At 71.9% G+C, this 224,078-nt stretch carries 212 protein-coding genes, 3 tRNA genes, 3 pseudogenes and 1 riboswitch (2 of these 219 only partly in view); of the genes and pseudogenes, 110 read left to right on the top strand and 108 right to left on the bottom strand.

What is annotated here, in order from left to right:
• Both ACFFXY_RS04265 and ACFFXY_RS04260 read left to right on the top strand, forming a co-directional pair.
• Positions 1–415 carry the end of a Glu/Leu/Phe/Val dehydrogenase dimerization domain-containing protein gene (locus tag ACFFXY_RS04265; RefSeq protein WP_382346169.1) on the top strand. 656 nt of this gene lie to the left of the window's left edge, so 415 of the gene's 1,071 nt are visible here — the last part of the coding sequence; its start codon lies beyond the left edge, outside the window; it ends in the stop codon at positions 413–415.
• A 298-nt stretch (positions 416–713) separates the two neighbouring features.
• Complete coding sequence (locus ACFFXY_RS04260) at positions 714–1,013, top strand: DUF3073 domain-containing protein (RefSeq protein ID WP_359950089.1); 300 nt, start codon at positions 714–716, stop codon at positions 1,011–1,013.
• 253 nt (positions 1,014–1,266) lie between these two features.
• Here the strand turns inward: ACFFXY_RS04260 and ACFFXY_RS04255 are convergent, their stop codons facing one another.
• On the bottom strand, positions 1,267–1,929 hold the full coding sequence (locus tag ACFFXY_RS04255) for a hypothetical protein (RefSeq protein WP_382346167.1): 663 nt from the start codon (positions 1,927–1,929) through the stop codon (positions 1,267–1,269).
• Between the two features lie 141 nt (positions 1,930–2,070).
• On the opposite strand from ACFFXY_RS04255, the gene ACFFXY_RS04250 reads away from it, so the two are divergent.
• On the top strand, positions 2,071–3,516 hold the full coding sequence (locus tag ACFFXY_RS04250) for an aldehyde dehydrogenase family protein (protein WP_382346165.1): 1,446 nt from the start codon (positions 2,071–2,073) through the stop codon (positions 3,514–3,516).
• Positions 3,517–3,675: 159 nt separating this feature from the next.
• A complete protein-coding gene (locus ACFFXY_RS04245) occupies positions 3,676–4,671 on the top strand; it encodes a hypothetical protein (RefSeq protein WP_382346163.1) in 996 nt (331 codons plus the stop codon).
• A 161-nt stretch (positions 4,672–4,832) separates the two neighbouring features.
• Here the strand turns inward: ACFFXY_RS04245 and pstB are convergent, their stop codons facing one another.
• From pstB to ACFFXY_RS04205, 8 genes are all read right to left on the bottom strand, one after another.
• Positions 4,833–5,693, bottom strand: a complete 861-nt coding sequence (pstB, locus tag ACFFXY_RS04240) for a phosphate ABC transporter ATP-binding protein PstB (RefSeq protein WP_382346161.1) — start codon at positions 5,691–5,693, stop codon at positions 4,833–4,835.
• 151 nt (positions 5,694–5,844) lie between these two features.
• Entirely contained in the window at positions 5,845–6,696 is an 852-nt protein-coding gene (locus tag ACFFXY_RS04235) for a DUF6042 family protein (RefSeq protein WP_382346159.1), read from the bottom strand.
• A gap of 330 nt (positions 6,697–7,026) precedes the next feature.
• Positions 7,027–7,218 carry a hypothetical protein gene (locus ACFFXY_RS04230; protein WP_382346157.1) on the bottom strand — a complete coding sequence of 64 codons (192 nt, stop codon included), beginning with the start codon at positions 7,216–7,218 and terminating at the stop codon, positions 7,027–7,029.
• A gap of 124 nt (positions 7,219–7,342) precedes the next feature.
• Positions 7,343–9,256, bottom strand: a complete 1,914-nt coding sequence (locus ACFFXY_RS04225; protein WP_382346155.1) for an NHL domain-containing thioredoxin family protein — start codon at positions 9,254–9,256, stop codon at positions 7,343–7,345.
• A gap of 207 nt (positions 9,257–9,463) precedes the next feature.
• Positions 9,464–10,819, bottom strand: coding sequence for a hypothetical protein (locus ACFFXY_RS04220; protein ID WP_382346153.1), 1,356 nt, complete (start codon positions 10,817–10,819; stop codon positions 9,464–9,466).
• A 447-nt stretch (positions 10,820–11,266) separates the two neighbouring features.
• Positions 11,267–12,625 carry a dihydrolipoamide acetyltransferase family protein gene (locus ACFFXY_RS04215; RefSeq protein ID WP_382346151.1) on the bottom strand — a complete coding sequence of 453 codons (1,359 nt, stop codon included), beginning with the start codon at positions 12,623–12,625 and terminating at the stop codon, positions 11,267–11,269.
• Positions 12,626–12,635: 10 nt separating this feature from the next.
• The gene (locus ACFFXY_RS04210) at positions 12,636–13,610 is read right to left on the bottom strand and encodes an alpha-ketoacid dehydrogenase subunit beta (RefSeq protein ID WP_382346149.1); all 975 of its coding nucleotides are present in this window, start codon (positions 13,608–13,610) and stop codon (positions 12,636–12,638) included.
• Positions 13,607–14,761 carry a thiamine pyrophosphate-dependent dehydrogenase E1 component subunit alpha gene (locus tag ACFFXY_RS04205; protein WP_382346147.1) on the bottom strand — a complete coding sequence of 385 codons (1,155 nt, stop codon included), beginning with the start codon at positions 14,759–14,761 and terminating at the stop codon, positions 13,607–13,609. Before ACFFXY_RS04205 ends, ACFFXY_RS04210 begins: the two co-directional genes overlap by 4 nt.
• Positions 14,762–14,953: 192 nt before the next feature.
• Here ACFFXY_RS04205 and ACFFXY_RS04200 point away from each other — a divergent pair, with 192 nt between their 5' ends.
• Together ACFFXY_RS04200 and ACFFXY_RS04195 are read left to right on the top strand one after the other, a co-directional pair.
• Entirely contained in the window at positions 14,954–15,622 is a 669-nt protein-coding gene (locus ACFFXY_RS04200) for a hypothetical protein (protein ID WP_382346145.1), read from the top strand.
• 195 nt (positions 15,623–15,817) lie between these two features.
• Positions 15,818–16,687 carry a hypothetical protein gene (locus ACFFXY_RS04195; RefSeq protein WP_382346143.1) on the top strand — a complete coding sequence of 290 codons (870 nt, stop codon included), beginning with the start codon at positions 15,818–15,820 and terminating at the stop codon, positions 16,685–16,687.
• 91 nt (positions 16,688–16,778) lie between these two features.
• Here the strand turns inward: ACFFXY_RS04195 and ddaH are convergent, their stop codons facing one another.
• The 9 genes from ddaH to ACFFXY_RS04150 all read right to left on the bottom strand — a co-directional run bounded on the left by ddaH (position 16,779) and on the right by ACFFXY_RS04150 (position 24,121).
• The gene (gene ddaH / locus ACFFXY_RS04190; RefSeq protein ID WP_382346141.1) at positions 16,779–17,627 is read right to left on the bottom strand and encodes a dimethylargininase; all 849 of its coding nucleotides are present in this window, start codon (positions 17,625–17,627) and stop codon (positions 16,779–16,781) included.
• Between the two features lie 456 nt (positions 17,628–18,083).
• Complete coding sequence (locus ACFFXY_RS04185) at positions 18,084–18,479, bottom strand: Rv3654c family TadE-like protein (protein WP_382346139.1); 396 nt, start codon at positions 18,477–18,479, stop codon at positions 18,084–18,086.
• On the bottom strand, positions 18,476–18,880 hold the full coding sequence (locus tag ACFFXY_RS04180) for a TadE family type IV pilus minor pilin (protein WP_382346137.1): 405 nt from the start codon (positions 18,878–18,880) through the stop codon (positions 18,476–18,478). The genes ACFFXY_RS04185 and ACFFXY_RS04180 overlap by 4 nt, the downstream gene beginning before the upstream one ends.
• On the bottom strand, positions 18,877–19,401 hold the full coding sequence (locus ACFFXY_RS04175) for a DUF4244 domain-containing protein (RefSeq protein WP_382346135.1): 525 nt from the start codon (positions 19,399–19,401) through the stop codon (positions 18,877–18,879). The genes ACFFXY_RS04180 and ACFFXY_RS04175 overlap by 4 nt, the downstream gene beginning before the upstream one ends.
• 29 nt (positions 19,402–19,430) lie before the next feature.
• Positions 19,431–20,030: a type II secretion system F family protein gene (locus tag ACFFXY_RS04170; protein WP_382346133.1), complete on the bottom strand. Its 600-nt coding sequence runs from the start codon at positions 20,028–20,030 to the stop codon at positions 19,431–19,433.
• Positions 20,027–20,707, bottom strand: coding sequence for a type II secretion system F family protein (locus ACFFXY_RS04165; protein WP_382346131.1), 681 nt, complete (start codon positions 20,705–20,707; stop codon positions 20,027–20,029). Before ACFFXY_RS04165 ends, ACFFXY_RS04170 begins: the two co-directional genes overlap by 4 nt.
• Positions 20,704–21,852 (bottom strand): TadA family conjugal transfer-associated ATPase, encoded by a 1,149-nt coding sequence (locus tag ACFFXY_RS04160; protein ID WP_382346129.1) that lies wholly within the window; start codon positions 21,850–21,852, stop codon positions 20,704–20,706. Before ACFFXY_RS04160 ends, ACFFXY_RS04165 begins: the two co-directional genes overlap by 4 nt.
• A complete protein-coding gene (gene ssd, locus ACFFXY_RS04155; RefSeq protein WP_382346127.1) occupies positions 21,849–23,000 on the bottom strand; it encodes a septum site-determining protein Ssd in 1,152 nt (383 codons plus the stop codon). The genes ACFFXY_RS04160 and ssd overlap by 4 nt, the downstream gene beginning before the upstream one ends.
• A gap of 209 nt (positions 23,001–23,209) precedes the next feature.
• On the bottom strand, positions 23,210–24,121 hold the full coding sequence (locus ACFFXY_RS04150) for an aldose 1-epimerase family protein (protein WP_382346125.1): 912 nt from the start codon (positions 24,119–24,121) through the stop codon (positions 23,210–23,212).
• A 341-nt stretch (positions 24,122–24,462) separates the two neighbouring features.
• On the opposite strand from ACFFXY_RS04150, the gene ACFFXY_RS04145 reads away from it, so the two are divergent.
• From ACFFXY_RS04145 to ACFFXY_RS04110, 8 genes and pseudogenes are all read left to right on the top strand, one after another.
• The gene (locus tag ACFFXY_RS04145; RefSeq protein ID WP_382346123.1) at positions 24,463–25,551 is read left to right on the top strand and encodes a citrate synthase 2; all 1,089 of its coding nucleotides are present in this window, start codon (positions 24,463–24,465) and stop codon (positions 25,549–25,551) included.
• A gap of 131 nt (positions 25,552–25,682) precedes the next feature.
• Positions 25,683–27,710 (top strand): PIG-L family deacetylase, encoded by a 2,028-nt coding sequence (locus ACFFXY_RS04140; protein WP_382346121.1) that lies wholly within the window; start codon positions 25,683–25,685, stop codon positions 27,708–27,710.
• Between the two features lie 110 nt (positions 27,711–27,820).
• Positions 27,821–28,936 (top strand): phosphoserine transaminase, encoded by a 1,116-nt coding sequence (gene serC, locus ACFFXY_RS04135; protein WP_382346119.1) that lies wholly within the window; start codon positions 27,821–27,823, stop codon positions 28,934–28,936.
• Positions 28,937–29,339: 403 nt separating this feature from the next.
• Positions 29,340–30,248: a fructosamine kinase family protein gene (locus ACFFXY_RS04130; RefSeq protein ID WP_382346117.1), complete on the top strand. Its 909-nt coding sequence runs from the start codon at positions 29,340–29,342 to the stop codon at positions 30,246–30,248.
• 20 nt (positions 30,249–30,268) lie between these two features.
• Positions 30,269–31,315, top strand: a complete 1,047-nt coding sequence (moaA, locus tag ACFFXY_RS04125; RefSeq protein ID WP_382346115.1) for a GTP 3',8-cyclase MoaA — start codon at positions 30,269–30,271, stop codon at positions 31,313–31,315.
• Between the two features lie 2 nt (positions 31,316–31,317).
• Entirely contained in the window at positions 31,318–31,557 is a 240-nt protein-coding gene (locus ACFFXY_RS04120; protein ID WP_382346113.1) for a MoaD/ThiS family protein, read from the top strand.
• Between the two features lie 297 nt (positions 31,558–31,854).
• Positions 31,855–33,051 (top strand): UvrD-helicase domain-containing protein, encoded by a 1,197-nt coding sequence (locus ACFFXY_RS04115; RefSeq protein ID WP_382346111.1) that lies wholly within the window; start codon positions 31,855–31,857, stop codon positions 33,049–33,051.
• A 77-nt stretch (positions 33,052–33,128) separates the two neighbouring features.
• A pseudogene (locus ACFFXY_RS04110) lies at positions 33,129–34,394 on the top strand (MinD/ParA family ATP-binding protein); the annotation flags it as partial.
• Here the strand turns inward: ACFFXY_RS04110 and ACFFXY_RS04105 are convergent.
• Positions 34,322–34,990, bottom strand: coding sequence for a TetR/AcrR family transcriptional regulator (locus ACFFXY_RS04105; RefSeq protein ID WP_382346109.1), 669 nt, complete (start codon positions 34,988–34,990; stop codon positions 34,322–34,324). The pseudogene ACFFXY_RS04110 and the gene ACFFXY_RS04105 sit on opposite strands and share 73 nt — an antisense overlap.
• A gap of 373 nt (positions 34,991–35,363) precedes the next feature.
• On the opposite strand from ACFFXY_RS04105, the gene ACFFXY_RS04100 reads away from it, so the two are divergent.
• The 5 genes from ACFFXY_RS04100 (at position 35,364) to ACFFXY_RS04080 (ending at position 41,169) form a co-directional block, all read left to right on the top strand.
• The gene (locus ACFFXY_RS04100) at positions 35,364–36,644 is read left to right on the top strand and encodes a prenyltransferase/squalene oxidase repeat-containing protein (protein WP_382346107.1); all 1,281 of its coding nucleotides are present in this window, start codon (positions 35,364–35,366) and stop codon (positions 36,642–36,644) included.
• A gap of 302 nt (positions 36,645–36,946) precedes the next feature.
• The gene (locus ACFFXY_RS04095; protein WP_382346105.1) at positions 36,947–37,462 is read left to right on the top strand and encodes a hypothetical protein; all 516 of its coding nucleotides are present in this window, start codon (positions 36,947–36,949) and stop codon (positions 37,460–37,462) included.
• 2 nt (positions 37,463–37,464) lie between these two features.
• Entirely contained in the window at positions 37,465–38,727 is a 1,263-nt protein-coding gene (locus ACFFXY_RS04090; protein ID WP_382346103.1) for a CbiQ family ECF transporter T component, read from the top strand.
• The gene (locus ACFFXY_RS04085; RefSeq protein ID WP_382346101.1) at positions 38,724–40,391 is read left to right on the top strand and encodes an ABC transporter ATP-binding protein; all 1,668 of its coding nucleotides are present in this window, start codon (positions 38,724–38,726) and stop codon (positions 40,389–40,391) included. The genes ACFFXY_RS04090 and ACFFXY_RS04085 overlap by 4 nt, the downstream gene beginning before the upstream one ends.
• A 73-nt stretch (positions 40,392–40,464) precedes the next feature.
• Entirely contained in the window at positions 40,465–41,169 is a 705-nt protein-coding gene (locus tag ACFFXY_RS04080; RefSeq protein WP_382347382.1) for an ECF transporter S component, read from the top strand.
• Positions 41,170–41,239: 70 nt separating this feature from the next.
• Here the strand turns inward: ACFFXY_RS04080 and ACFFXY_RS04075 are convergent, their stop codons facing one another.
• Positions 41,240–41,887: a formylglycine-generating enzyme family protein gene (locus ACFFXY_RS04075; protein ID WP_382347379.1), complete on the bottom strand. Its 648-nt coding sequence runs from the start codon at positions 41,885–41,887 to the stop codon at positions 41,240–41,242.
• A 125-nt stretch (positions 41,888–42,012) separates the two neighbouring features.
• Here ACFFXY_RS04075 and ACFFXY_RS04070 point away from each other — a divergent pair, with 125 nt between their 5' ends.
• Complete coding sequence (locus ACFFXY_RS04070; protein WP_382346099.1) at positions 42,013–42,360, top strand: DoxX family protein; 348 nt, start codon at positions 42,013–42,015, stop codon at positions 42,358–42,360.
• A gap of 68 nt (positions 42,361–42,428) precedes the next feature.
• Here the strand turns inward: ACFFXY_RS04070 and ACFFXY_RS04065 are convergent, their stop codons facing one another.
• The 4 genes from ACFFXY_RS04065 to ACFFXY_RS04050 form a co-directional block, all read right to left on the bottom strand.
• On the bottom strand, positions 42,429–42,899 hold the full coding sequence (locus ACFFXY_RS04065) for a carboxymuconolactone decarboxylase family protein (RefSeq protein ID WP_382346097.1): 471 nt from the start codon (positions 42,897–42,899) through the stop codon (positions 42,429–42,431).
• A gap of 89 nt (positions 42,900–42,988) precedes the next feature.
• Positions 42,989–43,369, bottom strand: a complete 381-nt coding sequence (locus ACFFXY_RS04060; protein WP_382346095.1) for a hypothetical protein — start codon at positions 43,367–43,369, stop codon at positions 42,989–42,991.
• A gap of 94 nt (positions 43,370–43,463) precedes the next feature.
• On the bottom strand, positions 43,464–47,006 hold the full coding sequence (gene dnaE, locus ACFFXY_RS04055; protein WP_382346093.1) for a DNA polymerase III subunit alpha: 3,543 nt from the start codon (positions 47,004–47,006) through the stop codon (positions 43,464–43,466).
• 149 nt (positions 47,007–47,155) lie between these two features.
• The gene (locus tag ACFFXY_RS04050) at positions 47,156–47,950 is read right to left on the bottom strand and encodes a helix-turn-helix domain-containing protein (RefSeq protein WP_382346091.1); all 795 of its coding nucleotides are present in this window, start codon (positions 47,948–47,950) and stop codon (positions 47,156–47,158) included.
• A gap of 130 nt (positions 47,951–48,080) precedes the next feature.
• Here ACFFXY_RS04050 and ACFFXY_RS04045 point away from each other — a divergent pair, with 130 nt between their 5' ends.
• From ACFFXY_RS04045 to mobA, 3 genes are all read left to right on the top strand, one after another.
• Positions 48,081–48,479, top strand: a complete 399-nt coding sequence (locus ACFFXY_RS04045) for a hypothetical protein (protein ID WP_382346089.1) — start codon at positions 48,081–48,083, stop codon at positions 48,477–48,479.
• Positions 48,480–48,639: 160 nt separating this feature from the next.
• Positions 48,640–49,620, top strand: a complete 981-nt coding sequence (locus ACFFXY_RS04040; protein WP_382346087.1) for a DUF4192 domain-containing protein — start codon at positions 48,640–48,642, stop codon at positions 49,618–49,620.
• A gap of 158 nt (positions 49,621–49,778) precedes the next feature.
• Positions 49,779–50,393 (top strand): molybdenum cofactor guanylyltransferase, encoded by a 615-nt coding sequence (mobA, locus tag ACFFXY_RS04035; protein ID WP_382346085.1) that lies wholly within the window; start codon positions 49,779–49,781, stop codon positions 50,391–50,393.
• A 359-nt stretch (positions 50,394–50,752) separates the two neighbouring features.
• Here the strand turns inward: mobA and ACFFXY_RS04030 are convergent, their stop codons facing one another.
• Both ACFFXY_RS04030 and ACFFXY_RS04025 read right to left on the bottom strand, forming a co-directional pair.
• Positions 50,753–51,679, bottom strand: coding sequence for a rhomboid family intramembrane serine protease (locus ACFFXY_RS04030; protein WP_382346083.1), 927 nt, complete (start codon positions 51,677–51,679; stop codon positions 50,753–50,755).
• A gap of 10 nt (positions 51,680–51,689) precedes the next feature.
• Complete coding sequence (locus ACFFXY_RS04025; RefSeq protein ID WP_359947033.1) at positions 51,690–52,202, bottom strand: peptidylprolyl isomerase; 513 nt, start codon at positions 52,200–52,202, stop codon at positions 51,690–51,692.
• 179 nt (positions 52,203–52,381) lie between these two features.
• Between ACFFXY_RS04025 and ACFFXY_RS04020 the strand changes: the two genes are divergently transcribed.
• Positions 52,382–52,681 (top strand): hypothetical protein, encoded by a 300-nt coding sequence (locus ACFFXY_RS04020; RefSeq protein ID WP_359947031.1) that lies wholly within the window; start codon positions 52,382–52,384, stop codon positions 52,679–52,681.
• Positions 52,682–53,076: 395 nt separating this feature from the next.
• Here ACFFXY_RS04020 and ACFFXY_RS04015 read toward each other — a convergent pair whose 3' ends face one another.
• Positions 53,077–54,234, bottom strand: coding sequence for an aminotransferase-like domain-containing protein (locus ACFFXY_RS04015; protein WP_382347376.1), 1,158 nt, complete (start codon positions 54,232–54,234; stop codon positions 53,077–53,079).
• A gap of 210 nt (positions 54,235–54,444) precedes the next feature.
• Between ACFFXY_RS04015 and ACFFXY_RS04010 the strand changes: the two genes are divergently transcribed.
• The gene (locus ACFFXY_RS04010; RefSeq protein WP_382346077.1) at positions 54,445–54,963 is read left to right on the top strand and encodes a YbhB/YbcL family Raf kinase inhibitor-like protein; all 519 of its coding nucleotides are present in this window, start codon (positions 54,445–54,447) and stop codon (positions 54,961–54,963) included.
• Positions 54,956–56,113 (top strand): thiolase family protein, encoded by a 1,158-nt coding sequence (locus tag ACFFXY_RS04005; protein ID WP_382346075.1) that lies wholly within the window; start codon positions 54,956–54,958, stop codon positions 56,111–56,113. Before ACFFXY_RS04010 ends, ACFFXY_RS04005 begins: the two co-directional genes overlap by 8 nt.
• 170 nt (positions 56,114–56,283) lie before the next feature.
• Here the strand turns inward: ACFFXY_RS04005 and ACFFXY_RS04000 are convergent, their stop codons facing one another.
• Entirely contained in the window at positions 56,284–56,544 is a 261-nt protein-coding gene (locus tag ACFFXY_RS04000) for a cell division protein CrgA (protein WP_359947023.1), read from the bottom strand.
• Between the two features lie 683 nt (positions 56,545–57,227).
• Here ACFFXY_RS04000 and ACFFXY_RS03995 point away from each other — a divergent pair.
• The 5 genes from ACFFXY_RS03995 (at position 57,228) to ACFFXY_RS03975 (ending at position 60,511) form a co-directional block, all read left to right on the top strand.
• Entirely contained in the window at positions 57,228–58,097 is an 870-nt protein-coding gene (locus tag ACFFXY_RS03995; RefSeq protein WP_382346073.1) for a class E sortase, read from the top strand.
• 1 nt (position 58,098) lies between these two features.
• On the top strand, positions 58,099–58,404 hold the full coding sequence (locus tag ACFFXY_RS03990) for a hypothetical protein (protein WP_382346071.1): 306 nt from the start codon (positions 58,099–58,101) through the stop codon (positions 58,402–58,404).
• A gap of 16 nt (positions 58,405–58,420) precedes the next feature.
• On the top strand, positions 58,421–59,023 hold the full coding sequence (locus ACFFXY_RS03985; RefSeq protein WP_382346069.1) for an anthranilate synthase component II: 603 nt from the start codon (positions 58,421–58,423) through the stop codon (positions 59,021–59,023).
• Positions 59,024–59,162: 139 nt separating this feature from the next.
• The gene (locus tag ACFFXY_RS03980; RefSeq protein ID WP_382346067.1) at positions 59,163–59,588 is read left to right on the top strand and encodes a DUF7144 family membrane protein; all 426 of its coding nucleotides are present in this window, start codon (positions 59,163–59,165) and stop codon (positions 59,586–59,588) included.
• Between the two features lie 59 nt (positions 59,589–59,647).
• A complete protein-coding gene (locus tag ACFFXY_RS03975) occupies positions 59,648–60,511 on the top strand; it encodes a YihY/virulence factor BrkB family protein (protein ID WP_382346065.1) in 864 nt (287 codons plus the stop codon).
• Here ACFFXY_RS03975 and ACFFXY_RS03970 read toward each other — a convergent pair.
• Both ACFFXY_RS03970 and ACFFXY_RS03965 read right to left on the bottom strand, forming a co-directional pair.
• The gene (locus ACFFXY_RS03970; RefSeq protein WP_382346063.1) at positions 60,508–61,170 is read right to left on the bottom strand and encodes a response regulator; all 663 of its coding nucleotides are present in this window, start codon (positions 61,168–61,170) and stop codon (positions 60,508–60,510) included. The genes ACFFXY_RS03975 and ACFFXY_RS03970 overlap by 4 nt on opposite strands.
• Positions 61,167–62,360 (bottom strand): sensor histidine kinase, encoded by a 1,194-nt coding sequence (locus ACFFXY_RS03965; RefSeq protein ID WP_382346061.1) that lies wholly within the window; start codon positions 62,358–62,360, stop codon positions 61,167–61,169. Before ACFFXY_RS03965 ends, ACFFXY_RS03970 begins: the two co-directional genes overlap by 4 nt.
• 215 nt (positions 62,361–62,575) lie before the next feature.
• Between ACFFXY_RS03965 and ACFFXY_RS03960 the strand changes: the two genes are divergently transcribed.
• From ACFFXY_RS03960 to ACFFXY_RS03940, 5 genes are all read left to right on the top strand, one after another.
• Positions 62,576–63,580 (top strand): carboxymuconolactone decarboxylase family protein, encoded by a 1,005-nt coding sequence (locus ACFFXY_RS03960; RefSeq protein WP_382346059.1) that lies wholly within the window; start codon positions 62,576–62,578, stop codon positions 63,578–63,580.
• Positions 63,573–63,998 (top strand): DUF6220 domain-containing protein, encoded by a 426-nt coding sequence (locus tag ACFFXY_RS03955; RefSeq protein ID WP_382346057.1) that lies wholly within the window; start codon positions 63,573–63,575, stop codon positions 63,996–63,998. Before ACFFXY_RS03960 ends, ACFFXY_RS03955 begins: the two co-directional genes overlap by 8 nt.
• 90 nt (positions 63,999–64,088) lie before the next feature.
• Positions 64,089–64,643 carry an NUDIX hydrolase gene (locus ACFFXY_RS03950; RefSeq protein WP_382346055.1) on the top strand — a complete coding sequence of 185 codons (555 nt, stop codon included), beginning with the start codon at positions 64,089–64,091 and terminating at the stop codon, positions 64,641–64,643.
• Entirely contained in the window at positions 64,640–65,167 is a 528-nt protein-coding gene (locus ACFFXY_RS03945; RefSeq protein ID WP_382346054.1) for an NUDIX domain-containing protein, read from the top strand. Before ACFFXY_RS03950 ends, ACFFXY_RS03945 begins: the two co-directional genes overlap by 4 nt.
• On the top strand, positions 65,167–65,688 hold the full coding sequence (locus ACFFXY_RS03940) for an NUDIX domain-containing protein (RefSeq protein ID WP_382346053.1): 522 nt from the start codon (positions 65,167–65,169) through the stop codon (positions 65,686–65,688). The genes ACFFXY_RS03945 and ACFFXY_RS03940 overlap by 1 nt, the downstream gene beginning before the upstream one ends.
• Before the next feature lie 49 nt (positions 65,689–65,737).
• Here the strand turns inward: ACFFXY_RS03940 and gnd (ACFFXY_RS03935) are convergent, their stop codons facing one another.
• Positions 65,738–67,168: an NADP-dependent phosphogluconate dehydrogenase gene (gene gnd, locus ACFFXY_RS03935; protein WP_382346051.1), complete on the bottom strand. Its 1,431-nt coding sequence runs from the start codon at positions 67,166–67,168 to the stop codon at positions 65,738–65,740.
• A 154-nt stretch (positions 67,169–67,322) separates the two neighbouring features.
• Between gnd (ACFFXY_RS03935) and ACFFXY_RS03930 the strand changes: the two genes are divergently transcribed.
• The 4 genes from ACFFXY_RS03930 to ACFFXY_RS03915 all read left to right on the top strand — a co-directional run bounded on the left by ACFFXY_RS03930 (position 67,323) and on the right by ACFFXY_RS03915 (position 71,201).
• A complete protein-coding gene (locus ACFFXY_RS03930; RefSeq protein ID WP_382346049.1) occupies positions 67,323–68,687 on the top strand; it encodes a cystathionine beta-synthase in 1,365 nt (454 codons plus the stop codon).
• 88 nt (positions 68,688–68,775) lie between these two features.
• The gene (locus tag ACFFXY_RS03925) at positions 68,776–69,423 is read left to right on the top strand and encodes an SRPBCC family protein (protein ID WP_382346047.1); all 648 of its coding nucleotides are present in this window, start codon (positions 68,776–68,778) and stop codon (positions 69,421–69,423) included.
• 44 nt (positions 69,424–69,467) lie between these two features.
• Positions 69,468–69,848 carry an ArsR/SmtB family transcription factor gene (locus ACFFXY_RS03920; protein WP_382346045.1) on the top strand — a complete coding sequence of 127 codons (381 nt, stop codon included), beginning with the start codon at positions 69,468–69,470 and terminating at the stop codon, positions 69,846–69,848.
• 165 nt (positions 69,849–70,013) lie between these two features.
• Positions 70,014–71,201 carry a glycosyl hydrolase family 18 protein gene (locus ACFFXY_RS03915; protein ID WP_382346043.1) on the top strand — a complete coding sequence of 396 codons (1,188 nt, stop codon included), beginning with the start codon at positions 70,014–70,016 and terminating at the stop codon, positions 71,199–71,201.
• Positions 71,202–71,273: 72 nt separating this feature from the next.
• Here the strand turns inward: ACFFXY_RS03915 and ACFFXY_RS03910 are convergent, their stop codons facing one another.
• The 3 genes from ACFFXY_RS03910 to ACFFXY_RS03900 form a co-directional block, all read right to left on the bottom strand.
• On the bottom strand, positions 71,274–71,672 hold the full coding sequence (locus ACFFXY_RS03910) for a hypothetical protein (RefSeq protein ID WP_382346041.1): 399 nt from the start codon (positions 71,670–71,672) through the stop codon (positions 71,274–71,276).
• Between the two features lie 67 nt (positions 71,673–71,739).
• The gene (locus ACFFXY_RS03905) at positions 71,740–72,543 is read right to left on the bottom strand and encodes an MHYT domain-containing protein (protein WP_382346039.1); all 804 of its coding nucleotides are present in this window, start codon (positions 72,541–72,543) and stop codon (positions 71,740–71,742) included.
• A 311-nt stretch (positions 72,544–72,854) separates the two neighbouring features.
• Positions 72,855–74,516 (bottom strand): fumarate hydratase, encoded by a 1,662-nt coding sequence (locus ACFFXY_RS03900; protein WP_382346037.1) that lies wholly within the window; start codon positions 74,514–74,516, stop codon positions 72,855–72,857.
• A gap of 268 nt (positions 74,517–74,784) precedes the next feature.
• Here ACFFXY_RS03900 and rpsF point away from each other — a divergent pair, with 268 nt between their 5' ends.
• Genes rpsF through rplI form a run of 4 tightly spaced genes read left to right on the top strand, consistent with a single transcriptional unit; the run spans position 74,785 to position 76,405 of the window.
• The gene (gene rpsF / locus ACFFXY_RS03895; protein ID WP_106362735.1) at positions 74,785–75,075 is read left to right on the top strand and encodes a 30S ribosomal protein S6; all 291 of its coding nucleotides are present in this window, start codon (positions 74,785–74,787) and stop codon (positions 75,073–75,075) included.
• Positions 75,076–75,114: 39 nt separating this feature from the next.
• Complete coding sequence (locus tag ACFFXY_RS03890) at positions 75,115–75,627, top strand: single-stranded DNA-binding protein (RefSeq protein WP_382346035.1); 513 nt, start codon at positions 75,115–75,117, stop codon at positions 75,625–75,627.
• Positions 75,628–75,675: 48 nt separating this feature from the next.
• The gene (gene rpsR / locus ACFFXY_RS03885; protein WP_106362737.1) at positions 75,676–75,921 is read left to right on the top strand and encodes a 30S ribosomal protein S18; all 246 of its coding nucleotides are present in this window, start codon (positions 75,676–75,678) and stop codon (positions 75,919–75,921) included.
• A gap of 22 nt (positions 75,922–75,943) precedes the next feature.
• On the top strand, positions 75,944–76,405 hold the full coding sequence (gene rplI / locus ACFFXY_RS03880; protein WP_382347373.1) for a 50S ribosomal protein L9: 462 nt from the start codon (positions 75,944–75,946) through the stop codon (positions 76,403–76,405).
• Positions 76,406–76,457: 52 nt separating this feature from the next.
• Here the strand turns inward: rplI and ACFFXY_RS03875 are convergent, their stop codons facing one another.
• A complete protein-coding gene (locus ACFFXY_RS03875; protein WP_382346032.1) occupies positions 76,458–76,847 on the bottom strand; it encodes a hypothetical protein in 390 nt (129 codons plus the stop codon).
• Positions 76,848–77,148: 301 nt separating this feature from the next.
• Here ACFFXY_RS03875 and dnaB point away from each other — a divergent pair, with 301 nt between their 5' ends.
• On the top strand, positions 77,149–78,630 hold the full coding sequence (gene dnaB, locus ACFFXY_RS03870; RefSeq protein ID WP_382346030.1) for a replicative DNA helicase: 1,482 nt from the start codon (positions 77,149–77,151) through the stop codon (positions 78,628–78,630).
• 4 nt (positions 78,631–78,634) lie between these two features.
• Here dnaB and ACFFXY_RS03865 read toward each other — a convergent pair whose 3' ends face one another.
• From ACFFXY_RS03865 to ACFFXY_RS03855, 3 genes are all read right to left on the bottom strand, one after another.
• On the bottom strand, positions 78,635–79,942 hold the full coding sequence (locus ACFFXY_RS03865) for a glycosyltransferase 87 family protein (protein ID WP_382346028.1): 1,308 nt from the start codon (positions 79,940–79,942) through the stop codon (positions 78,635–78,637).
• Positions 79,943–80,189: 247 nt separating this feature from the next.
• A complete protein-coding gene (locus ACFFXY_RS03860) occupies positions 80,190–80,591 on the bottom strand; it encodes an ATP-binding protein (protein WP_360053833.1) in 402 nt (133 codons plus the stop codon).
• Between the two features lie 112 nt (positions 80,592–80,703).
• Positions 80,704–81,435 (bottom strand): glycerophosphodiester phosphodiesterase, encoded by a 732-nt coding sequence (locus ACFFXY_RS03855; RefSeq protein WP_382346026.1) that lies wholly within the window; start codon positions 81,433–81,435, stop codon positions 80,704–80,706.
• A 195-nt stretch (positions 81,436–81,630) separates the two neighbouring features.
• Between ACFFXY_RS03855 and larB the strand changes: the two genes are divergently transcribed.
• The 3 genes from larB to ACFFXY_RS03840 are packed head-to-tail and all read left to right on the top strand — an operon-like array spanning position 81,631 to position 84,105.
• The gene (larB, locus tag ACFFXY_RS03850) at positions 81,631–82,320 is read left to right on the top strand and encodes a nickel pincer cofactor biosynthesis protein LarB (RefSeq protein WP_382346024.1); all 690 of its coding nucleotides are present in this window, start codon (positions 81,631–81,633) and stop codon (positions 82,318–82,320) included.
• Complete coding sequence (gene larC, locus ACFFXY_RS03845) at positions 82,317–83,696, top strand: nickel pincer cofactor biosynthesis protein LarC (protein WP_382346022.1); 1,380 nt, start codon at positions 82,317–82,319, stop codon at positions 83,694–83,696. The genes larB and larC overlap by 4 nt, the downstream gene beginning before the upstream one ends.
• A 34-nt stretch (positions 83,697–83,730) precedes the next feature.
• Positions 83,731–84,105, top strand: a complete 375-nt coding sequence (locus ACFFXY_RS03840; RefSeq protein ID WP_382346020.1) for a PH domain-containing protein — start codon at positions 83,731–83,733, stop codon at positions 84,103–84,105.
• Between the two features lie 124 nt (positions 84,106–84,229).
• On the opposite strand, the gene ACFFXY_RS03835 is transcribed toward ACFFXY_RS03840, so the two are convergent.
• The 4 genes from ACFFXY_RS03835 to ACFFXY_RS03820 all read right to left on the bottom strand — a co-directional run bounded on the left by ACFFXY_RS03835 (position 84,230) and on the right by ACFFXY_RS03820 (position 91,633).
• Entirely contained in the window at positions 84,230–85,759 is a 1,530-nt protein-coding gene (locus ACFFXY_RS03835) for a multicopper oxidase family protein (protein WP_382346018.1), read from the bottom strand.
• Positions 85,760–86,009: 250 nt separating this feature from the next.
• Complete coding sequence (locus ACFFXY_RS03830) at positions 86,010–89,138, bottom strand: AAA family ATPase (RefSeq protein WP_382346016.1); 3,129 nt, start codon at positions 89,136–89,138, stop codon at positions 86,010–86,012.
• 21 nt (positions 89,139–89,159) lie between these two features.
• Complete coding sequence (locus ACFFXY_RS03825) at positions 89,160–89,405, bottom strand: hypothetical protein (RefSeq protein ID WP_382346014.1); 246 nt, start codon at positions 89,403–89,405, stop codon at positions 89,160–89,162.
• A 140-nt stretch (positions 89,406–89,545) separates the two neighbouring features.
• Entirely contained in the window at positions 89,546–91,633 is a 2,088-nt protein-coding gene (locus tag ACFFXY_RS03820; RefSeq protein WP_382346012.1) for an MMPL family transporter, read from the bottom strand.
• Between the two features lie 108 nt (positions 91,634–91,741).
• Here ACFFXY_RS03820 and ACFFXY_RS03815 point away from each other — a divergent pair, with 108 nt between their 5' ends.
• A complete protein-coding gene (locus ACFFXY_RS03815; protein WP_382346010.1) occupies positions 91,742–92,245 on the top strand; it encodes a MarR family winged helix-turn-helix transcriptional regulator in 504 nt (167 codons plus the stop codon).
• Here the strand turns inward: ACFFXY_RS03815 and ACFFXY_RS03810 are convergent.
• Both ACFFXY_RS03810 and msrA read right to left on the bottom strand, forming a co-directional pair.
• Complete coding sequence (locus ACFFXY_RS03810) at positions 92,218–93,390, bottom strand: cryptochrome/photolyase family protein (RefSeq protein ID WP_382346008.1); 1,173 nt, start codon at positions 93,388–93,390, stop codon at positions 92,218–92,220. The two genes, ACFFXY_RS03815 and ACFFXY_RS03810, sit on opposite strands and share 28 nt — an antisense overlap.
• Positions 93,391–93,472: 82 nt before the next feature.
• Positions 93,473–94,078 carry a peptide-methionine (S)-S-oxide reductase MsrA gene (gene msrA / locus ACFFXY_RS03805; RefSeq protein WP_382346006.1) on the bottom strand — a complete coding sequence of 202 codons (606 nt, stop codon included), beginning with the start codon at positions 94,076–94,078 and terminating at the stop codon, positions 93,473–93,475.
• Positions 94,079–94,143: 65 nt separating this feature from the next.
• Here msrA and ACFFXY_RS03800 point away from each other — a divergent pair, with 65 nt between their 5' ends.
• Positions 94,144–94,527 (top strand): VOC family protein, encoded by a 384-nt coding sequence (locus ACFFXY_RS03800; protein ID WP_382346004.1) that lies wholly within the window; start codon positions 94,144–94,146, stop codon positions 94,525–94,527.
• A 100-nt stretch (positions 94,528–94,627) separates the two neighbouring features.
• Here the strand turns inward: ACFFXY_RS03800 and ACFFXY_RS03795 are convergent, their stop codons facing one another.
• The gene (locus ACFFXY_RS03795) at positions 94,628–94,891 is read right to left on the bottom strand and encodes a hypothetical protein (protein WP_359946909.1); all 264 of its coding nucleotides are present in this window, start codon (positions 94,889–94,891) and stop codon (positions 94,628–94,630) included.
• 94 nt (positions 94,892–94,985) lie between these two features.
• On the opposite strand from ACFFXY_RS03795, the gene ACFFXY_RS03790 reads away from it, so the two are divergent.
• The 3 genes from ACFFXY_RS03790 to ACFFXY_RS03780 all read left to right on the top strand — a co-directional run bounded on the left by ACFFXY_RS03790 (position 94,986) and on the right by ACFFXY_RS03780 (position 98,989).
• On the top strand, positions 94,986–96,131 hold the full coding sequence (locus ACFFXY_RS03790; RefSeq protein ID WP_382346002.1) for a cystathionine gamma-synthase: 1,146 nt from the start codon (positions 94,986–94,988) through the stop codon (positions 96,129–96,131).
• Between the two features lie 51 nt (positions 96,132–96,182).
• Positions 96,183–97,550, top strand: coding sequence for an amidase family protein (locus tag ACFFXY_RS03785; RefSeq protein WP_382346000.1), 1,368 nt, complete (start codon positions 96,183–96,185; stop codon positions 97,548–97,550).
• 266 nt (positions 97,551–97,816) lie between these two features.
• Positions 97,817–98,989 carry a thiolase family protein gene (locus ACFFXY_RS03780; RefSeq protein ID WP_382345998.1) on the top strand — a complete coding sequence of 391 codons (1,173 nt, stop codon included), beginning with the start codon at positions 97,817–97,819 and terminating at the stop codon, positions 98,987–98,989.
• A gap of 72 nt (positions 98,990–99,061) precedes the next feature.
• On the opposite strand, the gene ACFFXY_RS03775 is transcribed toward ACFFXY_RS03780, so the two are convergent.
• From ACFFXY_RS03775 to ACFFXY_RS03735, 9 genes are all read right to left on the bottom strand, one after another.
• Positions 99,062–100,315 (bottom strand): serine hydrolase domain-containing protein, encoded by a 1,254-nt coding sequence (locus ACFFXY_RS03775; RefSeq protein WP_382345996.1) that lies wholly within the window; start codon positions 100,313–100,315, stop codon positions 99,062–99,064.
• 143 nt (positions 100,316–100,458) lie between these two features.
• Positions 100,459–101,268 carry an IclR family transcriptional regulator domain-containing protein gene (locus ACFFXY_RS03770; protein WP_382345994.1) on the bottom strand — a complete coding sequence of 270 codons (810 nt, stop codon included), beginning with the start codon at positions 101,266–101,268 and terminating at the stop codon, positions 100,459–100,461.
• A 35-nt stretch (positions 101,269–101,303) separates the two neighbouring features.
• Entirely contained in the window at positions 101,304–101,819 is a 516-nt protein-coding gene (pcaC, locus tag ACFFXY_RS03765) for a 4-carboxymuconolactone decarboxylase (RefSeq protein ID WP_382345992.1), read from the bottom strand.
• Positions 101,816–102,673 carry an alpha/beta fold hydrolase gene (locus ACFFXY_RS03760; RefSeq protein WP_382345990.1) on the bottom strand — a complete coding sequence of 286 codons (858 nt, stop codon included), beginning with the start codon at positions 102,671–102,673 and terminating at the stop codon, positions 101,816–101,818. The genes pcaC and ACFFXY_RS03760 overlap by 4 nt, the downstream gene beginning before the upstream one ends.
• Positions 102,670–103,746, bottom strand: a complete 1,077-nt coding sequence (locus tag ACFFXY_RS03755) for a lyase family protein (protein ID WP_382345988.1) — start codon at positions 103,744–103,746, stop codon at positions 102,670–102,672. The genes ACFFXY_RS03760 and ACFFXY_RS03755 overlap by 4 nt, the downstream gene beginning before the upstream one ends.
• Positions 103,747–103,836: 90 nt before the next feature.
• A complete protein-coding gene (gene pcaG / locus ACFFXY_RS03750; RefSeq protein WP_382345986.1) occupies positions 103,837–104,493 on the bottom strand; it encodes a protocatechuate 3,4-dioxygenase subunit alpha in 657 nt (218 codons plus the stop codon).
• Positions 104,493–105,215: a protocatechuate 3,4-dioxygenase subunit beta gene (pcaH, locus tag ACFFXY_RS03745; RefSeq protein ID WP_382345984.1), complete on the bottom strand. Its 723-nt coding sequence runs from the start codon at positions 105,213–105,215 to the stop codon at positions 104,493–104,495. Before pcaH ends, pcaG begins: the two co-directional genes overlap by 1 nt.
• Positions 105,216–105,236: 21 nt before the next feature.
• Positions 105,237–105,956, bottom strand: coding sequence for a CoA-transferase subunit beta (locus ACFFXY_RS03740; protein WP_382347370.1), 720 nt, complete (start codon positions 105,954–105,956; stop codon positions 105,237–105,239).
• 29 nt (positions 105,957–105,985) lie between these two features.
• Positions 105,986–106,795: a CoA transferase subunit A gene (locus ACFFXY_RS03735; protein ID WP_382345982.1), complete on the bottom strand. Its 810-nt coding sequence runs from the start codon at positions 106,793–106,795 to the stop codon at positions 105,986–105,988.
• Between the two features lie 213 nt (positions 106,796–107,008).
• Here ACFFXY_RS03735 and ACFFXY_RS03730 point away from each other — a divergent pair, with 213 nt between their 5' ends.
• Complete coding sequence (locus ACFFXY_RS03730) at positions 107,009–108,478, top strand: aldehyde dehydrogenase family protein (RefSeq protein WP_382345980.1); 1,470 nt, start codon at positions 107,009–107,011, stop codon at positions 108,476–108,478.
• 113 nt (positions 108,479–108,591) lie between these two features.
• A tRNA-Ala gene (locus ACFFXY_RS03725) sits at positions 108,592–108,664 on the top strand.
• Between the two features lie 26 nt (positions 108,665–108,690).
• Here the strand turns inward: ACFFXY_RS03725 and ACFFXY_RS03720 are convergent.
• The gene (locus ACFFXY_RS03720) at positions 108,691–109,374 is read right to left on the bottom strand and encodes a response regulator (RefSeq protein ID WP_382345978.1); all 684 of its coding nucleotides are present in this window, start codon (positions 109,372–109,374) and stop codon (positions 108,691–108,693) included.
• The gene (locus ACFFXY_RS03715; RefSeq protein WP_382345976.1) at positions 109,365–110,516 is read right to left on the bottom strand and encodes a sensor histidine kinase; all 1,152 of its coding nucleotides are present in this window, start codon (positions 110,514–110,516) and stop codon (positions 109,365–109,367) included. Before ACFFXY_RS03715 ends, ACFFXY_RS03720 begins: the two co-directional genes overlap by 10 nt.
• A gap of 151 nt (positions 110,517–110,667) precedes the next feature.
• On the opposite strand from ACFFXY_RS03715, the gene ACFFXY_RS03710 reads away from it, so the two are divergent.
• The gene (locus ACFFXY_RS03710; RefSeq protein ID WP_382345974.1) at positions 110,668–111,912 is read left to right on the top strand and encodes a serine hydrolase domain-containing protein; all 1,245 of its coding nucleotides are present in this window, start codon (positions 110,668–110,670) and stop codon (positions 111,910–111,912) included.
• Between the two features lie 143 nt (positions 111,913–112,055).
• On the opposite strand, the gene ACFFXY_RS03705 is transcribed toward ACFFXY_RS03710, so the two are convergent.
• Together ACFFXY_RS03705 and ACFFXY_RS03700 are read right to left on the bottom strand one after the other, a co-directional pair.
• Complete coding sequence (locus ACFFXY_RS03705; protein WP_382345972.1) at positions 112,056–113,534, bottom strand: non-reducing end alpha-L-arabinofuranosidase family hydrolase; 1,479 nt, start codon at positions 113,532–113,534, stop codon at positions 112,056–112,058.
• A 119-nt stretch (positions 113,535–113,653) separates the two neighbouring features.
• Entirely contained in the window at positions 113,654–114,754 is a 1,101-nt protein-coding gene (locus ACFFXY_RS03700; RefSeq protein ID WP_382345970.1) for a ricin-type beta-trefoil lectin domain protein, read from the bottom strand.
• A gap of 295 nt (positions 114,755–115,049) precedes the next feature.
• Here ACFFXY_RS03700 and ACFFXY_RS03695 point away from each other — a divergent pair, with 295 nt between their 5' ends.
• Positions 115,050–115,493 carry a WD40 repeat domain-containing protein gene (locus ACFFXY_RS03695; RefSeq protein WP_382345968.1) on the top strand — a complete coding sequence of 148 codons (444 nt, stop codon included), beginning with the start codon at positions 115,050–115,052 and terminating at the stop codon, positions 115,491–115,493.
• Between the two features lie 208 nt (positions 115,494–115,701).
• On the opposite strand, the gene ACFFXY_RS03690 is transcribed toward ACFFXY_RS03695, so the two are convergent.
• Positions 115,702–115,929 (bottom strand): hypothetical protein, encoded by a 228-nt coding sequence (locus ACFFXY_RS03690; protein ID WP_382345966.1) that lies wholly within the window; start codon positions 115,927–115,929, stop codon positions 115,702–115,704.
• Positions 115,930–116,421: 492 nt separating this feature from the next.
• On the opposite strand from ACFFXY_RS03690, the gene ACFFXY_RS03685 reads away from it, so the two are divergent.
• Together ACFFXY_RS03685 and ACFFXY_RS03680 are read left to right on the top strand one after the other, a co-directional pair.
• Entirely contained in the window at positions 116,422–116,760 is a 339-nt protein-coding gene (locus ACFFXY_RS03685; RefSeq protein WP_382345964.1) for an effector-associated constant component EACC1, read from the top strand.
• Positions 116,753–121,900 carry a caspase, EACC1-associated type gene (locus tag ACFFXY_RS03680; protein ID WP_382345962.1) on the top strand — a complete coding sequence of 1,716 codons (5,148 nt, stop codon included), beginning with the start codon at positions 116,753–116,755 and terminating at the stop codon, positions 121,898–121,900. The genes ACFFXY_RS03685 and ACFFXY_RS03680 overlap by 8 nt, the downstream gene beginning before the upstream one ends.
• On the opposite strand, the gene ACFFXY_RS03675 is transcribed toward ACFFXY_RS03680, so the two are convergent.
• Both ACFFXY_RS03675 and ACFFXY_RS03670 read right to left on the bottom strand, forming a co-directional pair.
• Complete coding sequence (locus ACFFXY_RS03675) at positions 121,890–122,126, bottom strand: hypothetical protein (protein ID WP_382345960.1); 237 nt, start codon at positions 122,124–122,126, stop codon at positions 121,890–121,892. The two genes, ACFFXY_RS03680 and ACFFXY_RS03675, sit on opposite strands and share 11 nt — an antisense overlap.
• Positions 122,123–122,512: a TetR/AcrR family transcriptional regulator gene (locus ACFFXY_RS03670; protein ID WP_382345958.1), complete on the bottom strand. Its 390-nt coding sequence runs from the start codon at positions 122,510–122,512 to the stop codon at positions 122,123–122,125. The genes ACFFXY_RS03675 and ACFFXY_RS03670 overlap by 4 nt, the downstream gene beginning before the upstream one ends.
• A gap of 262 nt (positions 122,513–122,774) precedes the next feature.
• Here ACFFXY_RS03670 and ACFFXY_RS03665 point away from each other — a divergent pair, with 262 nt between their 5' ends.
• The 3 genes from ACFFXY_RS03665 to ACFFXY_RS03655 all read left to right on the top strand — a co-directional run bounded on the left by ACFFXY_RS03665 (position 122,775) and on the right by ACFFXY_RS03655 (position 124,698).
• Positions 122,775–123,008: an FAD-dependent oxidoreductase gene (locus tag ACFFXY_RS03665; protein WP_382345956.1), complete on the top strand. Its 234-nt coding sequence runs from the start codon at positions 122,775–122,777 to the stop codon at positions 123,006–123,008.
• Between the two features lie 90 nt (positions 123,009–123,098).
• Positions 123,099–123,767, top strand: coding sequence for an FAD-dependent oxidoreductase (locus ACFFXY_RS03660; RefSeq protein WP_382345954.1), 669 nt, complete (start codon positions 123,099–123,101; stop codon positions 123,765–123,767).
• 4 nt (positions 123,768–123,771) lie between these two features.
• Positions 123,772–124,698 (top strand): phosphotransferase, encoded by a 927-nt coding sequence (locus ACFFXY_RS03655; RefSeq protein ID WP_382345952.1) that lies wholly within the window; start codon positions 123,772–123,774, stop codon positions 124,696–124,698.
• On the opposite strand, the gene ACFFXY_RS03650 is transcribed toward ACFFXY_RS03655, so the two are convergent.
• Together ACFFXY_RS03650 and ACFFXY_RS03645 are read right to left on the bottom strand one after the other, a co-directional pair.
• Complete coding sequence (locus ACFFXY_RS03650; RefSeq protein ID WP_382345950.1) at positions 124,683–125,342, bottom strand: response regulator; 660 nt, start codon at positions 125,340–125,342, stop codon at positions 124,683–124,685. The two genes, ACFFXY_RS03655 and ACFFXY_RS03650, sit on opposite strands and share 16 nt — an antisense overlap.
• On the bottom strand, positions 125,339–126,997 hold the full coding sequence (locus ACFFXY_RS03645; protein WP_382345948.1) for a sensor histidine kinase: 1,659 nt from the start codon (positions 126,995–126,997) through the stop codon (positions 125,339–125,341). Before ACFFXY_RS03645 ends, ACFFXY_RS03650 begins: the two co-directional genes overlap by 4 nt.
• Before the next feature lie 100 nt (positions 126,998–127,097).
• On the opposite strand from ACFFXY_RS03645, the gene ACFFXY_RS03640 reads away from it, so the two are divergent.
• Genes ACFFXY_RS03640 through ACFFXY_RS03630 form a run of 3 tightly spaced genes read left to right on the top strand, consistent with a single transcriptional unit; the run spans position 127,098 to position 130,256 of the window.
• Positions 127,098–128,093 carry a Bug family tripartite tricarboxylate transporter substrate binding protein gene (locus ACFFXY_RS03640; RefSeq protein WP_382345946.1) on the top strand — a complete coding sequence of 332 codons (996 nt, stop codon included), beginning with the start codon at positions 127,098–127,100 and terminating at the stop codon, positions 128,091–128,093.
• Entirely contained in the window at positions 128,090–128,722 is a 633-nt protein-coding gene (locus ACFFXY_RS03635; protein ID WP_382345944.1) for a tripartite tricarboxylate transporter TctB family protein, read from the top strand. Before ACFFXY_RS03640 ends, ACFFXY_RS03635 begins: the two co-directional genes overlap by 4 nt.
• A 13-nt stretch (positions 128,723–128,735) precedes the next feature.
• The gene (locus tag ACFFXY_RS03630) at positions 128,736–130,256 is read left to right on the top strand and encodes a tripartite tricarboxylate transporter permease (RefSeq protein WP_382345942.1); all 1,521 of its coding nucleotides are present in this window, start codon (positions 128,736–128,738) and stop codon (positions 130,254–130,256) included.
• Between the two features lie 66 nt (positions 130,257–130,322).
• Here the strand turns inward: ACFFXY_RS03630 and ACFFXY_RS03625 are convergent, their stop codons facing one another.
• Together ACFFXY_RS03625 and ACFFXY_RS03620 are read right to left on the bottom strand one after the other, a co-directional pair.
• A complete protein-coding gene (locus ACFFXY_RS03625; protein ID WP_382345940.1) occupies positions 130,323–131,474 on the bottom strand; it encodes a DUF418 domain-containing protein in 1,152 nt (383 codons plus the stop codon).
• A gap of 113 nt (positions 131,475–131,587) precedes the next feature.
• A complete protein-coding gene (locus tag ACFFXY_RS03620; RefSeq protein WP_382345938.1) occupies positions 131,588–132,328 on the bottom strand; it encodes a DUF2306 domain-containing protein in 741 nt (246 codons plus the stop codon).
• Positions 132,329–132,468: 140 nt separating this feature from the next.
• On the opposite strand from ACFFXY_RS03620, the gene ACFFXY_RS03615 reads away from it, so the two are divergent.
• Positions 132,469–133,146 carry a TetR/AcrR family transcriptional regulator gene (locus ACFFXY_RS03615; protein ID WP_382345936.1) on the top strand — a complete coding sequence of 226 codons (678 nt, stop codon included), beginning with the start codon at positions 132,469–132,471 and terminating at the stop codon, positions 133,144–133,146.
• Between the two features lie 56 nt (positions 133,147–133,202).
• Here the strand turns inward: ACFFXY_RS03615 and ACFFXY_RS03610 are convergent, their stop codons facing one another.
• On the bottom strand, positions 133,203–134,567 hold the full coding sequence (locus ACFFXY_RS03610; RefSeq protein WP_382345934.1) for a dicarboxylate/amino acid:cation symporter: 1,365 nt from the start codon (positions 134,565–134,567) through the stop codon (positions 133,203–133,205).
• 437 nt (positions 134,568–135,004) lie between these two features.
• Between ACFFXY_RS03610 and ACFFXY_RS03605 the strand changes: the two genes are divergently transcribed.
• The 3 genes from ACFFXY_RS03605 to ACFFXY_RS03595 all read left to right on the top strand — a co-directional run bounded on the left by ACFFXY_RS03605 (position 135,005) and on the right by ACFFXY_RS03595 (position 138,509).
• Entirely contained in the window at positions 135,005–135,484 is a 480-nt protein-coding gene (locus ACFFXY_RS03605; RefSeq protein ID WP_382345932.1) for a FluC/FEX family fluoride channel, read from the top strand.
• A complete protein-coding gene (locus ACFFXY_RS03600; protein ID WP_382345930.1) occupies positions 135,481–135,843 on the top strand; it encodes a fluoride efflux transporter FluC in 363 nt (120 codons plus the stop codon). Before ACFFXY_RS03605 ends, ACFFXY_RS03600 begins: the two co-directional genes overlap by 4 nt.
• A gap of 161 nt (positions 135,844–136,004) precedes the next feature.
• Entirely contained in the window at positions 136,005–138,509 is a 2,505-nt protein-coding gene (locus ACFFXY_RS03595; protein ID WP_382345928.1) for a S8 family serine peptidase, read from the top strand.
• On the opposite strand, the gene ACFFXY_RS03590 is transcribed toward ACFFXY_RS03595, so the two are convergent.
• Positions 138,510–139,244 (bottom strand): SDR family NAD(P)-dependent oxidoreductase, encoded by a 735-nt coding sequence (locus tag ACFFXY_RS03590; protein ID WP_382345926.1) that lies wholly within the window; start codon positions 139,242–139,244, stop codon positions 138,510–138,512.
• Positions 139,245–139,369: 125 nt separating this feature from the next.
• Positions 139,370–139,579: riboswitch (cobalamin riboswitch) on the top strand.
• Positions 139,580–139,620: 41 nt separating this feature from the next.
• On the opposite strand from ACFFXY_RS03590, the gene metE reads away from it, so the two are divergent.
• From metE to ACFFXY_RS03535, 11 genes are all read left to right on the top strand, one after another.
• Positions 139,621–141,852: a 5-methyltetrahydropteroyltriglutamate--homocysteine S-methyltransferase gene (metE, locus tag ACFFXY_RS03585; RefSeq protein ID WP_382345924.1), complete on the top strand. Its 2,232-nt coding sequence runs from the start codon at positions 139,621–139,623 to the stop codon at positions 141,850–141,852.
• A 102-nt stretch (positions 141,853–141,954) separates the two neighbouring features.
• Positions 141,955–143,121: an alanine racemase gene (gene alr, locus ACFFXY_RS03580; RefSeq protein WP_382347367.1), complete on the top strand. Its 1,167-nt coding sequence runs from the start codon at positions 141,955–141,957 to the stop codon at positions 143,119–143,121.
• Positions 143,122–143,185: 64 nt separating this feature from the next.
• On the top strand, positions 143,186–144,379 hold the full coding sequence (locus tag ACFFXY_RS03575) for an alpha/beta fold hydrolase (protein WP_382345922.1): 1,194 nt from the start codon (positions 143,186–143,188) through the stop codon (positions 144,377–144,379).
• A gap of 48 nt (positions 144,380–144,427) precedes the next feature.
• Positions 144,428–144,904 (top strand): tRNA (adenosine(37)-N6)-threonylcarbamoyltransferase complex ATPase subunit type 1 TsaE, encoded by a 477-nt coding sequence (gene tsaE, locus ACFFXY_RS03570; RefSeq protein WP_382345920.1) that lies wholly within the window; start codon positions 144,428–144,430, stop codon positions 144,902–144,904.
• Positions 144,901–145,581, top strand: coding sequence for a tRNA (adenosine(37)-N6)-threonylcarbamoyltransferase complex dimerization subunit type 1 TsaB (gene tsaB / locus ACFFXY_RS03565; protein ID WP_382345918.1), 681 nt, complete (start codon positions 144,901–144,903; stop codon positions 145,579–145,581). The genes tsaE and tsaB overlap by 4 nt, the downstream gene beginning before the upstream one ends.
• 33 nt (positions 145,582–145,614) lie before the next feature.
• Positions 145,615–146,070 carry a ribosomal protein S18-alanine N-acetyltransferase gene (rimI, locus tag ACFFXY_RS03560; RefSeq protein ID WP_382345916.1) on the top strand — a complete coding sequence of 152 codons (456 nt, stop codon included), beginning with the start codon at positions 145,615–145,617 and terminating at the stop codon, positions 146,068–146,070.
• Positions 146,067–147,125, top strand: a complete 1,059-nt coding sequence (tsaD, locus tag ACFFXY_RS03555; RefSeq protein ID WP_382345914.1) for a tRNA (adenosine(37)-N6)-threonylcarbamoyltransferase complex transferase subunit TsaD — start codon at positions 146,067–146,069, stop codon at positions 147,123–147,125. Before rimI ends, tsaD begins: the two co-directional genes overlap by 4 nt.
• Before the next feature lie 38 nt (positions 147,126–147,163).
• Positions 147,164–147,727, top strand: a complete 564-nt coding sequence (locus tag ACFFXY_RS03550; protein WP_382345912.1) for a mycothiol transferase — start codon at positions 147,164–147,166, stop codon at positions 147,725–147,727.
• 36 nt (positions 147,728–147,763) lie between these two features.
• Entirely contained in the window at positions 147,764–148,540 is a 777-nt protein-coding gene (locus ACFFXY_RS03545; protein WP_382345910.1) for a hypothetical protein, read from the top strand.
• Positions 148,541–148,551: 11 nt separating this feature from the next.
• Positions 148,552–149,574 (top strand): endonuclease/exonuclease/phosphatase family protein, encoded by a 1,023-nt coding sequence (locus tag ACFFXY_RS03540; protein WP_382345908.1) that lies wholly within the window; start codon positions 148,552–148,554, stop codon positions 149,572–149,574.
• 112 nt (positions 149,575–149,686) lie between these two features.
• Entirely contained in the window at positions 149,687–150,253 is a 567-nt protein-coding gene (locus ACFFXY_RS03535; RefSeq protein WP_382345906.1) for a dihydrofolate reductase family protein, read from the top strand.
• Positions 150,254–150,330: 77 nt separating this feature from the next.
• On the opposite strand, the gene ACFFXY_RS03530 is transcribed toward ACFFXY_RS03535, so the two are convergent.
• The 3 genes from ACFFXY_RS03530 to ACFFXY_RS03520 form a co-directional block, all read right to left on the bottom strand.
• A complete protein-coding gene (locus ACFFXY_RS03530) occupies positions 150,331–150,861 on the bottom strand; it encodes a GNAT family N-acetyltransferase (protein WP_382345904.1) in 531 nt (176 codons plus the stop codon).
• A gap of 87 nt (positions 150,862–150,948) precedes the next feature.
• Positions 150,949–151,929, bottom strand: coding sequence for a S66 peptidase family protein (locus tag ACFFXY_RS03525; RefSeq protein ID WP_382345902.1), 981 nt, complete (start codon positions 151,927–151,929; stop codon positions 150,949–150,951).
• 83 nt (positions 151,930–152,012) lie between these two features.
• Entirely contained in the window at positions 152,013–153,074 is a 1,062-nt protein-coding gene (locus ACFFXY_RS03520; protein ID WP_382345900.1) for a hypothetical protein, read from the bottom strand.
• A gap of 364 nt (positions 153,075–153,438) precedes the next feature.
• On the opposite strand from ACFFXY_RS03520, the gene ACFFXY_RS03515 reads away from it, so the two are divergent.
• The 4 genes from ACFFXY_RS03515 (at position 153,439) to ACFFXY_RS03500 (ending at position 158,666) form a co-directional block, all read left to right on the top strand.
• Entirely contained in the window at positions 153,439–155,712 is a 2,274-nt protein-coding gene (locus ACFFXY_RS03515) for a glycoside hydrolase domain-containing protein (RefSeq protein WP_382345898.1), read from the top strand.
• The gene (locus ACFFXY_RS03510) at positions 155,709–157,007 is read left to right on the top strand and encodes a glycosyltransferase (protein ID WP_382345896.1); all 1,299 of its coding nucleotides are present in this window, start codon (positions 155,709–155,711) and stop codon (positions 157,005–157,007) included. The genes ACFFXY_RS03515 and ACFFXY_RS03510 overlap by 4 nt, the downstream gene beginning before the upstream one ends.
• A 340-nt stretch (positions 157,008–157,347) precedes the next feature.
• Positions 157,348–157,890 (top strand): SigE family RNA polymerase sigma factor, encoded by a 543-nt coding sequence (locus ACFFXY_RS03505; protein ID WP_382345894.1) that lies wholly within the window; start codon positions 157,348–157,350, stop codon positions 157,888–157,890.
• Positions 157,890–158,666 carry a hypothetical protein gene (locus ACFFXY_RS03500; RefSeq protein ID WP_382345892.1) on the top strand — a complete coding sequence of 259 codons (777 nt, stop codon included), beginning with the start codon at positions 157,890–157,892 and terminating at the stop codon, positions 158,664–158,666. Before ACFFXY_RS03505 ends, ACFFXY_RS03500 begins: the two co-directional genes overlap by 1 nt.
• A gap of 71 nt (positions 158,667–158,737) precedes the next feature.
• On the opposite strand, the gene ACFFXY_RS03495 is transcribed toward ACFFXY_RS03500, so the two are convergent.
• Positions 158,738–159,205: a rhodanese-like domain-containing protein gene (locus ACFFXY_RS03495; protein WP_382345890.1), complete on the bottom strand. Its 468-nt coding sequence runs from the start codon at positions 159,203–159,205 to the stop codon at positions 158,738–158,740.
• Positions 159,206–159,367: 162 nt separating this feature from the next.
• Here ACFFXY_RS03495 and ACFFXY_RS03490 point away from each other — a divergent pair, with 162 nt between their 5' ends.
• The gene (locus ACFFXY_RS03490) at positions 159,368–160,159 is read left to right on the top strand and encodes an aldo/keto reductase (RefSeq protein ID WP_382347364.1); all 792 of its coding nucleotides are present in this window, start codon (positions 159,368–159,370) and stop codon (positions 160,157–160,159) included.
• A gap of 50 nt (positions 160,160–160,209) precedes the next feature.
• Here ACFFXY_RS03490 and ACFFXY_RS03485 read toward each other — a convergent pair whose 3' ends face one another.
• The 5 genes from ACFFXY_RS03485 to ACFFXY_RS03465 form a co-directional block, all read right to left on the bottom strand.
• Complete coding sequence (locus ACFFXY_RS03485; protein ID WP_382345888.1) at positions 160,210–160,422, bottom strand: helix-turn-helix domain-containing protein; 213 nt, start codon at positions 160,420–160,422, stop codon at positions 160,210–160,212.
• Positions 160,422–160,910, bottom strand: a complete 489-nt coding sequence (locus ACFFXY_RS03480) for a DUF2975 domain-containing protein (protein WP_382345886.1) — start codon at positions 160,908–160,910, stop codon at positions 160,422–160,424. Before ACFFXY_RS03480 ends, ACFFXY_RS03485 begins: the two co-directional genes overlap by 1 nt.
• Before the next feature lie 79 nt (positions 160,911–160,989).
• On the bottom strand, positions 160,990–161,871 hold the full coding sequence (locus ACFFXY_RS03475) for a sigma-70 family RNA polymerase sigma factor (RefSeq protein ID WP_382345884.1): 882 nt from the start codon (positions 161,869–161,871) through the stop codon (positions 160,990–160,992).
• 101 nt (positions 161,872–161,972) lie between these two features.
• Positions 161,973–163,214, bottom strand: a complete 1,242-nt coding sequence (locus ACFFXY_RS03470; RefSeq protein WP_382345882.1) for an arginine deiminase — start codon at positions 163,212–163,214, stop codon at positions 161,973–161,975.
• 10 nt (positions 163,215–163,224) lie between these two features.
• Positions 163,225–164,607 (bottom strand): basic amino acid/polyamine antiporter, encoded by a 1,383-nt coding sequence (locus tag ACFFXY_RS03465; protein WP_382347361.1) that lies wholly within the window; start codon positions 164,605–164,607, stop codon positions 163,225–163,227.
• A 227-nt stretch (positions 164,608–164,834) separates the two neighbouring features.
• Between ACFFXY_RS03465 and ACFFXY_RS03460 the strand changes: the two genes are divergently transcribed.
• A complete protein-coding gene (locus ACFFXY_RS03460; protein WP_382345880.1) occupies positions 164,835–165,299 on the top strand; it encodes a universal stress protein in 465 nt (154 codons plus the stop codon).
• A 44-nt stretch (positions 165,300–165,343) separates the two neighbouring features.
• Here the strand turns inward: ACFFXY_RS03460 and ACFFXY_RS03455 are convergent, their stop codons facing one another.
• Complete coding sequence (locus ACFFXY_RS03455; protein ID WP_382345878.1) at positions 165,344–166,819, bottom strand: glycoside hydrolase family 43 protein; 1,476 nt, start codon at positions 166,817–166,819, stop codon at positions 165,344–165,346.
• Between the two features lie 125 nt (positions 166,820–166,944).
• Positions 166,945–168,696 (bottom strand): ABC transporter ATP-binding protein, encoded by a 1,752-nt coding sequence (locus ACFFXY_RS03450; RefSeq protein WP_382345876.1) that lies wholly within the window; start codon positions 168,694–168,696, stop codon positions 166,945–166,947.
• Positions 168,697–169,066: 370 nt separating this feature from the next.
• On the opposite strand from ACFFXY_RS03450, the gene ACFFXY_RS03445 reads away from it, so the two are divergent.
• The 3 genes from ACFFXY_RS03445 (at position 169,067) to ACFFXY_RS03435 (ending at position 173,233) form a co-directional block, all read left to right on the top strand.
• Positions 169,067–171,031, top strand: a complete 1,965-nt coding sequence (locus tag ACFFXY_RS03445; RefSeq protein WP_382345874.1) for a potassium transporter Kup — start codon at positions 169,067–169,069, stop codon at positions 171,029–171,031.
• Between the two features lie 89 nt (positions 171,032–171,120).
• Complete coding sequence (locus tag ACFFXY_RS03440) at positions 171,121–171,705, top strand: TetR/AcrR family transcriptional regulator (RefSeq protein WP_382345872.1); 585 nt, start codon at positions 171,121–171,123, stop codon at positions 171,703–171,705.
• Positions 171,695–173,233 (top strand): MDR family MFS transporter, encoded by a 1,539-nt coding sequence (locus tag ACFFXY_RS03435; protein WP_382345870.1) that lies wholly within the window; start codon positions 171,695–171,697, stop codon positions 173,231–173,233. Before ACFFXY_RS03440 ends, ACFFXY_RS03435 begins: the two co-directional genes overlap by 11 nt.
• On the opposite strand, the gene ACFFXY_RS03430 is transcribed toward ACFFXY_RS03435, so the two are convergent.
• Complete coding sequence (locus ACFFXY_RS03430) at positions 173,230–174,630, bottom strand: short-chain fatty acyl-CoA regulator family protein (RefSeq protein ID WP_382347358.1); 1,401 nt, start codon at positions 174,628–174,630, stop codon at positions 173,230–173,232. The genes ACFFXY_RS03435 and ACFFXY_RS03430 overlap by 4 nt on opposite strands.
• Positions 174,631–174,773: 143 nt before the next feature.
• Between ACFFXY_RS03430 and ACFFXY_RS03425 the strand changes: the two genes are divergently transcribed.
• From ACFFXY_RS03425 to ACFFXY_RS03415, 3 genes are read left to right on the top strand one after another with little or no spacing between them, the layout of a single operon-like run.
• Positions 174,774–176,273, top strand: coding sequence for an MmgE/PrpD family protein (locus ACFFXY_RS03425; protein WP_382345868.1), 1,500 nt, complete (start codon positions 174,774–174,776; stop codon positions 176,271–176,273).
• Complete coding sequence (gene prpB, locus ACFFXY_RS03420; protein ID WP_382345866.1) at positions 176,273–177,169, top strand: methylisocitrate lyase; 897 nt, start codon at positions 176,273–176,275, stop codon at positions 177,167–177,169. The genes ACFFXY_RS03425 and prpB overlap by 1 nt, the downstream gene beginning before the upstream one ends.
• Positions 177,166–178,284, top strand: a complete 1,119-nt coding sequence (locus ACFFXY_RS03415; RefSeq protein WP_382345864.1) for a bifunctional 2-methylcitrate synthase/citrate synthase — start codon at positions 177,166–177,168, stop codon at positions 178,282–178,284. Before prpB ends, ACFFXY_RS03415 begins: the two co-directional genes overlap by 4 nt.
• Positions 178,285–178,332: 48 nt before the next feature.
• On the opposite strand, the gene ACFFXY_RS03410 is transcribed toward ACFFXY_RS03415, so the two are convergent.
• The 4 genes from ACFFXY_RS03410 to ACFFXY_RS03395 are packed head-to-tail and all read right to left on the bottom strand — an operon-like array spanning position 178,333 to position 183,360.
• Positions 178,333–180,201 carry a glycogen debranching N-terminal domain-containing protein gene (locus ACFFXY_RS03410; protein ID WP_382345862.1) on the bottom strand — a complete coding sequence of 623 codons (1,869 nt, stop codon included), beginning with the start codon at positions 180,199–180,201 and terminating at the stop codon, positions 178,333–178,335.
• Positions 180,198–181,049, bottom strand: coding sequence for a carbohydrate ABC transporter permease (locus ACFFXY_RS03405; protein WP_382345860.1), 852 nt, complete (start codon positions 181,047–181,049; stop codon positions 180,198–180,200). The genes ACFFXY_RS03410 and ACFFXY_RS03405 overlap by 4 nt, the downstream gene beginning before the upstream one ends.
• Positions 181,046–182,107: a carbohydrate ABC transporter permease gene (locus tag ACFFXY_RS03400; RefSeq protein WP_382345858.1), complete on the bottom strand. Its 1,062-nt coding sequence runs from the start codon at positions 182,105–182,107 to the stop codon at positions 181,046–181,048. Before ACFFXY_RS03400 ends, ACFFXY_RS03405 begins: the two co-directional genes overlap by 4 nt.
• Positions 182,108–182,109: 2 nt before the next feature.
• Positions 182,110–183,360: a sugar ABC transporter substrate-binding protein gene (locus ACFFXY_RS03395; protein ID WP_382345856.1), complete on the bottom strand. Its 1,251-nt coding sequence runs from the start codon at positions 183,358–183,360 to the stop codon at positions 182,110–182,112.
• Positions 183,361–183,483: 123 nt separating this feature from the next.
• On the opposite strand from ACFFXY_RS03395, the gene ACFFXY_RS03390 reads away from it, so the two are divergent.
• From ACFFXY_RS03390 to ACFFXY_RS03370, 5 genes are all read left to right on the top strand, one after another.
• Positions 183,484–184,467, top strand: coding sequence for a LacI family DNA-binding transcriptional regulator (locus ACFFXY_RS03390; protein ID WP_382345854.1), 984 nt, complete (start codon positions 183,484–183,486; stop codon positions 184,465–184,467).
• Between the two features lie 53 nt (positions 184,468–184,520).
• Complete coding sequence (locus ACFFXY_RS03385) at positions 184,521–184,874, top strand: ArsR/SmtB family transcription factor (protein WP_382345852.1); 354 nt, start codon at positions 184,521–184,523, stop codon at positions 184,872–184,874.
• Positions 184,871–185,341 (top strand): SRPBCC domain-containing protein, encoded by a 471-nt coding sequence (locus ACFFXY_RS03380; protein WP_382345850.1) that lies wholly within the window; start codon positions 184,871–184,873, stop codon positions 185,339–185,341. The genes ACFFXY_RS03385 and ACFFXY_RS03380 overlap by 4 nt, the downstream gene beginning before the upstream one ends.
• Before the next feature lie 58 nt (positions 185,342–185,399).
• Positions 185,400–186,296 carry a non-homologous end-joining DNA ligase gene (ligD, locus tag ACFFXY_RS03375; protein ID WP_382345848.1) on the top strand — a complete coding sequence of 299 codons (897 nt, stop codon included), beginning with the start codon at positions 185,400–185,402 and terminating at the stop codon, positions 186,294–186,296.
• A gap of 133 nt (positions 186,297–186,429) precedes the next feature.
• Positions 186,430–187,965, top strand: coding sequence for a pectate lyase family protein (locus ACFFXY_RS03370; protein ID WP_382345846.1), 1,536 nt, complete (start codon positions 186,430–186,432; stop codon positions 187,963–187,965).
• Between the two features lie 63 nt (positions 187,966–188,028).
• Here the strand turns inward: ACFFXY_RS03370 and ACFFXY_RS03365 are convergent, their stop codons facing one another.
• Entirely contained in the window at positions 188,029–188,889 is an 861-nt protein-coding gene (locus ACFFXY_RS03365; RefSeq protein WP_382345844.1) for an alpha/beta fold hydrolase, read from the bottom strand.
• A gap of 12 nt (positions 188,890–188,901) precedes the next feature.
• On the bottom strand, positions 188,902–189,471 hold the full coding sequence (locus ACFFXY_RS03360; protein ID WP_382345842.1) for a GNAT family N-acetyltransferase: 570 nt from the start codon (positions 189,469–189,471) through the stop codon (positions 188,902–188,904).
• Positions 189,472–189,566: 95 nt separating this feature from the next.
• Between ACFFXY_RS03360 and ACFFXY_RS03355 the strand changes: the two genes are divergently transcribed.
• Entirely contained in the window at positions 189,567–190,496 is a 930-nt protein-coding gene (locus tag ACFFXY_RS03355) for a GntR family transcriptional regulator (protein WP_382345840.1), read from the top strand.
• Positions 190,497–190,502: 6 nt separating this feature from the next.
• On the opposite strand, the gene ACFFXY_RS03350 is transcribed toward ACFFXY_RS03355, so the two are convergent.
• Positions 190,503–190,919, bottom strand: a complete 417-nt coding sequence (locus tag ACFFXY_RS03350; protein WP_382345838.1) for an arsenate reductase ArsC — start codon at positions 190,917–190,919, stop codon at positions 190,503–190,505.
• Positions 190,920–190,984: 65 nt separating this feature from the next.
• Positions 190,985–192,439 (bottom strand): FAD-dependent oxidoreductase, encoded by a 1,455-nt coding sequence (locus ACFFXY_RS03345; RefSeq protein ID WP_382345836.1) that lies wholly within the window; start codon positions 192,437–192,439, stop codon positions 190,985–190,987.
• Between the two features lie 108 nt (positions 192,440–192,547).
• Between ACFFXY_RS03345 and ACFFXY_RS03340 the strand changes: the two genes are divergently transcribed.
• On the top strand, positions 192,548–192,910 hold the full coding sequence (locus ACFFXY_RS03340) for an ArsR/SmtB family transcription factor (protein WP_382345834.1): 363 nt from the start codon (positions 192,548–192,550) through the stop codon (positions 192,908–192,910).
• A 49-nt stretch (positions 192,911–192,959) separates the two neighbouring features.
• On the opposite strand, the gene ACFFXY_RS03335 is transcribed toward ACFFXY_RS03340, so the two are convergent.
• From ACFFXY_RS03335 to dnaA, 12 genes are all read right to left on the bottom strand, one after another.
• Positions 192,960–193,032: transfer RNA gene (locus ACFFXY_RS03335), tRNA-Ala, on the bottom strand.
• Between the two features lie 100 nt (positions 193,033–193,132).
• Positions 193,133–193,264 carry a DLW-39 family protein gene (locus ACFFXY_RS03330; RefSeq protein ID WP_218125197.1) on the bottom strand — a complete coding sequence of 44 codons (132 nt, stop codon included), beginning with the start codon at positions 193,262–193,264 and terminating at the stop codon, positions 193,133–193,135.
• Positions 193,265–193,383: 119 nt separating this feature from the next.
• Positions 193,384–193,971, bottom strand: a complete 588-nt coding sequence (locus tag ACFFXY_RS03325) for a flavodoxin family protein (protein ID WP_382345831.1) — start codon at positions 193,969–193,971, stop codon at positions 193,384–193,386.
• 103 nt (positions 193,972–194,074) lie between these two features.
• Positions 194,075–194,151: transfer RNA gene (locus tag ACFFXY_RS03320), tRNA-Ile, on the bottom strand.
• 157 nt (positions 194,152–194,308) lie between these two features.
• Positions 194,309–195,016: a DUF3566 domain-containing protein gene (locus tag ACFFXY_RS03315; protein WP_382345829.1), complete on the bottom strand. Its 708-nt coding sequence runs from the start codon at positions 195,014–195,016 to the stop codon at positions 194,309–194,311.
• Positions 195,017–197,443 carry a DNA gyrase subunit A gene (gyrA, locus tag ACFFXY_RS03310; RefSeq protein ID WP_382347355.1) on the bottom strand — a complete coding sequence of 809 codons (2,427 nt, stop codon included), beginning with the start codon at positions 197,441–197,443 and terminating at the stop codon, positions 195,017–195,019. It abuts the gene before it with no gap.
• Between the two features lie 123 nt (positions 197,444–197,566).
• Positions 197,567–199,531: a DNA topoisomerase (ATP-hydrolyzing) subunit B gene (gene gyrB, locus ACFFXY_RS03305; protein WP_382345827.1), complete on the bottom strand. Its 1,965-nt coding sequence runs from the start codon at positions 199,529–199,531 to the stop codon at positions 197,567–197,569.
• 305 nt (positions 199,532–199,836) lie between these two features.
• Positions 199,837–200,289, bottom strand: a complete 453-nt coding sequence (locus tag ACFFXY_RS03300) for a DciA family protein (protein ID WP_382345825.1) — start codon at positions 200,287–200,289, stop codon at positions 199,837–199,839.
• Positions 200,279–201,415, bottom strand: coding sequence for a DNA replication/repair protein RecF (gene recF, locus ACFFXY_RS03295; RefSeq protein WP_382345823.1), 1,137 nt, complete (start codon positions 201,413–201,415; stop codon positions 200,279–200,281). Before recF ends, ACFFXY_RS03300 begins: the two co-directional genes overlap by 11 nt.
• Positions 201,416–201,436: 21 nt before the next feature.
• A complete protein-coding gene (gene gnd / locus ACFFXY_RS03290; protein ID WP_382345821.1) occupies positions 201,437–202,333 on the bottom strand; it encodes a phosphogluconate dehydrogenase (NAD(+)-dependent, decarboxylating) in 897 nt (298 codons plus the stop codon).
• Between the two features lie 49 nt (positions 202,334–202,382).
• Positions 202,383–203,531: a DNA polymerase III subunit beta gene (gene dnaN / locus ACFFXY_RS03285; protein ID WP_382345819.1), complete on the bottom strand. Its 1,149-nt coding sequence runs from the start codon at positions 203,529–203,531 to the stop codon at positions 202,383–202,385.
• 391 nt (positions 203,532–203,922) lie between these two features.
• A complete protein-coding gene (gene dnaA, locus ACFFXY_RS03280; RefSeq protein WP_382345817.1) occupies positions 203,923–205,752 on the bottom strand; it encodes a chromosomal replication initiator protein DnaA in 1,830 nt (609 codons plus the stop codon).
• 648 nt (positions 205,753–206,400) lie between these two features.
• Between dnaA and rpmH the strand changes: the two genes are divergently transcribed.
• The 8 genes from rpmH to ACFFXY_RS03240 all read left to right on the top strand — a co-directional run bounded on the left by rpmH (position 206,401) and on the right by ACFFXY_RS03240 (position 212,339).
• On the top strand, positions 206,401–206,538 hold the full coding sequence (gene rpmH, locus ACFFXY_RS03275; RefSeq protein ID WP_091053947.1) for a 50S ribosomal protein L34: 138 nt from the start codon (positions 206,401–206,403) through the stop codon (positions 206,536–206,538).
• A 71-nt stretch (positions 206,539–206,609) separates the two neighbouring features.
• Positions 206,610–207,017: a ribonuclease P protein component gene (gene rnpA, locus ACFFXY_RS03270; protein ID WP_382347352.1), complete on the top strand. Its 408-nt coding sequence runs from the start codon at positions 206,610–206,612 to the stop codon at positions 207,015–207,017.
• Positions 207,018–207,097: 80 nt separating this feature from the next.
• Positions 207,098–207,310: a membrane protein insertion efficiency factor YidD gene (gene yidD, locus ACFFXY_RS03265; RefSeq protein ID WP_342761196.1), complete on the top strand. Its 213-nt coding sequence runs from the start codon at positions 207,098–207,100 to the stop codon at positions 207,308–207,310.
• Between the two features lie 42 nt (positions 207,311–207,352).
• Positions 207,353–208,474, top strand: a complete 1,122-nt coding sequence (yidC, locus tag ACFFXY_RS03260) for a membrane protein insertase YidC (RefSeq protein WP_382347349.1) — start codon at positions 207,353–207,355, stop codon at positions 208,472–208,474.
• Positions 208,475–208,563: 89 nt separating this feature from the next.
• On the top strand, positions 208,564–209,064 hold the full coding sequence (locus ACFFXY_RS03255) for a Jag family protein (RefSeq protein WP_359946641.1): 501 nt from the start codon (positions 208,564–208,566) through the stop codon (positions 209,062–209,064).
• 39 nt (positions 209,065–209,103) lie between these two features.
• Entirely contained in the window at positions 209,104–209,787 is a 684-nt protein-coding gene (gene rsmG / locus ACFFXY_RS03250) for a 16S rRNA (guanine(527)-N(7))-methyltransferase RsmG (protein ID WP_382345814.1), read from the top strand.
• 467 nt (positions 209,788–210,254) lie between these two features.
• On the top strand, positions 210,255–211,259 hold the full coding sequence (locus ACFFXY_RS03245) for a ParA family protein (RefSeq protein WP_382345813.1): 1,005 nt from the start codon (positions 210,255–210,257) through the stop codon (positions 211,257–211,259).
• 3 nt (positions 211,260–211,262) lie between these two features.
• Positions 211,263–212,339 carry a ParB/RepB/Spo0J family partition protein gene (locus ACFFXY_RS03240; protein ID WP_382345812.1) on the top strand — a complete coding sequence of 359 codons (1,077 nt, stop codon included), beginning with the start codon at positions 211,263–211,265 and terminating at the stop codon, positions 212,337–212,339.
• 77 nt (positions 212,340–212,416) lie between these two features.
• On the opposite strand, the gene ACFFXY_RS03235 is transcribed toward ACFFXY_RS03240, so the two are convergent.
• The gene (locus ACFFXY_RS03235) at positions 212,417–212,980 is read right to left on the bottom strand and encodes a GNAT family N-acetyltransferase (protein ID WP_382345810.1); all 564 of its coding nucleotides are present in this window, start codon (positions 212,978–212,980) and stop codon (positions 212,417–212,419) included.
• 345 nt (positions 212,981–213,325) lie between these two features.
• On the opposite strand from ACFFXY_RS03235, the pseudogene ACFFXY_RS03230 reads away from it, so the two are divergent.
• Positions 213,326–213,838 (top strand): annotated as a pseudogene (locus tag ACFFXY_RS03230) (hypothetical protein); the annotation flags it as partial.
• Between the two features lie 119 nt (positions 213,839–213,957).
• Here ACFFXY_RS03230 and ACFFXY_RS03225 read toward each other — a convergent pair.
• Positions 213,958–214,923, bottom strand: coding sequence for a D-alanine--D-alanine ligase family protein (locus ACFFXY_RS03225; protein WP_382345808.1), 966 nt, complete (start codon positions 214,921–214,923; stop codon positions 213,958–213,960).
• Positions 214,880–216,167: pseudogene (locus ACFFXY_RS03220) on the bottom strand (aminotransferase-like domain-containing protein); the annotation flags it as partial. The pseudogene ACFFXY_RS03220 and the gene ACFFXY_RS03225, both read right to left, overlap by 44 nt.
• A gap of 118 nt (positions 216,168–216,285) precedes the next feature.
• Here ACFFXY_RS03220 and ACFFXY_RS03215 point away from each other — a divergent pair.
• A complete protein-coding gene (locus ACFFXY_RS03215; RefSeq protein ID WP_382345806.1) occupies positions 216,286–216,978 on the top strand; it encodes a GNAT family N-acetyltransferase in 693 nt (230 codons plus the stop codon).
• A gap of 51 nt (positions 216,979–217,029) precedes the next feature.
• Here ACFFXY_RS03215 and trxA read toward each other — a convergent pair whose 3' ends face one another.
• The 6 genes from trxA to murJ form a co-directional block, all read right to left on the bottom strand.
• The gene (trxA, locus tag ACFFXY_RS03210) at positions 217,030–217,344 is read right to left on the bottom strand and encodes a thioredoxin (RefSeq protein ID WP_106362859.1); all 315 of its coding nucleotides are present in this window, start codon (positions 217,342–217,344) and stop codon (positions 217,030–217,032) included.
• A gap of 41 nt (positions 217,345–217,385) precedes the next feature.
• Entirely contained in the window at positions 217,386–218,333 is a 948-nt protein-coding gene (trxB, locus tag ACFFXY_RS03205; protein WP_382345803.1) for a thioredoxin-disulfide reductase, read from the bottom strand.
• Positions 218,334–218,487: 154 nt separating this feature from the next.
• Complete coding sequence (locus ACFFXY_RS03200; RefSeq protein ID WP_382345801.1) at positions 218,488–219,300, bottom strand: hypothetical protein; 813 nt, start codon at positions 219,298–219,300, stop codon at positions 218,488–218,490.
• Positions 219,297–219,992: an RNA polymerase sigma factor SigM gene (gene sigM / locus ACFFXY_RS03195; RefSeq protein ID WP_382345799.1), complete on the bottom strand. Its 696-nt coding sequence runs from the start codon at positions 219,990–219,992 to the stop codon at positions 219,297–219,299. The genes ACFFXY_RS03200 and sigM overlap by 4 nt, the downstream gene beginning before the upstream one ends.
• A gap of 5 nt (positions 219,993–219,997) precedes the next feature.
• Entirely contained in the window at positions 219,998–221,491 is a 1,494-nt protein-coding gene (locus ACFFXY_RS03190) for a protein kinase domain-containing protein (RefSeq protein ID WP_382345797.1), read from the bottom strand.
• Positions 221,492–221,645: 154 nt separating this feature from the next.
• Positions 221,646–223,457, bottom strand: coding sequence for a murein biosynthesis integral membrane protein MurJ (murJ, locus tag ACFFXY_RS03185; protein WP_382345795.1), 1,812 nt, complete (start codon positions 223,455–223,457; stop codon positions 221,646–221,648).
• 30 nt (positions 223,458–223,487) lie between these two features.
• Here murJ and ACFFXY_RS03180 point away from each other — a divergent pair, with 30 nt between their 5' ends.
• Positions 223,488–224,078 carry the beginning of a CCA tRNA nucleotidyltransferase gene (locus ACFFXY_RS03180; protein WP_382345793.1) on the top strand. 843 nt of this gene lie beyond the right edge of the window, so 591 of the gene's 1,434 nt are visible here — the first part of the coding sequence; the start codon lies at positions 223,488–223,490; the stop codon falls past the right edge of the window.

Here is a 224,078-nt window from a genome sequence, read left to right as displayed (position 1 = left end):
CGCCGACAACGACGAGCTCATCGCCTCGGGCATCCACGTGTACGCGCCGTGCGCGCTCGGCGGGGTCCTCGACGAGGACGCGCTGAAGACCCTCGACGCCGAGATCGTCTGCGGCGCCGCGAACAACCAGCTGGCCGCGCCGCACATCGCCGACGAGCTGGAGCGCGCCGGCATCCTCTACTGCCCCGACTACGTCGTCAACTCCGGCGGCGTCATCCAGGTCGCCGACGAGTACGACGGCGCGTTCGACTTCAAGCGGGCCGAGCGGCGCACCGCGGGGATCTTCGCGACCACCGGCCGCATCCTCGACCGCGCCAAGGGCGAGGGCACCACCCCCGTGGCCGCGGCGAACGCCCTGGCCGAGGAGCGCATGGCCGCCGTCGGGCGGCTCCAGCGCCTGCGCCTGTTCCGCTGACCCGCACCCCCGCCGCACGGATCCTATAGGATATATCCGATATCCTATAGGATCCGTCGATACGGTACGCGCGCAGTGTGATCGCTCGAATCCGGACGGTGAGAACGAAACTCGCGATTCGGGCGGATGTTCGTCCCCGTCTGGTGGTCATCGCCGGTAATCTGTGGCATCCAACTCATGGGCCGGGATGCAGCCGGGCGCCGAGAGCCTGTACCGTAGGTACCACGAAGAGATTGCAAGCATTCCGGGGCGCCGCAATGGCTGCCCCGATGATTTCTGTGCGAGGGGGTCGAGCCATATGGGGCGCGGCCGAGCTAAGGCAAAGCAGACCAAAGTGGCCCGGAAGCTCAAGTACCATGCTCCGAACACCGACCTGCGCGCGCTGGAACGCGAGCTGGGGACCGGTCGTGAGGACGAGGTCGACATTGAGCCTCCTCCTGAAGAGGAGGAGCCGGACCCGTACGCCGCTTATGCCGACGATCGGTACGACGGAGACGAAGACGATCTCCGCGAGGATGACTGGCTCCCGCCGAAGAAGCAGTTAGCGCTGCGGCCCACGGGGACGCCGCCGGGTCGTGTTCGCACGACCGGGCGATGACCGTGAGCATGGCGGGCCCGCCCGACCGATCTCCGCAATCTCCATATCCAGAACGGGCAGGCGCCTCCACTGCGCCCGCCCGTCCCCGCACCCGCCGAAGGCCCCGCAGGGCCAGGGCAGGGGGCGGTCCTGGAGCAAAGACTCGGATGTCGGCGCGGACGACGCGATATCCAATATGCACGAAGAGAGGCGGCGCGGCCGCGATCTCACCTGAGATCCGGCCGCGCCGCCTCTTCGGCTGCCCGAGTGCGGCTTACTGCTGCGGCGCCTGCGGCCACTGGTTCTGCTGGGTCTGCGGGGCGGCGGCCGGCGGGACCGCGGGCTGCTGCCCGGTCGGGTACGCCGGGGCGGCGGGGGCCGCGGGTGCGGCGGCCTTCCCCCCGGGGACCAGGAGCGCGCCCGCGGTGAACAGGGCGTACGCGCCGACCAGGAGGAGCGCGCCGATCCAGGCGGACGCGTCCGAACCGGACGAGCCGTCGGGCAGCGACAGCAGGTCGTACAGGAACCCGGCGAGGAACACGCCCGTGCCCGCCACCGTCAGGGACTTCCACAGGGAGCGCAGCTGCTCGCCGGCGAACAGGGCCAGGGCGAACATGACGATCACGGCGGTCAGCACCGACGGGAGCCCGAACAGGGCCGCGGCGACGTCCACCTGGAGGTCGGTGCCGTCGCTGGTGCCGGTGATGAGGCCGGACAGGGCCAGGGCGCCGAGGCCGGAGAGGCCCAGGATCGCCGGGACCGAGGGCACGCCGAGCTTGTCGAACAGCGACGGGGCCGGCGGGGCGTAGGCCGCGTACTGCTGCTGCGCCTGGTACTGCGCCTGGGGCGAGGCGTAGGGGGCCTGGGGGTAGGGCTGCCCGGGCTGGCCCGAGACCGGCTGCTGCGGGTACCCCGCACCTGATTGCTGTTCACTCATGCCCTCATCATGCCCTGAGCGGGCAAATGGGCGCACTCGGGTTGCGGAGCCCGCCGGACCCGGCGCGGGCGGGGCGCGGCGGCGCGGATTCGCGGGCCCCAACGGCAGCACCGGGGTCGGCCGAACCCGTAGGCTGGAGCCATGTCGCAGCGTCTCCGTCCCGTTTCGCCCATCTGGGTGGCGGGTCGTCCCCAGCACGGCGAGGAGGAGTTCTTCGTCACCCACCCCTTCGACGACTCACCGGTGGGCGCCACCTCGTGGGCGACGGCCGGGCAGGTGGAGGCCGCCGTCGCCGCCGCCGCGGGGGCCGCCGCGGAGTGCGCGGCGCTGCCCGCGCACGTGCGGGCCGAGGCCCTCGACCACGTGCGGCGGCGCCTCGACGAGGAGTCCGAGACGTGCGCGGAGCTCATCACCGCCGAGTCGGGCAAGCCGATCGCGTGGGCGCGCATCGAGGTGCGCCGCGCCGTGTCGGTGTTCCGGTGGGCCGCAGAAGAAGCGCGGCGGTTCGGCGGCGAGGTGCAGCGCCTCGACACGGACGCGACCGCGGAGGGCCGCCTCGCCCTGGTGCGGCGCTTCCCGCGGGGCCCGGTCCTGGGGATCACCCCGTTCAACTTCCCGCTCAACCTGGTGGCGCACAAGGTCGCCCCGGCGGTGGCCGCGGGCTGCCCGATCATCCTCAAGCCCGCCCCGGCGACGCCGCTGTCCTCCCTCCACCTCGGGGCGCTGTTCTCCGAGACGGACCTGCCCCCGGCGATGCTCTCGGTCCTGCCGGTCCCCAACCACCGCGCCGACCAGCTCGTGGAGGACCCGCGCCTGCCGGTCGTCTCGTTCACCGGGTCGGGCCCGGTGGGCCGCCAGATCCGGCAGCGGGTCCCCGGCAAGCACGTGACGCTCGAACTGGGCGGCAACGGCGCGGCCCTCGTGGCCGCCGACTACCCCAAGCGCGACTGGGCCGCCGAGCGGATCGCCGTGTTCGGGAACTACCAGGCGGGCCAGTCGTGTATCGCGGTGCAGCGGGTGTTCATCGAGGCGCCCGCCTACGCGGACATGGCGAACCGGATCGTCGAGCAGGTCAAGGCCCTCCCCTCGGGCGACCCGAACGACCCGTCCTGCAAGGTGGGGCCCCTCATCTCCGCGGACGCGGCCGAGCGGGTCCAGTCGTGGATCGAGGAGGCCGTGGACGAGGGCGCGAAGGTCCTGTGCGGCGGCGGGCCCCGGCAGGGCGCCCTCGTGGAGCCGACGGTCCTCGCCGACGTGCGCGCGGACGCGAAGGTCCTGCGCGAGGAGGTGTTCGGGCCGGTCCTGGTCCTCGCCAGCGTCGACAGCTTCGAGGCGGGCCTGGCCGCGGTGAACGACTCGCGGTACGGACTCCAGGCGGGCGTGTTCACCGACCGGCTCCCGCAGGCGATGCTCGCGCACCGCACCCTCGACGTGGGCGGCGTCGTCATCGGCGACGTCCCCTCGTTCCGGGCCGACCAGATGCCGTACGGGGGCGCGAAGGCCTCCGGCATCGGACGCGAGGGCGTGCGGTCGGCGATGGAGGACTACACGGTCGAGCGGGTGCTGGTCCTCCCGGACGTGCTCTGACCCGCCCGCCCGGGCCGCGGGCCCCCGCGAGGTGCGTCACCTCGCACCGGTGACGGACCGGCCCGTCCGGGGCGGTTCCCCCTTCCGGCCTGCGAGTTTCCTTCACAGGTTTGGCCCTCCGCGCGACGGCTGTTGACAAAGCGCTATAGCGTGGCTTGCATGACGGTCCCTCCCAATTACGGCCCACCGCCTGAGCAGCCGCAGACCCCCGGGTACGGCTACCAGTCGCCGTACAACGGCGGCCAGAACCCGTACGGGGGCCAGCCGCAGCAGCCCCAGCAACCGCAGTACGGCAGCGCGCCGCAGTTCAGCGCCGGCCAGGCGGGCGGCGGGCAGCCGCCGTACGAGCCGCCGCCCACGTCGTTCGGGCCGCCGCTCCCGCCGCCCGAGCCGCCCAAGCGCAACTACGGGCTCATCGGCGGCGTCATCGTCGGGGCGCTCGTGCTGGTCCTCGGCGGGGCGCTCCTGGTCGTCATGAACCTGAACAAGGACGACAAGGACGAGGCCGCCGACCCGACGACCTCCGAGGAGGCCTCGCCCTCCGACGACGCGAGCCCCAGCGACGAGGCCACGACCGAGGAGGAGCAGACCGACACCGAGGTCGGCATGTGCCTGCCGTACGAGCCGATCATCGCCGACGGCGGGTACGGCGACGGCCTGGAGCTCGTCGAGTGCGGCGACGCGACCGCGTTCTGGGAGATCACCGCCCAGTCCTACGACGTGGCCGACGTGCCCGTCGACGACGAGGGGAACCTGACGGACTTCACCGCCGCGAAGGCCCTGTGCGGCGACGACTGGGCCGTCCTCCACCCCGGCGAGCTGTGGACCAACTGGCACTACGTGTACTCGTCGGGGACGCTCGACTCCCTGTACTGCATCAAGGCGACCGGCGCGGCCGACCCGAGCGAGCCCGCGAACACGCCGTACGTGCCCGCCGAGGGCGACTGCTTCTACGACGCCGACTCCTGGTGGACCGTGGAGTGCTCCTCCTCGCTCGCCCAGTACGTGGTCGTCGGGGTCGTCAACATCGACACGCCCGTCGCCATGTCCAAGGAGGAGGCCGGCGAGCAGGCCACCTGCGGCGGCTCCTGGTACTGGCAGGTCACCGACCCGGAGGGCCGCACGTCCGCGATCCTCTGCGGCGACGACGTCTAGACACCGGCAAGATGATCTAGTCACTGGCAAGACGGACGGGGGCGGCCTGCGGGCCGCCCCCGTCCGCGTCCCCGGGGCGCTTCCCTGCCGTGCCGCCCGGAGAACGCGGAACGGCGGCGCGACCCCGCTGGGCCGCGCCGCCGTGAAGCGTGGAGGACCGCCTAGCCGAAGCGGCCGGTAATGTAGTCCTCGGTGCGGGAGTCGGACGGGTTGGAGAACAGCCGCTGCGTCTCGTCGAACTCGACGAGGAAGCCGAACCGCTCGCCCGCGTCGTCCACGTCCGCGGAGTAGAACGCCGTCGCGTCCGAGACGCGCGCCGCCTGCTGCATGTTGTGCGTGACGATGACGATCGTGTAGTCCTTGACGAGCTCGTTCATGAGCTCCTCGATGCGGGCCGTCGCGATCGGGTCGAGCGCCGAGCACGGCTCGTCCATGAGCAGGACCTCCGGCTGCACGGCGATCGCGCGCGCGATGCACAGGCGCTGCTGCTGGCCGCCCGAGAGCGCCAGGGCGCTCTTCTTCAGGTTGTCCTTGACCTCGTCCCACAGGGCCGCGCCGCGCAGGGCCTGCTCGACCCGGTCGGCGAGGTTGTCCTTCATGCCGTTGATCCGCAGGCCGTACGCGACGTTGTCGAAGATCGACTTCGGGAACGGGTTGGCCTTCTGGAACACCATGCCGATGTGGCGGCGCACGGCGATCGGGTCGACCCCGGAGCCGTAGATGTCCTTGCCGTGGAAGGTGATCCCGCCGGTGACCTTCGCGCCCGGGATGAGGTCGTTCATGCGGTTGATCGACCGCAGGACCGTGGACTTGCCGCAGCCCGAGGGGCCGATCATCGCGGTGATCTGGTTCCGGGCCACCGGCAGGGAGACGTCGCGGACCGCGTGCGCCTTCCCGTAGTGCACGCCCACGCCCTTGAGCTCGATGACGGTCTCGGTGGCGACGGGTGAGGCCGTCCGGCCCTGCGGGGCCAGGCCCGCGATGGGCGCCTTGGCCCTCGTACCAGTCTCGTTCACGGTCACGCGTGCTCCTATCACCGATCGTCAACCGCCGTTAACGTGTCCTGCCCTCATGGTTCGCCATGGAGGTGCACGACGGGCGGCGAACAGGTGAACTGGCAGTGAACGAGACTGCGTCGGCGATCACCTCCCGCGGGAGGCCCGGGAGCCCGCCTCAGGCGTGCTCGGGCGGCAGCAGCTCGTCGTTCGGGTACCCGCCGAGCAGGTCGTCGGAGGCGGTGAGCGTGAACTGGTCCCCGACCGGGACGGCGCCCAGGTCGACCGAGCCCGCGACGTCCCCGTCCTCGGCGAGCTCCATGAGCATCCCGCGGATCACCGGCGCCGGGACGCCCGCGTCCTCGGCGAGCGCCGCGAGCGAGACCTCCACCGTGGCGGACTTCGCGTTCCCCGGCAGCACGAACCGGCCCTCGTCGTCGAACTCGTAGTCGACGCCGCCGACGCGGCGGATCGCGATCGCCGTGAGCTCTTCGAGGTCCCCGCGCTGGTCGGCGGCCTCCTCGATCGCTTCGAGCTTGTCGAAGGAGAGCACGTCGAACGGGTTGATGTAGAGCTGCGGGGCGACGTACATGGCGCCCTCGCGCTGCTCGGAGCGGTACAGGCCCAGGGCGAGGAGGAATTCGAGGAGGTCGCGCACGGTGTGGGGGACGGGCAGTCCGGCGCGGCGGCAGTGGGTGGTGAACGTGTCGATGCGCTCGGAGCGCTCGGCGGTGGCCCGGTCGTACTCCTCGCGGGCCTCCTTCTCGACGACCTCGGGGGATGCGCCCAGGTGGTGCTCGGAGGCCTCGGCGATCCAGTCGTCGACGTCGCCCGGGTCGCACCAGACGGGCTCGTTCCAGATGTCGTCCTCGGGGAAGGCGTCGGCCCACCATCCCGCGGGGAACGGGTTGAGGGAGGGGACGGTGCGGAACAGCTCGATGCTGCACGGCATGATGCGGATCCATGCGGGGTGCATCGGGGCTTGGACCGGGCCGGACTCGTCGCCGAAGGGCCGCTCGAAAGATTCCACGCATCGACCGTATCAGCGCGGGGCGACGGCGCTAAGCCGCCGGGACGCGACTTCGCTTTCAGCGTAGCGGCGGTTTCCGGGGCCGTCCCGGCGCGGTGATGCCAGGTATTGCTCAGTGCCCGTTGAGTGCCCGTTCGACGGCCCGCCCCAGGGGTTCCCGCCCTCGCGGGCGGCCCGGGGGCGCGCCGGCGCCGGGACGGCCCTCGCGCGTCGGGGGCGCCGGCTCCGGTGCGGGACCTGCCCGCGGTCCGGAGGGACGCCGCCTGCCGCGTCCGGGCCGACGTTACTCCGATCGATACAGGTGAATATCGACCGAACGGTCTGGTTTGACTACCCGTTCGACCGAATACCGGAAAGGTCCGGTTCGAAGGCGGCGAGCGAGGCGACGTGGTCGGGGGTGAGGTATTCGAGGGTGCGGACCTGCTGCTCCAGCATGCGGCCCACGGTGACGATCTGGTCGGCGGCGTTCAGCACCAGCCAGTTCTCGTATTCGGCGTAGCGCTCCTCGACGTCGGCGATCACTGCGGCTTCCTCCCTGATGTGCCCTGCGGATGGTCCGATCCGGAACAACCTATTGCGCCGCGAGCCGCGCACGGATTCATGACACACCCGCGGCGGCGGAAATAGCGGCTCCCCCCGCACGCATTCAGGATCGCAGCACGAGCTGGAGCGCCGACACCCCGTCCCCGGCGACCTCCACCGGCACGCCCCAGTCCTGGCGGGTGAGGTGGCACGCGGGGTGCTCGGCCTCGGCGTCGCAGGTCGCGGCCTGCGCCACGACCTGGAGGACGCCCTTCTCGATGCCTTCGGCGAGGACGAGCTCGCGGGTGAGGTCCTCAGTGCGGCCCGCGCCCTCGGCGAGGAGCTGCGGCGGGTCGGCGGACACGGTCACCTGGACGGGCGACCCGTACGTGTAGTCGAGCTTCTGCCCCTCGGCGGGCGCGAAGAGCACGTCGAGGCGGAGCCTGCCGGGCGCGACCCTCGTGCGCTTGCGGGTGACGCGGTGGTGGCGGCCGGAGACGGCGGCCTCGCCGAGGTCGGGGACGGCGAGGCGGTGCGCGGCGGACTCGACGACGACCACCCTGTCCCCCAGGGCGAGGACGTCGCTGGGTTCGGCGAGCCCGGACGCGAGGGTCGCGACCTCGCCGGTGCGCGGGTCGTAGGCGCGCAGGGCCCCGTTGTAGGTGTCGGCGACGGCGACGCGGCCGTCGGGGAGGACGGCGACGCCGAGGGGGTGCTGCATGAGCGCGTCTGCGGCGGGGCCATCCACGTGCCCGAAGTCGAACAGGCCCTGGCCGACGACGGTGCGCATCGCGCCGTCCTCGACGTACCGGAGCGCGGAGGTCTCGGAGTCGGCGATCCACAGGCGCTCGCGGCCGTCCGGCCCGGGGCCGACGGCGAGGCCGGAGGGCTGCGCCATCCACACCTGGTCGAGGGGGCCGTCCTTGAGGGACTCGACGGTGGTCCCGGCGTACGCGCCGACAGTGCGGGCGGCGGGGTCGAAGGCCCAGAGCTGGTGGATCCCGGCCATCGCGACGACCACCTTGCCGTCGTACCAGGCGAGGTCCCACGGGGAGGACAGGTCGGCGTCGAGGGCGGCGTCGCTCCCGGTGTCCATGCGCCACTGGCGGCCGGTCCCGGCGACGGTGGTCGCGGTGCCGGAGGCGAGGTCGACGCCGCGCAGGAGGTGGTTGACGGTGTCGGCGACGACGAGGTCGTACCCGACTGCGGCGGCCACGTCCTCGGGGAGGAGCAGGAGGCCCTGCGGCTCGTTGAACTCGGGAGCGGGGCCGTCGGCGCGACCGCGCACGCCCGTCCCGATCACCGTCTTGACAGTGGAAAGATCGGGTGCGAGGCGCACGAGGCGGTGGCGGGCGGAGTCGCTGACGAGGACGTCGCCGCCGGGGAGCGCGATGGCCTTGCCGGGGAAGCGGAGCGCGGTCTCGGCGGGCGCGGCGGCCACGTAGGGGCTGCCCTCGGGGTCGAGGGTCCCCTTGGCGGTGTGGGTCTCGACGAGGCCGCCGATGATGCGGTCGAGGGCTTCGGCGTGGCCTTCGCCGGCCATGGTGGAGACGACGTAGCCCTCGGGGTCGAGGACGACGAGGGTCGGCCAGGCGCGAGCGGCGTAGGCGTCCCAGGTCCTCAGGTCGGGGTCGTCGAGCACGGGGTGCTCGACGCCGTAGCGCTCGACGGCGGCGGCGAGGGCCTGCGGGTCGCGCTCGTGCTCGAACTTCGGGGAGTGGACGCCGATGACGACGACGGCGTCGCCGTACTTCGCTTCGAGGGGGCGCAGCTCGTCGAGGACGTGGAGGCAGTTGATGCAGCAGAACGTCCAGAAGTCGAGCACGACGATCTTGCCCTTGAGGCTGTCGAGGTCGAGCCGCGCGCCGCCGGTGTTGAGCCAGCCGCGGCCTTCGAGCCGGGCCGCGCGGACGCGCGACTGCGCCTTCGGGGCGGGCTTCGCGGCGGCGGAGGTCCGCGCGTCGGAGGGCCGTGCGCCGGACGACGGTGCGTCGGAAGACCCTGCGGAAGAGGACGAGGCGCTGGAGGACGTGGTCACGGCCCGAGCCTAGCTCGCGCGGGCGTCCCCGATCCCCTGCTCGGCCCCGACGTGAACGAGGCTCACACAGCGGCGCGGGCCGGTGGGATGCCACCGGCCCGCGCCGTGATGTCGTACCCTCGCGCTATTTTTGCGCCAGGGGTCCCTTAGACCGGATTTATCGCCATAAAGCGGGATATCAGCCGGTTTGCCGGGTTATTGCTGCGGTTATTCGTCGGCGGGGGACTCGGTGGCCTCGCCGCCGCCGTCGCCCTCGTCGGCGCCGCCGAGGAGGCTCAGGCAGTAGACGTCGTCGCCGACCGTGAGGGTCTCGCGGCCCGCGTCGGCGCACTCCTGGCCGTCGCCGACCTTGTCCACGATCTCGTAGTCCTCGCCGTCCACGGCGTCGGCGCAGTCGACCGCCTCGGCCTGGTCGCCCGAGGTGTGGCGGACGCAGCCGCCCTCCTCGAACTTCGGGGCCGCGAACAGCAGGAAGTAGACGCCCACGGCCGCCGCGATCACGACCAGCGCGCCCACGGCGGCGAGGATCGGGACCAGGCCCTTCTTGCGGCCGCCGCCGCTCGCGGCGGCGGGCGCCGGCGGGTACTGGCCCGGTGGCGGGACCGAGCCGGGCGGCATGCCCGGCTGCGAGTACTGCGGGGCGGCCTGCGGCTGCGACGGCTGCGCGGGCGAACCGTACGCCGACGGCGGGGCCGGCGGCTCGCTGTACGGGTTGTGCGCGCCGATGATGAGCTTCTGCGTGTCGTCCGACTGGGTCGGCGGCGGGCCCGCGGGCGGCTGGTAGGCCGCCGGGGGCTGTTGCTGGTACGGCTGCTGCGGCTGCTGGTAGGGCTGGACCGGGGGCGGCGGCGGGACGGCCGCCGGGCCCGGCTGGCCCTGGTTCGCGAGCGGGTTCGGCGGGGGCGAGGGCCACGCCGACGGGTTCGCGGGAGGCTGGGGCGCGGCCTGCTCGCCGTACGGGGCCGGGGCGTTGAAGCCCGAGATGCCCTGCGGCGGAAGGACCTGCGTGCTCTCCTCGACGGGTTCGGCCACCGGCTGCTGCGGCTGCGACGGGCCCAGGCGCAGGATCTGCGTCCCGTCCTCGTCGAACTGCGGGCCCGGCGGCGTCTGGGCCGCGGGGGCCTCGAACACGGGCGGGGAGACCTGGACGGGGGCGTCGGCCGCCGGTGCGGGCGGGGCGTCCACGTCGGCGGACGCCGGGACGGACTGCGTCGCGCCGTCCTCGACCGGTGCGGGCTCAGGGGCCGCCTGCGGCGCCTCGGGCGCGGCCTCGGCGGCGACCGGCCCGGCCGGGGCGTCGGGCTCGGCGGCGGGGGCCGGAGCGTCGTCGGCCGCGGCGGGGGGACTCTCCGGTTCGGCGGGGGCCGGGTCGGCCTGCTCGGCCGGGCCCGTCTCGGCCGCGGGCTGCTCGACGGCTCCCGCTTCGACCGGGCTGCTCTCGGCCGCACCGCCTTCAGCGGTGCCGCCCTCGGCAGCGCTGTTCTCGACGGCGCCCTGGTCGGCAGTGCCCTGGTCGTCAGGGGCCTCGCCCTTTGCTGGCGGGTTGCCTTGCTCGGAGGTCACGGCTGCTCCTCAATGCTGCTTCCGGCCTGGCGTCTTGGGGGCACGCCAGACGGCAACACGGTACCGCAGCGGCGCCAACGATCACTCGACAGGGTTAAGCGGGCACGGAAAACGCGACCCTGCGGCAGAACGGGAGAAAAGGGGAATCCGCCCTGAGGGCAGAGAAAAGGCCGGGCGCACACGGTTGCCCACCCCTCATGGCAAACGCGGCGCCCGGCCGGTGTGAGAACCCCCTGGAGAGGGTCTCCGCGGTGTGGCGACTCGGCGCTGTCATCCACACCAGTTGGAGGAGAAAAGTTCGCGGTCCCTTCGGTCCTTCGTCGCCCGGCTTGCGAGCTCCTCGGAACTGAGACACGGAAACTTGGAAGATATGTTTCCTCGTTGTTTCCGTGCCTCAATTACAACACCGAACGGTAAGTTCCGCCAACGATTCGCTGGTGCGCTTGGTCACGTCCAGGCGAGCAGCGTTTCCCCAGGGTGCGATAGGAACGCGCCCACGTCGGCGAGGAACTGCGAACCGAGCTCCCCGTCGATGAGGCGGTGGTCGAACGACAGCCCGAGCGTGGTCACCTGGCGCACGGCGATCTCGCCCTCGTGGACCCACGGCTGCGGGCGGACCGCGCCGAACACGAGGATCGCCGACTCGCCCGGAGGCAGGATCGGGGTGCCGGTGTCGACGCCGAAGACGCCGACGTTGGAGATCGAGATCGTCCCGCCCATCATGTCGGCCGGGGTGGTCCGCCCCTCCCGCGCGGTCCGGGCGAGCGAGCCGATGGCGTCGGCCAGCTCGACCAGGCTCAGGTCCTGGGCGGCCTTGACGTTCGGGACGACCAGGCCGCGCGGGGTGGCGGCGGCGATGCCGAGGTTCACGTCGTGCTTGACGACGATCTCCTGGGCGGCCTCGTCCCAGCGGGCGTTGATCATCGGGTGGCGGCGGGCGGCCAGCAGGACCGCCTTGGCCACGAACAGCAGCGGCGTGACCTTGACGTCGGCGAACTCCCGGCGCGCCTTGAACTCCTTGACGGTGTCCATCATGCCGGTGACGTCGCAGGTGAGGAACACGGTGACGTGCGGCGCGGTGAACGCCGACGCGACCATGTTCTGCGCGGTCAGCTTCCGCACGCCCTTGATGGGGATGCGCTGGTCCTCCGCGGCGGCGGCGAGGCGCTGCGGGGCGGCCGGGGCCGGGGCCGCGACCGCCGCTTCGACGTCGGCGCGCGAGACCGTCCCGTTCGGGCCGGTCGGCACGACCGACGCGAGGTCGACGCCGAGGTCCTTGGCGAGCTTGCGGACCGGCGGCTTGGCGAGCACCGGCCCGGTCGGCGGGCTCGTCGGCGCCGGGGCGGCGGGGACCGGGGCGGCCTCCACCGGGGGCGGCGTGAACGACGGCGCGATCACCGACGGCGGGGTCACCGGCGCGAGCGACCGCGCCGGCGGCGCGGGCGTCTCGGCGGCCGGGGCGCTCTTGCGCCTGCGGCGCTTGGACCCGGCCTCGCGGGCGCCGTAGCCCACGAGGTTCGGGGTGCGCTCGTCCTTCTTGGCCACGGGCGGCGCGTCGACCCCCTCGACCTCGAAGGTGGCGAGCGGCTTGCCGACGTCCACGGTGGCGCCCGCTTCGGCGCAGTGCTCGGCGAGCACCCCGTCGTACGGGCTGGGGACCTCGACGAGCGCCTTCGCGGTCTCGACCTCGACGAACGGCTGGTTGAGCTTGACCTCGCCGCCGGGCTCCACGAGCCATGCGGCGACTTCGCCCTCGGTGAGGCCCTCACCGAGGTCGGGCAGGTTGAACGTGATCTTCTGTCCCATGTTCGCCTCCTCAGTGCTCCAGGGACCGGTCGACGGCGTCGAGCACGCGGTCCAGGTTCGGAAGGTAGTCGTCTTCGAGGCGGCTCGCCGGGTAAGGCACGTCGTAGCCGGTCACCCGCAGGACGGGCGCCTCCAGGGAGTAGAAGCACTCCTCGGTGAGGCGGGCGGCGACCTCCGCGCCGATGCCGACGTTCCCGGGGGCCTCGTGGACGACGACGGCCCGGCCGGTCTTGCGGACCGACGCGAACAGCGGCTCCCAGTCGATCGGGGACAGCGACCGCAGGTCGAGGACCTCCAGGTCGAGGCCCTCCTCGGCGGCGGCCTTGGCGGCGTTCTCGGCCACGTCCACGGTGGGGCCGTACGCGATGAGCGTCGCGGTGCGGCCCTCGCGGACGGTGCGCGCCCGGTACAGGTCGAGCCCGGCCTGCTCGGTGTCGACCTCGCCCTTCCCGTGGTAGCGGCGCTTGGGCTCGAAGAAGATCACCGGGTCGTCCCCGGCGGCGGCCTGCTGGATCATCCAGTAGGCGTCGGCGGGGTTGGAGCAGGTGACGACCTTCAGGCCCGCGGTGTGCGCGAAGTACGCCTCGGGGGACTCGGAGTGGTGCTCGATCGCGCCGATGCCGCCGCCGTAGGGGATGCGGACGACGACGGGGAGGCGGATGCGGCCGCCGGAGCGGTTGGGGATCTTCGCGAGCTGGGAGACGAGCTGGTCGAACGCGGGGTAGACGAAGCCGTCGAACTGGATCTCGCAGATCGGCCGGTAGCCGCGCATGGCGAGGCCGATCGCGGTGCCGATGATCCCCGACTCGGCGAGCGGGGTGTCGATGATGCGGTCGGAGCCGAAGTCCTTCTGGAGGCCGTCGGTCACGCGGAACACGCCGCCGAGGCGGCCCACGTCCTCGCCCATCACCAGCGACTTCGGCTGGTCTTCGAGCACGCGGCGGAGGCCCTCGTTGAGGCCCTTGATCATGGACATGGTGGTCATCGGGCGTCGCTCCCGTTCTCAAGGGAGGCCTGGAACTCGACGGCCTCGGCTCGCTGGGCCGCGATGCCCGCGGGCATCTGGGCGTACACGTTGTCGAACATCTCGGACACCTCCGGGTCGGTCAGCGCCATGACCCGGGCGCGCAGCGCCCGGACCTGCTCGCCGGCCTCGGTGTCGACGCCTGCGAAGTACGCCTCGTCGGCGAGCCCCTCGGCCGCCAGCCACTTGCGGTAGCGGACGACCGGGTCCTTCGCGCGCCAGAAGTCCAGCTCGGCCTCGTCGCGGTAGCGGGTGGCGTCGTCGGACGTGGTGTGCGGCTGCATCCGGTAGGTGTAGGCCTCGACGAGGCTGGGGCCCTCGCCGCCGCGGGCGCGGTCGAGCGCGCCCCGGGTGACCGCGTAGGTCGCGAGGACGTCGTTGCCGTCCACGAAGATCCCGGGGACGCCGAAGCCCTCGGCGCGGCGGTACGGCGGGAGCCGGAACTGGCGCGCGTTGGTCTCGGAGATCGCGTACTGGTTGTTCTGGCAGAAGAACACCAGCGGGGAGTTGAACACCCCGGCCCACACGAGCGCCTCGTTGAAGTCGCCCTCGCTGGTGGCGCCGTCGCCGTGGTAGACGATGACGGCCTCGCCGTCCTCGGTGCCGACCGCGCCGTCCATGGCGACGCCCATGGCGTACCCGGCGGCGTGGAGGGTCTGCGAGGCGATGACGATCGCGTACATGTTGAACCGGTCGGCGACCGTGTCGCGGCCGCCGAGGTCGACGCCGCGGAACAGCGCGAACGACGAGATCAGGTCGATGCCGCGGCACCACTGGACGCCGAGCTCCCGGTAGGCCGGGAAGACGGTGTCCTGGGCCCGCAGGGCCCGGCCGGAGCCGACCTGGGCGGCCTCCTGGCCGAGGAGGCTCGGCCACAGGCCGAGCTGCCCCTGGCGCTGGAGGGCGGTGCCCTGGGCGTCCAGTTCGCGGGTGATGACGAGGTCGCGGTAGAGACCGCGGTACTCCTCGTCGGTCAGGTCGATGTCGTAGTCGGGATGCTTGACGCGCCGCCCTTCAGGTGAGAGCAGCTGCACGAACTGTGGTTCGTTCGTCGAGGCGGGTTTCGGACGGCTCTTGACCGCCTTCTTGGCTGGACGCTGTGTGTCGCCCATTGATGCCTCCTCATATTCGTATTCCGGTACATCCAAGCATCCCAAAGCCCTGGGCGGTGCGCGTCACACCCTTCACCCGATTACTATTCGGGACTGAAGTCTGACACTGAGTAGCCGAGGGCTGTCGATCATCGACATCATCGGCCCTGAACGGCCGTTTCGTCGCACGGGGGTGGCGGGAAGGAGCACGCAGTGCACGGCAGAGGCAGCGACCAGGGGGGACGCTGGCCGGTGGGGATCTGGTTCGCCCTGGTGGGGATCAGCGCCGGCACGGTGGCGTCCTTCGCGATGGTCGGATGGACCTTCACGCGCGGGCTCTACACGGGCGCCGACGGCGTCGAGCCCGTCGAGATCGAGTCCGGGACGGTGATCATCGAGGGCGATGAGCCCCCGGCGACCCCCGGCGAGATCGAGGGCATCGCCGGGGCCGAGCCCGTCCCGGGCGGCCTGGCCGAGCCCGGCGAGGGCGTCGAGCCCGTGGCCGCCGAACCGCAGGCCGAGCTCGTCCAGCAGCACGACCGCGAGCCCGAGGAGGCCCCCGGCCCGCCCGTCGAGGAGGGCGGCGAGGAAGCGTCCGAGCCGCCGCGCCTCGTCCCGGTCGACGAGGACCCGTGCGGCCCCGAGGAGTCCGGCGAGACCCCCGGCGGGGAAGAGGAGGACGACGGCGGGGACGCCGGGAACGACTGGGACCACGGCGACTGGCACCACGATTGGGACGGCGGCTGGGACGACTGGGACCACGGCGGCTGGAACGACGACCGGCAGGACGGCGACCGGAGCGACGCGGGCCTCGACCTCGAACTGGAACTCGGACTGGACCTCGAAGCGCCCCAACGGCTTCCGACCGGGACTGACGACTGATCCCCGCCCTACCCCAGCACCCCGCGCCCTGCCGAACCCGCTCGCCCGAAGGGGTGAGATGTGGGGAAGGCCACCTCGCAGCCGTAACCTGCATATGCGGATTGCCGTTACCCACTTCGAGGGCGCGTCCCCGAGCGATCGGGACGCGCACGGATCTAGGTGGGGTACAAGCAAATGGATCTCTTCTCTCGCAGCATGCTCGCGAGTTCGGCCGAAGCGGGCCTGACCACGACCGCGCTGTCCCGGCACGTTCCACTCCTTCGCCGCAACATCCGGGCCGGCGACCAGGTGTCGCTGCTGAGCCGCTGCGTCGGCTCCGACGGTCTCGGCAGCGGCGACCACGTCCTCATGCTCACAGGCGAGCGCCTGGTGGTGACCCGGCAGTCGCGGCTGCTCGGCCGCGTGCGCCTGTGCCTCGACGCGCCGGTCGCGGCGATCGAGAACCTCCGCTGGTCGGCCGACCCGGCCGGTCCCGGCGTCGAACTCAACTTCACGGTCCTGGAGGGCCCCGGCGCGACCGAGCCGCACCGCTGGCACTTCTGGCTCCCCGCGAGCCACGCCAAGCGGGTGTGGCGGGTGGACGCCCTCCTCGCCCGGGCGTTCCGCCGCCCCAAGGTCACGGCCCGGCCCGCCGGGCGGCCCCGGCAGCCGCGGCCGAACCCGCTCCTGTCCCCCAGCGGCGTCTTCCCCGTCGTCCCCGCGCCGCTCGCCAGCGCGCTCTTCCCGGAGGCGGGCGGGCATCCGACGAGTCGGCTCCCGATGAGCGACACGGTCCGCCTGGAGCGGCTGGTGCGCCCGGCGGTGCGGGCGATCGAGGGCCCGCGGGCTCCGGTGCCGTCGCCGCGTCCGGCGTCGTCGCCGGTCAATGCGGGGCGGCCTTCACCTGACCCTGCCGGGCGCGGTCCGGTGGACGCGGCGTGGCCGGGCCCGGTGGGTCCGGCGCCGACGCTGGCCGCGGCGTTACCTGTCCGCCAGGGCCGTTCGGGCCCGGCCTGTGACCAGGGTGCGGGCCGCGGCGGCGGTTGGACGCCTGCCGTGGCAGGGCGCGGCCCGCATCCTCGATAGTTCTTCTGGAGGTTGACGAAGGGGGCCGGTGCGACTCGTTGTCGCACCGGCCCCCTTTGCGTTGTCTGCGGTCAGGGCCGCTGGTGTGGTGCTACCGGCGGAGTTCGGCGGTGCAGCACTTGACGGAGCCGCCGCCCTTCTTGAGCTCGGAGAGGTCGACGGGGACGGGCGTGTACCCGGCGGCGTCGACTTTGCGGGCCATGGCTTCGGCTTCGGCGTTGATGACGACGTTGCGGCCGTCGGAGACGAAGTTGAGGCCGAATCCGGCGGCGTCCTCGGCGTCGGCGATGACGGCGTCGGGGAAGAGTCGTTCGAGGAGGAGGCGGCTGCCGGGGGCGAAGGCGCCGGGGTAGTAGGCGATGTTGTGGTCGTCGAGGGGGGCGAGGGCGGTGTCGAGGTGGTAGTAGCGGGGGTCGACGAGGCGCAGGGAGACGACTTGGCGGCCGAACACGTCGGCGGCTTCGGCGTGGGCGCGGGCGTCGGTGCGGAAGCCCCATCCGGCGAGGACGAGTTCGCGGCCGGGCAGGTAGGTGAAGTCGCCTTCGCCTTCGTTGATGTGCTCGGGTTCGGCGAAGGTCCAGCCGGAGGTGCGGTACCACTTCTCGTGGGCGTCGGCCTCGGGGCGGCGTTCGGGGTGGCGGAAGCTGGCGCCGTAGGCGATGCCGTCGACGACGAAGGCGCCGTTGGCGGCGTAGACCATGTCGGGGAGGCCGGGCTCGGGTTCGAGGCGGAGGACCTCGTGGCCGAGAGCGGTGTAGATGTCGGCGAGCTCTTCCCACTGGGCGCAGGCGAGGGCGGCGTCGACGGGGGCGGTGGTGTCCATCCAGGGGTTGATGGCGTACTCGACCGCGTAGTAGGCGGGGCGGCACATGAGGTACGTGCGGCGGCCGGGCGACCGGGTCGCGGTCACCTGGTCAGGTGAAGAACGGTGTTTCTCCATTGCGCGAGTGTAGACAGCCCGCGGCCTGCCGGGCGACCCTCCAGCCCCTCGACACTCGGGAGTGTGACCAAACCACCTCATTCCCTGCTCTGGCAGCGCTTTCACGCCTCCGGGCGGGGTGCGGCGGGGGGCGCGGAGCGCCCTCGGCGGCACCCGGATTCCCGGGCGCATCCCGAAACCCGGGCCCGCCTCGCGCCTCGCGCCTCGCGCCTCGCGCCTCGCGCCTCGCGCCTCGCGCCTCGCGCCTCGCGCCTCGCGCCTCGCGCCGAATGATCAAACCAGGCGGGGCGGGGTGCGGCGAGTGTCGGGGCAGGGTTGGGGCGGACGGATTCCGGGGCCCCTCCCCCTCCCCGTGCCCACCCTCCGCCGACCAGCACACCAATTACTCGTCAAGCCTGTGTCTTCTTTTCGGGCCCCCGGCGGCCTGGCCTCGGCCGCCGGGGGCGAGTTGTTCGGTTATTCGATGGTCACCGGGCCGGCGCGGGAGACGGCCCTGGCGGGGCCGAGGAGTCGCGGGAGGCCGGTGGGGGTCTCGTTGACGTGGACGGTGACTTCGAGGCCGTTGACGTCGCAGCGGACGAACTCGGTCGCGGTGCGGTCGACGATCGCCCTGGCGGCGGCGCAGGCGTCCGCTTCTCCGAAGAGGACCCGGTTCGCGCCCGCGAGGGCGGCGGCGTCGGCCGCTCCCTGGGCGCGGTGGCGGGCGGCTCCGGCCTGGCCGAGCGCGGTGAACGCGACCGCCGCGGCGACCAGGGCCGCCGCCACCCCGGCGGCCAGGACTGTGGCTGAGCCCTGTTCGCCGCTGGACCGGGTTCGCCGGGTGCTTCCCGGGTCGGGTCCGGTTCTCTTCATGGGCCGAGCCCCGGTTCGAGCGGGGCGACGGCGGTCGCGGTGATCGTCAGCGTCGGTGTGAGCGGGCCGAGCGGCCTGGTCGGGGCGGTGACGACGGCGCGTGCAAGGTCGCCGTCCTCGGAGACCGCGACCGTGGCGCCGTCGGGCAGGTAGGCGTCGGCGACCGCGTGCGGGTCCTCGCCGCGGGCGGCGGCGATGGCGGCGCTGTTGGCCGCGTCGATCGCCCGGACCTTCAGGCCGACCGCCGACACCGCCCACAGCCCGAGGGCGAGGACCGCGACCACTGCGGGGAGCGCCGCCGCCGTCTCGGCGGTGACGAACCCGCGCTGCCGGGGGTCGTCGCGGGCCCGCCGGTCGGGCGGCCTGCTCGTGCGGGGCCGGGTGCTGTTGGGCGCGTTCATGAGAGGGCCTGTTCGATGAGGGACTGGAGGGCGGCCTCGACCGGGCCGGAGGTGAGGACCTTCATGAGGATGCCGGCGAAGGCGACGGCGGCGAGCGTGCCGAGGGCGTATTCGGCGGTGCTCATGCCGCTGTCGCCGCGCATGCGGGACGCGAACTTGCCGCCCCAGCTCGGTTTCGTGTTGGCGCGCATGCGGCCGGACCGCCATTCGTCGGGTTCGTCGGGGCCGGGGCGGCGGTAGCGGGTGGCGGGTCGGTCGTCGGGGACCTGCGGGTCCTCGGCGGTGATGGGCGTGCGGGCGCGGTTGGAGCCGGGGGACCAGGCCGGTGCGTCGGCGGGGGCCGCGGTGATGCGGACGGTGGGTTCGTCGAGGTCGTCGTGTTCGCGGTCGTCGCGGAACGCTCTGCACCTGGGGGCGTTGCAGGTCGCGGTGCGGCAGGTGGGCCAGCGGATGGAGTCGGGTCGGCAGGAGGCCTGGAGGGCGGCGGGTCGGTCGTCGGTGGTTCGGGTGTCGGCTCGCATTGCGGTGTCCTCTCTTCGGTTGCGGTGAGTCAGAGGCCGGGGGCGAGGGTCTCGGCGACGACGCCGAGGACCACGGGCCCGATCCCGGCGACGACGAACGCGGGCAGGAAGCACAGGCACAGGGGGCCGACGAGGGCCACTGCGGCGCGTCCGGCGCGTTCGTCGGTCCTGGTGCGCTGCTCGGCGCGCAGTGACGCGGCGAGCTGTTCGAGTCCTCCGGCGACGGCGGCGCCGGTGTCGCCGGAGCGGTCGAGCTGGCGGGCGAGGCGGGCGGCGCCGGGGAGCCTGCCGAGTTCGGGGAGGGCCTCGGTCGCGGTGGCGCCGAGGTGGATCGCCCCTGCGAACCGGTTGAGGCGCTCGGCCATGGCCGGGTCCTCGGTGTCGGCGACCGCGAAGGCGACGTGCGGGAACGGGGCGCCGGAGCGCAGCCCGGCCGCGATGAGGTCGAGGGTCCACGGCCAGGCCGGGGCGAGCCGGTCGGCGGCGGCCCGTTCGGTGCGGTCGGGGTCGCGCCGCAGGAGCCGGGCGGCGAGCCACCAGGCGGCGAAGCCCGCGAGGACGCCGATCGGTCCGCCGACGGCGACGGCGACCAGGACGCCGAGCAGCGGTCCGGCGAGGCGACGGATCATGACGCACCCCCAGGGCCGACGGAGTTGATGAGGGCGCCGGTCCAGGCGAGCCCCGCGGCTTGGAGGCCCATGGCGGTCGCGGCGGCGGCCATGCCGAGCGGGTTCGCGAGGAGGAACGCGAGCGGCTGGGCGCCGAGGAGTTCCCCGAAGGCGACTCCGGCGGCGGGGAGCGCGATGAGCAGTGCGGCGGTGGCGCGGATCGACGCGGTCTGGGCGTAGGCGCGGGCAGTGGACTGCTCGGTCTCGCGGAGGTGCTCGGCGAGGCGGCGGCACAGGTCGGCGGCGGGTGCGCCGAGTTCGGCGGCGATCGTGAGCGCGGCGCGCAGGCGGGTCGCGGTGGCCGTGGCCTCGGCGGGCCAGTCGGGTTCGGCCGAGGCGAGGGCCCGGAGCGGGTCGGTGCCCGCGGTGAGGTCGGCGGCGAGGTAGGCGACCGTGTCGGCGGCGGCCCGGTCGGCCTCGCGCCGTCGTTTCCGTTGCAGGGCCCGGTGCCAGGATATGGCGGCGGCCGCGGCGTAGACGGCGGCGACGAGCGCGGCGTTGGCGGCCGCGAGGAGGCCGAGGCCGCCCTGGTGGCGGTATCCGGCGAGCCAGGCGGCGAGGAGGGCCGCGGTGAGGGCGATGCAGGCGGCGGTGGTCTTGGGCCGGTGGGTGATCAGGGCGTTGGCGATGGCGGTCATGCGGTGCGCTCCCTCAGCAGGCGTTCGAGGATTCCGGCGGACTCGCCGGGTCCGTGGCGGGTCCAGGCGGTGGTGACGGCGAGACCGGCGGGCCCGGTCTCGATGACGGCGATCTCGGCGGCCTGGCGGCCGGTGCCGGTGCGCCGCAGGTGGACGACAACGCGCAGGGCGGCGACGAGCTGTGCGTGGAGCCCGGCCCGCGGGAGGCCGTGCGGGAGGGCGAGGGCCTCCAGCCGGGCGGGCACGTCGGCGGCGGTGTTGCAGTGGAGCGTGCCCGCGCCGCCCTCGTGTCCGGTGTTCAAGGCGCCCAGCAGCTCCACGACCTCGGCGCCGCGGCATTCGCCGACGATGATCCGGTCGGGCCGCATTCGCAAGGCCTGGCGGACCAGGGCCGCGAGGTCGACCGCCCCGGCGCCCTCGACGTTCGCGGGGCGGGATTCGAGCGTGAGCGCGTGCGGGTGGTCGAGGGCGAGTTCTGCGGCGTCCTCGACGATCACGATGCGTTCGGTGCGCGGCGCGTTCGACAGCAGGCTCGCGAGCAGTGTGGTCTTCCCGGAGCCGGTTCCTCCTGTCACGAGGAAGGGCAGGCGGGCTCTGACGATGCGGAGCAGCAGGTCGGCCATGTCGGCGGTGAGCGTGTCCGCCTCGACCAGCTGCGTCAGCGTGAACGCCTTCGACCGGTGGGTGCGAAACGACAGGTACGGCCCGGCGGCGGCGATCGGCGGGAGGACGGCGTGGAAGCGGGTGCCGTCCGGGAGCCGCACGTCCGCGTAGGGGCTGCCCGCGTCGAGGCGGCGGCCCGCCGCCGCCGCGAGGCGGCAGGCCAGGGACCGGACCGCCTCGGGGCGGCCGAGCCGGACCTCGACGGGGCGCAGGCCCTCGCCGCGGTCGGCCCAGACGCCGCCCGCGCCGTTGACGACCACGTCAGTGACCGCCGGGTCGTCGAGGAGCGGTTGCAGCGGGCCCGCGCCGATGAGGTCGCCGCTCAACGACTCCGAGAGCCGCAGGAGCGAGCCCTGGTCGGGCGGGGCGGCCCCGGAGGCGCGCAGGGCCCGGACGATCTCCGCGGTGGCGGAGCCGCGCCCGCCCGGCCGGGACTGCGCGGCGAGCTGGCGCCGGACCCGGTCCAGCAGTTCGAGGCTCATCGCGGCGCACCGGTGCGGACGAGGCCCCGGCGGGGGCGCTCGCGGCTGAGCTCGGCCGTGAGGTCGTGGACGGCGCGGGCGAGGCGCCCGCGCGGCACGCGGCCCTGACGCAGCAGCACCGGGAGGCGCCGGTCGGTGGGGAGCGCGCCCCACACCGGGGGCTCGGCCCAGTCCGCTTCGCGCGGCCCGTCCCAGGTGAAGCCCTCCGGGCGGGCGCGGGCGTCGCCGCGCAGGACCGCGCCGAGGTGCGCGTTGTAGAGCCCGTAGGCGGCGGTGACGCTGCGGGCGGCCTCCCAGGACCGGTCTCCCGGCCCGATCGCGACGGCGACCGAGCGGGCGGCGGTGGCGGCGCGCACGGCCGCGTCGGTGCGATCGCGCGGCAGGTCGACGACGACGAGGTCCGCGGCGATCCGGGCGGCCCGCAGGACCTGGTCGAACACGTCGGCCGGGATGTCGGCGGGGTTGCGCGGGTCGGGGCCGACGATGTGGAGGCCGCCGCGGCGGGGCAGGCCGTCGAGGAGCCGCTCGGGTTCGAGGAGCCCGGAGCCCTCGGCGAGGGAGGGCCAGCGCCAGCCCGGCTGGGAGGCGAGTCCGGCGGCGGCGTCGATGCCGCCGCCGGTGCGGTCGAGGTCGATGAGGACGGTGCGGCGACCGTCCTGGACAGCCGCGCTGGCGGCGGCGAGGGCGATGGTGGAGGCGCCGGCGCCGCCGTGCCCGGCGACGGCGGCGATGACGGGCGCGGGCTCGGTGTCGCGGACGGTGCGGGTGAGGAGGTCGAGGAGCCAGTCGTCGGCGCCGGGGAGGGCGATGACGCCGGCGGCCTGGAGCTGGAACGCCATGGGCCACAGGACGGAGGCGTCGGTGGGGTCGTTGCCGAGCCAGGCGACGGTGGTGCACAGGACGATGTGGTCGCGTGGAGGGAAGTCGAGTTCGACGCAGGCGGTGCCGAGGTCGGGGCCGACGAGGACGACGGGGGCGCGCTGCCAGGAGGCGGCGGCGTCGGCGGCGTGTTCGACGCGGCGGAGCGGGTGGCCTGCGGCGGCGGCGACGGGGAGGACGGCTTCGGCGAGGCGGTCGTCGGCGGTGACCAGGATGGATTCGGCCGCGGGTGCGGCGGTGGCGGTGCGGCGGTCGAGGATCGCGGCCATGGTTGCTCCTACGCTCGGTGTTGTTCGCGTGACTTGGAGCAACCTTGACGGGTGCGGGCCGGACCGGCAAGGAAAAGTTTTGGGCCTGTGGATAACTTGCGGAGTCGCAGGTCGGGGGCCTGTGGATAACTTCGCGGAGGTGAGTCGGGCTCGGATGCGCGGCGAGGGGCCGTCCCGGCGGGACGGCCCCTCGTACGTGTTCGCGGTTCCTACTCGGGGCGGATGCCCCAGACGCCGAACCATGCCTCGCTGGGGGAGAGCTCGATGAGGTCCTCCCCGGTGGCGAGGGCGTTCGGGGGGCAGGTGGTCGGCTCGATGGCGACGGAGGCGCGCTTGCGGTCGCCTTCGAGGCCGTCGGAGGTGTAGATGTGCACCCAGCCGAAGGACTCGTCCATCCACACGGTGACGGCCTGCCCGGAGACGGGGTCGGCGAGGCGGACCTCGGCCTTGCCGTCGGAGCCGCGCTTGAGGTCGCCGTACGCGTCGTCGACGACGAGGTCCTTGAGCACGGTGGGCTCGTCGAAGTCGCCGGCGCCGGAGCCGACGGGGATGCGCTGCTTGTCGAGCTTCAGCTTCTTCGCGGCCGGGACGTGGAGGGTGGCCTCGTCGATCCGCTCCAGGGAGCCGGGGACGAGGTAGGAGTGGGTGCCCAGTCCGAAGGGGGCGGTCTTCGTGCCGGGGTTGGAGACGGTGTGGGCGGCGCGGAGGCCCCCGGGGCCGACGGACCAGCGGGTGCGCAGTTGCAGCGTCCACGGGTAGCCGAGGCGGGCCGGGAGGCGGCATTCGAGGGTGACCGAGGTGTCGGTGACCTCGACGGCGGACCATTCGGCCCAGGCGACGAACCCGTGGAGGGAGGTGTTGGTCTCGATCTCGTTGACCGGGAGCTGGTAGTCGGTGCCGTCGAAGGCGTACTTGCCGTCGCGGATGCGGTTGGGCCAGGGGGCCAGGACGTGGCCGGACCAGCCGGGGGCGAGCTCCTCGTCGCCGTAGCTCATGACGACCGGTCGGCCGCGGTAGGAGTACGAGCGCACGCCGCCGCCGACAGCGACGATGGTGGCCTCGTGGTCGTTGTAGGCGATCACCCATTGCTCGCCGGACAGCGCCATAGGGGGTACCTCCATGTCGTTATCGATGGGCTGGATGTGCTTTGACGTTAGCTCATGTCGGATGACCTGCGGCACGCGTGTCGATGTGGGCGAGATCGCAGGAAACCGTTGAAACCAACAAGACCCATTATTGAAACCCTCCCATCAAAACGGGCAAAATTGGGCAAATAACTAAGCTCACGATGCTTGTCTCATATTTTGCGCCACTTCCGTACCGCCGTCGAGGATCACCCCCGCCCCGCGGGCACTTCCGTCGAGGACGGCCGTGAGGCACCATTTCCAGATAACTACGAACCGTCGCCTCCCGGAAGCCCCCGGTCGGCAACCACAGGGACAACACACTCAGGAGTACAACGATGTCTGAGTTCAAGCCCGGCCTCGAAGGCGTCATCGCCTTCGAAACCGAGATCGCCGAGCCTGACAAAGAGGGTGGTTCGCTCCGCTACCGCGGGGTGGACATCCAGGACCTGGTAGCGCAGAGCACCTACGGCGACGTATGGGGACTCCTCGTCGACGGGAAGTTCGGAAGCGGCCTGCCCGCCGCTGAGCCCGTGCCCGTCCCGGTCTCCTCCGGCGACACCCGCGTCGACGCCCAGGCCGCGGTCGCCATGCTCGCCCCGTACTGGGGCCTGAAGCCGCTGCTCGACATCGACGACGAGACCGCCCGGGACGATCTCGCCCGAGTGTCCGTCACCACGCTGTCGTTCATCGCCCAGTCCGCGCGCGGATCGGGCCGCCCGGCCGTGCCCCAGTCGGAGATCGACAAGGCCGAGACCATCACCGAGCGGTTCATGCGCCGCTGGCGCGGCGAGCCGGACCCGGCCCACGTCAAGGCCGTCGACACCTACCTGATGTCGGCCGCCGAGCACGGCATGAACGCCTCCACCTTCACCTCCCGCGTGGTCGCCTCCACCGGCGCCGACGCGGCCGCCGCCATCTCCTCCGGCATCGGCGCCCTCTCGGGCCCGCTGCACGGCGGCGCCCCCTCGCGCGTCCTCCACATGATCGAGGGCGTCGAGAAGTCCGGCGACGCCGAAGGCTACGTCAAGAACCTCCTCGACTCCGGCGAGCGCCTCATGGGCTTCGGCCACCGCGTCTACCGCGCCGAGGACCCGCGCTCGCGCGTGCTCCGCGCCGCCGCGAAGGAACTGGGCGCCCCCCGCTACGAGGTCGCCGAGGCCCTGGAGTCCGCGGCCCTCGCCGAGCTGCGCGCCCGCAAGCCCGACCGCGTGCTCGCCACGAACGTCGAGTTCTGGTCCGCGGTGCTCCTCGACTTCGCGGAGGTCCCCGCGGAGCTGTTCACGCCGATCTTCACGTGCGCCCGCGTGGGCGGCTGGAGCGCCCACATCCTGGAGCAGAAGAAGCTCGGCCGGATCGTGCGCCCGTCCGCGACCTACGTCGGCCCGGGCCCGCGCGGCCTCGCCGAGGTCGAGGGCTGGAACTAGCCGCAACGCCGTTCGCAGCGGCCCGCGCCCCCCGGGGACGCGGGCCGCTTTCGCATTCCCTCGGCGATACCCGGTATGCGCGGTCGGGATAGGATCGTCCCCGAAACCCCACCACCCGAACGGGACGACCCATGCCCTCCCCCCGGACGCCGCACCTGCGCCGCCGCGACCTCCTGGTCGGCGGCCTCGCCGGACTGGCCGTGACCGCCGCGGCGGCCGAGAGCACCAGGTCCGTGTGGGACGCCGCCTCCGGCGCGCCCTTCCCCGAGCCGCCCCGCACCGGGCCCGTCCACCTGATGGTCGGCGCGCACCCCGACGACTGCCTGTACTTCGTGAACCCGCGCGTCGCCCGCGTCCTGGAGGACGGCGCGAACCTGTGCACCGTGGTCCTCACCGCGGGCGAGGCCGACGGGCGCAACACCTGGGACACGGCCGCGCCCGTCGACTACGCCGGGTACGCCGCCGCCCGCAACAACGGCCTGCGCCGCGCCTACGCGCTCATGGCCCTCGCCGACCCCGACGCCCCCTGGGACCGGACGCGCGCGACCCTCGGCTCGGGGCAGGACGTCGAGCTGTGCGTCCTGCGCGACCGGCCCGAAGTCCACCTCGTGTTCTGCTCCCTGTGGACGAACCTCGGCCGCGTCACCGGCGACTTCACGCGCCTCCTCGCCCTCTGGGAGGGCCGCCTCGACGCCTCCGCGGTCCTGCCGCCCTCCGGCTCGCCCCTCGACTCCGAGTCGACCGTGGACCGCGCCACGGTCCGCGCGAGCCTCGCCGAGCTCCTCGACCGGTACCGGCCCGTCGTCGTCAACACCCTCGACCCCGACCCGGACCCCGTCGTCGGCGAGCGGCTCGGCGCCGAGCAGACCGGCTACTCCGACCACATCGACCACACCGCCGCCGCCCTGTTCGCCTGGGAGGCCGCCCTCGCGGCGGGCGCGACCGCCGAGTCCTGGCGCGGCTACTACAACCGCCGCTGGCCAGGGAACCTCGGCCCCGCCGACCTCGACACGAAGGGCGCCGCACTCGACGTGTACGCGTGGGCCGACGGCGGCGACTGCGGTCACGACCCCGGCTGCGGCGACCGGCTCATCGTCGGCCCCGGCGCCGGGACCACCTACGGGCACGCCACCCACCCCAGGTACACGCAGGCGGTCGCCCCCCTCGCCACCGCCGAGGGCATCGCGCCCGCCGCCGTGCGCGGCGGCCGGGCCGCGGTCCTGCGCGACAGCGGCTGGGAGGACCTCGGCGGGCCAGCCCTGCTCCCGTCCCTCGCCGCCGCCGGGACCCGCCTGTACGGCGTGCACCCCGTGCTCACCGCGGACCCGGACGGGCACCGGCGGGACCTGTACTGTCTCGACCGGGACACCGGCGCATGGGAGGACCTCGGCAACCCCGCCGGGGCCGGCCCGGCCGCGCGCACCGTCGGGCAGCCCGCCGCCGCCGACGACGGCGCCACCGCCGTCGCGTGCCTGCGCCACCCCGACGGCGGCCTCGCCGTGCGCACCCGCACCGCCGGCGGCTGGAGCGAATGGGCCCGCCTCGAAGGACCCGCCGTCCACGAGGCCCCCGCCGCGGTCGGCGCCGCCGGGGCCTTCACCATCGTCGCCGCCACCCCCGACAACATCGCCGCTTGGGAAGGCGACGGCACCGCCTGGACCCACCGCAACCTCGACCTGCCCGGCGCCGACGGCGCCGCCCACATCCCCGCCGGGGCCGTCACCGCCGCCCAGGCCCCCGACGGGCGGATCGTCATCGCCTCCCGCGCCGCCGGGAGCAGCGACGTCGTCCTCCACCTCGGGCGGGGCGACGCGTGGACGGGCGTGCGCGTCCCCCTCGAAGGCGGCATCCTCTCCCCGGCCCTCGCCCTCGGCCCCGACGGGGCGCTCGCCGTCGTGTGCGACGACGGCAGCGGCGCCCCCGCGGTCCTCGTCCTCGACCTCGCCGACCTGGAGGCCTCCGGTTCCGGCGCAGGGGACGCCGCGCTGCTGTCGCGGCCGTGGACCCGCGGCGACGTCACCGTCCTCAAGCGCCCCGCGGCCGCGTTCGGCTCCGACGGGTCGCTGCGCCTGTGGGCGCTCGCCGCCGACGGTGAGCTGTGGACGGCGCAGGCCGGGCCCGGCGCGCCGCCGCCCGTCGGGTGGGAGCCCGCCGCCTGACCTGCCGGTCCGTCCGTCCCAGCCAGCGGCCGGGCCGGGCCCGCGCGATCACGCCCCGCAGGCCCGGGTTTACAGTGAGGCCCAGGACCGACCCAGATGGGAGCCTTACCGTGACCGACCAGATCACCATCCCCGCAGAGCTGCTGCCCGCCGACGGGCGCTTCGGATCCGGACCCTCCAAGGTCCCGTCCGAGGCCATGAGCGCGCTGTCGGGTCTCGGCAGGTCCGTCATGGGCACCTCCCACCGCCAGAAGGCCGTCAAGTCGCAGGTCGGGCGCCTGCGCGCCGGGCTCGCCGAGTTCTTCGGCCTCCCCGACGGGTACGAGGTCGTCCTCGGCGTCGGCGGCGCGACCGCGTTCTGGGAGGTCGCCGTGTTCGGCCTCGTCGACGACCGCGCCCAGGCCGCGACCTTCGGCGAGTTCGGCGCCAAGTTCGCCAAGGCCGTCAAGATCGCCCCGCACCTCGGCGACCCGACGATCGTCACCGCCGAGCCCGGCACCGCCGCCTACCTCTCGTACGAGGAGGGCGTCGACGTCTACGCGACCCCGCACAACGAGACCTCCACCGGCGTGGCCGTGGACGTCAAGCGCGTCGCGCACGAGGGCGCGCTCATGCTCCACGACGCGACCTCCGCCGCCGCGGGCCTGCCGGTCGACCTCACCGAGACCGACTGCTACTACTTCGCGCCGCAGAAGGGCCTCGCCTCGGACGGCGGCCTGTGGATCGCGATCCTCAGCCCCGCCGCGATCGAGCGCGCCGAGCGCATCGCCGCGTCCGGCCGGTACATCCCCGCGTTCCTCGACCTGAAGACCGCGATCGACAACTCCCGCAAGGAGCAGACCTACAACACGCCGGCCGTGGCCACCGTGGTGCTCGCCGCCGAGCAGGTCGACGCGCTCAACGCCGCGGGCGGACTCGACGCCGCCGCCAAGCGCTGCGCCGAATCGGCCGGGGCGATCTACTCCTGGGCCGACGCGAGCACGTTCGCCACTCCGTTCGTGACCGACCCCTCCCTTCGCTCCAACGTGGTCGCCACGGTCGACTTCGACGGCGTCGACGCCGCTGAGATCGCGAAGGTGCTGCGCGCCAACGGGATCGTCGACACCGAGCCGTACCGCAAGCTCGGCCGCAACCAGCTCCGCATCGCCACCTACCCCGCGGTGGACCCGGCGGACACCGCCAAGCTCACCGAGGCGATCGACTACGTGGCGGCGAAACTCGGCTAGAGCGGCTCCGCTGCTCTCGACCCGCATCCGTTCTCGGCCGGTCGGGCGGCCCGGCACCCGCATGCCGGGCCGTCCGACCGACTCGACCGTACCCGCGGCCACCGACATTGCCTCTGAACTGGACGTTCACCAGAGGACACAGGATCTCGACACCGGCCGGACCGCTCCGCGGTCCGGCCCGGTCCCGTTCCGGGCGTTCGCGACCGGCGGGCAGGCGCTCCGGAGCGCGGACGCCGGACGCCGGACGCCGGACGCCGGACGCCGGACGCCGGACGCCGGACGCCGGACGCCGGACGCCTTCAAGCGTCGCCGCAGCGGGACGGGGCGCCAGGCCCCGCGGTCGCGGGCGGGGACATGGCCTTTCGCCGCGCTGGAGCGCCCCGGCTTCGGTTACATTGAACCCGTGAGAGAAGCCCCCGACCGCCGCGACCTTCGGCTGCTGCCGCAGCTCATCGAGCACCAGCGGGTCCGCACGACCCCGGTGAAGGCCAACGACTTCTCGATGCCCCTCGAAACCCCGAGCGCCGGGTCGGCCTCCGCGCAGCGGCTCACCTTCGACGACGGCTCCCACCTGTTCGCGAAGTTCGCCGAGGGCCGCGCCCCCGGCTACCTCGCCGCCGAGGCCAACGGCCTCCGCTGGCTCGGCGAGGCCACCGAAGCGGTCGTCCCGGTCCTGCACGCCGACGACGCGATGCTCGTCGAACCGTGGATCGAACCCGCCGCCCCCGACCCCGGGCACGCCGCCGCGCTCGGCCGCGACCTCGCGCGGATGCACGCGGCGGGCGCCGACCGATTCGGCGCGCCCTGGCGCGGCTACATCGGCGAGACCTTCATGGACAACGAGCCGGCCGAAGGGACCTGGGCGCAGTGGTACGCCGCCCGGCGGATCGCCCCGTACCTGAAGCCCTCCCGCGACAACGGCGCCCTCGACGCCGCCGACGTCGAGGCGGTCGAACGGCTCGCGTCCCGGCTCGACGGCCTCGCCGGGCCCGAGGAGCCGCCCGCGCGCGTCCACGGCGACCTGTGGTGGGGCAACGTCCTCTGGGGCGCCGAACGCGCCTGGCTCATCGACCCCGCCGCGCACGGCGGCCACCGCGAGACCGACCTCGCGAACCTGCGCCTGTGGGGTGGGACGCCGCTGCTCGACACCGTGATCGCCGCGTACGCCGAGGCCGCGCCGCTCGCCGACGGCTGGGAGGAGCGGACCCCGCTGCACCAGCTCTTCCCGCTCCTGGTCCACACCACGCTCTTCGGCCGCGCCTACCGCTCCCAACTCATGGGACTCGTGTCTCACTTTACGAAACTGTCATAGTGGGGGACTACGCTCGAACCATGCCTGCACCGATCCCCGCACCCGGCTCCCCGGAGCCCGCGAGCACCCAGGGCCCCGGCGCCCTGCGGGACCGGCACGGGCGCGTCGCCACCGACCTGCGCGTGTCCCTCACCGACCGCTGCAACCTGCGCTGCGCCTACTGCATGCCCGAAGCCGGACTCCCCTGGCTGCCGAAGCCCACGCTCCTCACCGACGACGAGGTGTCGCGGCTCGTGCGCATCGCCGTCCTCGACCTCGGCGTGCGCGAAGTGCGCTTCACCGGCGGCGAACCGCTCCTGCGACCGGGCCTGCCCGGCATCGTGCGCGACGCCGCCGCCCTGGAGCCGCGACCCGAGACCTCCTTGACCACCAACGCGATCGGGCTCGACAAGCTCGCGCCGACACTGGCCGCCGCCGGGCTCGACCGCGTCAACGTCTCGCTCGACACGCTCGACCGCGACACGTTCAAGGCCCTCGCCAAGCGCGACCGCCTCGACGCGACCCTCGCGGGGATCGCGGGCGCGGCCGCCGCCGGGCTCGCGCCCGTCAAGATCAACACCGTGCTCATGCGCGGCGTCAACGACACCGAGGCGCCCGCGCTCCTGCGGTTCGCCCTCGAACACGGCTACGAGCTGCGGTTCATCGAGCAGATGCCCCTCGACGCGGCGGGCGTGTGGCGCCGCGACGAGATGGTCACCGCCGCCGAGATCCTCGACGCCCTGCGCGCCGAGTTCGACCTCGTCCCGGACCCCGCGCACCGCGGGTCGGCCCCGGCCGAGACGTGGCTGGTCGACGGCGGGCCGGCGAAAGTGGGCGTCATCGGCTCGGTGACGCGGCCGTTCTGCGGCGACTGCGACCGCACCCGCCTGACCGCCGACGGGCAGGTCCGCAACTGCCTGTTCGCGCGCGGCGAGACGGACCTGCGCGGGCTCCTGCGCGAGGGCGCAGGCGACGCGGAGATCGCCGCGCGGTGGCGGGAGGCCATGTGGGGCAAGCTGCCCGGGCACGGCATCGACGACCCGTCGTTCCTCCAGCCGTCCCGGCCCATGTCGGCGATCGGGGGCTGAGGGTGGTCACTGTGCGGTACTTCGCGGGCGCGAAGGCGGCCGCGGGGCGCGGCGAGGAGCAGGTCAGCGCCGCCGACGTCGCGGAGCTGAAGACGGTCCTGGAGGACCGGCACGGGCCGGTGCTCGGGAAGGTCCTGTCGGCGTCGACGCTCCTGGTGGACGGGCTGGCCGCGCGGGACCCGGGGACGGTGCTGCCCGCGGGGGTCACGGTCGAGGTGCTGCCGCCGTTCGCGGGCGGGTGAGGCGGGCCGGCGCGGGGGCCGTGCCGCCGCGCGAAACGTGAAAGCGGATTTTCCGGATTTGTCCCGCGCGGCGCCCCCTATCCATGACCGTACGCCTCGGGTCCGACACGGTGCGCGTTCGCAGGTGCGGCGCAGCCGCTGCCCGGCCTCGGCCTGGTCGCGGGCCGGTTGCGTGTCGAGGGCGGCGTGGTTGGCGGCGGGGCCGGGGCGTGATGCGGGGTGTTGCGGGGGTGCGGGTTCGGGGCGGGGTCGGGAGCCGCTGGCTCGGGGGCGGTGCGGATCTGCGAGGATGCATGTGTGCGCCGTCCTGATGAACGAAAGCAGCCGCAGGTGGCGTCCCCGCTGTTCGAGCTCTCGGCCGACATGCGGACCACCGGCGAGCGGCGGCGCCGCTCGCACCGGCCCCATTCGCGGTACGTCCGCGAGTCCGTGCCGATGCCGGAGCCGGCGTTGACGACGCGGACGCCCGACCCGTGGCTGGAGTCCGCCCCGCTGCTCACCGGCATGGACGAAGTGGGGGCGGGCCTGCTCGACTCCCTCGACGCGATGCAGCGCGTGGCCGCGGCCGCCGGGCGCGGACCGCTGCTCATCAACGCCTCGCCCGGGACCGGGAAGACCCACCTGCTCATCCGCCGCACCGCGTACCTGGTGCAGGAGCTCGGCGTGCCCGCCAGGCAGTGCCTGGTGCTGGCCGCCTCGAAGGCGGGCGCGGCGCGCATCCGGCGGGAGCTGGCGACGCTGCTGGGGCGCGAGGCCGCGGCGATCACCGTCGCGGAGTTCGACGACTTCGCCGCCGCGTCCCCGCCGGAACTGGGGCACCTCTTCATCGACGACCTGCCGCGGATGCCGATGCGGCTGTTCCGGCAGCTCACCGAGCACCGCGGGCCCGAGGCGGACGTGACCGCCACCGGCGACCCCGACTCGGCGCTGTGCGCGGGCGAGCCCGCCGCGTTCGCGGCGTTCGGGGAGCAGTTCCCGCAGGCGCACGTGATGCGCCTGTCACGCAACCACCGCAGCCCCGCCGCGGTCCTCGTGGCCGCCTCGCAGGTGGTCGAGCCGATCAGCCGCGTCCCGGGCCGCCTCGTGCAGCCCGAGCGACCGGCCCTGGAGGGCTCGGGGATCGGCCGGTACTTCGCGGTCGACGCCGACGACGAGAAGCGGTTCGTGGAGGCCCTGACCGACCGGCTCGCCGAGCTCGGGGTGGAGCGCGACGAGCTCGCGGTCATCGGACCCGACGGCCTGTCGGTCGCCGAGGCGGCCGACGGCGAGTACCGCGTGGTGTGCCTCACGGGCGTGACCGCCGAGGACTGGCCGAACACGGCCGCCGCCCGCCGCGAGCTGTACGTGGCGCTCGGGCGGACCCGCGACCTCGCCTACGTCTCCCACACCGGTGCGGGCTCGCCCCTCCTGGCCGATGTGGACCAGGGGCTCTTCAGTCCATTCGGGATGGTCCCGCAACCGCACTCGGGTCCTGAGCAGCCCCGACTGCTGTAGCACGCGCGATCCGACCACGTGGAGTTCCCACGCGGACACGAACGGATGGGACACAATAGGCGGGTAACCGCCGTCTCACGCTGGGAGTCCCGATGGAGCACACCGAAGAGGACACCGTTCCTCTGCACCGGCCGGATGCTCCCGCCTGGTCCCCGTTCGCCCCGCCGGAGGTGAACGCGCAGTACGCGGCCGGCCCGGAGGCCGTCCACAACCCGCGCACCGCCGACCACGTGCCGAGCGCGCCCCCGCCCCCCGCGATGCCGATGCCCGCGGAGGCCCCGAACGGGCAGCACCCGGCGCCCGCGGCCGACGGCTGGCCCGCCGCACCGCCCGCGCAGGGCGCGCCGCACACCGTGTCGCCGCACGTCCCGGTGCCCGTGTTCCCCGACCACGCCGGTGCGCTGGAGCGCGTCGGCGTCACCGCCGACGACTTCGCGTCCAGGCGGGTCGTGCCGCCGCGCGCGCCGGTCGCCGAGACGGGCCTGCGCGGGGCGCTGCACCGGCTGAGCTTCGGGGCCGTGGCGCTGCCGCCGGGGCCGCGCGAGCGCGCCCGCCAGCGCGCCGTGGAGACCGTGCGCCGCAACTTCGGGGGCCTGCGCCAGATCACCGTCGTGAACCCGAAGGGCGGCGCGGGGAAGACCGTCGCGGTCCTCATGCTCGCGAGCGCGTTCGGGCGCCACCGGGGCGGGTACGTGCTCGCGTGGGACAACAACGAGACGCAGGGGACGCTGGGCATGCGCGCCCAGCAGGACTTCCATGTGCGCACCGTGCGGGACCTGCTGCGGGACCTCGACCACTTCAAGGGCCCGACGGGTCGGATCGGCGACCTGTCGCAGTACGTGCGGGCGCAGGGCGGCGCGATGTTCGACGTGCTCGCCTCCGACGAGTCGGCGACGGCCGGGGAGATGCTCACGGCGCAGTCGTTCGGGGACCTGCGGGAGGCGGTGTCGCGGTTCTACAAGCTCATCGTCGTGGACACGGGGAACAACGTGCGGGCCCAGAACTGGCAGGCGGCGATCGACGCGACCGACCAGCTGGTGGTGACGATGTCGGCGCGCAACGACTCGGCGGAGACGGCCGCGCGGATGCTCGACCACCTGGAGCAGACGGGCCGGCGGGACCTGGTGCGCGGCGCGGTGTCGGTGGTGTCGATGCCGGCCCACCGCAAGGACGTGGACCTGCCCGCGGTGCAGCGGCATTTCGCGGCCCGGACGCGGGCGGTGCTGCTGGCGCCGTACGAGAAGCTGCTGGACTCGGGAGAGCCGATCCGCTACGACTCGTTGAGCAAGGCGTCGTCGGCGGCCTGGCTGCGGATCGGCGCGGCGGTGGCCGAGGGCCTGTAGGAGGCCAGGAGGTCGACGAGGCCCGCGGCGGCGTCGGCGAGGCGGGAGTCGTCCTCGTCGGCGTGGCCGGTGACGAGCGCGCCCTGGACGAACACGAGGGCGGTGCGGGCGAGGCGGCCGGGGTCGGCAGCGGGGTCGAGTTCGCCGCGCTCGACGGCGCGGGCGAGGATCGCGGCGAGGTCGCGTTCGAGGTCGGTCCAGGCGTCCTGGACGCGGCGCATGGTGGCGGGGTCGTCGGCGAGCTCGACGGCCGCGCGGACGATGAAGCCGCCCTCCTTGGAGTGGCGGACGACGACGTCGAGCAAATCGCCCACGGCGCGCAGCGCTTCCCCACCGGCGGCGTCCTCCTCGGTGCCGCGGCCGGTGGCGCGTCGGGCTATCGCGCGCAGCTCCGGTTCGGTGTCGTCCCTATATCGTTGCAGCGCTGTGATGTAGAGCTGGTGCTTGGACCCGAACGCGGCGTAGAGCCCGGCGCGGTTCATGCCGGTGGCGGCGACCAGGTCCGACATGGAGGTCGCGGAGAACCCCCTGTCCAGGAAGACCCGTGTCGCAGCGCGAAGGACTCTGTCCAAATCGGCGTTCTTATTTCTGCTCACGTTGAGCACCGTATCGACACCCGGTGCTACGGGTCAATAACCGCAAGGCGGGAGTTGACTCACGAGGCGCGAGTGAACGGTCGCACTGCGGAGGCGTCCGGCTTGACACCCCCGGGGGCACCGGCGAGAATGAGCGCAAACTGAACAGGCGTCTGGCGGGGGAAGTCCGGTGAAAGGCCGGCGCTGACCCGCAACGGTAGTCGCGGTCGCCCCATGGCGACAACCTGGCACCTCTCTGTTCCTGCCCGGTCCACCCGCGTGAGCCCGAATGCCCGCCGCGCCCAACGGAAATGTCAACGCCTGTCGTGGTCTACAGGCGCTTGCGGCGCAGCCGCCTGCCCGAAGACCCACTCGCTCTAGGAAAGGTCAGGCAATGCGCCACCTTGCCGGCCGCGTGCTCATCGCAGCGGCCCTGCCCGTCACCCTGCTCGCGGCCTCGCCCGCGCACGCCCAGTCGTCCGAGCCGTTCGCCGAGCCCGCAGCGGCGGCCGCGTCGTGGCTGGCCGCCCAGTCCGACGGGACCGCCTGGAACCAGGACCCGGCGACGACGCTCGACGCGGTGATCGGCCTCCAGGCCGCCCGCGTGGGCGCCGACCAGGTCCGGACGGCGCTCGAATGGCTCAACGACTCCGCGGTCCTGGACCCGTACGTGAACACGGACGCCGCGGGCGGGGCCGGGTTCAACGCCGGGTCGGCCGGGAAGGTCATGTACGTCGTGGCGACCGCCGGGGGCGACCCGACGGACTTCGGCGGGATCAAGCTCGCCGAGCAGGTCGCCGCGTCGCAGGCCGCGAACGGCACGTACGGCGACGGCACCGCCCTGTCGACCTCGTGGGCGGTCCTGGGGCTCTCGCGCACCGACACGGCCGCGGGCGAGACGGCCGCGGCCGGCCTCGCCGCGGTCCAGTGCCCCGACGGCGGGTTCAGCTACAGCGATGTCGACGGCGGCGACGACTGCGTGTCGGACGCGGACACCACCGGTCTCGCGATTCCGGCGCTCGTGAGCCTCGGCGACCCGGCTTCGGCGTCCCTGGAGTCGGCCGTGACCTGGCTGGAGGGCGCGCAGGCCGAGGACGGCGGGTTCGACGCCGGGTTCGGCGAGAACGCGAACACGACCGCGGTCGCGGCGCAGGCGTTCCTCGCGGCGGGCCGCGCGGACGCGGCCGAGCGGGCCGTGGCGTTCCTGCTGACGCTCCAGTTCGGCTGCGACGGCGCCGCCCCGGGCGCGTTCATGTACACGAACCCCGAGGACGCGGACTTCGGCGAGGCGACGCGCCTGCTGGCGACCGCGCAGGCGATCGTCCCGGTCTCGGGCCAGGACCTCGCGACGCTCGACGCCTCCGGTTCGGCCGCCGACGTGCCCGCCGTGGACTGCGCTTCGGCGGACGCGGGCGACGCGACCACCGCTGCGGGTGACGACGAGGAATCCGGTTCGGCTTCTTGGCTGCCTTGGGCGATCATCGCCGCGGTGGTCGTCATCGCCGCGCTGATCGTGGTGTTCGCGCTGCGTTCGCGCCGCAACGGCGGCTCCGGCGATGCGGCTGCCGCTCCCGCGGCGCCGAAGGCCGACGACGCCGCCTCCGGCGAATCCGCTTCGGACGAGGCGGCGGGCGAGGAGCCGGGCGACGACTCCGGCGAGGGCAAGGACAAGTAGTCCTCCCCGTGTCCCGACACGAACGACGCGCAGCCAGCGCCCGCCTGACCGGCGGGCGCTGGCTGCGCGCTGTCACGCCGCGCCGTTTTCGGCTCCGGCTGTTGTCGTACCTGTCGGGCACCCTGGTGACCGGGGGTGCTCGGAACGGGGATCGCCGGGGCTCTCGTGCGCCTGCGAACCGGCGCGTGCCGGGCGGTGCCGGGATTGCGGCGGGAAGCGGCTTGTCCGCGGCCCGGCGATTGCGGCTGCTGCGCCTTGGTGCTGCCGGGTTCGGGGCAGTGCTGTTCGGCGCCGTTGCCGCCGTGGGGGTTCCCGCTGCCGGTGCCGGGGCGCAGGAGGTGTGCGGCGGGGTCGTGGTCGTGGTCGACTTCGGGGAACTGGACGGGCTGGAGACCGGGTGCGCGGCCGATCCGGCGGACGGGCTCGACGCGCTCGCGCAGGCCGGGTTCGCGGTCACCGAGGTCGCGGCGATCCGCGGCATGGTGTGCAGCATCGACGCGCTCCCCGCGACCGACTGCGGCGCTTCGCCTCCCGCGGACGCGTACTGGTCGTACTGGCACGCGAACGCCGGGGACGAGGAGTGGACGTACTCGATGGTCGGCGGCGCCGACGCGACGCCGGACGCGGGGGACTTCGAGGGCTGGGCGTTCGGCGACGGCTCCGCGCCGCCCGCGGTCGCGCCCCCCGACGCCGCGGCCGACTCCCCTGAGACGGAGTCGGATTCGGGCGGGTCGTCGTACACGTGGGTCGTCGCCGTGGCCGCGCTCGCCGTGATCGGCGCGCTGGTCGCCTGGCGGCTCCGGCAGCGGCGCGCCTGACCGTGCCGACCGACCTCGGCCCGATGCGCCGCCGCACCGCCCACCCCGTCGCGTGGTGGGCGTGGGCGCTGCTGCTCGCGACCGCGGCCGGGCGCACCGCGAACCCGTGGCTGCTGCTGCTCATCGCCGCCGTCGCGGGTCTGGTCGTGGCGTTCTGCCGCGGGGACGAGCCCTGGTCGGGCGCCTACCGGGTGTTCCTCTACATCGGGTTGAGCGCGGTCGCGGTCCGGATGGCGTTCTATGTGGTCTTCGGCGGCTCGGACGGGCCGACGGTGCTGTTCGCGCTGCCGTCGGTGACGCTGCCGCAGTGGGCGGCCGGGTTCCGGCTCGGCGGGAACGTGACCGCGGAGGGCGCGCTCGCGGCGCTCTACGACGGGATGCGGCTCGCGGTGCTCCTGGTGTGCGTGGGCGCGGCGAACGCGCTCGCGAGTCCGCGGCGGCTCCTGCGGTCCGTGCCGGCCGCGCTGTACGAGGTGAGCGTCGCGGTCGTCGTCGCGTTGTCGGTGGCCCCGCAACTGGTGGCCTCGGTCGGGCGGGTGCGGCGGGCGAGGGCTTTGCGCGGCAACACGGGCCGCAGCCCCGCGAACCTCATGCGCACCGTCGTCGCGCCCGTGCTGCACGAGGCGCTCGACCGGTCGCTGCACCTCGCCGCGGCCATGGCCTCGCGCGGGTACGGGCGCGCCGCCGGCGTCCCGGCGCAGGCCCGGCGGGCGACCGGGACGGCGCTGCTGGTCGGGCTCCTCGGCCTGTGCGCGGGCGCCTATGCGCTGCTGGGGAACGCGACTCCCGCGCCGCTCGCGTGGGGCGTGCTCGCGGCCGGTGCGGCCGCGGCGGTGTTCGGGATCGCGTTCGCGTCGCGGCGCGTGCCGCACACCAGGTACCGGCCGGACCGGTTCGGCCCCAAGGACTGGGCGGTCGCCGCCTCGGGCGCGGCCGCCGTCGCCGGGTCAGTGGCGAGCCTCGCCCTCGAACCGGCGGCCCTGTGGCCCGCGACCGCGCCGCTCCACATGCCCCCGCTGCCCCTGTACGCCGCGGCCGGGGTCCTCCTCGCCGCCGCCCCAGCGCTCCTCGTCCCCTCCGCTCCCGAGGCCGCCGCACGACGGCGCACCGGCTCGGACCCGCAGCCCGCGGCCCCGGCCGGAAGCGGCGCCACGGCCCCGGAGGGCGGCCCGCACCCCGCTGCGGCAACCGGCACCGACACACCGCGAGGCGGCCGCCGCTCCGCCGCGGGCACCGACACCTCGGCAACGGAAGGCACCCGATGACCGTCGACGCCATCGTGTTCGAGCACGTCACCTTCGCCTACGGGGCGACCGCGCCCGGTGCGGACGGGGCGGCCCCGGCCGGGGCTCCCGTGCTCGACGACGTGTCGTTCGCGCTGCCCGAGGGCGAGTTCTGCCTGCTGGTCGGCCCGACGGGCGCGGGGAAGTCCACGCTCCTCAAGGCCGTCAACGGGCTCGTCCCCCGGTTCAGCGGCGGCGACATGCGCGGGCGCATCGCCGTCGCCGGGCGCGAGGTGCGCACGGCCACCCCCGCGGACCTCGCCGACGTCGTCGGGTACGTCGGGCAGGACCCGCTCGCGGGGTTCGTCACCGACGAGGTCGAGCTCGAACTCGCCTACACCGCCGAGCAGCTCGGCATCGCACCCGCGGCGATGCGCAAGCGCGTCACCGAGATCGTCGACCTGCTGGGCCTCGCCGACGTGCGGGACCGCGCGCTCGCACAGCTGTCGTCGGGTCAGCGCCAGCGGGTCGCCATCGGCGCGGCCCTGGTCGCGGGCCCCGCCGCGCTCGTCCTCGACGAGCCGACCTCGGCGCTCGACCCGGCCGCGGCCGACGAGGTGCTGTCAGTGCTGCACCGGCTCGTCCACGACCTCGGGGTGACGGTGCTGCTGGCGGAGCACCGGCTCGAACGCGTCGTCCAATATGCAGACTCTGCCCTCCTTCTCGACGGCGGCCGTGTCACCGCCGGTCCGCTCGGCGAGGTCCTCGCCTACTCGCCGGTCGCTCCCCCGGTGGTCGGCCTCGGGCGCCTCGCCGGGTGGCCCGGCCCGCCGGTGACGATCCGCGAGGCCCGGCGCCACGCCGCCGGACTCCGCGAGACCCTCACCGACCGTGCCCGAACCGTAGCGCGGCCCACCGACACTCCCGTCCCGTCCGGCCCGCCCGAACCGCCGCTGCTGGAGGCCCACGGCGTCACCGTCGACTACCCGGGCGTGCGCGCGGTCGCCGGGATCGACCTCGCCGCGCGCCGCGGCGAGCGCATCGCCCTCATGGGCCGCAACGGGTCCGGGAAGTCCAGCCTCATGTGGGCCCTCCAGGGCACCGGGAGGCGCTCGGGCGGGACCGTGGCCGTCGCGGGCGCCGACCCGGCGTCGCGCAAGCCCGGGGAGCGGCGCCGCCTCGCCGGGCTCGTGCCCGCCGAAGCCGCCGACCTGCTGTACGCAGAGTCCTGCGCCGCCGAATGCGCCGGAGCGGACGCGGACGGGGGCGCCCCCAAGGGCACGTGCGCGAAGATCCTCGACGACCTCGTCGACGGCGCCGACCCCGCGGCCCACCCGCGGGACCTGTCCGAGGGGCAGCGCCTCGCGCTCGCCCTGGCCGTGACCCTCACGGCCGCACCGCCGCTGCTGCTCCTCGACGAGCCGACCCGCGGCCTCGACTACCCGGGGAAGGCCGCGCTCGCCGCCCGCCTGAAGGCCCTCGCGCAGGCCGGGCACTGCGTCGTCGTGTCCACGCACGACGTCGAGTTCTGCGCCGAGTTCGCCTCCCGCGTCGTGGTCCTCTCCGACGGCGAGGTCGTCGCCGACGGCCCGGCCCGGCAGATCACGGCCGCCTCGCCGATGTTCGCGCCGCAGGTGGAGAAGATCCTGCCCGGCTGGCAGACCGTCGCTGAGGTCGCCGCGGCCCTGGGGCGCGGCGGTGAGTGAGCTCCCGCGCCCGGCCGTCCACCGGCGGGCGGCGGTGGCGCTGGCGCTCGCGGCCGGGTTCGGCCTCGTCGCGATGTCGTGGCCGCTGCTGGCCGCGCCGGGCGGGGCGCTGACCGAGACCACTTCGGGCCCTTGGCTGTTCGCGCTGCTGCTGCCGTTGGTGACGGCGACGGTGGTGGTGCAGCTCGCGGACGGCGGCCTGGACGCGCGGGCGGTGGCGCTGCTGGGGGTGCTGTCGGCGGTGGTCGCGGCGGTGCGCCCGTTCGGGGCGGGGGCGGCCGGGGTGGAGACGGTGTTCTTCCTGATCGTGCTGGCGGGCAGGGTGTTCGGGGCGGGGTTCGGGTTCCTGTTGGGCTGCACGGGCCTGTTCGCGTCGGCGCTGCTCACGGGCGGGGTGGGGCCGTGGATGCCGTATCAGATGTTCGCGGCGGCGTTCGTGGGCCTGGGCGCGGGGCTGCTGCCGCGTACCCCGGACACGCGGGCGGGCCGGGCCGGGGAGGTCGCGCTGCTCGTCGGCTACGGCGTCGTCGCCTCGCTCGCCTACGGGCTGTTGATGAACCTGTCGTTCTGGCCGTTCGCGATCACGCAGGGGGAGCTGGCGTACGTGCCGGGCGGCGGGCTCGGCGAGAACCTGCCGCGCCTCCTCGCGTACTCGCTGGCGACGTCCCTGGGCTGGGACGTGGGCCGGGCGGTCACGACGGCGGTGCTGCTGGTCCTGACGGGCCCGCTGCTGCTGCGGGTGCTGCGCCGGGCCGCGCGCCGCGCGAACTGGTCGTAGCCCCTCACCCGTCCAGGGTCGCGACGAGGCCGCGGCGATCTCGGCGGGCCCGGTCCGGCGCCCCGGGCCTTCAAGCGTTCCGTGCGGGGCGGAAGCCGAGGTCGTCGATGCGCAGGACGGGCATGGTGCGGCGGCGGACCCCGGCCCGGCAGGACCAGTGCTCGTCGAACCAGCCGCCGCCCTTGATGACCCGGTAGTCGCGGTAGACCTCCCGGTCGTACACGTCGAAGCACCACTCCCAGGCGTTGCCGAGCATGTCGTACAGGCCCCACGGGTTCGGTTCGCGCCCGGCGACCTCGTGGAGGCGCTCCCCGGAGTTGCCGCGGTGCCAGGCGATCGCGTCGAGGTCGCCGTAGCGGGGGCCGGCGGTCCCGGCGCGGCAGGCGTGCTCCCATTCGGCCTCGGTGGGCAGCCGGTAGCCGTCCGCGGCCCGGTCCCACACCACGTCGTCGCTCTCGCCGGTGTCCGTGCCCGCGTAGGCGGGCCGCAGCCCTTCGCGCACCGACACGGCGTTGCACCAGCGGACGGCGTCGAGCCAGGACACCTCCACCGCCGGGAGGTCCCCGGCGCCGTCCCCGGCGGTGCCGCCGAGGACTTCGGCGTACAGGGCGCGCGTGACGGGCACGGCGCCCAGGAGGAACGGCGCGACCTCGGCGGTCCAGGAGCGCTCGGTCCGCCGGTCGTGGAGGGTCGCGGTCCCGGCCCCGATCGGTCGCATCTGCGGTGTCACCGCCGAATACTAGAACCCCCCACCGACAGGTGATGCCGGTCACTGCCGGTCACGTCGGGGCGGCGCGCCGGTTCACACGGGCAACAGCGTCCAACGAGAACCGGAGCAGTCCGATGAGCATCGCCTTCTACACCGTCACCGTCGCCGCGGCCCTCTGGACCGGGTTCTCGGCCTACTCGATCTGGGCGAAGGCCCCGTACGTGGTCGAGCCGCTCCGCCACTACGGCGTCCCGCAGTCGTGGTGGTTCCGGCTGGGCCTCGCGAAGGCCGCGGGCGCGCTCGGACTCCTGGCGGGCCTGGTCGTCCCGTGGATCGGCATCGCCGCCGGGGCCGGCCTGGTCCTGTACTTCCTCGGCGCGGTCGTCACCGTCCTGCGGGCCCGCTCGTACCAGACCCTCGTGGCCCCGCTCATGTACCTGGTCCCGGCCGCCGCCGCCCTCACCCTGGGCGTGCTCGTCTGAGCCTCGGCCCCAAGGAGAAGGGCCCGCGCGGTGCGCGGGCCCTTCCTCCTGTCTCCTTGCGGTCCTTGCTAGCGCTGCCACTGCTCGGCGAAGGACACGCCGACCTTGGGGCTGCCGATGAGCGCGAGCGGCATGAAGAACCCGATCTGCCCGAGCACCCCGATGAGGACGACGATCTGCTCCTCGGTGAGGTGCTTGCGGGCCTCGTCGACGACCTCGTCGGAGACGCGCTCGCCGGTCGGGTTCGGGGTGTGGACGGCCTCGGCGAGGGCCAGCGCGGCCCGTTCGGCGTCGGTGAACAGCGGCGAGGTGCGCCAGGTGGCGACGGCCCCGAGCCGCTCGGGGGTGTCGTCGGCGGCTTCGAGCTGCCGGGACGTGAAGTAGCTGGAGCCGAGGAGCTGGCCGACGCGCAGGTGCACGAGGGACGCGGTCGTGGCCGGGAGGACGCCGTCGGCGTTCACCTTGTTGACGGCCGCGGCGATCTCGCCCACGACGGGCAGGTACTGGGCGGGGTTCTCGATGCGGGGCAGGACGGTCATGGCGGTGTTCCCTTCTCGGTGGATCGTTCTGCCTCCATGACGGATGCCGGGACGCCGATGTGACCGCGCCCGGTGCGATGCGCGTCACATCAGGGTCGGAGGAGCCAGCGCCAGCGCGGCAGCTCCGCGACCAGGGACGCGGCCGTCAAGGCGCTCAGGGCGGCCGCGGCCCACAGGGGCCAGGCGATCCAGGCGCAGGCGACGCCCGCGGCCATGGTCGCGGCGAGGATGAGGACGGTGGCCCAGCCGGGGACGGGGACGGCGGCGGAGGGCTTGTCGCCGGGGGTGGCGAGCACGGCGGGGACCGCGATGGCGACGAGGACCGCGCCGATGCCGAGGGCGAGGTGGACCTGCCCGGCGGCGGTGCCGAGCGCGGCCCACGCGGCGATCTCGGTGAGGAACCGGAGGGCGGCGGCGGGGCGGCGCTTCGGGGAGGCCGCGCCGAGGTCGTGTACGGGCGTGGTGGTCACGCACCGATGATCCTCCGCCTCGGCGGGGCCCGCGAACGCGGACGGGCCCGCCTCCCGGCGGGCCCGTCCGTACTGCGCTGCTACCCCGTGCCTCCTACCCCATGAGGGCCCCGGCGCCGAGGAGCGCCTTCAGGTCCGCGGACAGCTCCACGGAGGGCCGCACCCGCCACGCGTCGCCGAGGGCGAGGAGGGTCGTCTTGGGGCCGTTGGCGATCTGGACGCGGACCTGCGCCTCGCCGCGGTGGGTCTTGAACGTGTCGGAGAGCTTCTCGATGAGGTCGGGGTTCACCGACGCGGCGCGCAGCGCGAGCGTGATCGGCGCCGAGTTCGACTCGGGCCCCGAGGTCGTGTCGAGGACGGCGAGGTCCTGCGCGATGAGCTGCGCGGTCCCGTCCCGGCGGTCGAGCTTGCCCTTGACGCAGCACACGAGGTCGTCGGCGAGCGACTCCGACACCAGCTCGTACGTGTTGGGGAAGAACCGCACCTCGATCGAGCCGGCGAGGTCCTCCAGGGTCGCCGACGCCCACAGTTTGCCCTGCTTGGTGACCCGCTTGGCGACGTTCTGGAGGATCCCGGCGACGCGCACGTTCGCGCCGTCGGGGACGTCCTCGCCGTGCAGGGCCGCGATCGGCCGGTCCGCGTTCGAGGACAGGAGCCGCTCGAACCCGTTGAGCGGGTGGTCGGAGACGTACAGGCCGAGCATCTCCCGCTCGAACCCGAGCTTGTCGCGCCGGTCCCACTCGTCGTCGGCGATGGTCAGGTCCACGCCGAGCGTGTCGGTGGTCTCCTCCATCATGCCGCCGAACAGGTCGAACTGGCCGCGCGCCTCCTCCTTCTTGATCGACACCATCGCGTCGATGGCCTTCTCGTGGACCTCCGCGAGGCCCCGCCGGGCGTGCCCGAGGGAGTCGAACGCGCCCGCCTTGATGAGCGACTCGACGGTCCGCTTGTTGCACACCGGCGCCGGGACCTTCTGGAGGAAGTCCTTGAAGTCCGCGTACGCGCCCTTCTCCTCGCGGGCCTCGATGATCCCGGCGACGACGTTCGCGCCGACGTTGCGGACCGCGCCGAGCCCGTACCTGATGTCCTTGCCGACCGGGTGGAACATGTGCCGCGACTCGTTCACGTCCGGCGGCATCACCGTGATGCCCATGCGCCGGCACTCCGACAGGTACACGGCGGCCTTGTCCTTCGAGTCGCCCACGGAGGTGAGCAGCGCCGCCATGTACTCGGCCGGGTAGTTCGCCTTCAGGTACGCCGTCCAGTACCCGACGAGCGCGTAGCCCGCGGCGTGCGACTTGTTGAACGCGTACCCGGCGAACGGGAGCATGATGTCCCACAGGGTCTTGATCGAGTCCTTGGAGTACCCGTTGCCCTGCATGCCCGCCTCGAACGCCGCGAACTGCTTCTCCAGGACGTCGAGCTTCTTCTTGCCCATGGCCTTGCGGAGCACGTCCGCCTGGCCCATCGTGAACCCGGCGAGCTTCTGCGCGATGCGCATGATCTGCTCCTGGTAGACGATGAGGCCGTACGTCTCGGCGAGGATCTCCTCCAGGGCCTCCGCGAGCTCGGGGTGCAGCGGCGTGACGTCCTGGCGCTTGTTCTTGCGGTCGGCGTAGTTGTTGTGCGAGTTCGCGGCCATCGGGCCCGGCCGGTACAGGGCGTTCACCGCGATGATGTCGTTGAACTCGGTGGGCTGCATGCGCTTGAGGAGCTCGCGCATGGCGCCGCCGTCGAGCTGGAACACCCCGAGGCTGTCGCCGCGCGCCAGCAGCTCGTACGCCTTCGGGTCGTCCGTGGCGAGCGTGTCCAGGTCCAGCTCGATGCCCCGGTTGAGCTTGATCGCCTCGATCGCGTCCCCGATGACCGTGAGGTTCCGCAGCCCCAGGAAGTCCATCTTCAGCAGGCCGATGTCCTCGCACGAGGGGTAGTCCCACCCGGTGATGATCGACCCGTCCGGCCTGGCCCACATGGGGATGCAGTCCACGAGCGGCTGCGACGACAGGATGACCGCGCACGCGTGGACGCCGGCGTTGCGGATCAGCCCCTCCAGGCCCAGCGCCGTGTCGAAGATCGTGCGGACCTCGCCGTCGGACTCGATGAGCGACCGGACCTCCTGGGCCTCCTTGTACCGCTCGTGCCCCGGGTCCATGATCCCCGACAGCGGGATGTCAGTGGCGGCCACCGGCGGCGGCAGGGCCTTGGTGATCCGCTCGGCGATCGAGAACCCCGGCTGCCCGTGGTGGACGCGCGCCGAGTCCTTGATCGCGGCCTTGGTCTTGATCGTGCCGAACGTGATGACCTGGGCGACGAACTCCTTCCCGTACTTCTCCGTCGCGTACGTGATCATCTCGCCGCGCCGCCGGTCGTCGAAGTCGATGTCGATGTCGGGCATGGACACGCGCTCGGGGTTGAGGAACCGCTCGAACAGCAGCCCGTGCTCGATCGGGTCGATGTTCGTGATCTTCATCGCGTACGCGACCAGCGAACCGGCCGCGGACCCGCGGCCCGGCCCCACGTAGATCCCGATCGACCGGGCGTGGGAGATGAGGTCGGCGACGACCAGGAAGTACGACGGGTAGCCCGCGTTGATGATGACGTCCAGTTCGAGCTCGGCCCGCTCCAGGTAGTCCGCGGGCACCTCACGGCCCGGGAACCGCTCCGCCAGGCCCGTCCGCACCTGCTCCCGCAGCCACGTCCCCTGGTCGTGCCCCTCCGGCACGCCGATCACCGGCATCCGGTCCTGCACGGCGAACACGTCGTCGTACGACTCGACCATCTCGGCCACCAGCAGCGTGTTCGCGCAGCCCTCCTGCCACAGGTCGTCGGTCTTGATCCCGTACATCTGCTCGGCCGAGCGCAGGAAGTAGCCCTCGCCGTCGAACTTGAACCGCTTCGGGTCGTCGAGCGTCGTCCCCGACTGGACGCACAGCAGCGCCGCGTGCGTCGACTTCTGGTCCTCGGTCACGAAGTGCGAGTCGTTGGTGACCAGCGGCCGCAGCTTCATCTTCTGCGCCATCTCGTACAGCTCGTTCTTCACGCGCATGTCGATCTGGTTGTCGTGGTCCATGATCTCCAGGAAGAAGTTCTCCTCCCCGAAGATGTCCCGGTAGTCCGAGGCCGCCTGGTACGCCGCCTCGTGCTGCCCCAGCCGGAACCTGGTCTGCACCTCCCCCGAGGGGCACCCGGTGGTCGCCACGATCCCCTCGGCGTGCTGCGCGATGAGCTCGCGGTCCATGCGCGGCTTGTAGTAGTAGCCCTCGAACGACGCGACACTGGAGAGCTTGAACAGGTTCCGCAGGCCCGTCGAGTTCTTCGCGACCATCGTCATGTGCGTGTACGAGCCGCCGCCGGAGAGGTCGTCGCCGCGCTGGCTCGGCTCGCCCCAGAAGACGGGCTTCTTGTGGAACCGGTCCTGCGGCGCGATGTACGCCTCGATGCCGAGGATCGGCTTGATCCCGGTCTTCTTCGCCTCCTGGTAGAACGCGAACCCGCCGTACATGTTGCCGTGGTCGGTCATGGCGATCGCGGGCTGCCCGAGCCGCTGCGCCTCCGCGAACAGGGGTTTGAGCTTCGCCGCTCCGTCGAGCATCGAGTACTCGGTGTGCACGTGCAGGTGGACGTACTGGTTCGACACGCTTGACTCCCGCTTTGACCTGTGGTTTTGTCCTCGCTGGGCCCCCGGCCGCGCCCCCGCGGACGGCCCGCTCCAGACCCTCTAGCCTAGCCCCCCGCCGGGCCCGCCCGCGCGGCCTCCGCGACCCCGGAGGGCTCCGCCACGGCCCCTCACGCGCCCTTGGCGAACGCCTCCCGCGTCGCCTCGTCGAGGGGGAAGAACAGCTCCACGGCGAGCTCCGACACCGTCACGTCCCGCGGCGCGCCGAACGTCGCGATCGTCGTGAACATCGACAGCTCGCCCCGCGACGACCCCACCCGCAGCGGCAGCGCGATCGGATGCGGCGCCGCACTGTCGTCCCACTCGCCGTCGTCCGCCCCCGGCCCGTACCCGCCGACCTCCTCGATGAGCGCGGCCACCGCCGGGTGCTCGTCCACCGCGTACTGCTCCCGCAGCCGGTCGAGGAAGTACCGCTGCACCTCCCGGAAGTTCCGCAGCCGCGGCGCCATCCCGCCAGGGTGCAGCGCCACGCGCGCGAGGTTCACCCGCCCCGACAGCAGCGCCTGGTCGACGCCCTCCATGAGCACGGCCGCGCCCCCGTTGAAGTCGAGGAGGTTCCCGAACCGGTCCACCACCACCGCCGGGAGCGGGTCGTGGTGCTCGAGGATCAGCGCCACCGCCCGCCGGGCGACCGCGAGCCGCTCGTCCCAGTAGTCCGTCTCGTCCCACGCGGGTGCGAACCCCGCGGCCACCAGCAGCGCGTTCCGCTCCCGCAGCGGCACACCGAGGTCCTCGGCCAGGCGCAGCACCATGCGGCGGCTGGGCTCGGCCCGGCCGGTCTCGATGCGCGACAGGTGCCTCGCGGACACGCCGGTGCGCACCGACAGCTCGAACTGGCTGAGGCGGCGCCGCTCGCGCCACTGCCGCAGCAGCGCGCCGAACGCGGGAAGGGTCTGGACGGTCACGGCGCAACCGTAGCCGCGCCCGCGCCGCCCGGCCATGACCTCCGAGGTCATTGCGGACCGGACCCGCCCGGCCCACCATGGTCGGCATGCGGCGGCACCCGAGCCCCGCCCCGACCCCCTGGAGGAACCCATGACGACGACCGCCCCCGCCACCGCCGAGGCCCGCCTCCGCACCCTCCTCCGCCAGGACGCCGCCGCCTGCGCGGCCTTCGGCCTCCTCATGACCGCCGGGTTCGCCCTGGTCGACCCGCTCCTGGGCCTCGGCCCGGCCTGGGCGGTCCCGCTCGGCGTGTACCTCCTCGGCTGCGCGGTCGCGCTCGCACTGGTCGCCGGGTATCCGGTCCTGGTGCGCGGCCAGGTGATCGGCGTGGTCGTGAACAACGCCGTCGCCGCGGCCGCGCTGGCGGCGCTGCCGTTCACGGGCCTGGTGGACCTGACGGTCGCGGGCGTCGTGGTGATGCTCGGCGGGGCGGCGCTGGTGGTGCTGTTCGCGGTGCTCGAAGCCGCGGGAGCGAAGCGCCTCGCCTAACCGGTCAGCAGGGGCGGCGCGAAAGCGCCGCCCCACGCGGCTACCACGACATCCAGAAACACGCCAAACAATCCACAACCACTTTCTGAGCCGTAAAAAGTTATCCACAGCCCGAAAAAGAATTCTTGCCAGTAGTCGGCACCTGACGGACAGTTGACCGATGAGCACGACACAGGCGCGAATCAGCATCACAGGCCCCACCGACCTCCTGACGACAGTCCCGCTCCTCCTCGGATTCCACCCGGAGCACAGCCTCGTGGCGGTGGGCCTCATCGACCGGAGGCTCCAGTGCACCTTCCGGGTGGACCTCCCCGGCTCGGCCGACCACATGGAGCACCTGATCGACCTGACGGCGCAGCTGAGCCTCAACAACTGCAACGAATCCGTGGTGATCGCCTACGGCGACAAGGAGGTCGCCGAGGCCTCGATCGCCCGCGCGGCGCTCCGCTTCGACCACGCGGGCATCCCGCCGCTCGACGAGCTCCGGGTCACCGAGGGCCGCTGGTTCAGCCTGACCTGCGACAAGCCCTGCTGCCCGGCCGAGGGCACACCGGTCCCGGAGTCCACTCCGGCGTCCTGCGAGGTCGCGGTCGCGGGCTGCTACGCCGCGGCCGACCGCGCCGCGATCGCCGAGCAGCTCGCCCCGGCCCCGCCGGGCCGCCGCGCCGCAGTCGAGCGGGCGGTGGCGCAGACGCTCGCCGCCGAAGCGGACCTCGACTGGGCGGCCCAGCGCTCCCGCGACCTCCACGCGATCGACCACTGGCTGAGCACGCGGGCCCTGCCCGGCCCCGAGGACATCGCCTCGATCGGCCTCGCCCTCGGCGACTTGGACATCCGCGACTACGCACTGCGCCGCATCAGCGGCGGCGGCCTCGACGGCAACCGGATCGACCTGTGGCTGTGGGTCGCCCGCCACATGGCCGACGACCTCCTCGCCCCGGCCGCGACGGTCGCGGGCTACGCGGCCTACCGCTTCGGCAACGGCGTCCTCGCCCTCGAAGCGTTCGAGACGGCTCTGAAGGCGAGCCCGCACTACCGGCTCGCCCAGATGCTCATGGCCGCCCTCCAGGCGGGCTACCCGCCGAGCGCCATCGGCCGCATCGGCACCGGCGACATCGAAGCCGCAGAGAAAGACGACTGACCCGGGCCTCCCCCCGAATCCCGCACGAACCCGACCGACGCACATGAGAGGAAAGGCATGCCGACACCGAAGTCCGCACCGCGGATCGCGAGAACACGCGCCCGAACGGCGTCGTCCACCGACCACCGCGCCACGGCCCTGATGGCTAGTCTGGGGGCATGGGTGAACTCCCGAGCGATTTCGCCGCGATCCTCCTGGTCGGCGGCAAGGCCCGGCGATTCGCCGGATGCGCGAAGAGCGAACTGGTCGTCGACGGTGCGACGATCCTCGAACGGATGCTGGCGGCCTGCGCCGGGGCGGCCGCCCGGGTGGTGGTGGGCGCGCGGCCCGCCGACGCCGCGCCCCTCCCCGAAGGGGTGGTCGAGGTCCTGGAGGACCCGCCGGGTTCGGGCCCGGCGAGGTCGGTCCGGACCGGCCTGGAGCAGGTCCCCGACCACTGCACGCGGGTGGCGGTCCTCCCCGGGGACCTCCCGTTCCTGACGCCGGAGGCGCTGCGCCTCCTCCTCGGCACGGCGGACGCGGCGGGCCCGGAGACCGGAGCGGTCTTCTGCGACAACGCGGGACGCAGGCAGTGGCTGTGCGGCGTATGGCCCGCGGCGCGGCTCCGCCGCAACGCGGTCGGGGTCGAACCGGGAGCCCCCGCGAGGTTCCTGTTCACCGGGATCGACATCGAGACCGTGGTCTGGGAGGACGCCAGTCCGCCCCCGTGGTTCGACTGCGACACCCCGGAAGACCTCGACCAGGCCCGATCCTGGGCCGCGGACCTGAAATAGCGGCACCGACCACGACCGAGGCCCCCGCGGCGACCGGCACCCCCGGCCCCGCAAGCCCCGGCCGGACATCGGCCCACCGCACGGGCGGTCAACGACGACCGCCGGCCGCCGCCAAGGCGACGGCCACCGACACCATGCAGGCAAACGACATCGGGCGGGCGGGGTGGGGGCGGGGGGAGGGGCCCCGAAGCGATCGCGAGAAAAGCGCGATCGGCGGCGTTCTGGCCCGGCGGGGGAAGGCGCGGGCGGCAGCGTCTATGCGCGGCAGGGAAGCGCACGAGCGGCAGCGTTCGGCACCGGGCGGAGAAGGGTGGGATCGGCGGTGGTCTCCGCCGGGCCGCCTTGCGGCGGCCCGGGGGCTAGACGACGTCGAAGCGGTTGTCGAGGGAGCCGGTCTGGAAGAACGTGACTGCGGCGAGCGCGATCAGGAACAGCGCGAAGCCGATCCAGTGGAGCTGTCGCCGCTCGCGCGGCGTGAACGTGAGGATCGCGCCGCAGATCAGGCCGCCGATGAGGCCGCCGACGTGGCCCGCGAGGCTGAAGCCCATGAAGATGGTCAGCACCAGGTTGAGGCCCAAGAGCACGTAGATGCCCTGGTTGTCGCGCCGGAGCTTGCGGTTGACCATGATGAGGAGCCCGAACAGGCCGTAGACGGCACCGGAGGCGCCGGCCGTGAACGTGTCGTAGGAGAACAGGTAGACCGCGACCGAGCCGGCGAGACCGGACAGGAAGTAGGCCGCGGTGAACCGCGCGGGCCCGAGGTCGCGTTCGAGGATCCGCCCGAGCATCCACAGCACCACCATGTTGAACAGCAGGTGGATGGCCCCGAAGTGCAGGAACATGGCCGTGATCATGCGGTAGTACCCGCCCGCGGCCACGACCGGCGTGGTGAACGTGTTCCCGAAGAGCGTCACCGGCACGTCGGTGCTGTAGCCGGGCACGAAACCAATCTCGGCGCCGAACATGTGCAGCGGCGTCATCGACGAGGACGTGACCGCGGAGAGGCTGCCGCCCGCGACGATCGCCAGGACGAACACCGCGACGTTCGCGCCGATGAGGACCTTCGTGGCGGTCCCGGCGACGCCCGCGCGCGAGCCGCCGCCGAACGAGGAGCGCGTCTTGCGCATCGTCCGGCGGCCCTCGGCCACGCAGTCGGGGCATTGGAAGCCCACGGGGGCGTCGATCCGGCAGTCGGCGCAGATCGGCTTGTCGCAGCGCACGCAGCGCAGGTACGTCTGGCGGTTCCGGTGGCGATAGCAGACCGGGGCCGACTGCTCTTCGCTCATCGAGGGGGTGCTACTTCTCGATGACGACGGACTCGATGACGATCTCGTTGACCGGGCGGTCCATCGGGCCGGTCGCGGTCTTGCCGATGCGGTCGACGACCGACTGCGACTCGGGGTCGGTGACCTGGCCGAAGATGGTGTGCTTGAAGTTCAGGTGCGGGGTCGGGCCCAGCGTGATGAAGAACTGGGAGCCGTTGGTGCCGGGCCCGGCGTTCGCCATCGCGAGGAGGTACGGCTGGCCGAAGTGGAGGTCCGGGTGGAACTCGTCGGCGAACTGGTAGCCGGGGCCGCCGCGGCCGGTGCCCGTGGGGTCGCCGCCCTGGATCATGAAGCCGTCGATGACGCGGTGGAAGATCACACCGTCGTAGTACGGGCCCGAGCCGGGCTGGCCGGTCTCCGGGTCCTTGTACTCCTTGGTGCCCTCCGCGAGCCCCACGAAGTTCGCCACGGTCTTGGGCGCGTGGTTGTCGAGCAGTTCGATCCGGATGTCGCCGGCATTGGTCTTCAGCGTCGCCTTCGTCATGGCGTCTATGGTGCCAGACGGCCGAGGTTCGTCCAACTTTCTCCCCCGTTTCCCTCGACGGGTGTCACAGGCCGGTGCACGATGAGTTGTACATGCACCTAGAGGAGGCATTCACGATGGGCTTCAGCCGACGTTCCGCGACTCCCACCCGGGAGGCAGTGGACCATTTCAAGCACGGTGTGACCTCGTTCAAGGACGCGGGTTTCGCGGCCGCGCGGGGCACCCGCGACGCCGCGGCGCCGAAGGTCAACGTCGTCCTCGCGAAAGTGGGGCTGCGCAAGCCCCCGGCGCCGAAGTGGCCGTGGGTGGCGGGCGCCATCGGGGCGGGCCTGGCGATCGGCGGCGCCGTCGCGTACCTGTGGTACCGCCAGCGCACGGAGTCGATCGGGGAGCAGCTGCTCGCCGACGAGCTGCTGGACGACACGGAGCTGGACGACCGGGCGCTCCAGGAGGAGCTCGTCGACAGCGTGAGTCGGTAGCGCCGCCGGGCGGCGCGGCGGTCCGGGGGGACGCCGCCGCCGCGGCGGGAGAGGGAAGGCATCCGGCCGCGGGCCGGGTGATCGGGGATCCGTGCGGGCACGGGTCCCCGGAATCGTTCCGGGGCAAGGGGAGCGCGGTGCGGGGAAGGGCAACGCCGGACCGGTGTCTCGCTCCGGGGGGGAGTGGGCGAGTCCACCGATCCGGCGTCAGGGGGCGGGATAACGGATGCTGCCGCGGGCTGGGCCGCGGCCACGCAACCGATTGTGTCGCCCCGCTCGCTTCCGGGGAAGGGCGGTGCGGTGGCGGTTATACGCCATGTCGCATAACCGCCATCCATACTCGACGAAGAGTTGCCGTGCCGTCACGTCTCGTGTCGTGACGGCCGGCGCTCCGGTCAGGCGCGGGAGGTCTCCACGGCCTTGGCGAGGCGGCGCACGCCCTCGTCGATGCGGTCGGCCTTCACGGCGGAGTAGGCCAGGCGCAGGCAGGACTCGCCGCCGTCGAGCACGAAGTCGGTGCCCTTGACGACCTGGACGCCCTCGTCGGCGGCCGCGGCGGCGACCTTCGCGCAGTCGACGCCCTCGCCGAGGTCGACCCACAGGAAGTAGCCGCCGTCGGGGACGACGAACTCGGCGTTCGGCAGGTGCGCGCGCAGGGACGCGGCGAGCTGGTCGACGCGCTCCTCCAGGGCGGCCTTGACCGTCTCGATGGACCGGTCGAGGGCGCCGGAGGCCGCGAACTGGTAGATCGTGGACTGCGCGAACATGTTCGGCGCGATGTACGTGTTCGTGGCGGCGGCCGCGATCTGGGCGATGAGGTCGGCGGGGCCGACGAGGTAGCCGGTGCGCAGGCCGGGGCAGACGGTCTTGGAGAACGAGGACGCGTAGACGACGCGGCGCCCGGCGTCCTGCTCCAGCATGGTCGGGAACTGGTCGCCGCGGAAGCGGATGTCGAGGTACGGGTCGTCCTCGAAGATCGTGAAGTCGTAGTCCTCGGCGAGCTGGAGGAGGCGGACGCGCTTCTCGCCCGAGAGCGTGACGCCCGCCGGGTTCTGGAAGTTCGGGATGATGTGCGCCAGGGACGGGCGGACGCCGTCCTTGAGGAGCACTTCGAGCTCGTCGACGTCGAGGCCGTCGGCCTGGACGCGGACGGGGTGGAGGCGGCCGCGGCGCTCGCGCAGGCCCAGGAGGGTCCGGTCGTAGGTGGGCCGTTCGACGACCACCGCCGAGTCGGGCTTGACGAGCGCGTCGAACAGGAACGCGTCGGCCTGCATCGAGCCGTTGGTGACCAGCACGTTCTCGGGCTGGACGCCGTGCTTGGCGGCGATCCACTCGCGCAGCGCGGGGTAGCCCACGGACGTGCCGTAGCCGGTGGTCCCGGCCGGGTCGGCGTCGAGGGCGGCCACGGCCGCGGCCTTGAGGCCCTCGGTGTCGACGATGTCGAGCGACGGGGCGCCCCGGGAGAAAGAGATGACGTCGATGTTCGGCATGACACCAGCGTAAGCGGCCCGAAGGGTGGGCGTCGAGCGGCATGTGCGCGGGCCGCGGCGCACTTCACGCCGCGGCACGGGCGGGGAGCGCAGGGCAGGGCCGGTCAGGGCGCGGCACGGGGGCGCGGCGGCGCGCGGGTGCTGCCGCGCGGTCCGGGCCGGGCCGGGGCGCGGGCGCGATACGGTGCAGGAGAAGCCGTTCGCTGTGAAGCGCAGATCCCGCGGCCCCGCGGGCGGACCGTTCCGTCCCAGGGGCCCGGAAGGAGGAGGACGATGACGTCGCTCGACCGCACGAGGGCCCCGTGGCCCTACGATTTCCTTCCCCCCGTCCCGTCGTTCGCGGTCGTCTCCGACGACGTCGCCGACGGCGCGGTCCTGGCGGACCCGCAGGTGGCCGGGCAGGACGTGTCCCCGCACCTGGCGTGGTCGGGGTTCCCCGCCGAGACCGCGGCGTTCGCGGTGACCTGCTTCGACCCGGACGCGCCGACCGGGTCGGGCTGGTGGCACTGGATGCTGCTGGGCCTGGACGCGTCGGTGACGTCGCTGGCGACCGGCGCGGCGGGCTCGCCGCCGCCGGGGGCGGTGCAGCTGCGCAACGACTCGGGGACCATCGGGTTCGCGGGGGCCGCGCCGCCGCCGGGCGACCCGGAGCACCGGTACCTGTTCGCCGTGCACGCGCTCGGGTCGCCGGTCGAGGTGGACGCGGGGGCGTCGATGGCCGTGGGGGCGTTCCACCTGACGTTCAACACGATCGCGCGCGCGGTGGTCGCGCCGGTGTACCGCAATGGCTGAGGCGGTGGTCCTCGCCGCCGCGCGCACGCCGCTGGGGCGGCGGAAGGGCGTGCTGGCGGGCGTGCACCCCGTGGACCTGGCGGCGCACGCGATGAACGCGGCGCTGGCGCGGTCGGGGCTGGGGCCGGACGCGGTGGACGACGTGGTGCTCGGGTGCGTCTCGCAGGTCGGGGAGCAGTCGTGGAACGTCGCGCGGAACGCGGTGCTCGCGGCGGGCTGGCCCGACGCGATCCCGGGGACGACGGTGGACCGGCAGTGCGGGTCGAGCCAGCAGGCGGTCGCGTTCGCGGCCGCGGCGGTGCTCGCCGGGCACGCGGACGTCGTGGTCGCGGGGGGCGTGGAGTCGATGACGCGCGTGCCGATGGGGTCGAGCGTCGGCGAGGGCGCCGGGCTGCCGTACGGTCCCGCGGTGCGGGAGCGGTACGCGGGGGAGCTGGACGTGTCGGCGCCGGTGCCGTTCGACCAGGGGGTGGCCGCGGAGCGGGTCGCCGCGAAGTACGGGATCGACCGGAAGGCCATGGACGCGTTCGCGCTGGCGAGCCATGAGAAGGCCGCGGCGGCGGCGGACGGCGGGCGGTTCGCGGCGGAGATCGCGCCGGTCGCGGGCGTCGGCGCCGACGAGGGCATTCGGCGGGACACGAGCCTGGAGCGGCTCGCGGCGCTGCGGCCGGTGTTCCTGGAGGACGGGTCGGTGACGGCGGGGACGTCGTCGCAGATCTCCGACGGGGCGGCGGCGCTGGTGGTGACCACCGACGAGCACGCGCGGCGGCTCGGGGTGCGGCCGGTGGCGCGGATCGCGGCGGCGTGTGCGGTCGGTTCGGACCCGGTGCTGATGCTGGACGGGCCGATCCCGGCGACGGCGAAGATCCTGCGGCGCACCGGACTCGACCTCGACGAGATCGACGTGTTCGAGGTGAACGAGGCGTTCGCGGCGATCCCGCTGGCGTGGCTGGCGGAGACGGGCGCGGACGAGGAGCGGCTGAACCCGAACGGCGGCGCGATCGCCCTCGGCCACCCGCTGGGCGCCTCGGGCGCGCGGCTGGCCGCGACGATGCTGCATCACATGCAGGCCAACGGGTTGCGGCGCGGCCTCCAGGTCATGTGCGAGGGCGGCGGCATGGCGAACGCGACGGTGTTCGAACTGCTGTAACGAGAGGCGCACCGAAAAAGGCATAGTCGGGCGGATCACGAAATAAGCCGATAAATCCGCCCTTAAGGGACCCCTGGCACAAGAGTACGCCGGGGGTCCGACACTTTCGGGGGGCCGAGTCCGTGCGAGGAGGACTCGGGTTCACGAGCGGGACGCCGGGGCCGGCTCGGTCAGCGCCACTTCGAGAGGACGAGGAGGGCCGCGACCATGCAGGAGAAGCCGACCGCGAGGTTCCAGTAGCCCCAGGCCGCGACGGGGTAGGCCATGCCGGAGAGGTAGAACAGGGTCAGCCAGCCGATGCCGATCACGATGAGGGCGACGGCGGTGATCGGGACCCAGGTGGGGCTCGGCTCGTAGCTCTCGCCCGAGCTGGTGCTCGTCCCGGCGGAGCTTGAGTAGACCTTCTTCTTGCGCACGCGTGACTTCGGCATCGACGACTCTCCAACTGAGGGACATGTCCGGCGTCCAGGGTACCGCCCGCCGGTGACGCCGCGTCCGCGCGGCATCGCGTAGCTCACACCCCGGAGGTGAGCTGCCCGATTCCGGGCCCCGAAGGCGTGTAAGGAGTAGGGCGGGAACCGCATCGCCGCCGCGGCGCCGCTGTGCCCGGCGCGCCCGGGACACGGGGCCGCGGCGGCGCCGGTGGGCTGCCCGTTCGGGCGATACTCGCCCTCGCGGGACAACCCTAGGATTGCCTCGCGCGTTATGGTTACGACAGCGCCCGCAGCACACGGGCACGACTGAGGGGAATTTCCAGGTGAGCGATCAGGACTGGTCCCCCTTCGCGAGCGAGCCTCCCCCTCGTCCGCAGGGTCCCCAGGGGGCCGCCCCCGGACCGGCGCCCCAGCAGCAACCACCACCGGTGAGCCCGCCCCGCGGGCCCCAGCAGCAAGGGCCGCAGCCCTCGCCTCCGCAGGCGCCGCACGGTCAGCAGCAGGCTCAGCAACAGGGCCAGCAGGTCCGGCAGCCGAGCCCTCCGCGGGCGGCTTCGCCTGCGCCCCAAGCGGGTCCGCCCGCCCCGGCGCCCGGCCGCGCGAGCGTCCCCGGTGCCGCCGGGAAGGCCCAGGTCCCCGGCGACCGGCCGCCCGGCGCGCGCCCGAGCCCCGGCCCGCGCATGCCCCCCGCCGAGCCGGCCGAGCCCGACTACGACACCACGACCGCGCTGCGCCCCCCGAAGCTCGCGAAGGCCCCGCTCGTCCCCGAGCCCGACGGCACCGCGATCCTCCCCGTCATCCCCGCCGACGACGTCCCCGCCCCGCCCGGCGCCGAGTCGGCCGCCCGCAAGAAGCGCACCGTCAAGCGCCACCGCGGCGACGGCGCCCGCTCCACCGTGCGCGGCCTCGGCGAGGTCCTCATCAGCCTCGGCGCGATCGTCCTCCTGTACGCCGCCTACGAGGTCTTCGGCGTCTCCGGGGAGATCAACAACGAGCAGGACACCCTCTCCACCGACCTCGACACCATGTGGCAGGCCGAGGAAGAGGGCGACGAGGGCTCCCCCGTCCCCGAGCTCGGCGACGCGTTCGCCCGCATGTGGGCCCCCGACATCCGCCCCGAGTCGTGGACGCTCGTCGAGGGCACCGAGCCCGCCGACATCGAGTACGCGCCCGGCCGGTACCTCGACGGGGCCATGCCCGGCGAGATGGGGAACTTCACGCTCGCGGGCCACAACGTGCCCGCGATCTTCCAGAAGATCCGCGACCTGGAGCCGGGCGACAAGGTCGTCATCGAGACCAAGGACTACTTCTACGTGTACGAGGTCCAGGAGCACGTCGTCGTCGACGAGACGCAGGTCGACATCACCGCGCCCGTCCCCGGCGACCCCGGCGCCGAACCCGGCGACGAGGACCACTGGCTGACCCTGTTCACCTGCCACCCCCTGTGGGACAACTACGAGCGGTACGTGGTCTACAGCCAGCTCGTCGACACCATCGATCGCGACGCCGAGGGCGACCTGCCCGACGCGGCCGTGGACTCGGAGGCCTGACGTGTACTCGTGGATCTGGAGCAAGCTCCCGTTCGGCCTGCCGGGCAAGATCATCGGCTCGGTCGCCCTCGGCGCCGGGGCGCTCGCGCTCCTGTGGTTCGTGGCGTTCCCCGCGATCCGACCGCACATGCCGTGGAGCAACGTCGACCCCGCGGGCGGCGTCGACGTCGAGCAGCCCGAGGACGGCGGCGACGGCGCGTCCCCGACCTGCACGCCCGGCGTCGACTGCCAGGACACCCAGTTCGACCCGGAGGACTGGCACACCGCCGAGTCCCCCACCGGGGAGACCGGCGAGGACGACGGGTGACCGACCGGAGCGGGCCGTGACGGGAAGCGTGCTGGTGGTGGACTTCCGCGACTCGTTCGTCCACACCATCGTCTCCTACCTGCGGGCCCTCGGGGCCCGCGTCGACGTGCGCCGCTCCGACCGGACCGATGTGGACGAGGCCGTGCGGCTGCGCCCCGCCGGGGTGCTGCTCTCCCCCGGGCCCGGCCGCCCCGACGAGGCCCGCCTCGGCCACGACCTCCTCGACCGGTTCGCCGGGGACGTCCCGGTCCTCGGCGTGTGCCTGGGGCACCAGGTGATCGCCGAGCACTGGGGCGCGGTCGTCTCCCGCGCCGCCGAGCTGCGCCACGGCGAGACCTCCCCGATCCTCCACGACGGGACCGGCGTGTTCGCCGGGCTCGCGAACCCGTTCACCGCCACCAGGTACCACTCGCTCGCCGTCGAGCCCGGCAGCGTCCGCGACCCGCTGCGCGTCACCGCGACCAGCGAGGACGGGACGGTCATGGGGCTGCGCCACCGCACCGTGGACGTCGAGGGCGTCCAGTTCCACCCCGAGTCGATCCTCACCGACGACGGGAGCGCGCTCCTCGCGAACTGGCTGCGCCGCACCGGGACCGGCGACACCGCAGGGGGCCCGTGAGACGCCCCCGGGACGCGTTCCGCGCGGTATGCCGGATACGCCCCGGCGGCGTCGAGTGTGGATGCCCCGGTTGCGGTCCGCGGTCGCCTAAGCTGTGCGGACGCGGCGACAACGCCGCCTGCTCCCGGGGGGACCGCGCATGACCGACAAGGACTGGGCGCCGCGCCGAGGCGGCGGCGGCTCCGGGTTCGCCGGGGTCCTGCTGCTGCTCGTCGGCGCCTGGCAGGTGTTCATCGGGTACGCCGTCGCCTCCGGCGACGCGTACGTGTTCACCGGCGGCGGCTACTGGTACCGCGCCGACAACACCGGGTGGGGCTGGGTCAACCTCGCGATCGGCCTGGCCGCCATCGCGATCGGCTTCGTGCAGCTCGCCCGGGTGCGGTCCCGGCGCCTGGAGCGGCTGCGCCGCGGCGGGTACGCCGGGCTGCTCGTCGCCGTCGTCTCCGCCATGAACCAGTTCTTCCTCGCCCCCCAGTACCCGCTGTGGGCCACCCTCGTCATCGCCGTCGACGTGTTCGTCATCTGGGCGCTCACCACCGGGCCCGACACCGGCGAGCGGGACTAGGACGGGACCGGATGTCGCGAACCGCCCCGAAAGCCCCGCGCGCCTGGCACCGTGGAGTGATGGGTGGACGGTCGATCATCAAAGCCGCCAAGCGATACGGGGCGGCCAGCCGCGGCGACGCCGCGGCCGCGCTCACCTACTACTCGGTGCTGTCGCTGTTCCCCGCGATCCTCGTCGGCACCTCCCTCATCGGGCTCCTCGACGCCGGAGCGACCGCGTCGCTCCTCGACGGCGCCGGAACGCTCGTGCCCGGCGACTCCATGACGATCATCGACGACGCGGTGGCGCGCCTCCAAATGGACCCGCGCACCGCCGGGCTCCTCGCGCTCCTCGGCCTCGCGACGGCCCTGTGGGCCGCCTCCAACTACGTCGCCGCGTTCTCCCGCGCCCTCAACGCCGTCGACGGCGCCGACGAGACCCGCAAGTGGTGGACCGTGCTCGTCGTCAGGGTCGTCCTCACCGTCGTCGTCGGCGCGCTGACCGCGGTGTGCGCGGTCGTCGCCGCGACCGGCGGGTCCGCCGCCCGCGCCGTCGGGCGCGCACTGCACGCCGGGGACGCCGCGGTCACCGTGTGGGGCTGGGTGAAATGGCCCGCGATCACCGTGCTCGTCGTCGTCATCGTCGCGCTCCTGTACTGGCTCGCCCCCGCGAAGCGGTCCCGGCTGCGCCGCCGCGCGCCCGGCGCGGCCCTCGCCGTGGTCCTGTGGCTCGCCGCCTCCGCCGGGTTCGGGCTGTACGCCGCGAACTTCGGCAGCTACGACAAGACGTACGGCGCGCTCGGCGGCGTCATCGTGTTCCTCGTGTGGCTGTGGATCACCAACGCCGCCCTGCTGTTCGGGTACGAGTACAACGCGACCGCCGACCCGGAGGCCGACACCGCCGGGACCGCGGCGGGCGAGGCCTCGGAGCCGAGCGCGGCCTAACCGGTCCCCTTGGCCTGCACCAGGCCCGACTCGTACGCGAACACCACCAGGCCCGCCCGGTCGCGGACCGCGAGCTTCATCATCGCCCGGTGCACGTGGGTCTTCGCCGTCGCCGGGCTGATGAACAGCCGCTCCGCGATCTCCGCGTTCGTCAGCCCCCGCGCCACCAGCGCCACGATCTCCGTCTCCCGGGTCGTGAGCCCCTCGACCTGCCCGGCGAGGCGCGAGGGCGGGTGGGCGACGTACTCGGCGACGAGCTTCGCGGCGATCTGCGGCGACAGGAGCGTCTCCCCGCCCGCCGCGGCCCGGACGCAGCGCAGCAGCTCCTCCGGTTCGGTGTCCTTCACGAGGTACCCGGCGGCGCCCGCGCGGAGCGCGTCGAACACGTACGCGTCGAACGAGTAGTTGGTGAGCATGACGACGCGCACGTCGCCGAGCCGGTCGTCGGCGGCGATGGCGCGCACGGCGCCGATGCCGTCGCCGCCGGGCATCTCCACGTCGAGGAGCGCCACGTCCGGCAGGGCCTCGGCGGCGAGGCGCACGGCCGTGGGGCCGTCGGCGGCCTCGGCGACGACGGTCATGTCGTCCTCGGCGTCGATGAGCGCCCGGAACCCGCCGCGCATGAGCGGCTGGTCGTCGGCGAGCAGGACCCGGATCACCGCGACTCCTCCAGTTCGGGCGCGCCCCCCGCGACCGCGGAGCCGGCGGCAGGAAGTGCGGTATCGGGGAGCGACGCCCGGACGGTGAAACCGTACGCGCCGGGTCCGACATCGAGGGTCCCGCCGAGGTCGTCGACGCGTTCGCGCATGCCGGTGATCCCGCGGCCGGGGACGACGGCGGCGGCGTCGCCGTTGTCGGCGACCTCCACGACGAGCGCGCCGTCCTCGCGGCGCACCCGCACCCGGACCCGGTCGCCCGAGGAGTGGCGGACCGCGTTCGTCAGCGCCTCCTGGACGATCCGGTACGCGGCGTGGTCGGTCTCGGCGTCCACCGGGACCGCGCAGTCGACCTCGCACTCGACGTCCACGGTGAACCCGAGGCCCCGGTAGCGGTCGGCGAGGTCCTCGACGCGGTCGAGGCGGTGCCCGTCGTCGTCGCGGAGCATCGTCAGGGTCTCGCGCAGCTCCCGCGTCGCGTCCTTCGCGGCGGCCTCCACCGCGACCAGGGCCGTCGGCGGCTCCTCGCCCCGCTTGCGCGCCAGATGGATCGCCACGCCGGCCTGGACGCGGATGACGGAGATCGAGTGGGTGAGGGAGTCGTGGAGCTCCCGGGCGATCCGGACCCGCTCGTCGGCGGCCTTGCGCTTGACGGCCTCCTCCCGGACGTGCTCGGCCTCGGCCATGTACGCGTCCCTCTGGCGCCGCGACAGGCCCGAGATGAGGGCCACGTGCAGCCAGCCGACGACCAGGAGCGTCCGCTCCACGACCTGCGCGTCGAACTCCCAGCCCGCGCTGTGCAGGTTCCCCAGCGCGGTGACCGCCGACAGCGCGAGCACCGTCCACACCGAGAGCGCCCGGTACCCCGTGTACATGGCGACGGCGATGGCGACCAGCGCCGGGACCACCGCGAGCGGGCCCACGCCGAGGGGCCCGGAGGCGAGGACCGAGCCGACGGCGAGGACCAGGACGAGCCGCGGGTGGCGCCGCCACAGCGGGAACACCAAGGGCCCCAGCATGAGCGGGAGCCAGCCCCACGGGGGCATGCCGTCGCGCACGTCCTTGATGAGGCCCGCCGCGAGGGTGTCGGCGAGCATCACGGCGGTGACGACCAGGTCGAGGCGCCGTCCGGTGAGGAGCTCGGCTCGCCTGCCGCGCGGTCCGGGGGCGCGGGTCTCGGGGGGAGTGGGCATGCCACCGATGGTATCGCCGCAGGCGGGCGGCGGCGTCGGCCCGCGGTGCAGGCCCCGGGTACCGCGCTGGGTGTACGCGCGGGTCGGTGCTGCCGCGTACGGCGAGGCCGCGGATGCCGCCCCGGGGCGGACGACGCGGGGGCGTGCGGCGGGGAGTCTGGAGTGGTGCGGCGGCCGCTGGGCCGCCCGAACCCCGAACGAGGAGGGAGCCTCCCGTGTCCCCTGCGGTCAGGCATGTCGTCCCTGTCGATCCGAGGCACGCCGAAGGCGTCGTGGCCGAGGTGTACCGGCAGGTCAAGGCCGAGCTGGGCGTCCTGGGCCCGGCGCTCACGATGTTCTCGCCCGCGCCGGAGCTGCTGGCGCCGGTGTGGTCGCTGCTGCGCGAGTCGCTGCTCGTCGGCGGCCCCGCGGAGCGGAAGGCGAAGGAGGTCGTCGCCACGGTGGTGGCGGTGCGCAACGGGTGCCGGTTCTGCACCGACGCGCACGTCACGATGCTGCACGCGGCCGGTGAGCCCGAGCTCGCCGAGGGGCTGCGCACGGGCGTGGCGCCGCCGGAGTGGGCGGCGCTCGCCGACTGGGCGGCCGCGCCCACCGCGGAGGGGCCGTTCCCGGCGGAGGCCGCGCCGCGGTTCATCGGGACGGCGCTCGTGTTCGAGCTGCTCACGCGCCTGTTGAAGGTGCTGGCGGTGAACGAGGCGCCGAGCCCGGTGCTGGCGACGCGCCTCGGAAGGTCGGTCGGGTCGCGGATGGTCCGCCAGGCCGTGGCCGCCGAGCTTGAGGCGGGCGCGTCGCTGCCGCTGCTGGAAGAGCGGCCGCAGTGGGCGCGGGGCACGGCGGTGCGTGAACCCGCCTGGGCCGCAGGGACTCCGGTGGGGCGCGCGTACGGCGCGGTCCGGTCGATGGCCGCGTACGGGTCGATGCTGCTCTCCGATGCGGCCGTGGAGGCGGTGGCGCGGACGGTGGGCGCGCACGGCACGGACCTGGCCGACCGGGTGCCGGACCTCGCGGGCGGGCGGGGCCTGCCGCGGGAGGCGGCCCTGGGGGCGCGGCTGGCCGTGGGCGCGGCGCTCGCGCCGGGCGCGGTCGCGGACGCCGACGTGGCGTCGTGGCGCGGCGAGGTGTTCACCGACCACTGCGTGGTCCATCTGCTGACGTTCGGGGCGATGACCGCGGTCGACGCCGTCCAAGACGAGATCGAAACGAGGAATGTCGATGCTTAGGTTCTATCGGGTGTGGATCGGCGTGCTCCACGCGCTGATCGGGATCCAGTTCTTCCTGGCCGGGTACGGGGCGCTGGGGACCGGCTCCCCCGACGAGTCGTTCTCCCTGCACATCATGAACGGGCGGCTCATCGCGGCGGTGGCGCTGCTGGGCATCCTGTTCGCGGCCCTGTCGCGGGCGGGCGGGAAGCTCACGGGGCTCGCGGCGGGCGTCCTCGGGCTGGTCGTGCTCCAGTCGCTGATCGCGCTGGTGAGCGTCGCGGGGACGGTCCCGGGGCAGATCGTCTTCGGGTTCCACGCGATCAACGCGCTCGTGATCATGGGCGTCGCGGAGTCGTCGGCGCGGCTCGCCAAGCGCCTCATCGCCGAGCGCAAAGAGGGCAAGGACGGCGCGGCCGCCGTCCCGGCCGCCGCATAAGACCTGCAAGGGGAACCAGGGGCCCGCGGCGCGTCACGCCGCGGGCCCGCCCGCGTCCCGGAGGCGCGGGCGCGGTGGGATGCTCGGGGGATGGGTGAGCTGGTGCGGCGCCGGTGCGCGCGGGTCCTCCTGGTCGACGAGGCCGACCGGGTGCTGCTGTTCCGCAGCACCGACTACATGGGGCCGGGCGTGGAGTACTACGTGACGCCCGGCGGCGGCCTCGACGCGGGCGAGTCCCTGGAGGCGGGCGCGGTCCGCGAGGTGTTCGAGGAGACGGGCCTGCGGCTGGACGGGCCGCTCGGGCCGGTGGTCGCCGAGACGGCCGGGACGTGGTCGGACAGCCCGGACCTGGTGGTGGCGTCGCAGGACGCGTACTTCTTCGTGCGCACCGCGCATTTCGCGCCGGTCCGCGACGGCCTGGAGGCGATCGAACGGGAGGAGTTCACCGAGGCGGTGTGGCTCACCGTCCCGGAAGTGACGCGGATCGATGCCCTGGTGTTCCCCGCGGGGATCGCGACGCTGCTCACGGCGCTCCTGGACGATCCGAGACCGGCTGCGCCCCTTCGCATCCCGTGGGGCGCGTGGACATGGGACACCGATAGGGGCTGGACGACTACCGAGCGTGCCCCCATACTTGACCGGTGAGCGCGACGAACGAACCCACCCGAATCGACCGGTACGGCGCGCGGTGCATCGTGATCGACGAACAGGACGCAGTGCTGTTCATCGGCCGGTCGGCCGCCGCGGACCGCCCCGCCCGCTGGTTCCTGCCCGGCGGGGGCATCGACCCCGGCGAGACCCCCCTCGACGCCGCCGTGCGCGAGCTGTTCGAGGAGACGGGCCTGCGCGTCCCGCCCGCGGACGTGACCGGCCCGGTCGCCCGCCAGCACTACCACGCGGACCGCGAGAGCGGCCCCTTCACGCAGGAGAACCAGCTCTTCCTGGTCCGCGTGCAGCGGTTCGAGCCGCACGTCTCCGGCGGCGACGCCTACGAGGCCGACTTCGAGTTCAACTGGATCCCCGCGACCGAGTTCGGCACCACCGCGGGCTTCGACCACCCCATCGAGTCCCTGACGCAGCTGGTGAAACGACTCATCGACGGCGACGTCCCCACCGAGCCGGTCCACCTGGAGCCGGCCGGGACCCCGGCCGACGCGCCGGCCGCCTGATGGGCGGCCTCGAATCCGAGACCGGCGCGGACTTCCGCGTCTCGACGCGCGTCATCCTCACGGCCCCCGACGGCTCCGTCCTCCACGTCGGCGGCGACCGCTGCCGCGACGGCGTCGAACGGTGGTTCACGCCCGGCGGCGGCGTCGAGGACGGCGAGGCCCCCGCGGCCGCGGCCGCCCGGGAGCTGTACGAGGAGACCGCGCTCAAGGTCGCGCCCGAGGCGCTGGCCGGACCGGTCGGGCACGGGACCTACGTGTGCTTCCCGCACGGCCGCCTGCTGGTCCAGAAGAACTGGTACTTCCACCTGCCCGTCGAGCGGTTCGCGCCCCGCATGCTCAGCGACATCGACTACGAGCGGCACCTGACGTTCCGGTGGCTGCCGGACGAGGAGTGCGGGTCCACCGACGGGATGCTCGACCCGTGGCGGCTCGTCGCACTCGTCAAGCGACTCAGGAACGGCGACCGGCCCGCCGAGCCGGTCGACCTCGGCGGGTCCTACGGCCCGCGCTTCGGCGACTGAACGGAGGACGCCCCCGCCCGACGGGCGGGGGCGTCTCGCTTCGCGGTCCTCAGACCTCGTGCTCGGCGCGGTCGCCCGACCAGTCGGTGTGGAAGGTGCCCGGGCGGTCGGTGCGCTTGTAGGTGTGCGCGCCGAAGAAGTCCCGCTGGCCCTGGATGAGCGCGGCGGGCAGGCGGCGCGAGCGCAGCCCGTCGTAGTACGCGAGCGCCGAGGAGAAGCCCGGGGTGGGGATGCCCGCGAGGGCGGCGGTGGCGACGACGCGGCGCCACGCGTCCTGCGCGTCGGTGACGATCTTCGTGAACTCGGGCGCGGCGAGGAGCGTCGGGAGGTCGGGGTCCGAGCGCCACGCCTCGGTGATGCGGTCGAGGAAGCGGGCGCGGATGATGCACCCCGCGCGCCACAGCGCCGAGCAGGAGCCGAGGTCGATGCCCCAGTCGTACTCCGCGGAGGCGGCGGCGATCTGGTCGAAGCCCTGCGCGTACGCGACGATCTTGGACGCGTACAGCGCCTGGCGGACGTCCTCGACGAACGTCTCCGGGAAGTCGGTCTTCGCGGTGGGACCGGTGAGCAGGTCCACGGCGCCTTCGCGCTGCTTCGTGCCCGAGGAGAGGGCGCGGGCGAACGTGGCCTCGGCGATGCCGGTGACCGGGACGCCCAGGTCGAGGGCGTTCTGGACGGTCCAGCGGCCGGTGCCCTTCTGGCCGGCCTGGTCGACGATGACGTCCACGAGGGGCTTGCCGGTGGCGGCGTCGACGTGGCCGAGGACCTCGGCGGTGACCTCGATGAGGTAGGAGTCGAGCTCCCCGGCGTTCCACTCGGCGAAGGTCTTCGCGAGGTCGGCCGGCTCGATGCCGACGCCGCGGCGCAGCAGGTCGTACGCCTCGCCGATGAGCTGCATGTCGGAGTACTCGATGCCGTTGTGCACCATCTTGACGAAGTGCCCGGCGCCGTCGGGGCCCAGGCGGGTGCAGCAGGGCGTCCCGTCGGGGGCCTTCGCGGCGATCGCTTCGAGGATCGGGCCGAGGGACTCGTAGGACTCCTCGGAGCCGCCGGGCATGATCGCGGGGCCGAGGAGGGCGCCCTCCTCGCCGCCGGAGACGCCGGTGCCGACGAAGTGGAGGCCCTTGTCGCGCAGCGCGGCCTCGCGGCGGCGGGTGTTCTCGAAGTGGGCGTTGCCGCCGTCGATGATCATGTCGCCGGGCTCCATGAGGGCCGCGAGCTGGTCGATGACCGCGTCGGTGGCGGGCCCGGCCTGGACCATGATCATGGCCTTGCGGGGGCGTTTGAGGGAGGCCACGAAGTCGGCGAGCTCCTCGGAGGGGACGAAGTCGCCCTCGTCGCCGTGCGATTCGACCAGCTCGGTGGTCTTGGCGTACGTGCGGTTGTAGACGGCGACGGTGAAGCCGTGCCGGGCGAAGTTGCGTGCCAGGTTGGAGCCCATGACGGCCAGCCCGACCACGCCGATGTCGGCGGTGCTCATGCCTGTCTCCCTACGTTGCGAAAGAGGTGTGCGCCCCGATTCTCGCCGGTCGAACCGGCGCGGGCGCCACCACCGCCGATCGTATCCACGCAGCGGGACGTGCACGGGCCGTTGCGCACGGCCGGTTTCGCAGGGCAGGCCCTAGGCTGTGACCATGCAGTACTACGAATCCGTGCTCGGCCTGATCGGCAACACCCCGCTGGTGAAGCTGGGCGCCGTCACCGGCGGCGCCCCGGCGACCGTCCTCGCGAAGGTCGAGTACCTCAACCCGGGCGGGTCCGTCAAGGACCGCATCGCCCAGCGCATGATCGACGAGGCCGAGGCGTCCGGGGCCCTCAAGCCCGGCGGGACGATCGTCGAGCCCACCAGCGGGAACACCGGCGTCGGACTGGCGATGGTGGCGCAGCAGCGCGGCTACCGGTGCGTGTTCGTGTGCCCGGACAAGGTCTCCGAGGACAAGCGGAACGTCCTCAAGGCGTACGGCGCGGAGGTCGTCGTGTGCCCGACCGCGGTGGACCCGGAGGACCCCAGGTCCTACTACAAGGTCTCCGACCGGCTCATGGCCGAGATCGACGGGGCGTGGAAGCCCGACCAGTACTCCAACCCCGCGAACCCCGCGTCGCACTACGCGCAGACCGGGCCCGAGATCTGGGAGCAGACCGAGGGGAGGATCACCCACCTCGTCGCGGGCGTGGGCACCGGCGGGACGATCACCGGGATCGGCAGGTACCTCAAGGAGGTCTCCGGCGGCAAGGTGCAGGTCGTGGGCGCCGACCCCGAGGGCTCGGTGTACTCGGGCGGCACGGGCCGGCCGTACCTGGTGGAGGGCGTGGGCGAGGACTTCTGGCCCGCGAACTACGACCGCGGACTCGCCGACCGGATCGTGGAGGTCACCGACGCGGAGTCGTTCGCGATGACGCGGCGCCTCGCCCGCGAGGAGGGCCTGCTCGTCGGCGGGTCCGCGGGGATGGCCGTGGTCGGCGCCGTCACCGTCGCGCAGGACGCGGGGCCGGACGACGTGGTCGTGGTGATCCTCCCCGACGGCGGCCGCGGGTACCTCTCGAAGATCTTCAACGACTCGTGGATGACCGAGTTCGGGTTCCTCGGCGGGTCCGGGGAGACCACCGTCGGCGAGGTGCTCGCCGCCAAGAACGGGGACATCCCCGAGCTCGTCCACGTCCACCCGCAGGACACGGTGCGCGAGGCGATCGACATCATGCGCCAGTTCGGGGTGAGCCAGATGCCGGTCCTCAAGGCCGAGCCGCCGGTGACCTCGGGCGAGGTCGCGGGCGCAGTCGCGGAGCGGGACCTCATGGACGCGCTGTTCGGCGGGAAGGCGACGCTCCACGACCCGATCGAGCGGCACATCGGGGCGCCGCTGCCGACGATCGGCTCGGGCGAGCAGGTCGAGCGGGCCGTGCAGTCGCTCCAGGACCGCGACGCGCTCATGGTGTTCGCCGAGGGCAAGCCGGTCGGCGTGCTCACCCGGCAGGACCTCCTCGGGTACGTGGAGCGCTGATCTCCCGGTTCCACTGATTTCCCGGGTTCGTTGACGGACCGGCCCGCACCCTCCTAGTATAAGTCTCAACTTATATTAGGAGGGGCACATGTTCGATGCCGTAGACCCGATCGGGGCCGTCGAGGCGGTCGCGCGGGAGGTCCGCACCGGCGAGCGCGACGGGAAGCCGACGCGCCTGGTCGTCGCGCGCCGCACCTACAAGGCCGACCGGGCCGACGTCTGGGACGCCGTCACCAGCCCCGACCGCATCCCGCGCTGGTTCCTGCCGCTGAGCGGCGACCTGCGCGAGGGCGGCCGGTACCAGCTCGAAGGGAACGCCGGGGGCGAGATCGTGCGGTGCGACGCGCCCGCCGAGCTCGCCGTCACGTGGGAGTTCATGGGCGGCCTCTCGTGGCTCGACGTCCACCTGAGCGAGGCCGGGGGCGGGACGGTCCTCGAACTCGTCCACGAGGCCCCCGTCGACCCCGAGTTCTGGGGGCAGTTCGGCCCCGGGGCGGTCGGCATCGGCTGGGACTCGGCCCTGTTCGGCCTCGACCTGCACCTCGCGGGCGGGGAGGACGTCGACCAGGCCGAGGCCGAGAAGTGGGCGGTCGGCCCCGTCGGCGTCCGGTTCTCCACGATCGCGGGCGAGTCCTGGGGCGAGGCCGCCATCGCCGACGGCGACGAGCCCGAGGCGGCGAAGGCCGCCGCGGCCAACGCGATCCGGTTCTTCACGGTGGCCCCCGAGGCGCCGTGAGCGCCCCGGCATAATGGCGCGGTCCCGACGGAAGTGAGGCTGCGATGGCGGATGCGGCGCTGGAGGCGCTCGGCGACCCGGTGCGGCGCCGCATCATGGAGCTGCTCGGCGCGGGCGACCGCCCCGCCGGTGAGGTCGCGGCCGTCATGCGCGAGGGCCTGGGCATCTCCCAGCCCGCGGTCTCGCAGCACCTGAAGGTGCTGCGGGAGGCCGGGCTCGTGACGGTGCGGGCGGAGGGGACGCGCCGGATCTACGGAGTGGACGACGCCGGGCTGGACGCGGTGCGGGCGTGGCTCGCGCGGTTCGAGGACGCCTTCGCGGGGCCCCTGGACGCCCTGGAGACCGAGCTCGCGCGCGGGAAGCGCGAGCGGCGGCTGCGGGGCGCGGGCGCGGAGGACCTGGGGGGACGGCGCGGGGCCGCCTAGCGACGAATAGTAAGGAGTCCGACTCGTTCGGTTGCGGGCCTTGGCAAGGCGGCCCGCAAACCGGGCGAGTCGGATTTTTCTGTGCCCCGAAGGCTTGACAAGCGGCGTGATGACCGACACGATGAAGGACATACATTTAGGAATCTTTAAATATATGGAGGTCCCTTGCGACGCCTACGATCCGCGGCCGTCATCGCCGCCACCACCCTCGCCGCGGCAGGCGCCGTCGCCCTGCCGGTCGCCTTCGCGAACGGCGCGTTCGCCGAGGCCGCCTGCGAGGGCGCGCCCTGGCAGAGCGGCGCCGTCTACGTCGGCGGCGACCGCGTCAGCCACCAGGACCGCGAGTACCGCGCCAAGTGGTGGACCACCGGCGAGACCCCCGGCACCACCGGCCAGTGGGGCGTCTGGGAGGACCTCGGCGCCTGCGACGGCGCCGAGCCCCCGACCACGGAGGAGCCGACCGAGGAGCCCACCGGCGGCCCCGGCCAGGGCGGCAACAACCTCACCGGCTACTGGCACAACTTCGACAACGGCTCGGGCGTCATGGAGCTGAGCGCCGTCCCCGCGACGTACGACATCATCGCCGTGGCCTTCGCCGAGTCCACGTCCACGCCCGGCCAGATCGACTTCGCGCTCGACTCCAGCCTCACAGGCGCCGGGTACACCGAGGCCGAATTCAAGGCCGACATCGACACGATCCAGGCCCAGGGCCGGGACGTGATCATCTCGGTGGGCGGCGAGCGCGGCAACGTCACCATCAACAGCGCCGCCACCTCCGCGGCGTTCGCGAGCTCCGTCGTGTCCCTCATGAACGAGTTCGGGTTCGACGGCGTCGACATCGACCTGGAGCACGGCATCAACGCGGGCGCGATCGAGTCCGCGCTGCGCCAGGTCGCCTCCGCGAAGCCCGGCTTCACGTACACGATGGCGCCGCAGACGATCGACTTCCAGTCCACCTCGGCCGGGTACTACCAGCTCGCGGTGAACACCAAGGACATCCTCACGATCGTCAACATGCAGTACTACAACTCCGGCACCATGCTCGGCTGCAACGGCCAGGTGTACGCCCAGGGCGACATCGACTTCCTGACCGCGCAGGCGTGCATTCAGCTCCAGGCCGGGCTCGCCCCGTCCCAGGTGGGCCTGGGCCTCCCGGCGGTGCAGAGCGCCGCGGGCTCGGGCTACGTCAACCCGACGATGGTCAACGACGCGATCACCTGCCTGGAGACGCGTCAGCGCTGCGGGGACTTCGTGCCCGCGCAGTCCTACCCCGGGATCGGCGGGGCGATGACCTGGTCGATCAACTGGGACCGGACGAACGGCTACAACTTCGCCAACACCGTGGGCGGTTAGCAGGCTTTACCCTCTCTCGCAAGCGGACCGGTCCCGCCCTCCCCTGGGCGGGGCCGGTCCGTGCGCCCGGGTCTAGCGGTCCTCGCCGTAGGCGGCTTCGAGGCGGGCCCAGTCGGCGCCGCGGACGGTCCACCGGCGGACGCTGCGGCGCTCGTTCAGGGTGCCGTCGGCGCCGCGGGCCAGCAGCTTCCCGTCGGCGGCGACCCAGCGCTCGCCTTCGGCGAGTTCGACCTGCCGGGACCAGCCGTACTTGCCGCGGACCCACAGCTCGCGCTCCTCGACCCTGACGATCGCGAACGGGAGGAGGGCGAGCCCGATGAGGGCGACGCAGCCGGAGGCGATGCCCGCGAGGATCCAGAATCCGGCCTGGTCGTAGCCGGTGCCGGGTTCGACGAGGGGGATCGGGGCGACGGCGAGGACGCCGAGGGGGGCGGCGAGCAGCGGGGCGTACCACTTGGGGCGGAGCTTCACACGGGTGCCTTCCTGGGTCGGGAGGGGCTGGGGTGCAAGCGTACGGGGCGGGGGCGGGGAGGGCGGGTCAGTAGCGCGGGGGCTTGCGTCCGGCGACGGGGCGGTCGGTGGTGCGGCGCTGGAGGGAGGAGAGGTGCTCGTCGGCTTTGAGCTCCTCGTCGGTGGGGACCATGACGACGGTGAAGACGAGGACGAGGAGGACGATCGCGGTGAGGGTGGCCATGGGGAAGACGAGGTCGGCGGCGTCGACGCCGTGGGGGGCCTCGTCGGCGCCGCCGGCGGTGCGCAGGCCGAGCATGCCGGTGTAGTGCATGAGGTTGACGGCGAGGGCCATGACGGCGGCGGCGAGCCACATGGAGGAGGCGCGCTGGAGCCGCCAGGAGAGCCACAGGGCGGTGGTGGCGGCGCCGATGGCGATGGCGACGGAGGCGGCGACGTAGGCGGGGCGGTAGTCGAGTTCGACGTCGGCGCTGAGGGCGGCCATGCCGGTGTAGTGCATGGCGGCGACGCCGATGCCGGTGAGCGTCCCGGCGGCGGCGAGCTTGAGGGGCGTGTAGCGGCCGAGGCCGATCGCGTAGAGGCCGCAGGCGACGACGGCGACGGCGATGAGGGCGCTGAGGGCGGTGGTCCACGGGTCGTAGAGGATGCGGGCGTCGCGGACGGCGAAGCCGAGCATGGCGACGAAGTGCATGACCCAGATGCCGGTGCCGCCGATGGCGAACGCGGCGACGGTGAGCCAGAGGGCGCGCCGTCCGGGGGTCTTGTGGCGGCGGGCGTGGCGGGCGAGGAGGAGGCCGAGGGCGGAGCCGGTCATGGAGACGAGGAATGCCACGGGGAGGGTGGCGTACCCGTGGGAGAAGTGTTCGATCATCGCGGATTCCGAAGTGGGTACTGAGCGGTAGGGATGATCGGATCGTAATGGCGCGGGCGGGGTTTGTCGGGTCGCTGGTTTTGCGGGTATTGCCTGGTGCGCGGGGGTTTGCGATCCCCCGAAACCGCTCGGAAGGACACAGGGGCGACAGCGCCGCTGCGATAATTCCGCCGAGCGGCGGATCGGATTCTGGCCGTTCGCACCGATCCGGACAGGCGTTGTGCGCTGTCTCACAATTCACTTGGTTCATCAAGGGACGCAAAGGGAAAGGCCGCCGACCTGAACGGTCGGCGGCCTGCGGTCCGCGGTGCCTACGTCACGGTGATGTGGCGGCGGCGCCCGACCGTGAGCACGGGCTGGCGGGTGGCCTCGTAGAAGTCGTTGCCCTTGTCGTCGACGACGATGAACGCCGGGAAGTCCTCGACCTCGATCTTCCAGACCGCCTCCATGCCGAGCTCGGGGTACTCCAGGACCTCCATCGACTTGATGTTCTCCTGGGCGAGCTTCGCGGCGGGGCCGCCGATGGAGCCGAGGTAGAAGCCGCCGTGCGCGTTGCATGCGTCGGTGACGCGCTGCGAGCGGTTCCCCTTGGCGAGCATGACGAACGAGCCGCCCGCGGCCTGGAACTGGTCGACGTAGGAGTCCATGCGCCCGGCGGTGGTGGGCCCGAAGGACCCGGAGGCGTAGCCCTCGGGGGTCTTCGCGGGGCCGGCGTAGTAGACGGCGTGGTCCTTGAGGTACTGCGGCATCTCCTCGCCGGCGTCGAGGCGCTCCTTGATCTTCGCGTGGGCGATGTCGCGGGCGACCACGAGCGTCCCGGTGAGGGACACGCGGGTCTTGACCGGGTACTTCGACAGCTCGGCGCGGATCTCGGACATGGGCCGGTCGAGGTCGATGCGCACGGCCTCGTCGTCGAGGTCGTCCTCCCGGACCTCGGGGACGTACCGGCTCGGGTCGCGCTCCAGCTGCTCCAGGAACACGCCCTCGGCGGTGATCTTGGCCATGGCCTGGCGGTCCGCGGAGCAGGAGACGGCGATGGCCACGGGCAGGGACGCGCCGTGGCGGGGCAGGCGGATCACGCGCACGTCGTGGCAGAAGTACTTGCCGCCGAACTGGGCGCCGATCCCGAACTGGCGGGTCAGCTCCAGGACCTCCTGCTCCAGGGCGATGTCGCGGAAGCCGTGCCCGGACGCGGAGCCCTCGGTGGGCATCGAGTCGAGGTACTTCGTGGACGCGTACTTCGCGGTCTTGAGCGCGTACTCGGCGCTGGTGCCGCCGATGACGATCGCGAGGTGGTACGGCGGGCACGCGGCGGTGCCGATCTGGCGGAGCTTCTCCTCCAGGAACCGCATCATCGCGTCGGGGTTGAGGATCGCCTTCGTCTCCTGGAACAGGAACGACTTGTTCGCGGAGCCGCCGCCCTTGGCGATGAACTGGAACTTGTAGGCGTCGTCGCCCTCGGCGTACAGGTCGATCTGCGCGGGCAGGTTCGAGCCGGTGTTCTTCTCGTCCCACATGGTCAGCGGGGCCATCTGGCTGTAGCGGAGGTTGAGGTCGCGGTAGGCCTGCCAGACGCCGCGGGAGAGGTGCTCGGCGTCGCGGCCGTCGGTGAGGACGTGCCTTCCGCGCTTGCCCATGACGATCGCGGTGCCGGTGTCCTGGCACATGGGCAGGACCATGCCGGAGGCGATGTTCGCGTTCTTGAGCAGGTCCATGGCGACGAAGCGGTCGTTGCCGCTGGCCTCGGAGTCGTCGAGGATGGAGCGGAGCTGCGCGAGGTGCGCGGGGCGCAGGAAGTGCGAGATGTCCTTGACGGCCTCGGCGGCGAGCTGCGTGAGGACCTCGGGCTCCACGGTGAGGAAGCGCCGCCCGGCGGCCTCGACCGTGTTCACCCCGTCCGTCGTGAGCAGGCGGTACTCGGTGGTGTCCGGACCGGTGGGAAGCAGGTCGGTGTAGTGGAACTCCGATGTCATGGGATCGAACTTAGCGCGGCCGTCCCGCCTGGCGGACGCGGCGCGGCCGCTCGCGGAACCGGACGCCGCGGGCGTTTCGGGGCGGTGTCGCGCCCGGTCCTGTCGGACCCGGCGGGTACCGTCACACCCAGGCGGAGCGGCCCCGGCCGCACCGCCTGTAAGCAGGTACGATTGCCAGGTTGCCCGCCGCGAGGCGGGCGACGCGCAAGTGATTCCTCCTGCTGCGGAGAGACCGCAGCCGATTGAGACCGAAGGAGGTGGAGCGATCTTGCGGCACTATGAACTCATGGTGATCCTCGAACCGAACATCGAGGAGGCACAGGTCGGCCCGACGCTGGAGAAGTTCCTCAAGGGCGTCAAGGACGCCGGAGGGGCCGTCGACAAGATCGACGTCTGGGGCCGTCGCCGTCTGGCATACGAGATCAACAAGAGCAACGAGGGCGTCTACGCCGTCGTCGACCTGCAGTCCGAGCCCGGTCCCGTCGCTGAGATGGACCGCCAGCTCCGGCTCAACGAGTCGGTGCTGCGGACCAAGGTGCTGCGACCGGAGCTTCGGTAACCCGACCCTGCAACTGCGAGACCGTCAAGGAGATAGGTCATGGCAGGAGAGACAGTCATCACGGTTATCGGCAACCTCGTCGACGACCCCGAACTGCGTTACACGCCGTCCGGTGCCGCCGTCGCGAAGTTCCGCATCGCATCGACCCCGCGCACGTTCGACCGCGAGTCGAACCAGTGGAAAGACGGTGAGGCCCTGTTCCTCACCTGCAGCGTCTGGCGCCAGTACGCCGAGAACGTCGCCGAGTCGCTTTCGCGCGGTACCCGCGTGATCGTGCAGGGCAGGCTCAAGCAGCGCAGCTACGAGACCCGCGAGGGCGAGAAGCGCACTGTGTACGAGCTCGACGTCGAGGAAGTGGGCCCCGCGCTGCGGTTCTCCACCGCGAAGCTCAACCGGTCCGGCGCGTCCGGCGGCGGAGGCGGCGGCCGTTCCTTCGGGGGCGGCGCGGGCTCCGGCGGCGGTTCGGCACCCGACGACCCTTGGGCCTCGGCCGCCCCCGCGGGCGGCGGAGCCGCCGCTTCGGGCGGCTTCGACGAGGACCCGCCGTTCTAACCGGGCGCTCCGCCCGGAACGATCTCGATTAAGAGGCAAGACAGAGACATGGCCAACCCGAAATCGGCTCCCCTGCGGAAGCCGAAGAAGAAGCCCAACCCGCTTGAAAAAGAGGGCATCACCTACGTCGACTACAAGGACACGGCGCTGCTGCGGAAGTTCATCTCCGACCGCGGCAAGATCCGTGCCCGCCGTGTGACCGGCGTGACCACCCAGCAGCAGCGCCAGATCGCCGCGGCCGTCAAGAACGCCCGCGAGATGGCCCTGCTCCCGTACACCAGCCAGACCCGCTAGGAAGGAGCACGACATGGCGAACATCAAGATCATCCTGACTCATGAAGTGCCCAACCTGGGTTCGGCGGGGGACGTGGTCGAGGTCAAGCCCGGTTACGGCCGCAACTACCTGCTCCCGCAGGGCCTTGCGATCGCCTGGACCAAGGGCGGACAGAAGGAGGTCGACGCGATCCAGCGTGCGCGTGCCTCCCGCCAGATCCACGACCTCGACAAGGCCCGCTCGGTGGCGGACCAGCTCAAGCAGACGGACGCCCACATCGTCGCCCGCACCGGCGACGGGGACCGCCTCTTCGGCTCCATCACCGCGGCCGACATCGTCAAGGCCGTCGACGAGGCCGGCGGCCCCAAGATCGACCGCCGCCGCGTCGAGCTCGCCTCGACCATCAAGTCGGTCGGCACCTACGACGTGTCGGTCAAGCTGCACCCGGAGGTGACCGCGAAGTTCAAGCTCCAGGTCACCCCGGCCAAGCGCCGCAAGAAGTAGGCAAGGCAATACGAAGGCCCGCGACCTCCCGGTCGCGGGCCTTCGTCGTACGTCAGATCACCCAGCCGGCGGTCCGCAGGACCACCGTCACCAGGCCCGCACCGAGGATCGCCGCCGCCGAGCCCGCCACGCCCGCACGCCATCCCGCGCGCGGGAGGCGCAGCAGGACCGCCACGAGGAGGCTCGCGGTGAGCGACGAGAGCGTCCACGCCCAGCCGCCCGCGGCCGCCGCGCCGACCCGGGCCGCCACGGTGCAACCCGAGGCCGCGCAGTTCGCGTCCACCGGCGGCTGCGACAGCACCCACGTCAGGTAGACCGCCACGGGCACCGCATACCAGGCGAGCGTCACCAGCAACGTCGGAGTGAACGCGCGCTCACCCGGGCGGTCGTCGCCCTCGGGGTCGAGCCGGGGCCTGCGTTCGGGGCGCTGCGGAGCGGTCATGAGCCCGTCTCTCTTCTGATCCGTGCCGGGGACGCCCCCATGCTATCGGCAAGTTGGCACGAACGGATTTCCGTCCACAGGCAGTGGACGGCGTCCCCGCAGCTCCCGACCCGGATCCGAACCCCGATCGCGTTGTTGTCCACAGGTTGTCCACAGGCCCGGGCCGGGTTATCCACAGGTTATCCACAACCTTGTCCACAGGTTGTCCACAGGGTCGTTTGCAACCGTGCCCGGCGCGACATAGCGTCGTTGACGCCGCCCTTCTGTCGTATGCGGGCGGTACTGTCTCCATGAACGCACGGTGACCGAGGGGGTGGACGGCATGACCGACGTGTCGACGGACGGCGTCTTCTCGCGAGGCGCCAACGGTGCGAACGGGTCCTATTTCGACACGCCCCCGGAGGACCCCTTCGCGGGTTCGGGCGGCCACAACGGCGGCGGGGGCGGCGGCTCCCGCACGTTCGAGCGCACCCCGCCCCAGGACCTCCAGGCCGAGATGTCGGTCCTCGGCGGCATGCTCATGAGCAAGGACGCCATCGCCGACGTCATCGAGGTCCTCGGCCCCGGCGACTTCTACAAGCCGTCCCACGGCATGATCTTCGACGCCGTCATCGACAAGTTCGGCAACGGCGAGCCCGCCGACGCCGTCACCATCGCCGCGGCCCTCGCCGACACCGGCGACCTCGCGAAGATCGGCGGCGGCCCCTACCTCCACGACCTCCTCAACGCCGTCCCCACGGCCGCGAACGCCGGGTACTACGCGAAGATCGTCAAGGAGAAGGCGATCCTGCGCCGCCTCATCGAGGCCGGCACCAAGGTCGTCCAGTACGGGTACGGCGGCGGCCAGGGCGGCCGCGACATCGACGACCTCGTCGACCTCGCCCAGCAGGCCGTCTACGAGGTCACCGACAACCGCCAGAGCGAGGACTTCGCGGTCCTCTCCGACCTCCTCCAGCCCGCCATGGACGAGATCGAGGCGATCGGCGCCAACCAGGGCGTCATGACCGGCATCCCCACCGGCTTCGCCGACCTCGACCGGCTCCTCTCCGGCCTCCAGGCCGGCCAGCTCATCATCGTCGCCGGCCGCCCCGGCGCCGGCAAGTCCACGGCCGCCATGGACTTCATGCGGCACGCGTCCCTCCACCACCGCCACGCCGCGGCCCTGTTCAGCCTCGAAATGAGCAAGCTCGAAATCGTCATGCGCCTCTTGAGCGCCGAGACGCGCGTCCCCATGCACGTCCTGCGCTCCGGCGACCTCTCCGACGACGACTGGACGCGCCTCGCCAAGCGCATGGGCGACATCTCCGAGGCGCCGCTGTTCGTCGACGACACCGCGTCGATGACCATGATGGAGATCCGGGCGAAGGCCCGCCGCCTCAAGCAGCGCCACGACCTCAAGCTCATCGTGGTCGACTACCTCCAGCTCATGACCTCCCCGAAGAAGGTGGAGTCGCGGCAGCAGGAGGTCTCCGAGATCTCCCGCGGCCTCAAGCTCCTCGCCAAGGAGGTGCAGTGCCCGGTGATCGCGGTCGCGCAGCTCAACCGCGGACCCGAGCAGCGCACCGACAAGCGCCCGCAGCTGTCCGACCTCCGCGAGTCCGGCTCGCTGGAGCAGGACGCCGACGTCGTCATCCTCCTGCACCGCGAGGACTACTACGACAAGGAGTCCCCGCGCGCGGGCGAAGCCGACTTCATCGTCGCCAAGCACCGCAACGGCGCCACGGACACGATCACCGTGGCGGCCCAGCTCCACCTGTCGCGCTTCGTCGACATGGCGGTCTGAGGGACTAGCGCCACCACTCGACGGCCATCGACGGGCCGGGGCCCGTCTCGTGCTCCAGTTCGTCGACGGCCTCGTCCACGACGTCGACGCCCGCGAACAGCGTCCCGTGCGCCGACCCGGCGATCGCGTCGCGCAGCGGCAGCCACCAGCCGAGCAGCACCACCGGGTACAGCATGTACCCGAAGCGGCTCGCGGGCATGAGCAGGAACGCGGTCGTCAGCCCGGCCGCGCACCACATCGCCGCGGCCGCGGCCGTCGACGGCGGCCGCGTCCACAGCAGCCACGCGATGACGACCGCCGCGAGGCCCAGCAGGGCCTTCGCGATGAGGTCCCCGGCGGGCAGGTGGTTCACCACCAGGTACCCGATGAACGGCGACTGCGCCGGGGAGGTGACCACGCCGTGCCCGAAGCCGAACGCGATGACGTTGTCGAAGAACCCGCGCGCGTCCACGGCCAGGACCGGGACCATCGTGACCAGGACGGGGACCGCGAAGCCCGCGGCGTAGCGGCGCAGGCCGCCCTGGCGCCACATCAGGAACGCCACGACGACCGCGACGGGCCACGCGAACAGCTTCAGCGCCGCCGCCGCCCCGATCGCCAGGCCCGCGGCGAGCGGGCGCTCGCGGTGCGCGAACGCGAGCGCGAGGACCATGAGGGCGACCACTGGCATGTCGTCGCCGCCCGTGGCGAACGTCAACGCGCACACCGGGAACACGAACATCGCCTGGAACGCGCGCAGCAGCGGGCCCTTCCCGGCGCCGAGGAGCCCGGGGCGGGTGCGCAGCAGCCGGAACGCGCCGTACGCGCAGGCCGCGGCTGCGAGGAGGAAGTAGATGCGGGCGTCGGTCCACCAGTGCTGGCCGAACAGCGCGGCCGGGAACCCAAAGACGGCCATGCCGGGCTGGTACGGGTTGTAGCCGTGGACGGGGTTCGGGAGGGTGGTGATGACGTCGGCGTGGAGGTAGGGGCTGCCGGTGTCGAGCAGGCGCGCGCCGGACTCCTCGACGACCTCGACCTCGGACTGGGCGCGGCGCTCGCCGACGCCGATCGCGCGCTCGACCGCCATGAACACCAGGGGGAACGCGGTGACGGCGACCGCGGCGCCGCCCGCGACGACGGCCCGGCCGCGCCAGACCGCGCCGGGCTGGGTCAGCAGGACCGCGACGCAGATCGCCGCCGGGAGGTACCCGCCGAGCGCGACGGCGCCCCAGACCTCGTGCGGGACAAGGGTGGTCCACAGCGCGGTCGCCCCCGCGAAGAGCGCGGCGGCGGCGTACAGGGCGAGGTCGATGTAGAGCGGACGGTGCGACACCCGGACATCGTACGGTGACCGGACCCGCCCCGCAGGACGGCAGGCACGAGCCCCGGCCGGCCCCGGATCGCGGGCCCCCGAACGCAAGGGTGACACCGGGGTCCGACAACCGGGCTCGGGAGGGCGGAGGCTTCCGGGGCAGGGCCGTGCGCCGTCAGGACGCGGATTCCGGGCCCCCGGCACAAGGGTGACAGGAGGGTCCGACAAGCGGGACGCGGAGGCTGGGCGGGCCGTCGGCCCGGGCGGCCTACCGGAAGGGGATCCTCGCCCAGACTTCCTGGGTGCCGTCGCCGAGGGTGCGGGCGCCCCAGTCGGTGGACAGTTTGGACACGATGAACATGCCGCGGCCGTGGGCGGAGTCGAGGTTCACGGAGCAGACGTGGGGGTGGGTGCGGGAGCCGCCGTCGATGACGCGGACCTCCACGTCGGCGGGGCCGAGGACGTAGGTGACGCACACTTCGTTCCCCGGGAGCGGCCGGGCGTGCCGGACCGCGTTGGAGACGAGCTCGGTCGCGCACACCAGGAGGTCGTCGCGGGCCTCGTCGGGGAGGTCGGGGAGCGCGTCGCGCAGCCACCGGCGGACCTGGCCGGGCGCCCCGGACTGGTGGGGGACGCGCAGCCGCTCGGGCGCCGGTATCGCTGCTGGCATCACGTCCCCTTCCTTCCTCGATGCGGGTCGGAGCTATACAGCAACCTACCTTTTACATCGACGCGACGCCAGCATTACCGTCGCACGCGGAGTCCGTCCCGGGCCGCGGCGTTCACCCCGTGAGGGTCTGGCGGATCGCGGCGGGCCGGTCGGAGATGATCAGGTCGACTTCGAGGCCCGCCATGCGGTGCGCGGTGTCGGCGTCGTTGACGGTCCAGGTGTACACCTCGTACCCGGCTTCGTGGCTGCGTTCGACGAAATCGGGGGTCGAATCGATGTAGTCGACGCGGGAGCTGAGGATCTGGACGCCCTCGGGCGGGCGGCGGAACGGGTACTCGAAGATCCACACCAGCGGCGTGTCCTCGTCGAGGCCGCGCCAGGTCTTGAGCGCGGCGCGCGAGAAGGACATGACGGTCACGTCGATGCCGGGCCAGCGCCGCAGGGTCTCCCACAGGCGCAGTTCGAGGCGGGGCCCGAACTTGGAGGGGTGCTTGGCCTCGACGAGGAGCTTGAGGTCCTTGCCGGAGTCGACGACGAGTTCGAAGACGTCTTCGAGGGTGGGGATGCGCTCGGCCTCGGGGTTGCCGGCGCAGTCGGGGTACTGGTAGGCGAAGTTGAACTCCCGCAACTGGGCGAGTGTGAGGTCCGCCACGGCGCCTTTGCCGTCGGAGGTGCGTTTGACGGTGCGGTCGTGGTGGAGGACGAGATGCCCGTCGGCGGTGAGGCGGATGTCGAACTCGAACCCGTCCGCGCCCTCGACGATGGCCTGTCGGAACGCGGCGAGGGAGTGCTCCGGCAGGAACTCGTTCGCGCCGCGGTGGGCGGCGATCAGCGGGTGGGACACCCTTTGAACGATAGACGGTGGGGACGACGGCGTGGTCGCTCCGCGGTGTCCGGTTCGCGTTGTGGCGGTGAACACGCCCGGATCGGGGTGAACGTTCGGTGGCCGTTCGACGGCCGGCGCTGCCCCGGGCCCGCGTTGTGGGCGGGGCGTGGTTCGAGTGGCGGGATGGCTTCGGTGAAGGGGAGGATAGTGGGCGTGCAGTACGAGGAAGGGGCCTACCGGGATCTGGGGTGGGCGAAGATCGACGTCGGGCGGCCGGCGCGGACGGGCACGGCCGAGGCCGTGTACGCGGCGGGCAAGACTCCGGCGCAGGTCGCGGGCGCGCTCGCGGCGCTGCGCGAGGCCCACCCGGGGCGGGTCGCGGTCGCGACCCGCTGCGACGAGGCGTGCGCGGCGGCCGTGCGGGAGCGGTTCGCGGGCGAGCCGGTGCTCGTCGAGGCGGGCGTGTGCGCGGTCGGCGACTTCCCGGCCGCGGAGTCGGGGCCGCTCGCGGTGGTGTGCGCGGGGACCTCGGACCTGCCGGTGGCGCAGGAGGCCGTGGTCACGGCCCGCGCGAACGGCCTCGACACGCGGCTGGTCGCCGATGTGGGCGTGGCCGGGCTGCACCGGCTGCTCGACAAGCTGCCGGAGCTGCGGGAGGCGGTCTGCGTGATCGTGGTGGCGGGCATGGACGGGGCGCTGCCGTCGGTCGTGGCCGGGCTGGTCTCGGCGCCGGTGGTCGCGGTGCCGACCTCGGTGGGGTACGGGGCGGCGTTCGGCGGGCTCGCGCCGCTGCTGACGATGCTGAACTCGTGCTCGCCGGGGGTGACGGTGGTGAACATCGACAACGGTTTCGGGGCGGCGATGGCCGCGGCCCGGATCTTGAACGTGAAGGCGGAGCGATGACGGTCGCGTGGCTCGACTGCTCGGCGGGCGCCTCGGGCGACATGGTCCTGGGAGCCCTCGCGGACGCGGGGGTGCCGCTCGAACTCATGCAGGCGGCCGTGGACTCGCTCGGGACCGAGCCGGTCCGGTTGCGCGCCAAGCGGGTCGCCCGGCATGGGCTCGCGGGCACGAAGGTCGACGTGGAGGTTCCGGAGGCCGCGAACGATCGCCGCTGGCGGTCGATCCGGGGGATGCTCGAAGGCGCGGACCTGGACGAGGCGGCCCGGAAGCTGGCGCTGGGCGCGTTCGCGCGGCTGGCGGCGGCCGAGGCCGCGGCGCACGGGATCGACGCGGAGGACGTGCACTTCCACGAGGTGGGGGCGCTCGACTCGATCGCGGACATCGTGGGCGCGGCCGCGGGCCTGGCGTCGCTGGGCGCGACCAGGGTGACGGCCTCGACCGTGACGCTCGGGGGCGGCACGACGCGCGGTTCGCACGGGTCGATCCCGCTGCCCGCCCCGGCGGTGCTGCGGGTCCTCGCCGATTCGGGCGCGCCGGTGGTGGGCGCGGTGCCGTACGAGGCGTGCACGCCGACGGGCGCGGCGATCATCGCGGCCGCGGCCTCGGCGTACGGGCCGCTGCCGGAGATGGTCGTGGAGCGGGTGGGCGTCGGCGCCGGCGGGCGCGACCCGCAGGAGCGGGCGAACCTGCTGCGGATCGTGATCGGCCGCGAGGTCGCACCGGTCCGCCGGGCGGCGCACGCGCACGTCCACCGCGCCGGGGCCGAGGCGCAGGAGCACGGGCACGGGCACGGGCACGGGCACGGCGATGCTCACGACCACCGCGACGAACAGGCCCACGGCCACGATCACGGCACCGTTCACGCCCACAGCGATGGCCATGCGCCCCAAGCGGTCCGCGATCCACAGGACCACGGCGTCGGCAGTGCCGGGGCGAAGCCCGTGGTCATCGAGACGAACGTGGACGACCTCGATCCGCGGCTGTGGCCGGCGGCCCTCGCCGCGCTGCTGGAGGCGGGGGCGTCGGATGCGTGGCTGACGCCGATCCTCATGAAGAAGGGCCGTCCCGCGCACACGGTGCACGTGCTGTGCCGGGCCGAGGCGGTGGCCGCGGTGCGGTCGGCGCTGGTGCGGCACACGACGACGATCGGGATGCGCTCGTACGAGATCGACAAGTACGCGCTCGAACGCCGGTACGCGCACGTCGATGTGGACGGTCAGTCGATCGGGGTGAAGATCGCGCTCGAAGGCGGCGAGGTCGTCAACGCGTCGGTCGAGTACGAGGACGCTGCCGCCGCGGCGGCCGTGCTCGGAAGGCCGCTCAAAGTGGTCGTAGCGCAGGCGACGGCCCTTGCGGCGCAGGAGTATCCGCGTTAGCGGTCCCGTTGGGCGGAGTCTGTATCCTGCCCGCATGATCGATTTCGAGAATGGTTCGGTTTTCAAGCTCAAGCTCACCGACGACCCCGGCTTCCGCGACGAGGTCACCCCACTGCTGGTCGACGGCGAAGAGGTCGCGCTGACGTTCGAGGGCGTGCGCGACTTCATCGTCTTCACGAACAAGCGCATCATCGCCGTGAACGTCCAGGGCATCACCGGCCGCAAGAAGGACTACACGACCCTCCCCTTCAGCAAGATCCAGGCGTACTCGGTGGAGACCGACGGCCTCATGGACAACGACGGCGAACTGGACCTGTGGTTCTCCGGGCTCGGCAAGGTCCGGTTCGAGTTCAAGGAGAACGTGGACCTGCCCGCGATCGCCAAGCACATCGCGGCCGCCAGCCTCTAGGACCTCCCCCGGGGCGCTGCGGCGCGGTGCCCCGATGCCCGACGCCCGCAAGGTCTTCAGGGCGGCGCCGGGCCGGACTCCGTGGTGCCTACGGGTGCCCGTCCGGCCCGGCGCCGCTGTCTTGTCAGCCGTGCGCGGCGTGGGCGGGCGCGGGGACCTCGCCGATCTCCTCGCCTTCGCCGAGGACCACGAACTGGCCCATCATGCCGGAGTCCTCGTGGGCGAGGATGTGGCAGTGGAACATGTACGGCAGGTTGGGGTCGGTGTAGTCGGCGAACCGCATGGCCAGGCGGTACTTGCGCTGCGGGACGAGCTGGACGGTGTCCTTCCAGCCGAGGAGCTGCGGGGGCGGCTCGGCGCCGTCCACGTCGAGGACCCGGAACTGGACGTCGTGGACGTGGAAGCTGTGCATGTACCCGTCGGCGTTGGTCACCTCCCACACCTCGACGGTGCCCTCCTGGACGCCGAAGTCGATGCGCGCCAGGTCCATCGCCTCGCCGTTGATCTGGCTGAAGCCGGAGAGGGAGAAGGAGCGCTCCTGGGCGGCCTCGGCGGGGTCGACGTCGGGGGCGGCGCCGAGCGCGTCGGGGACGGAGGTCTCGTCGGCGAGCGCGTCGGCGGCCCGGAACTGGCAGACGTCGAGGAGGTCGTCGCCGCCGTTGACGCGGGCGAGCGGGCCCGTGTAGCCCTCGGCGGCGGGGTGGGAGCGCAGGACCGCGGTCTCGCCGGGCTCGAAGGCGACGACGATCTCGGCGCGCTCGCCGGGTGAGAGCTGGAGGCGGTCGGTCTCCCACGGTTCGGGGAGGAGACCGCCGTCGGTGGCGATGAGCCGGAACGGGCGGTCGTCGCTGAACCCGAAGTTGTAGAGGCGCGAGACCGAGCCGTTGAGCAGGCGCAGGCGCACGAGACGGGTGGTGACGTCGAAGTAGGGGCCGAGGGTCCCGTTGACCATGATCTCGTCGCCGAGGATGCCCTGCATGCTCATGAAGGAGCCGCCGTCCTCGAACTGGTTGTCGCCGTTGAAGTTGCGGTCCTGGACGATGAGGGGGACGTCGTCGACGCCGTAGGTGGCGGGCAGGGGCAGGGCCTCGGACTCCTCGTCGTCGATGATGAACATCCCCGCGAGTCCCTTGTAGACGTGGTGGGCAGTGCGGCCGTGGGGGTGCGGGTGGTACCAGAGGGTCGCGGCGGGCTGGTTCAGGGTCCACTGCGGGGTCCAGTCGCCGCCGGGTTCCACCTCCTGGTGGGGGCCGCCGTCCATGACGGCGGGCAGGTGCATGCCGTGCCAGTGGATCGAGGTGCCCTCGTCGAGGCCGTTGTACACGGAGAACGCGATCTCCTCGCCGCGCCTGGCGCGGATGGTGGGGCCGAGGAAGTTCCCGTTGACGCCCCAGGTCTCGGTCTCGGCGCCCTGTTTGAGGGCGGTGGTGCCGGACTTGATGTCGAGGTTGAACACGCGGGCGCCGGAGGGGTCGTCCGCGGACTCCGCGAGCGGGGGGATCGCGAGGGGGTTGTCGAAGTCGACCTTCCCTGCGGTGTCGAGCTTCGCGCTGCTCCACAGGTAGGCGACGGTCCCGCCGCCGCCGAGCGCGATCACGCCCACGCCGCCGCCGACACCGATGAGGGTCCACTTCAGTGCTTTACGCCGCTTCATGAACGCAATGTTCGTTGCGGGAAGGGCCCGGTGCATCGGGCCGCGGGAGGCAATGCCCGTACTCCGTGGGGACTACGCGGCCGACCGGAGTCAACCTTCAGTATCGATACCTACGGATGGAGCGGTTCCGGGGCCCCCTCCCCCCTCCCCATGCCCACCCTCCGCCGACCAGCACACCGAACCAAGGCCTCTGCGTCGTACTCGTTCCGGTCCCGGGCTGCCTGGCCGCGGCAGCCTTGGACCGCAGGTCTCATTCCTCGGCGAGGTAGCCGCGGATGTGGGCGGCGTTCACCGCTGCGGCGCGGCCGGCGACTTCGAGTTTCGCCATGGCCCGCGACAGGTGGACGCTCACGGTCTTCTCGGAGATGAACAGCTCGGCGCCGATCTGGCGGTTCGTCAGCCCCCGCGCGACCAGGCGCAGGACCGCGAGCTCCCTGGGGGTCAACGGGGTCGAGGTGGGCATGGCCGTGTCGAGGCGGGCCCGCTCGGCGAGCTCGCACAGCTCCTTGCGGAGCGGTTCGGCGCCCAGCTCGATTGCGGTGCGCTTCGCGGCGACGAGCGCCTCCGCGGCCTTCAGGCGCGCGTCGGCGCCCGGTGACGCCAGGAGCGCCTCGGCGAGGCGCCAGCGGGCGTACGCCTGCCGGTACGGCTCGGCCCAGTCCCGCGCGGGCGCGGCGGGACCGTTCTCGATCATCGCGAGGGTCGAGGAGGCGAGCGGGTCGGTCAGGGCCAGGTCCAGGCGCTCCTGGTCGGTCAGGCGCGGGACCGGGTCGGCCGCGGGTTCCCTTGCGGCCGCAGGGTTCTCGGCGGCGAGGGCGATCCGGTAGTCGAACGCGTCTGCGGCCGCGAGCCACTTCTCGGGGTCGCCGTCGCCGTACAGGCGGGTGGCCTCGGCTTCGAGCTGCGCGACCCACGCGATCCCTTCGGGGCCGAGGCGCCCCGACATCGGCCGGCCGTGCTCGACGAAGAACCGGCCGCGCTCGGCGAGTCGCTCGCCCGCGGCGACCGCGTCCTTCGCGCCCGCGGCGTCGCCGTCGCGGCGCAGCGAGTGCGCGAGGTCGGCGGCGGCGCCGACCCCGGCGGCGCACACCGACACCCCGGCGAGGTAGTACCCGCGCATGCGGGTCATGAGCTCGGTGGCGCGCTCGACGCGGCGCAGCGCGTCGGCGGGCCGGTGGCGCCAGCGGTCGAGCTCGGCGCCGCACAGGGTCGCGAGCGCGAGGACCTGGCCGTCGAGCTGCCACCGGTCGGCGAGGTAGTCGAGGCGCCGGTCGGCGGTCTCGAAGCGGCCGCGGGCCACGTCCACGAGGAGGACCGCGGCGGCGAGGCGGGTGAGGACGACGCCGGGGAGGACGCTGGAGGCCATCTCCCCGTTCGCGTCGACGGCGCCCCAGCGCCCGAGCATGTAGTTGCAGATGACCTGGCGGACGGCGATCTCCACGCCGAAGCCGCCCCACTTGTCGCCGGTGCGCCGGCCCCGGTCCATGCCGCGGTCGAAGTGCACGAGCGCCTCGGCGATGCGCGCGGCCTCCACCAGGACCAGGCCGTTGTTGAAGTGGCCGCGCAGCTCCACCTCGTGCCAGTCGAGGCCGCGGACCAGGCCGAGGGCCTCGTCGCTGCGGGCGATCGACTGCTCGACGGTCAGCTCGGAGCGGCGGAACGCCGCGAGGCTGTCGGTGAGGATCGCGTCGGCCTTCGCGGCGCGGGCCGCCGAGAGCTCGTCGGGGTCCTCGGACTCGGCGAGGACGGCGTCCGCGGTGTCCATCGCCGCGGCGGTCCACGCGGCGGCGTCCTCGTGGAGCCGGTTGGCGTAGACGGTGCGGGCGACGACGGCCTGCGCCCACGCCTTCACCGCGCGGGGGCCCTCGTCCTTGACCAGTTCCCAAGCCTCCCAGGCGACCCGGTGCGCCTGGGCTTCATCGCCCTCGATGGTGAGGAGGTGCTTGGCGTACTTGCGGCGCGTGGACGCGCCGAGGATCGGGTCCCCGGAGGCGTCGGCGAGGCGGACCGCGGCTGCCGAGTACGACTGGGCGCGTTTGATCTCGCCCGAGGCGTCGGCGTTCGCGGCGGCGCGCGTGGTCAGCCGCAGCTCGGTGATCCCGACGGGCCGCTGCGGGGCCGGGACCCGCTCGAACAGGGCCAGGGCCCGCTCCAGGTGCAGGAGCGCCTCGGCGGGCGCGGCGAGCTCCACGGCCTCGTCGGCCGCGCGCACCGACGCGCTCAGGGCGCAGCGCAGGTCCCCGGACTCGTAGGCGTGGTGGGCGAGCTCGGCCTCGGCGCCCTTGCCGTGGTCCCCGGCGAGGGACTCGGCGATCTTCTGGTGGTAGCGGATTCGCTCGCCCGGAAGGAGGTCGGAGTAGACGGCCTCGCCGAGGAGGGCATGGCGGAACGCGTACGTGTCGGCGCTCTTCTGCACGATGATGCCGTGCGAGATCGCCGCGCGCAGGGCCTCGTCGAGCTCGCGCTCGTGCCGCAGGCCGTTCTCGTCGAGCATCGACCAGGCGGCGGCGTTGAGCCGCGCGTACGTGAAGCGGCGGCCCAGGACCGACGCGAGGCGCACGACCTGCCGGGACGCTTCGGGGAGCCGTTCGAGGCGGGCCAGGAGGACCTCCGCGAGCTCGAACGTGACGGTGTGGGTCTCGGCCGCGGCGAGCTCCTCGGCGAGGAACGCGTTCCCCTCGGAGGCGGCGGCGATCTTGGAGACGATGACCTCGTCGAGCCCGGTGTTCAGCTCGCGCACGAAGTCGGCGGCGTGCTGGGAGTCGAACGGGTCGATCTGGAGGCGCTGGACCGCGGGGAGGCGCACGAGCTCGGCCAGGAGCGGGCGCAGCGGGTGGCCGCGGTGGACGGCGTCGGCGCGGTAGGAGCCGAGGATGAGGAGGCGCTGGCCGGTGAGCCGGGAGGTGAGGAACGCGAGGAGGTCGCGGCTGGAGCGGTCGGCCCAGTGGAGGTCTTCGAGGGTGAGGACGACGGTGCGGTCCGCGGCGAGGTCGGCGAGCGCGGCGTGGAACGCCTCGAACAGGCCGAGGCGGCCGAGGTCGCCGTCGGAGGCGGGGTGGCCGGGGAGGAGGGGGCGCAGGCCGGGGTGGGCGGCGACGAGCTCGGGTTGGTCGCGGGCGAGGGTGCCGGTGATCTCGGCGAAGGGGAGGTAGGGCAGTGCGGAGTCGGCCGTGTCGAGGCAGTGGCCGGTGACGGTGAGGACACCGTCACCGGCGTTGTCGTTGAACTCGTGGAGGAGCCGGGTCTTGCCGACCCCCGCGTCCCCCGAGACCAGGACGGTCGCGGGCCTTCCGTTCTTCGCGGCGTCGAGCGCGTCGCGCAGCGCGGCGAGCTCGGCGTCGCGGGCGAAGAGCGGGAGGTCGGAACCTAGGCGCGGCATGTCTGCAATCATGACACGGCCTTAGGACACGGCGGCCCGGTCGGTTTCGGCGGAGGCGGCGTCCGCCCCGGCGTGCCCGTCCTCGTGGCGCAGGCCCAGGGCCCGGGCGACGCGGTCGGCGACGCCGCTGTGGCGGACGTGCGTCCCGGCGCGGCGGGTCTCCTTCGCGGCCTTGAGGAGGCGGCGGGCCTGGCGCTCGTTCTCGGCCTCCCGGCGGAGCTCCTCGGAGCGGGCGTAGTGGAGGTAGTGCAGGTCGAAGTCGTTCATCTTCGTTCCTTCGGTGTCGGCGGCCGGCGTTTCCGGCCTGACACCAATACTGGTGCTGAGGCCCGGGTGCGGGCATCAGGCGTCCGCGTCGAAGACGGCCTTACACCCCTTACTTCCGGGCCTCAGCGGCCTCAGGTCCCTTACTTTCGGCTGAGGGGCCTTACCCGGGCGAGCCGGGACGGCCACCAGACGGCCTTGCCGATGTCGATCGTCAGCGCCGGGACCAGCAGGGACCTGACGATGACCGTGTCGAGGAGCACCCCGAAGGCGACGACGAACGCGATCTGCGCGAGGAACAGGATCGGCAGGACTGCGAGCGCCGAGAACGTCGCGGCGAGGACCACCCCCGCGGAGGTGATGACCCCGCCGGTGGCGACCAGGCCCCGCACCGTCCCGGCCCGCGTCCCGAGCCGCGCCGACTCCTCGCGGACCCGCGTCATCAGGAAGATGTTGTAGTCGATGCCCAGGGCCACGAGGAACACGAATCCGAAGAGGACGACCGTCGGGTCGGCGCCGGGGAACCCGAAGAGGTGGTTGAACACCAGCGCCGAGACGCCCATGGTCGCGCCGAAGGACAGGACCACCGTGGCGGTGAGCAGCAGCGGGGCCACGATGGACCGCAGCAGGACCATGAGCACCAGCAGGATCACGGCGAGGACGATCGGGATGATGACCGCCCGGTCGCGCTCCGAGGTCAGGAACGTGTCGAGCTGGATCGCGGTCGGGCCGCCGACGAGCGCGTCCGCGCCGTCCACGGCGTGGACCGCGTCCCGCAGCCGCTCCACAGTGTCCACGGCGGCGTCGGAGTCGGGCGCGTCCTCAAGGACCGCTTCGATCTCCACGAGCCCGTCTACGGTGCGGACCTGCCCTGACTGGTCGACCGCGGGCGCGACGGACGCGACCCCCTCGACCTGCGCCGCGGCCACCACGTCGGTAAGGGACGACTCGTTCGCGATGATCACCGCGGGCGCGCCCGCGCCCGCGTCGAAGTGGTCGGCGAGGACCTCCTGGCCCGCCACCGAGTCCACGTCGGTGAGGAACACGTCGGTCTGCGACGTGCCGTCCGCCTTGAGCTGCACCGTGAACGCGGCCGCGACCGCCAGCCCGGCGGCCGTCACCGCCCACACCGTGCGGGGGCGGCGCGACACCATGACCGCGACGTTCGCCCACAGTCGTGAGGGCCGGGCGCGCCCGGCCCCGACCCGGCGCGGCCAGAACGCGGCCCGCCCGAACAGCGCGAGCATCGCGGGCAGGAACGTCACCGCGGCGAGGAACGACCCGCCGATGCCGATCGCCGCGACCGGGCCGAGGCCGCGGTTCGATTCGAGCTGGCTGAACAGCAGGCACAGCACGCCGAGGACCACGGTGCCCGCGGACGCCGCGATCGGCTCGATCGTGCCGCGCAGGGCCCGGCGCACGGCCGCGAACCGGTCGCCGCCCGCGTCGAGCTCCTCCTTGAAGCGCGCCACCAGCAGCAGCGCGTAGTCCGTCGCGGCCCCGAACACGAGGATCGACAGGATGCCCTGGCTCTGGCCGTTCAGGTCCACCACGCCTGCGTCGGCGAGCCCGTAGACGGCGGCGCTGGCGACGGCGAGCGCGAACCCGCAGGACAGGAGCACCAGGACCGGCAGGAGCGGGGAGCGGTAGACGAGCGCGAGGATCACGGCCACGACGGCGGCGGCCACGAGCAGGAGCAGGCCGTCGACGCCGCCGAAGGCCTCGCCCAGGTCGGCGCCGAGCGCGGCCTGGCCGGTGACGAGGACGTCGAGGCCGTCGGGGCGGTCCTGGGCGAGGATCTCGCGGATCTCGGCGACGGCGTCCGCGTCGTCAGTACTGCTGTCGACGAGGACGATGAGCTGCGCGGCCTCCGGCTCGTCCTCGTCGGAGAGCTGCGGCGGGATCGGCGGCCCGGCGTTGAACGGGAGCGCCGCGAGGGCCGCACTGGCGGCGTCGAGGTAGGCGAGGTCGTCGGCGCTGAGGCCGCCGTCGCGTTCGGCGACGACGACCGCGGGCGACGCCTCGGTGTCGTCGAAGGCCTTGCGCAGCTCGATGACCTCGGTGGACTCCGCGGACGAGGGGAGGAACGCGGAGCCGTCGTTGCTGGCGACCTCGCTGAGCTTCCCGGCGTAGGGTCCGGCGAACGCGCCGAGGGCCAGCCACGCGAGCGCGAGGAGCGCGGGGACCAGCCAGCGCAGTCGGCGGACGGGTCGCGGTCGTTCGGGTGCCATGTGGGAGTCTCCTCGCGTCGCGGCGAACCGATGGTTCCATCGGCGAATATTTCGATGATCGAAATAGTAGACTGCATTCGGACCACGGACTCGGATAGGACGGCGCGTATGACCCACGGCACCGACGGTGGCGGCCCCACCGACAGGGACCTGTCGCGGCTGCTCCAGAACCTCACCGTCGAGTCGGACCGGTACGCCGAGCGCTTCGGCGCCGAGCACGGGCTGCACCGCACCGACGTCAACGCGCTCGCGCTCATCATGGAGGCGGCCCGCCTCGGCGTCCCCATGTCGCCGTCCTCGCTCGCGAAGGAACTGGGCCTGAGCCCCTCGGCGACGACGGCGCTCATCGACCGGCTCGAAGCGCTCGGGCACGTCGAGCGGGCGCGCCCGGCGGGCGACCGCCGCCGCGTGGCCCTGGAGGTCCCCGAGGCGGCCGTGGAGGCGAACCGGCACCTGTTCACGCCGCTCGCGCGGGCGTTCGCCGAGTCGTGGACCGGTTTCACGCCCGAGGAGCGGGAGGTCGTGGCGCGGTTCCTGGCGGTGAGCACCGAGACGATGAAGGCCGTGAGCGCCCAGGTGCGGGATCAGGCCCGCGACCAGCGGTCCCGGTAGGCCCCTTCGGGATCGAAGCGGCCGGCCTGCCGCTCGTGGTTGAAGCCGCGGTTGGGGCGGGTGTCGTTGCCGGTGCCCGCCGTCCACTGCCAGTTGCCCCAGTTGTTGGCCTCGTCCAGGTCGACCAGGTGCTCCGCGAAGTGGGCGGCGCCCTCGCGCCAGTCGAGGCCGAGGGTCTTGACGAGGTACCCGGCGGTGATGAGGCGGGCGCGGTTGTGCATCCAGCCCTCGGCGTGGAGCTGGCGCATCCCGGCGTCCACGATGCCGACCCCGGTGGTCGCGGTCCTCCACGCCTCCAGGGCGGTGAGGTCGGCGTCCCACGTGTCGTCGGCGCCCTTGCGGTACGGGGTGTCGGTGAGCGCGGGGAACGCGGCGAGGACCTGGAGATGGAAGTCCCGCCAGCACATCTGGCGGACGAAGTCCTCGCTCACGCGCGGGTCCTCAGCGACGGCGCGGGCCGAGAGGCAGCCGAGCGCGAGGTAGGGGCTGAGGCGGGAGGTGCGGTCCCCGGCGAGGTCGTCGTGGCGCTCGCCGTAGTCGCCCGAGCCCGGCGCCCACGCGTCGAGGCGGGCGAGCCCGGCCCGCTCGCCGCCCGGCGGGAGGTCGGTCGCAGTGGGCTCGGCGGGCGCGAGGTCGTGGGAGTCGGGCAGGTCGGGGACGCGCAGGCCGTCCGGCTCAGACGCGGTCGGGCGCCAGCGGACCTGCGACCAGGCCCGCCAGTAGGGGGTGAAGACCTTGTAGTGGTCGCCGCCGCCGCTGGGAAGGAGCCGCCCGGGCTCGACCACGGCCGGGCCGGGCGTCACGTGCACGTCCTCGCCGAGGCGCTCCAGGGTCGCGGCGGCGAACCTCCCGGCGTCGGAGGCGCAGACGACGAGGTCGGCGCCGGTCTCCTTGCGGACCGCGGCCACCTGCTCGGCGGTGTCCCCGGCGCGGAGCACGAGGTCGCCGCCGAGGTCGCGCAGGGACCGGCGCAGGTCGGCGAGGGATTCGAGGAGGAACCGCCGCTGGTTCGGGTTGGAGGCGCGGGCGGGGTCGTCCACGTACAGCGGGACGACGCGGTCGGCGTCCCGGCAGGCCGCGGCCAGCGCCGGGTTGTCGTGGACGCGCAGGTCGCGGGTGAACAGGAGGACGGCGGTGCGGGTCATGGCGGCTCCAGGTCCGTGGGCCGACCGGGCCGGGCGGCCCGGGCAGCGTAACCGCCGCGCGGGGGCGCTCGGGGGAGGCGCGTCAGCGCCCGCGGGGCGGCTCGACGTCGGTCTGGGCCGCAGCGACGCCGACGGGGCACGAGAGGCCGTTGGGGCCGTGGTTGCAGTAGCCGTTCGGGTTCTTGTGGAGGTACTGCTGGTGGTAGTCCTCGGCGATCCAGTAGGGGCCGGCGGGGAGGATCGCGGTGGTGATCGCGCCGAGCCCGGCGGCGGAGACGATCGGCGCGAACGCGGTGCGGCTCGCCTCGGCGGCGGCCTGCTGCTCGGGGGTCGTCGTATAGACGACGGACCGGTACTGGCTGCCGATGTCGTTGCCCTGGCGCATGCCCTGGGTCGGGTCGTGGTTCTCCCAGAAGACCTTGAGGAGGTCCTCGTAGCGGGTCTTCTCGGGCTCGTAGACGACCTTGACGACCTCGGCGTGGCCGGTGAGGCCGGTGCAGACCTCCTCGTAGGAGGGCTTCTCGGTGTTGCCGCCCATGTAGCCGACGGAGGTCGTCCACACGCCGGGGACGCGCCAGAACAGGCGCTCGGCGCCCCAGAAGCAGCCCATGCCGAAGTAGGCGACGGCGGCGCCGGGGCCGGGCGTGCCTTCGACGGGGTGCTTCAGGACCGGGTGGACGATGCTCATGCGGCAAGTCTGTCACGCGCGAATTGCGGCTGCCATGTGTCGGGCGCGGCCGCTACCGTGGGCCGATGGTCTCGAAAATCAACCAGGTCACGTTCGACACCCGCAACGGCTACGAGCTCGCGAAGTTCTGGATGGCGGTCACCGGCTACACCGAGCACCCCGACTACCCGATCGGCCCGGACGAGGAGGAGAACTTCATCGGCCCCGACGGGAAGCACCCGGGGCTCCTCTTCATCAACGTTCCGGAGCACAAATCGGTAAAAAACCGTCTGCACCTCGACCTCTCGCCCGACACCACGCGGGACGAGGAGGTGGACCGGCTCATCGCCCTCGGCGCGACGGTCCACGACGACCACCGCAAGGCGGACGGCACCGGGTGGGTCACCATGCGCGACCCGGAGGGCAACGAGTTCTGCGTCGAGCGCTCCGACGCCGAGCGCGGCCGCTGAGACGCGACCGCGGGCCGCCCCTCGCCGGGGCGGCCCGCGGTGCGAAGTCTGGTGGCGGCTCCTGCCGAAGCGGTCCCGAGGGGGACTGCGCCTGCCGGGGCTACTTCTCCGCGACGGCGTCGAGCTCGCCGTCGCCGTCCGCGTCCACCGCGGCGGTGTCGTACTTGCCGTCGCCGTCGTGGTCGATCAGGACGTGGTCGATGACCCCGTCGCCGTCGGTGTCGACCGCGAGGAGGTCCGCGGTGCCGTCGCCGTCGACGTCCACGTGGTACTCGACCGACCCGTCTCCGTTGCGGCGCACGCCGACCGTCTCGTCGACACCGTCGCCGGTGATGTCCATCTTGTGTACTTCGTCGAAGCCCATGAGGCATCTCCTAAGCAAGGAAGTGGTAAGTGTCGTCTGCACGATAGCGCGCCTATCCATAGCCAGTGGTACTCGCGTCGGCTAGCTTAGGGGCATGCATGACGGTCACGGGTTTTCCACACGCGCCATCCACGCCGGTCAGGAGCCGGATCCGCTGACGGGCGCGGTAGTTCCGCCGATCTACGCGACCTCCACCTACAAGCAGGACGGGGTCGGCGGCCTGCGCGGCGGCTACGAGTACTCCCGGTCGGGCAACCCGACCCGGACCGCGCTGGAGACCTGCCTCGCCGCGATCGAGGGCGGCACGCGCGCGTTCGCGTTCGCCTCCGGCCTCGCCGCCGAGGACGCGATCCTGCGGGCGCTCCTGGCCCCCGGCGACCACGTCGTCATCCCCGACGACGCCTACGGCGGCACATTCCGCCTGTTCGACAAGGTCGCCGTCCGCTGGGGCCTGCGGTACACCGCCGCCCCGATCACCGACCTCGCCGCCCTCACCGCGTGCTTGAGCGAGGGCACGAAGATGGTGTGGGTCGAGACCCCCACCAACCCGCTGCTCAACATCGCCGACATCGAGCAGATCGCCGACATCGCCCACCGCCACGGCGCGATCCTGGTCGTGGACAACACGTTCGCGAGCCCGTACCTCCAGCAGCCGCTCGCGCTCGGCGCCGACGTCGTCGTGCACTCCACCACCAAGTACATCGGCGGCCACTCCGACGTCGTCGGCGGCGCCGCCGTCGTCCGCGACGCCGCCATCGCCGACGCGATCGCGTTCCACCACAACGCCATGGGCGCCGTCGCCGGACCGTTCGACGCGTTCCTCACCCTCCGCGGCGTCAAGACCCTCGGCGTGCGCATGGACCGCCACTGCGACAACGCCGAACGCGTCGCCGAGTTCCTCGCGGGCCACCCGAAGATCGCCGAGGTCCGCTACCCCGGCCTCGCCGAGCACCCCGGCCACGACGTCGCGGGCAAGCAGATGAAGCGCTACGGCGGCATGATCTCCTTCCGCCACAAGGACGGCGAGCAGGCCGCGGTCGACGTCTGCGCCCGCACCGAGGTGTTCACGCTCGGCGAGTCCCTCGGCGGCGTGGAGTCCCTCATCGAGCACCCGGGGCGCATGACCCACGCCTCGGTCGCCGGCAGCGCCCTGGAGGTCCCCGCGGACCTCGTGCGCCTGTCGGTCGGCATCGAGGACGCCGACGACCTCCTGGCCGACCTGCGCCAGGCGCTCGGCTGACCGTCCTCTCCCCCCGGTAGAGCCCCAGTCCCCCGCGAGAAAGGACGATCAGTGAGCTGGTCGGGAACCACTGCGCAGCAGATAGCGAAGGCGGTCCGGCGCGGCGACGCGGACGCCTCGGTCGTCGTCGACCACCATCTGCGCCGCATCGAGGACCACCGCGAGGCCGACGCCGCCCTCACCGGCGTCCGCAAGATCGAGTCGCTCGCCGAGGCCGCGGCCGTCGACGACATCGAGAACCGCGAGGCCCTCCTCGCGGCGGGCGTCCCCGTCGCGGTCTGCGAGCAGCTCCCGGTCACCGGGCACGCCCCGCGGCTCGGCTCCAACGCCGCCGTCCTCCCGATCGCCGACACCGACCACCGTGCGGTGCAGCGCATCCGCGGCGCCGGCGCGGTCGTCGTCGCCTTCGGGCGCTCCTCCGAGCTGGGACTGTGGCCCGCCACCGACGACGACGGCAACGTCCCCGCCAACCCCTGGCGCCCCGACCGCGGCATCGGCGGCCCCTCCGGCGGCGCCGCCCTCGCCGTTGCCACCGGCGCGGCCCCCATCGGCATCGGCCTCGACGGCCCCGGCTCCGCGGGCGGCGTCCGCACCGCCGCCGCGGCCTGCGGCATCGTCGCCTACAGCCCCGAGCACGTCCCCGCCGACATCAACGCCGACCCCGACCACTGGCTCGGCGGCCACGTCGGCGTCATGGCGACCACAGTGGACGATGCAGCGCTGGCGTACGCGGCCCTGACGCACCGCTCGCCGCGCTCCACCGGCGACCCGGGACGCCTGCGCATCGCCGCCACGAACTCCGCGCCGCTCCCCGCCCGCGTCGACGACGACGCCACCAAGTGGCTCCTCAAAGCCGTCCGCTCCCTCACCGACCTCGGCCACGACACCTTCCGCGCCAAGCCCCGCTTCGGCGCCCGCCTCACCCCTGCCTCCTCCGGCGCGTGGACCTGCGCCGCGTACCTCCGCAGCCTCAAATGCGGCCCCGACGGGCTCCAGCGGCGCACCAAGCGCCTTGTGGCCGTGGGCGAGCGCACGTACCTCGGCGGGCTCTTCGGCGGCGTCCTCGGCGACGGCAACCGCGTCCGCCGCCACCTGGAGGACTGGTTCGACCTGGAGGACTACGACGTCCTCATCACCCCGGGCCTGCCCGCCGCGCCCCCCGCCGCCAAGGAGTGGTCGCTGGAGCCCCTGCGCTCCAACGTCACCCACCTCGCCTCCGCCGCCGCCTTCACCGCCCCGTTCAGCCTCGCCGGACTCCCCGCGCTGGTCGTCCCGGTCGGCATGCGCTCCGACGGCGCCCCCGCCACCGTCCAGCTCGTCGGCCCGCCCGGCTCCACCGGCCGCCTCTTCGACGTCGCCGCCCAGCTCATCGCCAAACTCCGCCCCCGCCGCTACGCGCCGGGCCTGAGCTGGGACTAGCAGCGCCGCCGTGTGCCGGTGGCCAAGGCCACCGGCACACGATCGGGTGACATGCGCGCTTCCGGGCGGGGTTCTTGTCGGACCCCCGCGCAAAGCTGGGCGCTACGGTCCCCTTCTGGGAGGGTGGGGGCTGGGGACGGCCGCCACCTTTAGCTTTGAACGCCTCTTGCGAAGCTCCCTCATGTTCACTAATGTTCGCGATGTGCACACAGTTTCATCAGGCGCACACTGAAAATGGACCACTTCCGCGAACCCCTGGGGCCGCCGTGAGCACCGCCTACATCCTCGACGCCGTCCGCACCCCGATCGGCCGCCACGGCGGCGCGCTCGCGAAGGTCCGCCCCGACGACCTGGCCGCCAAGGCGATCGGCGGGCTCGTCGCGCGCCAGAGCGACCTCGACCCGGCGGCGATCGGGGACGTCGTCCTCGGCAACGCCAACGGCGCGGGCGAGGACAACCGCAACGTCGCCCGCATGGCCGTCCTCCTCGCCGGGCTCCCCGCGACCGTCCCGGGCACCACCGTCAACCGCCTCTGCGGGTCCGGGGCCGAAGCCGTCGTCGCCGCGGCCCGCGCGATCGAGTGCGGCGACGCCGACCTCGTCGTCGCCGGGGGCGTCGAGTCGATGAGCCGCGCCCCGTGGGTCCTCCCGAAGACCGAGCAGCCGTTCCCGCGAGGCGGACTCGAACTCGCCGACACCGCCCTCGGCTGGCGCCTGGTCAACCCCGCCATGAACCCGCAGTGGACCGTGAGCCTCGGCGAAGGGGCCGAGATCCTCGCCGACGAGTTCGGCATCGGCCGCGAAGCCCAGGACGCCTTCGCCGCCCGCAGCCACCGCCTCGCCCACGCCGCGTGGGAGACCGGGGCCTTCGCCGACGAGATCCTGCCCCTGCACGAACTCGACCGCGACGAGGCGATCCGCCCCGCGACCACCCCCGAGGTCCTCGCCGGGCTCCGGACCGCGTTCCGCACCGGCGGCACCGTCACCGCCGGGAACGCCAGCACCCTCAGCGACGGCGCCGCCGCGCTCCTCCTCGGCGGCGAACGGGCCGCGGCCGACCACGGCAGGCCCTTGGCGCGCATCGTCTCCCGCGCGGTCACCGCCGTCGAGCCGCACCGGTACGGCATCGGGCCGGTCGCCGCCGCCGAACGCGCCCTCGAACGCGCCGGGATCGGCTGGGACGACCTCGACACCGTGGAGCTCAACGAGGCCTATGCGGCGCAGTCGCTCGCGTGCCTCGCGTCCTGGCCCGGCCTCGACCCCGAGATCGTCAACCCGCAGGGCGGCGCCATCGCGATCGGCCACCCGCTCGGCTGCTCCGGGGCCCGGCTCCTCGCGACGCTCGCGTGGCGGCTGCGCCGCGAAGGCGGACGGTACGGCATGGCGGCGCTGTGCATCGGCGTCGGCCAGGGGATCGCGGTCGTCGTCGAAGCGGCCTAGGGCCCGTCCTGCGGATCGCAGGACGGGCCCCGGGCCGCCGACGCGGCCGGTCCGATGACGCTGCGGCCCTGGTCAGTTGAGGACCAGCGGCGCTTCGGACCCGGGGACGGCGGTCAGCGCCTGGGCCAGTGCTTCGGCGCCGGTCGGCATCGCCCCCGCGTCGGTGCCGCACAGTCCGGCGGTGAGCAGCGAGGCGAGCGCCCAGTTCAGCTCGGCGGGGTCGGCCATGGTGTGGCGGTCGTCGACGTTCCAGGTGAACGTGGCCTGCCGGTCGCCGTCGAGGGAGTGGAACGAGTACGTCATGTGCCCCAGGCCGCCGCCGGTGTGGCCGACGAAGACCTCCTCGGGGTCGTCGGGGCAGCCGGGCTGGAGGCCGACCAGTCCCAGCCCGTAGGCCAGGCCCTGGTCGCCGCCGCCGACGAAGTCGGTCATCTGGGCCAGCTCCGCGCCGTCCAGGAGCGTGCCGTCGAGCAGGGCGTCGTAGAAGTCGTTGACGTCCTCCATAGTGGAGATCACGCCTCCGGCCGCCCACATCTGGTCGTGGGAGAGCCTCGTGGAGTCGAAGTACGGCTCGTCGGCCTCGCCGGTCGTCATGTACGGCACCGGGTTCGCGCCCCGGATGCCCCACGTGCCGTCCTTCGGCAGGTAGGTGTCGTCCAGGTCGGCCGGTCCGAAGACCCGCTCGTCGAGGACCTCGCGCAGCTCCTCGCCGGTGACGTGCTCGATGAGCAGGCCCAGGGCCATGTAGCCGGTGTTCGAGTAGGCGTAGCCGGTGCCCGGCTCGAACAGCAGCGGGTCGGCGGTGCTCATCGCGATGAGCTCCTCCGGCTCGTAGTCGTTCCGGTAGTTCGCGTAGAAGTCGCCCATGTCGCTCTCCGCGAGCGAGGGGTAGAGGTAGGAGAAGTAGTCGCGCAGGCCGCCGGTGTGCTGCATGATCTGGCGGATGGTCGGCTCGTCCTCGTACGGGAGGAGCCCTGGCAGGTAGTCCCCGATCGTCGCGTCGAGGTCCACCTCGCCCTCGGACTGGAGCCGGAGGAGCACGGCCGAGACCATCGACTTGGTGAGGCTGGCGATCCGGACCCGGTCGTCCTCGTCGACCCTGCCGCCCGACCCGTCGATCTTCCTGGCGCCCATGGCCTCCGACCAGACGTCGTCGCCGAGGCGCACCTCCGCGGTCACGGAGTGGTCGGCCGCGTCGTAGAGCTGCTGGAGCTGCCGGTCGAGCAGGTCGTCGTCGAGGCCGTCGGAGGGCGTCGCGCCGGCGGAGGCGGGGAGCGCGAAGAGCGCGAGCGCGAAAGCGCCGGCGAAGGAGAGTGATGTGCGCATGCCCCAACGCTATTGGCGCGTGTGGTGCCGTACCACCGTAAAACGAATGAACTTCCCATACTGCGACAGGCGGAAGTCCCGGCCCATGCCTCCACCGGAAGGCGGAAGACGGACGGGGGATGACGAACGAACCGCCGCGCGGGTCAGCCGAACTGGATCGCCATGTCCGCGAGAATCCTCGCGGCCGTCACGAGGAGCGGCGGCAGCAGGTCGCGGCGGGCCTTGTCGAGGTCGGTGCGGCTGGCGTGCGAGGAGACGTTCACGGCCGCGACGGCCTTGCCCCACTGGTCCCGGATCGGCACCGCGATCGACCGCAGCCCCTCCTCCAGCTCCTGGTCGACGAACGCCCACCCCTGCGCCTTCACCCGTTCGAGCTCCTCGCGGAGCTCCCCGACGTCGGTGATCGTGTGCGACGTGAACGCCGTCAGCTCCGCCGACTCCAGCATCTCGTCCAGCCGGTACCCCGGCAGGTCCGCGAGCAGCACCCGCCCCATCGAGGTGCTCGCGGCCGGGAAGCGGGTGCCGATGTTGATCGAGACGCGCATGATCCGCTGCGTCGCGACGCGGGAGACGTACACGATGTCGGTCTCGTCGAGCACCGCGACCGACGCCGACTCCTGCACCTCGGCGACGAGCCGCTCCAGGTGCGGCTGCGCGATCTCGGGCAGCGACAGGCTCGACAGGTACGCGAACCCGAGCTCCAGGACCCGCGGCGTGAGCGCGAAGTAGCGGCCGTCGAAGCGCACGTACCCGAGTTCGGTGAGCGTCAGGAGGAACCGCCGCGCGGTCGCGCGGGTCAGCCCGGTCTCCTTGGCGACCTCGCTGAGCGTCATCGCCTCCCGCTCGGCCGAGAACGACCGGATGACGGCGAGCCCGCGCGCGAGGGTCTGCACGTAGTCGGAGTTGCGGGGCGCGCTCGTCGCCGCCTCGTCGCTGTCCGGGGTCTCCTGCATGGAATCCACCCTATCCGTGGTCGGCCGCACCGGCCTCAGCCGCGCTCGGCGGAACGCGGGTCGGCGCCCGGATCGGAAGCGGTGCCGGAGGGGAAGCCGGCAGCGGTGCCCGGTTCGGCGAGGTCGTCGGCGTCGGCGTGCTCGGTGCGCGGAGCGTGCTCGGCGTGCTCTGGGCGCACAACGCGCCCGTCGTGCTCGGCGACGAGTCGGCCAGCGAGGTGGAACGCGCGGTTCGCGCGGGGCAGACCGGCGTAGACCGCGGTGTGGAGGAGGACCTCTTTCACCTCGTCGGCGGTGACGCCGTCGGCGAGGGCGGCGCGGACGTGCATCACGAGTTCGTCCTCGCACCCGAGCGAGCACAGGACCGCGATGGTGAGCAGCCGCCGCGTGTGCGTGTCGAGACCGGGCCTGGACCACACGCCGCCCCAGGCGTACTCGGTGATGAACTCGCCGAAGTCGCGGTCGAAGCCGGTGCGGGCGGCGTTGGAGCGGTCGACGCGGGCGTCGCCGAGGACGGCCCGCCGGACCCGCTCGCCTTCGGGAACCGTCATGTCCGGTCCCCTTCCAGGAACTCGATGACCGCGCGGTTCCACCAGTCGGGCCGCTCGGCGGTGAGCAGGTGCTTGGCGCCTTCGGCGAGGAGCACGCGCGAGTCGGGAAGGCGCTCGTCGAGGAACGCCGCGTCGGCGGGCGTCGTGACCTCGTCGGCGGTCCCGGCGACGATGAGCGCGGGCGCGGCGATCCGGCCGAGGTCGGCCCGCTGGTCCATGGCGCCCAGGGCTTCGCAGCAGGCGGCGTAGCCGCCGGAGTCGCAGTCGTCGAAGCGCCGCCGGAACGCGGCGACCGTGCCGGGCTGGTCTGCGAGGAACGCCGAGGAGAACCACCGCCCCATCGCGGCTCCGCTGATCGACGCGCACCCGTCTGCCCGCACCGCCTCCGCCCGCTCGCGCCACCCCTCCGGGGTCCCGATCCGCGCGGCGGTCGAGACGAGCACGAGCCGGTCGACCCGTTCGGGACGGGTCACCGCGAGCCGCATCGCGACGGCCCCGCCGAGCGAGACGCCCGCGACGTGCGCCCGCTCGATCCCCAAGTGGTCGAGCAGGTCGACGAGGTCGCCCGCGAGGTCGTCGATGGTGAGCGGGCGGTCGTCGGCCCCGCGCGACCGACCGCCCGCAGGGCCGCCCGTGTCGCCGATGCCGCCGGGACCACCGAGGCGATCGAAACCGCCGGAGCCACCAGACCCGCTGTACGGCGTCCCGCCGTGCCCGCGGTTGTCGAAGCGCACCAGTCGGAACCGGGCGCCGAGCGGCGTGACCTGCGGCCGCCACATCTCCATCGAGGTGCCGAGCGAGTTGACGAGCACCAGCGGCGGCCCGTCGCCGTCGATCTCGTAGTGGGGGATCATCCTTCGGCCTCCCGCAGGTTGCGATCCATCGCTTCCGGGTGGAATTCGAGCCCCTCCAGGCACTCCCTCAACCAGGCCGCCGCGGACCCCGTGAGCCGCAGCAGGTCCGAGAGCGTCTCCCACTCGGTGTGCCACAAGCCGGGCGAGCGCTGAAGCTCCTGCGGCATCGCCGCGTACAACGTCGCGACCAGGCCCGGCGTCCGGGCGGCGCACGCCCGGGCGCACGTCGCGGCGACCGGGTTGCGCTTGTGCGGCATCGACGTCGAACCGCCCGGCCGGCCCTCGCTCACCTCGCCGATCTCGTTCTGGCTCAGCAGGATCACATCGACCGCGACCTTCCCGCAGGCTCCGGCCGCCTCAGCGGCGGCGGCGCCGATCCGCACCACCGGCCCGCGCGCGGTGTGTCCGAGGTACTGCGACGGGTCGATGTCGAGACGCCGCAGGAAATGGGCCCGCAGGTCCTTCTCGGGGATCACGCGCTTAGACCAGTTGCGGCCCACCGGGCCCGCCAGCACGCCGGGGAACTCCAGTTCCTCAAGCCTGCGGCGCGCTTGGGCGATGCCGGCGGTCCACCGGCCGTTCAAGTCCATGAGGTCGATGGGCTCGGCGTGCTGGAGCAGCGTCCGGGCCCACAGCCTCGGCTCGGACGCCCACTCCTCCTCGACGATGCGGTCGAGCACCGCGCCCTCGCAGGCGCGCAGGTCGTCCATGATCGCCGCGACGGCGTCTCTCGCGACGAGCATCATCGCGGTGTCCATGACGTCCTGGCTGGTCGCCGAGAAGTGGACGGCCTCATGGTGGCGCTCCGGCACCAGCTCGCGCAGCCGCTCCACCACGCCCGCAACGGGATTGCCGATGCTCGCCGCCGATGCCGCGACGGCGGCGAGGTCGAAGCGGTCCGGGTCGGCGGCCGCGGCGACCGCGTCCGCGGCATCGCGCCCGACATACCCGGTGTCGGCCGCGGCCTCGGCCAGAGCCGCCTCGACGCGGAGCATCGCGGCGAGCCAAGCGGGCCCCGAGACCGCGTCGGCGGCCCGGCCGCGCGCGAACACCGCGTCGAACAGTCCGGTCACCGGCACCGGGCCCCCTCAGGCAGCACCGTCTCAAGCAGCGCCCACTCGGACAGCGCCCCTTCAGACCGCGCCCCTTCGGACAACGCTCGCTCAGACATCGAAGAACACCGTCTCGCCCTCGCCTGTCTCGCCGTCCCCTTGCAGGCGTATGTCGAAGCGGAGGCCGTCCCCGTCGGGGACGGCGACGAGGGTGTGCCGCCGGTCGTCCGGGACCTTCGCGAGGACCGGATCATAGGCGTTGAGCGGCTCGCCGGGGAAGTACATGCGGGTGTGGAGCTGGAGGAGCAGGCCCCGTGCGTGGACCATGACCGCGAGGTGGGGCGCGCAGCCGTCGCTCGTCGCGCCTGGCCGCACGGTGGTGAACGCGAAGCGCCCCGCGGGGGCGGTGGGGCAGCGGCCGAAGAGGCCGCCGACGCGGCCCTGCGGATCGGCTTGCAGCATTTCGACGAGCGCGTCGGGCACGGGCTCGCCCGCGCCGTCGAGCACGGTCCCGTGGACGTGCAGGCCGCCGCCCTTGACGATGACCGGCCCGTCCTCGTAGGGGAGCGCGAACCCGTAGAACGGCCCGACGGTCTGGCCCGGAGTGAGCGCCTGCTCCTCGGGCCGGTCCCGGTCCCGGTGCTCGCCCCGGGGCTGGGACGGGAGCCGGTGTTCCGACTGTCCCTGGGCCGGAAGCCGACCCTCGTCCTGTCCCTGTCCCTGCGTCTGTCCTTCTGCCTGTCGCCGTCCCTGGGCCTGTGCCGCCATCAGCCCTCCCCGTCCCTCGGGAGGTCGGACTCGAAGAGCGTCCGCTCCGGGCCGCGCAGGACGACGTCCCAGTGGTACCCGGTGGCCCACTGGTCGACCGTGGCGTCCAGGTCGAAGGCCGCGACCATGCGCTCGCGCGCGGCCGGGTCGGTCACCGAGTGCATCACCGGATCGTAGGGGAAGAGCGGGTCGCCGGGGAAGTACATCTGCGTGATCAGGCGCGCAGCGAACGCGGTGCCGAACAGCGAGAAGTGGATGTGCGCCGGGCGCCAGGCCTTGTCGTGGTTGCGCCACGGGTACGGGCCGGGCTTGACCGTGGTGAACCGGTAGACGCCGTGCTCGTCGGTGAGGCAGCGGCCGACGCCCGTGAAGTTCGGGTCCAGCGGCGCGTCGTGCACGTCCTCGGCCTGCGCGTACCGGCCGGAGGCGTTGGCCTGCCACACCTCCACGAGCTGCCCGGCGAGCGGCGTGCCGTTGCCGTCGCGGACCTGCCCGGTGACGACGATGCGCTCCCCCAGCGGCGTCCCGGCGTGCTGGGCGGTGAGGTCCGCGTCCACCGGACCGATCGGGCCGGAGCCGAGGAACGGCGCCGTCAGCTCCGTCTCCGGGTCGTGGAGGGGGACGAGCGGGCGCTTCGGGTGCCGCAGGGCCGTCGACTTGTACGCGGGGAAGTCGCGGTCGGGGTGGACGCCGCGGCCGTCGCGGCGCAGGAGGTCTGCCATGTCGGGGCTCCTTTCGAGTGGTCAGGAGGTCAAGGCGCGCAAGGCGTCGAGTTCGGCGCCGGTGGGCGGCTCGGTCGTGCCGAGGTCCGGGGCGACGCGCAGGGGCCAGCCGGTCCGGGCGACCGCCCGCTCCGGGTCGGCGCCCGGGTGGACGCTGACGAGCACCAGCTCCCGGGTGTCCGGGTCCGGTTCGAGCACACCGAGATCGGTGATGACCCTGACGGGTCCCGCGCCGCGCAGCCCGAGCCGTTCGCGCGCGCCGGGGCCGTCGCCGTGGCCGACGGAGGTGGTGAAGTCGAGCCGGTCGACGAAGATCCGCGGCGTGTGCCGCACGACCACGACCGTCTCCTTGCAGGACGCGGCGATCTCGGGCGCGCCGCCCGCGCCGGGGAGGCGGACCTTCGGTCGGGCGTACTCGCCGATCACCGTGGTGTTCAGGTTCGCGAACCGGTCGAGTTGGGCCGCACCGAGGAAGCCCACGTCGATGCGTCCGGGCTGAAGCCAGTAGTTGAAGATCTCGGCGCTGGAGACGACGGTGTCGGCGGTCTCGGCGAGCGACCCGTCGCCGATCGACAGCGGCGGCCGGTCGGGCTTGGAGCCGATCGTCCCCGACTCGTATATGAGGACGATGCCCGGCGCGCACGTCGCCCGTGCGAGATTCGCCGCGAGCGAAGGGAGCCCGATCCCGACGAAGCAGGTCCGCCGCCCGGCCAGCGCGCGGGCGGCCGCGACGGTCATCATGTCCTCGGCGCTCGGGGCGTCCTGGTCGTTCACCGGGCCTCCATGACGTTCGCGTCGATCCAGGCGCGGAACGCGTCGCGGTCGCGGCTGACGGCGTCCCATTCCCTGTAGAAGTCGTTGTCGCGCTCGGTGTATCCGGCGGCGTAGGAGGGGGCCGCGCCGCCGGGGACCTCGCAGACCCAGTCGATCACCCAGTGGGGCAGGAGGATCGCGCCGGGGACGGGTTCGAGGGCGTCCACGATCTCCTCCACGGTCACGACCGCGCGGCCGGCGGCGAGGACCGCTTCCTTCTGCGCGCCGACGATGCCCCAGAGCTGCACGTTCCCTTCGCGGTCGGCGCGCTGGGCGTGGATCACGGCCACGTCGGGGTTGAGCGCGGAGACCGCGGTCAGGCGCTCGCCGGTGAACGGGCAGGTGATGGGGGCGATCGAGTCGGTGACGTCGGCGAGATCGGTTCCGGCGTAGCCGCGCAGGACCGCGAACGGCAGTCCGGAGGCCCCTGCGACGTAGCGGTTCACGAGCCCAGCGTGGGAGTGCTCCTCGATGGCGAGGTCGCGGGGCCAGGCGTGCTCGACGGCGTCACGGAGGCGGTGGAGCGACCCCACGCCGGGGTTGCCGCCCCACGAGAACACCAGCTTCGCGGCGCATCCGGCGCCGATGAGCTGGTCGTAGATGACGTCGGGGGTCATGCGGATGAGGGTGAGGTCCTTGCGGCCCTGGCGGATCAGCTCGTGGGCGGCCGCGTGGGGGATGAGGTGGGTGAACCCCTCCATGGCGACGGTGTCGCCGTCCCGGACGGCGGCGGCGAGGGCTTCGGGGAGGGCGGTCAGCCGCGCCATGGGCCTCCTCCAGGGGAGTTCGGGATGCGAACGAACGAAGCATACACGAACATCTATGGTTTTCCAACGGCCGCGAAGCCGCTCCCCTTGCCTCGCATGCCCGATCTCGATACGATGCTTGCGTTCACATGTCGAACAGTGATCCGTAAGGCGAACACCCCGGTACCCTCTCGGCCCTCCACTCCCTCCCCCACGCCGACAGGAGCGACGACGATGTCAACCGAACTCTCTTCCCCCGCATCCCTTCTCGACCCCTCGATCTGGGACTCGTGCCGCTTCGACGGCGCCTGGCACCCTTCCGAGACCGTCCGTCCCGTGGTGGAGCCGGCGACCGGCGCGGTCCTCGCGCACGCGGCCGTCGCGACCCCATCGGACATCGCGGGCGCCGCGAGCGCCGCCGCCGCGGCCCAGCCCGCCTGGGCGGCAACGCCGTTCCACGTCCGCGCCGCGGTCCTGCGCCGCGCCGGGGACCTCTTCGAGGCCCACGCCGCCGAGATCCACGAGTGGCTCACGCGCGAGTCGGGGGCCGTCCCGATGAAGGCGGGCTTCGAGACCCATGTGGCCGCGGCGGAGTGCCACGAGGCCGCGGCGCTCGCGTCCTCTCCGATCGGCGAGGTCATCCCCTCGGAGTCGCCGCGCCTGTCGATGGTCCGCCGCGTCCCGGTCGGGGTCGTCGGCGTCATCGCCCCGTTCAACGCGCCGCTGATCCTCGGCATCCGCTCGGTCGCCGCGGCCCTGGCCCTCGGGAACGCGGTCGTCCTCAAGCCGGACCCGCGCACGGCGGTCTGCGGCGGCGTCGCGATGGCCCGCGTCTTCGAGGAGGCGGGCCTGCCCGCGGGCCTCCTCCACCTGGTCCCCGGCGGACCCGACGTCGGCGAGGCGATCGTCACCGACCCGAACGTCCGCGTCGTCTCCTTCACCGGCTCCACGAGGGCCGGGCGCGCGGTCGCCGAGGCTGGCGGGCGCCTGCTCAAGCGCGTCCACCTGGAGCTCGGCGGGAACTCCGCGCTCCTGGTCCTCGACGACGCCGACGTCGAGGCCGCCGCGAGCGCCGCGGCATTCGGCTCGTTCTTCCACCAGGGCCAGATCTGCATGACCGTGGGCCGCCACCTGGTCCACGAGCGGCTCCACGACGCGTTCGTCGCCGCCCTCACCGCGAAGGCCGAGGCGATGACCGTCGGCAACCCGTTCACCGACAAGGTCGACCTGGGCCCGGTCATCGACGCGTCCCAGCGCGAGAAGATCCACGCCCTCGTCACCGCCGGCGGCCAGGTCACGACCGGCGGCACCTACGAGGACCTGTTCTACCGGCCGACCGTCCTGACGTCCGTCGACAGCGGGACCCCGGCCTGGAGGGAGGAGGTCTTCGGCCCCGTCGCCCCGGTGCGCACCTTCGCGTCCGAGGACGAGGCGGTGCACCTCGCCGCCGCCTCCGAGTACGGCCTCTCCCTGGGCATCGTCACCGCGGACGTCATGAAGGGCCTGGACCTCGCCGAGCGCATCCCCACCGGCATCGTCCACGTCAACGACCAGACCGTCGGCGACGAGGCCCACGCCCCCTTCGGCGGCGTCCGCGCCTCCGGAACCGGCGCCCGCTTCGGCGGCCGGGCCGCCAACACCGAGGCCTTCACCGAGACCCGCTGGATCACCGCCCAGTCCCACCCCGGCCCGTACCCCTGGTAAACCTCCAGCTCACCAACGTGACCCGCATCTCGAACCCCACCACAGCCCCGCCTCCACACCCTGTGTAAACTGGTCCGGGTTCCAAGGTCTACGACCTCTGGAACGCCAATCAAGGGGCTTTGGCGCAGTTGGTAGCGCGTTTCCATGGCATGGAAAAGGTCAGGGGTTCGAATCCCCTAAGCTCCACAAACGGATATACAGGACATGAGGGATCATCGCATAGATGGTCCCTCATTTCTTTGTCCAGGTGGGTCAATGCCGTGGCGTCGGAGGTGTGCCAGGACGGCGAGGACGCGGCGGTGGCCGCTGTCTTCGACCGACAGTTCGAGTTTGAGGAAGACGTTGCCGATGTGCTTGTGGACGGCATTGTCGGTGATGAAGAGTCGCTTGGCGATGGTGGCGTTGTCGTGGCCTTCGGCCATCAGTGCGAGTACTTCGCGTTCGCGCGGGGTGAGGGCATCGACGGGATCGCTGTGCGCGAGGAGTTGGGCGATGACCTCGGGGTCCATGGCGGTGCCGCCGTCGGCGACGCGGCGCAGTGCCTCGGCGAACGCTGCGACACGGCTCACGCGGTCCTTGAGGAGGTATCCGATGCCTCCGCGGGTGTCCGCGAGGAGCCGGCGGGCGTAGGACTGCTCCACGTACTGCGACAGGACCAGGATCGGCAGGCCGGGGTGATCGCGGCGGGCCTGGAGTGCGGCCCGGATTCCTTCGTCGCGGAATCCGGGCGGCAGCCGGACATCCACTATGGTCACATCGGGTCGGTGGGCCTCCACCGCGGCGAGGAAGGCGGGGGCGTCGGTTGCGACGGCGGCGATCTCGAACCCCCTGGACTCAAGCAGCAGTTCGAGCCCGGACGACAGCAGTACGTTGTCCTCGGCGATCACTACGCGCACGGCAACTCCAATGCGATGACGGTCGGCCCGCCCTCCGGGCTGTCGACGGTGACGGCGCCGTCCAGGGCGGCGGCACGGCGGCGCATGCCGTCCAGGCCCGTGCCGCGGGCGGGGTGGGCGCCGCCGATCCCGTTGTCCGCGATGCGGAGCCGCAGGAGTGCGCCGTCGCGGGCGACGCTGATCGACGCCTCGGTCGCGCCGCTGTGCCGGGCGGTGTTCGCAAGCGCCTCCGTGGCGGCGAAGTAGGCGACCGCCTCGACCGCGGCGGGCACCTCCCCGAGCGGGCCCACGTCGAGGCGGACGGGGACCCCGGCCCGCGCGGCCAGGGTGGCGAGCGCCCCTGCGAGGCCCTGGTCGGCCAGCACCGGCGGGTAGATCGTGTGGATGACCGAGCGCAGCTCGGTCATCGCCTCCTCGGTCTCGGCCTGCGCCTGTCGCACCAGGACGGCGGCCGCCCCGGGGTCCTCGGCGTAGGTCTCGTCGGCGACCGCGAGTCGCATCGCGATGGCCACGAGCCGGGCCTGGGTGCCGTCGTGCAGGTCCCGCTCGATGCGGCGCAGTTCCGCACTGTGCGCTTGGAGGACGTCGACGCGGGTGCGGGTGAGTTCGGTGACGCGTTCGACCAGTCGCTCCTCGGGCGAGGGGGCCAGGATCGCGAGGCAGCACCGGGCGTGCGCGCCGGCGAGCGGCGGGAGGACGAGCGCGGCCAGTCCTGAAAGGACGAATATGTTCACTGCGCTGAGCGATATCGCGGCGCCCCAGTCGGTGATGGGGTCGCTGACCACCGGGAGCCACGGCGTCCAAGGGAAGGCCCACCACAGGACGGCGGTGACGAGGGTGAGCAGCAGGCAGCCGGCGAGGAGAACGGCGACGGCGCCCGACGACAGACCGAGGCCGATCTGCGCTGCGAGCCAGACGATATTGCGGCGGGCGGCGCGCGGGCGAGGCTCGACCGGTCGGCCCAGCAGCGCTCCGGCGCGGCGACGGTGCTGCTCCGCCCAGGGCTGTGCGAGGGACGGCACGCACAGCAAGGGCGCCGCGACGAGCGTGGCCGTCGCGGCGACCAGGACCTCGGCCAAGTAGACCCCGCTGCGGCTCGACTTGAGCGACCGCTCGCGGACCGCGCGGAGTATGCCGAGCACTGATCCATTCCCCTCTGACGTACCGGTCCCCCATGGGGCTCCGTGCCCACCTTAGGGAGCGTTCGGGTGCGCGGCACTACAGGCAGCTGTAGGTTCCCTTCGGGAGTTCGCGGTACTGCAGCGGAACCCGTCGCATTCCTAGTGTCGGATCATGACCAGAACTGATCCGGCCCTTGCGCCGCAACGCGATTCCGAGACCCCGACCGATCGACGCCGCATCGGCAGGCGCTGGGCCGCCCTCGCTGCGGCGGTCCTCGTCGCCGCTGGTGCGGTCGTCGCCGTCGAACTGGCGACCGCCCCGGACGAGGCTTCCGGCTACGGCCAGGACGACCTGCTCCGGGACACCGAGGCGCTCGAAGCGCTCGGCATCGTCGGCGTCCAGGCGCGCTTGGCCACCGATTCCGGCCCGGACCTGGTGGCCACCAGCGGGTTCGCCGAGGACGGCACCGATCGCCCAGTGGACGGCGACGGCTACTTCCGGATCGCCAGCACCGGCAAGGCACTCGTGGCCACTGTGGTCCTGCAACTGGCTGAAGAAGACGCGCTGGCCCTCGACGACACGGTGGACCGGTGGCTGCCCGGGCTCGTGGCGGGCAACGGCAACGACGGCGGCGCGATCACCGTCCGCCAGCTCCTCCAGCACACCAGCGGCATCCACGACGACCTCCCCGGTTTCGCGGACCACGAGGACTACCTGGAGCGCCGGTACGACGTGTACACACCCGAGCAGATCGTCCAACGGGCGATGGCGCACCGGCCCGATTTCGCACCGGGCGCCGGATGGGGGTACTCCAACACCGGCTACGTCCTGCTCGACATGATCATCGAGCGGGCCACCGGCCGCCCCTGGCATCAGGAGGTCGAGGAGCGGATCCTGGAGCCTCTCGGCATGGACCGCACCTACCTCCCCGGCGACGATCCCACGCTTCGCAGCCCGCACGCCGACAGTTACGAGGTCTACGCCGACGGCGAGCGGCTCGACGTCACCGAGGTGATCGTCCCCGACCCCGGCGGCTACATCTCCACCACTGCGAACGTCAACCGCTTCCTCCAGGCCCTGCTCGGCGGCGAGCTCCTGTCCGAGGCGAGTCTGGCCGAGATGCAGGACACCGTGCCGGTCGGCGAGGACATGCAGGCGTTCTGGCCGGGCGGCGCCTACGGCCTCGGCCTGGTCGAGCGGCCCCTGTCCTGCGGAGGGAGCTATTGGAGCCATGAGGGCGGCGAGAGCGGCTACATCAATCTCAACGGCAGCACCGACGACGGCCGCCGCGCCGTCACCGTCTCGATGACCACCGCCCTGGGCGGTTCCCCTGAGAGCATGATGCGGCAGGAGCGGACCGCCAGCGACCTCGTCGACCATGCGCTGTGCGGCACCCCTGGCGCCGGGCGGAATTGAGGCTTAGGCACGACTCCCCGATATCGTCGCTGCACGGGCCACCGCCCGGCTTCGAGCTTCAGAGCCCGCGGGCGGGCTGAGGTGGGCGGTCTCGGGGTGAGACCGCCCGCTGGTTCAGACCGAGGCGGGGCTGGGTCGTGCCGTTAGCGTTGCAGGGTCAGCAGGCCGGGGCGGTACGGCAGGAGGCCGTAGTCCATGCCGTCGGAGCGGGGGTCGCGGCCCTGGTAGAGGAATTGCAGGTTGCAGGGGTCGATGGTCTTGGTCTGGTCGGGGTTGGTGCGGACCAGGTCGCCGTGGCTGATGTCGTTGGTCCAGGTGGCACCGCTGTTGGCCTTGCCCGCGAAGGGGCTGCTCTCGGTCGCGGCCTGCGGCGTCCACGAGCCGTTCAGGCTGGTGGCCGTGAACGAGCGGAAGTAGCGGCCCTGGGCGCCCATGGCCTCGACGATCATGAGGTACTGGTTCTGGCCCTGGACCTTGTAGACCTCGACCGCCTCGAACAGGTTCGCCTTCGTGTCGCTCATGACGAGCTGGTAGCTCGTGCCGAAGCTGCTCGGGAAGTTGCCGAGCGGCATGCTGGCGCGGTAGATCTGGCCCTCGTCGTTGGCGAAGAACAGGTAGATGTTCTGGTCGTCGGCGATGAGGGTCTGGTCGATGGGGTTGTTCACGGGAAGGGTCCCGTTGAAGAGCTCCTGGTGCGGGCCCCAGCTGTTGGGGTCGGCGGGGTTGGTGGACGTGCGGTAGGAGAACTTGTACGGCCAGCCCCACTGGTAGGCGATCACCCAGACGTTCTTCGGGGCGAAGTAGAACAGTGTGGGTGCCACCGGGTTGAAGGTCGTCACCCTGGTCTGGCCGGCCGAGGCCATGTCGGACCAGTTGGTGAACGGGCTGAAGACCACCGAGTTCCAGGCGGTTCCGGCGTCGTGCGTCGTCGCGTAGACGAGGTACTGGCCGTTGTGGCGGACGGCGGTGAAGTCCTTGAGCGAGACCTGCCCGTTCTTCGGCTCCGCGAGCGGGCCCGTCGACGTCCAGCGGTACGTCGACGGAAGCGCGCAGGCGCCGCTGCCGCCGTCGACGCGGGCGAGCTGCCATTGCTGGTTGGCGCCGCCGTGGTCGGTGTACTGCACGACGGCCGCGCCGTCGCCGGTCGCCCCGTTCTGGACCTCGACCGCCTTGCTGCTGTTGCGGTTGATCAGACGCACGTAGCCGCTGTCGGAGTCGGCCAGCCGGAACTGCTGGTTGGCGCCGCCGTGGTCGGTCCACTGGTGGATGGCGGCGCCGTCGGCGGTGGACCAGCCGGAGACGTCGAGGACCTTACCGGAGTGCCGGGCCTTGATCCGGTAGTAGCCGCCGCCGGCGTCCACGAACTGGAACTGCTGGTTGCTGGTGTTCGCGCGGGTCCACTGGTGCAGCAGGGCCCCGTCCGCGGTGGACACACCGCTGACGTCGAGGACCTTGCCGCTGTTGCGGTTCACCAGGACATACCAGGCGGTGGTGTCCACTGTGGCGGCTTCGGCCGCGCTGGTGAACGGGTTGAGCACGGTCGCGGCGGCGGCCCCGGCGAGCACGCTGGCTCCGCCGATGAGCATCCGTCTGCGGCTCTTGGGGTTTTCCGTCCAGGCCATGGTGGCCTCCTTCTCACTTGGGGTTGGTCGGTCATAGATGGAGATGCGGGTTCATTGCCGCGGTCGGGATCGGACCGGGTAGTCGCGGACCGGCGTCCGCGTCGCGTGTGAAACCGAAGTCACCGCCTGGTCCACTGCTGGTTGGCCTGTGCGCCGCCGCAGGTCCAGAGCTGGACCTTCGTGCCGTTGCCGGTGCCCCAGCCCGACGCGTCCAGGCAGAGGCCCGACTGCACCCCGGTGATGGTGCCGTCGGCGTTGAGGTTCCACTGCTGGTTGGCCTGCCCGTTGCAGTCCCAGATCACCACCGCGGTGCCATTGCTGGTGCCCTGGCCGGACGCGTCCAGGCATTTGCCGCCGTACACCGTCAACTGCCTGCCGGCGGTGTAGGTCCACTGCTGGTTGGCGCCGCCCCAGCAGTCCCACAGCTGTACCCCGGCGCCGTTGGCGGTGTCGGCCCCGGCGACCTCCAGGCAGCGACCGGACTGGGCGCCAACGATCTCGGTGCCGTCCGCTGCGCCGACGCTGCCGGGCACCGACCGCAGTGCGGCGTACCAGACCGCGGCCATCTTGTCGTATCCGGCGGCGGTGGGGTGGACGCCGTCGTCCAGGTCGGCGGCGTTCAGGGCGCTGTGCATGTCGACCAGGTGCACGTTCTTGCCGGCGTTCACCTTGCTCTGCACGATGCCGGGGATCGCGGCGTTGAAGCTATTCACCGCCGCGTCCCCCTCGCTCCACCCGAGCGGAGCGATCTGCGCGACGAACACCTCGGCGTTCGGCGCCGTCGCGGTGATGCGGTCGATCAGCGCGGACAGCCGGTTCGGGGCGCCGGCGACATCGTAGTTCTGGAGGATGTCGTTGGTGCCGATGTGCAGCAGCACCGTTTTCGGCTGGTAGGCGTTCAGCCAGCCGACGACGTTCGCATGGATCTGGTCGATGCGCCAGCCGGGGTGGCCTTCGTGATCGTGATCGCCGAGGTTTCCCGGCCCGTTGAACTGCGACCCGACGAAGTCCGCGGTGTACCCGCCGCTCGCGAGGCGCTGCCACAGGCCGATCCGGTAGCCGCCCGGCGTGGCCGTGCCCTCCGTGATGGAGTCGCCCAGCGGCATGATCCGGACCCCGCCGTTCGACTCCGCGCTGGCGGCGCCGATGGGCGTCGCCACCATGCCCGCCATGAGACCGAGCGCCACGATCCACCCGAGCCACCTTGCTCTTGTTCGCATCTCTTGTTCCTTGAATTCGTAGGATTGCTGCTGTTTCAGGCGGTCACGAGCCCGGAAGTTATCGCTCACACATCGAAGCCGGGTTCCGATACATCTGATGATTGGCCCGGAAGCTCAACTATAGATATGCATCGATGTGTAGTCAACGGCTCGCCCGAGATTTGTTGGTACATCTGGCGTTATGGGTCGGCGCGGGTCGAGATGCGCAGCGGGGCGGGTGAGTAGGTCGGGGAGCTGGGTGGCGTGGGAGTTGAGCTAGATCGACCGCACCGCACGGCCCTGAGACCTCCGCACCTTGCAGGAGCTCAGGACACGCTCGGGCCACGAGCAGTCACTCAATTCAGTGGCGTTCGGTCGGCTCGACGGACGGACCGTCGGCGGGGTACAAGCTGTGGCATGGGGTACCAGAGACGACGATCCGATCGCCGTCACGGGCGGAAAGGACAGGTCCGTACGAGTATGGGATCTCAACACCACCTTGCGCCTCCCTCTCGCCGGTCCGCGATCGATGCTCGGGTTCGGGTTGGCGATCGGGGAAGCCGAGAACCGTCCCGCCGTGTTCGTATCGAACGACGACGACACAATTGACGCCTTGGAGCTCGGCCGCGGACGGCCGCTCATCCGAGTGCCGGACGCGACCGGCTCGGTCAATTCGATGGTGTTCGGCAGGAACGAGGGCCACCCTGTACTCGCCGCCGGGCCGGAGCAGGGAAGGGTACATAGGCTGGTATCTCGATGAGCCCGATAACCTGGTGGCCTTCGTCCGTGAGATGGGCCGGTTCCACGATGGTCTGACCGTCGGAGAGGCGGGCGGCCGCCTCCTCGCCGTCGTCGAGGACCGCTCCAAGATGGTGGTCTACGACCTCTTGTAGCATTTCGTGACACGCAGCCGGAGTCGCTTCCCCTACCGGGGCTTGGGGAGCCACATAGTTTCGGCCGCGATCGGGTCATGGAACAACCTTACGATCGCAGTAGAAATCGGACACAGCAAGATCGCCACCGTCTGGGATCTCTACAGAGCCGAACTGCTCACCACTTTGGGAGAGCATCCGGATGAGCTCGCCTCGGTGCCACTGGGCCAAATGCACGGTCGACCGATAGCGTTGCGGGGCAATCAAATCGGGAACGTGCATGTATGGAATCTGGCAACCTCGATGAAAATCTTCGAGCTCCACGGGCACACCAGCACAGTGAGCACTTCGGTCGTTTCGAGCAGCAAGGCCGACCGGTGGCGGCGACAGGCAGTTCGACCCCGTTCAGTGAGATGAAATTCCAGATCAGCAAGGACGGGTGTCATCGGAGACCCCCAACAGGACGACTGAGGCCGACTACACCGTCCGGCTCTGAGACCTGGATCTGGGAACGGAGTTCGACCGTCTCTACTTCTCCGGTCCGATTCACAAACGGGCGTTGGGTCCGGACGGGGAACTCGTGGTGCGGTACGAGGCCGAACCGGCTGTTCTGGACCCACCGAATCGATTACAAACAGCTAATCGTTCGCCTGTATGAATTTCGTTGCACAGTAGGGCGATTCATAGGTTGATCAGTCAGTGAGCCGCGCGTGCTGGCTGTACACCGGAAGTGCGCACAGGTAGCATCGAGAAAGTCACTCAGTTGCCCGCCGCATCCCGGTGAAGCGACCCACCCCCCGGTGAAAGAGGCGTTTCATGGACGCTCTGAAGATCACGATCGACTCCGACTCGCTCGACGACCTTCTTGACTTGTACCAATGGATGAACAACGACGCGGATTCACGACTGCGCCCTGAACGCCGGACCGTGCCCGAGACGGGCGCGATGGGGGCCGTCGAATACCTGGACCTCATCGTGGCGAGCGGTGCGGTCACCGGGATTGTGACCTGCGTATGCGCCTGGATCAGGTACCGTCGCCCGACGATCACCGTGAAGTTCGAGCGGTCTACCGGCGATGTCACGATCAGCGGCGAGAACATCGGCAGACCGGAGGAGATCGTCGCTGAGATGGAGAAGATGCTGAAGCATGAGTGATCTCCCCCTCGGATCGATCCTCAAGGGGACTGCGATCCTCATCGGTGCCAGTGCGTTCCCCGAAGACCCCGACGGACTTCAGCCTTTGCTGGGTGTCGACGGCAACCTCGTAGGGCTTCACGAAGTTCTCCGCGATCCGGCGTTCGTCGGGATGGAACCGAGCAACATCCACCGGCTGCCGAACGTCAAGCCGCTGGAGTCCTTGCGTGTACGCATCTCCGAGCTGATCGAAAGCGAAGAGGAACTGCTCCTGATCTACTATGCAGGGCACGGGCTCATCGCCGACGACGGCGACCTGCTACTGACGACGACCGTCTCCAAATGGCGCTTTGCCGAGGAGACCTCCATCCCGTGGCGCTCCTTGAAATTGAAGGTGATCGCAAGCAGGGCAACGACCAAGATCGTGATTCTCGACTGCTGCTTCAGCGGGCGGGCGAACGGTATGGGCGTCGATGAATCCGCAGTGCTCGCGCAACTTGAGACCGCCGGGACGGTCGTGATCAGCTCGAGCCCCAAGAACGGAATCTCTGATGCTGGCGACGATCTACGGACCACCTTCACCGACGGGCTTCTCAAGACGATCCGTGGTGGCGTCCCGCAAGGCGGCGCGACGCTCAATGTCCAGCAGGTCTTCGACGGGGCGAAACACCAGATGCGGCTGGTGGAGGCCCCGACTCCGGAGATCATGAGACTCGGCGACGCCGCCGCAATGCCGTTCTGCAACAACGCTGCCGAGGCGGGCGGTCGTATAACCGAACTTCAGGCCCCCTCCCCAACTGCTGCGCAGGACCGTGGCCTGCGGCCATCGGCGATCGACGGACTGCGGAGATCCGTTGCGCACCTCGGAGTGGATCAGCGACGCCGCTGGCGGAACAAGAACGATCCTGAGCGCTTCGCTCAGAACCTCGAGACGGTCCTTCGGGCGACCGTGGAGTCAGTCGACCCTTCGCCGATTGAGATCGAAATTGTCTACGCCACTCTGCTTCTCGCAGAGGCGCGGCTCGATCGAGTGTTCTCCCTGACGCCGAGTATTGCGGAGATGAAGGAGACCGGCGTCTGGCCCAAGGAGTTCGTGGCGATTCAGGCCGCGACTGAGCGACTGATCGAACGCTGCGTCGACACGACCAACACGCAAGAGGTCCGCGGGGCCCTTGACGAGTGGATCCGCGGGTACGCACTCTCCAGCTCCGACACTGGCTGGAAGAGGGACGAGATCATCACCGAGGCCGCGTCTCTGCTCGCCGAGGCGCTGGCGAGCGATGACCAGGATAAGCAGGAACTGCGGGACCGCCTGCTGACTGCCTCCAGGCACCTCCAACAGGGCAGCTATCCGTCCAAGGCGATCGCCCGCAAATGGGGCTTCCGGTCTTCGACCACAGGTCAGGTCGTGCAAGTGCGATGGGGCTTGGTCTACGAACTCGGCGTCGTCATCCGGGGCATGACCTTCGACGTGTACCAGTACGGACGCGAGCTCATCGAGCAACTGGGCATCGTCGAGCAGTTCACCCTAGAACAGCTCAAGCACGACCTTGAAACGGTGCAGTGGGCCCAGGACCAGAACCACTACCCGGGGTTGAACGCGAAGTGCTTCGACCCTGCGGTCGAAGAGGCGCTACGCGCCTACGTGCAATCCTTCCGAACCCTCGATGAAGCACTGCCCGACACCTCCTCTGCAAAGAGTCTCACTCGATTCGTGCTGCTCCGCGCCACCGGAGACGGCGTCGGCCCCAGATTGACCGGTGACGAGCTGGCCTACCGGCACCCCATCACCCGCTTGACCCTGAACAGCGACAAGATCAGGCAGCTGCTCATGGGTGAGCAGCTCTACGGTGATCCCCGTCTGGCGATGCGAGAGCTCTACCAGAATGCGCTCGACGCCTGCCGATACCGGCAGTACCGGCACGAGTACCTGCGTCACGAGACCGGCCCTGTGGCAGACTGGTCCCCGACCATCAGGTTCGAGTCTCACAGCGATGCGAACGGTGCTCTTCAATATTTGGACTGCATCGACAATGGCGTCGGAATGAAGCCGGAGGTCCTGGAGCGGTGCTTCCTCAACGCCGGTTCGCGGTTTGTCGAAACGGCTGCCTTTGCGGACGAGCAGGCTGAATGGCTCAAAGTCGACCAGAAGATGCGGTTGATCCCCAACAGCTCGTTTGGAATCGGTGCGTTCAGCTACTTCATGCTCGCCGACGCGGTCGAGGTGTGGACCAGGCCCCAGGACGTGAACGGGAACCTGGGGGAAGGCCTTCGGCTGCTGATCAACGCTGGCTCGAGCATCGCCAGGGTGACTGCCGACGAGAAAGTCACCGGCAGGCTGCCCCAAGGCGGGACCATCGTCCGCCTGCATCTGCGTCCGGAGTTCAGAACTGTCGGCGGACTTCAACTGCGGAGCTTCCTGGACGAGGTCGTGCTTCATTCTCCCTACCAATTGGAGATCGCTGAATCCGGAGAGCAGATCATTCGGGAACCCAATGCTGTCTCGACTTCAGCCAAGAGTTCGAGTTCGCTCGCTTGGACGGATGGAACCTCGACGGCATGGTGGGCTGAGAACGATGCTGCGGTCCTTGCTGACGGACTCATCACCTCGACTTCGTTCACCGGTGCGATGGTGACCCTCCATGGAGAGCATAAGCCCTTGCTGCGTGTGGATCGCAATGCAATCGTGAACTGGGATCTGAACTGGGTGCTTGAACGCACAGCTGAATCTGCTGAGACGCTTGCGAACTGGGACGGCCTTTCGCTGCGTTGGCTTTGGAGTTTCTCAGAGGCGTACCCGCGTCACGGAGCGATTCTAGCCGACGGCATTAAGCAAGTACGTCCTATTATTCCACTCGGCCAGACCAGGTACTGGGCACAGGATATCGATTTGCGGGAGATTGGATGCTTCCCTGGAGACCGATACCTACTCTGGCAGCTTAGTGACCGCAACTTCACTCCACATTTCTCAGAACCGCGATCCCAAGGGTTCAACGACCCTCGTAGAAAATATTGGCCGCGAGGGGAATATATACTTCCTCCTCCTCTTCGCGCCTGGCGCAGCCAGGTATGGAGGCGACATCTTCCGTCCCTATTCGATGCATTGAATGATCAGGGAGTCGCATCGACGAGCTTGCAAGATGGATGGATTCACGGGGAATCGATCGAGCAATTCCCTATTTGGGAATCCGCGGACATGCTAGATCATGCACAACCTGACCCGATTGACACGGCGCTTCTTGTTTCTCGATCTGTGCAATCCCCGTGGAACCCCTATAGTGACACTCCGCGTTCAACAAGCGACTACCTTGACCTCGTTGGATTTGTTTGGGGCGCTTCTCAGGCAGGCCTTTCCCTGGGCGAGGCCGTTGAGAGAGTCGCCAAGTTCACGCGATACTCACTGATGGGCATGCCATCCATTCCTGAAGATTCATATGATTATATTCCAGACACACGAGACTCAATATTGATTTCGGTGCCAGCGGGGCGATGGAACGCCAATCGAGTGCTCCTGAATGAGGAACATTTCGGACTCGTGTCAGTTTGCCACGAACTGGGGATCTCACTAGGTGAAGGCTTCCATGGGCTTGAGTCGATCCTGAGAAGGCTCGGGCTAGGATCTCCGGAGTTGGCCTTCGACCTCCTCAACGAGGGCGGTCGGCATGTGCCTTCAAGTCGAGAGGCAGAGTTCTTCGGACAACTGGAGGACGGACGACCTCAGGGGTCGGATGGAATACCTCCAGTCCGGATCAGACGAATCGCAGAAGCTATGGAAATCGGCGAGAGCGAACTAGATCAGATTATCCAGAAATACTCAGTGTTTAGACTCGATAAGCCGGAAACAGCCGTCTTGCCGTCGGATCGTCCGGAAGATGCGATGCAACGCAAGGCATGGTCGACGAATTTCGATGGCCGCGCCCCATGGATTGATTCACAAGTTTTCGGGACTGCTCAACTTGGCGCCACTTCGAATTCACTACAACGACTTATGTGTCATTCGTTGTTCTTCTCGGTACTGGAATCGATTAGCGCTTCCGAGGCCGCGCGTATGGTTTCCGATTATCCAGGTTTGACGGAAGAGCAGCGAGCGTTTCCGTTCGAGGCGATTCCCTCGATCGTACCAACTCAGCGCGATCTTGAAATGATGAAGTATCGACTCGTAGGATCGCAATCCGAATCAAATGATAGACTCGCTGGAACTGGACAGTATGGCTTGATACTGCGGAAAATTTCGCCGTATGAGATGAAGCTTGCGATGGAGGATGTATCAGTTTCCGCGGAGGAGCTAGCTGATCGAATTCAGCACTTCGAATACCTTGGCATAGAACTGCCAATCATCGATTTTTCTGCACTAGATGCCTTTGAGTTCACCGCAGTTGACAGAGCTTTGCTGATAACTGAAAATCCGACACTCACCGCGACTGAATTCATCAACAGCCAATTTCTCGGACCGGTGCAATATCCGATTCCAGCTCGTCACGTATTCTCGGTTGCAGAAGCCGAGCGACTGCCACTCGGGGACATCGTCGCGGCACTTGATCGGATGAAGTCAATCGGTGTCACCACTGATATCAGCCCCCTCACTGAGCGGCTATCTGCTTACACTCCGAAGAAATCTGACGGCCAGTTCATACAGAAGTTGAGTTACTTGCCAGCGGGTGCAGTGATCTGTGGAACAGCGTTGAGCGGACGACACACAATCGGCAAAGTTGTTGATCAGATTGCACCTTGGATCGCTTGGGTTCTCGGCGAACCGGAAGATGTATACAGATCTCGCCTTGACACCGTCAAGAGGACTTGCGGCTCCCGCGTTCCCGATGGTTCCGACATGTCGTTCTTTGATGCGGTCACTGGCCAGGCGAAGCTCAATGAGGGCGGGTTCGGGCGCCACGGCGCACTGGTGCTCGCAGCCCAGGCTGGACTTCCGGTCGGGCGCGTAGTTGAGAAGTTCAACGAGTTTCAGCCGCTGTTCGACCTGGACGGCATTTACGGAGAGGACTTGGATTCGATGACCGATGAGATGCTCGCGACGGTGCCGGATTGTCGGTGGGTCATCGCGGCATGTGAGGATGCGGTGATCGGCAAGGGAGCGGCCGAGGCGCGCATTCGGCTCGGAGTCGATGACGAGATCTCGTTCGCAGTTCGCAAGTTCACCCGGTGAGGTCCCGAGAGCCGGCGTCTGAAGCGGGGCCGGCGAGGCTGTGGTGGAGGAGGTCGGTGAGGGTGTCGTCGTCGAGGTCGCGGTCCTGGGCGATGTTGACGGCGTAGCCGAGCATGGAGTGCATGCTGCCCATGGCGGCGGCGAGAATCTCAGGGTCGCCGGGTAGGACGCGGCCCTGGTCGCGGCCGTACTCGAGGTGGCGGCGCCACATGTCGGTCTCGGTCACCAGGCTGCCCCAGGCTGCGCCCGAGCCGGATTCGCCGCGGTCGTCGACTGGAAGAGGGCGGTGACCACCGGGGCGTGTTCGCGGAAGACCATCCAGGCGCAGGCGGGGTGCTGGCGGAGCTGGGCGCGGTCGGTGAGGTCGTGCTCGCGGGGGTGAACGGTAGTGTCGACGAGCTCGTCGGCGCGGTCCTCCATGCCCCGGAGGAGCGCCTGGAGCAGGTCGTCCTTGGAGGCGAAGTACTCGTAGAACGAGCCCATCGCGCGGCCCGCTTCCTCCGTGATGTCGGTGAACTTCGTGTTCAGGTAGCCGCAGTCGGCGAACAGCCGCTTGGCGGCCTCCAGGAGCGTGGCCCTAGTCTCGGCCGCCTTCGCCTTGCGCACGCTCATCGACGGCCCCTTGGAGGGTGACATCCACCCATGGTCCCGAACATGATTTCACTGAACTCATATTCAGTGAATTATCATTCAGCGATCTCGTCATGCGCGCGGTCAGCCCGAATTCAGCCAGGGACGTCGGGTGGTTCATCAGCCTCGCCGCGAACGGGCTGTGGGGGATCGAGCTGCTCGGGTGCCTCGACGAAGTGAGGGCAGCCGGGATCGACGTGCCCCGGCGGCACATGTGGTCCGCCGGGGGATGCTTGTAGGGGACGTGGCCCCCGGGCGACGCGCCACGGACGACATGCACTCGGTGACGCTCATGCGCGGGCGCCTTGTGGAGGTCCTGCGGGCCGCGGCCGTCGCGGCGGGGGCCGAGGTGCGGCTCGGCGAGCGGATGACCGGCGCCGTGCAGGACGCGGACGGCGTGATCGTCGAGTTCGCGAGCGGGAGCACGGACCGGGCGGACGCCTTGATCGGGGCCGCCGACATCAGATCGGTGCTGTGAGGGAACTTCGATCCGGGTAGGCCGCAACTGGAGTACGCGACGCGCTACACCATCTCAGGTGTCGCGAAGGAGATCCCCGCAGAGCCCGGGGTGTTCAACCTGACGTTCGCCTACGGCGGCGCGTTCATCCACACGGCCGCCGGGGGCGACGTCTGGTGGGCCGCTCAGATCAACAATCCCGTCGCACCCGAAAGGGACGCCGACGACCGGTTGGAGCGAACCCGTGTGGTGTACCGGCCGGAGGCCGAGCCCTCGCGGATCCTCGCCGCGGTATTAGAGGTGCATCGGCCCTCGCTGTTCCACGCGCTTGAGGAGGCCCAAACCGGGCACCGCCGGCGCATCGCCCTCGCGGGCGACGCGGCCCACCCGGTCGGCACCGGGCAGGGCGTGTGCATGGCGATCGAGGACGCGATCGCAATGGCGGACAGCCTGAGCCGGGGCGAGTCCGTCCCGGAGACGCTGGACTCGTACGAGCAGCGGCGGCGGCCCCGGATCGCCAAATTGCTCAGGCACGCCGAGGACAATCGCGGCTTTAAGCAGGCCGGCCCGGTCAAGCGGTGCGTCCAGGCCCTTGGCATGAAGCTCTTCGTGCCCCTCGTCTACGAGAAGGACACCAGGTGGCTCTACGACTACCGGCCGGTCCTCGGAAACGTCGATGCGCCTGGCCCCCCGGTAGCCTTTCGCGATGGATTCTGGTGCTGCGCCCGCTGTCGAGCTTGTCGCGATCGCGGCGGTGGGCGGGGTTCGGTCGCTGGCTGAGGGGGTGCTGAATCGGAACTGGCGGGTCGAGGCCGGGGGTGAGGTGTTCGCGCTGAAGGAGTTGGTGGAGACCGGAGCAGAGGCGGCTCGGCGGAGCCTGGCGGTGATGGCGGCGGCCGGGGAGGCGGGGGTTCCGGTCGTCTCGGTGGTGCCCGGGGTCGGCGGGGAGTCGGTCACCGAGGTCGGCGGGCACTTCTATTACCTGGCGCGGTGGGTCGAGGGGGACCATCGGCGGGGGGCCGAGATGAGCGCTGCGGCCTCGTTCCACATGGGGGCGCAGATCGGGCGGATTCATCGGGCGCTCGCGCGGCCCGGGGTGCTCCCAGAGGCGGAGCGGCCCGTCGAGCGGACGCCGACGGTCGAGACGGCGAACGAGCGGATCAGGGAGTACCTGGAGGTCATCGCGGGGCGGGAGGAGCCCGAGGAGTTCGACCTCGCGGCGGAACCGTTGCTGCGCAGCCGGATGGCGTTCGTCGCCGAGCACGCGCACCTGCTGCCGGAGGGCGGGGGGCCGGTCGGGCCGTACGGGTGGACCCACGGGGACTGCCAGAACTGGAACCTGCTCTGGCAGGGGGAGCGGATCGCGGCGGTACTCGACTGGGACCGGGTGCGGGTGAGCGCGTACGCGGAGGAGATCGTGCGGGCCGCGACGTACCAGTGCGCGCTGGACGACGGGCGGATCGACCTCGGCGGCGTCGCCGCGATCGTCGCCGGGTACCGCTCGGTGAGGCCGATCGGGGCGGACGCGCTGATCGACGCCGCCCGGCGGCGGTGGTGGAAGCTGCTGACCTCGGTGTGGCACTTGAAGTACCACTACTACCGGGGCGACCGGGCGAGCGACGGGCTGTTCTTCTCGGACGAGCGGATGCTGCGCTGGTGGACCGCGAACCTCGCGGAGGTGGAGGCGGTGTTCGGTCAGCGCCAGCGGTAGCGGCGTTCGGGGCGGCCCCGGCCCGCGTATTTGAGGGCGACTTCGGCGCGGCCGCGTTCGGCGAGCTGTTCCAGGTAGCGGCGGGCGCTGACGCGGGAGACGCCGATGCGTTCGGCGCATTCGGCCGCGGAGAGGGAGCCGTCGGCGTCGCGGAGGGTCGCCTCGACGAGCTGGGCGGTCTCGGTACTGAAGCCCTTGGGCATGAGGGTGGCCGAGCCGGTGCGCTCGAAGGCCCGGTCGACGTCGGCCTGGTCGCGGACCGCGAGGGCCAGGCCCGCGCGGGTGTTCGCGTACTGCTCCAGGCGGTCCTGGAAGTCGTTGAAGCTGAACGGCTTCAGGAGGTAGGAGACGACGCCGAGGCGGACGGCGGCGCGCACCGCGTCGGACTCTCGCGCCGCGGAGATGACCATGACGTCGGTCTCGTGGCCTTCGGCGCGCATGCGGCGCACCAGGTCGAGGCCGAAGACGTCGGGCAGGTAGAGGTCGAGGAGGACGAGGTCGGGGCGGTGCTCGTCGAGGGCGGCGAGGGTCTCCTCGCCGGAGCGGGCCGAGGCGACCGCCCGGAAGCCGGGGGTGCGCTCGACGAAGCCGCGGTGGATGTTGACCAGGCGGAAGTCGTCGTCGACCACCAGCACGTCGATCATGTCGGTTCCTCAGCCGTCGTTGGCACGGGCGTTGCGGTGCGGGAGAGCAGCGGCAGGTCCGCCAGGAAGCGGGCGCCGTCGGCGGTGTTCTCCACGCGGACCCCGCCGCCGTGATGCTCGCACACCAGCCTGGTCAGCGCCAGCCCGATACCGCGCTCCGCGGTGGCGCCCGTGCCGGTGGCCTTCGTGGTGAAGCCGTGCTCGAAGACCTCTTCGACCGCGCCGGGCGGGACGCCCGGGCCGTTGTCCGAGACGGTGATGCGCACGCCGCCTTCGGATTCGCGGATCTCCACCGCGACCCACGCCTCGGCCGCGAGCGGCAGGGGCGAACCCGCGGCGGCGTCCACCGCGTTGTCGATGAGGTTCCCCAGGACGGTGCCGACGTCCGCGGAGTCCTCGGGGGAGAGCGGGCCGAGCGCGGTGCCCTCGGCGATGCCGAGGCGAACCTGGCGCTCGGAGGCCTGCGCGGACTTCGCCATGAGGAGCGCGGCGATGGCCTTGTCGCGGATGGGGCCGCCGATGGACAGGTCGAGAGACTGGCGGTGGCGGTTGAGGGCGTCGATGAAGCGGACGACCTCCTCCTGCTCGCCGATCTGGATGAGGCCGGAGATCGTGTGGAGCTTGTTGTCGAACTCGTGGGCCTGCGCGCGCAGCGCCTCGGCCGTGGAGCGGAACGAGCCGAGGTCGCGTTCGAGCTGGGCCAGCTCGGTGCGGTCGCGGAGGGTCGCGACCGCGCCGAGGGCGCGGCCGTCCTTCTCCACGGGCATGCGGTTGACGACGAGGACCCGGTTCCCTTGCAGCACCACCTGGTCGGAGCCGGTGACGGTGCCGGAGAGGACGTCGCGCAGGCGCGAGGTCAGGTCCAGGTCGTCCAGGGTGCGGCCCACGGCGGCGTCGTCCAGGTCGAGGAGCCGCCGCCCCACGTCGTTGACGAGGGTGACGCGGTGCTGGTCGTCCAGGGCGACCACGCCTTCGGCGATGCCGTAGAGCATGGCCTCGCGGTGCTCGGCCAGGCCCGCGATCTCCCTGGGCTCCATGCCGAACGTCTGCCGTTTGATGCGCCGCGCCAGCAGCCACGACCCGGCCACGCCGAGGACGCTCGCGACCCCGAGGTACAGCAGGAGCGTCGGCACGGCCTGCACGAGGAGCCGCGCGAGCGCGGGCGCCTCCTGGCCGACGACCGCGACGCCGAGCTGCACGCCGAGGTTCTCCGGTTCGGACCCGATGACGGGGGCCTGGCCGACGAGTTCGGTGCGGCCGCCGAGGTCGATCTCGCCGCGCCAGCCGCGGCCGTCGAGGACGCCGTGCCCCAGGGGCAGCATCGTGCCGATGAGCAGCGGGTTCGTGGAGGCGACGACGGTCCCGTCGGCGTCGGCGATGGTCACCGAGGAGACCTGCCAGCGTTCGAGGTCCGCCTGGATCTGCGGAGCGAGCGTCTGCGCGGGCGCCGGGGCGGGGAGGCGGCCACGGACCAGGTCGGAGGCGGCGAGGGACTCGGCGAGCTGGGTGACGCGGCGGCCCTGCTCGGCGTCGAACACGGCCCGGGACTGGGCGAGGGAGAGCCCGGCGACGGCGGCGAGCACCAGGAGGATCACCGTGAGCTGGAAGAGGAGGAGCTGGCCGGCGAGGGTCGGGCGATTCAGGGGCCTGAACACAATGAACTCAATGATCGATACGGACACAAGGCTGACGCGGGGTCGGCGCCGGGGTGACCATCGTCTCTCACCCCGACCCCGAAATGAAAGAGCAACGACGATGAAATTTCACCGGAGGGCCCTCCTCAGTGCTGCGGCGGCCGTCCCGACCCTCGCGGCGGCCTCGGCGTGCGGCCTCACCGCCGAGGACGGCTCGGACGACGGACCCCTGACCGGCCTGCGCATCATGGTCCCCAACAGCCCCGGCGGCGGCTACGACACGACCGCCCGCTCCATCGCCCGGATCATGGAGGACGAGGGCATCGCCAAGGCCATCGAGGTGTTCAACCTCGAAGGCGCGGGCGGCACGGTCGGCCTCCAGCGGACCGTCAGCGAGGAGGGCAACGGCGACCTGGCCATGCAGATGGGCCTGGGCGTCGTGGGCGCCTCCTACACCCAGAACTCCGAGGCGAAGCTCACCGGGACCACGGCGATCGCGAAGCTCGTGGAGGAGTCCGGGGCCATCGTCGTGCCCGTCGGCTCCCCGTTCCAGACGATCGAGGACCTGGTCGCGGCCTGGACCGCGGACCTGAACGGCGTCACCGCGGGCGGCGGCTCCTCCCCCGGCGGCCCCGACCACCTCCTGCCGATGCGCCTCGCGAAGGCCGTGGGCATCGACCCCGTCCAGGTCAACTACGTGTCCTACGACGGCGGCGGCGAGCTCCTGCCCGCGCTCCTGGGCGAGAAGGTCTCCTTCGGCGCGAGCGGCGTCGGCGAGTTCATCGACCAGATCGAGGCCGGGCAGCTGCGGGTCCTCGCGACCTCCGGGGCCGAGCGCGTCGAGGTCGTGCCCGATGCGCCCACGTTCCGCGAGTCCGGGATCGACCTGGAGTTCACGAACTGGCGCGGCTGGGTCGCCCCGCCCGGGATCTCCGACGAGGACGTCCAGAAGTGGACCGACGCGCTCACCGCGATGTACGAGTCCGCGGCGTGGCAGGACGAGCTGGAGAAGCAGGGCTGGACCGACGCGTTCATGACCGGCCGCGACTTCGAGGACTTCCTCACCGACCAGGACTACACGGTCGCCGCGACGCTCCAGGAACTGGGCCTCGCATGACCGCTGCCGAAAGCGGCGACGCCGCCGCGGCGGTGGACGGGCAGGCGGACGAGTCGGCCGCGGTTGCAGAGGTCGAGGTCGAGGCGGACCCGGTTGCAGCGGACGAGACCGCAGCGTCCGAGCCCGATGCGGCCGCGACCGAAGCGGCCCCGCCGAAACGGGACCTCGCGCAGCTGTGGGTGTGCGGGTTCCTCGCCGTCCTCGGCGTGCTGGTCATCGTCGACGCCTCCCGCCTCGGCGGGTTCTCCGCCTCGAACGACCCGATCGGCCCCAAGCCCGTGCCGATCATCCTCGGCGTGCTCCTGTTCGCCGTCGCCGCGTTCTACGCGCTCAACGTGCTGCGCGGCGGCCACGGCGAGGACGAGGGAGCGAACGCGAGCGAGCGGTTCGACCTCAAGACCGTGGGCCTGCTGTGCGCGGTGTTCATCGCGAACGCGCTGCTCATCGACTGGCTCGGCTGGGTGATCTCGGGCTCGCTCCTGTTCTGGGGCGCGGCGATCGTGCTCGGCTCGCGCCGGTACTTCCTGGCGCTGGCCGCGGCGGTCGTGCTCGGGCTGGCCACGTTCTACGGGTTCGCCATCGGGCTGGGCCTCGGCCTGCCCGCGGGCGTGCTCCAGGGAATCCTGTAGGGGGGCATAGGACATGGACAATCTCAACTCGCTCCTCGACGGCTTCGCCGCGATCCTCACCCCGGGGAACCTGCTCATCGCGCTCCTCGGCGTCACCATCGGCACGGCCGTGGGGATGCTGCCGGGCCTGGGCACGGCCATGGCGATCGCGCTGCTCCTGCCGATCACGTACGGGATGGAGCCGACCCAGGCGTTCATCATGTTCGGCGGGATCTTCTACGGCGGCATGTACGGCGGGTCGACCACGGCGATCCTGCTGAACACGCCGGGCCAGTCCTCGTCGGTCGTCACGGTCCTCGAAGGCTTCAAGATGGCCCGCAACGGGCGCGGCGGCCAGGCCCTCGCGACCGCGGCCATCGGCTCGTTCATCGCCGGGACGATCGCCACGATCGCGCTCGTGTTCGTCACCCCGATCACCGTGCAGTTCGCGATCGGACTCGGCGCGCCCGAGTACTTCGCGATCATGGTGCTCGCGCTCGTGGCGACCGCGTCGGTCCTCGGGTCCTCGCGCATCCGCGGGTTCGCGTCGCTCCTGACGGGCCTCGTGATCGGCACGATCGGCATCGACGCGGTCACCGGGCAGCAGCGCCTCACGTACGGCGTGCCGGAACTGGCGAGCGGCATCGACATCGTCATCGTCGCGGTCGGCGCGTTCGCCGTCGGCGAGGCGCTGTGGACGGCCGCGCGCCGCAGGAACGGCGCCGACGAGATCATCCCGGTCGGCCGGGTGTGGATGGGCCGCAGCGACTGGCGCCGCTCGTGGGGCCCGTGGCTGCGCGGCTCCGCGCTCGGCTTCCCGTTCGGGGCGGTCCCGGCGGGCGGCGCGGAAGTGCCGACGTTCCTGTCGTACGTGACGGAGCGGCGGCTCTCGAAGCACAAGCAGGAGTTCGGGAACGGCGCCATCGAAGGCGTCGCGGGCCCGGAGGCGGCGAACAACGCGTCCGCGGCCGGCACGCTCGTGCCGATGCTCGCACTGGGCCTGCCGTGCAACGCGACCGCGGCGGTCATGCTCGCGGCGTTCCAGACCTACGGCATCCAGCCCGGCCCGCTCCTGTTCGAGAAGGAGTCGGCGCTGGTGTGGACGCTCATCGCGGGCCTGTTCGTGGGCAACGCGATGCTGCTGGTGCTCAACATGCCGCTGATCCCGTTGTGGGTCAAGCTGCTGCGCATCCCCAAGCCGTACCTGTTCGCGGGCATCCTGTTCTTCGCGACGATGGGCGCGTACGCCACGAGCGGCCAGTCCTTCGAGCTGCTCGTGCTGCTCGCGCTCGGCCTGATCGGGCTCGCCATGCGGCGCTTCGGGATTCCGATGCTCCCGATGATCGTCGGCGTGATCCTCGGCCCGATGGCCGAACGGCAAGCGCGCATGGCGCTCCAGCTGTCCGGCGGCGAGGCGTCCGGCCTGCTCGGCGGGCCGGTCGCGTGGACCGTGTACGGGATCATCGCGCTGATCGCGCTGTGGCCCCTGGTCGCCCTCGTCAGGCGGCGCCTGACCCGCGACCGCACCGGCGACCGCGACATGGTCGCCGCCTGACCTGTCGGGTGAGTGGGAGGTGCGGGCCGGTCGTTCCCCGGCCCGCACCTCTTTTCTTTCTGCGCCTCAGCGCAGGACGGCCTTCTGCAACGCCTCCGCGGGGCCGTTGCTGAAGCGGCGCAGCCACAGCCGCGAACCGATGAGGAGGAACGCGCTGATGCCGAGCCACAGGGCCGGGGCGAACCACGCCTCCGTCCCGTACCGCGCGGCCAGGCCCAGGCCCCAGCCGTAGCAGACGACCGACGCGAGCAGGTTCTGGAGGATGTAGCCGCTGAGGGCGGTGCGGCCCAGGGACTCCAGCGCGGCCATGACGGGGCCGCGGCGCAGCCGCTCCACGAGGAACCCGATGAGGCCGATGTACCCGAGCATGACGACCGGCGCGACGAGGTACCGCTCCGCGTAGAGGAAGTCGTCGGGCGCGAACTGCACGGCGATGTTCAGCGGCAGGCCCAGCCCGAGGCCCCAGGCCATGAGGCGCCCCCGGATTCGCCGGCCCGCGTCCTCGGCGCCGAAGGCCCCGGCCCGGAACAGCTTGACGCCCAGCAGGAACAGGAACACCAGCAGCGGGAACGTGATGATCGGCTCGATGCGGAAGACCAGCATGTGGTCGAGGCGGAACCGGACCTGGTCGAGCCAGGAGCCGTCGGCGTACAGGGCCGCGACCTCGGCGTCCCGGGACGGGTCGTTGCCCGGGCCGAGCGCCGTCGCGGCCGTGATGAGCGCGATCACGGCGACGTGCAGGCTCAGCGCGGTCCACATGACGGCCCGCTGCGCGCGTTCGGAGCGCTTGAGCAGCCACGCGACGGTGATCGCGGTGACGGCGTACCCCATGAGCACGTCCCACGCGAACAGCAGCACGAAGTGGATCGTGCCTTCGGCGAACAGGAACAGCGCCCGCCAGTGGTAGCGGCCGGGCCAGCGCCGCCCCTTCTTCTCGGCCGAGCGGTACTGGATGGCGAGGCCGACGCCGAAGAGCACGGTGAGCATCGACAGGAACTTGCCGTTGGCGAGGAGTTCGAAGACCTCGCCGAACGGGCCGCCGCCGGTGATGCCGTAGCCGAGGAGCGGCCCGGCCTCGCCGTGGGCGGAGGTGAAGATCCAGACGTTGGTGCCGAGCGTGCCGAGGATCGCGACGCCGCGGAGGACGTCGAGCAGCGGGAGCCGCTTCGCTGCGGGCGCCCGCGCCTCGGCGGGCGCGGTGGCGGTGGTGGTGTCCATGCCTTTCAGCATCGCGCCGGGATCGCCCGCGCGAATCCTTCCGCGGCACGGACTTTCACGTGCGGGAGGGGCGACCGGGGGTGGAGCCCCGGCCGCCCCGAAGGTGGCAGCCGCTACTGCGCGGCTGCGACTTTCGTCGCAGGGGTGCGGCGCGCGCGGCGCTTGGGCCTGCGGTCGAGCCACCACTGGGCGATCATCAGGTTGACGATCCAGCTGAGCCAGATGGAGGCGACGGCGACGTCGGAGATGAGGGCGTCGTTGTCGCCGCCGTAGTAGGTGTCCTGGAACGGCAGGAGCACCAGCAGCAGGATGACGATCCACACGCGGTTGAGCACGATGGACCAGCACAGGGCGAAGCTGCGGATCATCCAGCGCCGGTGGGCCTGGAAGTCGTGGCGGCGGGCGGCGAGGAACCCGGCGAACGTCGTGCCGAACCACAGGAGCGAGAGCAGGACGTTGCCGATCTTCCCGTCGGGGCCGACCGTGGACATGATCGCGACGACGAGGGCGAAGGCCCCGGAGGGGACGACGCCGAGGAACACGTAGAGGCGTCCGGAGATCCGGTGGACCTTGGGGTGCTTCTGGCGCAGCCAGGTCCACACCTGCATGGAGCAGGTGATGAGCGCGATCGAGCCGAACAGGATGTGGGCCGAGAGCATCAGGTAGTGGGTCTCGGGGTTGTCGGGCTGGAGTTCGACGAGCGAGTCGCCGGTGTCGAAGGTGAGGTAGAAGGGGAGCCGGGCGGCGACGAACAGCCCGGCGACGGCGAGGAGCGGGACGATCCAGGGGCGTCGGTACCACTTGGGCTTCTCGCGGGCGGGCGGGGTGTCGGGTCGGTCGAGGGTCTGGGTCACCGGTTTCTCCGATCGATGGTGGGGTCCGATCGATGCGTATGGGATACGCTATTAAGCGTACATCATACGCAAGCCCGGTGGGTGAACACGAGTCCGCAACGGGCCCTAAGCTGCGGACAAATCGAGGGGGGTGCGGCGCGGTGGGACATGGCGAGTACGAGCTGCTGTGGGGGGAGCCCGCGCGCTCCGGGCGCGGCAGGCCCTCGGGCCTCACCCGCGAGCGGATCGTCGCGGAGGCCGTCGCCATCGCCGACGCCGAGGGGCTCCAGAAGGTCTCGATGAAGCACCTGGCCGACCGGCTCGGCTCCGGCGTCATGTCCCTGTACCGGCACGTCCCCGGCAAGGACGAGCTCGTGGTCCTCATGTACGACTCGCTCATGTCCGCGCCCGCGCCGCTCCCGGAGGCCGACACGTGGCGCGAGGTCCTCGCCGGGTGGGGCCGGTGCGTGCGGGACCTGTTCCTCGCCCACCCGTGGGCCCTCCCCGTCGCCACCGGCGAGCGGCCGATGGGCCCGCACGAGGCGGGCTGGGTGGACCAGGTCCTCGGGCGCCTCGCCGCGGTCGGCATGCCCGAGGGGACCGGGCTCCTCGCCGTCCTCACCGTGGACTGCTTCGCGCTCGGGGCCGTGCGGCCCGAGATCGGCGGCGGCGAGTCGACGGGCGCGTTCTTCCGGTTCCTCCAGGACCCGGCCGTCGCCGGGCGCTTCCCGCACCTCGCCGCGCTCGCGGCCCGGCCGGTCGGCGAGCCGGGCGCCGGGTACTTCGAGTTCGGGCTGCAACGGGTCCTCGACGGCCTCGAACAGCATTACGGCGCATAGCGAGCGGGGGGCCGGCCCCCTCAGGCCGGCCCCCCGCTACTCAGGAGAGAACAAAGCTATGCGGGCTGGAGCGCCGCCTCGCCCTTGCGCGGGGCGGGCTCGTCCGTGCCGAAGGCGGCGGCCTCGTCGAGCGGCTGCGGCGCGGCGTCGAAGACCTCCCTGTCGAGGAGCTTCTCCGACTTCGCGACGATCACCGGGACGACCATCTGCCCGGCCACGTTCGTGGCGGTGCGGATCATGTCCATGATCGGGTCGATCGCCAGGAGCAGGCCCACGCCTTCGAGCGGCAGGCCCAGCGTCGAGAGGGTCAGCGTCAGCATCACCGTCGCGCCGGTCAGGCCCGCGGTCGCCGCCGAGCCGATCACCGACACGAACGCGATGAGCAGGTAGTCCTGCACCCCGAGGTCCACGCCGTACACCTGCGCCACGAAGATCGCGGCGATGGCCGGGTAGATCGCGGCGCAGCCGTCCATCTTCGTGGTCGCCCCGAACGGCGACGCGAACGACGCGTAGTCGCGGTCGACGCCGAGCCGGTCGGTGACGGTCTTCTGCGCCAGCGGCAGGGTCCCGACCGAGGAGCGCGACACGAACGCGAACTGGATCGCGGGCCAGGTCTTGCGGTAGAACTGCAGCGGCGAGACCTTCCCGAACACGCGCAGCAGCACCGGGTAGACGACGAGCAGGATGACGAGCGCGGCCGCGTAGATGTCGATGCTGAACACCGCGAGCGGCTCCAGCAGGTCCCAGCCGTACGCGTACACGGACTTGCCGATGAGGGCCGCGGTGCCGATGGGCGCCAGGCGGATCACCCACCACAGGGTCTTCTGGATCAGCGCGAGCGCGGAGGCGTTGAACTTCAGGAACGGCTCGGCCTTGTCGCCGAGCTTCGCGGCGGCCGCGCCCACGACGATCGCGACGAACACGATCTGGAGGACGTTGACGTTCACGAACGCGTCGACGAGGTTCGTCGGGATGATGCCGGTCAGGAAGTCGGTCCACGAGCCCTGCGTCTCCGGGGCGGCCGCGGCGCTCGACAGCTCCACGCCCGAACCGGGGTTCGTGGCGAGGCCGATCGCGAGGCCGATGACCACGGCGATGAGCGAGGTGATCGCGAACCAGCCGAGGGTCTTGGCGACCAGGCGGCCCGCGTTCGCGAGGTTGCGGAGGTTCGCGATCGAGGCGACGATCGCGGTGAACACCAGGAACGGGACGATCAGGAACAGCAGCTGCACGAACAGCGTGCCGACCGTCTCCAGGGTGGTGCCGAGCCAGGCGACGGACCACTCGCGGGCGACGTACCCGAGGGCGAGGCCGAGCACGAGGCCGATGAGCAGTTGCGCGGCGAACGGGACCCGCTTGCGGCGCTTGGGTTTCGATTCCTCCACGGCCGGGGCGGCCGTGCTTTCGGGAGCACTTGACATGGATACCTCTGGTGGAAGGCGGGCGCACCGCATGCGGGCGCGCGGTCGCGCGCCTCAGACGGTGTCAGGAGTGCGGGTCGGGCTCGGACCCAGCGGGGGAGAGGACGAGTACGTCGGCGAGCCTGCCGGTGGGATCGGCGCTACGGACGACAGAGCACGGTGGACACGCGGCAGAAGTCGAGGTGACGCCTGCGTGTCAGGTGCTGGTTCGTGACGGTGTAACTCATCGCCTGCCAACGGTAGCGCCTTTCGCATTTCGGGCGCAAGGGGCGGTGAGGGATCGCATACGGTCCGCGGGGGTTTTGGGGGCGGGGTCGGGGGCGGGTGTGCGGGCGGGTTTCGGGAGGCGCAGCGGTGAAGGCGCGGGTCAAGGGGCGGGGCCGGGGCGGCGAGGGTTTGGACGGCGGGGTCCGCGGCGCGGGGTCTAGATTCGACGGGTGCCCGGATCTCCTCCCGCTCCGCCTCCCGATCCGCGCGGCCGCGCGCCGCGTGCCGCGACGCTGCGCGACGCGCTCCGCACCGTCCCGCCCGTCGTCCTCGGCGCGGTCGCCCTCGGCGGCGTGATCGGCTCGCTCGCCCGGTACGGGCTGCTCGTCGCGTTCCCGCCCGTCCCGGGCCGGTTCGACACCGCGACGTTCCTCGCCAACGCGGTCGGCGGCCTGCTCATCGGCGCGCTCATGGTCGTCGTCACCGAGGTCGCGCCCGACCGGCGGCTCCTGCGCCCGTTCCTGGGCGTGGGCGTCCTCGGCGGGTTCACCACCTTCTCCACGTTCATCGTCGGCGTCGGCCGCGCCGTGGACGCCGGGGCGGCGCTCCTCGCCGTCGTCTACGCGTTCGCGACGGTCGCCGCGGCCCTCACCGCCGCCGCCGTCGGCATGTGGGCGACCCGGCGCGTCATCGCCCGGCGGCGCCGATGACGCTCCTCCTCGTCGCCGCGGGCGCCGCGCTCGGCGCGCCCGCACGCTTCCTCACCGACCTCGTCGTCGCCCACTACCTGGGCCGGCACCTCCCGTGGGGCACCCTCGCGGTCAACGTCGCCGGGTCCGCGCTCGCGGTGTTCCTGGCCGTCGCCATCAGCGACCCGGCGTGGTCGGCGGTTCTGTCGATCGGCTTCTGCGGGGCGCTCACCACGTACTCGACGCTCTCGTACGAGACGCTCGTCCTCGTCGAGGAGGGCCGGTGGCCGCACGCCGCGCTCAACATCGGCATGAACCTCGCCGGGGGCCTCGCGGCCGGGTTCGGCGGGTACCTCCTCGCGCGCGCCCTCGGGTTCTAGGCGGCCGACACGCGGCCGACACGCGGGCGGGCCGCGCGGCAAATGCGCGGTTCCGCGCGGTCGATGCCCGACGATCGAGGTCCTGCCATATCCGCCCGCCGGGGGTTCCCGGGCGCCTCCGCGAACCCCCGGCGGGCGCCCCACCCGAAGGGACGTCCCCGATGCCGCGCCCGCTCTCCGCCGTCCCTCCCGCCTGGCGGCGCCCGCTCGCCGCCGCGGTCGCACTGCCGCTGCTCGCGCTCGCCGCGCCCGCGGCCCACGCGGAACCGGACGGTCCCGCGCAGGTGTGGCTCGTCGAGTTCGCCGAAGGCGCCGACGCCTCCGTCCTCGACGCCGCGCACGGCCTCGACTTCGCGGTGCGGCACGACTTCGAGCGGATCTGGAACGGCGTCTCCGTGGAGGCCGACCCGGCGACCGCGCGGCGCCTCGGGCAGCTCGGCATGGTCGAGCGCGTCTGGTCCGACGTGGTCTTCGGCGGCCCCGCGGCCACGGGCCCGGACGCGGCGACCGAGTCCGGCCCGGTCCCCGAACTCGCGCAGGCGATCCGGACGACGCGCGCCGACGCGGCGCACGACCGCGGGATCACCGGGAAGGGCGTCAAGGTCGGCGTCATCGACACCGGCATCGACTACACCCACCCCGACCTCGGCGGCTGCTTCGGCCACGGCTGCCGGGTCGCGGAGGGCGCCGACTTCGTGGGCGACGCGTTCGACTCCGACGACCCCGACCACGCCGAGCCCGACCCCGACGACGACCCCGCCGACTGCGCCGGGCACGGCACCCACGTCGCCGGGATCGTCGGCGCGAACGGCGAGGTCACCGGGGTCGCGCCCGACGTGGAGCTCGGCGCGTACCGGGTCTTCGGCTGCGAGGGCTCCACGAGCGCCGAGGTCATCATGCAGGCCCTGGAGGCCGCGCTCGACGACGGCATGGACGTCGTGAACCTCTCGCTCGGCCAGTCGTTCCAGTGGCCCGGCTACCCGACCGCGAAGGCCGCCGACCGGCTCACCGAGGAGGGCGTGGTCGTCGTCGCGTCGATGGGCAACGACGGCGAGTCCGGGATCTACTCCGGCTCGGCGCCCGGCGTCGGCGAGGACGTGATCGCCGTGGCCTCCACCGACAACCCGTCCGAGCGCATGGACGCCGCGCGCGTGCCCGCCCTCGACCGGTCCGTCGGCTACCAGGTCCTCGCGGACACCGCCGCGCCCGAGGCGGGCACGGCCACGGACGGCCTCGTGTTCCTCGGCCGCGCGTGCGCCGACGACCCCTCCGAAGGCGACGTCGACGGCAGGGCCGCGCTCATCGTCCGCGGGACCTGCACGTTCAAGGAGAAGTACGAGCGGGCCGTCGCCGAGGGCGCGACGAGCGTCGTCATCTACAACGACCGGCCCGGGCCCTTCGGCGGCTCCGGCGTCGAGGACCTCGGCGTCCCGGCCCTCTCGGTCACCGACGCCGACGGGAAGGACCTGCACGACCTCGCGGCGATCGGCGAGGCCCCCGTCCTGGAGTTCACCGGCGAGACCGTGCTCGTGCCGCTGCCGCGCGCGGGCCTGGCGTCGAGCTTCTCCGCGTACGGGCCCGCCCCCGACCTCGCGTTCAAACCCGACGTGGCCGCGCCCGGCGGCGGCATCTGGTCCACCGTGCCCGTCGCCGACGGCTCCTACGAGTCGCTCTCGGGCACCTCGATGTCCTCGCCGCACGTCGCGGGCGCCGCGGCCCTGCTGCTCGGCGCCGAGCCCCGGCTGGAGCCGCGCGACGTGCGCACCCGCCTCGCGAACTCCGCGAAGCCCGTCGCGTGGGGCGACAACCCCGACCTCGGCGAACTCGAAGCGGCGCACCGGCAGGGGACCGGCGTCATCGACGTGGTCGACGCCCTCGACGCGGAGGCGTGCCTGTACCCGACGGGCGTGAACACCGGCGACGGGACCGGGCCACGCACCTTCGAGCTCAGCCTCACGTCCCGCAACCGGGAGGTCCGCGACTACACGATGACCCACCGGGCCACGATCGCGACCACCGGCGACGACCGCGACCCCGGCTTCAGCGCCGCCGCGCCCGACGTGGACTTCTCGCCGAAGGAGCTGCGCCTGTACCCGGGCCAGACCGCGACCGTGGAGGTCACCGTGACGCCGAGCGCGGACCTGCCCGAGGGCAGCGTGTTCGGCGGGCGGATCACCGCCCGCCCCGAGGGCGGCGGCGAGTCGCTGACCGCCGCGTACTCCGGCTACCAGGGCGACTACCTGGCGATCCCGGTCCTGGAGCACCCGGACTTCCCGAAGCTCGCGGCGGTCGTCGCGCAGGACCCCGAGACCCGCGAGTACGAGTACCGCGACGTCGAGGACGGCGAGTCGTTCAGCCTCGCCGACGGCCCCGACCTCGCGGCCCTGGTCTACCTCGGGCACCAGCCCGCGGCGATGGACGTCAGCGCCGCGAACGCCGACACCGGCGAGGTGGTCGAATGGGACCGGGAGGCGTTCCTGCCGCGCTCCCCCGGACCGGACGACGCGATGGGCGTCCACCTGGAGGACCTGGTCGCCCAGCGGCCCGGCGCTTTGGAGCCCGGCCGCTGGACGCTCACCGTGAAGGTGCTCAAGGCCCTCGGCGACGAGGACGACCCGGACGCCTGGGAGCAGTGGACCTCGCCGGTCTTCACGCTCGCCGAGTAGCTACTGCCTGCGGTGGACGAGCTGCGCGCCGGCCTGGTCGCGCGGGGTGATGGTGATCTGGTCGATGTTGACGTGCGCGGGACGGGTCGCGACCCACGCGACCGCGTCGGCGATGTCGGCGGCGACCAGCGGCGTCATCCCCGCGTAGACCGCGTCGGCGCGGCCCTGGTCGCCCTCGAAGCGGACGAGGCTGAACTCCGTCTCGACCATGCCGGGGTCCACCTCGCACACGCGCACCGGCTCGCCGAGCAGCTCCATGCGCAGGACCCGCGTGATCGCGGCCTCGGCGTGCTTCGCGGCGTTGTACCCGCCGCCGCCGGGGTACGGCTGGTGGCCCGCGATGGAGCCGATGACGACGACCTGGCCGTCGCCGGAGGCGACGAGCTTCGGCAGGAGCGCCTTGGTGATCCGGGCGGTGCCGAGGACGTTCACGTCGTACATGCGCTGCCACGCGTCCAGGTCGGCCCCGGCGATCGAGTCGAGGCCGAACGCGCCGCCCGCGTTGTTGACGAGCACGTCGCAGCGCTCGACGGCGGCGGCGAAGTCCGCCACCGACGCCTCGTCGGTGACGTCGAGCGGCAGCGCGGTCCCGCCGCACTCGGCCGCGACCTCGGCGAGCCGGTCGGCCCGGCGCGCGCCGAGGACCACGTCGAACCCGGCCCCGGCGAGGGCCCGGGCGGTGGCCGCCCCGATCCCGCTGCTCGCTCCCGTGACGACCGCGGTCTTCCTGCTCATCGATTCCTCCTCGCAGACGCGGGCCGAGGCCTCGGCCCGGGACGGACCTTACTCGGCGGCCCCGCGTGCCCCGCGCCGGTTCTCACACTCTGGCCGAGGCGCGCGCGGAGTCCGGCCGCGCCCGTACCATCGCATTCGACGCTGGTTCCGCGGCGCCTTGCGGCGCTTCGGCTAAGAGGGAATCTGGTGCGAATCCAGGACTGCCCCGCAGCGGTGAGGGGGAACGGAACCCGCCATGAGCACTGGCCCCGGAAGGGGCTGGGAAGCGGCGGGGAGTAGGTGCCGGCGACGGCGCGCCCCCGAGTCCGAATACCTGCCCGCGTACCGCGCGCGACCGCGCGCGGTCCCGCTGTCGCAAGTTCGAGGGAACTGACACATGACCAACAGCTCTGCCGTGCGCTCGACCGCGCTCGGATACCCGCGCATCGGATCGGGCCGCGAGCTCAAGCGCGCGCTCGAAGCCCACTGGGCCGGACGGCTCGACGCCGAGGGGCTCGAACGGGCCGTCGCGGCCGTCCGCGCCGAGATGCTCGACGACCTGTCCGTGCTCGACTCGGTCCCCACGGGCGTCTTCTCCTACTACGACCACGTGCTCGACGCGGCGTTCGCCGTGGACGCGGTCGCGCCCCGCCACCGCCGCGGCACCACCCTCGCGTCCTACTTCGCCGCCGCCCGCGGCGACGACGCGGCCGCGCCCCTGGAGATGACCAAGTGGTTCGACACGAACTACCACTACCTGGTCCCCGAGATCGGCCCCGCGACCGCGTTCGCCCCCCGCCCCGAGAAGGCCGTCGCGGAGTTCCTGGAGGCCCGCGAGCGGGGCCTCGACGCCCGGCCGGTCCTCGTCGGGCCCGCCACGCTGCTGCTCCTTGCGAAGGCCGCCGACGGCTCGCCCGAGGACTTCCGGCCCTTCGACCGCCTCCCTGAAGTGGTGGAGGCGTACGCCGGCATCCTGGCCGCGCTCGCGCGGGCCGGGGCCGGGCTCGTCCAGCTCGACGAGCCCGCGCTGTGCGCCGACCGGACCCCGGCGGAACTGGAGGCCGTCGCCGCCGCGTACCGGCGGCTCGTCGCCGAGGCGGAGATCCTCGTCGCCGGGGGCTACGGCCCGTTCGGCGAGTCGCTGCCGGTGCTCCTGGACGCAGGGGTCGAAGGGGTCGCCCTGGACCTGGTCCGCGGCCGCTCCGACCTGGAAACACTTGCGTCGCTGAATGTTTCACGTGAAACATTCATCGTCGCCGGAGTCGTGGACGGGCGCAACATCTGGCGCACCGACCTCGCGAAGGCCGCCGCCGACGTCGAGGCCGTCAAGGCCCTCACCGACCGCGTCGGCGTCGCCTCCTCGGCCTCGCTCCTCCACGTCCCCGTGGACCTCGCGCCCGAGACCGGCCTGCCGCCGCTGCTCGCCGAGCGGCTCGCGTTCGCGCGCCAGAAGCTCACCGAGCTCACCGTCCTCGCCGACCCCGGCGGCGCCCGCGACGCCCGGCCCGACACTCCCGACGCGTGGCGCGACGGCGCGGTCCGCGACCGCCTCGCCGCCCTCGGCCCGGGGGCCGACCGCCGCGCGCCCTACGCCGACCGCCGCGCCTCCCAGGCCGAGCGCGTCCCGCTGCCGCCGCTGCCGACCACCACGATCGGCTCGTTCCCGCAGACCGCCGAGCTCCGCAAGGCCCGCGCCGCCCACCGGCAGGGCCTCATGATCGACGCCGACTACCACGCCCGCATGAGGGCCGAGGTCGCCGCCGTCATCAGTGAGCAGGAGAAGCTCGGCATCGACGTGCTCGTCCACGGCGAGCCCGAGCGCAACGACATGGTCCAGTACTTCGCCGAGCAGCTCACCGGCTTCGCGACCACCGCCGCCGGATGGGTCCAGTCCTACGGCTCGCGCTGCGTGCGCCCGCCGATCCTCTTCGGCGACGTCGCCCGCACCGCGCCCATGACGGTCCCGTGGACCTCGTACGCGCAGTCGCTCACCGCCAAGCCCGTCAAGGGGATGCTCACCGGGCCCGTGACGATCCTCGCGTGGTCGTTCGTGCGCGACGACCAGCCGCTCGCCGACACCGCCGACCAGGTCGCCCTCGCCCTGCGCGACGAGGTGGCCGACCTCGAAGCGGCCGGGACCGCGATCATCCAGGTCGACGAGCCCGCGCTCCGCGAGCTCCTGCCCGTGCGCGAGGCGCCCCGCGCGGCCTACCGCGAGTGGTCCACCCGCTCGTTCCGCCTCGCGACCTCCGGCGTGCGCCCGGACACCGCGATCCACACGCACCTGTGCTACTCCGAGTTCGGGGTGGTCATCGACGCGATCGCCGCGCTCGACGCCGACGTCACCTCCATCGAGGCGTCCCGCTCGAAGATGGAGGTCGTCGCCGACCTCGGCCGCGCCGGGTACGGCAGCGGCGTCGGCCCCGGCGTGTGGGACATCCACTCCCCGCGCGTGCCCGCCGCCGCCGAGATGGCCGAGGCCCTGCGCCTCGCCGTCGCCGCCCTCGGCCCCGACCGGGTCTGGGCCAACCCCGACTGCGGCCTGAAGACCAGGCGCTACGAGGAGGTCCTGCCCGCGCTCGAAGGGCTCGTGGAGGCCGCGCGCACCGTCCGCGCCGAGGCCGCCTAGCGCCGCGGACGTTCCGGATCGTGCATCCTATTTCCTATAGGATGTACGATCCGGTCGCTGCGGCGGACCCGCCGCGGCGCCACGTACCCTTGAGCCGTGGCGATGGACAACTACCGCATCCTGACCGAGCCGGTGAACGGCGGCATGTCCGGACTGGCGAAGGCCAGCGCGGACTGGCGGCGGCTCGCGCACAACGTCGAGGCGCTCGCGCGCGTCGCGGGCGTCCCGATGATGGCGATGGTCAAGGCCGACGCGTACGGGCACGGCATGGTCCCGGCGGCGCGCGTCGCCGCCGAGGCCGGGGCCGACCGGCTCGGCGTCGTGACCCTCCGGGAGGCCTGGCAGCTGCGGCAGTCGACCGGCCTCGAATCCACTCCCGTGATGGCGTTCTTCTTCGCGCCCGAGCAGCCCGGCCTCGCCGAGGTCGTGGGCGCCGGGATCGACCTGGGCGTGTCCTCGCTCGCGCAGCTCGAAGCCGCCGCGGCGGCGGGGGACAGGGCCGGGACGCCCGCGCGCGTCCACCTCAAGGGCGACACGGGCATGTCGCGGGGCGGGGTCGCCGAGCACGAGTGGGAGCTCGCGGCCGAGGCGGCCGCGAAGCACCAGGCCGCCGGGTCGGTCGTGGTCGCGGGCGCGTGGAGCCACCTGGCGTGCGCCGACGAGATCGGGCACCCGGCGAACGCCATGCAGAAGGCCGCGTTCGAGCGGTTCCTCGCGGCGGTGTCCGCGGCGGGCCTGGCCCCGGAGGTGCGGCACCTCGCGAACTCCGCGGCCCTCATCGCGGACCCCGAGACCCGCTACGACATGGTGCGGCCGGGCATCGCGCTCTACGGGTACAACCCGGTCCCGGACTTCCCGGTGGACCTGAAGCCCGTGGTCGAGGTCCGCAGCCAGGTCATGAGCGTCAAGCGCCTCCCGGCCGGGTCGGGGATCTCCTACGGCCACACGCACATTCTGGAGCGCGACACGAACGTGGCGCTGGTGCCGCTGGGGTACGCCGACGGCATCCCGCGGGCCGCCTCGAACAAGGCGGAGGTGTACCTCGCGGGGAAGCGCCGCCGCGTCATCGGGCGGATCTGCATGGACCAGTTCACCGTGGACTGCGGCGACGACCCGGTGAAGCCGGGCGAGCCGGTGGTCCTCATCGGCGCGGGCGCGCAGCACCCGGACGCGGACGACTGGGCGGCGTGGGCCGGGACGATCCCGAACGACGTGCTCACGGGCCTGGGCGCCCGCATCCCCCGGTTGTGGAACCGGGGCCTCGACTAGGTACGTACTTCCTTCCTCTTCCCTTTGGACCCCTTGGGCCCGTTGAGTTGTGCAGTGAGGTCGCATGAGCGAGAGGCAATCGGGCCGCGGTGGGCGGTCGCGCGGCTGGGCGATCGCCGGGGGCGTGACCGGCGGGGTCGCGGTGGGCGCGGCGCTGGCGTACGGGGTGCCGCGGTACCTGGCGCGGCGGACGCGGGCGTCGTCGGCGGACCCGTACGCGAACGAGCCGTTCGAGATGCCGCCGGTGAACTCGGTGCGGACGGTGGAGACGCGGGACGGGGCGTCGGTGCACGTGGAGACCGCGGGCCCGGAGGACGCGGGCCTGACGGTGGTCCTCATCCACGGCTACATGCAGGACATGGGGACGTTCTACTTCCAGCGCAAGGCGATCGCGGACGCGGTGCGCGGGGGCGTGCGGCTGCGGGCGGTGCTGTACGACCAGCCGGGGCACGGCCGGTCGGGTGGCCTGGTGCGCACGGAGTACTCGATCGAGGACCTGGCCGAGATCCTGCACGACGTGCTGGAGGAGGCGGCGCCGAACGGGCCGCTGGTGCTCGTGGGGCATTCGATGGGCGGCATGACAGTGATGCAGTACGCGCGCCTGTACCCGGAGGAGTTCCGGGAGCGGGTGAAGGGCGTGGCGTTCCTGTCGACGTCGGCGGCGGGCCTGGACACGGTGGAGACGAAGCCGATGCGGGCGCTGCGGCGGCTGCGGCGGACGGTGCTGCCGATGCTCCAGCAGGTCGCGGGGTGGACGCCGGACCTGATCGACCGGTCGCGGCTGCTCGCGGGGGACCTGGGGTGGCTGTTGACGCGCAAGGCGGCGTTCCGGTCGCCGAACCCGCCGGGGTCGATCGTGACGCTGGTGGAGCGGATGAACCGGCGCACGTCCATCCAGTCGATCGTGGGCTATGCGCGCGCTATCCTCGACCACGACGCGACGGCGGTCCTGCCGCAGTTCAAGGGGCTGCCGATCCTCGTCGCGGTGGGGGACGGGGACCCGTTGACGCCGCCGGGGCACTCGCGGCGGCTCGCCGAGGCGCTGCCGGGGTCGCGACTGGAGCTCATAGCCGAGGCGGGGCATTCGCCGCAGCTGGAGTATCCTGGTGAGATCTCACAACTGTTGTTGGAGATGATCGACAAAGCCGCGGCGGAGATCGGTGACGGTCCGCCGCCTCGGGCGGCCGCGCCGCCGGAGGGCGAGCGGGGGCGGCACCGCCGCTGGGCGCCGTTCTCCCACGGGCACCACCGGGACTGACCCGGGCATCGACACGGGTCGCGACACATTGACATTGAGGAGTGAGACGTGAGGCTGACGCTCCAGACGGCCGGAGACACCCACGAGTTCGGGCTGCGCCTCGCCGCGGTCCTGCGACCGGGCGACCTCGTGATCCTCACCGGCCCGCTCGGGGCCGGGAAGACCGCGCTGACGCAGGGCGTCGGCGCCGGGCTCGGCGTGGAGGGGCGCATCACCAGCCCCACGTTCGTGATCGCGCGGACGCACCGCGCGGGCGAGGCGGGCGTGCCGCTGGTGCACGTGGACGCGTACCGCCTGGAGACCCTCGACGAGCTCGACGACCTGGACCTGGACACCGACGTGGACGCGGCGGTGACCGTGGTCGAGTGGGGCGCGGGCCTGGCCGAGCGCCTCGCCGACTCGTACCTGGAGATCGCGATCGACCGCCGGGCGGACGAGGTCCGCGAGGCGGTCCTGCACGCGCACGGGGGCGACTGGGCCGCGCGCCTGGCGTCCCTGGACCTGCCGGTCGGCGCGGCCGCATGAGAGTCCTCGCCCTCGACACCTCCACGAGCGCGGTCCAGGCCGCGCTGGTCGACCTCGACGGCCCGGCGTTCGAGCCGGAGCTGTTCCTGACCTCGTTCCGCCGCGAGATCGACGGCCGCGGGCACGTGGAGAAGCTCGGCCCGTTCATCGAGGCGTGCCTCGCGGACGCGGGGCGCACGGTGAAGGACGTGGACGCGGTCGTCGCGGGCGTCGGCCCGGGGCCGTTCACGGGCCTGCGGGTCGGGATGGTCACCGCGGCGGCGTTCGCCGACGGGGCGGGCGTCCCGGTGTACGGGGTGTGCTCGCTCGACGCGATCGGCGGGAACACGCGCGGCCGGGCCCTCGTGGCGACCGACGCGCGCCGCAAGGAGATCTACTGGGCGGTGTACGAGGACGGCGTGCGCGAAGGCGAGCCGCAGGTCGGCAAGCCCGCGGACCTGCCCGAGACGCGCGCGGACTACGCGATCGGCGAGGGCGCGGCGAAGTACGCGGCCGAGATGCCGGTGCCCGCCGAGACCGGCGCGGCCTACCCGGACCTCGTGAAGCTCGTGGAGCTGGCCGCGCCGCGGCTGCTCGCGGACGCGCCGACCGAGAAGCTCACGCCGCTGTACCTGCGCCGTCCCGACGCGCAGCCCGCGAAGGACGTCGTGCCCCCGGCCGCGGCGAGCGGGACGTGACGCGCCCGCCGCGTCGTGGTACAGCTTGACGTGATGAACACCGAGTTGCTGATCGGCCGGGTCCGCTGGTGGCACCTGACCGCGATGGCCCGCATGGAGACCGCGATCTTCGGGCCCGAGGCGTGGAGCGAGGGCCTGCTGTGGTCCGAGCTCGCGGCCGGGCACGACTACCGGGCCGTGTTCGACCGCTCTGCGGGCGACCGGATCGCGGGGTACGCGGGGACCGCGTTCAGCGACACCGAGGCGTGGATCAACAACATCGCCGTGGACGGCGGGTACCGCCGCCGCGGCGTCGCCACGATGCTCATGGACGACCTGCTCGCCCGCGCCCGCGCGGGCGGCGCGAAGTCGGTGTTCCTGGAGGTCGCGGTCGACAACGTCCCGGCCCAGCGCCTGTACGACGGCTACGGCTTCTACGGCATCGGCGTCCGCAAGAACTACTACCAGCACACCGGCACCGACGCCGCCGTGATGAGGATGGACCTGTGAAGAACGACCCTGTGGTGATGGGCATCGAGACCTCGTGCGACGAGACCGGCGTGGGGATCGTGCGCGGGCACGAGCTGCTGGCCGACGCGATCGCGTCCTCGGTCGACGAGCACGCCCGCTTCGGCGGCGTCGTGCCCGAGGTCGCGAGCCGCGCGCACCTGGAGGCCATGGTGCCCACGGTGCAGCGCGCCCTCGACGACGCCGGGCTCACCCTCGGCGACCTCGACGGCATCGCCGTCACCGCCGGGCCCGGCCTGGCCGGGGCGCTCATGGTCGGCGTCGGGGCCGCGAAGGCGTACTCGATCGCCACCGGCGTCCCGCTGTACGGCGTCAACCACCTGTCGGCGCACATCGCCGTGGACACGTTGGAGAACGGCCCGATCCCCGAGCCCGCGATCGGCCTGCTCGTCTCCGGCGGCCACTCCACGATCATGATGGTCGAGGACCTCGCCGGGAAGGTCGTGCAGCTCGGCGCGAGCATCGACGACGCCGCGGGCGAGGCGTTCGACAAGGTCGCGCGCCTGCTGGGCCTGCCGTTCCCCGGCGGCCCCTACATCGACCGGGCCGCGAAGGAGGGCGACCGGGCGTTCGTGGAGTTCCCGCGCGGCCTCTCCGCCGCGAAGGACCAGGAGAAGCACCGCTACGACTTCTCGTTCTCCGGGCTCAAGACCGCGGTCGCCCGCTGGATCGAGGCGCGGCGCGCCGACGGCGAGGACGTGCCCGTCAACGACGTGGCCGCCGCGTTCCAGGAGGCCGTCTGCGACGTGCTCACCCGCAAGGCGATCCTCGCCGCGAAGGAGCACGGCGTCGAGACGATCCTCCTCGGCGGCGGCGTCGCCGCCAACTCGCGCCTGCGCGGCCTCGCCGCCGAGCGCGCCGAGAAGGCCGGCCTGACGCTGCGGTACCCGCGCCCGAAGCTGTGCACCGACAACGGCGCGATGGTCGCCGCCCTCGGCTCGCACCTGGTGGCCGCGGGCGTCGCGCCCTCCCGCATCGACTTCCCCGCGAACTCGTCGATGGACGTCGAGGTCGTCAGCCTCGCCAACTCACTGTAAGGGCCCGGCTGTCGGTCCCCGCCGCTACCGTGACCGGCATGACCGACAACAGCCCTTCCTGGGAGCCGCCGCTCGCCGGCACCGAGTCAGCGCACCTGCTCGCCATGCTCGAACGGCTCCGCACCACGTTCCGCTGGAAGGCCGACGGCCTCGACGCCGACGGCCTCAACCAGCGGATCGGGGCCTCCGCCTTGACGATCGGCGGGCTCCTCAAGCACCTCGCGCGCGTCGAGGACATCACGTTCGCGTGGAAGATGCGCGGCGAGTCCCCCGGCGAGCCGTGGGTCTCCGCGCCGCTCGACGACACCGACGACTGGGAGTTCGGCACCGCGGCCACCGACAGCCCCGAGTACCTGTACGGGCTGTACGACGCCGCGGTCGCCCGCTCCCGCGACCGCCTCGCCGCGATCGTCGCCGACGGCGGCCTCGACCAGGAGGCCCACTGGGAATGGCCCGGCCGCGGCCACTTCTCGGTGCGCCGCATCGTCTGCGACCTGGTCGAGGAGTACGGCCGCCACACCGGCCACGCCGACCTCCTCCGCGAAGCCGTGGACGGCCGCGTCGGCGAGGACCCGCCCGAGGACTGGACCCCCGTCTCCTGAACCTCCGGTAGCCTTGCGGGTCAAGGAGGACCGACCATGGAACCCGACCCGCACGAGATCGTCGCCGCACTGCGCGCCTGGGCCGAGGGCACCGACTGGGTCGACTGGGTCGAACTCGGCGGGTCCCTCGGCCGCGGCGCGGGCGACGCGCTCTCCGACATCGACGCCGGGATCGGCGTGACCGGCCTCGCCGAGGACGACCCGCGCACCGCCGCCGCACTCGACGCCGCCACCGGCTTCGCGCCGACCGCCGCGACCCTCGTCCAGCGCCTCGGCGACCTCACCCACCTGATCTGCGTCTACCGCGACGGCCGCCAGCTGTCCCTCGTCGTCTTCGACGCCGCCGCCCGCACCGGCCTGGCACCGCAGTCGACCGCGGTCGTGGACAAGTCGAGCCGCCTCGCCGACCCGATCGACCCGGCCCGCTGGACCCCCGACGACGACGCCCGCCGCGAGTGGGCGTTCCTCGCGTGGATCGCCCTCGGCGACGCCGCCCGCCACGCGAGCCGCGGCCGCCCCTGGCGCGCCCTCGGGTCGCTGACCGAGGCCCGCGACCGGCTCTGGAGCCTCCACGCCGCCGACCTCGGCCTCACCTACCCGCAGTTCGGCGCGGTCACCGTCGAGAACGCCGACGCCCCTGCGCCCCAAGGCGTCGAAGCGACCCACCCGGCCGACCTCACCGGCCCCGCGATGCTCGCCGCGATCGAAGCCCTGGCGGCCCTGCTCGACCCGTACACCGGCGCGGACCTCGAACCCCTCGCCGCCGCCGTCCGGCCCCGCTTCGCGCTGCTGCGTGTGGACGGTGCCCGCTAAGCTCCGGTCCCATGACCGACACGGACGTGACCGAAGCGGCCGAGGCGCCGCAGGCCGAACGGCGGCGCTGGTGGCGCTCGCGGTGGCTGCGCGCGATCTCCTGGGTCGGGACCGCGGGCGTCGTCGCGTACACGCTGATCCGGCTCCTCGGACTGGAGACCGGGTGGGTCCTGGTCACGACCGTCGCGTTCGTGCCGTACTTCGCCGTCGCGGCCCTCGTCGCCGCCGGTGTGCAAGCGGCCGTGAGGCACTGGGCCGCGCTCGCGGTCACCGGCGCCGCCGTCGTCGCGCTCGCCGTAGTGCTCGTCCCGCGCACGGTGGCCAATGAGCAGCCGTCGGCGGGCGGCGCGGAGCTCACCGTCATGTCCGTGAACCTGTATGTGGGCCAGACCGACCTCGGGAAGGTCGTGGACCTGGTCGAGGAGCACGAACCGGACCTGCTCAGCGTCCAGGAGCTCACCCCCGGCGCGGCCGAGGGCCTCGCCGACCTGGGCCTGGAGGAGCTCCTCCCCTACTCGATCCTCGAACCCGACGAGCTCGCCGTGGGTACCGGCCTGTACTCCGCGCACCCGATGGAGCGCATCGCGACCGTGGGCCGCGACGGCATCTTCTACCAGATCGGCGCGGAGGTCGATCTCGGCGAGGAGGCCGTGCGGTTCATGGCCGTGCACACCGCCGCCCCCGCCACGCCCGAGCGCATCCCCTTGTGGGAGCAGGACTTCGAGCAGATCCCGCGCCCCGACGGCGGCGCGCCGTGGGTCCTCGCCGGGGACTTCAACGCCACCCTCGACCACGACAACCTGCGCGGGCTCCTCGCCGACGGCTACACCGACGCCGCCGACGCCACCGGGCAGGGCCTCGACCCGACCTGGCGGCCCGTCGAGGGCGGGTACCTGAACGGGCTCGTGCGCCCGCCCGCCGTCACCCTCGACCACGTGCTCTCCGAGGAGGGCGTGGCCGTCCTCGACTTCGCGGTCCTCGGCAAGGACGGCAGCGACCACGCCCCCGTCCTGGCGACCCTCCGCCTGCCCTGACCAGGCTCCCTGCCATGCTTCCTGAAGTCGATTTCAGGTTTGCGATGAATCCTGTCGGGGGCCCTCGTCATAGTGGGAGAGCGACCATCCACTGAGCGAAAGGGACCGCATCATGCGCCAGATCATCGTCACCGCGTTCGTCTCCCTCGACGGCGTCATGGAGGCCCCCGGCGGGGAGGCCGACTACCGCAACTCCGGCTGGACCCACAAGAACATCGAGTTCCTCCCCGACGCCTACGAGATCAAGGGCCGCGAGCAGGACGAGGCCGGAGCGCTCCTGCTCGGCCGCGCCTCCTACGAGGCGTTCGCGCCCGTCTGGCCCCTCATGACCGAGGAGTTCGCCGGGTACAACGCCATGCCCCGCTACGTCGTGTCCACCACCCTCAAGGAGCAGGACGAGCGCTGGCCCGCCACGATCCTCCGCTCGATCGACGAGGTCGCCGCGCTCAAGGAGACCGAGGGCGGCCCGATCTCGGTGCACGGCAGCGCCACCCTCGGGAAGAGCCTCGCCGACGCCGGGCTGGTCGACCGCTACCACCTGCTGGTGTTCCCCGTGCTCCTCGGCGCCGGGAAGCGCCTGTTCAGCGAGGCCGACCAGGACGCCGTGAAGCTCGACCTCGTCGAGTACGAGGCGTACGCCAACGGCATCCAGAAGCAGGTCTTCGACGTCGTCCGCTAAGACTGCGTCCGTCGAGAGCGCGCCCGTCCGGACCGCGTCCGAATGGGCCGCGTCCGGTCGCGGCGGCCGGGCCGCCGTCAGGCGGCCCCGGTCTTGAGCGTCAACCGTTCACAGGGGATGGTCGCGCCGCTGAGCTCGACGGTCTTGCGGGCGCCGTCGAGTTCGAAGCCGTACCGCTCGTAGAAGCGGCGGCTGATCGCGCTGCCCTCCATCATCCACACCCGCACCGGCGCGAACCCCTGCTCGGCGAGCCAGCGCACGCCCTCGTTCATGAGGGCCCGGCCCGCGCCGCGGCTCCAGTGGTCGGGGTGGACGTAGATCGCCTGCACCTCGCCGGGGACGCCGGGCCCGGCGGTGTCCTCGTCGGCCTCGTCGCGGTCGAACGTGAACGCGGCGAACCCGATCACGTAGGGGCCCTTCTCGGCCACGAGCTCGGTTTCGAGCGGGCGCTTGCGGGCGAGGTAGCGCACGTACCGTTCGGAGGCCTCTTCGGGGAGCCCGGCCAGCACGTCGGCGCCGACCAGGCCGTCGTAGGCCGCGCGCCAGGAAGCGGTGCGGACCTGAACCATCTCGTCTGCGTCGGCGGGGGTCGCCGTTCGGATCCTCATGTCTACCAACCGTGCCCGAAGGTCCACAAGAAAGCAACCGCTTAGGGGCCCGGAATTGCGAACGCAACCCGTTCGTGCAAGAAGTGTCTAGGCGACGGGAGACTCCAGCAGTCGCAGCTCTTGGGCGGTGGCGTCCACGGATGCCGACACGCCGATGGGCATCGGCAGATTCGGGCCGGTATGTCCGAAGTCGACTCCCGCGAGGACGGGGAAGTCGTGGTCGCCGAGCACGTCGAGCACGACGTCCTTGACTCCGGCGAGGGTCCCGTCGGGGAGGTCGCGGTCGGAGATCCCGGTGGGGATGCCCACGACCATCGCGGCGGTGCGGTCGAAGACGCCCTGCATGCGCAGCACGTGGAGCTGGTTCCACACGTGCCCGAGGTTGCGGCCCACGTCCTCCCAGAAGAACACGGCGCCGTCCCAGGTCTCGGGCGCGAGCGCGTACGGCGAGGCCTGGACGTTGATGAGCCGGTCGAGCAGGCCCCCGACGAGGCGGCCGGTGGCCTGTCCGGGCTTCCATGTCTCCCAAGGCCGGTCGGCCGGGAGCGTCGCCTCGGCGAGGTCGCCGGTGAGGAGCCCGAAGAGGAGGTCGCGGATCTGGGCGTGCCGCTCGGGGGAGGTGTCGGGCCAGAACAGGCCGCTGAGGCCGGGCGCGAAGTCGGCGTGCATGCCGACCAGGCCGGTCTGCGAGTGGAGGGCGAGGTGGAGCGCGGTGATGTCGCTGAAGCCCAGGAGCGGCTTGGGGTCGCGGCGGACCGCGTCGTAGTCGATGCGGTCGAGGTACGCGGAGGTCGCGTTGCCGCCCGCGAACGGGATGATTGCCCGGACCTCGGGGTCGTTCAGGAGCGCGTTCAGTTCGGCGGCCTGCTCGGCGGGGGCGGCGGCGCGCCAGAAGCGGTGCCCGCCCGAGGCGATGAGCGGCGTGACGCGGACCCGGAACCCGAGCGCTTCGAGGACGGCGACCGCGCCGTCGAGCTCCTCGGCGCGGTGGGCGCTGCGCGGGCCGGAGAGTCCCGCGATGGCGACGGTGTCGCCGGGGCGCAGACGCTTGGGGCGCAAGGGTTCCATGCTGGTGCCTCCTGGTGGGACGGGTCGGGGCCGGGACCAGCCTAACGGCGGTCCCGGCCCGATGCAATGCCTGGAAGCAAGCGTTATCTCAGTTCAAGGGCCCGGTCCTCGACGGCCTGGCCTTCGACGACCGCGCTGCCGACGGCGCGGCGGGCCCGGGCGACGGTGAGCCCGATGCCGGCGGCCGCGACGAGGACGGCCGCGCCGTAGGCGGCCAGGGAGGCCGCGTCGGGGGAGGCGAACGACTGGCCGCGGACGGCCTGCCAGGCGGCCGTGCCGAACACCCCGAGGTACCCGGCCGCGGTCCAGCGGACGACGGCGGCGCGGACCCGGTCGTCGCGCAGCCACGCGCTGCGGGCGGCGAGGAAGGCGAGCAGCATGCCGACGCCGATGAGGACCTGGATGCCGTGCAGGCCGATGAAGTGGGCGACGCGCATGTCGCCGCCGGTGGTGGACCAGCCGGTGAGGAACATGCCGTTGCCGTCGAGGTCGCCGACGCCGTGCCCGGCGTTGAGGGGGACCTCGGCGCCGTTGGCGTCGACCTGGGTGCGCTGGCCCTGGCCGCCGACGGTGACGATGAAGAACGCCGCGAACATGCCGAGGCTCGACAGCAGCAGGCCCCACCGGATCACGGCGGTGACGGCGCGGTCCCCGATGCGCTGGAACAGGACCAGGACCGCGATGACGACGTTGGCGAGGAACATGACGGGCACGAACTGGAAGGCCATTTGGACGACCTGGTTGAACGCGTCGTCGGAGGCGTTGAAGTGGCTGAACGTGCCCATCGCGGCGGCGGCGACGATCACGCCCACCTCGGCGGCGCTGATGACCGCGAACAGGGTCCCGAAGGCCCAGCCGGTGCGCCGCAGCTTCGTCATGTGCGACAGGAGCCAGGCGAGCGACAGGCAGTAGGTGAAGAAGGAGAACCCGAACTTGAAGGACTTGACCCAGACGCTCTCGCCGAGGATGGTGCGGTCGTCGAAGGGCATCGCGGCGAGCGAGGCGAGGGCGACGACCCCGCACGCGATCCCGAGGACCAGCAGGGGCCGGTGCCAGCGGCGGTCCCCGTGGGTGAGGGCGATCCCCGCGTCGGCGGCGCGGTCGGCGACGGTGGGGCGGCGGTGGGCGGCGAGGGTTGTGCTCATGGGGACAACGCTATTTCCGATCGCGTTGCCGCACACTGACGTGGACCGCCGAATGGACGGTAGGGCCTGCCTTACCGCACCGAGGGGATCGGGAGCGTCTCGGCGGTTCTGCGCAAATCGGGCATCGCGAGCGCCCCCCGAATCCATAGTGCCCGGAGGGTCCGACAGCGCTCCGGAGGCGGTCCGGGAGCGGCCGGAGGAGGCGGTCCGGGAGCGGCCGGGGGAGGCGGCGGCCGAGGTAGGCGGCCGGGGAGCGGCGGTGCGCGGGGAGGAGCGGTGCACGGGCGGTGTCGCAGGGGCGGATCTTAGACGAAGTGCGCATGAACGCTTGCGCGTTCATCGCGCCGTAACGAGGATGTGACGAATGAGCTCTAATCTCAGTCGCATCTTGGACAGCGTGGACCCGTTCATCGGTACTGCCGCTACCGATCTGCCCGCGGCGCAGGGGCTGGCCGCCGCTTGGTGGTGGCCGAAGGCCCAGGTGGGGAACACCCACCCGGGCGCCTGCTACCCGCTCGGGATGGTCTCCGCGTGCGCGTGCTCCGGCGCCTACCCCACCGGCTACGGCCTCTACGGCATCTCGAAGGAGGGCGCGCCCGAGCCGATGTACGACGAGTACCTCGCCTCCGGATTCACCCACTTCCAGCAGTCCGGGACCGGCGCGATCCGCAAGTACTACAACTACTTCCGCGTCACCCCCATGGTCGAGCCCCTCGACTCCCTCGGGAACCAGTGGCGCCTGCGCGAGGAGGAGGCCTCCCCCGGGTACTACGCCGCGACCCTGGAGAACGGCATCCGCTGCGAGCTCACCGTGGGCGCGAAGACCGCCGTCCACCGGTACACGTTCCCCGAGTCGTCCTCCTCCCGCGTGGTCGTGGACTTCTCGTACGGCGGCCTCGCGATCGAGCACGGCACGACGGTCCCGCTCCGTGCGGGCATCGAGAGCCTCGGGCAGGGCTGCGCGCAGGGCACCGTCGTCATGGAGGGCATCCCGCTGTCGGTCTACATCGACACCGACGCGCCCGGCTGGCGCCAGCTCGTCTGGTACGACCGGCGGCGCGTCGACGGCGGCACCCGCCTCGACTTCGACTACATCCGCCGCACCACGCTGCGCCCGTTCGGCCTCATGTTCATGGGCCCCACCAGGGCCGGGCAGGTCGTGGAGATCCGCATGGGCTTCTCCATGCGCGGCGCCGAGCAGGCGAAGCGGAACCTGGAGCAGGCCCTCCCCGGGCAGGCCGGGTTCGACGCGGCGCTGGCGGACACCCGGGACGCCTGGTCCGACTACTTCTCGCAGGTCGAGGTGCAGGGCGGCACGCCCGAGCGGCGGACCGTGTTCGCGACGAGCCTGTACCACTCGCTCATCAAGCCGTGCTTCGCGCAGGACGAGAGCCCGTTCTGGCCCTCCAAGGGCCCCTTCGTGTTCGACATCGCGACGATGTGGGACATGTACAAGACCCAGTTCCCGCTGCTCACGGCCCTGAATCCGGCGAAGGGCGCGGACATGCTGGAGGCCATCGTGCGGATCGCCGAGGAGGAGGGGAACCTCCCGATCGGGTACCGGATGGCCCGCGGCTCCGACCGGTTCTTCCGGCAGGCGTCCGCGCTCGCGCACACCGTGCTCGCCGACGGGTTCCAGCTCGGACTCGAAGGGCCCGAATGGGACTGGGCGCTCGTCCACATGCAGGACGACCTGCGGCGCGGCTACGGCGAGGACTACACCGAACGCGGCGTCGTCCACCCCATCAGCCACACCCTCGACCTCGCCACCGGGTACTGGTGCACCGCGGTCCTCGCCCGCGGCCTCGGGGACCTCAAGCTCGCCGACGAGCTGGAGGCCAGGGCCACGGGCTGGATCAACGCGTTCGGCCCCGACGGGCTCCTGCGCGACTCCAGCTTCTACGAGGGCGGGCGCTGGAACTACTCGTTCCGGCTGCTCCACGACATGGCCTCCCGCATCGACCTCGCCGGGGGCGACCGCGAGTTCACCGCGGTCCTCGACCGGTTCTTCGGGTTCGGCGCCGACCCGGTCGTGCAGCTGGGCGTGCCGCCGTTCGGCACCGAGTTCGCGATGGGCCTGGACCTCGACCGGTTCGAGGGCCTGAACAACGAGCCCGACATGGAGGCCCCCTGGGCCTACCACTACGCCGGGCGGCCCGACCGGACCGCCGAGGTCGTGCACGCGGCCCTGTCGTACCAGTTCGGGACCGGCCGCGGCGGGCTCGTCGGCAACGACGACTCAGGGGCGCTGTCCTCGTGGTACGTGTGGGCGTCGCTGGGCCTGTTCCCCGTCGCCGGCCAGAACCTGTTCCTGGTCAACGCGCCCGCGTTCGCCGAAGCGCAGCTGCGCTTCGGCGGCAACGACTTCGAGCTGGTCACCACCGGGCACGCCGAGACCGGCATCGGCGAGGACGCGCACGGGACCGCCCCGCGGTACGTCCAGTCCGCGCGCTTCAACGGCAAGCCCCTGGACCAGAGCTTCATCACCGGCAACCAGCTGCACGGCGGCGGCCGCCTGGAGATCGAGCTCGGGCCCGAACCCTCCGACTGGGCGACGAAGACGCGCCCGCCGTCCGCCTCCGACCGTGCCGACCATGCTCGGGACGCCGGAGCCCGCTTCCAGGAGTTCCTACCGTGACCGAGCAGTCCCGCGGCCCGCAGCGCCGCCTCGTCATCGTCGTCCGCGCCGACCCCGTCGTGTGCGGCCACGCCACCGAGGCCCGCGGCCTCGCCGAGGTCGCCCTCACCCGCGGCTTCGACGACGTGCGCATCGTGACCTGGCCGATCGACACGCTGAAGGCCGCGGGACTGCCGCTCAAACCGCTCGACGAGCTCCTCCCCTACTCGGAGGGCATCACCGTCGAGCGGCCCGGACCCGTCGGGGACTACCGCGTCCCCGACGGGCGCCACCTCCTCGGCATGACCGGCCGCCTCGTGGAGCTGTTCACCGACGGCGTCCCGACCGTGTGCATGTCGATGTACCTGTCGCCGCACGCGAACGCCGTCGTGGACGCCCTCCGCTCGGTCCGCGCCGCGGGGCTCGGAGCGGACGTCACCACGATCGCCGAGGCCGTCGGCTCCGACATCACGAACGTCGTGCGCGGGTGCCTCGCGCGCGGCGAGCTCGGCGCGGCCGCCGCCCTGTTCACCACCTACCTCGCCAACGACCGGTGCGTCGCCGTGTCCCAGTACACGAAGGACCTCATCCGGGAAGAGGCCGCGCAGGTGGACCTCGCCCTGGGCACCCGCTTCGCCGAGGAGGTCGCCGCCCGCGTCCAGGTCTCCTACCCGGCCGTGGACGCCTCCGCGTACACCGACCTCGACGGCACCCCTGAACGACGTGCCGCCGTGGACGCGGCGCTCGCCGCCCGCGGGCTCCACCGCGACGGGTACGTCCTGTTCCTCTCCCGCGTCGCCGCCGCCAAGGGCGCCGACGACCTCATCGCCGCCTACCGCTCGTCCCTCGCCTCCCGCACCCACCGGCTCGTCATCGCCGGGACCGGCCCGGCCCTGGCCGACACCAAGGCGCTCGCCGCCGGGGACGACCGGATCGTGTTCCTCACCGACGTCTCCGACGAGGAGAAGCCGCTGCTCATGAACGGCTGCGCCGCCTACGCGCTGCCCTCGAAGCCGCGCCCCGAGTTCGTCGAGACGTTCGGCATCGCCCTGGTCGAGAAGATGCTCGCCGGAGGCGGCCCCGTCATCACCACCAGCACCGGCGGCATCCCCGAAGCCGTGGGGGACAACGCGATCGAAGTGCCCGCCGCCGACCCCGAGGCCCTCGCCGCCGCCATCGACTTCGCCGTCGCCATGGACGGGGACGAGCGCGCCGAATGGGCCGCGCGGGCCCGCGCCCACGCGATGCGCTTCGACCGCACCGCCGTCTTCGACAACCTCTTCACCGGCCTCACCGCCCCCGCCCCCATCGGCTGACCTGCACCGCGACCGCCCGCCGCAGAAAGTTCGAGAAGTTCTCGAATCCGCGGCAACCTTCGGGGCGTCCGCGGCAACTGGATGACGGTGCGGCACCCCGGCTCGCCGCACCGCACATCTACCGGAGGGACGGGCCGCGATGTCCTCACCGACTTTCACCACCACCCCCGCCATGGCGCGCCCGTAACGACTCCGCTGGTTCCACGGATGGGCTTCCTGCCATGGGAGATCGACAGGCGCGGGCACCGGGGGTGCCTGCGCCTGTCGTGCAACGGAACGTGAGGGGGTCACGGTCCTGCTGCTAGAATCGCCTCCCCGCAATGCGACCGGAAGGCCCCCGTTGGACGTCCCCGCTGCACTCGACGAGGACGCCTTCCGCGCCTTCTTCGAGCGGCACCACGCCGAGCTCGCGCGCTTCGCGTGGATGCTCGTCGGCGAGCGCACCGCCGCGGAGGACATCGCCGCCGACGCCATGCTCGCCGTGTGGCGCCAATGGGACCAGGCCCGCCGCGCCCGCTCGCAGATCGCCTACGCCCGCGGCATCGTCGCCAACCTCGCCAAGACCCGCATCCGCGCCGCCGTGCGCGAACGCCGCCGCAACACCCTCTTCTGGCAGAAGCCCACCGAGACCGCCGACGGCCCCGACACCGCCGCCGTCATCGACGTGCGCGCCGCCCTCGACCGGCTCCCCCTGCGCCGCCGCGCCTGCGTCGTCCTGCGCCACTCCCTCGGGCTCTCCGAACGCGAGACCGCCGACGCCCTCGGCATCTCCGTCGGCACCGTCAAGTCCCAGACCTCCAAGGGCCTCGCCGACCTCCGCCGCCTCCTCGGACCCGCACCCGACGGCCCCGCGTGGGCGCAGGTCACCAAGGAGGTGGCGTGATGAACGGCGACCCCGCCGACCGGCTCCGCGCCCGCGCCGAGGAGTTCGAGCCCGACGCCGACCGCATGTGGACCCGCGTCGCCGAAGGGATGCGCGCGCCCCGCGGGGCCGCCGCCGCGCCCGAGCGCGCGCGCTGGCGCGTCCCGCACCTGGCGATGGCCACCGGCGCGGCCGTCGTCCTCATCGGCGGAGTCGTCCTCTTCGGACTCACCCAGGGCGGCGGCCCCTCCGCCGACCCCGACCCGGCCCCGCCCGCCGCGGACCCCGGCGCCCAGACCTCCGAGTCCGAAGCGCCCCAGGACGACACGAGCGAGGAGTCCTCCCCCGACGGCCCCTCCGGCACCGGCAGCAGCGCCGAAGGCGAGACCGAGACCGAGGAGACGCCCGAGCAGCCGGACTGGCTGTGGTCCGAGGGCGCGATCGACGCGAACAACACCGACTACTGGACCCAGTCGGTCGTCAGGTTCCGCTCCGACACCGCCCTGACCGGCCTCGAAGTGGAGCTGCGCCTCACCGAGGACGAGGGCCTCGCGTTCCTCGACGCGTGGACCAGCGACGACAACCTCTTCACCGAAGCGGTCTACACCAGCGAGGACGGGTACGCGGTCCTGCGCTGGACCCTCAAGGACGGCGCGGTCGTCCCCGCCGGGAACGAGTACACGCTCGCGGGCCAGTTCGACCCCAACGGGGGTCCGCGCAGCGGCGAGGGCGACGCCTTCACGATCACCGCCACCGGCGAGGACGGCGAGACCGGCGTCCTCGAAGGCGGCTTCTAGGCGACCCGGCAACCCCAGAGCGGGCGCGGGGACCGGACCACCGGCCCCGCGCCCGAAACCCGGCGGTCAGGTCAGCAGGCGCAGGAGACGCCGGTGACGGGGACGGTCCGCGGGTCGGGCTCGCCGCGCTCGACGCCGGCGTCGGTGGCGACGGGGAGGCCCTCGCGGATCCAGTACTCCATGCCGCCGATCATCTCCTTCACCTGGTAGCCGAGCTTCGCGAACTCGACGGCGGCGCGGTAGGCGCCATTGCAGCCCGGGCCCCAGCAGTAGACGACCACGGGCTGGGACGGGTCGACCAGTTCCGCTGCGCGCGAGGCGATCTCGTCGGTGGGGAGGTGGACGGCGCCGGGGGCGCGGCCCTGGTCCCAGGCGGCCTTCCCGCGGGAGTCGACGAGCGTGAAACCGGGCTCGTCGGCGTCGAGCGCGCCGTACACGTCGGAGACGTCGGTGCGGAAGGCGAGCTGGGCGGTGAAGAAGGCGAGCGCGTCAGCGGGGGAGGCCGCAGGGACGCGCAGCACGGCGTTCTCGTTCGTCATGCCCCGAATCTATATGCCGGTACAAACAGTTTTTTGCACCGGTACAAACGCTGCCGCCTGCCGGGACGGGAGGTAGCGTAGACGCCGAACCGCACCCGATGAGAGAGGGACGCAATCGTGGCTCCCACCGCACCCACGGTCGACCTCGTCCACGGCGCCGCCATGCCGCGCCTGGGCCTGGGCACCTGGCCCATGGACGACGCCGAGGCCGAGCGGGTCGTCGCCGAGGCGATCGGCCTCGGCTACCGCCTCGTCGACACCGCCGAGAACTACCGCAACGAGCGCGGCGTCGGCCTGGGCCTCAAGGCCTCCGGCGTCGCCCGCGAGGACCTGTTCGTCACCACCAAGTTCAACCGCGAGTGGCACGGCGTGGACCTCGCCGCCGAGGCCGCCGAGCGCCGCCTCGACCTGCTCGGCCTCGACTACCTCGACCTGCTGCTCATCCACTGGCCGAACCCGCAGCACGGCAAGTACACCGAGGCCTGGCAGGGCCTCGCGCGGCTGCTCGAATCGGGCCGCGTCAAGGCGATCGGCACCTCGAACTTCAAGCCCGCGCACCTCGACCGGATCATCGAGGCCACCGGGGTCGTGCCCGACGTCAACCAGATCCAGTTGAGCCCCTTCACGACCCGCGACGAGACCCGCGCGTACGACGCCGCGAAGGGCATCGTCACGCAGTCGTGGTCGCCGATCGGCGGCGAGGGCGGCGAGGTCCGCAAGGACCCGCTGGTGGTCGGCCTGGCCGAGAAGTACGGGCGGACGCCGGGGCAGATCGTGCTGCGCTGGCACCTGGAGCTGGGCCTGGCGGTGGCCGTGAAGTCCGCGAACCGCGAGCGGCTAGAGCAGAACCTCGACGTGTTCGGCTTCGAGCTGGAGGCGGCCGACGTGGCGGCCCTGTCGGCCCTGGACCGCGGCGAGGGCGCGGCGGCGGACTCGGACGCGTTCGGGCACTAGTAGAAGAGTGAACAGCGGACGGCGGCACCGGAGACCGGTGCCGCCGTTCGCTATTCGGGTTCGGGGACGAAGCGGAGCACGTCGCCGGGCTGGCAGTCCAGGACCCGGCAGATCGCTTCGAGCGTGGAGAACCGCACGGCCTTCGCGCGCCCGTTCTTGAGGACCGCGACGTTCGCGGGGCTGATCCCCACCGCTTCGGCGAACTCGCCCACGGACATGCCGCGCGCCGCCAGCAGGACGTCGATCTCCACACGGATGCCCATCAGATGACCTCGGCCATCTCGGTCTTCAGCTCGGTGGCCTTGCGCAGGAGCCCGCGCATGATGAGCATGAGCATCGCGAACGAGGTCCCGGCCCCGATGCACGCGGCGAGGCCGAGCATCGCGCCGATGAAGACCATCTCGTCGGCCCCGGTGTCCACGACGAAGAAGCAGACGGCGACCGCCAGCGAGAGGAGCACCCCCGCGAGCGCGGCGCCGATGATGACGTCGATCCAGCGGAACGCCTTGTCGCTGAAGATCGCGTCGCGGTCGATCATGCCCAGGAGCATCCAGCCGGCGACGAGCATGACCTGGACGCAGGCGACGCCGATGATCGAGGCGGCGGCGAGGATCGGCGCCATGTCGGGGCCGTAGTCGCGCTGGAACTCCAGCATCCCCGAATTGGGCACGACCATGATCTGGCCGAAGAGGGACGCGAGGAACGAGGCGGCCAGCACCAGCCGCAGCATGAGGATGAGGAATGCGTTCATGCATCGATTCTCGATCGGTATCTATCGAAAGTCAATAGATACCGATCGAAAGTCGAGAGACGGCACGATCCCGGGAGGATCACGCGTCGAGCAGCGTCAGCTCCATGCCGCGGATGGTGGCCGCGTCGGTGATGCCCTCCATGGCCGTGATCCGGCCGTCCTCGATCGTGAACACCAGGACCCGGGTGGGCATGTCGGGGATCGAGGAGACCGCGCCGATCTTGCCGTCCACGAGGACCAGCTGCGCCTGGGAGGCCATGGCCGCGAAGGTCATCGCGCCGCCCGCGATCGTGGCCGCGCCGCGCAGGATGGTGCCGACCTCGGCCGCGTCGGTCCGCAGCGTGACGTCCGGGTCGAGCACCGAGACGAGGGCGTCGAAGTTCCCCTCCTTCGCTGCGGACATGAACGCCTCCACGACGGCCCGCTGCCGGGCCGCGTCGCGGTGCTCCGGCTCGCCGGTGCCCCGCACCCGGCCGCGGGCGCGGCTGGCGAGCTTCCTTGCGGCCGTGGGGGTCCGGTCCACGATCTGGGCGATCTCGGTGAACGGGACGCCGAACATGTCGTGGAGGACGAACGCGAGCCGCTCGGCCGGTTCGAGGGTCTCCAGGACCACCAGCAGCGCCAGGCCCACCGAGTCGGCCATGACCGCCGACGACTCCGGGTCCACCGGCGCGCCGGTGAGGCTCGGCAGTGCGGCCGGCTCGGGCCCGGCCTCGGGGATGGGCTGCTCGGCGCGGGACTTGCGGCGGCGCAGCTGGTCCAGGCACACCCGCCCGACCACCGTGGTGAGCCACCCGCTCAGGTTCTCGATGCGGTCGGCGTCGGAGGCGGCGAGCCGGAACCACGCCTCTTGCACGGCGTCCTCGGCCTCGCCGGAGGAGCCGAGCATCCGGAACGCCACCGCCTCCAGCCGCGGGCGGTCCTCGTCGAAGCGGCGTGCGAGCCACTGGTCGTCGGTCATGTCCGGTCCCTTCCCCGAAGTGCGGTCAGCGGTATGACGCAATCCTCGACCCGAACGTGACCGCCGCGGGGGCGATGTGCGCCCCGTCACGGCCCGGTCGATCAGAAGGCGACGGGGTCGCGGACGATCGGGCAGGTCATGCAGTGCCCGCCGCCGCGCCCGCGCCCCAGCTCCGCGCCGACGATCGTGATGACCTCGATCCCGGCCTTGCGCAGCAGTGTGTTCGTCTGCGTGTTCCGGTCGTACGTCATGACCACGCCCGGCTCCAGGGCGACCGCGTTGTTCCCCGAGTCCCACTGCTGCCGTTCGGAGGCGTACACGTCGCCGCCGGTCTCGATGACCCGCAGGCCCGAAAGGCCCAGCGCCGAGGCGACGACGTCGGTGAACGCGGCCGTGCCGTGGTCGACCAGCTCCAGGCCCGGCTCCCGGTCCGCCGGGTACAGCGAGAACGTGTGCACCGAGTCCATGATCTGCGGGTACAGGGTCACCACGTCGCGGTCGGCGAACGTGAACACCGTGTCCAGGTGCATCGCCGACCGCAGCTTCGGCATGCCCGCCACCACGACCCGCTCGGCCGCGCCCCGCGCGAACAGCGCCCGCGCCACCTGCGTGATCGCCTGCCGGGAGGTGCGCTCGCTCATGCCCATGAGCACCACGCCGTTGCCCACCGGCATGATGTCGCCGCCCTCGAACGTCGCCTGCCCCCACGCCTCGTCCGGGTCGCCCCACCACACCGTCGAGCCCGTGAACTCCGGGTGGAACAGGTAGACCGCCTTCATCAGCAGCGTCTCGTCGCGCCGCGCGGGCCAGTACAGCGGGTTGAGCGTGACCCCGCCGTACAGCCAGCACGTCGTGTCCCGCGTGTACAGCGTGTTCGGCAGCGGCGGCATCAGGTACTCGCGCACGCCCGTGGACTCGCGCGCCAGCGCGAGGTACGGCGGCCGCAGGTCCTCGGGGAGGTCCGCGGTCGACAGGCCGCCGATGAGGAACTCCGCGAGCGACGCGGGGCTCAGCGACTCCAGGTAGGCGCGGGTCGGCTCGATGAGCCCCAGGCCCACTTCGTTCGCGGTGATCTTCCGGTCCAGCAGCCACGACCGGGCCGCCGGGTCGGCCACCGTCGCGGCGAGGAGGTCGTGCAGCTCCACCACCTCGACGCCCCGCGCCTGCATCTTGTTCACGAAGTCGAGGTGGTCGCGCTGCGCGTTCTCCACCCACATGACGTCGTCGAACAGCAGCCCGTCCGCGTTCGTCGGCGTCAGCCGCCGGTGCGCCAGGCCCGGCCGGCACACGAGGACCTTCCGCAGCCGGCCCACCTCGGAGTGGACGCCGTATCCCTCGGTCATGTTCTCTCCCTTAAATACTGATCCATCCGGCGGCCAGTGCGACGACGCCGAGGACCGCGCCCGCGATCGACGCCGCCAGCAGCACCGCCTCGCCCGGGCTGAACAGGCGCCGCCCCTGCTCGCGCCGGGTCATGACGAACAGGATCGTCGCCGGGGCGTACACGATGAACGACACGAGCACGAACTTCAGGCCCGCCGCGAACAGCAGGAACGCCGTGTACACGACCGCGAGCGCCGCGATCGGCAGCGCCCCGCCGGTCCGCCGCCCCACCGCGCCGCGGTCCCAGCCCATGGCCACCTTCACGGCGAACAGCGCCGCGAGCAGGAACGGGATGAGCGTCAGGGCGCTCGTCAGGTCGAGCGCGAAGTTGAACGCGTCCTCGGAGAAGTACGTGACGACCAGGACCACCTGGCTCAGCGCCGTCGACAGCGCGAGCGCCGGGACCGGCACGTCCTCGGACGTGGACCGGGCGAGGAACCGCGGCATGTCCTTGTCCTTGGCGGCGACGAAGAGGACCTCCGCGGCCATGAGCGTCCACGCCAGGTACGCGCCGAGCACCGACACGATGAGCCCGACCGACACGAACACCAGGCCCCACGTGCCCACCGCGTGCTCCAGGACCCCGGCCATCGACGGCTGCCGCAGCTCGGCGATCTCGTCCATCGGCATGATCCCGTAGGACACGATCGTCACCGACGCGAACACCGCGAACACCGACAGGAACCCGGTGATCGTTGCCCGGCCCACGTCCTCGCGGCGCGCGGCGTGCCGCGAGTACACCGACGCGCCCTCGACGCCGAGGAACACGAACACCGTCGCCAGCATCGTCCCCTTCACCTGGGAGAACAGGGACCCGGCGTAGTCGGCGCCGCCCCAGTTCTGGGCGAACGCGTGCGGGTCGAGGAAGAACAGCGCGAGGATCACGAACACGGCGATGGGGATGAGCTTGGCGACCGTGACGATCCGGTTGATCGCCGCGGCCTCCTTCACGCCCTGCTTGATGAGCAGGAAGAACCCCCACAGGCCCGCCGAGGACAGCACGATCGCGAGGACCGTGTCCCCTTCGCCGAGGGCGGGGACGACCGCGCCGACGGTGGACATGATGAGGACCCAGTAGGTGACGTTGCCGACGCAGGCGCTGGCCCAGTACCCGAACGCGGAGAAGAAGCCCGGGTACTCGCCGAACCCGGCCTTCGCGTACGCGTAGACCCCGGCGTCGAGGTCGGGGCGGCGGACGGCGAGCTGCTGGAACACGAACGCGAGCATGAGCATGCCGGTCCCGGCGATGGCCCAGGAGATGAGCGCTCCGGCGACGCCGGTCTGCTGCGCGAAGCGGGCGGGGAGGGAGAAGACGCCGGCGCCGACCATGGAGCCGACGACCATCGCGGTCATCGTCCAGAATGTGAACTTCGCTGCGGGGCGGCCTTCAGAGGTAGCCGAGGTGGCGGCGGTGTCGTGCGCCATGGCGTCCTCGCAGGTCGGTCGGGTCGGTGACGCCTGAATATAACTCCCGAATGGACCCCGATGCCGCGATTCGCCCCGATCCCCGGGTTCGCGGGGGCCCGCTCCGGGTACCCGACCGGTCCCCCCATGGAAGGGGCTTGACGGAAGGAGCGGACATGGACGTCTCGGAGCACAAGCCGGACCGCATCGTCGTCGGCGTCGACGGCTCGGCGCCCTCGCAGCGGGCGCTCGAATGGGCGCTGCGCGAGGCCGCGCTCACCGGCGCGGAACTGGAGGCGCTGCACGCGTGGGAGGTGCCCGCCGCGTACGGCACGGGCATGGTGATGACCCTCCCCTCGAACGAGGAGTTCGAGTCCGCCGCGAAGCAGGTCCTCAGCCGCGCGATCGACCAGGCCGCCGGAAACGACCCGGGCGTCGTCATCGACCAGAAGACGGTCGCCGGGCATCCGGCGCGGGTCCTCATGGACGCCGCCGAAGGCGCGGCGCTCCTGGTCGTGGGCTCGCGCGGGCACGGCGGGTTCGTGGGGACGCTCGTCGGCTCGGTCAGCCAGTACTGCGTCTCGCACGCGCCGTGCCCGGTCGTGGTGGTGCGCGACCTGTCCGAGAAGGACCAGGACTGACCGCGGTCAGGGCCCTGATCGGCCGCGACCGCGACCGTTAACGGTCAGGGCGTGTAGGCGAACCGGCGCAGGACCGAGCCGGTCCCGGCGGCGCCGACGCCGAGCATCCGGCCGGTGAAGCCGGTCGCGACCTCGGTCGACAGGTAGCGGCCGTCCAGGCGCGCGAGTTCGACGCCGTCCGCGGTGAGCACGAGGTCGTCGGGGCCGTAGGCCGTCATGGTCTCGGCCTCGCACTCGACCGCCGCGATCCGCAGGACCGCCTCCGGCCCGGCCGCGGCCGACCCGAGCTCGGCGGTGACGCCGCCGATCCGCGCCTCCGCGGTGACGCGGCCCTCGGCGTAGACCAGGCCGTACCGGTGCCGGTCGTCGATGCGGACCTCGAACCGGCCCGAGGCGGCGAACACCGCCTCGGCCTCCCAGCGGAGGTCCTTGACGCGCACGCACAGCAGCCCGGGCGACCCGTCGGCCGGGTCGCGCAGGTCGAGCCCGCCGCCCTCGCGGACCGACGCGATCTTCGCGGGCTCGCTCGCGGGCGCGACCCAGCGCGGGCCCGGCGGCGCGGCCGCGAACTCGTCGGCGAACCCGGTCGGGTCCGGCGCGAACTCGTACCGGTCCTCGTCGAACACCGGCCAGCCGTCGACCCAGTCGACCCCGGCGAGGAACGTCTCGCGGCCGAGCACGTGGAACGAGGGCGTGAACCCGCCCGGGCGCACCGCGAGGTACACGGCCGCCCAGTCGCCGTCGGCGGTCTCCACGAGGTCGGCGTGGCCGGTGTTCTGCACCGGGTGCGGGGTGGACCGGTGGGTGAAGACGGGGTTGCGCGGGCACGCCTCGTACGGGCCCTCGGGGCGATCGGCGCGCGCGATGGTGACGCCGTGGCCGCGCTCGGTGCCGCCCTCGGCGAGCAGCAGGTACCAGTGGTCCCCGATCCGGTACAGGTGCGGCGCTTCGGGGTACGCGAGTCCCAAGCCCTGCCACACGAGGTACGGGGGCTCCTCGAACGCGCCGGTCTTCATGTCGAGGCGGCCCTGCCAGATCCCGTTCGCCGACCGGCCGCCGTCCTCGGCGCGGACAGCGCCCGCCCACGTCAGGTAGCAGGTCCCGTCCTCGTCCCACGCGAGATCGGGGTCGATGCCGTCGGCCTGCGGCACGAACACCGGGTCGCTCCACACCAGCCGCTCATGGTCGGTATCGGACACGAGTTCGGCCGAGACGATGGTCTGCCCCATGTCGTCGCCGACGTTCGTGGTCACGAAGTACAACCGGCCGTCGTGGTGGCGCAGCGTCGAACCGTAGATCCCGCCGGAGGGCCGCCCGTCCCCGCGCAGGAACTGCCCGCGCCGGTCGAGGATGTTCCCGACCTGCCGCCACGACACGAGGTCCCGGCTGTGGAACAGCGGCGCCCCCGGGAAGTACTCGAAGCTCGAATGGGCCAGGAAGTAGTCCCCGCCCACCCGGCACACCGTCGGGTCCGGATGGAACCCGGAGACGATCGGATGCACGGCTGCCGACACGATCATGGAGCACCCCTCACTAAGTTGCGTCCCTAAACTTTCTCATCCCGCTTCAGCTCCCCTTCAGGTTCCCCCGGCTAGGTTTGCAACCGGGGGCCCTTACCCAGAGGTGAAGCCGCGGCATGCCCTGCTCAGGCCGCCGCGTGCTGGACTCCCCACTGGGCCGCGTAGCGGCCCGAGGCGGCGAGGAGTTCGGCGTGGGTGCCCTGCTCGGTGATGCGGCCGTCCTCCAGGACCACGATCAGGTCCGCCGAGCGGACCGTGCTCAGCCGGTGCGCCACCACCAGGGTCGTGCGCCCGCGCATCAGCGTCTCCAGCGCGCCCTGGATGTGCCGCTCCGACTCCGAGTCGAGCGCGCTCGTCGCCTCGTCCAGGAACAGGATGCGCGGGTCGCGGATGAGCGCCCGAGCGATCGACAGGCGCTGGCGCTGCCCGCCCGACAACCGCGCGCCCCGCTCCCCGACGACCGTGTCCCACCCGTGCGGCAGGGCCTCCACGAACGCGAGCGCGTTCGCGTCCCGCAGCGCCGCCCGCACGCGTTCGTCCTCGATCGTCCCGAGCCCGTACGTGATGTTGTCGCGCACCGACCCCTCGAACAGCACCGAGTCCTGCGGCACCACCGACACGTGCCGCCGCACCGACCGCATGTCGAGGCCCTCCATGTCCTCGCCGTCCACGAGCACCGCGCCCGAGTCCGGCCGGATCAGGCCCAGCACCGTGTTCATCAGCGTCGACTTGCCCGAGCCCGACGGCCCCACGAACGCGACGGTCCGCCCCGGCTCCACCACCAGGTCCACGCCGTCGAGCGCCGGCCGCCCCGCGTCGCGGTAGCTGACCGAGACGCCGCGCAGCTCCACCCGGCCCGCGACCGCCGCCACGGCCTTGCCCTCGTTCCGCTCGATGTCGGGGTCCTGGAGGACCTCGGCGATCGACCGCACCGACTCGGTGCCGCGCGCCGTCACCGGCACCAGGTTGAGGACCGCGCCCACCGAACCGGTGAGCATCGAGAAGTACGTGCCGAGCACCACGACCTGCCCGGCGGTGATCGGCGCCCACTCCAGGAGCGCCACCGCCGCGGCCAGCAGCAGGCACCCGACGGACAGGAGCTGCATGGTCACCCAGCTCGCCGCGCCGAAGCGGCCGTTGACGACGTCGAGGCGCAGCCCCCGGTGCCGCACCTCGTCGGCGACCTGCGAGACCCGCTCGGTCGCGACGTGCTCCAGGCCGTGCGCGCGGGTGATCGGCATGAGCGCCGCCATCTCGCCGACGCGCGCCGAGAACACCTCCATCTCCTTGCGGAACTCCTGGTTGCGCTCCTGCGTGCGGCGGCGCGTGAACCACCAGACGCCGAAGCCGCACGGCAGCGACAGCGCGAACACCGGCAGGAACTGCGGCACCGTCAGCGAGGTCATCGTGATCGCGCCCGCAAACACGAACACCGCCTGGAGGAACGGCCCGCCCGACTGGGAGAGCATCAGCTCGACGTTCTCGACGTCGCGCACGACCTTGCTCTGGATGATCGACGCGTTCGACCGCGAGTGGAACCCGATCGACAGGAGCTGGAGCCGCGCCGCCAGCGCGTTGCGCAGGTCCGCGCCGAGCGAGCGCACGACGCCCATGTACAGGCGCGTGAACCACACGTGCGTGAACACGTTCTGGAAGACGAGGACGGCCGCGCCGAGCGCGAGCCAGCCGAGGGTCGACAGCGGGCTGCGGTCCACGACCGCGTCCACGGCCGCGCCGGTGATGACCGGCAGCAGCCAGACCGGGCTGTCCTTGACGATGAAGACGGCGACGGCCGCGCCCAGGCGCCCCCGCCGTGGTGTGAGCGACCGCGCGAGCGAGGCGATCGGGTGCTTGCCGTCGAGGGTGATGGAGTCCATCAGGTGTGCCCCGGATTCGGTTCGAGGAAATGGGTCGTCGCCGGTTCGGTTGCGCCGCAGCGAGGCTCGGGGAACGGATGGGGAAGGGGGCCGCGGACGCCCCCGCGGCCCGCGGGCCCGGGGGATCACCGCCGACCATCGTAGCCCCGCCGCGGGCCCGCCCGCCCCCGGATTTTCGGGTGGCACCGCCGCCCGGACCGGACCACAATCGAGGTGTGATCTGCGGCAATGCGGCCCACCGGCAGGCGCGCCCCCTTCGCGGCTCCAGGTCGGCAGAGGCGCTGGGCGGGGTATCGTGCATCGGTCGGACACGACCGCGGACGCCCGCCCGCGACGGTCCGGCCGCCCGTCCGACAGGAAGTGAACGCAAGTGACCGCCGCCGGCAGCGCGGGTCAGCCCGGACCCGCAACCGATACCGCGCCCCAGCCCGGGCGCGGCGTCCGGGACGCCACCCGCCTCGCGCTCGTCGTCGGCGCCCTCGGCGTCGTCTTCGGCGACATCGGCACCAGCCCGATCTACGCGCTCCAGACCGTGTTCAACCCCGCCGACCCGCACCCGGTGCCCGTGGCCCCCGAGAGCATCTTCGGCGTCGTGTCCCTCATGTTCTGGTCCATGGTCATCATCGTGACCGTCACGTACGTGCTCCTGGCGATGCGCGTCGACAACGACGGCGAGGGCGGCATCATGGCCCTCATCACGCTCCTGCACAAGTGGAAGCAGGGCCGCGGCCGCCGCGCCGCGCTCACCCTCGCCGCCCTCGGCATCTTCGGGGCGTCCCTGTTCCTCGGCGACTCGATGATCACGCCCGCGATCTCCGTGCTCTCCGCCGTCGAGGGCATCGAGGTCGTCGCCCCGAGCCTCGACAGCCTCGTCATCCCCGTCACCGCGGCCATCATCGTGGTGCTGTTCCTCGTGCAGCGCAAAGGCACCGCCGCCGTCGGCCGGGCCTTCGGGCCGGTCATGATCGCCTGGTTCTGCGTCCTCGCGCTCCTGGGCCTGCGCGGGATCAGCGGCCACCCGGAGATCCTCAAGGCCCTCAGCCCGGTCTACGCCGCGGACTTCCTGGTCAATCACTTCCACATCGCGTTCTTCGCGCTCGCCGCGATCGTCCTGTGCATCACCGGCGCCGAGGCGCTCTACGCCGACATGGGCCACTTCGGCCGCCCCGCCATCACCAAGGCGTGGCTCATCCTCGTCTTCCCCGCGTGCCTGCTCAACTACATGGGCCAGGGCGCGATGGTCCTGGAGGACGGCACCGCCGTCTCCGGCCCGTTCTTCCTCCTCGCCCCCGGCTGGGCCCGCCTGCCGCTCCTGATCCTCGCCACGGCCGCCACGGTCATCGCCGCGCAGGCCGTCATCACCGGCGCGTACTCCGTGGCCGCCCAGGCGTCGCGCCTGGGCTACCTGCCGCGCCTGCGCATCGACCACACCTCCGCCGAGCAGTACGGGCAGATCTACGTCCCGTGGATCAACTGGCTGCTCATGGTCTCGGTGCTCACCCTGGTGTTCGCGTTCCGGTCCTCGCACGCGCTCGCGTACGCGTACGGCATGGCCGTCATGGGGACGATCACGATCATGACGCTCCTGTTCCTGTACATCGCGAAGTCGCGGTGGGAGCTGCCGCTGTGGCTGGTCCTCGGCGGCGGGGTCTTCCTGCTCGGGTTCGACCTGCTGTTCCTGGCCGCGAACTTCACGAAGCTCGTCCACGGCGCGTGGCTGCCGCTGCTCATCGGCCTCGCCGCGTTCACCGTCATGGTCACGTGGCAGAAGGGCCGCGCGATCGTCACCGCCGAGCGCGAGCGGCGCGAGGGCCCGCTGCGCGCGTGCGTCAAGCAGCTGCGCGCCGAGCTGCCGAAGACGAACTGCGTGCCCGGCACGGCCGTGTTCCTCAACCGCGGCAAGCTCACCACGCCGCTCGCGCTGCGCGCGAACATGGAGCACAACCACGTGCGGCACAAGCAGATCGTGATCGCCTCGATCGAGACGAAGCCGGTCCCGCGCATCGGTGAGGAGGACCGCGTCTCCGAGGACTTCCTCGGCTTCGCCGACGACGGCATCGTGTACGTGCAGATCCGCTTCGGGTACATGGAGGTCCAGGACGTGCCGCGCGCGCTCGCGCAGCTCGACCGCGAGAAGCACGGCGGGCGCCTGCGCATCGACGAGGCGTCGTACTTCCTGTCCACGATCCACCTGCACCCGAGCGAGCAGCCGACGATGGCGCAGTGGCGCAAGCACCTGTTCATCGCGACCTCGCGGATCACCGCCGACGCCGCCGACCACTTCCGGCTCCCGCGCGAGCGCACGATCATCATGGGGTCCCAGGTCGAGGTCTGAGGAGTCTCGTCCGCCACAGGCGTGGACGCGCCGCGCCCGCCGCGCCTATGATCGAAACGAAAACACTTCGTTTCGATAGGAGCAGGCCCGTGGAACGACGCTCACGCCTCTCGGCCGAGCGCGAGACCGAGATCTTCGGCTGCGTGGAGCGCCTGGTCCGCGAGCACGGCTACGAGAACGTCACCATGCAGCAGATCGCCGCCGAAGCGCGCACCAGCACCGCCACCCTCTACCGCCACTGGAACGGCAAGCCGCGCCTCGTCGTCGAGGCCGTGCGCAACCGCCGCCCCGCCCCCCTGGAGGACGTCGACACCGGGAGCCTCCGCGGCGACTTCCTCGCCGGGACCGCCGCGATCATCGAGTCCGGCCCCGACGACCACGACCTCATGAGCGCCCTCGCCAACGCCGCCCGCACCGACCCCGAACTCGACCGGGCCCAGCGCGACATCCTCGTCGCACCCATGCAGCGGGCCGTCGAGGCGGTGCTCGACCGGGCCGCCGCCCGAGGCGAGATCGCCGCCGACGCCCCCGCCCGCGAGTTCGTCCCCGAACTGCTCTTCGCCTCCCTCATCGCGCACAAGATCCACACCGGGGACTTCCCCGACCGGGCCTACCTGACCCGCTTCCTCGACCTCGTCGTCCTTCCCGCACTTGGAGTCCGCCGTGACCACTGAGACCCTCGAACCGCCCGCGCCCGGCACCGGCGCGAAGCTCCCGTCCCACTTCGGGTGGATCTACGCCGCCCTCATGGTCACCATGCTCCTGTCGGCGCTCGACCAGACCATCGTCTCCACCGCGCTCCCCACGATCGTCGGCGAACTCGACGGCCTCTCCCACATGGCGTGGGTGACCACCGCGTACATCCTCGCCGCGACCATCGGCATGCCCGTGTACGGCAAGCTCGGCGACCTCATCGGCCGCCGCCAGCTCTTCCTCGCCGGGCTCGCGGTCTTCGTCCTCGGCTCCGGCCTCGCCGGGTTCGCGCAGGACATGCCGCAGCTCATCGCCTTCCGCGCCTTGCAGGGCCTCGGCGGCGGCGGGCTCATGATCGTCTCCCAGGCGATCATCGCCGACCTCGTCCCCGTGCGCCAGCGCGCGAAGTTCATGGGCCCCATGGGCGCCGTGTTCGGCCTCGCCGCCGTCGCGGGCCCGCTCCTGGGCGGGTGGATCACCGACAACGCCGACTGGCGCTGGGCGTTCTGGATCAACCTGCCGCTCGGCGTCGCCGCGCTCGCCATCTCCGCGGCCGCGATCAAGCTGCCGCGCAAGCGGGTCCACGTCAAGTTCGACTACCTCGGGACGGCGCTCATGGCCGTGGCCGTGACCTCGCTGATCCTGGTGTGCACGTGGGGCGGCACCGAGTACGAGTGGACGTCGCCCCAGATCCTCTGGCTCGGCGCGGTCACGGTCGTCGCGGCGGTGCTGTTCGCAGTCGTGGAGCGGCGCGCGAAGGAGCCGCTGATCCCGCTGCGGATGGTGAAGAACCCGGTGTTCTCGATCGCCACGCTCATCGGCATGATCGCGATCGGCCTGGGCATGTTCGCCGTCATCTCGTACATGCCCACCTACCTCCAGATGGTGTACGGCTACTCGGCGACCGAGTCGGGGCTGCTGCTCATCCCGATGGTCGCGGGGATGATGCTCACGGCCGTCACCTCGGGCTCGCTCGTGTCGAAGCTGGGGCGGTACAAGGGGTTCGTGGTCGCCGGGATGCTCGTCATGCCCGTGGGGATCTGGCTCATGTCCACACTCGACCCCTCATCGCCCGTATGGGTGCTGTGCGCCTACATCGCGCTGCTCGGCGCGGGGATGGGCCTGGTCATGCAGAACCTGGTGCTCGCGGTGCAGAACGCGTTCCCGCAGAGCGAGGTCGGGACCGCGACGTCCTCGAACAACTTCTTCCGCGAGATCGGCGCCACGGTGGGGGTCGCGGTGGTCGGGGCGGTGTTCACGAACCGGCTCACCGACCACCTCGCCGGGATCGGCACGGACTTCGGCGGGGCCGGGGCCGAGTCGATCACGCCCGCGATCGTGCGCTCGCTCCCGGACGCCCTGCGCGAGCAGGTGATCAACGCGTACTCCGACGCGCTGCTGCCGATCTTCCTCGGGCTGGTCCCGGTGATCCTGGTGGGCACGGTGCTCGCGTTCTTCCTGCCGAACCGGAAGCTCCGCGAGGACGCCGAGCACGCGCCCGCGCACTAGTCCGCCGACGGGTAGGGGGTGAACCGGCTCTGGCGGTCGGTCACCTCCAGCGGCGCGCCGATCGCGGGGAACGCCCGCTGCGGGCAGCCCTTGCGGTCGCACACCTTGCAGCCGGGGCCGATCGGGGTGAGCATCGCCGGGTTGGCGAGGTCGAGCCCGTCGGCGTAGACGAGCCGGTGCGCATGGTGGAGGTCGCAGCCGAGGCCGATCGCGAAGGTCTTCGCGGGCGTCCCGAACCCGCCGTAGCGGCGGGTCACGGTGCGCGCGACCCACAGGTACGAGCGGCCGTCGGGCATCTGCGCGAGCTGGGTGCGGATCTGGCCGGGGCTCGCGAACGCCTCGTAGACGTCCCACAGCGGACAGGTGCCGCCGACGCGCGAGAAGTGGAAGTCGGTGGCGGACTGGCGCTTCGAGATGTTCCCGGCCCGGTCGACGCGCACGAAGAAGAACGGCACGCCCCGCGCGCCGGGCCGCTGGAGCGTCGAGAGCCGGTGCGCGACGGTCTCGAAGCCGACGCGGAAGCGCCGCCCGAGCAGGTCGAGGTCGTAGCGCAGTTCCTCCGCGGCCCTGAGGAACGGGCCGTACGGGAGGATGAGCGCGCCCGCGAAGTAGTTCGCGAGGCCGATCCGGGCCAGGCCGCGGGCCTCGTCCCCCGACAGGTCCGCGCCGTCCACTTCGGATCTGATGAGGTCGTCGCACGCGACGAGCGCGAGGTGCGTGGCGAGCTGGAACGCCCGCTGGCCGGGGCTGAGCAGCGGCGAGACCCGCAGCACCTTCGCGTCGGGGTCGAAGCGGCGCTTCACGCTGTTCCCCTCGCCCGCTTCGAGGTCGGCCACGACCGTGCCGTGCCGCTCGCGCAGGAGCCGGGCCAGGCCCTCCGCCAGCGATCCGGGTTCCAGCGACGCCTCCTCGTACATCCGCTCGGCCGCCTCGTCCAGTGCCGGAACGTGGTTCCGCTTGGCGTAGAAAAGGTCCCGCACCTCCTCGTGCGCGGTCGGCGAGCCCGCGTCGAGTTCGGCGCTCATCGCGGCGTTCCGTTCGACCATGTGCTGGTAGCGGCGGTGCAGGTCCACCACGTACTGCGCCAATCCAGGCATCGACTCGGCGAGCTCCCGCGCCTCGCCGTTCGAGACGCGGTCGGCGTGGGCGGTGTCGGCGAGCGCGTCGCGCAGCTGGGCGGTGAGCCGGTCCGACTCGGAGGCGGAGAACCGCTGCACGTCCACGTCGTAGACCTCGGCGAGGCGCAGCAGCACCGGCCCGGTGATGGGCCGCTGGTTCGACTCCATCTGGTTGACGTAGCTCGTGGAGATCCCCAGGGCCGTCGCGAGCGCGGCCTGCGTGAGCCCCTGCTCCTCGCGGAACCGGCGCAGCCGCAGCCCCACCTTCGCCTTGCGCAGCGCCATGACCACGTCCTTTCACAAGTTTTGCAAATGGGTCCGGAAATTTCCACAAGAAACCACATTTACAGCGGTTTCAAGGGCATCCGGGTGTGTGCATACTGTGAAATGTACCCTCCCGCCGCACTGCAAGGAGCCGTCGAGTGATCACCCACCGCGTCCGCACCCACGCCTCCCGCGAGGACCTGGCGAAGGAGGACCAGCTCGCCTGGAAGCTCGCCGCGGCCGCGGTCGACCCGGTCCCGGTGGAGCGGGAGGTCGCCGAGATGATCGGCAACCGCGTCATCGACAACGCCGCGGTCGCCGCCGCGTCGCTCGCGCGCCGTCCCGTGGCGAGCGCCCGCGCGCAGGCCCTCGCGCACCCGTACACGCCGGGAGCGGCCGTGTTCGGCCTCCCGGCCGCGTTCCGCTCCTCGCCGGAGTGGGCGGCGTGGGCGAACGGGGTCGCGGTGCGGGAGTTGGACTTCCACGACACGTTCCTGGCCGCGGACTACTCGCACCCGGGCGACAACATCCCGCCGGTGCTCGCGGTCGCGCAGCACCGGGGCCTGGACGGGCGGGCGCTCGTGCGCGGCATCGCCGCCGGGTACGAGGTCCAGGTGGACCTGGTGCGCGGGATCTGCCTGCACGAGCACCGGATCGACCACATCGCGCACCTCGGGCCCTCGGCGGCCGCGGGGATCGGCGCGCTCCTGGACCTGCCCGTGGAGACGGTGTACCAGGCGATCGGGCAGGCGCTGCACACGACGACCGCGACGCGGCAGTCCCGCAAGGGCGCGATCTCCTCGTGGAAGGCGTACGCGCCGGCGTTCGCGGGCAAGGCCGCGATCGAGGCCGTGGACCGGGCGATGCGCGGCGAGGGCGCCCCGTCGCCGATCTACGAGGGGGAGGACGCGGTGATCGCGCGGCTCCTCAGCGGCCCCGACACGGTCTACGAGGTGCCGCTTCCCGCTGCGGGCGAGGCGAAGCGGGCGATCCTCGACACCTACACGAAGGAGCACTCGGCGGAGTACCAGTCCCAGGCGCTCATCGACCTGGCCCGCCGCATGGCCCCGCGCCTGGACCTCGCCCGGGTCCGCGAGGTCGTGATCCACACGAGCCACCACACGCACTACGTGATCGGCACGGGCGCGCAGGACCCGCAGAAGACCGACCCGGACGCGAGCCGCGAGACCCTCGACCACTCGATCATGTACATCTTCGCGGTGGCCCTGGAGGACCGCGCGTGGCACCACGAGCGGTCCTACACTCCCGAACGCGCGCACCGGCCTTCGACGGTGGACCTGTGGCGGAGGGTGCGCACGGTGGAAGACCCGGAGTGGACCGCGCGGTACCACGACCCGGACCCGGGCAAGCGGGCGTTCGGCGGGCGCGTCGTCGTCACCCTCGACGACGGCACGGTCGTGGAGGACGAGCTGGCCGTGGCGGACGCGCACCCGGCCGGGGCCCGCCCGTTCGGGCGCGAGCAGTACATCGCGAAGTTCCGGACCCTCGCCGAAGGCGTCATCGACGAGGCCGAGCAGGACCGGTTCCTCGACCTCGCGTGCCGCATCGACGCGCTCGACGCGAACGGCGTCCGGGCCCTCAACCTCGCCGCGCCGCGCGGCGCGCTGACCGAACCGACCGCGAAGGGGCTCTTCTGATGCCGACTCCGTCCGAGAAACGCCGCCGCCTGCGCGAGGGCCTCGCGTCGGGGCGGCTCCAGCGCCTCCCCGGGGCGTTCTCGCCGCTCGCCGCGAAGGCGGTCGCGGACCACGGCTTCGACGGCGTGTACGTCTCGGGCGCGGCCCTCGCCGCCGACCTGGGGCTGCCCGACATCGGGCTGACCACGCTCACCGAGGTCGCGGCCCGCGGCGGCCAGATCGCCCGCGCCACCGACCTGCCGACGCTGATCGACGCCGACACCGGCTTCGGCGAGGTCTCCAACGCGGCCCGCACGATCCGGTCCCTTGAGGACGCCGGGCTCGCGGGCTGCCACATCGAGGACCAGGTGAACCCCAAGCGCTGCGGGCATCTCGACGGCAAGGCCGTGGTGCCCGCGGAGGAGATGGTCCGGCGCGTCGCCGCCGCCGTGAAGGCCCGCACCGACCCCGACTTCGTGGTCTGCGCCCGCACCGACGCCCGCGCGATCGAGGGCCTCGACGCCGCGATCGACCGCGCGAAAGCCTATGTGGATGCCGGGGCGGACATGGTGTTCCCCGAGGCGATGCGCGACGAGTCCGAGTTCGCGGCCTTCCGCGCGGCCATCGACGTCCCCTTGCTCGCCAACATGACCGAGTTCGGGACCTCCCCGAACCTCACCGCGGCGCAGCTGGAGGACCTGGGCTACAACCTGGTCATCTGGCCGGTCTCCAGCCTGCGGGCCGCCATGGGGGCCGTGGACGAGCTGTTCGCGGCGCTGAGCGCCGAGGGCACGCAGGCGTCCGTGGTGGGGCGCATGCAGACCCGCGCCCGCCTCTACGACCTGGTCGACTACGCGTCCTACAACGAGTTCGACCAGGCCCTCTTCGACTTCGAGATCCCCGGGAGGGACCGATGAGCACCGATGTCCGCAAGGGCCTGGCGGGGGTCGTGGCCGACACGACCGCGATCTCCGAGGTCGTGCCCGAGACGCTGTCCCTGACGTACCGGGGCTACCCGGTGCAGCAGCTCGCCGCGTCCCGCTCGTTCGAGGAGGTCGCGCACCTCATCTGGTACGGCGAGCTCCCGGACGCGGCCCAGCTCGCGGCCTTCGCCTCCCGCGAACGCGCACAGAGGGAGGTGACCCGCTCGACCGTCGGCGTGGTCGACCGCGTCCCCGACGGCTGCCACCCGATGGACCTGCTGCGCACCGCCGTCTCCAGCCTCGGCGCGGAGGACCCCGCCGAGGACGACAACCGGCGCGTCTCCAACCAGGCCAAGGCCGAGGCGCTGTTCGCGAAGCTCCCCACCGTGATCGCCCACGCCCACCGGCGGCGCCACGGCCTGGAGCGGATCGCGCCCGACCCGTCGCTGGGCTGGTCGGCGAACTTCTTCCACATGTGCTTCGGCGCCGTCCCGGCCCCGGAGGTGCTGCGCTGCTTCGAGGTCTCGATGATCCTCTACGCCGAGCACTCCTTCAACGCCTCGACGTTCACCGCCCGCGTCGTCGCCTCCACGCTCTCCGACATGTACTCGGCCGTGACCGCCGCGATCGGCGCCCTCAAGGGCCCGCTTCACGGCGGCGCGAACGAGGCCGTCATGAAGATGATGCTCGACATCGGCGAGCCCGAGAGGGCCGCCGACTGGCTCGCGGAGCGGCTGGCCGCCAAGGAGAAGGTGATGGGGTTCGGGCACCGCGTCTACAAGGACGCCGACTCGCGCGTGCCCACCATGAAGGCCGCCCTGGTCGACATGGCGGCCCTGACGGGCGGCGGGAAGTGGGTGGCGATGTACGAGGAGCTGGAGTCGGCGATGCTGGCGGCCAAGGGCATCCACCCGAACCTCGACTTCCCGGCCGGGCCCGCGTACTACCTCATGGGCTTCGACATCCCGATGTTCACGCCGCTGTTCGTCATGGCCCGCATCACCGGCTGGACCGCGCACATCATCGAGCAACTCGATGCGAACTCGCTGATCCGGCCGCTCTCGGCCTACACCGGCCCGAGCGAGCGCCCGGTCCCGGCCGCCGTATGACGCTGGTGCTCCCCGGGGCCCGCCCCCTCTGCGGGCCCCGGGGAAGCGCTACGCCCCGCGGGCGATCTGGAGGCAGGTGATCGCGGCCGTCGCCGACCACGCCTGCGGGCGGCACGCCGCCGGGTAGGGGACCGGCCGGTCCCGCTGCGCGCGTGAGAAACCCGCGTGCAGCTCCGGCATCCGGAACCCGAAGCCCTCCGCGGCGTGCAGGAGCCCCTCGACCACGACCGCGGCCTCCTCGCGGAGTCCGGCGCGCGCCATGCCGTGCGCGACGATCGCCGAGTCGTGGGCCCACACCGCGCCGCCGTGGTAGCTCAGCGGCCAGAACCCGGCCGCGCCGCTCGACATCGTGCGGACCCCGTAGCCCGAGCTCATCGACTCCCCGACGAGGAGCCGCGCGATGGCCGCCTCGTCTGCCCCGCTGACGATCCCGGTGCCGAGGAGGTGCCCGATGTTGCTGGTGAGGGTGTCCACGGCCCGCCCGTCGCGGTCGAGCGCGATGGCCGGGTAGCGGCCTTCAATGGTGGTGACCCAGAAGCGCTCGTTGAAGCGCTCGCGCAGCCGCGCGGCCCACTCGCGCCAGGACGATCCGTCCTCGCCGAACGCGTCCAGGAGGTCCGCGGCGCCCGCGGCGGCCTCGTGCGCGTACCCCTGCGCCTCGCACAATGCGATGGGGCCCTTGGCGAGCCGCCCGTCGCGCCACTGGATCGAGTCGCCGGAGTCCTTCCAGCCCTGGTTCGACAGGCCCTTGCCGTTGCGGTCGAAGTAGGAGAGGAACCCGTCCTTCGCGGCCGCCGCGGCGATCCACTGGAGGGCCGCCCGCAGGTTCGGGACCAGCTCGGCGACCTCCTCGCGCGGCATCCCCGCGCGCCAGGCGTCCACGAGCAGGCACACCCACAGGGCCGTCGCGTCCACGGTCCCGTAATAGAGCGGCGGGAGCGTGATGTCCTCGCCGGGCATGCGGAAGACGGTGGCGCGCAGCTCGTGCGCGATCTTCCCGGGCTCCTCCTCGGTCTCGGCGTCGTCCGCCTTCCCTTGCAGGCGTGCGAGGACGCGGAGCGTGGAGGCCGCGATCTCGACGTCGACCGGGAGCATCATCCTCGCGGCCCACAGCGAGTCGCGTCCGAAGAGGGTGAAGAACCAGGGCGCCCCGGCCGCGAGGAAGTCGTCCCCGGGGTGCTCGGGGAACGCCAGGCGCAGCGCGTCGAGGTCGTCGAGGGCCGTGGCGGTCCAGCGGGCCAGCCGCCCGTCGACGCCGGCGGTGTCGACGGTCCAGCCCGCCGGTTCGGCGGCGGCCTGCACGACCAGGCCCGGGTCGCTCACCTTCATGCCCCAGTGGAGCACCACGGACTCGCCGCGCCCCAACGCGAACGGCCACTCCAGGACCAGCGCGCCGTCCTCGATCGACCAGGTCCCGGCGTCGGCGGTCATCGCGAACGACGCGTCGCCCGCGGCGACGACCGCCGAGGACCCGTCCACGTCCGCGGTCCACGCCGCGGCCCTCCCGTGCCCGGACTTGACCTCCTGCAACGGCGCGAAGTCCGGTTCCACGATGAGCCTGAGCACCGCCGCGACCTCCCGGTCCACCACCGACGCGACGGTGACCGCCTCGCCGAGGACCCCGTCACCGACCGTCCGCTCCCGGCCGAGGCGCAGGTGCGGGTCCGGCGTCGGGTCGTCCACGCCCCGCAGGACCGCGTCGAAGGCGACCATGCGAGCACCGCGGGCGGAGTTCGCGATCGCTTCGGGCGCTTCGCCCTCGACCTCGATTCGCAGGCCCCGGGCGAACCGGCGGTCGCCGTGGAACAGGCCGTCGATCGGGGCGGTCATCGCGCCGTCGGGGCGCGACCACGCCTGCGTGGGCGCGTGCAGCGCGATGACGGCGTCGTGCAGGAAAGGCTGGCGGCCGGGGGTCATCCCTTGACGGCTCCTTCACTCGTGTTCATGATGTGCTTCTGGAAGACGAAGAACAGCACCGCGACCGGGATCGTCATGATCGCGGCGGCCGCGAGCTTGACCGGGTACTGCGTGCCCTGGCTGAGCTGCCCGGACGCGAGCGAGGCCACGCCCTTCGTGAGCGTCGTCAGCTCGGGCGACTGGGTCGAGACGATGAAGTGGCTCAGCTCGTTCCACGACCCCTGGAACGACAGGATCACGATCGTGACCAGCGCCGGGCGCGCCATCGGCAGCACCACGGACCAGAACACCCGGAACGTCCCGGCCCCGTCGATGCGCGCCTGCTCCTCCACCGACACCGGAATCGACTCGAAGAAGCCCTTCATGATGAAGACCCCCGCCGCGTCCACCAGGAGCGGCAGGATCATGCCCGCGTAGGAGTCGTAGATCCCGAGCTGGTTGAGCACCAGGAACTTCGGGATGAGCAGCACCACCGATGGGACGGCCATGACCGCGACGATGAGCGCGAACACCAGGCCCCGGCCCCGGAACCTGAGCCGCGCGAGCGCGTAGCCCGCGAGCGACGCGAAGAACACGCGGCCGATCGTGACGGCGATGGTGACGACCGCGGAGTTGGCGAACCACAGCGGGAAGTCCGAGCGGGTGAACAGCCGGTCGTACGCGGCGAACGTCCACGTCTGCGGCCACAGGGACACCGCGTTCGCGGCGGCCTCCGCGTCCGGTTTGAACGAGGTCGCGATCTGCACCAGGAACGGGAAGACGTACACGACCGCGAGCGAGACGAGCACGGCGTACAGCACGGCCTGCCCGATGCGGGGCCGCTGCCTGCGGACGGATGCGGCGGTCATGCCTTCGCCCCCTTCGCGAGGCGCCCCGCGAGGCGCTTGGAGGTGTCCCGCTCGCGCAGGAGCCACCGCTGGAGCAGTGTGAACGCCACGATGATCGCGAAGAGCACGAACGAGATCGCCGCGCCCTGGCCCCACGCCTGGTCGGTGAAGGCCGCCTCGTACGACAGGTACGCGGGCGTCACCGTGGTCTTGCCGGGCCCGCCCTGCGTGCCCGTGTAGATCTGGTCGAACACCTGCCAGCACCCGATGAGCCCCAGCGTGAGCACGGTGAACAGCGCGGGCCGCAGCTGGGGGAGGGTGATCCGCCAGAACCGCTGCCAGGCCGTCGCGCCGTCCATCCAGCCGGCCTCGTCGAGCTCAGGCCCGATGTTCTGGAGCGCCGCCAGGAACAGGAGCATGAACGTCCCGCTGGTGGTGAACACCGCCATGAGGATGAGCGCGCTCATCGCGACCGACGGCCCCGACAGCCAGTCCCACCACGTCACGCCCAGGAAGTCCGAGCCGGTGAGGAACGCGGGCCCCGTCCCGCCGCCGAGGGCGACGTGGACGATCCCGCGCGGGTCGTTGAACCAGTTGGGGCCGTTGACGCCGATCCACCCGAGCACCTGGTTGACCGCGCCGGAGGTGGAGAACAGGAACAGCCACAGCACCGTGATCGCCACCGAGCTGGTCACCGACGGGAAGTAGAACGCCGTGCGCAGCAGGCCCCGCCCGCGCAGCACCGCCCGGTTGACCAGGACCGCCAGCAGCAGCGACAGGCCCGTCTGGAGCGGGACCACGAGCAGCACGTACCAGGCGTTGTTGCGCATGGCGATCCCGAAGTTCCGCTCCGCGAGCCCGCCCCCGGAGGTGATCGCCTCGTAGTTGTCGAGGCCGACGAACCCGACGCCGGGCGCGAGCGGCGACCCGCGCCCGGTCCAGTCGGAGAAGCTCACCCACAGGGCCATGAGCACCGGCACGAGCATGAACAGCCCGAGCACGACGATCACCGGGAGCGTGAACAGCCACCCGGCGCGGCCGTCCCCGCGGCGCGCCCGGCGCGGTGCTGCGACGGCCATGGTCAGCCGACCACGGCTTCGAGGTTGCCCTGCACGGTGGCGAGGATCCGCGCCGGGTCGCCCGTGGCGAGCGATTCGAGCTGCGCGTTGAAGTCCGAGACGACCTCGGCGGAACCGGCCGCGGTCGGCACGCCGGTCGCGTAGTCGGCGCCCGCGAGGAACGCGGCGAGCTCGGGGTTCTCGCCGCTCCAGGTGCCGGCCGCGGACTGCACGGACGGCATGGGGCCGAAGGCCTCCGAGAACGCGAGCTGCTGGTCGGCGCTGGTCAGGTACTCCACGAGGTCGAGCGCGGCCTCCTGGTTCGGCGAGTCCGCGGCCATGCCCCAGCAGTTCGTGAACTGGAGGGTGCCCTGCCCGGCCGGGCCCGCGGGCATCTCCACGACCTTGTAGTTCACGTCCGGGAAGTCGGCGGACAGGCCGCCGGTGATCCAGTTGCCCTCGACGGTCATCGCCGCGAGCCCCTTGCCGAACGCCTCGCCGCCCCATCCGGCGCCGAGGTCGGCGGCGTAGGCGAACGTGCCGTCCTCCAAGTGGCCCTTGACGTATTCGAGCCCCGCGAGGTTCTCCGCGGAGTCGGCGACCGCGGTGGTCCCGTCCTCGGAGACCAGGCGCCCGCCCGCGCCGGCCATGAACGCGCCGACCCGCTGGTACTCCGCGCCGAACGCCAGGCCCGCGGTGCCGTCCGTGGTCAGGGCCGCGGCGGCGGCGTCGAGCTGGTCCCAGGTGGTGGGGATGTCGGCGTCGGTGAGGCCCGCCGCGTCCCACAGGTCCGTGTTGATGACGAGCGCGAGCGTCGAGGAGTCCTTGGGCGCGCAGTAGAACTCGCCGTCGAGGGTGAAGTTCTGGACGAGGGAGGGGTAGAAGTCGTCCTTGTTCGCGAGCAGGTCGCCGTACGGTTCGAGGGAGCCGTTCGCGGCGTACCCGGCGAGCTTCTCGGGGGCCAGGTAGAACAGGTCGGGCGGGGAGCCCGCCGCGAAGCCCTGCGAGAGCTCCTGGTCCATGTTGGTGGCGGCGACCGCGGTCGCCTCGACGCCGGACTCCTCGGACCAGGCCGCGAGCGCGGCCTCGATCGCCTGGGTCTCGGCCTCGCCGCTGGCGCCGTAGAGGATCGTCAGGCCGTCGTCGGAGGAGGTGAGGCCCTCCGCGTCGTCGTTCTCGGTGTCGTCGAAGCCCTGGCCGCACCCGGCGAGGGCCAGCGCGGCGGCTACCGCCGCGCTCCCCGCCGCGAGGGCGGTGCGTCTCCTGCTGCTCACGGTGAATCTCCTTTGATCCGCGATGATCGACCGACCAGTTTTGGATCGATCAATTTTTATTGGAACGATCATACGATAGGCTCGTCCGCGAGTGAACGTCAAGTGCGACGGGAAGGGCCCGCAATGCCGGAACGGAAGGCCGCGACGATCGGGGACGTCGCGCGCGAAGCGGGCGTCTCCCGCCAGACCGTGAGCAACGTCGTCAACTCCCCCTCGATCGTCAAGGAGTCCACGCGGCTCAAGGTCCAGGCCGCCATCGAGGCCCTCGGCTACTCCCCGAACGCCCTCGCCCGGCGCCTGCGCACCCAGCGCACCTCCACGATCGCCGTCAAACTCGACCCCTACTCCGGGGGCGTCTCCGGCGTCGTCCTCGACCGCTTCGTCCACGCCCTCACCGAGAGCGCCGCCGCCCGCGGCCTCCGCGTCCTCCTCTACGCCGCAAGGACGCTGGAGGAGGAGCTGCGCCACCTCGACGAGCTGGCCGACGCCGGGGAGGTCGACGCGATCGTCCTCACCGGCACCTCCCGCGGCGACCGCCGCGCCGCCCGCCTCCTCGAACGCGGCGTGCCGTTCGCGGCCTTCGGCCGCCCCTGGGGGACCGAGGCCGCGGCCCACCCGTGGGTCGACATCGACGGCGCCGCGGGGACCCGCGGGGCCACCGCGCACCTCCTCGACCGCGCCGGGGAGCGCGTCGCGTTCCTCGGCTGGCCCGCCGGGTCCGAGAGCGGCACCGACCGCGAGCGCGGCTGGCGCGAGGCGATGGGGGAGCGGACCGCGCCGCGGCTCACCGCCGAGGACGGCGTCGCCGAGGGCCAGGAGGCCGTGAAAGCGCTGCTGCCGAACGGGATCGACGGCCTCGTGTGCGCCAGTGACGCCCTCGCGATCGGCGCGCACCTCGCCGCCGTCCAGGCCGGGCGGCCCGAACTGCCGATCGTCGGCTTCGACAACACCGCCGCCGCGGAGGCCCTCGGGATCTCCAGCGTCGAGCAGCTCCCCGAGCGCGTCGCGGCCGGCATCCTGGAGATGCTCATGGGCCCGGAGGGGAACAAGGTCGTGCGGCAGGAGCCGAAGGGCCTGCTCGTGGAGCCCCGGCTCATCGTCCGCTAGAAAAAAATACTTAGCCCTTGCGCTAAGTGTTTTCTCGCGCAATACTTAGCCGTATGGCACAGTATTCGGAGGCGCCCGGCGGCGCGACCCTCGACGGCGTCTTCACCGCGCTCGCCGACCCCACCCGCCGCGAGGTGGTCCGCCGCCTCGGGCGCGGCCCGATGAGCGTCGGCGACCTCGCCCGCGGGTTCCCGATGACCCTCCCCTCCTTCATGAAGCACGTGCGGACCCTGGAGGCGAACGGCCTCATCCGCACCGCCAAGACCGGCCGGGTCCGCACCTGCGCGCTCCGGCGCGAGCGCCTCGCGCTCGTGGACGACTGGCTCGCCGAGCAGCGGCGGGTCTGGGAGTCGCGCACCGACCGGCTGGAGCAGTTCGTCACCGATCCCGAGGAGCACCAGTCATGAACACCGAACTCGACCTCAGCATCGAGCGCGTCATCCGCGCGCCCCGCGCCGCCGTGTGGCGGGCCTGGACCGACCCGGCCCGCTTCGAGCAGTGGTGGCTCCCGGCCCCGTTCGCGTGCCGCGTCGAGCGCTTCGACGCCGTGCCCGGCGGCCCCATGGTCACCAGCATGAGCGAGGACGGCGAGCAGTTCGTCCCCCACATGGACGCCGCGTTCCTCGTCGTCGAGGACGGCGAGCGCATCGTCTTCACCAACGCCATCGACAGCGCCTGGCGCCCGGCCGAACCCGAGCCGGTCGCCATGACCGCCGAGATCACGTTCGCCGACGCCCCCGAGGGCACCGCCTACCGCGCGCTCGTGCGCCACGGCAGCGCCGCCTCGCGCGACCGCCACGAGGAGCTCGGCTTCCACGAGGGCTGGGGCGCGGTCGCCGACCAGCTCGCCGCGCTGGCCGAGCGGGGGGAATGAGCGCCCGTTTACGGCCGCGACCTGCGGGTACACCTCCGGCTCTAGGAGGTGTGCCCGCATGGCATCGGTCACGGTCGCGGGTCGCGACATCACGGTCTCGCGGCCCGGCAAGGTCCTGTTCCCCGACGACGGCCTCACCAAGGGCGACCTGGTCGCCCACTACGAGGCGGTCGCCGAGGCGATGGTCCCGCACCTCGCGGGCCGCCCGCTCACGATGCGCCGCTACCCCGACGGCATCGGCGGGCCCGGCTTCTTCCAGAAGGACGCCTCCGACCACTTCCCCGACTGGGTCCGCACCGAGGCGGTCCGCTCGCGCACCGACGGGGGCACCGTCCACTACGTCGTCTGCGACGACGCGGCGACGCTCGTCTACCTCGCGAACCAGGCCGCGATCGAGTTCCACGTCTGGACGGCCACCGTCGAGGACCTCGAACGGCCCGACCGGCTCGTCATCGACATCGACCCGCCCGACGGGACCGACCACGCGGTGCTCCACAAGGTCGCCCGGCGCCTGCGCGACGTCTACACCGAGATCGGCCTGACCCCGTACGTGCAGGCCACCGGCGGGCGCGGCTACCACGTCGCGGCCCCGCTCGACCGCTCCGCCGGGTTCGAGGCCGTGCGCGAGCTCGCCCTCGCGGTCGCCGACCGCCTCGCCGCCGAGGACCCGGACCTGCTCACCACCGCGCAGCGCAAGAACAAGCGCGGGGACCGGATCTTCCTGGACGTCAACCGGAACGGCTTCGGCCAGACCTTCGCCGCCCCGTACACGCTCCGGGCCCGCCCCGGCGCGGCCGTGGCCACCCCGCTCGACTGGGACGAGCTCGGCCGCTCGCGCCCCGCGAAGTACACGCCGGAGAAGATCCGCCGCCGCCTCACCCGCAAGGCCGACCCGTGGTCGGCGATGGACGCGCACGCCGCGTCGGCCGAGGAAGCCCTGGAGAACCTGGGCTGACGCCCGCCGCGGACCCCGCACAACGCCCTCGACAGAAAGTTGTGCAATCGGTTGCCCAAAACCCTTGCTTTCCGGAAAGGGCTTTCCCTAGACTCATTGAAACATGTCAATCCCTACCCCTAGGAGCTCGGCGATGAGACGATCGCTAGCACTCAAGGTCGGTACGGTGGCCGCGGCGATGGCCGTGGCCGTCGCGGGCATCGCGTTCTCGACCACCGGCGCCTCGGCGCAGTCCAACGCGGCCACCGGCTACGCCACGCAGAACGGCGGCACCACCGGCGGCGCCGGCGGCGCGGTCGTCCGCGCCACGACCGGCACGCAGATCCATGCGGCCCTGTGCAACCGGGCCTCGACCAGCACCCCGATCATCATCCAGGTCGAGGGCACCATCAACCACGGGAACACCACGAAGGTCTCCGGCGACAGCTGCGACACCGCCGCGGACCGCATCGAGCTCAAGGGGATCAGCAACGTCACGATCCTCGGTGTCGGCGCGGGCGCGACCTTCGACCAGCTCGGCATCCACATCCGCGACTCCAGCAACATCATCATCCAGAACGTCACGGTCAAGAACGTGAAGAAGTCCGGCTCCCCGACCTCCAACGGCGGCGACGCCATCGGCATGGAGTCGAGCGTCCGCAACGTGTGGGTCGACCACACCACCCTCGAAGCCTCCGGCGGCGAGGACGAGGGCTACGACGGCCTGTTCGACCTCAAGGACGACACCAAGTACGTGACGCTCTCGTACTCGATCCTGCGCAACTCCGAGCGCGGCGGCCTCGTCGGCTCCAGCGACAGCGACACGGCGAGCAGCTTCATCACCTACCACCACAACCTGTACCAGAACCTGAACTCCCGCATGCCGCTCCTGCGCGGCGGGACCGCGCACTCCTACAACAACCACTTCACCGGGATCGTCGAGTCGGGCATCAACCCCCGCGTCGGCGCGAAGATCAAGGTGGACAACAACTACTTCGAGGACTCGAAGGACCCGCTCGGGACCTTCTACACCGACCTCATGGGCTACTGGCAGGTCAGCGGCAACACCTTCGACAACGTGACCTGGTCGTCCCCCGGCACCGACAACCACCCGGCGGGCCCGAACCCGACCTCCACCACCACGGTGTCGATCCCGTACTCGTACAGCCTCGACAGCGCCGCGTGCGTCCCGTCGATCGTGTCGAGCACCGCGGGCGCCAACAAGGGCCTGAAGACCTCCGACGGCTCCTGCAACGTCCAGACCCCGACGAACCCGCCCACCACCGGCAACCCCACGGACCCGCCGACCACCGGGAACCCGCCGACGGGCGCCAACCTGAGCCTCGGGGCGGGCGCCGACGGCACCTCCAAGGCCAGCGGCACCAGCTACGGCAACGTCATCGACGGCTCCGCCTCGACGTACTGGTCCCCGAGCGGCACCACCGGGCGCGTCTCGGTCAAGTGGAGCTCCGCGAAGACGATCGACACGGTCGTCATCAAGGAGGCCTCCGACGCGGCCGGGCGCATCGGCTCCTGGCAGCTCGTCAACAACGACACCGGCGCGGTCCTCGCCTCGGGCACCGGCGCGGGGACCATCTCCTTCACCGCCACGTCCCTGACGAAGGTCAACTTCGTGATCGTCTCGGCCTCCGGCACGCCGAAGATCACCGAGTTCGAGACCTACGCATAACCCCGGCGACGGGACCGGAACGAGGACGCCCGGAGCAGTCCGGGCGTCCTCACTCCTTGCTCCCTACTTCCCTGCGCGCGAGGCGATCCCGGCGAGGAGCGCCGCGACCTCCGGCCGCGAGAACGGCCCGACGTGCGGCAGCGGCAGCGAGTGCACCTCGGTCGGGTTGTGCGGCGTGAGCCGGTCGGCCTCGGCGATGAACCGGTCCTGGAGCGCGGGCGGGATGAGCCGGTCCTCGGTGAACCGCACGTACGTCCGCGGGATGCGGCCCCACTTCTCCGCCTCGACCCTGGTCTCCGCCAAGGGGATCGCCGCGGGCTCGTCGGGCTGGAACAGGTTGAGCACCCGCAGCAGCTCCTCGTCGCTGAACCCGCCCGCGAGGCAGTCGCGGATGCCGTCCAGCAGCACCGGGTCGGCGGTCCGCCAGTTCACCCGCGCGACGCCCAGTTCGGCGGGGTCCCCCGCGACGGCCGCGGTGACCTTCGCGATGAGGCTCCCGGCGTTCTCCGGCTCGGCCAGGTACGCGGCCATGCTCGGCAGCTCCACCGGGCAGTACGCCGCCATGTAGACGAGGTGGTCCACCAGCTCCGGGACCTCGTTCCCGACCCGGCTCAACGTGACCCCGCCCTGGCTGGAGCCCACCAGGACCACCGGCCCGTTCCGGCGGGCGCGGCGCACGATCCCGATCGTGTGCTCCGCGTAGTCGTCGAGCGTGAGCCCCGCCAGCGGCGACGGCTCCTTCGCCAGCGCCGCGGGGTCCTGCGGCGCCTGGTACGACCGCGGGTAGAACCCGTCGATCCCGTGGCCGGGCAGATCCACTGCGACCGTGGGGTACCCGCGGAGGGTCAGCTCGGTGGTGAGCCCGACCCAGCTGAACGACGAGACGTGCGTGCCGTGCACCAGCACGACGGTGGGGTTTGACATGGCCTGTGCTCCTTACGAATCGGTGGCGGCGGGTTCCCGCCGCATCGGTTGGACCGCCGGAGAGTCCTCCACTCGCACCGGTCCGCCGAGGTCGGCGAACCCGTGCCGCAGGTAGAGGGCCCGGCTGCCCGGTGAACTCGCCTCCAGGTACGCGGGGAGCCCGTCCCGGTCGGCCCTCGCCAGCCGGTCCCGCAGCAGCGCCGACCCGATCCCGCGGCCCTGCGCGGGCGGGACCACGCCCATCACGGCGAGGTAGACGTGCGGCCGGTCCACCGGATGCCTCGCGGCCAGCGCGGCTCCGAGCGCGAACAGCCGCGCCAGGGGCCCGCCGGGCGGCGCGTCCCCGGCGTCGAGGCGCTCTCCCGCCTTGAGCCGCAGCCAGATCGCGGCGCCCTCGCCTCCGGCCGCATAGGCTTCGGCGCCCGGATGGCCGAGGAAGGACCGGTAGAACCCGTCCTGGTAGGCCGCGCGGCGGTCCTCGTCGGGGAACAGCCAGGCGGCGAGCGGATCGGCGGCGAACGCCGAGGCGAGCGTGTCCATGAGCCCGCCGGCGTCGGATGCGTACACTGTATCGATGTCCACGTGTTCAAGACTCACACGGAGAACTGAAGCAATACAAGGTCGAATGCCGCGAAGTGTCCCACCACAGCGGCGATCGACCTAGTACACTTCACGCCATGGAACCGCCGTACCGCCAGATCGCCGCCGAACTGCGGGCGGGCATCGCCGCGGGGGATCTGCGCCCGGGGGACCGGGTGCCCTCGGTCAGGCAGATCGCCCAGCGCTGGGGCGTCGCGACCGCGACCGCGAACCGCGTCATGGCCGTCCTGCGCGACGAGGGCCTGGTGACCACCAGGGTCGGCGCGGGCACCGTCGTGAGCGACCGGGCCGAACCGGCCCCCGCGCCGGCCCCCGCCCCGCGGGTCAAGCCCGCCCGCAAGGGGAGCCTCCCGCCGCCGCTCACCCTCGCGCGCATCAGCGCTCAAGCCGTCGAGATCGCCGACCGCGAAGGGCTGCAAGCGGTCACGATGCGCCGCGTCGCCGCGGACCTGCACGTCGGCCCGATGTCCCTGTACCGCCACGTCGCCACCAAGGAGGACCTCCTCCTCGCGATGATCGCCGCGATCGCCGCCGAGCGGCCCCTCCCCGGGCCCCCGGCCGACTGGCGCCGCGGCCTGGAGCGGATCGCCCGCCTCCAATGGGACCTCTACCGCCGCCACCTGTGGGCCGCCCGCGTCATCTCCTTCACCCGGCCCCTGCTCGTCCCGGCCCTCGCCGCCTACACCGAGTGGACCCTCAGCGCCCTCGACGGCCTCGGCCTCTCGCCCCGCACCTGCGCCCGCGAGGCCCTCGCCCTCCACGCCCTCGTCAACACGGCCGCCCTCGCCCTCGCCGCCGAGTCCGAGGCCGAACTGGAGACCGGCGTGACCCTCGACCGCTGGCACCGCGCCCAGCGCCCGCGCACCGACTCCCTCCTTTCACCCGCCGACTTCCCCCGCCTCGCCGCGGCCCCCCAGGACGCCTTCACCGACCTCGAAGCCCTCTTCGAGTACAGCCTCACCCGCCACCTCGACGGCTTCGCCGCCCTCCTCCACGACCGCCGCTGACCCGTCCTACGGATGCCCTTCCGCGGGAAGGAGTTCGGCGATCAAGGCCTCGACCCGGGCCTTGATCTCGTCGCGGATCGGACGGACGGCCTCGACGCCCTGGCCGGCGGGGTCGTCGAGGTTCCAGTCCAGGTACCGCTTCCCGGGGAAGACCGGGCAGGCGTCGCCGCAGCCCATGGTGATGCACACGTCCGACGCCTCGACGGCGTCGACGGTGAGGATCTTCGGCGCCTCGGCTGAGATGTCGATGCCGACCTCCCTCATCGCTTCGACCGCGGCCGGGTTCACCTCATCGGCCGGCGCGGACCCCGCAGACCGCACCTCGATCCGATCCCCGGCAAGGTGGGTGAGCCACCCGGCGGCCATCTGGGAGCGCCCGGCGTTGTGGACGCAGACGAAGAGCACGGACGGCTTCGATGTCATGGCAGTGTTCCTTCGCTGTGCAGGACTTGCATGTGCAATGGTGATGGCGAGCATCGCGGCGCCCGTCAGCCGCAGCAGCCGCCGGTCTCCTTGAGCTGCGGGAGTTCGCGGCGCTCGCCGGAGTGCCCGTGCAGGACCCCGGTGGCGAGGCCGCGTGAGCTGATCGCCACCAGCTCCGGCTCGACCTTCGCGGCCGTGCCGCAGCAGCCCCCGGCCTCGCCCGCCTCGGCGATGCTCGTCGCGTCAAGCGAGCGCGAGGAGGAGCAGACGCCGGTCTCCGGCAGCTCCAGCTCGACCTTGTCAGCGGCCTCCCTGTCGCCCGCGAGGGCGGCGGCGATGGAGCGGACCTGCTCGTACCCGGTGGCGAGGAGGAACGTCGGGGCGCGGCCGTAGGACTTCATGCCGACCAGGTAGAAGCCCTCGTCGGGCTGGGCGAGGTCGGCTTCGCCGTGCGGGGGCACGGTGCCGCAGGAGTGGAAGTTCGGGTCGATGAGCGGCGCGAGCTTCGCGGGGGCCTCCACGATCGCGTCCAGCTCCAGGCGGATCTCCCGCAGCATCTCCAGGTCGGGACGGAATCCGGTCGCGGCGGCCACCTGGTCGGCCGCGATGGTGCGCTCGACACCGCCGACGTTCCCGGCCACCACGACCGAGCCGTCGGCCTGCGGCTCGAACCGGTCGATCGTGAAGCCCGTGACCAGCTCGATCGCACCGGCTTCGACCAGTCCGCGCAGGCGGGTGCCGATGGTGCCGCGCGCCGGGAGCGCGTCGGCCGAGCCGCCGCCGTACAGGCGCGTCGGCGAGTCGCCGCGGATCGCCCACGTGACCGCGGTGCCCGGCTCCTGCTCGGCGAGGGCGGCGAGGTTGAGGAGCGTGTTCGCGGCGGAGTGGCCCATGCCGACCACGAGGACCCGCTTGCCCGCGAACCGGTCGCGTTCGGCGCCGAGAACGTCCGGGAGGGGCCCGGCCGCCCAGGCGGCCGCGTCATCCTCACCGGGGGCGGCGAGGCCGTGGGCGCCCAGGGGGTTGCGCCGCCCCCAGGTCCCCGAGGCGTCGATGACCGCGTCGACCACGAGGTCGTCCCATTCCCCCGCTGCGGACCGGGTGCGGACGAGGTAGGGGCGGCCCTCGCGGCCGATGGTGCAGGTCTTGTCGACGCCGAGCCGCGAGACCGCGACGACGCGGGTGCCGTAGCGCAGGTGCGGGGCGATCTCGGGGGCCTTCGCCAGGGGCGCGAGGTAGGCGTCGATGAGCTCGTGCCCCGTGGGCAGGCCGTCGGGGTCGGGCCCGGTCCACCCCTGTGCTTCGAGCAGTCGCTTTGCGGCGCTATCGATGTCGAAGCGCCACGGGGAGAACAGGCGCACGTGCCCCCACTGGCGGATCGCGTCGGCCGGGCCCTCGCCCGCTTCGAGGACGATCGGGGTCAGGCCGCGTTCGACCAGATGCGCGGCGGCGGCGAGGCCGACCGGGCCGGCGCCGATCACGGCGACCGTGGCGACCGGGCGAGCGGTGGGGTTCGACATGGCGGACTCCTGGAATCTCGGGTGACCGCGGGGCTCGCGGTCGCATCAACCCACCTAACTAATATCAGCAATTACTGTTGATAGCAAGTTCTGTGGTTTACTGGACGCATGAGCCGCACGATCGAACTCACCCTGACCGACGTCAGCGCCGAGGAGCACTCGGACGCGTCGGTGATCGAGCACGCCAAGGGCCTCGCCCCCCAGTTCAAAGCCCTCGCCGACGAGAACCGCCTCGCGCTCGTCCTGCTCCTGTCCGAGCGCCCCCGCACCGTCCGCGAGCTGACCGACGCCACCGGCCTCGCCCAGACCCTCGTCTCCCACCACCTCGCGCCCCTGCGCGACCTCGGCCTCGTCTCGGTCACCCCCAAGGGCCGCAGCAACGTCTACTCCCTCTGCTGCGACGCCTTCGCCGCCCCCATGAGAGCCCTCGCCGGCCTCTCCAACCCCGCCGAGCACAACGGCTGCTGCTGACCACAGGGGAGCGGACACGAAAAAAGCCCTGTCGCCAGGGCTTTCACAGTGGAGTCTAGGGGAATCGAACCCCTAACCCCCGCCTTGCAAAGGCGGTGCTCTGCCAATTGAGCTAAGACCCCTCGCGGGCCGGCGGTGAGGCCGGTCCGTTCGAGTATCCCCGCCGCGCACGCGGCAACAGCGAGGATACCCGCAGCGCAGTGAGTTGGCTAACGCGATTCGCTAGCGCACGTCCTCCGCGGAGGTGGTGGCCTCGTGCCACAGGGTGCGGTCGTCGTTGATCGACTTGACCTTCTTGGCGACCACGAACGCGACCGTCGCCACACCGGCGACGATCAAGATCTTCTTCCACATGGACCCAGGCCCCCATATCAGAGATTGCCGCGTACAGCAATGCCGCGGTCGGCATCGCGCGATGCGCCTCAGCATAGCGAACTGCGACGCGCCGGACCGCCGGGCCGTGGCCCGCAGGCTCAATACCTGATGCCGGGCGTGTCGCCGGAGGGGTCGAAGAAGGTCTTCGCAGCGGCGAGCGCGGACGCGTCGCGCAGGACCTGGCCGGGCCGCGAGCCGTACCCGAGGAGCACGCCCTTCCACTCCATGCGGAGGTACTCCGCCGACAGGCGCAGGGTCCCGGCGAGCGGCGCCGAGACGTCGGGCTCCTCGTCGCCCTGGACGGTGACGCCCCACAGCCGCCGCCCGCCCATGCGGGCCTTGAAGTCGAGGCCGGGGACGCGGAGCCAGCCCGACCAGTAGTCCAGGTAGTTCTTGACCGAGCCGCTCACGGAGTACCAGTAGAGCGGGGACGCGATGACGATGTCGGTGGCGGCCAGCGTCGCGTCCTGGAGGACCCGCTCGGGCCCTTCGGCGAACGGGGTGCTGCCGTCCCCGGTGTGGCGGCGGTCCACGAACGGCGGCAGTCCCAGTTCGGAGAGGCGCAGCCACTCCTGCGCCTCCTCCGGTTCGAGGTGCTCGGCGGCGGCGCGGACGAGGGTCTCGGTGTTGCCGCCCGTGCGGGCGCTGCCGAGGACGAACAGGAACGAGCGGGGCGAGGCGGCCATGGCGGAGTCCTTCGAGCCGGGGAGGCGGGGTCCCCAGGTTCAAGGCCGCGGGCGGCCCGGGCTATTCCGGGCAAGAAAAAACCCGCCGGTGACCGGCGGGTGTTGGTGGGCGTACCAAGACTCGAACTTGGGACCTTCGAGTTATCAGCTCGACGCTCTAACCACCTGAGCTATACGCCCTTGCATCGGCCGCTCAACGGCGGCGCTGAGAAAGATTACCTCACCGTCGAGCCGTCGACGCCGCAGGGCCCCGCCTGGGAGGGACGGGCATCACTCGGGCGGAACGGCGGAGCGCCCGCGGCCGTTCCCAGCCGCGGGCGCTCCGTCTCAAGCCTCGCTAGTCGCGCTCGGCGAGCGTCACCTCGACGCCGCCGACCAGGTCGGCGCACACGTTGTAGATGAACGACCCGAGGGTCGCCAGGGCCGTGAAGAGGACCATGTTCACCACGCCGAGCAGGGCCGCGGCCCCGATGACGCCCTTCGCGGTGATCCTGAAGTCCTCGGCCGCCGCGGCCGTGTCGCCGCTGCCGCCCATGAGCATCTGGAGCATGTCGTTGACGGTGTCGAACACGCCCATCGCGTCGAGCGCGATGTACAGGACCGTCGTCGCCACGACCATGACGATGAACAGCACGATCGACACCGCGAACGCGAACTTCATCACCGACCACGGGTCGATCCGCTTGAGCCGCAGGCGGGCCCGGCGCGGGCCCCGGGCCGCGGCCTGGCTGACCGCCGCGCGGGCGGCGCGGACGGCGTCCGCGACGCGGGCCGACGAGGCGACCCCCGCGGCCTGCTGGGCCGCCGTGTTGCCGGTCGGCCCCGTCGACTGCGGGATCGGGACCGCCTCCGGCGTCACCGGCGGCGGCGTCATCCCCGGAGGGCGACGCAGCGTCAGCGTCTGGTCCTGCGCCGGCGCGGGGGCCGGGTCAGGCGACGGCTTGTCCTCGGCCTTCGGCTCGGCGTCGGTCGGCGACTCGGAGGGCAGCTCCGGCACGTCGTCCTCGCGCTCGGTCTCCGCTGCGGTGGCCTTCGCGTCGGTCATCTACTCGTCCTGCCCCTCATCGGGTTCCGGTTCCTCGGCGCTCCTGGTGATGGCGAGCAGCGACACTTCCTCGGGCAGGTCGATCAGCTTGACGCCCTGGGTGTTGCGGTCCGACGTCTGCCGGACCGGCTTCACAGGAGTCCTGATGACCCCTCCCTCCGAGGTGATCGCGAACAGCTCGTCGTCGGGCGTCACCGACAGCGCCCCAACCAGGTCGCCGCGCCGTTCCGTGATCTTAGCCGTCAGGACGCCCTTGCCGCCGCGGCCCTGCTGCGGATACGCGTCGACCGGAGTCCGCTTCGCGTAGCCGCGGCTGGTGGCCACGAGGATGTCCATATTATCGCGGAGCACGATCATCGTGAGCAATTCGTCGTCCCCGACGAACCGCATCCCGATCACGCCGCTCGTCGCCCGGCCCATCGGCCGCAGCGCCTCGTCGGTCGCCTGGAAGCGGATCGACTGCGCCTTGCGCGAGACCAGCAGCAGGTCGTCCTCCTGCTGGATGAGGGCCGCGCCCACGAGCTCGTCGCCGTCGCGCAGGTTGATGCCGATGAGGCCGCCCGTGCGCGGGGAGTCGAAGTCGGTGAGCTTCGACTTCTTGACCAGGCCGTTGCGGGTCGCCAGCACCAGGTACGGCGTCACCTCGTAGTTCGCCATCTGGATGACCTGGGCGATCGTCTCATCGGGACCGAACGCCAGGATGTTCGCCACATGCTGGCCGCGGGCCGTGCGCGAGGCCTCCGGCAGCTCGTACGCCTTCGCGCGGTACACGCGGCCCTTGTTCGTGAAGAACAGGATCCAGTCGTGCGTGGTGCACACGAAGAAGTGGCTGACGATGTCGTCCTGCTTGAGCTGCGCGCCCTGGACGCCCTTGCCGCCGCGCTTCTGCGAGCGGAACGAGTCCGTGGTGGTGCGCTTGACGTAGCCGCCGCGGGTGATCGTCACGACGATGTCCTCGCGCGCGATCAGGTCCTCCATGGACACCTCGCCGGCGTCCGGGAGGATCTGGGTCCGGCGCTCGTCGCCCCAGCGGGCCACGACCGCGCCCAGCTCCTCGCGGATGATCTGGCGCACCCGCTCGGGCTTGGCGAGGATGTCGGCCAGGTCGGCGATCTTCGCCTCGATCTCGGCGAGCTCGTCGATGATCCGCTGCCGCTCCAGGGCCGCGAGGCGGCGCAGCTGCATGTCGAGGATCGCCACGGCCTGGACCTCGTCGACGTCGAGCAGGCCCATGAGGCCCTGCTTCGACTCCTCCGCGGAGGGCGAGCGGCGGATGAGCGCGATCGTCTCGTCGAGCAGGTCGAGGGCCTTCGCGAGGCCGCGCAGGATGTGGGCGCGCTCCTCGGCCTTGCGCATCCGGTACTGGGTGCGGCGGACGATCACGTCGATCTGGTGCGCCACGTAGTAGCGGACCATCTGCGCGATGTTGAGCGTCCTCGGGACCCCGTCGACCAGCGCGAGCATGTTCGCGCCGAACGTGTCCTGGAGCTGCGTGTGCTTGTACAGGTTGTTGAGCACGACCTTCGGGACCGCGTCGCGCTTGAGCACGACCACGATCCGCATGCCGGTGCGGCCCGAGGACTCGTCGCGGATGTCCGCGATGCCGCCGAGCTTGCCCTCCTTGACGAGGTCGGCGATGCGCTCGGCCAGGTTGTCGGGGTTCACCTGGTACGGCAGCTCGGTGACGACCAGGCACGGGCGGCCCTTGGTGTCCTCCTCGACCTCGATGACCGCGCGCATCTTGATCGAGCCGCGGCCCGTGCGGTACGCGTCCTCGATCGCGGCGCGGCCGAGGATGGTCGCGCCGGTCGGGAAGTCGGGGCCGGTGATGATCCGCAGGACGGCCTCAAGGGCCTCCTCCTCGGTCGCCTCCGGGTGCTCCAGGCACCAGTCGACGGCCTTGGCGACCTCGCGGAGGTTGTGCGGCGGGATCTTCGTGGCCATGCCGACCGCGATGCCCTCGGAGCCGTTCACCAGGAGGTTCGGGATGCGGCTGGGGAGGATCGTCGGCTCGGTGGTCTTGCCGTCGTAGTTCGGCTCGAAGTCCACCGACTCCTCGTCGATGTCCCGCAGCATCTCCATGGCGAGCGGTTCGAGGCGCGACTCGGTGTACCGGTGCGCGGCCGCCGGGTCGTTGCCGGGGGACCCGAAGTTGCCCTGGCCGTCGATGAGCGGATAGCGCAGGGACCACGGCTGGGCCATGCGCACGAGCGAGTCGTAGATCGCGCCGTCGCCGTGCGGGTGGAACTGCCCCATGACGTCGCCGATGACGCGCGAGCACTTGACGTACCCGCGGTCGGGGCGGTAGCCGCCGTCGTACATCGCGTAGAGGATCTTGCGGTGGACCGGCTTGAGGCCGTCCCGCACGTCGGGCAGCGCGCGCCCGACGATGACGCTCATCGCGTAGTCGAGGTACGACCGCGACATCTCCACTTCGATGCCGACCGGGTCGATGCGGCCGTGGCCTTCGGGGATCTCCAGCTGGTCTTGGTTGTTCTCAGGCACCAGTGCTTCCTTGCTGTGTCAGACGAAGTCGTGTCGGGCCGTTGCCTAGATGTCCAAGAATCGGACGTCTTTGGCGTTCTCCTGGATGAAGCGGCGGCGGCTCTCCACGTCCTCACCCATCAGGACGCTGAAGAGCTCGTCCGCGGTTGCCGCGTCGTCGAGCTGAACCTGGAGCAGGTTGCGCTGCGAGGGGTCCATGGTCGTCTCCCACAGCTCGGTGTAGTTCATCTCACCGAGGCCCTTGTAGCGCTGGACGCCGTCCGAGCGGCGCGGATCGGCCTTGCCGGAGGCGACGCCAGCCTCGATCACCCGGTCGCGCTCGGCGTCCGAGTAGGCGTAGTCGACCAGGTCGCCCTTCTTGTTCCACTTGATCTTGTACAGCGGCGGCTGGCTCATGTACACGTGGCCCAACTCGATGAGCGGGCGCATGAAGCGGAACAGGAGCGTCAGCAGCAGGGTGTTGATGTGGTGGCCGTCGACGTCGGCGTCCGACATCAGGATGACCTTGTGGTAGCGGAGCTTCTCGGCGTCGAACTCCTCGTGGATGCCGGTGCCCAGGGCGGTGATCATGCCCTGGACCTCGTTGTTCTTGAGGATCTTGTCGAGGCGGGCCTTCTCCACGTTGAGGATCTTGCCGCGGATCGGCATGATCGCCTGCGTCCGCGGGTTGCGGCCCTGCTTCGCGGAGCCGCCGGCCGAGTCGCCCTCGACCACGAAGATCTCGCACTCCTCGGGGTTCGTCGACTGGCAGTCGGCGAGCTTGCCGGGCATCGAGGAGGTCTCCAGGAGGCTCTTGCGGCGGGCCAGCTTGCGGGCCTGCTGCGCGGCCTTGCGGGCGTTCGCCGCGCTGGAGGCCTTCTGGACGATGATCCGCGCTTCCTTCGGGTGGCGGTCGAGCCAGTCGGGCAGCCACTCGTTGCAGACGCGCTGCACGAAGCCCTTGATCTCGGTGTTCCCGAGCTTGGTCTTGGTCTGGCCCTCGAACTGCGGCTCGCGCAGCTTCACGGAGATGATCGCGGCCAGGCCCTCGCGGATGTCCTCGCCGGAGAGGCGGTCCTTCTCGGACTTGATGATCTTCTTGTCGAGGCCGTACTTGTTCACCGCGTTGGTGAGCGCCGAGCGGAAGCCCTCCTCGTGGGTGCCGCCCTCGTGCGTGTTGATCGTGTTCGCGAAGGTGTACACCGACTCGCCGTACGACTCGTTCCACTGCATCGCGATCTCGACGGTGTGGAACTCCTTCTCGTCCTCGGCCGTGAACTGGACCACCGTGGGGTGGACGGCGTTCTTCGAGGCGTTCAGGTGGCGCACGAAGTCGGCGATGCCCTCTTCGTACTGGAACCGGACCTCGCGGACGTTGCCCTCGTCGTCGAGGTGCTCGGGGCGCTCGTCGCGGAGGGTGATGGCCAGGCCCTTGTTCAGGAAGGCCATCTCCTGGATGCGGCGGTAGATCGTCTTGTAGTCGAATTCGAGGGTCTCGAAGATGTCGCCGTCGGGCCAGAAGCTGACCACGGTGCCCGTCTCGTCGGTGGGCTCGCCCTTCTCAAGGGGGCCGGGCTGGGCGTGCTTGTAGTCCTGGCGCCAGTTGAAGCCGTCGCGCTTGATCTCGACGGTCACGCGGGTGGAGAGCGCGTTCACGACCGAGACGCCGACGCCGTGCAGACCGCCGGAGACGGCGTACGTCTGGGAGTCGAACTTGCCGCCCGCGTGGAGGACGGTGAGGGCCACCTCGACACCCGGCTTCTTCAGCTTCGGGTGGAGGTCCACGGGGAAGCCGCGGCCGTCGTCGCGGACGCTCACGCCGCCGTCGTCGGTGAGCGTCACGAGGATGTCGGTGGCGTAGCCCGCCATGGCCTCGTCGACCGCGTTGTCGACGACTTCCTGGATGAGGTGGTGCAGGCCGCGCTCGCCGGTCGAGCCGATGTACATGCCCGGACGCTTCCGGACGGCCTCAAGGCCTTCGAGCACCTGAAGCGAACTGGCGCTGTACTCGTCCTGCTGCTTCGCCGCCACCGGCAACTCCTTCTGTCGTCGAATCGTCGTTCACGGTCGGTAAAGAAAAGCTAATCCATGGCTGTGACACTTGCAGCCGTCTGGCCGCGGAAGCACCCGATGTCCGAAGTCCGGGCCCGCGCGATGGGGGCCGCCCGGGACGGACCGGAGCGGCGGCCGGACGCTGGAGAGCGCCGGCCGCGACCGCATCCGTCAATCTTACTTCGTCCGGGCTCGGGATCGGGCCTCCGCGGGCCTCGCTGTCGCCATAGTCGCACTGGGAGGCGCGGACATGAACCCCCCTACGGACCTAGGGGTGTCCGGCTTCAGAACGTGTCACGAGAGCCATTAAACCGCACTCGCCTCGGACCGTACGAACGTGTCGGTTGCCTCGGGCCGACGATCTTCAGCCGCTTGACCACGCTCGGGCCCAGGGCCGCGGCGATCTTCGCGTGGATCTGGCGCGAGAACAGGCGCAGCTGCGTGGCCCACGCGGTGGACTCGGCGACCACGAGGAGCTCGCCGTTCTCCAGCTGCTCGGGGCGGCAGTGGCCCGCGATGTCGGGGCCGACGATGGCCTCCCAGCGGCCGAACACCGAGGCGTCGGCGACCTTGCGCGTCCAGCCGTTCTTGCGCACGATCTGGGGGAGGAGGTTCCCGAGCAGCTCGGGGTCGCGCTTGTCGGGCCCGGGGCCGGACCACTCCTTGCGGAAGCGCGGGTCGTCGGACTTGCCGCGCCGCCGCGGGCGCGGACGGTAGTCGAATCCGTTAGAGGACACGTTTGACCTCGCCTTCCCACACGTCGTAGCGGGCGCCGGTGAGCCGGTCGGGCACATCCCCGGCGACCGCGCAGGTGATGAGCGTCTGCGGGGCGGCCTCGGCGTACTCGGCGAGCCGCTCGCGCCTGGTGGCGTCGAGCTCGGCGAACACGTCGTCGAGGATGAGGATCGGGGCGGTGCCGTCGGACCGCAGCAGCTCGAACGCGCCCAGGCGCAGCGAGAGCGCGACCGACCAGGTCTCACCGTGGGAGGCGTAGCCCTTGACGGGGAGGCTCCCCAGGACCAGGTCGAGGTCGTCGCGGTGGGGGCCGACGAGGGTCGAGCCGCGCTCGACCTCCTTGGCGCGCACGCCCGCGAGCGCGGCCGCGAGGCGGGCTTCGAGGACGTCCTGCTCGGCGGTGAGGCCGTCGCCGAGCTCGGACTCGTACGTGAGCGTCACCTCGGCGCGGCCGTCGGCGATGCGCGAGTGGGCCTTGGCGACGGGCTCGGCGAGGTCGTCGAGGAGCGCGAGGCGCCCGGCCATGAGCTCGGCGCCGTGGGCGGCGAGGTGCGCGTCCCACGCGTCGAGGGTCGCCATCTCGGCGCCGCCGGGGCCGCGGCCGCCGGTCTTCTTCGCGAGGTACGCGGTGCGCAGAAGGGTGTTGCGCTGCTTGAGGACCCGCTCGTAGTCGGCGCGCACGCCCGCGAAGCGCGGGTAGCGGGCGCACAGGAGCTCGTCGAGGTAGCGGCGGCGGGCCGAAGGCTCGCCGCGGACCAGCGCGAGGTCCTCGGGGGCGAACGCGATGGCCTTGAGGGCGCCGATGATCTCGCGGGGGCGCTTGAGGTCGGTCCGGTTGAGGCGGGCCTTGTTCGACTTGCCGGGGACGATCGCCAGCTCGGCGAGGAGGCGCCGGGAGTCGTGGAGGATCTCGGCCCTGACCACGGCCTGCTCGCAGCCCTGGCGGACCAGGGGGGCGTCGGAGGAGACGCGATGGGAGCGGAGGTTCGCCAGGTAGACGAGGGACTCGACCAGGTTGGTCTTGCCGTGTCCGTTGGGGCCCACCAGGATCGAGGGCCCCTCGTCGAACAGGACTTGGGCGTGCGCGTAGGACCTGAAGTCCGTCAATTGCAGCTGTCGTACACGCACGCCTCTATCTTGCCGCTTCGCTTATTCGGACTTCACGGCGTGTCCGCCAAATTGGTTCCTCAGCGCCGCGACGGCCTTCATCGCCGGGGAGTCCTCCTGGCGCGAGGTGAAGCGGGCGAACAGCGACTCGGTGATGGCCGGGAGCGGGACGCGCAGGCGGATGCCCTCGTCCACGGTCCAGCGTCCCTCGCCGGAGTCCTCGACGTAGCCCTTGACGTGGTCGAGCTTCGGGTCCGCCTCCAGCGCCCGGTCCATGAGGTCGAGCAGCCACGAGCGGATGACGGTGCCCTCGCGCCACGACTTGAAGACCTCGGGCACGTTGTCGACGTACTCGCTGGCCTCCAGGAGCTCGTAGCCCTCGGCGTACGCCTGCATCATGGCGTACTCGATGCCGTTGTGCACCATCTTGGCGTAGTGCCCGGCGCCGACGCCGCCCGCGTGGACGAAGCCGTGCTCGCCCTCGGGCTTGAGCGCGTCGAACACCGGCTGGAGCCGCGCCACGTCGGCCTCGGCGCCGCCGACCATGAGCGCGTAGCCCTCGGTCAGGCCCCACACGCCGCCGGAGACGCCCGCGTCGACGTACCCGATGCCGCCCGCGGCGAGGGTCTTCGCGTTGACCGCGTCGTCGGTGAAGCGGGAGTTGCCGCCGTCGACGACGATGTCGCCCTCGGACAGCAGCCCGGCCAGCTCCTCCACGGTGGACCGGGTGGCCTCGCCGGCGGGGACCATGACCCACACGGCGCGCGGGGCGTCGAGCGCCGCCACGAGTCCGGCGAGCGAGTCCACGTCGGCGACGTCCGGGTTGCGGTCGTAGCCGACGACCCGGTGTCCAGCCTTTTCGAGCCGCAACTTCATGTTGCCGCCCATCTTGCCGAGCCCGATCATGCCGAGTTGCATGTCGCGCCCCCTTTCAAACACGAAAGCGTTCCGCGGTGTTCGCGCCAGGGTCGTTCACGTCGTTGTGCGGTCAGGCGTCCCAACGCAATGGTTGCAGCATGTACAGGTACACGTCGTGGTTTGTGTCGGAATCCTCATCTTCGGGCGCGGGCTGCCCGGTCATCACGACCGGCTTCCCGAGCTCGTTCATCTTGAACGCCGTGTAGGGGGCGTCCATGGCGGCGAGGCCGTCGAGGAGGTACGTCGGGTTGAACGCGATCTTGCCCGGCTCGCCGTCGAGCGAGCAGTCCATGGCCTCCGACGCCTTCGCGTCCTCGGCGCCCCCGGCCTCGACCACGAGCCCGTCCTCGTCGAACGAGAGGCGGATCGGCGAGTTGCGGTCGCCGACGAGCGCGACGCGGCGGGCGACCTCGATCAGCTCGGAGGTCTTGACCTTGAGCGTGGTCGCGTACGTGGTCGCCAGGAGGCTCCGCAGCGGCGGCAGCTGGCCGTCGAGGACGCGGGAGGTCGTCTGGCGCCCGCCCGCGGTGAAGCCGATCATGCCCGGGGCGCCCTCGGCGCCCGTGGGGACCGCGATGGTCACCGGGCCCGACAGCGAGCCGAACGTGCGGGCCGTGTCGGCGAGGGCCTTGGCGGGCACCAGCACGGTCACCGAGACGCTGGAGTCGCCCGGCTCCCACGACGAGTCGCGGATGGCCATGCGGTAGCGGTCGGTGGCGAGCATCCCGATGCCGCCGCCGGTCATCTCCACCTGGACGCCGGTCATCGTCGGCAGGGTCTCGTCCTTGCCCGCGGCGACCGCGGTCTGGGCGACGGCCTTCGCGAACTCCTCGGCGTCGATGGTCCCGATCGCCTCGGGCATCTGCGGCAGCGAGGGGTAGTCCTCCAGGGGCATGGTCGGGAGGGTGAACCGGGCCGACCCGCAGGTGAGCTCGGCGTGGGGGCCGTCGACGACAAAGTCGACGGGCTTGTTGGGGAGGGCCTTGACGATCTCGGCGAGGAGCTTGCCGGAGACCAGCGCGGTCCCCGCGCTCTCACCGGTGACCTCGACGGTGACCCGGGTGGAGATCTCGTAGTCGAAACCGGAGATCGTCAGGGTGCCCTCGTCGACCGACAGGCGGGCGCCCGCGAGGACGGGCACCGACGGGCGGGCCGGGAGGCTCTTCGCGGTCCAGGAGACCGCGTCCGCGAAGGTGTCGCGTTCGACTTGGAACTTCATGGGTCGCTCCTTCTCGATGAAGCTCGGTTGTTCACAGCGCTATTACTAATGGTTTCTCTATAGATATAACTGTCGTCGTAGTCGTCGGTGCTGTGGAAACTGTGGAAAACCCGCCTTTCCGCAGCTCGTCCCGGCTACGGGCCTGTGGACGGCCTGTGGAGAACCTGTGGATGAATCAGGAGCTTATCCACAGCCTCCGACACCCGCCGAGTTTTCCACATTCCATCCACAGGGTTGTCCACAGCTTTTCCACAGGTTATGCACAGGGTTCTCCACAGCCTCAAAGCGAATCAGAATCGCACTCCCGCCTGTTATCCACACTCTGTCCACAGGCTTTCCACAGATTTCGGCGCTTATCCACAGCTTTTCCACAGACTTGTCCACAGGCCGCTCATTCGTCGGTGTGTTTCAAACGGTTCGTCAATTCCGCGATCTGGTTGTAGAGGGCCCGGCGCTCCGCCATCTGCTTCCGGATCTTCTTGTTCGCGTGCATCACCGTCGTGTGGTCGCGGCCGCCGAACGCCTGCCCGATCCGCGGCAGCGACATGTCCGTCAGCTCCCGGCACAGGTACATGGCGACCTGGCGGGCGTTCACGAGGATGCGCGAGCGCGAGTTGCCCTTGAGGTCGGCCGAGGCCACCCCGAAGTAGTCGGCGGTCGCCTGCATGATCTGGTCCACCGTCACCTCGGCGGTGGCGCCGCCCTCGGGGATGAAGTCGTGCAGCACCTCCTCGGCCAGGCCCAGGTCCACGGGCTTCTTGTTCAGGCTGGCGTACGCCGTCACCCGGATGAGCGCGCCTTCGAGCTCGCGGATCGAGTGGTGGATCTGCGTCGCGATGAACTCGACGGCGTCGGTGGGGACGTTCAGCTCGTCCTGCACGGCCTTCTTGCGCAGGATCGCGATGCGCGTCTCCAGGTCCGGCGGCTGGATGTCCGCGAGCAGGCCCCACTCGAAGCGGGTCCGCAGGCGGTCCTCCAGGGTCTGGAGCTGCTTCGGCGAGCGGTCGGAGGAGATCACCAGCTGCTTGTTGGCGTTGTGGAGCGCGTTGAAGGTGTGGAAGAACTCCTCCTGCGTGCGCTCGCGGTCCATGAGGAACTGGATGTCGTCGATGAGGAGGATGTCCACGTCCCGGTAGCGGCGCTGGAACGCCTGCTGGCGCCGGTCCGACAGCGAGTTGATGAAGTCGTTCGTGAACTCCTCGGTGGTCACGTACCGCACGGACTGGGCGGTGCCCAGGTCGTGGGCGTAGTGGCCGACGGCGTGGAGCAGGTGCGTCTTGCCGAGCCCGGAGCCGCCGTAGAGGAACAGCGGGTTGTACGCCTTCGCCGGGGCCTCGGCGACGGCGAACGCGGCCGCGTGCGCGAACCGGTTCGAGGAGCCGATGACGAACGTGTCGAAGTTGTAGCGCGGGTTCAGCCGGCCGACGCCGTCGACGGCCTTCGCGGGCGCTGCGGTGTGGGCCTTGGTGATCCCGCCGCGGCGCTCGGGGTCGGGGTCGTCGGAGGGCGGCGGCGCGACCGGCGGCGCGGCCTGGTCCTTGTGCCCGTCGGCGCGGCGGGCCGCGGTCTCGGACAGGACCCGCTCCAGCTCCTCGCCGGGCGGCTCGGGGGTGCGCTCCTCCCAGCGGGGCCCCTCGGCCTCGGCCTGGCGGGCGGGCTGGTGCGGGATCGGCGCGGGGCGCTCGGGCTCCGGTTCGGGCGCGCGCTCGACCGGCGACGCGGGACGCTCGGGTGCGGGGCGCTCGGGCGCGGGGGCCGCCTCGCCGGGGCGGAAGGAGGCGGTGTCGAACAGGCTCGGCGGGTTCTGCGCCGGGACGGGGCCGCGCGGCGCGGGCGGGGGCTCCTCGAACTTCGGGCGCTCGAACACGATCGTCGCGTCGGCGGCCTCCGGGGCGGGCGTCCCGTTCGCGGGCGGCTGCTCCGGGGCCGCGGGCTCCGGTGCGGCCTCGACCTGCTTCTCCTGCAAGGTGACCGCGATCTGCGTCGGCTGGCCCAGGTGCCGGGAGAGGGCCTCGCTGATGGGGACGCGGAGCTTCGACTCGAACGCCGATCGGGCGAACTTGTCGGGGGCGGCGACGATGAACGTGCCGGGCATCGACAGCACCGGCTGCGACAGCCGCATCCACGCCGCCTGCTGGCGGGTGAGCGACGACGCCTCGGCCAGCTCGGCGGACACCGCCGACCAGACTGCCGACAGATCCTGGTCGGTCACGTTCGCCATCCCTCTGTGTTCATGAAGCTCGTCGCTGTGTGTGCGTGGTGCTCGTCGTCCCGTGCCCCGGCGCTCGCCGTCTGTCCCCGAACGGCCGGTTTCGCGAAGTTCGGAGGCCGCAGCCGGTAGGCTCCGATGCAGGCGATCCGCACCGCCCGGGCCGGTCCTCCCGGCGCATCCGGCGACGCGTCCCAGCAAGTTTTCCACAGGTTATCCACAGGCCTTCAGGTGCCCTGTGCACATGCGCCGCTTGTGACAATGTTTCCTGAATCACGGTCATGACCTGGTATTTCTCGCAACACCCCTGACGATGCCGTTCCGGCGCCGCAGAACTCGCCCACAGTCGGCGCGAAGTTATCCACAGGCTGCTCGCGGCGGTCGCGGGACCTCGCCGGACGCGTCCCGGCGGCTCCGCCGAGGACGCCCGCCGGGCCCGGTTTCGGGCCGCACCCGGGTTGGCGACCGCGCCGGTGCGACGAGTAACATGAGCGAGTTGCCCGTCGAACCAGAGGGGCATGCCACACCAGCCGTCAGCGGCTGGGGACCCCGGTGAAAGCCCTGCTAGGCTGTTCTCCGCGTCCCCGTAGCCCCGATCCGGGGCTGGGCCCCGAGGGCCCGGCGCAGTGGCAATTTGATTCGTAATGGGAGACATCCGTCGTGAGCAAGCGCACCTACCAGCCGAACAACCGCCGTCGCAAGCGCACCCACGGCTTCCGGCTGCGCATGCGCACCCGTGCGGGCCGCGCCATCGTCAACGCGCGCCGCAACAAGGGTCGCAAGCAGCTGACCGTCTGAGCGCTTGCCTCAGGTCCCCTGCGCGAGGCGGGCGAGTACGCCCGCCCGCGGGGGATGAGGACGTGATCCAGGTGCTACCAGCCGACGCGCGCATCCGCAGCAGCCGGGACTTCGGTGCCGTGCTCAAGCGCGGGCGCCGGGCCGCCCGCGGCGGCGTCGTCGTGCACTGGGCACCAGCGCTCCAACCGGCCGCCGAGCCGGCGACACCGTCCGAAGCCGATGCGAACCGCACGGCGCGGGCGGGTTTCGTCGTCTCCAAGGCCGTCGGCAACGCCGTGGTGCGCAACAAGGTCAAGCGCCGCCTGCGGCACGCCGCCGCCGAGGCGCTCCCCCACTGGCCCGCCGGGACCGACGTCGTCGTCCGGGCCACCCCCAAAGCCGCCGAGCGGGACTTCGCAGCACTGCGCCGCGACCTCGCCGAGGCCGTCCAGGCGGCCCGCACCGGAAAGAGCGGCCGCCAGCACCGGAGCCGGTCGTGACCGCCGCCGCGTCACCCCACGACGGCTGTTCGCCCAAAGCGAAAGCCTTTGCGCACAAGCCGGAATCACGCCTGGTCCGAGTGGTGGCCGCCCCCGTGATCGCGTACCGTCGGTGGATAAGCCCGGCGCTTCCGGCACGCTGCCGCTTCTACCCCAGTTGCAGCGCATATACCCTTGAGGCGCTGTCCCGGCACGGTGCAGCCCGTGGCATATGGTTGAGCCTGCGACGGCTGGGACGGTGCCACCCCTTTCATCCGGGGGGTTTCGACCCCGTGCCCCCTCGGCATGAGTGAGCACGTGATGAATTCGAGCGAGATGACTGGAGTCCGCAAGTGATGGAGTGGGCCTACAACGGCGTGTCGTGGGTGCTGCTGCGGTGGCACGACCTCTGGTCGAACGTCTTCGGCGGCGACGACAACGGATTCCTGCAGAGCGACTGGGCCTGGGTCCTCGCCATCGTGGGCGTCGTCATCACACTCCGCGTCATCCTCTTCCCGCTCTTCGTCAAGCAGATCCAGTCCCAGCGGGCGATGCAGAAGCTCGCCCCTGAGATCAAGGCGCTCCAGGAGCGCTACAAGGGCGACCGCGAGACGCTCCAGAAAGAGATGATGGAGCTGTATCGGAAGGAGAAGGCCAACCCGCTCATGGGCTGCCTTCCCATCCTGATCCAGATGCCGGTCTTCCTGGCGCTCTTCCACATCCTGCGCCGCCCCGACCCCGAGCAGACCCTGAACACCGACCTGTACGGGTGGACCGGCCTCGCCGGCGGCCCGGCGTCGGACTGGAACACGTACGTCCACGCGAAGCTCTTCGGCGCCCCGTTCTGGAGCACCTTCCTGACGCCCGCCTCGCAGCTCGACGCCGTGGACTCCTCCTCCGTCAACGTCAAGCTCGTCGCGGGCATCCTCGGCGCGCTGATGATCCTCACGACGTTCCTCACCACCCGCCAGATGATCCTCAAGACCGGCTGGAACGAGGACCCGAACCAGCGCATGATCCAGAAGGTGATGCTCTACGGCATCCCGGTGATCATGATCTTCTCCGCGGGCGCGTTCCCGATCGGCGTGGTCATCTACTGGACCATCAACAACCTGTTCTCGCTGGCGCAGCAGCAGTACGTGCTCCGCAAGTACCCGCCGCCCGCGCAGAACAACGCGAACGCGAAGCCGCCGAAGCCCGGCTCGAAGGCCCACGAGAAGATGCTCGAAGAGCAGCGCGAGGCCGAGCAGCGCCGCAAGGACCTGGCCCCCAAGCCCGGCAAGCGGCCGAAGCAGACCGGCGCCGCCCCCGCCAAGCCGACCGGATCGGACCAGGGCGTGAACGGATCGAGCGTCAACGGCTCCGGGACCGCCAAGAGCGGGCCGGGCGCGGGCAAGAACCTCTCGCGGGCGGAGCGGATCGCCCGGGCCAAGAAGGTCAGCGGCGCGCAGCAGGCCTCCAAGAAGAAAAAAGGCTAGGGGGACGGTCCGCGGCGGCGCAGGCGCCGCGGATCAGCCACAATGGTGCAAACTAGGCTTATAACGAGCGATAGGACGAGTTGGCAATTATGGGAGCAACTGAGGTGCGGGAGGACGAGGTGGCCTCCGAAGACGACCTCTTCGAGCAGAGCGAAGTGGCGGCCGACTACATGGAAGGCCTGCTGGACATCCTCGACCTCGACGGGGACATCGACGAACTCGTCGTCGGCGACCGCCCCCAGGTCGAGATCGTCGGTGAGGACCTCGGCGGGCTCGTCGGCCCCAAGGGCCAGACCCTCGAAGCCCTCCAGGAGCTGTGCCGACTCGCGGTGTACCGCAAGACCGGGGACCACTCGCGCCTGATGCTCGACATCGGGGGCTACCGCGCCGGGCGCCGCAAGAAGCTCGCCGAGCTGGCCGAGAAGACCGCCAAGCGGGTCATCGAGACCGCCAGCGTGGTCAAGCTCGACCCGATGAGCGCCTTCGAGCGCAAGTGCGTCCACGACGTCATCAACGCCACCGACGGCGTGCAGAGCGAGTCCGAGGGCGCCGAGCCGCGCCGCCGGGTCGTCGTGAAGCCCGCCGAGTAGCAGTGCCGGCGAACCGAGTAGTGCGGAGCGACTGAACGAATGAACGACGAGCCGGAAGGCTCTGAACCCGCCGAGGCCAATGTTTCACGTGAAACATTGGCCTCTGTGTTCGGAGCGGACGACGACCGGATCGCCCTGGCGGAAGGCTATGTCGGCCTCCTGTCGACCATCGGGATCGAGCGCGGCCTCATCGGGCCGCGCGAGGTGCCGCGGCTGTGGGGGCGGCACGTGCTCGGCAGCGCCGTGGTGGAGGAGCTGATCCCGCAGGAGTCCGACGTGATCGACGTCGGGTCCGGCGGCGGGCTCCCGGGCATCCCGCTCGCCATCGCAAGGCCGGACATCTGGGTGACCCTCGTGGAGCCCATGCAGCGCCGCGTCACGTTCCTGGAGGAGGTCGTCGCGACGCTCGGCCTCCACAACATTGAGGTGGTGCGGGCGCGCGCCGACGAGGTCGCCCCGCGGGGCAAGGCCGACATCGTGGTCTCCCGGGCCGTCGCGCCCCTGGGGAAGCTCGCGGGCTGGTGCCTGCCGCTGGCCCGCCTCGGCGGCCTGATGCTGGCGATCAAGGGGCAGAGCGCGGAAGAGGAGATCAAGCGCGACGCGAACGCGATCCGCGCGCTCGGGGGTGCGAAGGCGTCGATCCTCCAGTGCGGTGAGTACAAGCTGAGCGAGCCCGTGTTCACCGTCCCGGTAACGGTTGTGGAGATCGAGCGGGTGCACTAGCCAACCGGGGCAACCCGACCGGAAAATTCATACAGCGAAAGCCCTAGGGCTGCAACGAGTGCCGCGATGAGACCGTCATCGCGGCACTGCGTATTCGGCGATGCGCGTCCGGTTCGGATAACCTATCCCGAGTAAGCTACTCCGAGCAGGGCGATGTTTCACGTGAAACATTCGGCCCGTAGTCTGTGGCGGTGAACGTGCGCGACCCCCTTCCCTCCGAAGATCGTGAACACAGCTCCCTTGGCGGCGATACCCCGGCCGAGCGGCGCATCAAGAACCTCCTCGATGCCGCCGTGAGCGAGGAGGCGCCGCCCTCCCGCCGCCACCGCTATCGAGAAACCTCCCCCGAATCGGGTGGCGCAGCCCCGGCCTACGGGCAGACTGGGTCAGAATCGGTTGCGAGGCAGTCCGGCGCGGGCGTCGGGACGTCCGACCGGTCTGACAGCAGCGGGGAACGGGGGGACGGGATGGCGAGAACATCGCGCGGCAAGACCGGACGGCATCTGGCGCCGGACGAGGCACAGGCGAACGGTCGGAAGACCGCCGCGAAGGCGGTGCCGCAGCAGCCGGACGCGGTGGACGACGACCTGCCGCTGGCCCGGGAGGCCCAGCGCGCGGTGCGCGTCCTCAACCCCTCCGGGGCCGTGACGATGCCCCGGCCGACGCGCCGCCGCGTCTTCGCCGTCGCCAACCAGAAGGGCGGCGTCGGCAAGACCACGAGCACCGTGAACCTCGCGGTCGCCTTGGCGCTCCACGGGAACCGCGTCATGGTCGTGGACCTCGACCCGCAGGGGAACGCCTCCACCGGTCTCGGCGTCGAGCACGGCGCGGGCACCCCGAGCGTCTACGAGGCGCTCGTGGAGGGCCAGCCGCTCGACGAGATCGCGAAGCCCGTCGACGGCATCCCCTCGCTCTACTGCATCCCGGCGACGATCGACCTGGCCGGCGCCGAGGTGGAGCTCGTCAACGTGGTCGCCCGCGAAGGGCGCCTTGAGAAGAGCATCGAGACCTTCAGCGGGGAGCTCGACTACATCTTCATCGACTGCCCGCCGTCCCTGGGCCTGCTCACCGTGAACGCGCTCGTCGCGGCGGAAGAGGTGCTCATCCCCATCCAGTGCGAGTACTACGCACTCGAAGGGCTGGGCCAGCTGCTGCGGAACATCGAGCTCATCAAGGCGCACCTCAATGCGCGCCTTCGGGTCTCGACGATCCTGCTGACGATGTACGACAAGCGCACCAAGCTCGCCGACCAGGTGGAGCAGGAGGTGCGCGGGCACTTCAGCGAGATCGTCCTCGACGCCGTGGTCCCGCGGAGCGTGCGCGTCTCCGAGGCCCCCGGCTACGGGCAGTCGATCATGACGTACGACCCCGGCTCGCGGGGCGCGACGAGCTATTTCGAAGCGGCCGAGGAGATCGCCCTGCGCGGTGCGAAACTCTCCCGGCGCGGGAAGAACCAGAAAGGCGGGAACTAGTCGATGGCTGCGGCGAAGCGCGGAGGGCTCGGTCGCGGACTGGGCGCGCTCATCCCGACCGGTCTGGCCGAGAGCACGACGACGGAGGACGACCCGGCCCCGGCTCCGGCGCCCCGCCAGGCGGCCCGGACCGAGCGCGCGGTGGAGCGCGATGTTTCACGTGAAACATCGACCCCCGAGCCCGAGCCGGTCCCCGATGTTTCACGTGAAACATCGGACGGCCCGGACCTCGTGCCGGTCCCGGGAGCGAGCTTCCAGCTGATCCCGATCCCCGACATCGGTACCAACCCGAAGCAGCCGCGGCAGTACTTCGACGACGAGCACCTCCTCGAACTCCAGACCTCGCTCACGGAGGTCGGGATGCTCCAGCCGATCGCGGTGCGCGAGCGGACGCCGGACGAGCCCCGCGAGGACGGCGCGCGCTTCGAGCTCGTCATGGGGGAGCGGCGGCTCCGCGCCGCCACCGCCCTCGGCTGGGAGACCGTCCCGGCCATCGTGCGCCGCACGGCCGACGACGAGATGCTCCGCGAGGCGCTCCTGGAGAACATCCACCGCGTGCAGTTGAACCCGCTCGAAGAGGGCGCGGCCTACGCGCAGCTCCTCGAAGAGTTCAACGTGACGCAGGAGGAGCTGTCGAAGAAGATCGGCCGCAGCCGCCCGCAGATCTCCAACATGATCCGCCTCCTCGGACTCCCGCCGACCGTGCAGACGAAGGTCGCCGCGGGCGTCCTCACCGCGGGCCACGCCCGCGCGCTCCTCGGCCTCGACAGCGCCGACTCGCAGGAGCACATCGCCGAGCGGATCATCAGCGAGGGACTGTCGGTGCGCAGCACCGAGGAGCTCGTGACGGCCAACCGCCTGGAGGAGAAGCCGGAGCTCGACGAGCCCCGCCCGCGCGACTCGCGCGCGGGGAAGGACCGCATCAAGGCCCCCGGTCTGGAGGAGCTGAAGGAGCGCCTCTCCGACCACTTCGAGACGCAGGTGTCGATCTCCTGGGGCCGTAAGAAGGGCAAGATCGTCATCGAGTTCGGCTCGCTCTCCGACCTCGACCGGATCGTCGAGCAGATCGGCATCGAGTAGCCTCCACGGACGACGAGCAAGGGGCGGGATGTTTCACGTGAAACATCCCGCCCCTTGTCTGGTTCGCTCTGCTGCGGCTAGGAGAGTTCCCGCCACATGATGATGTCGTCCCGGTAGTCGTCATCGGCCATGCGCACGGCGCGCGGCAGACGTCCCACCTCAGTGAATCCGTGTCGGCGATAGAAGGCGTCGGCGCCGGTGCCCGAGCGGACCTTGAGGCTGAGCGCCTCCAGCTTCAGCTCTTCGCGGGCAACGTGGTCGACGGCCGCCAGCAGCTTGCCCCCGAGTCCGCCGCCCTGCCGGGCGGGGTCGACTTGGACGTGGCGCATGGTCCGCCACCCGTGTCGCGGCGGGCTGTCGTTTGATGTGAGAACACACCAAGCGACAATGGCGGCTCCTTCCTTTAGAGCGACCAGCGTGTCAGTCCGGTCGATCACTCGCGCGAGAATGGAGACGGTGTGAGGGCGGACCTCGTCGATGTTGACCGGCGGGACGAACCCGACGGAACCGCCGGCGTTCGTCACTCTCACCCAGAGATGGCTGAGTTCGTCAACGAGCGCGGCGGTGACCGGCGGGTCCACCAGGACGGCGATGTCGTCGCCCGGAACGGGCGTCGCCTCCGGCGTGGAACTATCAGTCACTGTTGCTTGCACGCCTTCCAGCTTGCCCTACCGACCGGCCTTCCCGACAGGGGCTTCCCGCCATATGGGCGCACGTCACTTGTGCCCTCGAATACCATTTTCCGGGCTGATTCTCCTGGTTCGCGGACCGGAATCGCTCCACAGTCGGGGGTCGATCGGGTGGACCGTGAGTTAACCCATTTGAAATCTGCCAAAAGGTGGATTCCGGTGGTTTCCACACTCGCGATCATGGGGTATTTTTCGATGGTGGCAGCTGCGAGTACCCCCGGCCCGAATTCCAAGCCCGACTTGGCAAACCCGAGCACCCGACCCCCGAATCAGCGCGCGGGCGGCGTTCGCCCCGTCCTGCCCGCGTTCGTCGACTGGCCCGCCTTCCCGTTCGAGGGCGAACTCCGCATCAAGCCGCTTCAGGAGCCGGTCCCGGCCGAGCCGCCGCGACGCGGCGACCGGCAGGAGCAGTGCGCGGCCTGCCATACGCCCGACTCGGTGTACCTCTGGTCCAACGAACGCTGGCGCCTGAAGTCCCCGCCCGCGCCGAGCGGCCTCCCGGTGGTGGTGATCCTCGAACCGCGGGCGCACCTCGACCTGGGGGACCTGTCGACGATGCACGCCGCCGAACTCGGCGTGCTCACCGTGCGCCTCGAACGCGCGATCCGCTCCCTGGAGTCGGTGGCGCAGGTCCACGTCAACCGCTGGGGCGACGGCACCGCCCACCTCCAGCAGTGGTTCCTGGCCCGCCCGCACGGGTACCTCCAGTTGCGCGGCCCGTTCATGACCATGTGGGACGAGATCCTCCCGCCGGTCGAGGAGCACGAGTGGCAGATGAACCTCGAATACATCGCCGCCTGGCTCAGCGACGACTGAATCCTCAACGGCCCCTTGGCATCAGGGGCGATCTCGCGCTTCCGGTACGAGAGAGGGGGTCGATGTTTCACGTGAAACATCGACCCCCTTCGCGTTGTCTGCGGCGCGGCGGCTCAGCGGCGGGCCAGGGCCCGGTGGACCATGGTCGCCAGGACCTCCCCGAAGTCGAGGCCCGCGGCCTCGATCGCCATGGGGAGTAGGGAGGTCTCGGTGGTGCCGGGGGCGACGTTGGCCTCCAGGACCTGGATGCCGCCCGCGTCGTCGACCATGAGGTCCACGCGGGACATGTCGCCGAGGCCGAGCGTCCGGTGGACCTCCAGTGCCAGTTCGGCCGCGCGGGCCGCCACGGGCCCGCTGAGGGCCGCGGGGACCGTCCAGCGGGTCGCGCCCGGGTTGTACCGGGCCGCGTAGTCGTAGTCGCCGTGGAGCGGCGCGATCTCGACCGGCGGCAGGGCCACGAGGCCCTCGCCGAGGTCGAGCACGCCGACCGCGATGTCGCGGCCCTCGACGAACGACTCGATGAGCGCGGTGTCGCTGTAGGAGAAGCAGCCCATCATCGCCGACGGGAAGTCGTCCTCCTTGTGCACCGCGTGGACGCCGAGGCCCGAGCCGCCCGAGTTGGGCTTGACGACGAGCGGCAGGCCCATCTTCGCGGCGATCCGGTCGAGGAGCTTGCGCGCCCCGAAGTCCGAGAACGCCTGGCGCGGCATCGAGGTCCAGTCGGGCGTGGGAATACCGGCCGAGCGGAGCAGGTCCTTGGCCGTGATCTTGTTCCACGCGCGGCGCGCGCCCGTCGAGCCGGTGCCCACGATCGGGATGTCGGAGAGCTCCAGGACCGCCTGGAGCGAGCCGTCCTCGCCCGGTTGGCCGTGCACGAGCGGCAGGACCACGTCGGGCGGGTACTCCTGGAGCGCGGGCAGCAGGTCGCCGTCGAGGTCGCGGACGTCGCACACGTACCCGAGCCGCTGGAGCGCGTCGGCTGCGCGGCGCCCCGACTTCAGGGACACCTCGTGCTCGTACGACATGCCCCCGGCGAGGATGAGGACGCGGACGTCCGCCGCCGCGGCGCGCTCCGTCATGCCCCGCCTCCCGCGAAGGTGTCGCGCAGCTCGATGTCGCTCGCGACGACGCCGGCGAGCCGGCGCACGCCCTCGCGGATGACCTCGGCGGTCTGGGTCGAGAAGTTCAAGCGCATCTCCCTGCGGCCGTTGCCGTCGGCGTAGAAACCGGTGCCCGGGACGTACGCGACCCGCTCCTGGAGCGCGCGGGGGAGCATCGCCTTCGAGTCGAGCCCCTCCGGCAGCGTCGCCCAGATGAACAGGCCGCCGCCGGGGACGGTCCACGTCATCCCCTCGGGCATGTAGTCGCCCAGGGCCGTCAGGAGCGCGTCCCGGCGGTCCCGGTACAGCGTGTTGAAGACCTTCACCTGCTGGCGCCACTCCATCTCCGTGAGGAAGCGGAGCGTGGCCTCCTGCGTGAGCCCCGAGGGGCACAGGATCGACGCCTCGATCGCCAGGAGCAGCTTGTCGCGCACCGCGGGCGGCGCGAGGACCCAGCCCAGGCGCAGGCCCGCGGCGAAGATCTTCGAGACCGTGCCGAGGTAGATGACGCCCCGCTCGGCGCGGGCGCGCAGCGGCTTCGGCGGCGTGCCGTCGAAGGAGATCATCGAGTACGGGTCGTCCTCGATGACGAGGAGCCCGTGCCGCTCGGCGATCGCGAGGATCTCCTCGCGCCGCTCCTCGGTCAGCGTGACGCCGGCCGGGTTCTGGTAGGTCGGGATCGTGTACAGGAACTTCGCGCGGCGCCCTTCGCGTTCGAGCGAGGCGAGGGACTCCTCCAGGCCCGCCGGGATCAGCCCGTCGTCGTCCATCGGCAGGTGCCGGACGTCGGCCTGCGCGGCCTGGAACGCGCCGAGCGCGCCCACATAGGTCGGGCCCTCGGCGAGCACGATGTCGCCCGGGTCAAGGAAGGTGCGGGCGAGCAGGTCGAGTCCCTGCTGCGCGCCGGTGGTGAGGACGAGGTCGTCCGCGGAGGCGCGGATGCCCGAGAGCTGGAGGACCCCGCAGAGCGCCTCGCGGAGCGCGACGCTGCCCTGGCCGGGGCAGTAGCCGAGCGCCTCGGCGCCGACCTGCGAGAGCAGGCGCGTGAACATCTCGCCGAGCTCGTCCATGGGGAGGGCGGCCGTGTACGGGTTCCCTCCGGCGAGGGAGACGACCTCCGGGCGCGCGGCGACCGAGAACAGTGCGCGGATCTCCGACTGTGCCATCCCGTGAACCCGGGATGCGTAGCGACCGGTGTAATCGTCGAGTGTTGTACCGGACACGCGGAGACCTCCTCTGATGGCCCTCGTCGACAGTGATCGACCCACTCTACTAGCACAGGGACCGCAGACCGCGCGTGTTTTCCGTCATGTGGACCCTTCGCCGACGTAGTGTGGACGGGTGCATCGGCGCATGGTCAACCTCACACTCGACTCCTTGGACGAAGTCCCGAGGCGTTGCCGCGCCTGCGTCTTCTGGGAGCTGTCGCCCCTGTGCGCCGAGGCGGCGCGCGACGTGGGCGAGCCCGCCGTCGAGAAAGAGGCGTGGCTCTCGCACACGCTCCTCGAATGGGGCGGGTGCGGGCGCATCGCCTACGAGGGCGACGCGGTCGCCGGGTTCGTCACCTACGCGTCCCCGAAGTTCGTGCCCCGCTCCATGGAGTTCCCCTCGGGCCCCGTCTCGCCCGATGCCGCTCTGCTCATGACCGCCTACGTGAACCCGGCGTACGCGGGGACGGGCCTGGGCCGCCAGCTCGTGCAGACCGTCGCCGCCGACGTGGCCCGGCGCGGCATCTACGCCCTGGAGGCCTTCGGCGACGCGCGCGGCGAGGCCGGGGCGTGCCTGGTGCCCGCCGACTTCTACCGCTCCGTGGGCTTCAAGACCGTCCGCTTCGACCCCCGCTACCCGCGCCTGCGCCTGGAGCTGCGCTCGGCGATCGACCGCGGCGTCGAGGCCGAGGAGCACTGGGCCCCCGGCGACTCCGTCGAGTGGTTCAAACTCGACGACGTCGAGCTCGACAAGTTCTTCGGCGAGCCGACCACCGGCCGCAACCGCATCGACCGCCCCGGCTTCCAGCGCGACGGCGACCTCTGAACACGCGAAGAGGGGACCGAGCCGCGGCCCGGTCCCCCCTTCGGTGAAGCGCTACTGGCCCAGGAACTTGCGGATGGCCGCCTTCGGCTGGGCGCCGATGAGCTGCTGGGCGGGCTGGCCGTCCTTGAACAGGATCATCGTCGGCACGCTCATGACCCCGAACTTGCGGGTGGTCTCCGGGTTTGCGTCGGTGTCGAGCTTGCGGATCTCGATCGAGTCGATCTCCGTCGCCAGCTCTTCGAGGACCGGCGCGACCTTCTTGCAGGGGCCGCACCATTCGGCCCAGAAGTCGACGAGCACCGGCTTGTCGGCTTCCAGCACCTCGGCCTGGAACTGCTCGTCGTTGACGGCTTTGATGGCGCCCATGGGCATCCTCCTGTGTGATGTGAAGCAGGTGAGAGTCGGTGTCAGGCCGCGACGGCGGCGTCTTCGAGGGCCGCGATGTACCGCTCGGCGTCGAGCGCCGCGGAGCAGCCGGTGCCGGCGGCCGTGACCGCCTGCTGGTAGGTGTGGTCGACGAGGTCGCCCGCGGCGAACACGCCCTCCAGGTTCGTCTTGGTCGAGGGTGCAGCGACCTTGACGTAGCCGGACTCGTCGAGCTCGACCTGGCCCTTGAACAGCTCCGAGCGCGGGTCGTGGCCGATCGCGATGAACAGGCCCGTCGCGGGCAGGTTCCGGGTCTCGCCGGTGACGGTGTCGACCAGGTCGACGCTGGCGACCTTGCCGTCGGCGCCGTTGATCTTCTCGACCGCGGAGTTCCAGGCGACCTCGATCTTCGGGTTCGCCAGGGCCCGCTCGGCCATGATCTTGGAGGCGCGGAACTCGTCGCGGCGGTGCACGATGGTGACCTTCGAGGCGAACTTGGTGAGGAAGGTGGCCTCCTCCATCGCCGAGTCGCCGCCGCCGACCACCGCGATCTGCTGGTCGCGGAAGAAGAACCCGTCGCAGGTGGCGCACGCGGACACGCCGCGGCCCATGAGCTCGTTCTCGCCGGGGACGTTCAGGGGGCGGTACGCCGAGCCCGTGGCGAGGATGACGGCCTTCGCCTGGTGCTCCTCGTCGCCGACCCACACCTTCTTGATCTCGCCGGTGAGGTCGACGCGCGTGACGTCGTCCGAGACGAGCTCGGCGCCGAAGCGCTCAGCCTGCTTGCGCCACTGGTCCATGAGCTCGGGGCCCATGATGCCCTCGGGGAAGCCGGGGAAGTTCTCGACCTCGGTGGTCTGCATGAGGGCGCCGCCGAACTGGAAGCCCTCGAACACCAGCGGGCGCATGTTGGCGCGCGCGGTGTACAGCGCGGCGGTGTACCCGGCCGGGCCCGAGCCGATGATGATGACGTCGCGGATTTCGCTCACCGGTGTCGCTCCTGTGGTCGTTCGGCGCTCCAGGGACGGCTCCCCTGGTGCTGACAGCTTCAACCCATCCTATTGACCCGAAATTCCTCGGAGCGGACCCGTGGCGGCCGTGTGACAGGCGCATTCCCCGATCGTGGGGAAGCTCACCCCTCCGCTAGGGCTGCACGGCGAGCGCCTCGACGACCCCGTCGGCGCAGGCCGGGGTGAGGGCCACCGCGATCTCGCCCTCGTCGGACACCAGGAGCGCCATGATCGCCGGGGCCGACTCGTACCGCGCGAAGTCGACCGCGACGAGGAGGCTCTCGTACTCCTCGACGATCGCGTCCTCGCACGCGCGCCAGAACGCCCCGCCCGCGGCGAGGTCCGCCAGCTCCGCCGGGACCTCCCCGTCCGCGGTGTGGTCGCCGAGGCCGCGCAGGGCCGCGAGCAGGTCGGTGGAGGCCGAGTAGTCGGTGCCGGAGGCGAAGGACTCGACATCGAGGACGCCCATCTCCGCGTCCGTCTCGGCCGAGTCGGCGCCCTCCTCGCTGAGGGACTGGCCGCCGTCGGACTCGGGGGACGCCTCGCCGCTGGCCGCGGAGTCGTCGTCGCCCGCCGAACGCGGCGCGTCCTCGGCGTACACCTGGCCCGCGTCCTGTTCCCCGTCCTGGGCCGTGAACGCCTGGAGGCCCACCGCGACGGCGCCGACGGTCACCAGGACCGCGGCCGCGCCGGAGGCGATGGCGTACCGGACCCGCTTGGGGCGCAGGCGCTCCGCGAGGGACGCGAAGAAGCCCTCGCGCTCGGGCCCGCGGGCGGCGCTGCGGAGCGTGTCGGCGGACGGGAGGGAGTCCAGGACGCGGTCGAGGCGGTGCCCGACCTGCTCCGGGAGGTCGCCGTAGCCGTCGGAGGCCCGCCGCAGCGCACGCGCGACCTCGGCCTCGATCCCGCCTTCGCTCCCGGTCTCCCCGGGCGGCTGCCCGATCATCGGCTCCCCTCCTCTCGGCTGGTGGGACTGCCCGCTCCGGGTTCGACGCCGCGCTGGGCGGGCGGGTTCCCGGCCGGGCGGAACTCCGGCAGGCGCTCGGCGAGCCGCTTGCGGGCCCGCGACGCGCGCGACTTGACGGTGCCCGGCCGGACCTTCAGGATCGCGGCCACCTCTTCGACCGGGTACCCGAGCATGTCGATGTACACGAGGACGGCGCGCTGCTCGAACGGCAGGTCCGCGAGCGCCCGGTGGACGCTCAGGCGCAGGGCCGCCTGCTGCGGGTCGTCGGAGCGCGGCGACGCCGGGACCGGCTCGCGCCCGTCCTCGGGGAGCGGGACCGTCGGGCGGCGCCCGGCCGCGCGGATGCGGTCCAGGCACGCGTTCACGACGATGCGGTGCAGCCACGTGGTGACCGCCGAGCCGCCCCGGAACGAGCCCGCCGCCTGGTACGCCTTGATCATCGCGTCCTGGAGGGCCTCGGCGGCGTCCTCGGGGTCGGCGAGGGTGCGGACCGCGACCGCCCACAGGCGGCCCCGGTGGCGGCGGAACAGCTCCCCGAACGCCTCGCGGTCGCCGCCGACGTGGCGGCGCAGCAGCTCGGCGTCGCCCACCCCGTCCGCCGGGCCGCCGAGCGGTCCCCCGAACGCGGGTTCGGGGCCGTCGGCGGGCAGCGGGCTGAGGGGGCCGGGCACGGTGACTACCGGACGAACACGTTGATGTCGGAGATCGTCAGCTTGTACCCGCCGGACGCCGGGGGCAGCTCGGTCACCCACACCACGATGTACCGGGTGGCCTGGCCGCCGGCCTGGATCTCGATGTTGGTGTCGGCGTCCTCGACGGCCGGGGCGAGCTCCGCGAAGCCGTCCACGATCGCCTGGTCGCCCTCGGAGGAGTCGCCGGGGTCCTCGTCGCCCGCGAGCAGGCCCACGGTGGCGCCCGCGCTGGTCATCTGGACCCGCACGGACGCGACCTCCATGGCCTCGCCGAGGTCGATGAGGATGCCCATGCCGGGCTTGAGGTTCCCGAACGCGGGGTCGTTGCGGTAGGTGTTCGTGGACCAGCCGGTGGAGGCGTTGCCGTCGAACGCGGCCTCGACGCCCTCGCCCTGGTTGCGGTCGCCGTCGGGCGGGTCCACGACGCGGATGTCGTCGGCGGTGATCTCGGCCTCGGTGGGGGCGGCGATCTCGGTGTCGTCCTCGGTGGACGGGTCGGCGCCGGTGTCCTCGCCCGCGACCTGGTCGTCGGCGCCCGCGGGGTCGTCGTCGCCGCCGAACACGATCGCGGAGCCGACGACGGCCGCGAAGATGACCGCGGCTGCGACGGCCGCGATCACCGCGAGGCGCTTCATGCCCGCTGGCGGGGTGGACGCGTCGGCGGAGCCGCGGCGGCCGAGGTTGATCGCGCCGAGGATGCTCGTCGCCTGCGCCGGGACGGGGTCGGCCCCGCCGGTCTCGGCGAGGGCGCGCAGTTCGACCGCGAGCTCCGCGGCCGACGGCGGGGTCTGCGAGTGGTCGAGGAGGTCCGCGGTGAGCTTCGCGAGCCGGTGCGGCAGGCCGGTGACGACCTTGTCGGCGTCGAGGACGCGGCCCCACTCGTCGGTCGCGGCGTCGGGCAGGCCGGTGTTCTCGGCGGGGACGACGCGCGGCCACGCGCCGGTGAGGCACGCGTAGAGGGTCGCGCCGAGGGCGCGCACGTCCTCGACCTGCGTGTTCCCGGGTTCGTTGCGGGGCTCGGTGACCATGACGCGGTCGTCCTCGGAGAGGAGGATCGAGCCGGGCTGGAGGTCGGCGTGGGTGACGCCGCCGTCGTGGAGGGCGGCGACCGCGTCGGCGACCGAGGCGACCAGTTCGAGGGCGTGCCCGCTTTCGAGGGTCTGGCGCTCCAGGACGCCGCGCAGCGAGGAGCCGTTGACCCATTCGCGCACCACGTAGGCGAAGCGTCCCTCGTCGACCGCGTCGTACACGTCGACCATGGAGTCGACGTGGGTGCGGGAGGCCGCCACCGCGGCCGTCATCGTCGGGGCCGCGTCCTCGCCGCCGGGGGAGCGCAGGACGACCGCGACGGAGCGGTGCAGGAGGACGTCGACGCCCCGCCACAACTGGCGGTGGCCGTTCGCGCCTCCGACGTGCTCTTCGAGGCGGTACCGCTCCGCGAGCAGGTCGCCAACGGACGGCACTTCGGCAGAACTCATGGTGCGGGGTCCTCCCCTCTCAGACCGACCCCGCGGAGGGGCCGTGCCGGCCGGTCGGGTCTTTCAGGAATGCGGGTTCAGCGCGGTGCAGGGTCTTCCGGTGATCCGAGGCCACTGGTCTCAGACCAGAATGCACGTATGGATCGTACTTGGCTCATCGTCGCAGCCTTGCGCGCACCGTTGCCTGGAGCGACGCCATTTCAGTGACGCGGAATACCAGGCAGGCGGCGAGATACACGCCCAGCAGGGCGGTCCCGAGGACGATCGCCGCACCGAGCTGCCCGAGTTTGGAACCGGACACGTCGGGCCACGCGAGCCACCCGGCGTAGGCCGCCCCGCCCGCGATCAGTGCCGCCGCACCGGTTCGGACCAGGCCCGACGCGGTCTTGCGCATCCCGAGGAGCCCGACCCGCTTGCGCAGCAGGCTCATCGACAGCAGCAGCGAGACCAGGTAGGACACCCCGTTGGCGGCGAGGAGGCCGACGACGACCCACTCCAGGGGCAGGAACGCGAACGCGAGGAGGTACCCGCCGATGCGGATCGCGATGACCGGGAGGTTGAACAGTCCCACCGTGCGCGTGTCGGTCTGCGCGTAGAACGCGTAGATCTGCAGCTGGGACACCGAGAACGGCATGAGGACCACGCCGACCATGAGCAGGGCCTGCCCGGTGGCGACGGCCATCGTGTGGTCGTAGGCACCCCACTGGAAGATCGCGAGGGCGATCGGCTCGTGGAGCGCGATGAACGCCGCGGCGATCGGCACGAGCAGGAACGACGCGAGGCGGATGCCGGAGGAGAGGTGCTCGGTCAGCTCGGACCAGCGGCGGTCGTCGGCGGCGCGGGTCATGCGCGGCATGAGCGCGGTGATGACCGAGACCGCGACGATCCCGTGCGCCATCATCATCATCAGGTAGGCGTTGTTGTAGACCGTGGTGCCGGGGACGAACTGGTCGTCGGCGGCGTTCCCGGACGCGGCGTTCGCGACCTTGATCACGGCCATGACGGCGATCTGGTTGGCGACGACGAACAGGAGCGTCCACGCGGCCATGCGGCGGATGTCGCGCAGCGGCAGCGCCTTGAAGTCGAACCGCAGCCGCCACCGGAACCCGGCCCTGCGCAGGGCCGGGGCCAGGCACAGGACCTGGATGAGCACGCCCGCGGTGGTGCCGCCGCCGAGGAGCAGGATCATTCCGTTCGTCACCTGGTCGGCGGTGGCGAACAGCTCGCCGCCGGGGCCGGGGACCGCGTCGCGCGTGTACAGCAGGAAGAACGCCGCGCCGACGGTGATGACCACGAGGTTGTTGATGATCGGCACCCACATGGGGGCGCCGAAGTGCTCGCGGGAGTTGAGGACCCCCGACAGGACCGCGAACAGGCCGTACAGGAGCAGCGCCGGGAGCATCAGGTACGAGAACTCGGTGACGAGCCCGTACTGGGACGGCTCGGCCATGGCGCGGGCGATGAGCGGGGCGCAGAGGGTGACCAGGAGCGCGGCGGCGCCGAGGACGAGCGCCGCGAGGGTGAGCAGGCGCTGCGCGAACGCGTCGCCGCCGTCGGGGTCGTTCTTGTGGGCCTTGACGAACAGGGGCATGATGATGCTCGCGAACACGCCGCCGAGGACGAGCTCGTAGATCATCTGCGGGAAGTACTGCGCGGTCGTGTACGAGTTGCCGAGGAGCCCGGCGCCGATCGCCGCGGAGATGACGACGGTGCGCCCGAACCCGGTGATGCGCGAGACGAGGGACCCGGCGCCCATGAGGAGGCTGGAGCGGACCACGTTCCGGCCCTTCGGCTGCGGCGGCTGCACCGGCTGCTGCGGCGCGGGGGCGGGCGGGCCCGCGGGGACGTAGCCGTTGCCGGTGAGGGGGCGCGCGTACTGCTGGTTCGCGTGGGGGTGGCGGCCCGGGGCGGGGCCAGACGGCGAGTAGTCCGGGCCGGGGCCCGGCCTCGCGCTAGGTTCGGCCATTCTCGCACTCTCCGCTAAGCTTGCCCGGCGATGTCTGACAACAGTAGCGGTAAGGAAATCACGGTCCCGCCGATAGCCGATGAACTGGGTCGGCTGTTCGAGCGGGAGGGCCATGAGCTGCACCTGGTCGGCGGCCCGGTCCGCGACGCGGTGCTCCGCCGGGCCGTGAGCGACCTCGACTTCACCACCGACGCCCGCCCGGACGCGACCGAGGCGATCCTGCGCGCGCACTGCTCCACCGTGTGGACCACCGGCGCCGACTTCGGGACCGTCGGGGGCATGTTCCGCGGCGAGCAGGTCGAGGTGACGACGTTCCGCGCCGACGCCTACGACCGCGTCGGCCGCAACCCCGTCGTCCGCTACGGCGACCGCCTCGAAGACGACCTGGAGCGGCGCGACTTCACCGTCAACGCCATGGCCGTCTCCGTCCCCGGGCACGTCTTCGCCGACCCGTTCGGCGGCATCGCCGACATCGCGCGCCGCACGATCCGCACGCCCGCGTCCCCCGAGTCCTCGTTCGCCGACGACCCGCTGCGGATGCTGCGCGCCGCCCGCTTCGCCGCGCAGCTCGGCTTCGCGATCGAACCGGACACGCTCGACGCCATGCGCCGCATGGCGGGG

Origin of the sequence: Glycomyces mayteni, from assembly GCF_042428885.1 — a bacterium.
Taxonomy (GTDB): Bacteria; Actinomycetota; Actinomycetes; order Mycobacteriales; family Micromonosporaceae; genus Glycomyces; species Glycomyces mayteni.
This window is presented reverse-complemented; position numbering and strand designations above follow the sequence as displayed.

What these genes read in the sequence shown, in the direction of transcription:
- ACFFXY_RS04260 (WP_359950089.1), top strand. Translation starts at nt 714, where the DNA reads ATGGGGCGCGGCCGAGCTAAGGCAAAGCAGACCAAAGTGGCCCGGAAG.
- ACFFXY_RS04255 (WP_382346167.1), bottom strand. Translation starts at nt 1,929, where the DNA reads ATGAGTGAACAGCAATCAGGTGCGGGGTACCCGCAGCAGCCGGTCTCG.
- ACFFXY_RS04250 (WP_382346165.1), top strand. Translation starts at nt 2,071, where the DNA reads ATGTCGCAGCGTCTCCGTCCCGTTTCGCCCATCTGGGTGGCGGGTCGT.
- ACFFXY_RS04245 (WP_382346163.1), top strand. Translation starts at nt 3,676, where the DNA reads ATGACGGTCCCTCCCAATTACGGCCCACCGCCTGAGCAGCCGCAGACC.
- ACFFXY_RS04215 (WP_382346151.1), bottom strand. Translation starts at nt 12,625, where the DNA reads ATGGGACAGAAGATCACGTTCAACCTGCCCGACCTCGGTGAGGGCCTC.
- ACFFXY_RS04210 (WP_382346149.1), bottom strand. Translation starts at nt 13,610, where the DNA reads ATGACCACCATGTCCATGATCAAGGGCCTCAACGAGGGCCTCCGCCGC.
- ACFFXY_RS04205 (WP_382346147.1), bottom strand. Translation starts at nt 14,761, where the DNA reads ATGGGCGACACACAGCGTCCAGCCAAGAAGGCGGTCAAGAGCCGTCCG.
- ACFFXY_RS04195 (WP_382346143.1), top strand. Translation starts at nt 15,818, where the DNA reads ATGCTCGCGAGTTCGGCCGAAGCGGGCCTGACCACGACCGCGCTGTCC.
- ddaH (WP_382346141.1), bottom strand. Translation starts at nt 17,627, where the DNA reads ATGGAGAAACACCGTTCTTCACCTGACCAGGTGACCGCGACCCGGTCG.
- ACFFXY_RS04185 (WP_382346139.1), bottom strand. Translation starts at nt 18,479, where the DNA reads ATGAAGAGAACCGGACCCGACCCGGGAAGCACCCGGCGAACCCGGTCC.
- ACFFXY_RS04180 (WP_382346137.1), bottom strand. Translation starts at nt 18,880, where the DNA reads ATGAACGCGCCCAACAGCACCCGGCCCCGCACGAGCAGGCCGCCCGAC.
- ACFFXY_RS04175 (WP_382346135.1), bottom strand. Translation starts at nt 19,401, where the DNA reads ATGCGAGCCGACACCCGAACCACCGACGACCGACCCGCCGCCCTCCAG.
- ACFFXY_RS04170 (WP_382346133.1), bottom strand. Translation starts at nt 20,030, where the DNA reads ATGATCCGTCGCCTCGCCGGACCGCTGCTCGGCGTCCTGGTCGCCGTC.
- ACFFXY_RS04165 (WP_382346131.1), bottom strand. Translation starts at nt 20,707, where the DNA reads ATGACCGCCATCGCCAACGCCCTGATCACCCACCGGCCCAAGACCACC.
- ACFFXY_RS04160 (WP_382346129.1), bottom strand. Translation starts at nt 21,852, where the DNA reads ATGAGCCTCGAACTGCTGGACCGGGTCCGGCGCCAGCTCGCCGCGCAG.
- ssd (WP_382346127.1), bottom strand. Translation starts at nt 23,000, where the DNA reads ATGGCCGCGATCCTCGACCGCCGCACCGCCACCGCCGCACCCGCGGCC.
- ACFFXY_RS04150 (WP_382346125.1), bottom strand. Translation starts at nt 24,121, where the DNA reads ATGGAGGTACCCCCTATGGCGCTGTCCGGCGAGCAATGGGTGATCGCC.
- ACFFXY_RS04145 (WP_382346123.1), top strand. Translation starts at nt 24,463, where the DNA reads ATGTCTGAGTTCAAGCCCGGCCTCGAAGGCGTCATCGCCTTCGAAACC.
- ACFFXY_RS04140 (WP_382346121.1), top strand. Translation starts at nt 25,683, where the DNA reads ATGCCCTCCCCCCGGACGCCGCACCTGCGCCGCCGCGACCTCCTGGTC.
- moaA (WP_382346115.1), top strand. Translation starts at nt 30,269, where the DNA reads ATGCCTGCACCGATCCCCGCACCCGGCTCCCCGGAGCCCGCGAGCACC.
- ACFFXY_RS04100 (WP_382346107.1), top strand. Translation starts at nt 35,364, where the DNA reads ATGCGCCACCTTGCCGGCCGCGTGCTCATCGCAGCGGCCCTGCCCGTC.
- ACFFXY_RS04085 (WP_382346101.1), top strand. Translation starts at nt 38,724, where the DNA reads ATGACCGTCGACGCCATCGTGTTCGAGCACGTCACCTTCGCCTACGGG.
- ACFFXY_RS04080 (WP_382347382.1), top strand. Translation starts at nt 40,465, where the DNA reads ATGTCGTGGCCGCTGCTGGCCGCGCCGGGCGGGGCGCTGACCGAGACC.
- ACFFXY_RS04075 (WP_382347379.1), bottom strand. Translation starts at nt 41,887, where the DNA reads ATGCGACCGATCGGGGCCGGGACCGCGACCCTCCACGACCGGCGGACC.
- ACFFXY_RS04070 (WP_382346099.1), top strand. Translation starts at nt 42,013, where the DNA reads ATGAGCATCGCCTTCTACACCGTCACCGTCGCCGCGGCCCTCTGGACC.
- ACFFXY_RS04065 (WP_382346097.1), bottom strand. Translation starts at nt 42,899, where the DNA reads ATGACCGTCCTGCCCCGCATCGAGAACCCCGCCCAGTACCTGCCCGTC.
- ACFFXY_RS04045 (WP_382346089.1), top strand. Translation starts at nt 48,081, where the DNA reads ATGACGACGACCGCCCCCGCCACCGCCGAGGCCCGCCTCCGCACCCTC.
- ACFFXY_RS04040 (WP_382346087.1), top strand. Translation starts at nt 48,640, where the DNA reads ATGAGCACGACACAGGCGCGAATCAGCATCACAGGCCCCACCGACCTC.
- mobA (WP_382346085.1), top strand. Translation starts at nt 49,779, where the DNA reads ATGGGTGAACTCCCGAGCGATTTCGCCGCGATCCTCCTGGTCGGCGGC.
- ACFFXY_RS04030 (WP_382346083.1), bottom strand. Translation starts at nt 51,679, where the DNA reads ATGAGCGAAGAGCAGTCGGCCCCGGTCTGCTATCGCCACCGGAACCGC.
- ACFFXY_RS04025 (WP_359947033.1), bottom strand. Translation starts at nt 52,202, where the DNA reads ATGACGAAGGCGACGCTGAAGACCAATGCCGGCGACATCCGGATCGAA.
- ACFFXY_RS04010 (WP_382346077.1), top strand. Translation starts at nt 54,445, where the DNA reads ATGACGTCGCTCGACCGCACGAGGGCCCCGTGGCCCTACGATTTCCTT.
- ACFFXY_RS04005 (WP_382346075.1), top strand. Translation starts at nt 54,956, where the DNA reads ATGGCTGAGGCGGTGGTCCTCGCCGCCGCGCGCACGCCGCTGGGGCGG.
- ACFFXY_RS04000 (WP_359947023.1), bottom strand. Translation starts at nt 56,544, where the DNA reads ATGCCGAAGTCACGCGTGCGCAAGAAGAAGGTCTACTCAAGCTCCGCC.
- ACFFXY_RS03995 (WP_382346073.1), top strand. Translation starts at nt 57,228, where the DNA reads ATGCCCCCCGCCGAGCCGGCCGAGCCCGACTACGACACCACGACCGCG.
- ACFFXY_RS03980 (WP_382346067.1), top strand. Translation starts at nt 59,163, where the DNA reads ATGACCGACAAGGACTGGGCGCCGCGCCGAGGCGGCGGCGGCTCCGGG.
- ACFFXY_RS03975 (WP_382346065.1), top strand. Translation starts at nt 59,648, where the DNA reads ATGGGTGGACGGTCGATCATCAAAGCCGCCAAGCGATACGGGGCGGCC.
- ACFFXY_RS03965 (WP_382346061.1), bottom strand. Translation starts at nt 62,360, where the DNA reads ATGCCCACTCCCCCCGAGACCCGCGCCCCCGGACCGCGCGGCAGGCGA.
- ACFFXY_RS03955 (WP_382346057.1), top strand. Translation starts at nt 63,573, where the DNA reads ATGCTTAGGTTCTATCGGGTGTGGATCGGCGTGCTCCACGCGCTGATC.
- ACFFXY_RS03950 (WP_382346055.1), top strand. Translation starts at nt 64,089, where the DNA reads ATGGGTGAGCTGGTGCGGCGCCGGTGCGCGCGGGTCCTCCTGGTCGAC.
- ACFFXY_RS03940 (WP_382346053.1), top strand. Translation starts at nt 65,167, where the DNA reads ATGGGCGGCCTCGAATCCGAGACCGGCGCGGACTTCCGCGTCTCGACG.
- gnd (WP_382346051.1), bottom strand. Translation starts at nt 67,168, where the DNA reads ATGAGCACCGCCGACATCGGCGTGGTCGGGCTGGCCGTCATGGGCTCC.
- ACFFXY_RS03930 (WP_382346049.1), top strand. Translation starts at nt 67,323, where the DNA reads ATGCAGTACTACGAATCCGTGCTCGGCCTGATCGGCAACACCCCGCTG.
- ACFFXY_RS03925 (WP_382346047.1), top strand. Translation starts at nt 68,776, where the DNA reads ATGTTCGATGCCGTAGACCCGATCGGGGCCGTCGAGGCGGTCGCGCGG.
- ACFFXY_RS03920 (WP_382346045.1), top strand. Translation starts at nt 69,468, where the DNA reads ATGGCGGATGCGGCGCTGGAGGCGCTCGGCGACCCGGTGCGGCGCCGC.
- ACFFXY_RS03905 (WP_382346039.1), bottom strand. Translation starts at nt 72,543, where the DNA reads ATGATCGAACACTTCTCCCACGGGTACGCCACCCTCCCCGTGGCATTC.
- ACFFXY_RS03900 (WP_382346037.1), bottom strand. Translation starts at nt 74,516, where the DNA reads ATGACATCGGAGTTCCACTACACCGACCTGCTTCCCACCGGTCCGGAC.
- ACFFXY_RS03890 (WP_382346035.1), top strand. Translation starts at nt 75,115, where the DNA reads ATGGCAGGAGAGACAGTCATCACGGTTATCGGCAACCTCGTCGACGAC.
- rpsR (WP_106362737.1), top strand. Translation starts at nt 75,676, where the DNA reads ATGGCCAACCCGAAATCGGCTCCCCTGCGGAAGCCGAAGAAGAAGCCC.
- ACFFXY_RS03875 (WP_382346032.1), bottom strand. Translation starts at nt 76,847, where the DNA reads ATGACCGCTCCGCAGCGCCCCGAACGCAGGCCCCGGCTCGACCCCGAG.
- ACFFXY_RS03860 (WP_360053833.1), bottom strand. Translation starts at nt 80,591, where the DNA reads ATGCCAGCAGCGATACCGGCGCCCGAGCGGCTGCGCGTCCCCCACCAG.
- larC (WP_382346022.1), top strand. Translation starts at nt 82,317, where the DNA reads ATGACGGTCGCGTGGCTCGACTGCTCGGCGGGCGCCTCGGGCGACATG.
- ACFFXY_RS03840 (WP_382346020.1), top strand. Translation starts at nt 83,731, where the DNA reads ATGATCGATTTCGAGAATGGTTCGGTTTTCAAGCTCAAGCTCACCGAC.
- ACFFXY_RS03835 (WP_382346018.1), bottom strand. Translation starts at nt 85,759, where the DNA reads ATGAAGCGGCGTAAAGCACTGAAGTGGACCCTCATCGGTGTCGGCGGC.
- ACFFXY_RS03830 (WP_382346016.1), bottom strand. Translation starts at nt 89,138, where the DNA reads ATGCCGCGCCTAGGTTCCGACCTCCCGCTCTTCGCCCGCGACGCCGAG.
- ACFFXY_RS03825 (WP_382346014.1), bottom strand. Translation starts at nt 89,405, where the DNA reads ATGAACGACTTCGACCTGCACTACCTCCACTACGCCCGCTCCGAGGAG.
- ACFFXY_RS03820 (WP_382346012.1), bottom strand. Translation starts at nt 91,633, where the DNA reads ATGGCACCCGAACGACCGCGACCCGTCCGCCGACTGCGCTGGCTGGTC.
- ACFFXY_RS03815 (WP_382346010.1), top strand. Translation starts at nt 91,742, where the DNA reads ATGACCCACGGCACCGACGGTGGCGGCCCCACCGACAGGGACCTGTCG.
- ACFFXY_RS03810 (WP_382346008.1), bottom strand. Translation starts at nt 93,390, where the DNA reads ATGACCCGCACCGCCGTCCTCCTGTTCACCCGCGACCTGCGCGTCCAC.
- msrA (WP_382346006.1), bottom strand. Translation starts at nt 94,078, where the DNA reads ATGAGCATCGTCCACCCGGTCCTGAAGCACCCCGTCGAAGGCACGCCC.
- ACFFXY_RS03800 (WP_382346004.1), top strand. Translation starts at nt 94,144, where the DNA reads ATGGTCTCGAAAATCAACCAGGTCACGTTCGACACCCGCAACGGCTAC.
- ACFFXY_RS03795 (WP_359946909.1), bottom strand. Translation starts at nt 94,891, where the DNA reads ATGGGCTTCGACGAAGTACACAAGATGGACATCACCGGCGACGGTGTC.
- ACFFXY_RS03790 (WP_382346002.1), top strand. Translation starts at nt 94,986, where the DNA reads ATGCATGACGGTCACGGGTTTTCCACACGCGCCATCCACGCCGGTCAG.
- ACFFXY_RS03775 (WP_382345996.1), bottom strand. Translation starts at nt 100,315, where the DNA reads ATGCGCACATCACTCTCCTTCGCCGGCGCTTTCGCGCTCGCGCTCTTC.
- ACFFXY_RS03770 (WP_382345994.1), bottom strand. Translation starts at nt 101,268, where the DNA reads ATGCAGGAGACCCCGGACAGCGACGAGGCGGCGACGAGCGCGCCCCGC.
- pcaC (WP_382345992.1), bottom strand. Translation starts at nt 101,819, where the DNA reads ATGACGGTTCCCGAAGGCGAGCGGGTCCGGCGGGCCGTCCTCGGCGAC.
- ACFFXY_RS03760 (WP_382345990.1), bottom strand. Translation starts at nt 102,673, where the DNA reads ATGATCCCCCACTACGAGATCGACGGCGACGGGCCGCCGCTGGTGCTC.
- pcaG (WP_382345986.1), bottom strand. Translation starts at nt 104,493, where the DNA reads ATGGCGGCACAGGCCCAGGGACGGCGACAGGCAGAAGGACAGACGCAG.
- pcaH (WP_382345984.1), bottom strand. Translation starts at nt 105,215, where the DNA reads ATGGCAGACCTCCTGCGCCGCGACGGCCGCGGCGTCCACCCCGACCGC.
- ACFFXY_RS03740 (WP_382347370.1), bottom strand. Translation starts at nt 105,956, where the DNA reads ATGATGACCGTCGCGGCCGCCCGCGCGCTGGCCGGGCGGCGGACCTGC.
- ACFFXY_RS03735 (WP_382345982.1), bottom strand. Translation starts at nt 106,795, where the DNA reads ATGGCGCGGCTGACCGCCCTCCCCGAAGCCCTCGCCGCCGCCGTCCGG.
- ACFFXY_RS03730 (WP_382345980.1), top strand. Translation starts at nt 107,009, where the DNA reads ATGTCAACCGAACTCTCTTCCCCCGCATCCCTTCTCGACCCCTCGATC.
- ACFFXY_RS03710 (WP_382345974.1), top strand. Translation starts at nt 110,668, where the DNA reads ATGACCAGAACTGATCCGGCCCTTGCGCCGCAACGCGATTCCGAGACC.
- ACFFXY_RS03705 (WP_382345972.1), bottom strand. Translation starts at nt 113,534, where the DNA reads ATGGCCTGGACGGAAAACCCCAAGAGCCGCAGACGGATGCTCATCGGC.
- ACFFXY_RS03700 (WP_382345970.1), bottom strand. Translation starts at nt 114,754, where the DNA reads ATGCGAACAAGAGCAAGGTGGCTCGGGTGGATCGTGGCGCTCGGTCTC.
- ACFFXY_RS03685 (WP_382345964.1), top strand. Translation starts at nt 116,422, where the DNA reads ATGGACGCTCTGAAGATCACGATCGACTCCGACTCGCTCGACGACCTT.
- ACFFXY_RS03680 (WP_382345962.1), top strand. Translation starts at nt 116,753, where the DNA reads ATGAGTGATCTCCCCCTCGGATCGATCCTCAAGGGGACTGCGATCCTC.
- ACFFXY_RS03670 (WP_382345958.1), bottom strand. Translation starts at nt 122,512, where the DNA reads ATGAGCGTGCGCAAGGCGAAGGCGGCCGAGACTAGGGCCACGCTCCTG.
- ACFFXY_RS03650 (WP_382345950.1), bottom strand. Translation starts at nt 125,342, where the DNA reads ATGATCGACGTGCTGGTGGTCGACGACGACTTCCGCCTGGTCAACATC.
- ACFFXY_RS03640 (WP_382345946.1), top strand. Translation starts at nt 127,098, where the DNA reads ATGAAATTTCACCGGAGGGCCCTCCTCAGTGCTGCGGCGGCCGTCCCG.
- ACFFXY_RS03635 (WP_382345944.1), top strand. Translation starts at nt 128,090, where the DNA reads ATGACCGCTGCCGAAAGCGGCGACGCCGCCGCGGCGGTGGACGGGCAG.
- ACFFXY_RS03630 (WP_382345942.1), top strand. Translation starts at nt 128,736, where the DNA reads ATGGACAATCTCAACTCGCTCCTCGACGGCTTCGCCGCGATCCTCACC.
- ACFFXY_RS03625 (WP_382345940.1), bottom strand. Translation starts at nt 131,474, where the DNA reads ATGGACACCACCACCGCCACCGCGCCCGCCGAGGCGCGGGCGCCCGCA.
- ACFFXY_RS03610 (WP_382345934.1), bottom strand. Translation starts at nt 134,567, where the DNA reads ATGTCAAGTGCTCCCGAAAGCACGGCCGCCCCGGCCGTGGAGGAATCG.
- ACFFXY_RS03600 (WP_382345930.1), top strand. Translation starts at nt 135,481, where the DNA reads ATGACGCTCCTCCTCGTCGCCGCGGGCGCCGCGCTCGGCGCGCCCGCA.
- ACFFXY_RS03595 (WP_382345928.1), top strand. Translation starts at nt 136,005, where the DNA reads ATGCCGCGCCCGCTCTCCGCCGTCCCTCCCGCCTGGCGGCGCCCGCTC.
- ACFFXY_RS03590 (WP_382345926.1), bottom strand. Translation starts at nt 139,244, where the DNA reads ATGAGCAGGAAGACCGCGGTCGTCACGGGAGCGAGCAGCGGGATCGGG.
- metE (WP_382345924.1), top strand. Translation starts at nt 139,621, where the DNA reads ATGACCAACAGCTCTGCCGTGCGCTCGACCGCGCTCGGATACCCGCGC.
- alr (WP_382347367.1), top strand. Translation starts at nt 141,955, where the DNA reads ATGGACAACTACCGCATCCTGACCGAGCCGGTGAACGGCGGCATGTCC.
- ACFFXY_RS03575 (WP_382345922.1), top strand. Translation starts at nt 143,186, where the DNA reads ATGAGCGAGAGGCAATCGGGCCGCGGTGGGCGGTCGCGCGGCTGGGCG.
- tsaB (WP_382345918.1), top strand. Translation starts at nt 144,901, where the DNA reads ATGAGAGTCCTCGCCCTCGACACCTCCACGAGCGCGGTCCAGGCCGCG.
- rimI (WP_382345916.1), top strand. Translation starts at nt 145,615, where the DNA reads ATGAACACCGAGTTGCTGATCGGCCGGGTCCGCTGGTGGCACCTGACC.
- ACFFXY_RS03550 (WP_382345912.1), top strand. Translation starts at nt 147,164, where the DNA reads ATGACCGACAACAGCCCTTCCTGGGAGCCGCCGCTCGCCGGCACCGAG.
- ACFFXY_RS03545 (WP_382345910.1), top strand. Translation starts at nt 147,764, where the DNA reads ATGGAACCCGACCCGCACGAGATCGTCGCCGCACTGCGCGCCTGGGCC.
- ACFFXY_RS03540 (WP_382345908.1), top strand. Translation starts at nt 148,552, where the DNA reads ATGACCGACACGGACGTGACCGAAGCGGCCGAGGCGCCGCAGGCCGAA.
- ACFFXY_RS03535 (WP_382345906.1), top strand. Translation starts at nt 149,687, where the DNA reads ATGCGCCAGATCATCGTCACCGCGTTCGTCTCCCTCGACGGCGTCATG.
- ACFFXY_RS03530 (WP_382345904.1), bottom strand. Translation starts at nt 150,861, where the DNA reads ATGAGGATCCGAACGGCGACCCCCGCCGACGCAGACGAGATGGTTCAG.
- ACFFXY_RS03525 (WP_382345902.1), bottom strand. Translation starts at nt 151,929, where the DNA reads ATGGAACCCTTGCGCCCCAAGCGTCTGCGCCCCGGCGACACCGTCGCC.
- ACFFXY_RS03520 (WP_382345900.1), bottom strand. Translation starts at nt 153,074, where the DNA reads ATGAGCACAACCCTCGCCGCCCACCGCCGCCCCACCGTCGCCGACCGC.
- ACFFXY_RS03515 (WP_382345898.1), top strand. Translation starts at nt 153,439, where the DNA reads ATGAGCTCTAATCTCAGTCGCATCTTGGACAGCGTGGACCCGTTCATC.
- ACFFXY_RS03500 (WP_382345892.1), top strand. Translation starts at nt 157,890, where the DNA reads ATGAACGGCGACCCCGCCGACCGGCTCCGCGCCCGCGCCGAGGAGTTC.
- ACFFXY_RS03495 (WP_382345890.1), bottom strand. Translation starts at nt 159,205, where the DNA reads ATGACGAACGAGAACGCCGTGCTGCGCGTCCCTGCGGCCTCCCCCGCT.
- ACFFXY_RS03490 (WP_382347364.1), top strand. Translation starts at nt 159,368, where the DNA reads ATGCCGCGCCTGGGCCTGGGCACCTGGCCCATGGACGACGCCGAGGCC.
- ACFFXY_RS03485 (WP_382345888.1), bottom strand. Translation starts at nt 160,422, where the DNA reads ATGGGCATCCGTGTGGAGATCGACGTCCTGCTGGCGGCGCGCGGCATG.
- ACFFXY_RS03480 (WP_382345886.1), bottom strand. Translation starts at nt 160,910, where the DNA reads ATGAACGCATTCCTCATCCTCATGCTGCGGCTGGTGCTGGCCGCCTCG.
- ACFFXY_RS03475 (WP_382345884.1), bottom strand. Translation starts at nt 161,871, where the DNA reads ATGACCGACGACCAGTGGCTCGCACGCCGCTTCGACGAGGACCGCCCG.
- ACFFXY_RS03470 (WP_382345882.1), bottom strand. Translation starts at nt 163,214, where the DNA reads ATGACCGAGGGATACGGCGTCCACTCCGAGGTGGGCCGGCTGCGGAAG.
- ACFFXY_RS03465 (WP_382347361.1), bottom strand. Translation starts at nt 164,607, where the DNA reads ATGACCGCGATGGTCGTCGGCTCCATGGTCGGCGCCGGCGTCTTCTCC.
- ACFFXY_RS03460 (WP_382345880.1), top strand. Translation starts at nt 164,835, where the DNA reads ATGGACGTCTCGGAGCACAAGCCGGACCGCATCGTCGTCGGCGTCGAC.
- ACFFXY_RS03455 (WP_382345878.1), bottom strand. Translation starts at nt 166,819, where the DNA reads ATGATCGTGTCGGCAGCCGTGCATCCGATCGTCTCCGGGTTCCATCCG.
- ACFFXY_RS03450 (WP_382345876.1), bottom strand. Translation starts at nt 168,696, where the DNA reads ATGGACTCCATCACCCTCGACGGCAAGCACCCGATCGCCTCGCTCGCG.
- prpB (WP_382345866.1), top strand. Translation starts at nt 176,273, where the DNA reads ATGCCGACTCCGTCCGAGAAACGCCGCCGCCTGCGCGAGGGCCTCGCG.
- ACFFXY_RS03415 (WP_382345864.1), top strand. Translation starts at nt 177,166, where the DNA reads ATGAGCACCGATGTCCGCAAGGGCCTGGCGGGGGTCGTGGCCGACACG.
- ACFFXY_RS03410 (WP_382345862.1), bottom strand. Translation starts at nt 180,201, where the DNA reads ATGACCCCCGGCCGCCAGCCTTTCCTGCACGACGCCGTCATCGCGCTG.
- ACFFXY_RS03405 (WP_382345860.1), bottom strand. Translation starts at nt 181,049, where the DNA reads ATGACCGCCGCATCCGTCCGCAGGCAGCGGCCCCGCATCGGGCAGGCC.
- ACFFXY_RS03400 (WP_382345858.1), bottom strand. Translation starts at nt 182,107, where the DNA reads ATGGCCGTCGCAGCACCGCGCCGGGCGCGCCGCGGGGACGGCCGCGCC.
- ACFFXY_RS03390 (WP_382345854.1), top strand. Translation starts at nt 183,484, where the DNA reads ATGCCGGAACGGAAGGCCGCGACGATCGGGGACGTCGCGCGCGAAGCG.
- ACFFXY_RS03385 (WP_382345852.1), top strand. Translation starts at nt 184,521, where the DNA reads ATGGCACAGTATTCGGAGGCGCCCGGCGGCGCGACCCTCGACGGCGTC.
- ACFFXY_RS03380 (WP_382345850.1), top strand. Translation starts at nt 184,871, where the DNA reads ATGAACACCGAACTCGACCTCAGCATCGAGCGCGTCATCCGCGCGCCC.
- ligD (WP_382345848.1), top strand. Translation starts at nt 185,400, where the DNA reads ATGGCATCGGTCACGGTCGCGGGTCGCGACATCACGGTCTCGCGGCCC.
- ACFFXY_RS03370 (WP_382345846.1), top strand. Translation starts at nt 186,430, where the DNA reads ATGAGACGATCGCTAGCACTCAAGGTCGGTACGGTGGCCGCGGCGATG.
- ACFFXY_RS03365 (WP_382345844.1), bottom strand. Translation starts at nt 188,889, where the DNA reads ATGTCAAACCCCACCGTCGTGCTGGTGCACGGCACGCACGTCTCGTCG.
- ACFFXY_RS03355 (WP_382345840.1), top strand. Translation starts at nt 189,567, where the DNA reads ATGGAACCGCCGTACCGCCAGATCGCCGCCGAACTGCGGGCGGGCATC.
- ACFFXY_RS03350 (WP_382345838.1), bottom strand. Translation starts at nt 190,919, where the DNA reads ATGACATCGAAGCCGTCCGTGCTCTTCGTCTGCGTCCACAACGCCGGG.
- ACFFXY_RS03345 (WP_382345836.1), bottom strand. Translation starts at nt 192,439, where the DNA reads ATGTCGAACCCCACCGCTCGCCCGGTCGCCACGGTCGCCGTGATCGGC.
- ACFFXY_RS03340 (WP_382345834.1), top strand. Translation starts at nt 192,548, where the DNA reads ATGAGCCGCACGATCGAACTCACCCTGACCGACGTCAGCGCCGAGGAG.
- ACFFXY_RS03330 (WP_218125197.1), bottom strand. Translation starts at nt 193,264, where the DNA reads ATGTGGAAGAAGATCTTGATCGTCGCCGGTGTGGCGACGGTCGCGTTC.
- ACFFXY_RS03325 (WP_382345831.1), bottom strand. Translation starts at nt 193,971, where the DNA reads ATGGCCGCCTCGCCCCGCTCGTTCCTGTTCGTCCTCGGCAGCGCCCGC.
- ACFFXY_RS03315 (WP_382345829.1), bottom strand. Translation starts at nt 195,016, where the DNA reads ATGACCGACGCGAAGGCCACCGCAGCGGAGACCGAGCGCGAGGACGAC.
- gyrA (WP_382347355.1), bottom strand. Translation starts at nt 197,443, where the DNA reads ATGTCGCGGTCGTACCTCGACTACGCGATGAGCGTCATCGTCGGGCGC.
- dnaN (WP_382345819.1), bottom strand. Translation starts at nt 203,531, where the DNA reads ATGAAGTTCCAAGTCGAACGCGACACCTTCGCGGACGCGGTCTCCTGG.
- dnaA (WP_382345817.1), bottom strand. Translation starts at nt 205,752, where the DNA reads ATGGCGAACGTGACCGACCAGGATCTGTCGGCAGTCTGGTCGGCGGTG.
- yidC (WP_382347349.1), top strand. Translation starts at nt 207,353, where the DNA reads ATGGAGTGGGCCTACAACGGCGTGTCGTGGGTGCTGCTGCGGTGGCAC.
- ACFFXY_RS03255 (WP_359946641.1), top strand. Translation starts at nt 208,564, where the DNA reads ATGGGAGCAACTGAGGTGCGGGAGGACGAGGTGGCCTCCGAAGACGAC.
- rsmG (WP_382345814.1), top strand. Translation starts at nt 209,104, where the DNA reads ATGAACGACGAGCCGGAAGGCTCTGAACCCGCCGAGGCCAATGTTTCA.
- ACFFXY_RS03245 (WP_382345813.1), top strand. Translation starts at nt 210,255, where the DNA reads ATGGCGAGAACATCGCGCGGCAAGACCGGACGGCATCTGGCGCCGGAC.
- ACFFXY_RS03240 (WP_382345812.1), top strand. Translation starts at nt 211,263, where the DNA reads ATGGCTGCGGCGAAGCGCGGAGGGCTCGGTCGCGGACTGGGCGCGCTC.
- ACFFXY_RS03225 (WP_382345808.1), bottom strand. Translation starts at nt 214,923, where the DNA reads ATGACGGAGCGCGCCGCGGCGGCGGACGTCCGCGTCCTCATCCTCGCC.
- trxA (WP_106362859.1), bottom strand. Translation starts at nt 217,344, where the DNA reads ATGGGCGCCATCAAAGCCGTCAACGACGAGCAGTTCCAGGCCGAGGTG.
- ACFFXY_RS03200 (WP_382345801.1), bottom strand. Translation starts at nt 219,300, where the DNA reads ATGATCGGGCAGCCGCCCGGGGAGACCGGGAGCGAAGGCGGGATCGAG.
- ACFFXY_RS03190 (WP_382345797.1), bottom strand. Translation starts at nt 221,491, where the DNA reads ATGAGTTCTGCCGAAGTGCCGTCCGTTGGCGACCTGCTCGCGGAGCGG.
- murJ (WP_382345795.1), bottom strand. Translation starts at nt 223,457, where the DNA reads ATGGCCGAACCTAGCGCGAGGCCGGGCCCCGGCCCGGACTACTCGCCG.